Here is a 176,993-nt window from a genome sequence, read left to right on the forward strand (position 1 = left end):
TGAGTATAAAATCCTCCGTACGGATTTCCGTCAAAAAAGAATGGAGTTCTTTCGAATTTATTTCCGACTAAAGTCTGATTTCTTTTCGATCCGACTTCAGTCAGTTTTGGATATTTTTTAATCTCAATTCTCCAGCCTTGATCGTCGGTTAAATGCCAATGAAAGTTATTTAATTTATAACTGGACATTTGTGCGATAAAATCTTTTATAACAGCAACAGAGAAGAAATGACGGCAGACGTCTAAATGCAAGCCTCGGTAAGAATATCGAGGAGAATCTTCAATAATTACACGAGGAAGTTTTATTTCTGTAACAGTTTTGTTTGGAAGTAACTGCAGTAAAGATTGAACCGCGTAAAAAAGTCCTTCTTCTTGACCAATAATTGTAATTTTATTTGAAGTGATTTCAATTTTGTAAGCTTCTTTGGATGAAAGATTTTTGCTTGAATCAAATTCAATTTTAAGATTTGATTTTTTTGAAGAAGCAGAAACGTTCAAAGCCGATTCTAAAATTTTAGCTGATTTTAATTCCTTTTCACTGTAATTTTTGTTTTTAAAAACAACTTGAACTTTTCCATTTATAGAAATGCTATCTCCAGTCAGTTTATACAAATTTGGAGCAGGAATAATAGAATTGTTTTGTTGCGAATTTTGTGCTTTTCCATTTAAAAAAGAAAGAACAAAAAATAAAAAAAGGAATTTTTTCATGGGAGAAAAACTTTAGATTTTTATTGAAAACAGTTTTAAAGATATCGAAATGCTTTTAAAAATAATTTATTATCCGTTGGGTAAAATTAGTGTTCAATTTTACTCACCAGTTTAGATTCAAATCTGTGTGATCTGCTTTGATCTGTCTAAATCTGCGTGAAAAAAAAAATCGATGTGCAAAAGTATTTCACGCTGATTTTAAAAGATTTCAGCAGATCAAATTAGATTTTAGTTGTTCAATGAACTATATTTAATTGTATTTCATCCAACGGGTTGTCTGTTGAAAATTTTTATTGCCAATACAGCTTTTGGTTTCGATGAATTTTGTAATGAAATGTTTATTTTTGTAAATAGAAAAAATCAATCGGCATGAGCACTGAAAATGAAGTTTTAAATTACAGTAAAGAAGAACGTAAAAATCATATTCTAAAAGAGATCAACTTGCACACGCGTGTTAGTTTTGAAACTCTTTCGGCTAAACTTGGTGTTTCCGAAGATACTGTTCGCCGTGATATTAATGAATTGGACGCCGATTCGCTTTTAATTAAAGTGAAAGGTGGCGCCATGACCAAAGGATATCACTATTCTTCATCGAATCAAACTTATGCGGTTGAAGCGAAACAAGTTATTGCGCAAAAAGCCGTTGGACTTCTTCATGACGGAATGGTTTTAATTGTTGACGGCGGAACTACAATTCGTGAATTCATCCGATTAATTCCAAACGATCTTAATTTGACGGTTTTTACTATTACGGCTCTAACAGCGGTTCAGCTTTTAGATAAACCCAATATCAAAACCATTATGATTGGCGGAAGCATTTCTTCGTACAGTCAGATGTGCGTGAGCGGAGAAGCTTTTCATCAATTGGCCAATATAAAAGCCGATCTTTTGGTTTTAGGAACAAATGCTCTAGACGTTGACGGCGGTTATTCTGATTCGGATTGGGAAACTGTTCAGGTTAAAAAAGCAATGATTCAGGCTTCTAAAAAAACAGCAGTTTTAACGATTACAGAAAAACTTAATACCGTTCTAAAAATGAAAATTGCTAGTTTGTCTGAAGTGAATTATGTTATTACCGAAGAAGAACCAAATCACGAAAAACTACAGCCGTACAAAAGTGCCGTTCCAAGTTTGGTTGTGATTTAATCCCAATTTCTCACTAAAAAATCAATCCAATTTTGATGAAAGATTCCTTTTAAATCTTCATCAGAATAACCATGATTTTTAAAAATCGAAACCAGTTTTTGCAAATCGGCAATCGTGTCTAAATCGTACGGACATTGTTCTGTCCCGAAAGCGCCATCCAAATCAGAACCAATTCCGATATGATTGGCATTTCCTGCAAGCTGGCAAATGTGATCCAGGTGTTTGAAAGCGGTTTCTAAACTGCAATTCATTTTTTTAGGATCAGAAATTCCTCGTTCCCAATTTGGAACCATCATCCAAGCATCTAAAGCACCGCCAATAACAGCGCCTCTAGAAATTAAAGCTTTGATCATTTCGTCGCTGTATTGGCGATTATGATCAACTAAAGCCCTGCAATTGTTATGACTTGCCCAAACAGCACCATTAAAATTATCCAAAGCTTGCCAAAATGCATCATCGCATAAATGTGTGGCATCTAGAATAATATTTAAACGTTCCATTTCTTTCAATAAATCAATTCCATTTTGATTCATTTTTCCAGTTGCATCAGTTCCGTTTGCGTATCGGCCTGGGCCATAATGTGCGGGACCAACAGCTCTTAATCCGTAATTATAAGCTCTTTCCAAATAAGAAATATCCACGATAGAATCGGCGCCTTCCAAACTCAAAATATAGCCGATTGGTTTTTTATCGTTTGGCGTTCCATCATTCCATAAATCAAAATGATTTAAAAGCGATTTTTTATCTGTAAGCTGCGTCATTTCGCCAGCTTCTTCCATGCTTTTGTACCACGCCAACTGACCCTGAGTTTGCGCCCAAGCTTGTTCTGGCGAATTCCATCCGGGAATAATGCTGTCTGGTTTTACAAATCTTGCAATTTGAGTGGCAACTACAATTCCGATATTGCCTCTTCTGAGATCAGGAAAAGAAACTGTTGCGCGTTCGCGATCTGGTTTATCGGTCATTCCTTTTTCCAACTCTCGTAAAGAGGGAACGTTATTTCGTAAATCTCGATTCCATTCCATCGCATTCATGCTGAGATCTAAGTGGGCATCTAGTATAAACATAGGATTTAAAGTTTAAATAGTATTTTTTCGGCCTCGCGCACCAATCGGCCATTGCGCATAAATTTGCTGTTTTTTGTTTACCGCCTGAAGATTATCATATAATGCAACAGTAGGACAGACATGATAAGGTTCGGCATAAATAATATCGCCGATTTCATATTCGTTTTGACCTTTATTCTCAACAACCAAATGTTCTTCTGAATGTGCGGTTGGAATCAAATTTTCATCATTTAAAATGACTAATCTTTTATCAATCGGATTTTCAGAGGAAACGGCTTTATAACCGATATCAACACAAAATGTATTTTTAGTAGGTTTAGAAATAATGGTTCCAACAATTACTAAAGCTGGTTTGAAATCTTGTTCAGGTAAATTGTTTTGATAATTCGAATCCCAAAAAACAAAAGTTCCTGGACTGCATTCTACATTTTCCTGCGATGCATAAAACGGAAAAGTATTGGAACCGCCCGCCACAATTTTTAAATTTTCTGCTTTGCTGATAATCTGTTCAAAAGACTTTGAAGCTTCTAAATTTCGTTCTTCAACAATTCCTTTTATATGACCATCATAAATGTGAATGCCTTTGAAATAAAGATTTTTTAATTGTGAAATAGCATCAATTAATTCAGTCCAATTTTCTGAAATGGAAAAACCAGTTCGATTCATTCCCGTATTTAAATCCAAATAAACAGAAAGAATTAAATTATTTCTTTTGGCAATTTCATTTAAATCGGAAGCTGTTTTCAAATTGTCGATAATCGTGGAAAAACGAATTTCAGGAAATTTTTTAATTAATGAAATCCATCTTTCTGCTTTTAATCCAACAGGTTGGTACGCTAAAAGAATATCTTCAATTTGCTGATTTGCGGCAAGTTCTGCTTCTGCAATTGTAGCACATTTTATTTTCTTGATATTATAAATTTTAAAAAGCTCTAAAACCTCTGCATTTTTATGTGTTTTTATATGCGGACGCAATCGTTGCGTATTGCCTTTCACGTAAGAAATCAGCTTTTCGATATTTTGACGTACTCGATCTTCGTAAACTGCTAAAAACGGAGTATCGATAAGTGTTTCGGAATTAATTTTCCACCAGTTCTTTTGCATAATCTTGGTTTTAGCTATTTAGTTTTGATTTACTTTGATTTTTTTTAAACACATAGAATCATAGGCTTTTGATGCTGGTAAAAAAGGCGTTTCACTTTTTATGAATGCACATAGAGAACTATGTGTAACAGTAATCATGTTGAATATTTTAAACGCATAGAAACATAGTTTTTGATGCTGATGAAAAGGCGTTTCACTTGGCATTAACAAACATAGCGCTATGTTTAATGACTTGTCATCTATTCTAAACTTCAACTCATAAAAAAAAATCTATGTTTCTATGTGTTTAAAAAATATATTTAATACAATTCAAAAAGTGCTTCAACTTCTACAGGAATATTATCAGGAAGAGATCCAAATCCGACAGCGCTTCTTACGCCGATTCCGTTTTCTTGTCCCCAAACTTCTGCAAATAATTCGCTGCAGCCGTTAATTACATAAGGATGTTTTAAGAAATCGGAAGTGCAATTCACCATTCCGAGAACTTTGATTACTCTTTTTACTTTGCTTAAACTTCCAAAATTGGTTACGATTGTAGAAAGCATAGTTAGTCCAACTTGTCTGGCTGCTAATTTTCCTGCTTCAATGTCCATATCTTCTCCAATGCGTCCGATGATTAAAGATTTATCGTCTTGAACAGGTCCGTGTCCTGAAAGATACAAGTATTTGCCGTCTACTAAATACGGTTTGTAGATTCCCAAAGGTTGTGGAGCAGGAGGAAGTGACAAACCTAGACTTTCGAATTTTTCTTGCGGATTTAAACTCATGATTTTAATGTATTAAAGCGTTTAAAATAAATATAAATACAATTCCCAGAACAGAAACTAGAGACTCCATTACGGTCCAGGATTTAAAAGTGTCTTTTAGACTGATATTGAAATATTCTTTGAACATCCAGAAACTCGGATCATTTACGTGCGAACACATTAAACTTCCAGCGCCTACAGAAAGTACAAAGAGATTCGGGTCGAGATCGTGTGATTGTAGTAAAGGTACTAAAATGCTTGCAGTCATTAAACCTGCAGCAGTTGCAGAACCAACACAGACACGAATAATTGCGGCCATCATCCAGGCTAATAAAAACGGATGAATGTTGATTTGATTTAAAGTCGCCACAATCGTTTCGTTTACGCCGCTTACAATCATGACTTCTTTCAAACAGCCAGCGCCTCCAACAATTAAAACAATTAAAGCAACATCTTTTATGGCTTGTGTGTAATCATCCATGACAGATGACATGCTTCTGTTCATTTTTATTCCTAAAGTGTAAGTACAAAGAAGTAGCGATAAAAGCATGATTATACTTGGATCTCCAATAATTTTGCAAATAACGATTAGTTTTTCATTATCTGAAATTAATGGAAGAAGAGAAGTAATTGTTAATCCGAAAACGGGAAAAAGTGCAGAGAATAAACTTAAACCAAAACTTGGCAATTTTCCTTGATTGGTTACTTCTTCCACATTTAAAATTTCATGATCCGATTCGGTTTTGATGTTTTTAAATCTTGTTGAAAACCATAAACCCGCAATTAAAATAGTAGGAATGGCGATTATAATTCCATAAATCAACACCAAACCAATGTCTGCTTTTAGAATACTACTTAAGGCCATAGGCGAAGGATGCGGCGGTAAAAAACCATGCGCCACAGAAAGCGAAGCCAGCATTGGAATTCCTAAATATACTTTTGATAACTTAAATTGATGCGCCACAGAAAAAATCAACGGAACTAAAAGGACAAATCCAACGCTGTAAAAAAGCGGAATTCCGATTATAAATCCAGTGATCATTAAACCCAAACGAACGTATTTTCTACCTGTCCAATTCATAACCGTTTTGGCGATGACATTTGCAGCGCCAGACGAAACGGCAAGTTTTCCAATACAAGTTCCGAAAACAATAATTAAAGTAATCGATCCGAGCATCTCGCCAAGACCTTTTTGTAAGACGGGAGAAATAGTTTCAACTGGCAGGCCAAGAAAAAGTGCAGCCAAAAGAGAAGTAATGATAAACGCGATAAATGGATTGATTTTAAACCAGGCAATCTGTAGAATTAAAAAAATAATGCACGCAGTGAGTATGAGAATGCTCATGGTTTGTGGTTGTATTTTAGTTAGTTATAAGTGTGGTTGGAATTTCAAATATATAAAATAATTTTACATATCGCATATTTTTTGCAAAAACTGCATATTTTTTGCAGTCATAATGTTAAAATTATAGAGAGATAAAAGGAGAATACACCGATGTTTTCTACCTTTATATAAAAATTCGTAAAATGAAAATTGCTTTAATTCAATCCGATCTCATTTGGGAAAATGCGGCTGCAAACCGAGAAAATTTTGATTCGAAAATAAATGAAATTGAATCCGAAATCAATTTGATTGTACTTCCAGAAATGTTTTCGACGGGATTTACTATGAATGCTTCGGATGTTGCAGAAACCATGCAAGGTGAAACTGTCGAATGGATGAAATTAAAAGCAAAACAAAAAAATGCAGCCATAACAGGAAGTGTTGTTATTACCGAAAACGGCGATTTTTTTAACCGTATGTTTTTTGTTTTTCCATCTGGAGATTTTCAATATTATGACAAAAGGCATTTATTTTCGTTAGCCGGAGAAAATGAATTTTACACTCCAGGAACTCAAAAAGTAATTGTAGAATATTTAGACTGGAAAATTTGTCTTCAAATTTGTTACGATTTAAGATTTCCTGTTTTTGCACGAAATGTCGAAAATTACGATCTTCTTTTGTATGTTGCCAATTGGCCAAAAGTACGAACAAATGCTTGGGACACTTTGCTTAACGCTCGCGCAATAGAAAATTTGAGTTACGTTGCAGGTGTAAACAGAATTGGTTTTGATGATAATAATTTTGAGCATAACGGACATACTCAATTAATTGATTTTTGGGGAAATTATATAATAAAGCCACAAGAAACAGCAGGTGTTTTTGTGGCTGAATTGGATAAAAATATAATGTTGGAAACGCGACGAAAACTAAATTTCTTAGGTGATCGTGATACTTTCGAAATTAAAATCTAGAAAGCTTTCCGTTTCTTTTCTGCTTCTTTTTTCTTCTTGTCGTCTTGTTTTTTCTCGACCTCAGGATTAAACGGTATGCTTAGATCAAGAGTTTCGTCGACATCCCAGTTGGACCGGACATCTATGCCTTTCTGGAAATAGTAGACTTCTTCAGAATAGGTTTTGTTTAAGAAATTTCCAGTGTCGTAAACTTTGTTTTTATTGTCATCATAAATAATACGAACAGTAAATTCCTCGGGAACCATTAAGTTGAATTCAATTTTGGTCTCACCCTCAGAATATTCGCTTGCCAGTACATTGTCTCCTTTTTTATTGGTGATTTCTACAATTATTGGAAAACGTTTTACATTGCGTAAATTCAATACCAGATTACCATAATCTTCCAGTTCTTTGGTGGCTAATTTATAAGATAAAGTATCGTTTGTCTTTTCGTAAAAATCGGTCAAAGCGCCTGGTAAGAAAGTAAAACTGTATTTGTTTGAAGGCTCTTTTTTGAAATCAATATATAACTTTTGGTCAAACTCATCATATTCTGTTGTGTACTCAACGGCAGTAGAATCTTTGTTGACTAATGTGATTTTAGATTTATCAAATTTGACTAATGGTGTTTCGGTTTCCAAGGTGAAACGTTCCCTAAAATTAATCTGACCATTTTGTACTGCTTTGATATTTAAAGTGTCCTTTTTTAAGGCTTTAATTTTAAAAGAAAACTTCTTGTCAAAGTTGTCTTTCGATACTTGCATGGATAATGAATCGGCTTTTAGAGGTTTAAACCAAACCTGAAGCGAATCTTTTTTAGGAAATTGCGTTACAATTGTTTCCAAAACATCATTCCCGTTTTTAAGAACAATTTTTGGTTTGGCGTTTTTGTAATTCTGTTTTCCTTCATAAGGTAATAATAATCTATTCCCAGAAGCCTGAATAGGTTTAAAAGCTTTGAAAGGCAGGATTTCTTTAAATAATTCCAATTCATAAACAGTATCTGTCGGAATAGTAATATAGTGTTTTAGAAATCCGATTTTGTCGTCTTTAGGGTTGAATTTATTGTTGCTTCCTTTGTCTTTCAAGGCTACCAAAAGGTATTTTCCCTCTTTTAGATTTTCAAACTGGAAAGTTCTCATACTGTCCAGAGTGTTTGTTATATAACGCGGAAACTCCTTGTAAATAGTAGAATCTTTGAATTTATCATTTACTTCATAAAGCATCACGGAGACAAAGTTGTCAACATATTTTTCGTATGAATCTTTGATTCTTCCACTCAGCTTAAGCGAATCAATATATGCGCCAGTAGAAAAAACATATTTAAACTGATTTAAAACATTTCCTTCGTTGTTGTCAGTAATGGCTTGTCCAAAATTTAAACTGTAAGTCGTGTTGGGCTGTAGAGTATCACGAATTTCAATCTTTATAAATTTACTAACGGTAGTCGGAGTAATAGTGGGTTCGTTTTTAAACGGAGGCGAAATAATTAGCTGTTTATTGGTGTTTTTCAGTTTAATATATTCGTCAAAATTCAGTGTAATAGTATTTCCTTTAAAATTAGTACTGTAATTTTCAGGATAGCTGGAAATCAAAACGGGCGCCAATGTATCTTTTAAACCGCCGGTAATACTACCTCTTTTGGCGCAGCTGATTACTGATATTAGAATAATAAAGGAAAGGTATTTTAAAGTGTTTTTCAACATAACGGTTTTTCAATTTGATTGCACAAAATAACGATTATATTTACTTTAATTGAAATTTTTTAGCGATTTATTAGGATTTAAAACTTTTGCATTTCTTCTGTATTTTTTATCATTTCAATATTTTAAAAAGCCATAATTTCTTACTTTTGAGTTCAAATTTAATTTTCTAAGTTTTGTTAAAGCGATTTTTTCCAATTTTAATTCTCTTTTTATTGCTTTCCTGCAGTAAAAGTGAAAAACCAACGATCTCCTTTTATTATTGGAAAACCGTATTCAGATTTTCTGAAAAAGAAAAAGAAGCTTTGACCGCAAATCATGTTCAGAAACTTTATGTGCGATATTTTGATATCGGATTACATCCTGAAAATAAGTTTCCAATTCCCATAAGTCCTGTTCGTTTTGAAGTCAATCCAAAAGAATATTCGATTGTTCCTGTGGTTTTTATTCAAAACAAAGTCATGCTTTTGCCTAATCTTGATGTAAATGAATTGGCTCAAAAAACGTTTGATTTTATAGAACAAATCAATTCAAAAAATAGTATTCCTTGTCAGGAGATTCAAATTGACTGCGACTGGACTTTGAAAAGTAAAGAGAATTATTTGAGGTTTATAGAGGTTTTTAAAAAGCTTTCGAAGAAAAAACTTTCGGCAACAATTCGACTGCATCAAGTAAAATATTTCAAAAAGACAAAAATTCCAAATGTCGATTCTGGAGTTTTGATGTATTACAATATGGGATCGATTGCGCCAGATTCATTAAATTCTATTTACGATCAAAAAGTAGCGGCAAAATATTTGAGTAGTTTAAAAAAATATCCGCTTCATCTGGATTTTGCTTTTCCAATTTATTCGTGGGGAGTTCACATCAGAAACAATAAAGTAATCGGACTTCGTTCTAAAATAAATATAAAAGATTTACAGAATGATCCCAATTTTGAAAAAACAAGTGAAATTTTTTTCAGAGCAAAACAATCCAATTATAAAAATGGAGTTTTTTATGAAGCGAATGATCTGTTGAAAATAGAAGAAATTACAAAAGAAGATTTAAAAGAAATGGCAGAAGATTTGGATGAAAATCTGCCTGAGAAACCAAATCAAATTATATTTTACGATTTAGACGAATTCAATTTAAACAATTATGAAAAGAATATTTTTGAACAAGTTATTTCTAAGTTTTAGCCTTGCTTTACTTTCGATATACGGAATTATTTATGCCTGCGCCGGAGGAGACGATTGGGATTTTTTTGGTTACAATTCTAATTTTACACCGGAAACTTTTGCCGACAAATCGTATTCGCCTCTTTTTCTTTCGGGAGCAATTTTTTACGGAATTGGGTTTGATACCCAACATAATTCTCGTTTCAATGAAAATATAAAATCAGATTGGGCAGATTATTTAAAAGGAAAAGCAGATACCACGACTGTAAATTATTTCTTGATTGGAGATATAGCTGCAAGATATTATGATGATAAAAATGCAATCAAAAATAAAGAAGAAATCACAGATCTGCATGTTTATTATAAAACAAAAAAAGAGAATAAAAGTTCGCAGAAATGGGGAAAAAAGATCAATTTAAAAGACGAAAAGATTAAAAACTTTGTTGAGTTTTTATACTTAGCACAAAAAATAGAAACCGTTTCAATTAGAGAAGATTTTTGGAGTTATGAACCTGTTGCGGTGAAAACTTTTAATGATGCCAAAATGATTCAGTCTATAGAAAATGTTTACAATACATTATCTGATCCTTTTCTGAAAAACAGGTATTGGTTTTTGACCATGAAAGCACGTTTTTACAGTAATGACAAGCAAAAAGCAATTGATTTTTTTAATAAAACAGAAAGTTCAGTTGCCAAAAATACTTTGTATTATCGTGCTTTGGCTTATGTGGCCGGAATTAATTTTAAGCAGCATAAATATGCGGTTTCAAATTATTTGTATGCTCAGGTTTTTGACAAATGCCCAGAATTGCGTGTAGTAACAGCTTATAGTTTTCAGCCAAAAAACGAATCAGATTGGACGAAAGCTTTAGCGATGGCAAAAAACAATAAAGAAAAAGCGGCACTTTGGGCAATTCATGGATATTATAAAGACGAAAAACAGGCTATCGAAAAAATCTACGAATTAGATCCAAAAAGCGAGCATTTAAACTATCTGGCAACAAGATTGGTAAATTCGTTGGAGCAAAAAATCAATAATTCTTTTCAGCAAGAGAGTTCAGGAGAAAATCAGAAGCCAAAACCACAAACTGTTGCACAGAATAAAGTGGAGAATAAATCGAAAATTGATAACAGTGCTTTTGATTTAGTGGCCAAAATTTCGGCAGCTGGAAATACAGAGAGACCGTATTTATGGGATTTGTCTTTAGGATATTTACAGACTTTAAAAGGAGATTATGCCAATGCTGATAAAAGTTTTGACAAAGCGGCTAAAATACTTCCAAAAACAGAGTTGGCAGGATTTCAGTTGAGATTGCTTCGTTTTGTAAACAATCTTAGTAAAATTGATAAACTGACAGATAAAAATGAAAAAACAATCATTGCAGATTTGAATTGGCTGTATACTGAACTTCCAAAAACTTATAAAGGACAGGAGTTTCGTTATCAAAATGCTTCTTCATGGAGTAGAGTTTACTTGTCTTCACTTTATAAGGAAAAAGGTAATTTGGTAATGACTGAAATATTTGGAGAATCACGTTACAGTTATTGGAACGATGGAAACGCCTTTTATGATAATGAAAAAAATCTCTTGGATATAAAATCATTTTTAGGAAAACAGAATAAATCTGACCTTGAGAAAATCGGTGCTGGAATTTATAGTATAAAACTAAAAGACATCAATAACTTCCAAGCTGTTCAGGCGACTTTTAAAAATAAAATTCCAGAAGCAATTGAATTTATGAAGCAGGCAGATTCGGTTCAGTATTATAAGTTTTTAGGAAATCCGTTTAACGGAAATATAAAAGACTGTCATGATTGTGAACATGCGGCTTATCAGAAAAGAAAGTATACTTTCATGGATTTCTTGACTACTATAAAAGAAATGCAGGATAAAGTGGCGCAAAAAGAAGACGTGTATACTAATAGTCTATTATTAGGAAATGCATTTTACAATATTTCTCATTTTGGAAATGGAAGAACCTTCTATGAAATCAATATTGTAGGTTTTGGATCTAGTCCGTATTCGTTTAGAAATGCAATGAAAAATATGATTACAGATAATTCGCTTTCAAAAATGTATTATCAGAAAGCATTTGAGGCAGCTTCAAACAAAGAACAAAAGGCTAAATGTTTGTATTTGATTTCGAAATGCGAACGAAATGATTATTACAATAAAAAGTACAATGGTATAAACAGTTATTGGGAAATTCAGGATGATAAGGTTAATTTTATTGCTTGGAATTCGTTTAAAGCCTTGAGAAAAGAGTATTCTGATACCAAATATTATCAGGATGTAATTGCAGAATGTGGTTATTTTAATACTTATGTGAATCAATAAAAAATTGAGGCAATGGTAAATAAAATAGAACATATCGGAATTGCGGTAAAAAATATGGACGACGCCAACATTTTGTTCGAGAAAATGTTGGGGGTTCCGTCTTATAAAATGGAAGCGGTAGAAAGTGAAGGTGTTTTGACTTCTTTTTTTCAAACAGGAAATAATAAAATAGAACTTTTGGTTGCCACCAATCCAGAAAGTCCGATTGCTAAATTTTTAGAAAAAAAGGGGGAAGGTATTCATCACATTGCATTTGATGTAGATGATATTGAAGCGGAAATTAATCGTCTAAAAAACGAAGGTTTTGTCTTGATAAATGAAGTTCCGAAGAAAGGTGCCGACAATAAATTGGTGGTTTTTCTGCATCCAAAGAATACAAATGGTGTTTTGGTAGAGCTTTGCCAGGAAATTAAATAAAAAAAGATCCTTTTTATTTTTGAATAAGATGTTGAAAATCAATTTCGTTTTTGAAATTCCGAAAAACTTTTGAAATTAATTACAAATGATGTCCCAAAATATTTGGAGTGAATGAAAAATAGTAGTAATATTGCATCCTCTAAACCGGTCCTATAGCTCAGCTGGTTAGAGCACCTGACTCATAATCAGGTGGTCCCTGGTTCGAGCCCAGGTGGGACCACTTCTTTAGAAATAAAAAGCCTTTACAGAAATGTAAAGGCTTTTTTTGTTTTGCTGAAATATCCTGTTTCAATTTTAAAAATCGGAAGTTAATTTCGATTGATATGGAATTATTTAACTTAGAAAGTGAGATTTAAGTTTAAATAAGTTTTAAATTTGCTAAAATCAGGAAATTCTTATAACGTTTGAAAAATGTTAATAATCATGAAAATGAGGTTTTTACGCCTTCAAACGTTTTCTGAAAAGGGATTACGGAATTCCGTAAAAAAACTGTTAAAATTTGTAGTGTTAAAAGTTGTGTTTCTTTAAAAAACTTATACTTTTGTCCAAGATTTTGTACTTCGAATAGTATTTGTGCGAAATTTCTATTAGAGAAAAATTGTTAAATAATTATAAGCCAGCTGTTGTTAACAGCTTGAATTTATGAAAAATCTAAAAGCCCCATTTTTAGTATTTGCATTAATATTTAGCATGGCAATTGTGTCTGCTTATAATAATCCGCCTCCGCCTAAAATGTACGCTCGTACTGCAAGTGTTAATTCGGAGGAATTTCCTGATGAAGGTGATCCTGAAGGTGATCCTGATTTTGGTGGAGCTCCTGATATGCCAATAGATCAAAATAAGATAATGTTATTAATAGGAGGTTTAGTTTTAGGGACAGCCGTAATATATAGGAAACACATAAAAAAAGCTTCAAATTAATTTGAAGCTTTTTTTTTAATGTGAATACTAGAAGTTTTATTTGTTGATCGAATAAAGTCTTGAGATATATTTTCCAACCACATCAAATTCAAGGTTGATTTTTGTTCCAACTTTGAAATCTTTAAAGTTAGTGTGCTCGTATGTATACGGGATAATTGAGACGCTAAATTCATTTGTTTTAGAATTTACAACAGTAAGACTTACTCCGTTTACTGTAATAGAACCTTTTTCTATTGTAATGTTGTTTAGGTTTTTGTCATATTCGAAAGTGTAATTCCAGCTTCCGTTTGCTTCTTCAATTTTAATGCAAGTTCCGGTTTGGTCTACATGGCCTTGTACAATATGTCCGTCTAAGCGGTCGCCAAGTTTCATTCCCCTTTCTAAATTTACGATATCTCCAGTTTTCCAATCGCCGATATTGGTTTTTAAAATAGTTTCGTCAATTGCGGTTACAGTATACAAAGAATCTTTGATAGCGACTACTGTAAGGCAGATTCCGTTGTGCGAAACGCTTTGGTCTATTTTTAATTCGTTTGTTATGGAAGAGTCAACTGTGATATGAAGATTGTTTTGATCTTTTTGAATTTCGTGAATCCTACCTAGTGTTTCTATAATTCCTGTGAACATTGTGGTTTTATTTTACTAAATTTGCACATCAAAATTAGTAATAAATAAACTGAGCACATGAATAAAAAAGCAGAAAATATAATTGTTGGAATTTCAGTTGGAGATTTAAACGGTATTGGAAGCGAAGTTATACTGAAAACATTCGAAGATTCTCGTATGTTGGAATTGTGTACGCCGGTTATTTTTGCAAATGCTAAAATTCTTTCATTCGTTAGAAAAAGTTTTACCTCGACAGTTCAGTTTCATGGAGTTGATAAATTGGAACAAATTATTCCAGGAAAGGTAAATGTTTTGAATCTTTGGAGAGAAGGTGTTGATATTAACTTTGGAGTAAATGATCCCAAAATAGGAGAGTACGCGATTAAGTCTTTTACAGCAGTAACAAAAGCGTTGAAAGATGGTGAGATTGATGTTTTGGTAACGGCGCCTATTAACAAATATAATATCCAATCTGAGGATTTTAAATTTCCAGGACATACAGATTATCTAGATAAAGAATTGGAAGGCAATGCTCTTATGATGATGGTTCAGGATAATTTAAGAGTGGGATTAATTACGGATCACGTACCTTTAAATGAAGTTGCTTCTCATTTAACAGAAGAATTAATTGCTAAAAAAATTGAAACTATCAGAAAATCTTTAGTTCAGGATTTTAGTATCGTGAAACCGAAAATTGCAGTTTTAGGATTAAATCCTCACGCTGGCGATGGTGGTGTGATTGGAAAAGAAGATGATTTGGTTTTAAAGCCAACTTTAAAGAAAATATTCGATTCAGGTACAATGGTTTTTGGTCCATTTCCTGCTGACGGTTTCTTTGGAAGTGGTCAATATGAAAAATATGATGCAATTGTAGCGATGTATCACGATCAAGGATTAATTCCGTTTAAAACCTTGTCTTTTGGAAAAGGAGTGAATTATTCGGCAGGTTTAAACAAAGTGAGGACTTCGCCAGATCACGGTACAGCTTACGATATTGCTGGGAAAGATATGGCAGATTACAATTCGTTTAAAGAAGCAGTCTATCTTGCGATTGATATTTTTCGCTCGCGTAATCAGTATGAGGAGATTAGCCAAAAACCTCTTAAAATAAAAGAAAAACAGTTATAAACAAAAAAAGGTGAATAAGATTATTAGATTTATAATAATTTTATATCTTTGCACCCCAATTCAGGTATCTAGTTTTAGAACTGAATTGTTCAAATTGATGTTGAAATGAGCAAAACAAAAGAATTTTTAATTCCTTTCGTAGGATTAAAACTAGGAAAACACCATTTTGAGTATCAGATAAATAACGAGTTCTTTAAGAATTTTGAGTACGATGAGTTTCAAAGTTCAGATATTAAAGTCAATTTGCTTTTTGAAAAGAAAAGTACAATGTTAGAGTTAGAATTCAAACACAAAGGAACGGTAAACGTGCCTTGTGATCTAACAGGCGAAGATTTTGATTTACCTATAAAAGGGAAAATGAAGTTGATTGTTCGCTTTGGAGATGAATTTAATAATGATAATGAAGAATTATTGATTTTACCACATGGGGAACATGAGATAGATGTGGCGCAGTATATTTATGAAATGATCGCGCTTTCTGTACCTCAAAAAAGAATTCATCCGGGAGTTAAAGATGGAAGTCTACAGACAGAAGCTTTAACAAAACTGAATGAGTTAAGTGTGAAAGAACAAAAGGAAGAGAGTAACAAAGAAGAAGATATTGACCCGCGTTGGGAAAAATTAAAGAAACTATTAACGGATAAATAATATAGTAAAATGGCACATCCTAAGAGAAAGACCTCGAAAACAAGAAGAGATAAGAGAAGAACACATTATAAAGCTACTGTAGCTCAAATCGCTACATGTCCTATTACAGGTGAGGCGCATTTATACCACAGAGCTTACTGGCATGAAGGTAAAATGTACTACAGAGGGCAAGTTGTTATCGATAAATCTGAAGCGGTTGCTTAATACGTTTTTGTAAATTATACTAGAACTCTCACATAGTGAGAGTTTTTTTTGTTGGTTATAATTTTCGTTTTTTAGGAAAATATAGACAAATTCGTTACGTTTTTTTTTGTAATTTTCAAGTCTTTTAAAAATTTTTCAAATTAATCTTAATTTGAAAGGAAAATAATAGAATATAATGAATACAATCACAGCCGCAATTACCGCTGTTGGAGCTTATGTTCCTGACTTCGTTCTTTCGAACCAAGTGCTAGAAACAATGGTTGATACCAATGATGAGTGGATTACCGCTCGAACAGGAATTAAAGAAAGAAGAATTCTTAAAGATGCTGATAAAGGTACATCGTATCTTGCTATACAAGCAGCAAAGGATTTGATTGCAAAAGCAAATATTGATCCGCTTGAGATCGATATGATTATCATGGCAACTGCAACGCCAGATATGATGGTGGCTTCTACAGGAGTATATGTTGCAACAGAAATTGGAGCAACAAATGCATTCTCATATGATTTGCAGGCTGCATGTTCAAGTTTCTTATACGGAATGTCAACAGCTGCTGCTTATGTACAGTCAGGACGTTACAAAAAAGTGCTTTTAATTGGTGCCGATAAAATGTCATCAATTGTAGATTATACAGACAGAGCAACTTGTATTATTTTTGGAGATGGAGCTGGTGCAGTTCTTTTCGAACCAAATTATGAAGGGTTAGGTTTGCAGGATGAATATTTAAGAAGTGATGGTGTAGGACGCGACTTCCTTAAAATTCCTGCAGGAGGTTCTTTGATTCCACCTTCGGAAGACACTGTAAAAAACAGACAGCACAATATTATGCAAGACGGTAAAACGGTTTTCAAATATGCTGTTACCAATATGGCAGATGCCAGCGAATTGATTTTGAAAAGAAATAATTTGACAAATCAAGATGTTGACTGGTTGGTGCCACACCAAGCTAATAAACGTATTATTGATGCTACTGCCGGAAGATTAGAATTGGACGATTCTAAAGTTTTGGTAAACATCGAAAGATACGGTAATACTACTTCTGGAACTTTACCATTAGTATTAGCTGATTTTGAAGATAAGCTTAAAAAAGGAGATAATATTATCTTTGCCGCTTTTGGTGGTGGATTCACATGGGGATCTATCTATTTAAAATGGGCTTACGATAAGAAATAAATTAAAACTAAAAACGAATCATTATGGATTTAAAAGAAATTCAAAACCTAATCAAATTTGTTGCAAATTCGGGCGTTGCAGAAGTGAAGTTAGAAATGGATGATGTGAAAATCACGATCAGAACAACTTTAGAAACAAATGTAACTGAGGCAACTTACGTACAGCAATTACCAGCTCAGGCAGCTTTACCACAAGCTACAGTTCCACAAGTTACAGCTCCAACAGTTGTAAATGTAACTCCAGAAGCACCAGCTGCTAACGATTCTAAATATATTACTATAAAATCTCCAATCATTGGTACATTCTATAGAAAACCATCTCCAGATAAACCAGTTTTCACAGAAGTGGGAAGTACTGTATCTAAAGGTGATGTTCTTTGCGTAATTGAAGCAATGAAATTATTCAACGAAATCGAATCTGAAATTTCTGGTAAAATTGTGAAAATTCTAGTTGACGATATGTCTCCAGTAGAATTTGACCAACCTTTATTCTTAGTTGATCCATCATAAAAATTTAGATTTTAGATTTTAGATTTTAGATTGATCTGCTTAAATTAATACAGACATCTAAAATTATCTAATTCTCAAATTGTCTAATTATCTAATTAAAATAAGATGTTTAAAAAAATATTAATTGCGAATAGAGGAGAAATTGCACTACGTGTAATTCGTACATGTAAGGAAATGGGAATCAAAACTGTTGCAGTTTACTCTACAGCCGATGCAGAAAGTTTACATGTTAAATTTGCTGACGAAGCGGTTTGTATTGGTCCTCCTCCGAGTAACTTATCGTATTTGAAAATGTCAAATATTATTGCAGCTGCAGAAATTACAAATGCAGATGCAATTCATCCAGGTTATGGATTTCTTTCTGAGAATGCTAAATTCTCTAAAATCTGTCAAGAGCACGGAATTAAATTTATCGGTGCTGCTCCAGAAATGATCGACCGTATGGGAGATAAAGCTTCTGCAAAAGCTACAATGAAAGCGGCAGGAGTACCATGTGTACCAGGTTCAGACGGATTATTAGAATCTTACGAACATGCACAAAAAGTAGCTGCTGAAATTGGCTACCCAGTTATGATGAAAGCTACTGCTGGTGGTGGTGGAAAAGGAATGCGTGCGATCTGGAAAGAAGAAGAGCTTTTAAAAGCTTGGGAAAGTGCGCGTCAAGAAGCTGCTGCGGCGTTTGGAAATGACGGAATGTACATGGAGAAACTTATTGAAGAACCACGTCATATCGAAATTCAGGTTGTTGGAGATGCTTACGGAAAAGCATGTCACCTTTCTGAAAGAGATTGTTCAGTACAACGTCGTCACCAAAAATTAACTGAAGAAACACCTTCACCTTTCATGACAGACGAACTTCGTACAAGAATGGGAGAAGCCGCTGTAAAAGCTGCTGAGTTCATTAAATATGAAGGAGCTGGAACTGTAGAGTTTTTGGTTGACAAACACAGAAACTTCTATTTCATGGAAATGAATACTCGTATTCAGGTAGAGCACCCAATTACAGAACAAGTTATTGATTATGACTTGATCCGTGAGCAAATTATGGTAGCTGCTGGAATTCCAATTTCTGGTAAAAACTACCTTCCTGAATTACATGCTATTGAAGTTCGTATTAATGCTGAAGATCCTTATAATGATTTTCGTCCTTCACCAGGAAAAATTACTACGCTTCATATGCCAGGAGGACACGGAGTACGTTTAGATACTCACGTATACTCAGGATATAGTATTCCACCAAATTACGATTCTATGATTGCTAAGTTAATTACAACGGCACAGTCTCGTGAAGAAGCGATCAGCAAAATGCGTAGAGCTTTGGATGAGTTCGTAATAGAAGGTGTGAAAACTACAATACCTTTCCACAGACAATTAATGGATGATCCAAAATATATTGCAGGAGATTATACAACTGCATTTATGGATACATTTAAAATGAATACTCCGGAATAATTATGAAGGCTGTCAATTTTTTGACAGCCTTTTTTGTTTTATAAGCCTATTATTAAAATTCCAATTCAAAAATCCCAAATTCCAAATCTTAAATTTGGAACGTGAGATGTTAAACATGAAGTTTGGAATTTGGAATTTCAAAAATTAGAATTTAATTTTTAAACTTGGAATTTGGCATTTATCTTCAAGGTGACACTTTTTGTGTTTACTTATTACACACCTTTTTTCTCTTTTACACACCTTTTTATATTTTTCATTTTTTGGCATATTGAAGCAAACCCTTTAAAAATAGGCTTTTAAGGCGTTTGGCATAGTTCTTTTCTTTTACGGCATAATAATTTCATTACCTAAAGCGTAAACAACTATTAATATTAAATATACACGTTATGAAAAATCTATTTTTATCAGCCGCAATAGTATTAGGAAGTTTAACTTCATTTGCTTCAACTTCACCAGTTACAAATACAATTGTAAAAGTGATTTCAATTGAAGATGATTACACTGAAATCAAATTAGAAGAATTGCCAGCCGCAATTACAGACGCTTTGAAAAAAGCATATCCTGAAGCAGTAATTACAAAAGCATATAAAAACGAAAAATCAGAGTATAAACTTGATGTTACTGTAGGTGACAAAGTTGGAAATCTTTTCGCAAATGCAGACGGAACTTGGATTAAACAATAATCTTTAACCGTTTTAGAATTTATTAATTACAATTAAAATATACACACTATGAAAAATCTATTTTTATCAGCCGCATTAGTTTTAGGAAGTTTAACTTCATTCGCTTCAACTTCACCAGTTGCAAATACAATTGTAAAAGTGATTTCAATTGAAGATGGATATACTGAAATCAAATTAGAAGAATTACCAGCAGCAATTACTGATGCTTTGAAAAAAGCCTATCCAGATGCTGTAATTACAAAAGCATATAAAAACGAAAAATCAGAGTATAAACTTGATGTAACAGTGGGCGACAAAGTTGGAAACCTTTTCGCAAATGCAGACGGAACCTGGATTCAAAAATAATCTAATCTAAGATTTTGTGAAAATCCAGATCAAGAATACTAAGATCAAATTAACTATATTAAAATACGACTATCATGAAAAATTTATTTTTATCAGCCGCAATCGTTTTGGGAGGTTTAACATCATTTGCTTCAACTTCGCCAATTTCAACTACTATCGTAAAAACAATCTCTATCCAAGATGATTTTACAGAAATTAAACTGGAAGAAGTTCCAGCAGCAGTAACAGATGCTCTTAAAAAAGCGTATCCAGATGCTGTGCTTTCTAAAGCATTTAAAAATACAAAATCTGAATACAAGTTAGAAGTAACTGTTGGAGATAAAACAGGAAATCTTTTTGCTAACGCAGACGGAACCTGGATTAAAAAATAATTTAAAATATAACCCTTAAAACTATTACTATGAAAAAGTTGATTCTATCGGCAGCAATTGTTTTAGGCAGTTTGTCGATGCACGCAGAAACCACTGTTGTAACCAATCCAATGGTACAAACAGTTAATGATCAGGATGGATATAAAGAAGTAGACGGAGTTCCAGCAGCTGTAAAGAAAGGCTTAGACGACGCTTATCCTGGTGTAGTGCTTGAAAAAGCATGGGTAAATGAAAAAAAGGAGTACAAAATTGAGATAACCGTTCGTGGTGAAAAATCGATCGTTTATACAGATGCTTCTGGTAACATTCTTAAAAAATAATTTAAAACCATAATATTATGAAAAAGTTAGTTTTATCAGCAGCGATTGTGTTAGGAAGTTTATCTGTAAATGCTACAGCTCTTCCAGCGATTTCGATCACTCAATCAGTATTAATTCAAGATGGATTTACTGAAGTAGCTGCAGACGCCGTTCCGGCAGCAGTGAAGTCTACAGTTGAAAAATCATTCCCGAATACTAAGCTTGAAAAAGCTTATAAAAACGATAAGAATGAATACAAACTTGAAATTTCAAGTGGAGACAAGAAGTATACTATTTATACAGATGCTTCTGGTAACATCATCAAAAAATAATTAAAAAATCAGCATCATGAAAAAATTAATCTTATCAGCAGTAATTCTTTTAGGGACAATGTCAATTCATGCTAATGTATTGCCTGTTTCAGAAGAGAATAAAACAACTGTAAGTATTCAATCAGAATACACAGAAGTTACTGCAGATGCTGTGCCTGCTGCTGTAAAAACAGCTTTGCAGACAGCTTATCCGGGAGCAAAACTGGATAAAGCATTTGTAAACGATAAAAAAGAATACAAACTAGAAATATCAGTTGGAGACCAAAAGGCTACTGTTTACTCAGATGTCAATGGTAACTGGTTGAAAATATAATTAGGTGAATTTAGATTTATGTTTTTGGTGAAAAAGAGATTGCGACGTGCAATCTCTTTTTTTTTTTACATAATTTTGTGAGAATCCAATTTTAATAGTCTTATTTTAGCAAAAAACTCCCTAAACACAAATGCCCAAGATATTATTGATAGAAGATGACATCGCGTTTTGTAAACTGTTAGAAAAATTTCTAATGAAAAAAGCGTTTGATGTAACGATTGCTTTCTCTGCTGCAGAAGCACGTACGGCTGTTAAAAACGAATCTTTCGATTTGATTTTGACTGATCTTCGTCTGCCTGATTCTGATGGTATTGGATTGATGTCTGAATTTAAAGAGTCTTACCCTCAAATTCCAGTTATCTTGATGACAGGTTACTCCGATGTAAATACTGCTGTCAAAGCAATTAAAAACGGCGCAGCCGATTATATTTCGAAACCATTCAATCCTGATGAAGTACTGCTGGTTATTACAAATGCATTGCAAGCTCCAAAAATAGAAGAGGAGGAAGAAATTGAAATTCCAGTAAAAAAGAAAAAAGCAGTTAAAAAATCAGATTCTGCGGAAAATGAATTCGTAAGAGGAATTTCTGTCGCATCAAAAAAACTTTGGGATCATATTCAGTTGGTAAGTCCAACAGATATGTCGGTTTTGATTATTGGTGAAAGTGGTACAGGAAAAGAAATCATTGCAAAAAGTATTCATCAGCAAAGTCAAAGAAAAAACAATAATTTTATCGCAGTCGATTGTGGAGCTATTCCAAAAGAATTGGCCGCAAGTGAATTCTTTGGTCATTTAAAAGGATCTTTCACAGGAGCAATCAGTGATAAAATGGGTTATTTTGAAGCGGCAAATGGCGGAACTTTATTTTTGGATGAAATCGGAAATCTTTCTTATGAAAATCAAATTCAGTTATTGAGAGCACTTCAGGAACGAAAAATTAAACCCGTTGGAAGTAATAAAGAAATAAACGTCGATATACGCATTATTACAGCAACAAATGAAGATTTACGTGAGGCAGTAAAAAACGGTGATTTTAGAGAAGATTTATACCATAGAATCAATGAATTCTCGATTCAGTCTCCATCTTTAAAAGATCGTGACGAAGATTTGATGGTTTTTGCTGATTATTTTTTGGAAAAAGCCAACGAACAACTGAATAAAGATATCATCGGATTTTCTCCAGAAGTAGTTTCTATTTTTCAAAATTACAACTGGCCGGGGAATTTGCGTGAATTGCAAAACTGCGTAAAACGTTCAACACTTTTGTCACGTGGTGATTTTATCGAAAGTGACGTGCTTCCAGCAGAATTCTTTCAAATTCAGAAACAACCAACTTCAAGCAGTAGTTTTTCATTGTCTGAAAATGAAAAAGAAGCTATTATTCATGCTTTATCAAAAGCGCAGAATAATAAATCTGAAGCGGCAAAACTGCTTAAAATTACAAGAAAAACACTTTATAATAAATTGAAGCAATACAATATAGAATTAGAATAAAGCACTTTTTATAAGTGCTTTTTTTTAGTCCCAGCGGTACGAAATATTTATAGATAATAGCTGTAGTTAGAGTTGAAGAAGCTCCGTAAGGAGTGAAATGTTGATTTAATTTTTAAAGTAATCCAAAATTAAATCTTAAGGACTTAAAAATTTAGCTCAAACTAAGCTCCAGCGGAGCTAAATATTTATAGAAAATAATAACCACACCAAGAAAGCTCCATCGGAGCGAAATATATTTCGCTCCGATGGAGCTCTTTTACGAACGAATGTTTTCTTTCTATAAATATTTCATCCCTCTGGGATTCTTTATAGGGAATAAAAAAAGGCTGTCCGAAAATTAAAACGAACCTTCCGAGAATCGTCTGTACGAAAAATTTCCTCATCAGTTATCCAAATAAAAATTGTTATCTTGGATTTTCGGACAGCCCATGCAATATTTAAAATCTTAAGGACTTAAAAATTTAGCTCAAACTAAGCTCCAGCGGAGCTAAATATTTATAGAAAATAATAACCACACCAAGAAAGCTCCATCGGAGCGAAATATATGTCGCTCCGATGGAGTTCTTTTGCGAACTAATATTTTCTTTCTATAAATATTTCATCCCTCTGGAATTCTTTATAGGGAATAAAAAAAAGGCTGTCTTGGATTTTTCGGACAGCCTTTCCTATTTTATTTCTTGTTTTAATGCTTCAAAAAGAACAATAATTTTTTGTTCTAAATCGCTATAAATGCTTTCTATGTCGAGAGTGTTTAAATCTTCTTTTTCTAATGTCTTTAAAATCTCACCAATTTCTTTCGCTTGAATTTGTCTGAACATTGGAGCAATTCGGTGAGAAATAGATTTTATTTCATCGTGATTGTGCTCTTTTACGGCTGTTTTTAATGTGCCTAAATTCTCAACAGTCGTTTCTACAAAAGATTTTAAAACTTCTTTTAAAGCTGAATCATCCTGTCCCAGAAAATCTTTTAAAGTTTCTAAAGAATAAATTTCAGACGAATTTTCTCCGTCACTTTCTACAGCTTCAATAACAGGAATTTCTTCATGATCTAAAATATGCTGAATAGTCTCCAGTAAGATTTTTGGCGAATAAGGTTTTTTAACAACCGTTGTAAAACCAGCATCTTTATAAACCGAAAGATCTAAATCTGTTCGTCCTGTAAGAGCGATAACAGGCTGATTTTTGAAAATGGTTTCAGGAAGTTCTTTCAGCTTTTCTAAAAACATAAAACCATCAATTCCTGGCATCTGAATGTCGGTGATTACAAAGTCAAAACGAGTATTTTGAATGGTTTCTAAAGCTTTAATCGGATTGGTAAAAGAGAAAACTTGATGTTGTTCTTGTTTCAAAACACCGCTAGTCAAGTTCAAGAGATTGATGTCGTCATCAACCACGATAAAAGTCTGTTTTTTGGTGCTTTTGTATGACTTGTTTGTTGCTTCATTTAAAACAGGCTGACTATTGTCAAATGACAACGGTAATTGAATAATAAAGGTGCTTCCTTTTCCAAAAATACTGTCAAGATTTAAATTTCCGCCTAGAATAGAAATAATCTTCTGGCAGATAGATAATCCTAAACCGGTACCACCATATGTTTTTTCGATGTTTTCATTGGCTTGTGCAAATTCTTCAAAAACCAATTTCTGATTGGCTTTTTCAATTCCTATTCCAGTATCTTGAATCGAAATGGTAAAAGATTGTTCGTCATTCGCGTAAGCGGCAATTCGAATATAACCTTCTTCAGTAAACTTATAGGCATTTCCGATAATATTGGTCAAAATCTGTTTTAATCGGAAAGGATCACCAACAATTCGTTTCTGGAACTTTTCGTCCACATTAATAATTAAATCAATGTCTTTTTGCTTGTAAACAGTTTGAATGTTTCGAGCAACATCTTCAATGATTTCAGGTAATAAAAACGGAACTTTTTCAATCGTGATTTTTCCAGCTTCAATCTGAGAGAAATCCAATAAATCTTGAACAAGTTGTGTAATATATTCAGACGAATTTTTAATGTTTTTAATGAAATAAGACTGTTTGGTATTAACATCTGAATTGCCTAAAAGTTCAGAATAACCAACAATCGTACTCAAAGGTGTTTTTAGATCATGACTTACGGTCGAAATTAACTGTTCTCGGCTTTTAAGGAGATTTTTAGTTTTAAAATTGGCAATTTCCAGCTGTTTTTTATAGACTTGAGATTTAGAATAATCACTAACAATTAGAATAGAAAAGAAAACAGTCAGCAATAAACCAATAACGGCAGAAGCAGTGACAATCTCGTTTACTCTTTTTAAAGATTTTTCTTTTAATGAATTGCTTTTAATGGAGTTGTTAATAATTTCTCTCTCAATAATTCGAAGTATTTTTCGAAGCTGATCTGATATTGCGATTTCATTTTGAAGTAGTTTGTTTTCTTCAAAGTTTAGAGATTCTTTTTTCTTTTCTGCTTTTAATTTTACCGAACTCAAAAGTTTTTTAGAATTGGCCAAAATCGAATCAGAAGCTTTTTTACTTAAGGTATTGGTGCTGTCGTCTGGAATATTCGAGTTCATATAATCAACATAACGTTGTAAAACGTTTCGCTGATAACTTCCTAATTGGTTTGGGTTTTTGGTAAAATCTTGAAGTTCCAATTTTCTTAAATTGAACTCCATTTTTGTGATTTCTTCAATCGCATTGTTGACAGAAGTTTCGTCGTCTGCTTTGTTTTTTATTTCGCGTAGTTGTTTGATGTTTTCTGTCTTTTCAGCCAAAAAAAAGGTTACACTATCCAAAAGCGTTTTCTGATATTCGGTGGTAACAATTTGTTTTAAAGTATCGATACGACATTTCAGCGAATCGGTTTCGGAAAGATAATTTCTAAAATCTTTTTCAGAGTTATTTTGAATGGTTTGTCTGGCTAAACTTTCTGTTTTATAAACATTAGAATACAATCTACTTACTCTAAGAATTTTATTTTTTTCTAAAGCAATTTTATCTTCCAATTTATTGTAAACCACATTTTCAGAGTACAAAAACCATCCAACTGTAACAACCAAAGCCAATAATGCAACATAGCTGAATAAAACTTTAATTGCGGTGTAACTTTTTTTGCTCTCCATATTTTGCTGAAAGGATTTTGGAAATTTAGGAATTCTATAAACTCGTGCAATTTATCTAAAAAAAACTGTTTTCGGAATATTTAAAGTGCCGAATATGTTACATAATTGTAATGTTTGCAAACGAAAACAGCCGTAGATTATATAAAATCTACGGCTGTTTTTTTTATGTTTTTATGATTAACCCTTTGGGTGAAATTATTTTAAACACATAGAAACATAGTTTATCTAAACTTGAAAAAAGGCGTTTCACTAGTTTAAATACACATAGTTTAGCTATGTGTGGAAACTTGTTTCTTTCATTCTCTTTTTCCAACACAAAAATCTATGTGTCTATGTGTTAAAATGGTTATGTTTTAATTTCACTCAACGAGTTGAACTATAAAGTTTCACTCAACCATTTAAAAAATTCACCTTGCCAAACCTGAGCATTTTGTGGTTTTAAAACCCAGTGATTTTCTTCTGGGAAATACACAAATCTACTTTTGATTCCTCTTAATTGAGCAGCTTGAAAAGCTTCTTGTCCTTGACCAATTGGTACACGGAAATCTTTTCCTCCTTGGAAAATCAAAATTGGTCTATTCCAGTTCTGAACCAAAGTTGCAGGATTAAATGTCGTATACGCTTTTTGAGCTACAGCATTATCTTTTTCCCAATAAGCGCCACCAAAATCCCAGTTGTTAAAGAAAACTTCCTCAGTTGTTCCTAACATTGAAACGGTATTGAAAACGCCATCGTGAGCAATAAAAGTTTTGAAACGGTTTTTGTGAATTCCTGCTAAATAAAATACAGAATATCCTCCGTAACTAGCACCAACACATCCTAAACGAGTTTTGTCAACATAACTTTCTTTAGCAATATCATCAATTGCAGAAAGATAATCGTCCATTACTTGTCCACCCCAATCTTTACTAATTTTTTCATTCCATTCTACACCATGTCCTGGCATACCGCGACGGTTTGGAGCAACCACTACGTAACCTTTAGCGGCCATTAAAGAGAAATTCCAACGGAAAGAATACGATTGTGTTAAAGCACTTTGTGGTCCGCCTTGACAATATAAAAGTGTTGGATACTTTTTAGAAGCATCAAAATTTGGAGGTAAGATTACCCAAACCAACATTTTTTTGCCATCAGTTGTAGTAACATAACGTCTTTCTGTTTTGCTTAACGTTAAAGATTTGTACGTTTCTGTATTTACATTAGAAAGTTGTTTCCAAGTATTTTTCTTTAGGTTGAAAGAAAAAATTTCACCAGCATGATTCATGTCAGTTCTAGTCACAATAATATCATCACCAGCAAATCCAACTAAATCATTTACATCAAAATCGCCGTTTGTCAATTGACGAACGTTGATGGCGATTTTAGTTAAACCAGGAAAATTAACAGAGAAAATTTGTTTTGTTCCATCAATTGGCGCTACAAAAAATACTGTTTTCCCATCTTTACTCCAGATAAAATTATCTACAGTACCGTCCCAGTTTGCAGTTAAATTGGTTTTGATTCCTTTAAACTCAACAATAATGTCATTTTTATCAGACTCGTAACCGTCACGTTTCATTTGCAACCAAGATAAATTTCCTGTTGGAGAAAATTGTGGCGCAGTATCGTAACCTAAATTGCCTTCAGTTCTATTGATTGTTTTTTGAGTTTCTAAATTGTACTCATAAATATCGGTATTAGTAGAAATTGCATAAGCAGTTCCCGCTTTTTTCTTGCAAACGTAAAAAATGCTTTTGCTGTCTGGTGACCAAATATAATCTTCGTCACCTCCAAAAGGTTTTTGCGGAGAATCAAAAGTTTCACCTTTTAAGATGTCAATTCCTTTTCCACCATTTTTGTTTTCTTTATAAAAAACATGATTGAATTTCCCTTCGTTCCAAGTGTCCCAATGACGATAATCTAATCCGTCATAAATTTGAGCATCAGATTTTCCAAGGTTTGGATAGTAATCTTTTCCTAAAACTTTGTCGAGTTTTACTTCTTCATTATAAACAATAAATTTTCCATCAGGAGAAATATTTTTATCCGCTAAGATTTCTTTTGTGTCTTTAATTTCTGTTGCATTTCCTCCAGTTACAGGAATCGTATACAATTTTGAAGACGATTTATTTTCTTCTACAGAAGGTGTAGAAACTTTAAAAACAACATTTTTTGCATCTTTAGAAATGCCAAGAGGTGTTACTCTTCCTAATTTCCATAACAATTCCGGCGACATTACATTCTGTCCGATAGCGTTTAAACTCATCATTATTAAGGTTGTTAATACTACTTTTTTCATAATAAAAATTCAATTTTTTGTGGCGCTAAAAATACAACAATTAAATTCCAATTAGTTAAATTCCAAATTCCAAAAACTGTTAAAATTCGGGTAAATTTTTTCCGCCACGAATTCACGAATTTTTTTTAATAATCTTTGAGAATAATAATTCGTGAATTCGTGGTTGTCAACATTTTGAAGTTAAAACTTGGAATTTGGAATTTTCAAATTTGGAATTTTATTTAGTAATTTAACCCAAGTTTGGAATTTGGAATTTAAATTTTGGAATTTACTATTATGGAACTTAGCTATTGGGAAATAAAAAACTGGTTTTCAAATATTGAATACACCATTGTAGGCAGCGGAATTGTTGGACTTCATACGGCATTACGCTTACGCGAAAGATTTCCAGTTGCTAAAATTTTGGTTTTAGAACGTGGGATGTTACCACAAGGAGCCAGTACCAAAAATGCTGGTTTTGCCTGTTTTGGAAGTCTTTCTGAAATTATGGAAGATTTAAAAACACACTCAGAAGATGATGTTGTGCATTTGATTGAAAAACGTTGGAAAGGTTTACAGTTGCTTCGAAAAAAACTCGGAGATTCGGCAATTGATTTTAAACCTCACGGCGGATACGAATTGTTTCTGAAAGAAGATGAATTTGGTTTTAATGAATGTATTTCGAAAATGCCTTTTATCAACGAAATCTTAAAACCTCTTTTTAAAGCTGAAGTTTTTGCTAAAGAAACCGACCGTTTTGGGTTTGGAAATATTCAGGATTATCTCATTTTTAATCCGTTTGAGGCGCAGATTGATACTGGAAATATGATGCAAGAATTATTGAGGCAAGCAGTTTCAGAAAATATTTTAATTCTAAATCAGCAAACTGTAACCTCTTATGCAGACGCAGGAAATCATGTCGAGGTGGTTTTAAGTGATTTTAGTTTTAAAACCCAAAAATTACTTTTTGCAACCAATGGTTTTGCGGGAACTTTAACCCAAGGAGCGGTTAAACCTGCCAGAGCACAAGTATTAATTACAGAGCCGATTCATAATTTAGATATAAAAGGAACGTTTCATTTAGATAAAGGGTATTATTATTTCAGAAATATCAACGATCGAATTTTATTAGGCGGAGGACGAAATCTGGATTTTGAAGGTGAAACGACAACTGAATTTGGTCAGACGAAAATTATTCAAAATAAATTGGAAGATTTACTGAAAAATGTAATTTTACCGAATCAGGATTTTCAGATTGCACACCGTTGGAGTGGCATTATGGGAATCGGAAATAGTAAAAATCCTGTTGTTTCTCAATTGTCTGAAAACGTGTTTTGTGGAGTGCGTTTAGGAGGAATGGGAGTAGCAATAGGCAGTTTAATAGGAACAGAATTAGCAGATTTAATATAATGGCAGCACCCAAAAAACCGGCACCGAAAAAAACAACCGCAACTAAACCGAAACCTAAAACGGCTTCTAAAAAAGGAAATCGTTCCTTGGTAGAAAAAATTAAATGGTTTTTTATTAAAGCTGCTTTATGGTTTTTTGGATTATCAATCGGATCGGTAATATTTTTTAAGTATGTTCCAGTTCCTTTTACGCCTTTGATGATTATTCGTGCTATTGAAAATAAATGGGCAGGAAAAGAAGTTTATTTTGATCACGATTGGGAACCGATTGAAAAAATCTCCATGAATTTGCAGAAAGCAGTTATTGCAAGTGAAGATGCTACTTTTTTAACTCACAATGGTTTCGATTTTAAAGCGCTTCAAAAAGCCTATAAAAGCAATGAACGCGGCCGCCGAATTCGTGGTGGAAGTACTATTTCGCAACAAACTGCGAAAAACGTTTTTTTATGGCAAGGGAAAAGCTATTTGCGTAAAGGTCTTGAAGCTTATTTTACTGTTTTAATTGAATTGATTTGGGGTAAAGAACGTATCATGGAAGTGTATCTGAATAGTATCGAAATGGGCGATGGTGTTTATGGTGCTTATGCAGCAACAGAACATTGGTACCGTAGAGATGCTTCGAGTTTAACAGCAATGCAGGCGGCTGGAATTGCGGCAATCTTACCAAATCCGAGAAAATTTAAGGCTACAGGTTCGTCAAGTTATATCAACAGAAGAAAAGAACGAATTGTTCGCGAAATGCGATATGTTGGAAAAATCAATTATAGTGGTAAGGATGATAAGAAGTAAAAAAACGCTTTTTGCTTTTCTAATCTTAACCACAACGTTGACATTTGGACAAGGAAAAACTTCAGAAATAGGTTTTATATCCGATAACGATTTGTACACTTCGTCTAAAAACGATATGTACTACACCAACGGATTGGAAATTTTTTATCGGTTTTTATCAAAAAATGATAATCCAAAAATCAATAAGAAAATTACAGAATTCCGTGTCGGACAATATATTTATAATCCGAGATTTATTAACGAAACTTCAGTCGATGTAAATGATCGTCCTTTTACGGCTTATCTTTTTGCTGAAGCTGGACGCAGTTTTTTTTACCAAAGTGAATCTGTTTTAAAAACCGATTTTCAGTTGGGTTTTATGGGACCAAATGCTTTGGGAGAAGAAACACAGGTAGGTTTTCATAAAATTATTGGATACAAAAAAGTGTACGGTTGGGAAAATCAGCTGCATAATGCTTTTGGAGTGCAGGCACATGTAATGTATTCAAAAAAGATGTTTCCTTCAAAACACAATGATTTTGTAGATCTTCATTTTCAGTCCGAAGCTAATTTAGGAACCATTTTTACAGGAGTTTCAACGGGATTTATGGCAAGAATCGGATTTAAGAAATTGCTTCCGATTTACGATTCCAATATGCACGATGCATCAGTACATGCTAATGCGCAGCCAGATATTCGAGAATTTTATTTCTACATAGCGCCAAGTGTCAATTATCAGTTTTATGATGCGACAATAGAAGGCAGTATGTTTAACGATACAAGTCCAATTACTTTTGATTTGGAGCCACTTCGTTTTAATGGCGAAGCAGGTTTAAAATATCGACATAATAACTTCAATATTTCATATTCTTTCATTTACCGCGGAAGAGAATTAAACGATCCAGGAATTGATACCAACGCTGGATATTTTTATGGTTCTATTCGAATGGGCTTTTTGTTGAAATAGTTTTTTTGAATGAAATTGAAGTTATTATTACGGTTGAATGAATTTTTAGATTTCTAAATAAGATATTTTTTCAATTGCCTCCAGCTTTAGCTGGAGGTTTTTTGTTTTCAATAAATAGGCTTTAGCCAAATATTTTGTTTTTTGGCTAAAGCTTATTGGGTAATAGCATTTTTTACGATTTAATACGTCTCATAAATAATCTCATCCTCCATTTTAAGTTTCTTATCGAAAGAAACATACAAGAACAATTGTCCTGCTGGAGATTCGCCAGCATCGTAACCTATTCTGAAAGTATCTTCATCGTCAAGAATAATATCGGAAGGTTTTAGGCTTTTAACATCTTCATCGGGATGTTTTTCCTGAATGAATGTTAAAGCATCTTTATTCAACTGATCGAAGTTTTTGTGTAGTTTGGTAATAAGTGGACGCAGTTTTTCCATGTTTTGAAAAGTTTGAACTTCGGTGGAAACATAAAGTTCGAAACCTTCAATAACTAAGTTTGCTGCATATCTTGAAGAAGAAACATCGTAATTGAAAACACCAATTCTGTCAATTGTATAATCTTCTTCTTTGATTAAATTGTTTGAATAATCAATTGTTTTTAATTCCGGATTTCTAGAAGTATCCAATTCAGAGATTTTGTTATCAGAACAATATAAAGTTCGTAGCAAAGTATTTTGACTGATGTCCAAAACACTAAGATGATTGTAAAAACAACGTAAATCTTCAAGGTTTGTATTGTTTTGCAAATTTAAATTTTTGATGACATTATTACTGCATCTTACCGTTTTCAAAGAAGGACAACTGCTGATATCAAGACTCATTAATCCATTTTGGGTGCATTCGAGATAGTGTAAGTTTGGTTTATTGTCCAGTTCAATTCCGAAAATATGATTATAGCTAAAATCCAATTCTTCTAAAAGTGGATTATTTTCTAAAGAAAGATCCGTCAACAAGTTCCAGTGGCAAACTAGTTTTTCAAGAAGTGTATTGTTTTTTAGTTTTAATTTTTTGATTCGGTTAAAACCGCAATTTAGATATCGGAGTCCTTTGTTTTCAGATAAATCAAGCGATAGGATTTCGTTTTCACTGCAAATCAATTCTTCTAATAATAAATTACGGCTACAATCCATAACTTGAAGTTTATTATAAGAACAATCCAAACTTTTTAAAGCAGTAAAATATTCTAATCCATCGAGGTTTTTTAGTTTTTGTACAGACAAATCTAATAATTCCACTTTCAAAACATCATTGGTTTGAATGGTTGTTTTATCCTGCGAAAAATTCTCAAGAATATATTGTCTGAAATTGAGATCGGTGAAAAAATGCGTAATATCCATATTTTACTAAAAGTTGAAATTCTTTAATTTCGTTTTTTACTTCTTTAGAGGTTAATCCATTTCCATATCTTTTGAAAATTCCTCCCATTTTAGATTCAGGAATTCTTTAGTCTGTTCTACAAAATTGGAATCGACATCTTTTAAAGTCTGCACTTTCGGACTTAAAATTGCGTTACCATTTTCAAAATAAATAAAAGCGCTAACATCGTCATCTCCCCAAAAGAAAGGAAATACAATGGCTCTATTTTCTGGACTTTCGCTTACATATTTTTCTAAACTTATAATAAAAGCAAACATCGGAATCATCTCGAGGTAGTTTTCGCTAAAAAACATCATTCCGAAATGCCATTCTTCTGCAGTTTCATCATAATCAGAAAAAACCATTGCTTCTCGATAATTCATCCAACCATCAATAACTTTCTGATTAGTGTTGTCATTGTAAAATTGAAGTTGCTCAGGAGTCAGATCCATTTTTGAATACATTTTGCGGCTGTCCCACCATTCCAACCAGTTTTTGTTTAATTCCGGTTTTTCAGGTGAACTGTTTAGAAATTTTTCCAGCTGCGTTTTGGTAATTTTTACTTTGCAATATAATGAGCTTAATTCAGACATGATTCTAGTGTTTTGTTGTAAAATGTTTTTATTACAAATATTTTTTGATCCATATTTTTCTTATATCAGATGTAATCCTAACAAGTTTTATTAGAGAATGAAATCAATAGTATTTATGTTTTAAATAAGAAATTCCAAACGGAATTACGACCAGCAAAATCAATAAGATTATATTGGTTATAACGAGTTTTGATTCTCGTTTTATATGCAGTATAAAAGTTTCTATAATAATCCAGCCAATCCAAATGAACAGAATACCGAAGGCAAACATCATCAGAAGGAAATTGTCTGACATAAAATTGTTTCCTCCGCCCGAAGATGGGTTCATTTCTGAGTAAATATAACAGACGTAAAAAATCAGAATTACTAAAACTCTTATGATGACATGTATTTTTAATGCCGTTTTGTTCATTTTTAAGGAATTGTATTAATGACGATTATCGCACTGAAGATAAATTTCTTCATTTGATTTATCTATAATTGAAATTCCTGGACATCCAAATGATTCATATAAAAAGCCAAAAATAACTGGTGGTTTATTTTTAAAAAGTTTACCCGTCCATTGATTGATAACGTCTTGACCTTCTTCATAATTTAGAGGAGCAGGTGAGGTACCTTCGCTCTGGCTGTATAATTTTTCGATTATAATTTCTTTTGTTTTAGCATCTATTACAATAAGACGTTTGGCATAAAGTATTTTTTCTTTGTCCATATAATCTTGAAGGAAATACTGGTAAGTACTTGTTGCAAAACCATAAGTATTACCAACGGAATGTCCTTTTACAATGTTTTGATCTTCACTTTTCATTGGTTTTGACGGAAATTCTTTGGCTGTAATTTTTTTCCAGTCAACAGGAATTAAACGTTCTTTTGCAAACGGATTTTCTTTTCCAACATAGACCAAAGCGTCTCGATAATATTCGCTGAAACCTTTTAGATATTTTTTGTTGATTTCAAAACCAATCATAAAATCATAGTTGTGATAAGGCCAGTCTTCTTCTGAAGTATATCCGTTTAAAAATGCTGCCGTTTTCAGGTTTTTTACCAAAAAAGAAACGTACTTGTTTTTGGCATAATCATAAATGAAAAGAGAATCGGTTTCTGAAATATTGATTTTGGATAAAAATCTTTTTCTGTAGTTTTTTTCGAATGTAAAATACTGTGCCTTGATTTTTCCCATTTTTTCCAGATTTGGCAACGCTAAAGTATCTTTTTCGTCATCTACAGGATAAATATCCGAAAGAGATACAAAAGCAACTTCACTGCTGTCTTTTGGCATTAGGGTAAATAAATTAATGCTTTCTTTTCTCGGACCTTGTTCTTCTGTTTGAAGCGTGTCGGTTTCGGCAATTGCATTTTTAGAAGTATCCTGCTTTGTTGTATTGGCAGATTGTTTCTTTTCGCAGGCAGAGAAAAGAACTAAAAATGTGGCAGATATCAGGAATAATTTTGTTTTCATTATATGAGTTTTGATTTTGAATTGATTTTTAGATTTGAAAAGTCAACGGTTTATTTTTGGGTTAGTTTAATCGCTTGATTTTTTAATCTTTTTCTAAAATGAAAATAACAAATAAGGCTGATTATGAAATGAGGTGCAATCATGGTAAATAGAAATTTCCAGCCAATTAAGAGTGTACTAAATTCAGTGCCTTTTTCGAGTAAATCGCCTATCATAAAACAAAATAATGTTCCAAACGGAATCAGGCAATAAGTCAATAAGGAATAAAAACTGTTTTTTCTGATTGACTCATATTGGTTCAGAAAAATCGAAAGGGATAAAATCGATAGTATAAAAACAAATCGTAAGGAGTAAAAAAAAGTCAAAGCAGAAATTATAGTTAAGAAAAAGTTGTTGTCTTCTTTTTCTACATAAAGCAAATCAGATAATAAATAATGCGAAATGATAATGCTTAGTATAGAAATCAGTAGCCAGGTTTTTATAAAGTAAAATGTCATTGTTTTTCTTTTTTAATGTTCTGTTGACGCTATAATAGTACCGTTATGTTTATTGAAAGTAATCGTTTTATTTGGCCCTCCAGAAAAGAGTGTTAAAGTCAGCGTAGTGTCTTTTTCATTTTTAAAAATGATATCCTTTGCAGTTCTGATTTTCATATTCGAATCATCATTCATTAGTTGTAAATCGATGCATTTGAATGCTCTTTTTTCGAAAATCCCTTTTTTCTCAATTACTTCAAGCCACGGATAAGCCATCGGACTGTAGCAAACAATTTGTGCTCGATAATTCTCGTTGAGATTTTTATTTTGATATAAACCTAAAGATGTCATGGAGTTTACTAAAGCAAAAAAAGGCAGCATCATCGGTAGAATACTAAGAATTAAAGCAATGATAAGTCCTGCTAAAAGTAATTTTGCCAGTAGTTTTTTCCAAAAAACAACAATTACAGTAAAACTTAAAATGAACCAAAGCCAAAATAAGATTATATCACTGTAATATCCTCGAAGACTTATTTCTTGAAAATAGTACAACAAGCAGTCTATCGCAAGAAACGAACTTGTAATTACATAAACGGCTAAAAGGTATTTTTTATTTCGGCTCATATTTCTTTGAGATATATTGAAAAACAAAAACGGTTGTGCATGATAAAACCAAAATAGGCAGAACAGAAAAAGAAAGTGTATAATGTATTTCTTCGTTAAAATCATACGTACTCCACGAAGATTCTCTTTCTACAAAAATGCTGTAATTCCAAAGAAACCATATTCCGATTAAGAATAGCAACTGAATCGTAATCTGTAGATATTGATTTTTAAGGAAATAAAGAATGCGAAATAAAAGAGTTAAAGAGAATGCTCTAAATAAAGACATAAAACAAACATCTTCTGCTAAAGAACAATCAAGACATGCACTTGACATTTTTTCAGAAAAACTTCCCATAGCCCAATATACCTCTAAAAAAGTAGCGGTAAATAAGAGTATTATCACCAAAGAATATTTCTTTAAAAGTCGGGTTGTGTTATTTTGAAAGTTCTCGTTCATTACTTGCAATTATGGATGATTTCTTCTTTTGAAGGATTGGATTTGTTGCCCTGAAGTTCTATTTTTTCAATTTTATTTTCTTTAAGAAGCTGACTAAAAATGCAATAATTATCGAAGTTTTTGTTTGAAAAAAAGTACAGCAGATTTATTTTTTTAATGCTTGGAAAAGATATGTTTCCATTAATGGTATGATTTTCATTTAAAGCAAAATACCCTTTTACATTTTCTAGTTTTTCTAAAGTTATGGATGTTAATAAATCAGAATATTCGACACTGAAGTTTTCGTTTACAGTCTGCAGATTCTTAAAACAATTTAATGTTGAGATATCGCTATTCATAATCATAAACGTTTGAATTTCTTTAAGCTGATCAAATCCTTCAATGGTTTTAAGTCCAGAATTTCCGATGATAAATATTTTTTCTACTTTAACGAGACTGTTAAAACCTGAGATTTTAAGTAAAGGATTGTCAGTGTATTTACCACTATTGTTTCCAAAAGTAATATCGCCATTGATCAAAATTAATTTGTTGAATCCGTCAATTTGTTTGAGATAACAGCCCGAAAGGGTAAAATCTCCGTTTACTTTTTCGAGATTCATTAATCCTTCAATAGATTGCAGTTTTTTTAATTTGATAATCAATAAATCGCCGTTGATTTTTTTAATGCTGCTCAGTGCATTTAGATCTTGAATTCCTTCTGATAAATCTAAAGATAATGTATCGCCAATACTCAAATTTCCGTTGATGTAGGTATAATTGTTTTTCCCAAAATCATCAATCTCTTTTTGAGTTTTTAAATTGATATTCCCTTTGAAAATTTTATCTGTTTTTTCAATTTCTAAATTCACTTTTTCTTTGTTTTGATTTGAAGGTTTTGAATTTTGACAGGAAACAGCAATTGAGTTTATAATGGCGAGAAATAAAATTAGACTGAATTGTTTCATGAATTTTTAGTTTTAGAATTTTAACTTCCGCAGGCAATAAAATAAGTTGGCAATCCATCAATAATAATTGGATCTTCGTCTATACCTTCAAAAAATACATGATCTCCCAATTCTTTATTGCTTTGCTGGTTGTGCGTTTTTTGAAGAAATTCTAAAGCTGTAAAATTTTTACCATTATCTGCTTTTAACTTTGCGATAATCTCTACCTGATATTCATCTTCATCTGGATATTCGTCAAAAACATTTTCGTCATCATCGATTAAAGTTTCGTTTTCAAGTAAATCAGAAGCCTCTGTAATCCAGGCCATATATTGAATTTGTAATTCTGGTCCTTCAAATACGATTTCAGTAGGTTTCCATTTTTCATCGGTTTTGTAGATATCTTTCTGATATTGGATAATTTCCCTATTCAGGATTTCAGAATCATTATATGATTTTGTAGAAAAACTCCAAGCAATATTGTTTAGTGTCATATTTGTAATGATTATTGATGGTTTACACAAAAATATGAAAACCTTTACTAAAGAAATATCTTTCAAAAATATATTTATAACCGAATACGTTTTTGATTTAAAAACTTAATACTTAACCTTTTGATAATATGGTGAATAGTTTTAATTTTTACTTTTAATTAAAATTTAAATTATGGATATTAATTGGAATATAATAGGAGTTGTAGCTATTTTGGTTGTTGTTTTAGTGGTACTGACAGTCAGAAAAAATCTAAAAGAGAAAAAGAAATTAGAAAATCTACTGAACAACGATTTTAAAAAAACAGAAAAAAAAGACGTAGATGCTGATGATTCAGCGAATGAGAAATAATCAAAAAACGAAACCCGACAGGTTTTTAAAACCTGTGGGGTTTAAACTCTAAAATATAAAAAGTAAAAACCCTTGTAAAATATTTTACAAGGGTTTTGTTTTGTGGAGAATACCGGATTCGAACCGGTCGCCTCTACGCTGCCAGCGTAGCGCTCTAGCCAAATGAGCTAATCCCCCAAAAGTGTATAGCAAATAAAGCCAAATAATTTTCAAAAAACAAATTTCAGAGTCTTTCAGGATAATTATTTTTCAAAAGCGTAACTTTACTTTAAATCTAATTTTATGAGTACTGAAAATCTAAATGGAAGTTTAGAAACTTCTTTTCAAAATACCATTGCAATAGTCCAATTTGGTCATCCTGCCAGTAATTCTTTTCCACGTAGTCTGTTAGATGCTTTGACGGCTGAGATAAACGCTTTAAGTCGAAATGAAAATGTATCGGTTATTATTTTAAAAAGTGAAGGAGCAAAAGCTTTTTGTTCTGGAGCTTCTTTTGATGAACTTTTATTGGTAGAAAATGAAGAACAAGGTGTCGAATTCTTTTCTGGTTTTGCTCATTTGTTAAATGCCATGCGAAATTGTAATAAGTTAATCATCGGTCGCGTACAAGGAAAAGCAGTTGGAGGCGGAGTCGGAATCATTTCGGCCTGCGATTATGTTTTTGCAACTCCTGAAAGTGATATAAAACTATCTGAACTGGCAATCGGAATCGGACCTTTTGTGATTGAGCCTGCTGTTTCCCGTAAAATCGGTAAAACAGCAATGACCGCAATGACGCTTGCGCCAAATGAATGGAAATCTGCAGAATGGGCTTTTCAAAAAGGACTTTATTCCGTATTAAGTACAGCAGATAATCTGGATTTGGATGTCGAAAATTACGCTCAAAAATTGAGTTCCTACAATCCTGAAGCGTTGTACGAAATGAAAAAGATTATTTGGGAAGGAACAGAACAGTGGGAATCACTGCTCTTTGAACGCGCCGCAATTACAGGAAAACTGGTTTTGTCTGATTTCAGCAGAAATGCTTTGCTTCAGTTTAAAAAATAGGTATGATATAAGTCATTGATTTTAGACAAATAGTAACATAGTTTTGAAAACATTTTAAAATCAATCCGTCACTATATAAATTATTAAACATGACTATTATTGCGTTACTTCAAAAAGTAGACATTGCAGAGAAAATTAAAGATGCTCCCGACAACGGTTATCAAATAGGTGTTGTCATTGGATCTTTTATTCCGTTCCTGATTTTAGGCGGAATTGCTTTGTGGATGTATAACCGTGCTAAAAAAAGAGCTAAAAACGGCAATTAATTTGTAAATTTGCAAGCTTAAAATTAAAAATCGATGAGTAATATCAGAATTACAAAACAATTTAGCTTCGAAACCGGTCACGCTTTGTACGGTTACGACGGAAAATGCAAGAATGTTCACGGGCACAGTTACAAATTGTCGGTAACCGTTATTGGTTCGCCAATCACAGACCGATCGAATGTAAAGTTCGGAATGGTAATTGATTTTTCGGATCTAAAGAAAATTGTAAAAGAAGAAATTGTCGATCAGTTTGACCATGCGACTGTTTTCAATCAGACAACTCCTCATATCGAATTGGCTAATGAATTGAAAAACCGCGGTCATCATGTTATTTTAGTAGATTATCAGCCAACAAGTGAAAATATGGTGGTTGATTTTGCTGAAAGAATTATTGCAAGACTTCCGGCTGGAATTTCACTTTTCTCGCTAAAACTTCAGGAAACTGAATCGTCGTTTGCAGAATGGTATGCTTCTGATAATCTGTAATTAGTCAAAAGTCAAAAAGTCAAAAGTGAAATGTTTTTGCATCTCACATCTCACAATTCACATCTCACAATAATGAAAAAAATATATTTTGCTTCAGATCAGCATTTTGGTGCGCCGACTCCAGAATTGAGTTTGCCTCGTGAAAAGAAATTTGTGGCGTGGCTGGATGAGGTTAAAGAAGATGCAGAAGCTATTTTTCTGTTAGGTGATTTATTTGATTTTTGGTTTGAATATAAAACGGTTGTTCCAAAAGGTTTTGTTCGAATTTTAGGTAAACTGGCCGAAATTCGCGACAGCGGAATCCCGATTTATTTTTTCGTCGGAAACCATGATTTATGGATGAATGATTATTTTGAAACCGAATTGAATATTCCGGTTTATCACGATAATAAAGAATTTACTTTTAACGGAAAGACCTTTTTGATCGGTCACGGAGACGGAAAAGGTCCCGGAGATAAAGGCTATAAAAGAATGAAAAAGGTATTTACAAATCCTTTTTCAAAATGGCTTTTCCGTTGGCTTCATCCTGATGTTGGAGTGAGTTTAGCACAATATTTATCAGTCAAAAATAAACTGATTTCGGGCGATGAAGACATTAAGTTTCTTGGAGAAGAAAAAGAATGGCTGATTCTTTACGCCAAAAGAAAACTAGAAACCAAACATTACAATTATTTCGTTTTTGGACATCGTCATTTACCAATGATCCGTTCTGTTGGTGAAAATTCAGAATATGTCAATCTAGGGGACTGGATTGGTTATTTCACTTATGGTGTTTTTGATGGAGAAAAGTTTGAACTTCACGAATTCAAAAAATAATTACTTTTTCGCATTCGGATAAATACCAATTTTATGCGTTCTCAAGATATAACTGGATAATTGTTTGCTGTTTGAAAGCTGAAAATTAATCGCATTTGAAGCTTTTTTCGGCATATGACATTCAATACAATTATCGGCCAATAATTTCTCAGAAGTTGTTTTTAGTGTAGTTTCTTTATGTTTTAAACCCTGATGACAAGTCATGCAGATTTTAGAATAAGAAGCCATATTTTTAGAAGCATTTTCATGCGGATTATGACAGGTTATACAATCCATTTTGTCGCTTTTCATAAAACATTTGCTTTGCGCCATTAGGCGGAATTGATTTCCATGAACATCAAATTGAGCAGTGTCATTGATACTTCGGGTTTCGCGAAAGTATTCAGATAAATTATCTCCAGGTTTGAAATCAAAACGGGATTTCAATTTCATTCCGTCATTTCCTGCGTGGCATAAAGCACAGGCATCTAATTTCTGCTGTCTGCTCAACGATTTAAAGCTGGTAATGCTGTTGGCTATTTTAATATTTGGGTTTTTCAGGTGAAAATCTACATGTTTTTTCGCTGGACCATGACAACGCTCGCAGTCAATTCCGTATACAATGGTTTTTTTATTGATGGCATCTTCAACATCCATCGACATAAAATTTTTCTCCGAAGAATTCTGGTTAACTATTCTGGAACTGATATTAGAACTATGACAAGCATAACAATCTTTTACTACCATTCGTTCAAAATAGGGTTTGTCGGCAGGAAACCCCGGACTTGTTGCCCAATTGTTTATAGAATGGTAAAAAGAAATAGGTAACTCGTAAGTGTTGTTGTTTTTCCAATAGACAGAAGTTTGTGCATGTTTGGTGCCAAAAACAATTTCGAATTTATAACGCGCTGTTTCTCTTCCGTTTTGATACAAGACCTGAAACAGACTGTCGCCTTGTTTTTCCATCACCAATTTGGTGTCTTTATCGTAAATAAAAGTATGATTTTTAGAATCGAAATCTCCAGAAACATTTTCTAAGATTGCGGGAGCGGTAGCTTTAAAATGAGAACTGTGAAAAGACATATCAGATTGTACTTTATGACATTGTACACAGCTTTCTGAACCTGCGTAATCAGTACCACGCGGATCAATGTATTCTTCTGATTTATTGGAACAACTGACAAAGAAGATTGTCGAGATAATGAGTATAAATAGAAATACAGCTTTTTTCATTGCTGTAAATATACTTTTTTTTGAATTGAATCAAAATATATTTCAATAATGAAAAAATGTTGTTAAAATATTTAGAATGTTTCTTAATTCATGCCGACTCCGTAAACATATTCATCTAGTTCGATTTTAAATAAAGAACCCTCAACCAAATCTTTAATTGATTTTAGTTCGGTCATATTTACAGCCAAATCGATTGAATTACATGGAGTCTTCAATAAAAATTTATGACAGGAGTATTTCATTTCACAAGCTTCACAACAGGCATTTTCAATCATGCTGTCTTCGATTAAATCACAGAAAAGATTCAATTCCTGAACGGTAAAGTAAAAGCCGGTTTCTTTAAAAACCAATTGTATTTTGTCGGAAATAGTCATGTTATGATCTTTCCAGTAAAATGCTATTCCAAAGTTATTATGATATATCTGTTCAATTTCTCTCATCGTAAATCCTTTTATTTCAACAAATATAAATATTATTTATATTAATTCTAAATAAAAAAATCATAAAAATTTGAAAAATATTTTTCAACCATATAAGTGATATAAGATAATAATAAGTTATACCGATTTGAAATTCTTTCATAAAAAAAGACTCCGTATTTTTGGAGTCTTTTATTTTTTTAAATGAACTTATATTCCGTATATGGTTTGAAACCTATTTCAACCATTTTTTTAAGTTAGAAAGAAATGCTGTCTGCTGATCAACAAATAAGTAATGTGAGCAGTTGTCAAGAAATACAAAATGGTTTTCTTCAGTTATTGCTTTCATAGATTTAATTTGTGCCGATGAAAAAATACCATCTTCTTTTCCGTAAATCCCATAAACTGGAATGCCAACAGTTTTGATTTTCTTTAAAAGAGGTCTGCTGTCGATGTTGTTTTGTTTTTCATTTTTATAAAAAAGCAAAGGCGCGTTTTTGTTGCGAATATTCGTTTTATAAAATTCTCCAGCTTCGTAACTGGCGTATAATTTTTTAGATTCTGTGGTTGGGTTTGGCATTTTAAAAAAGCCATTTTCTCCTGCAAGTTCATAACAACCTTTTCTGTATTCGGCAGAATTTTTATTTAGATTTTCTACAACATTGATTCTTTTTAATTGTTCTGAGTCATTGCTGTATTTCTTTTTCAGCGTATCTAAAATGTGATTGTACGTTTCTTGTTGCGAAAATAAAGCGCCAGCCAAAACTAAAGCGCTTACATTCTGCGGATATTTATTTGTATAAAGTGTCGCCACCAAACCACCGAAACTGTGACCAATAATAATCGCTTTTTTTAAATGATATGTTGCATAAATAGAATTTAAATCTTCAAAAGCTTCTTCATAAGTAAAAGTTGCTTTAGGATCTGTAGATCTTCCTTCTCCTCTTCGATCATAAGCAATTACATAAAATCCTTGATCGGCAAGATTTTGAGCTGTTGTTCCTTCGAACAAAGTGGCGTTTCCGCTTGGTCCGCCATGAATAAAAATAATGGTTTTATTCTTTTCATTTCCGTAGGTTTTGATGTAAAGGTTTTGTCCTTTCGCGAAAAGCGATAAAACGAAAAAAAATATAACTAAAGCTTGTTTCATTTTTTGGAATTTAAAACGGAATCGATTTGAAGTTTTTATTTTAATAAAACATGAAGAATGGTGTCTTTTACAATGTAACGGTCATCTTTGATGTCATAATCTTTTAAAATAAGATGTAATCTTAATGTTTTATCTTCAATTTTAATATCATCGTTAAAATAAAGACTTTCTTCAAATTTAAATTCAGCTAGTTTCTTTTCAAATAGAAAGTACTTTTTTTCAATTACTTCATATTTACAGCAAGTACCAAGTAGATATTCGAATTTTGATTTTATTTGGATTTGATCATTTTCGAATCTTACATCATTTTTACCCTCAAAGAAAAAGAGAAATAAAGAAAATAAAAGAGCACCTGAAATTCTATCTATTAAATAGCTAGAAAAAATAAAAAGTGGTGAGATAATGTAAAATCCAAAATATAAAGCTTTCTTTTTAAATAGTTTTATATAATAAAAGAACAACACACAAGCTGATACAAAAAAGAGAATTTTTAGGATAAAACGTAAATTTGAAATTAATGTGACGTCAAAAATTACATTGAAAATAAAACCCATCAGTAGTATAATCAAACTTCCTAAATGAATCTTTAAAAGTATCTTCTTGAATTTATTCATTTACTCCAATTTATGGTGTTCATCCATATCTCTTTTAAGATCTAAATTTCTAAAGGTTGGCGATTTCAATGCAGTGAAAACTACAGTTAAAAGCGTAACACTTCCTCCAAAAATTACAGAAGTTACAGCGCCCATCAGTTTCGCAGTTGCACCACTTTCAAAAGCACCTAATTCGTTTGAAGATCCAACGAAAATGGAGTTTACGGCACCAACACGTCCACGCATGTGATCTGGTGTTTTAAGCTGTAAAATAGTCTGGCGGATTACAACTGAAATTCCATCAGCCAATCCGCTTAAAAATAAGGCGAAAACGGAAAGCCAGAAGTAAGTCGAGAATCCAAACAAAATGATTGATAAACCAAAAACAAAAATGGCAATTAAAAGTTTCTTTCCTGCATTTTCATACAAAGGCACATAAGCCGAAACCAGCATCGTAATAAAAGCACCCACAGCAGGAGCAGCTCTTAAAATTCCGAAACCTTCTGAACCTACTTTTAAAATGTCTTGTGCAAAAACGGGTAATAATGCTACTGCACCTCCGAAAAGAACCGCAACCATGTCTAGTGATAAAGCGCCTAAAACAATTTTATTTTTGAATACAAAAGTCAATCCTTCCATAAGACTATCTTTTATGGATTCTCCCATTTTCGGATTTACGATTGGTTTTTGACTGATTTGAGACAAGGCAATCAAAGAAAGAATTGAAAACCCGAAAACCAAACACATAGACCAGTGAACACCAATCCAGTTAATAGAGAAACCCGCCAAAGCTGGTCCCATAACCGCTCCAATTTGCCAAACCGAACTGCTCCAAGTTGCAGCATTTGGATATACTTTTTTAGGAATGATCAGTGATAAAAGAGAGAAAATAGTCGGTCCCATAAAAGAACGAACAATTCCGCCAAAAAATACTAAAGCGTAAATGGAATATAAAATAACATGTGTAGACCAGCCTCCAACTACTTTTGGCCAAGTCAATAAGAAAAGCCCAAAACTAATTACTGAAAATCCTAAAATACATTTTACCAATAGGCTTTTCTTTTCTCTCTGATCGACAATATGTCCCGCAAACAAAGACATCGAAACGGCAGGGATAATTTCCATTAAACCAATAATTCCTAACGAAAGCGGGTTTTTGGTTAAGCTGTAAACTTCCCATTCAATTACAATAAACTGCATGGACCAGGCAAAAACCATGGCAAAACGCAATAATAAAAATATGTTGAATTCTCTATAACGAAGCGCCTGATACGGATCTCGCTTACTTGATTTAATTTCTTCCATTTGTTCTGACATCTTTCAGCATAAGCTGTGTTGAAATTGTACCGTTCCATTCATTTTCAGCAATTGAATACGCCAGTTGAAACGGATTTTGATTTTGTACAATATTTAATTTTTTTCCGAGTCCAAAGCCAATTGCGGCAATTCCGTCGGAGTTATTTTGTTTAGCGAACAATCTTAAATGTTCTTCTTCTGCACCTAAAGTTTTGGCATAACCAGTGTCTTTTACGTCTGTAGTCATAAAAACGGGTGTCATGTTTTGTGGTCCAAAAGGTTCAAATTGTTTTAAGATTCGAATGAGTTTTGGTGTAATATCAAAGAAATTGATTTCGGCATCAATTTCGATTTCTGGAACACGCATTTCTGGTAAAATAGTAGAGGCAACACATTTCTCAAAAGCAGCTTTAAATGCATTGTAGTTTTCTGCTTTTAAAGTCATTCCTGCGGCATACATGTGGCCTCCAAATTGTTCTAAATGTTCAGAGCAAGCATCTAATGCATTATAAACATCAAATCCTTTTACGGATCGGGCAGAAGCGGCGTATTTATCTCCACTTTTAGTGAAAACTAAAGTCGGGCGGTAATACGTTTCGATTAATCTTGAAGCTACAATTCCGATCACGCCTTTGTGCCAGTCTTCCTGAAAAACAACTGTAGAAAAGCGTTCTTCTTCGTCGTTTTCTATAATTTGCTGGAAAGCTTCTTTGGTAATTTTTTTGTCTAAATCTTTTCGGTCTGCGTTGTATTGCTCAATTTCCGAAGCAAATTGTTGTGCTTGTTCAAAGTTGAATTCCGTTAATAATTCAACGGCATGATTTCCGTGTTTGATTCTTCCAGCTGCATTAATTCGAGGAGAAATAATAAAAACGACATCCGTAATATCAAGAACTTTCTTTTTTACCTGATGTGTTAAAGCTTTAATTCCAGGTCTTGGTTCGCTATTGATAACTTTCAATCCGAAGTAAGCCAAAACACGATTTTCTCCTGTAATCGGAACAATATCGGCAGCAATTGCTGTGGCAACTAAATCCAGATATGGAACCAAATCTTCAATAGTTTCATTTCGGTTTTGACCTAAAGCCTGAATCAGTTTAAAACCAACTCCGCAACCGCATAATTCATCGTAAGGGTAAGAGCAGTCTTCTCTTTTTGGATCTAAAACGGCAACGGCATCAGGAAGAAATTCTCCCGGACGGTGGTGATCACAAACAATAAAATCGATGTTTTTTGCTTTCGCGTAAGCAATATGGTCAATTGATTTGATTCCGCAATCTAAAGCGATGATTAAAGAAATTCCGTTATCGTCAGCGTAATCAATTCCTTTATATGAAATGCCGTAACCTTCGTCGTAACGATCTGGAATATAAGTGGCAATATTTGGATAATGTGATTTTAAATACGAAGAAACTAAAGAAACCGCCGTTGTTCCATCAACATCATAATCTCCGAAAACCAGAATATTTTCCTGATTTTCGATGGCTTGCTCGATTCTGGAAACAGCTTTATCCATGTCTTTCATTAAATATGGATCATGAAGATGTTCTAATGACGGACGAAAGAAGGTTTTGGCTTCTTCAAAAGTTTCAATTCCGCGCTGAATCAACAGTGTCGCTACAAAATCTTCTACATTTAAGGCTTGTGCCAAATGTTTGATTTTTTCTTCAGAAGGTTTTGGTTTTAAAGTCCAGCGCATTTTTTAATTGTAGATTTTTGATTTTAGATTTCAGATTTTGAAAATCGTTTAATCTGATGTTTGTTTTTGCCACGAATTCCACGAATTTCCACTAATTTAATTCGTGTTAATTCGTGGAATTCGTGGAAAGAAAAAAATTATTTCGCTTCTAAAGCATTTCCTTCAAATTGAATTCCTTCCCAACCTAAGTTGATGAAATTTCTAATGTTTTGGTGATTTGTTCCGTTTGGATCGCCTAAAACTTCTTCAAAATAAAAAGCGCCAAAACAAGCTAATGTTTCTTCTTTGCTTAGGTTTTGCAGTTTTGCGAAAGAAAACAATTTGCAAGAACCAGAATTTTCGCCTGCTGCGTTATGTTGTGTTCCATTTTGAAAAGCAGTTGGAGTAAAGTTGTAGTTTTCTTCAATTACTGCAATAGTTTCAGGAAATGTGATTTGTGTTGGAGTTTGTTTTACTTTTTCTAAAAAGGCTTGAATGCTCATATTGTGGGTCTGTTTTTTTTGCCACTGATTAAAATGATTTTAATGATTTTTTTGCCACGAATTTCACGAATTAACACGAATTAAATTAGTGGAATTAGTGGAATTCGTGGCAAACTTTTTAATTAATCTGTGTTAATCATTTTATCCCGATAGCTATCGGGAGTGGCTGAAATAATTAATCTATTCTTCTTCGTCTTTTGAGTACTTACTCTTTTTGGCTTCTTTTTCTATCGTTTTTCCCGCAACAACCACAACGATTTCTCCTCTTGGTGCTGTTTTTTCGAAATGTGCTAAAACTTCTTTGGCAGTTCCACGAACGTTTTCTTCGTGTAATTTTGATAATTCGCGCGAAACGCAAACTTGTCTGTCTTCACCAAAATACTGAACAAACTCGCTTAAAGTTTTAACGAGTTTATGCGGTGAAACGTATAAAATCATGGTTCTTGTTTCTTCGGCTAAAGCCAAGAATCGAGTTTGACGTCCTTTTTTGTCAGGCAGAAAACCTTCAAAAACAAATTTGTCATTTGGTAGTCCGCTGTTTACTAAAGCAGGAACAAAAGCCGTTGCTCCAGGAAGACATTCTACCTCAATTTTATTTTCAACACAAGCGCGAGTCAATAAAAATCCAGGATCTGAAATGGCTGGAGTTCCAGCATCTGAAATCAAAGCGATGGTTTCGCCGGCTTTCAAACGTGCAATTAAATTCTCAGTTGTTTTGTGTTCGTTGTGCATGTGATGGCTGTGCATGTGCGTGCCAATTTCAAAATGCTTTAACAGTTTTCCGCTTGTGCGCGTGTCTTCCGCCAAAATCAAATCGACTTCTTTCAAAACCCGAATGGCTCTGAAAGTCATGTCTTCAAGATTGCCAATCGGCGTTGGAACGATATATAATTTGGACATAATTTAGTTTAATAATTTTAACACGAATTGCACGAATTGACACAGATTCTAAAACTTTAAAAATTGCACAAAGAAAAAATTGGTGCAAATTCGTGAAATTGGTGTTCTATTTTTTTAAGAGAATTTTTTCTCGATAATTCCAAGAAAACGTTCTGCGTAATCGTCTTTTCCTTCCCAGTCGTTATAATCTGGTTTTACCATGTTTTCGATAAATTCCTTTGCTTCGGCATAAGAATCAAAAGTTAATAATTGATTTAAAACACGGCTGTAATCTTCTGTACTGTTTCCAAAAAGATTTTTAGTGAAAGCAATTCTGTCATTCAAATCGATATGGAAACCTCTTGCCAGTTTTTCATTCAAACTTACTGGTTTTGCTTGCGCAGGAGTTTCAAGAATAGCAGTTTCTGCTTTTTTCTCTTCCTTTTTTTCTGCTGCAAAATCATTAATAGAAGGAGCTTTTGCTGGAGGAACAGCTTCAAAAGTATCCACTTTTACAAACTGTGGATCGGCATAATTCAATCCGAAATCTTCAAATTGTATCGTTGGCATTGAAGAAATCGGAGTTTTTGGTTCTTCCTTAACTTCTTTTATTTCTTCTGGTTCTAATTCAAAAGCAGGTTTGAAATCTGGAATTGGTTTTAATTCGTTTACCGTTGTAAATGAAAGTTCATCAAGTGCACTTTTCGGTTCTTCAGCTTTTTCAATTTCTTTTTCAGCTTCTGGTTCTATAATTTCAGCAACGATTGGTTCAACTGTTTCTGCGATTATTGGTTCTTCTGCTTCTGCAGCAACTGGTTCAGCGGTTTCTTCGACTACTTCCTCGGCTTCAAAAACGATTGGTTCTGAAATTTCTTCAACAATTTCTTCAGCAGTTTCAACAACTTCTGCTGGTTTTTCTTCTGAAATTTCAGGCTCGTACGATTCTTCAAGTGCAATTACTTTTTCTACAGTTGGTGCTTCGTTTTCGATTGTAGCTGGAATAATCTCTTGTTCTTTATCAAAAATTGTTTCCAGTTCAGAAGTAATATCACTCTGTCCGATGGTTGGTTTTGCAGAATCGAAATTCTCTTCTACAAATTTTAATACCGCTAATTTCTCGTATAATCTCTGAGTTTCAAGGTACAATTGATTGATATCGGATTTATTCTTAAGTTTTAAAATTCGATGTGCAATGCTGATTAAATCGGCTTCCAATTTTTTTTTCATAACTGTTGAAATTATAGTGAATAAGGTATTTTAGTGTATTTAATGTCTGAATGTCTTTATTTATCAGGAAAATCAAAGGATAATTTTTTATTTCTGTTAATAAGCTTTCGCAAATTTACGATTTGATAAAAATTTTCTACTTTTGAAAAAATGTAAAATAACACATTTTTACGTCGATTTATTACCAGTACAAAGTAATAAAAACTATTCATTTTTAAAGGCAGAAAAATACAAAATGTTTCTCGAAAATACAGTAAATCACAAAGAACAATTTGGGTGGATTGAAGTTATTTGTGGATCAATGTTTTCGGGTAAAACCGAAGAGCTGATCCGTAGATTAAAACGCGCTCAATTTGCCAAACAACGAGTTGAAATCTTCAAACCCGCTATTGATACCCGTTATCATGACGAAATGGTAGTGTCTCACGATGCTAATGAAATCCGTTCAACTCCAGTTCCCGCAGCTGCTAATATTTTGATTTTAGCGCAAGGCTGTGATGTGATTGGTATTGATGAAGCACAGTTTTTTGATGATGAAATTATTACGGTTTGCAACGATTTGGCGAATCAAGGAATCCGCGTAATTGTGGCCGGATTGGATATGGATTTTAAAGGAAATCCTTTTGGTCCAATGCCAGGACTTATGGCAACTGCTGAATATGTAACAAAAGTTCACGCCGTTTGTACGCGCACAGGAAACTTAGCCAATTATAGTTTTAGAAAAACAGCCAATGATAAATTGGTCATGTTGGGTGAAACAGAAGAATACGAACCACTTAGCCGTGCAGCGTATTTTAATGCAATGAAAAAAAGTCAGGAAAAATAGATTTTTAAATTCCATTTGTGAGTCTAAATAAACAATAGAGTATGAGAAAACAGAATCTTTTATTATTACTATTAATTGGAATTGCGATTGCTTTAGTAGTGTATTTTCAATTTTATCTTGCCAAAAATGCAGATGAGGTAAAAACAGAAGTGGTGGAATTGGTTGCGAAATACAATAAAAGTTGTCCGTTAAATATTCAGGACGGAATGCGTTTAGACAGTGTAAGTTTGCCTGAGGAAAGATTTGTTCAATATAATTTAACGTTATTGAATGTCGTAAAAGAAAACGCTGAGAGCAATGTTATAAAAGACGAAATTGAAAAAAGTTTGATCAGTACAGCTAAAGCAAATCCAGGACTTCAGGTTTTTAGAGACAATGATTATACTTTGATTTACCACTATAATGATAAAAAGAAAGCTTTTTTATTTGATGTAAAGATTCAGCCAGATCAATACAAATAAATTAAAATCATATATTTAAAAAGAAACCCGACAAATTTAACTTGTCGGGTTTTTTATTTAAATGAACTTATATTTCTTATATGGTTGAAAAAAATTAAATTTTCTTTCTCATTCTCGCCACTGGAATATCGAGTTGCTCACGGTATTTAGCAATTGTTCTTCTCGCAATTGGATATCCTTTTTCTTTTAAGATTTCTGCCAATTGATCGTCTGGAAGCGGTTTTCTTTTATCTTCTTCTTCAATTGTGTTTTGAAGAATTTTTTTGATTTCTAAAGTAGAAACATCTTCTCCCTGATCGTTTTTCATGGCTTCAGAGAAGAATTCTTTAATCAGTTTGGTTCCGTATGGTGTTTCAACGTATTTGCTGTTGGCCACACGTGAAATCGTCGAAATATCCAAACCAACCATATCTGCAATATCTTTTAAGATCATTGGTTTTAGTTTGGTTTCGTCGCCGTCTAAGAAATATTCTTCCTGATAATGCATAATGGCATTCATCGTTACAAAAAGAGTTTCCTGACGTTGTCTGATCGCGTCGATAAACCATTTAGCAGAATCTAGTTTTTGTTTGATAAACTGAACAGCATCTTTCTGAGCTGTCGATTTATCTTTAGATTCTTTATACGTCTGCATCATTTCCTGATAATCTTTAGAAACGTGCAGAGAAGGAGCGTTACGACCATTTAAAGTTAGTTCTAGTTCACCATCAATAATTCTGATAGCAAAATCTGGAACAACATTTTCGGTAACTTTATTGTTTCCAGCGAAAGAGCCACCTGGTTTTGGATTTAGTCTTTCAATTTCGTGAATCGCTTTTTTAAGCTGTTCGTTTGAAACGCTGTATTTCTGAAGCAGTTTGTCGTAATGTTTCTTCGTAAAAGCATCAAACTGATTTTCGATAATGTCAATAGCTAAATCGACATATTCAGTTGGTGTTTTGTGTTTTAATTGAAGCAACAAACATTCCTGCAAATCACGTGCGCCAACTCCCGAAGGTTCTAATTCGTGAATTACCGTCATCATTTTTTCGACCATTGCTTCATCAGTATAAATTCCCTGAGTAAAAGCCATGTCGTCAACAATGTCTGGAATGCTTCTGCGGATGTAGCCCATATCATCAATACTTCCAACTAAGAATTCAGCGATTTCGCGCTCTTCATCATTCAAAATAAAAGTATTCAACTGATTGATTAAATCCTGATGGAAACTTATTGGAGCCGCAAAAGGTGTTTCGCGTTCCTCATCTTCGCTATAATTATTTACCTGAGTTTTGTAATCAGGCGTATCGTCGTCGCTTAAATATTCGTCAATGTTAATGTCGTCTGCTTCGATTCTATCTGATTCATTGTCATCATAATCATCGTACTCGTCATTAGCATATTCGTCAGCTTCGTACTCGTCTTCTTTTCCAGCTTCAAGTGCCGGATTTTCGTTCATTTCTTCTAATAAACGTTGTTCAAAAGCTTGCGTAGGCAATTGAATTAACTTCATCAGCTGTATTTGCTGTGGAGATAATTTTTGAGATAATTTTAAATTTAAAAATTGCTTTAGCATAAAAAAAGTTGCTAAGATACTAAGCTCCTAAGAAGCTAAGTATCTTATGTTGATGAACTAAATTCGTATAATTATTTCTATTTTAAAAACTTAGAGTCTTAGTGTCTTAGCCACTTAGAATCTTAGATTAAAACTCTGCACTACCAGGAGTTCTTGGGAAAGGAATTACGTCTCTAATGTTTGTCATTCCTGTTACAAACAATACCAAACGCTCAAATCCTAAACCGAAACCTGCGTGTGTTGCAGAACCGAATCTTCTTGTATCTAAGTACCAGTATAATTCTTCTTTGTCAATTCCAAGTGCTTCCATTTTCTGAACAAGAACATCGTAACGCTCTTCTCTTTCAGAACCACCCACGATTTCTCCAATTCCAGGGAAAAGGATATCCATTGCACGAACTGTTTCTCTTCCTGGTTCTGTGTTGTCGTTCAAACGCATGTAAAACGCTTTAATGTTTGCTGGGTAATCGTATAAAATTACTGGACATTTAAAGTGTTTTTCTACTAAATAACGCTCGTGTTCTGATTGTAAATCAGCTCCCCATTCTGTGATAAGGTATTGGAATTTCTTCTTTTTATTTGGAGTTGAATCTTTTAAAATGTCAATTGCTTCAGTATAAGAAACACGTTTGAAGTTGTTCTCTAAAACAAAGTTTAGTTTTTCTAACAACGCCATTTCGCTTCTTTCTGCCTGTGGTTTTGATTTCTCTTCTTCTAAAAGTCTTCCTTCTAAGAAAGCCAAATCATCTTTACAGTTGTCTAAAGCATATTTAATTACATACTGAATAAAATCTTCAGCCAAATCCATGTTGTCATCCAAGTCGTTGAAAGCAACTTCAGGCTCAATCATCCAGAATTCTGCCAAGTGACGAGAAGTGTTTGAGTTTTCTGCTCTAAACGTTGGTCCAAAAGTATAGATTTGACCCAAAGCCATTGCGAAAGTTTCTCCTTCTAATTGTCCAGAAACTGTAAGGTTTGTATGTTTTTCAAAGAAATCTTGTTTGTAATCAATATTTCCTTCTTCATTTTTTGGAAGATTATCCAATGGTAAAGAAGTTACTTGGAACATTTCTCCAGCACCTTCAGCATCAGCTCCAGTGATAATTGGCGTGTTTACATAAACAAAACCTCTATCTTGAAAATATTTGTGAACCGCATAAGATAATACTGAACGCACGCGCATAATAGCGCCAAAAGCATTCGTACGGACACGTAAATGTGCTTTTTCTCTTAAAAACTCTAAACTTGGTCTGTTTCTTAATTGAATTGGATACGCTTCACCATCAGAATCTCCAAGGATTTCCAATTTAGAAACTTGAATTTCATATTTCTGACCAGCACCTTTACTTTCAACCAAAGTTCCAATTACAGAAATTGCTGCACTTGGTGTGATTCTTTTTAAAGTCTCTTCTGGTGTATTTTCAAAATCAACAACACATTGAATATTATTAATTGTAGAACCGTCATTTAAAGCGATGAACTGATTATTTCTAAAAGTTCTCACCCAACCTTTTGCATTCACTTCCTGTAACGTCGTCGTACTGTTTAATAAGTCTCTAACTTTTGTGTGTTTCATTTTTATATATAATTGATATTAAGTAATATTCATTTTGAACAACTGCAAATATAATCGATATTAATTAATTTGAGAAGTTGAATTTTTTATAGACTTTGTATTATTTCCATTTTTGTCATTTCGACGAAGGAGAAATCTTCGTAAGAAACTCGACAAAGTTAGGAATTACTGTGCGGAGCTACTTGCGGAGATTTCTCCTTCGTCGAAATGACAAGATTGTGGTAAATTTTTGTTGAGCTTCGAGTGAGATTCCTCGGTTCCTCGGAATGACAAACTTTGCGATGATCTTTGTCAAAGTTTTAAATTTTGACAAAGATTTATATTTTTAATTCGTGCGAATTCGTGAAATTTGCTTCGCCAGTTCGCTATCGCTCGGGTCGTGGCAAAAAAAAACTCTATTTCTGCAAATTCTCCAAATCTTCTTTCTTCGTTTTTTTCTTTTCGAAAGTTAAAACCAAAGATGGCAAAACTACCAAGTTAGCAAACATAGCAAAAACTAAAGTACAAGAAATTAATCCTCCTAAAGCAATCGTTCCGCTGAAACTTGATAAAGTGAAAGTGGCAAAACCTAAAATCAAAACGATAGAAGTATAGAAAGTACTTACTCCAGTTTCTTTTAAAGCGCTGAAAACAGATTTTTTTACTTTTCCTTTATTTTGAGTTAATTCATCTTTGTATTTCGCCATAAACTGAATTGCATTATCTACAGAGATTCCGAAAGCAATACTAAATACCAAAATCGTTGATGGTTTTAACGGAATTCCGAAATAACCCATCAATCCAGAAGTAATACAAAGCGGTAAAATATTCGTAATCAAAGAAGCCATTACCATTTTGAAAGAACGGAATAAATAAAGCATCAAAATTGCAATTGTTGCAATCGCAAAAAGCAACGATTCAATTAAGTTGTGCGCCAAATATGTTGTCCCTTTTTGGAAAACTAGTGCTTTTCCTGTAATCGTAACTTCAAAACGGTCTTTTGGGAAAATCTCGTCAATTTTTTTACGAAGTTTTCCTTCTACTTTTGCCATTTCATCTGTTCCAATATCTTTCATGAAAGTCGTGATTCTTGCATATTGTCCAGTTGAATCAACATAAGCTTTCATTAAGTTTTCTTTGCTGTTTTTGGTCGCATTTTTAGCATAACCCAAAATAAAAGTCTGCTCCTGAGAAGTTGGAAGTTGGTAATATTCAGGATTTCCGTTGTAGAAAGCTTGTTTGGCATATTTTACCAAGTTTACAACAGAAACAGGTTTTGCCAGTTCAGGAATTTCAGAAATTGTATTCTGTAATTCGTCCATTTTACGAATTGTAGCCGGTTTCATAACACCTTTTTTCTTTTTGGTGTCAATCATGATTTCTAACGGCATTACTCCGTTGAATTCCTTTTCGTAAAATAAAATATCTTTAAAGAAAGAAGCGCTTTTCGGCATTTCGCCAATCAAACTTCCTGAAACTTTCATTTGTCTAACTCCATTCAAACTTACAAGAAATAGAATAGCGTAAATACAATAAACGATTGTCTTTTTACCTTTAACGATTGTGGTAACTGTGTTTAAAAGCGTTGAAATGTAAGTCTTGTCTAAGTGATACAAGTGTTTCGCTTTTGGCAAAGGCATAAAACTGTAAATAATTGGCACGATAAAAAGTGTCAAAGTATAAACAGAAAGTACGTTGATAGAAGTTACCAATCCAAATTCGAAAAGCAATTCGTTTCCTGTAATCATCAAAGTAGCAAAACCAATTGCAGCTGTTAAATTGGTCATCAAAGTAGAATGTCCAATTTTTGAAATTACACGTTGTAAAGCTTTCGCCTGATTGTTGTGCAGTTTAATTTCCTGCTGATATTTATTAATCAGGAAAATACAGTTTGTAATTCCGATTACAATAATCAACGGCGGAATAATAGCGGTTAAAATCGTGATTTTATATCCAAATAATCCAAGTGTTCCAAAAGACCAAGTTACACCGACAATTAAAATACAGATCGAAATAAATGTAGCTCTATACGAACGGAAAAAGAAAAAGAAAATCAAGGAAACAGTCAATAAAGACGCACCAATGAAAAGTCCAATTTCACCTTTCATGTTATCCGCATTAATCGTACGGATGTATGGCATACCAGAAACCTTCAAATCAATTCCCGTTGTTTTTTCGAATTTATCGATTTTAGGAACTAAATCTTTTAAGATAAAAGTTTTTCTTTCAGCTGTATTTACAAGTGCTTTGTTCATGTAAATGGCAGAACGCACACTACCACTTTCTTTATTAAACAAAAGACCTTCGTAAAACGGAAGATTATGAAACAAGTCATATTGGACATTTTTTAAATAAGCTGGATCAAGTGCTTTGCTTTCTTCAATAAATGGTGCTAGAACAAATTTTTGATTTACAGTATCTTTTTCGAGTTTTTTTAAGTCATTCAAAGAAATAACTAAATCAACTTCTTTGGCTTTTTTCAAACCGTTCATTAACTCAGTCCAGGCGGCATAGTTTTTTGGAGTAAAGAATTTAGGGTCTTTAAAACCAATAACAATCAGATTTCCTTCTTCGCCAAACTTGTCTAAGAATTTTTGATAATCTTTGTTGGCAATATGATCTTTCGGAAGCAGGTTTGCTTCGGTATAAGTCATAGAAAGGTTTTTCCATTGATACCCTAGGAAAATAGTTAAAACAGAAAGTATAATCAGAATCGTAATTCTGTTTTTAAGTATGATTCGGGCCAGTTTTTCCCAAAATCCAACTTGAATAGTGTTTTTCATAACATCTTTAAAAAATGGATGCAAATGTAGTGAAAAGAGCTCGAAATCATAAATAATCGATTCTATTTTACTTAATGTTAACACAAATTTGAAAGTCTTCTGATTGTGATAATTTTCTTGGTTTTTATAATTTAGTCGTTAGCTTTTCTCATATTTGTGGTAAAAATGGAAACTTAAAACAAGTCACACTAAAAGAACTTTATTAAATGAATGGATTCTAAAAAAAATAAATTGCTCATTATTATTTTAAGTCTATTGTTGTTTGGAGCTTCCTTAACTCAAAATGCTATTAGTTTTAATTATAATAATGAAATTAAAGTAGCCTGATCTATTGATTATTTTTTCATGGGATCAATTGCATTTTTAGGTGGGGGTTTGTTGGAACAAATTATTTGGATGGCAAATCCTTTGAGCTTATTTGCACTTGTTCATTTTATTAAAAATAATGATAAAAAAGCTGTTCTTTCCAGTTTTTCAGCATGTTGTCTGGCAATTTCTTTTTCTTTTTGGAATGAAATATTAGGAGCAGAGAGTGGTGCAATGGCTACTATTATTTCATTAGAGTTAGGTTATTATCTTTGGGTATCTAGTATTTTGGTTTTAACAATTGGAATTTTTATTTATTACAGAGGATCATTAAAAAAAATTTGGGAGTCTTAAAAATGCAACAAAACGATACACTTATTTATATTTTCTTAGCAATTCTTTTGCTTCTAATTGTCATAATTTGCTTTATGATGTATCAGTTAATGCAGACTAAAAAAGCAAAAGAAAATGCCGAAGAGAATTTTTATGCTTTAGAATCTAAAGTAAATGATTTGCAGTTGGAAAATCTGGAATCAAAACTTAATCCGCATTTGTTTAAGAATATTTTAAATTCGATTCAGTCACATGCGTATCAGACGTATTTTGCGCTAGACAAACTAGCCAATGTTCTGGATTATATTTTATATGAAAGCAAAAAGAAATTCGTCACAGCAAAAGAAGAAATTAATTTTGCGCTGAATTTAATCGAAATCAATAAAATTAAAATCAGTCCGCTTTTTGAACTCAAAATCAAAACCAACATTAACGAAGAAGATAAGTTATACGATCAGCCTTTGCTGGCGCCTTTAATTTCGATTGATTTGATTGAAAATGCTTTTAAACATGCCGATCTTCAAAGTGCTGATGCCTTTATTTCGGTTGTTTTTGAATTTAAAGACAATACTTTTTTTATGACGGTTTCAAACAAAATCTCGGATAAAAAAGTACTTAAGAAAGAACGTAGCGGATTTGGACACGCTACTTTAGAACATCGTCTTCGAATTATTTATAAGAATAATTTCAAACTCGATAGGTTTGTAGAAAACGACATTTATATTGCTCATCTAAAAATTGATTTACTTGAATACAAAACTGAAATGCTTGCTTCTGGACGATGAGCTTCCAGGATTGACTTATTTGAAAATGCTTTGCGAGCAAATCCCAGAACTGGAAATTGTAAAGACATTTAATAATCCTGAGAAACTTTTATCTGATATTCCGAATCTGGAATTTGATCTCTTAATTTCTGATATCGAAATGCCAGGTATAGATGGTCTGCATCTGGCCGAAATGCTGGATAATAAATTAGTAATTTTTTGCACTGCCTATAAAGAATATGCGGCAGATGCTTTTAATATTGATGCAGTAGATTATATCACCAAACCGGTAAAGTTAGAGCGTCTTCAGAAAGCGGTTTCCAAAGCTTTTGAGCGTTTTGATAAAGCAGATAATTCAAAAAAGTTCATACAGCTCAATACCGATAAAGGTAAAACATTATTGTATTTTAATAAAATTCAGTACATCACGACAGCAACCAGCGATAGTCGTGATAAAACGGTTTTGTTGACTGACGGAAGTTTTCTGAATCTGAAAAATGTAAAATTCGATACGCTTTTAAATGAATTGCCTGATGCCGATTTCTGCCGAATCAATAAGAAGGAAATTGTAGCGGTAAAGGCGATAAAATTCTTTAATCACAATGAAATTTTACTTCATCATTTAGAAGAAAATAATAAAAACACAGCCTTAATTTTAAGCGAAACCTATCGTTCCGATTTTTTGAAAAAAGTAAAGCTATAACTTATTACAAAATTTTCCCGACTTGTTACATACATTAAAAATTAGCTTGAAGTTAGCTTTTTCACTTAAAATGCAGTTCTGATATTTGTTTCAATAAATCTAAAGAACGAGTTATGAATAACATTAAAAACTCATTGTTTTACATTACCATTATTGGTGGTTTTACAGCGTTAATATATTGGGTGATTTCAAAAGGCGCCTCACTTGAAGTTGGACGTAATGTTGTTAAAAAACAAATTGAAAGCAACCATTGGAATGATTTTCTGGATTCGATGATTCATAATTTGCAGCATCCTCTTGCTATTTTATTGGCTCAGATTGTCACGATTATTTTGGTAGCACGTTTGTTCGGATGGTTTTTTAGAAAAATTGGACAGCCATCTGTAATCGGAGAAATGATTGCGGGTATTGTTTTAGGGCCATCTTTGGTCGGAATGTATTTTCCGGAATTTTCGGCAGCTTTATTTCCAGTAGCATCTTTAGGTAATTTACAGTTTTTAAGCCAGATTGGTTTGATCCTTTTCATGTTTGTAATCGGAATGGAACTGGACTTGAAAGTACTTAAAAACAAAGCTCATGATGCAGTTGTTATTAGTCACGCGAGTATTGTAATTCCGTTTGCGTTAGGTTTAACTCTAGCTTATTATATCTACCATACTTTTGCTCCAATTGGTGTTGAGTTTTCTTCTTTCGGATTATTTATGGGAATTGCCATGAGTATTACTGCTTTTCCGGTTCTGGCGAGAATTGTTCAGGAAAGAGGAATGCAGAAAACAAAACTCGGAACCATTGCGATTACTTGCGCTGCTGCAGACGATATTACAGCTTGGTGTATTTTAGCAGTTGTCATTGCTATTGTAAAAGCGGGTTCGTTTACAAGTTCCTTATATGTAATTGGTTTAGCGATTTTATATGTAATTATTATGTTGAAAGTCGTTCGTCCATTCTTGAAACGTGTCGGCGATTTAAATGCTACTCGTGAAAGTTTGAATAAACCAGTTGTAGCGATATTTTTTATTACACTTTTGATTTCGGCTTATGCTGCTGAGTTAATCGGAATTCATGCTTTATTCGGAGCGTTCTTGGCAGGAGCTATTATGCCCGAAAACAATAAATTCAGAAATATTTTTATCGAAAAAGTAGAAGATGTAGCCATTATCGTTTTATTGCCTTTATTTTTTGTGTTTACAGGTTTACGTACGCAAATTGGTTTACTAAATGATCCGGCTTTATGGAAAATCACAGGTTTGATTATTGCTGTTGCTGTTGCCGGGAAATTCTTTGGAAGTGCTTTAGCAGCAAAATTCGTTGGGCAAAGCTGGAAAGATAGTTTAGCAATCGGAGCATTAATGAATACTCGCGGTTTAATGGAACTTGTAGTTTTAAATATTGGTTATGATCTTGGTGTGTTGTCTACAGAAATTTTTACCATGATGGTAATTATGGCCTTGGTGACTACTTTTATGACAGGGCCGGCTTTAGATTTTATTGGTTTTATTTTTAAAGATAAAATAACAGCTATTCCGCAGGAAATTGGCAATAAAAGTAAATACAAAATCCTGCTTTCATTTGCAACTCCTGAAAGGGGAAAACAATTGCTTAAAATTGCGAACAGTTTAGTTAAAAAACAAGGAGATAATTCGATTGTTACGGCACTGCATTTGTCATTAAGTACAGAGATTCATTCTTTTGATGTTAAAGATTATGAACGTAAAATGCTAGTTCCTGTTGTAGAGGAATCAAATCGATTGAATCAGAATATGGTGAGCATGTTTAAAGTTTCAAATGATATTGATGCTGATATTATTGATTCGGCCAACCAAGGAGAATATGATTTATTATTGATTGGTTTAGGGCAATCCATTTTTGCCGGAACTTTGCTTGGAAAAATTCTTGGATTCACAACCCGAATTGTAAATCCGGATCGTTTAATCGACAAGTTTACTGGAAAAGAAGGTTTGTTCGAAAATAATCCTTTTGATGAAAGAACACGCCATATCATTGCTAAAACCAGAATGTCGGTTGGTATTCTTATCGATAAAGATCTTGAAGAAGTAAATCAGGTTTTTATGCCTGTTTTTAGTAAAGAAGATTCATTTTTAATTGACTATGCTAAAAAGCTAATCAATAATAATGGTTCTCAGGTTACGGTTCTGGATGCAAGTGGTGAGGTTAAAAGCACACGCGAAATTCAGGAAACGATTCGTTCTATAGAACAGATTGCTCCAAATCATATTATGATTAAAAATGATAGAACGATAAAAAAAGAGTTTTTAGACGGTCAGAATTTAATGATTATAAGTTTAGACAGTTGGAAAAAACTAATAGAATCTCAAAGTCCATGGCTCAATAATACGCCTTCGGTTTTAATTATTAAACCTTAGTTTTAAATTCCAATAAATAAAATCCCAAATTCCAAAATGCAATGCGATCGGAGTTTGGGATTTTTTTTATGGATTCAGTAGAACTTTGTCAAAGTTTTATAAGTTCAAAGATTGGAATTTGGAATTTTTATATTGAGATTTTACAAACCTAGATCAAGCAAATAAGAAATTTTAACTGCAATATTGTCTTCAAATTTCAATAACTGATTTGGTCCGTAGCGATAGAATCCGGCAAGACCAAAGCCTTTGTAGATTTTGTTTAATTCAATTCCCGATTCAAAATAACCTTTGTCAAGTGTTTTGTAAGTTGGTCCAACATGTTGTTCGGGTTTTTCCATATTCCCCCAGGCCATTCTGGAAACTAAAACCAATGAAGGTCTTACTTTTTTCAGAATTGTAATACGGTCAAAACCATGTTTAATCTGGAACATTACATATTCGCTTGAGAAAAACTCATTAAAAAACATCGTTTCAAAAGCATTTCTTCCAGAAAAAGTAATACGTTGGATAACGGTTTCCTTGGTCAGGTTGTTTGGAGAAGTATTGTATAAATGTGTAATCGGAACATCGCCCATTGCTAAACCTGCTTGTAAAAGAAGACTTGTCTTTTGACGGTTCAGGTATTTCTTTTCATATTCAGCTTTAAAATCGATTTTGCTGAAAGTGAAATCATTATCGAATACATTTGGTAATGACTGGGTATATTGAAAAGTAAATCTCGGAAATCTTTTCTCCGATTCATTTCTTCCGGTTGGAGTCTGCATGAAATCGCTGAAAGGCGCCCAAACAATTGACAGCATTGCTGTTGTCATGATGTAACTTGAATACAATTTGCCATCGTGATTAAACAAATAATCAAATTTAGGTTCGATGTAATTTCTTGAAAATTCTAAAACAGCTTCAGTTTTCGGAATAATTTTGGTTTGAATATTTCCTCGCCATCCGGTATATTCGTAAAAAGTACTAATGTTAATCGGTCGTGGATCGTAAATTTTAAAAACGCGTTTGTCAACCGCAAAAACAGTACTTGCAATCTCCCGAACATCATCGGTATAATATCCATTAAACCAAGTATTGGTGTATTTGTCTAATAAAACTCCGCCTCCTAAACTGTATTTAAAAACACCATCTTTTGTTCCGTAAGCGGTATAACCTTCGATTCGGAAATTTTTAGAGAAACGATCGTTTGTAATTCCGCCCAAGCCAAGTCTAAAACCTTCGTAGTTATTATAACTGATGATCTTTTTTAAATCCAGATCAACAGGTCCGATTGGGTAAAAACCATTGATGATTTTTCGACCTATTCCCAGACGTTTCTCAATTCGATTGCTTACAGAAATACTGTCTAATAATAAATACGTTTTTTGGCTTTTTAAGTCGAGATTTTCTTTTCGATAAGCTTCCCAGAAACTTTCTGGTTTTTTGGCTGCATCGTCGTTAATTTCAATATATAAGGAAGGATTTTTGACAGAATTATTGGTGCCAATGCGAATATCGAAACTGTTACTTTCAGAAATTAGATAAGTAAAATCGGAAGCTACTTTTTTTCTGGGTTCAAAATTCTCTTCAACGTCTCCGTCAAACTGAATGGTTCCGCCCAAAATTCTGATGTCATCGTCATTTTTGCCTTTTACAATCTTAAAAGTCGTATTGCTCTGGAACCAGATTTTTTCTTTCGAATTGTATTCAAACTCATGAATACCGCTAATATCCAAAACGCCCTTAATTCGCATTACCGCTTTAGCAACAGCGAAATTTTCTCTGTCAATATATAAAACGCCTTCTAATCCAGATGCTCTTCGTTTTTGTTTATTTTTAAAATAAATCATGTAAGCGTCACGCCCTTTAATGCTTACCGTATCTAATAATTTATAATTGTAACTTGAAGGTGCTGTGTTTGAAATCGGATTTTCATATTTGGTTTCAAACAATTCGTATTTCGGATCATAAATAGAAATCGACTGGAGGTTAAAAGCCAAAACTTCGTAAATAGGTTGTTTAAAACCTGCGATTTTAGTTCCTAAAACAGTTTCTTTCAATTTTTTATTGGCAAATTGATATTGTGAAACTTTCTCTGTTTGAAACAAATGCTGTTTGTTTACGATTTCTTTGAATTTATAATCAGAAGAATCAACATTGATTATTTTTTTGCTTAAATCTTTATAAGATGCTGTAGAGTCGATTCTGCCATCAATGGAGTCCGGATTCGCTGTTACAATAAGTTTATTATAGGTTTTGTATTCAAAATTATTGAGTTTTTTCTGCGGATCATTTTGTGTTTTGGCAGCAATAACTTTTCGGATTATGGTTAAAGCCGGATTTTCATTCGAAACAATTACTTCCTTTAAATCATCCGCCTGCTGTACAAGAGAAACAGCATAAAATGTCTTGCTGTTTAATAATGCAATGGTTTTAGTCTGAAAACCAACATAAGATACTGTTAAAGTGTTGGCGGATGCACTGATTTTAAAAATGAACTTTCCATCAACATCTGTAATCGTGTTGTTGTTTTCTGAAGTGGTAATAGTAGCAAACGGAAGAGGTTTGTTATTGGAGTCGGTTACGATTCCGTTTATTTGAAATTGCGCCTGAAGAGTAAGCGTAAAAAACAAAGTCAAAAAACAAAATAGCTTCATACAGAATGATATAGTTTCAAAAACGAAAAGAATTAATTTTTCGTATGCAAAAATAGCAATAAAAAAATCCGTCTGATACAATTAACCAGACGGATTTTTTATTTTATGACAAAACTAATTACACTTTCATGATTTCAGCTTCTTTTAAAGCCAATAATTCATCGATTTTTTTGATGTAAGCGTTTGTTAGGTTCTGAACTTCTTCTTCTGCAGATTTGCAAATGTCTTCAGAAGTTCCTTCTTTTTCTAATTTTTTGATATCAGTATTAGCATCTTTACGAGAGTTACGAATACCAATTTTAGCATCTTCTGCTTCAGATTTTGCTTGTTTTGCTAAATCACGACGACGCTCTTCTGTTAATGGCGGTACGCTGATAATTACCATATCACCATTGTTCATTGGGTTAAAACCAATGTTAGCGATCAAAATAGCTTTTTCAATTGCTTGCAGCATATTTTTTTCAAATGGCTGTAATGTAATTGTTCTAGCATCTGGAACGCTGATTTTAGATACTTGCGAAAGCGGAGTTTGAGATCCGTAATAATCTACGAACACACCTCCAAGCATAGCTGGAGAAGCTTTTCCTGCACGAATATTAAGAAATTCTTTCTCTAAGTGTGCAATCGTACCGTTCATTGATTCTTCAGTACTTTCTAAAATAAAGTCTATTTCTTCAGTCATTTTTTTTTAGTTTTCAGTTTTCATTCTCAGTTTTTAGTTAATGTCTTTACGACTATAAACTTGTACTGATGACTATATATTTACTACAGTTCCTATGTTTTCGCCTGCACAGATTTTCAATAAGTTTCCGATTTTGTTCATATCAAAAACTACGATTGGCAATTTGTTTTCCTGGCTTAAAGTAAATGCAGTTGTGTCCATTACGTTCAATCCTTTTTTGATTACATCATCAAAAGAAATAAAATCAAATTTTACAGCAGATGCGTTTTTCTCAGGATCAGAATCATAAACTCCATCAACACGAGTTCCTTTTAAGATTACATCGGCGTTGATTTCGATTCCTCTTAAAACAGCAGCCGTATCAGTTGTAAAGTATGGATTTCCAGTTCCGGCTCCAAAAATTACAATTCTTCCTTTTTCAAGGTGGCGGTCAGCTCTTCTTTTAATATATGGTTCTGCAATAGATTCCATTTTTAGAGCAGTCTGCAAACGTGTTTTCATTCCTTTGTCTTCAAGAGCGCCTTGTAATGCCATTCCGTTTATAACAGTTGCAAGCATTCCCATGTAATCGCCTTGAACTCTATCCATACCAGAGCTTGCTCCCGCAACTCCTCTAAATATATTTCCTCCTCCAATAACAATTGCAATTTCTACTCCTTTATCGTGAATTTGCTTGATTTCATCAGCATATTCGCCTAATCTTTTCGGGTCAATACCGTATTGTAAATCGCCCATTAAAGCCTCTCCGCTAAGTTTTAGAAGAATTCTTTTATATTTCATGTGTGTGTTGCGTTAATTTGTGCAAATATAGACATATTCTGATTTTTAAAAATAATGTTTGCAAAAAATTAATCGAACGTCCTTTTTTAGGCTTAAAAAGCCTCTAAAAGGGATTTGTATTTTACCGCAAAGCACGCTAAGAACTTTAATCACAGCAGTGCATGTCTGCAAAAATCTTAGAGTTAAAAAATCTTGTAATTGTAACGCAAAGTGCGCAAAGTATCCGCAGAGAACACAAAGTTTTTTTGAGTAAATCTTAGATTGAAGAACACAAAGCTCAGTTTGCCCAAAGCTTTGCGAACTCAATATTTAAATCTTGCTTGCGCTCCCAATAAAAATACCTTAGCGTTCTTTGCGTTAAAAAAACAATTTAAAATTATTGTTGAATGAAATTAAGATAGACTATTAAATGTGACAAATGTCATTTCTGCATCTTTCTAAATTTTGTATTTTTATATATCTTAAAATAAAACTATATGAAAAGCATCGTAGCCAAAGCATTGTTTAATAGTCACTCTTATTCTGAATACCGAAAATTAGTAACTGATTTACTGTCTGAAGGAAAATCAACAGGAAATGAACAGTCTGAAAGTCTGACCAATTATTCTAAATTGAATGAGGCAAGAATGAACAGACTAGAGAAAACCATAAAAATTGATGAAACTGTTGCAGAGAAACTTCAAAATCTAGACAATCATTATATCTGGCTGGTTTTGTCTGAAGGTTGGTGCGGAGATGCAGCACAAATTCTTCCTATTTTAGATAAAATGGCTCATGTTTCTAATAAAAAAATCGATTTAAGAATAGTGCTTCGTGATGAAAATGATGATTTAATGAATCAATATTTGACCAATGGAGGAAAAGCAATCCCAAAAGTAATTATTATTTGCAAAGAAGCCGGAATTGTTCGCGCCGATTGGGGACCAAGACCAAAAGGAGCATCAGAATTAATGGCAAAACACAAAAGAGAAGTTGGACCAATTGATGAAAAAATAAAGACCGATTTGCAGCTTTGGTATTTGGCAGATAAAGGAATTTCTGTTCAAGAAGAACTACTGGAAATCATGGAAAATATTAAATATAACCGATTGTAATTTTTTTAATGTGTTGATAAACAAATAATTTGGTTGATAAAATTGTCTTAAAGTGTTTTTGTTTTATTACGAATTTTGTATCTTAGTAAATAGAATAATCCCACTTCTATTATAACTTTCTGATTTACTCTTTTTATTGGTGTTGTTTATTGTCTAACATTAAAAAATACACTATTATGAAAAAGTTATTTGAAAGGTTTTATGATTTCTTTTCTCAATTTTTATTTGGAGGGAAAAATGTGCCTCACTATTAATTTAAGATAAGTATGAGATAATATTACTTGTTTTAAAAAAGCCTGGCACATTACTGAATAAAAAAGTAATGTGCTTTTTTTGTTTTTTAAAGTCTTAAAAACTGATTAAAGAAACGCCAGACAAACATTTCCAATGGTTTTGTAATCATGAAGAGGAAATCCAAAATCGGCTATTTCGACAAATATTGTTCGATCATCTCTGGTAATTCCAAGTCTGGCTTTTTTGTAAGTGCCACTTAAATCGCCACGACCCAAGGCAAAACTTTTTCCATATCCAACCTGCATGGTAAGTCTGGAGCTTTCTCCAATTTTTGGACTTAATCCGAAATTAAGATAAACGGGAGCGGCAACGAGTTTTTCGTTCCATTTCCAATCCAAGCCACCGTGAATTCCTAGCGTTACCCATTGTTTGTAGTGAACTCCGTAACCCAGTTTTGAACCTAATCCGTCGGGCATTAGCCAAGGACGTCTTTCATTTTGATAACCAGGCAAATCATCATAATCTTGATTTCCGGTGAACGAAGCAGTAACATCAAATTGAATGTAAGTAAACTCTCTTTCCTGAGCAGAAAGCGTTAGATTGAAGCAAAAAAAGGTAATAATCGTGAGTAAAAAATATTTCATAAACTAGATTTTGATGCGTCTTTGCTATGAAATGGAATGGTTTCACTGGCTCAGAATTTGAAAAATAATTTGGGGAAAGATATTTAAAAAATCACGATAATTTCAAAAGCTAGAAAATATATTTTTACTGTAGACTTTCTTCAAACAAAGTAATGTCGATTGCATTTTTAACATCGTAATCGCCAATTTTAGTTCGGCGTAAAACGGTTAGATGCGAACCAGAATTCATGGCTTTTCCAAAATCATAGGCAAGAGAACGAATATAAGTTCCTTTAGAACAAACTACTCTGAAGTCTATTTCTGGCAAGGCAATTCGTGTAATTTCAAATTCGTGAATGGTAGTTTTTCTACTTTCAATTTCGATAGATTCTCCTGCGCGAGCATGTTCGTACAAACGAACGCCATCTTTTTTAATAGCCGAAAAAATAGGTGGTTTTTGATCAATTTCGCCTAAAAACTGCTTTACCGTTTCATGAATTAAAGCTTCATCAATATGTTTAGTTGGGAAAGTTTGATCGATTTCGGTTTCTAAATCGTAAGATGGAGTAGTGGCTCCAATGTAAAAAGTTCCCGTATATTCCTTTGCCTGACCCTGAAGCTCAGAAATTCTTTTGGTAAATTTTCCAGTACAAATTAATAAAAGTCCAGTCGCTAACGGATCTAACGTTCCTGCGTGGCCAATTTTGAACTTTTTTGGAAGTCCAACTTTATTAATTAAAAGGTATTTTAATTTGTTGACAGCTTGAAACGAACTCCATTTTAAAGGTTTGTCAATTAATAAAACTTGTCCGTTTAAATATTCTTCAAGTGTCATTAGATAATGGTAAGCGGGTGAATGAAAAAGTGGATCAATAATAAAATGATTCCAGCAAGGATTCTGTAATAACCAAAAACTTTAAATCCGTTTTTAGTCAAGAATCCGATGAAAGTTTTGATAGCCAAAAGTGCTACGATAAAAGCAACAACATTTCCTATAACTAGTAAACTTATTTGGTCATGAGATAATTCAAATCCATCTTTATAATAATCGTAACATTTTTTTGCTGTTGCTCCGAACATAGTTGGAACCGCCAAGAAAAATGAGAATTCAGCAGCTGTAGTTCTTGATAATTTTTGAGACATTCCTCCAACGATACTTGCACCGCTTCGAGAAACTCCTGGTATCATGGCAATACATTGGAATAATCCAATTTTAAAAGCCTGTAAATAACTAATTTCCTGAGAAGTCTCAGCTGTATTTGGGTTGTTGAACCATTCGTCTACTTTCAATAAAATAATTCCTCCAATTAAAAGTGAAACTGCGACAGTTACAGGATTTTCTAATAAGCCATCAATAAAATCACTTAATAAAAGTCCTAAAACGACTGCAGGAATAAAAGCAACTAAAAGTTTAAAGTAAAAATCAAAAGTTTGAAAGAAACGTTTGAAGTATAAAATCACAACTGAAAGTATTGCGCCAAGCTGAATTACAATAGTGAAAAGTTTAGTAAAATCATCGTGAGCAATTCCAAAAAAAGAAGAGGCGATAATCATGTGACCTGTAGAAGAAACAGGCAAAAATTCTGTAATTCCTTCAATAACAGCAAGAACAATAGCTTGTAGTGTGTTCATTTATAATAGTGGATTTTAGATTTCAGATTTTAGATTTCCCTTTCGCTTTGCTCAGGGTTACAAAAATCCTTTAATCTTTTTATTTTGATTTTTTGAATATAGAATAAATTGTGATTCCGAAACCAATTAAAACAGTTGTTGGCGCTAAACGGATACGTCTAAAGCTAAAAATATCTTCGTTAAAAACGTTTGGATCTTTACTTCCTCCACCAGACATTAGAATAAATCCTAAAGCAATAACAGCAATACCAATTAATAAAATTTTATAATTGATTCCGTCAAAAAGGAATTCCTGTTTTGTTTCTTGTAACTGTTGTTCTTTATTGTTGTTTTTCATTTTTCATTTTTTGTAAACCTTAAGCCAAGCCGTAAGTTTTGTTTTTAATAAATCTAAAATCTAAATTCAGAAATCTGAAATTAATAAAGATCGTCAGTTCTTAAATTCAGGAATCGTTGTGTTGCAAAATGCGTGCTTACCCATGTAATTAAAACTCCTAATCCGAAAACGGCTGCAAGAACCAAAACGATTAAGATTTTATCTTCTAAAATTCCTAAACCAGGGAAATTAGTTTCAACATATAATAAAAGGGCAATTAGAGCAATAATCGCTAAACCTGCACCAAGCATTCCAAGTTTTACACTTCGCATTACAAAAGGCTTACGGATAAAAGCTTTTGTTGCACCAACCATTTGCATGGTTTTAATGATGAAACGATTAGAATGTATGGATAAACGCAATGAACTATTGATTAATAAAACAGCAATTACAGTCAGAAAACCGCTGATAATCAAAATCCACATACTTACTTTTCTGATGTTGTCATTTACCAGATTTACCAATTGTTTGTCGTAAACAATGTCAGAAATCATAGCGTTTTTACGAAAACGGTTTTCGATTTTCACAATGCTGTCTCTTTCAACATAATCAGCTTTTAAGTGAATATCGTATGAGTTCAATAACGGATTTTCTCCTAAGAAGGTTAAGAAATCTTCTCCAATGATATCAGTGTGTTCTTTTGCTGCTTTTTCTTTAGAAACGTAGACGTATGAAAGTGCAAACGGAGCTCTTTTTAATTCGGTATTAAATGCTTTGACAACGCTGTCATTTGCTTCGTTTTTAAAGAAAACGGTCATTGCGATTTTTTCTTTAAAATCATCAGCCAATTTTTTAGAATTAATAATGAATAATCCTAATACTCCTAAAAGGAATAATACTAAGAATACACTTAAAACTACCGAAAAATAAGAGGAAATTAACCTGCGCTTTTGAAATTTATCAAAGTTAGAACTCATAGTCTGCTTAAATTATGTGGTAAAAATAATAAAGAATTTCTTTATTTAAAGTTATTAACGAACTTTTATAGTATAAATGTACAATTAGATAACAAATAAAAAGTTGATTTAACCGCAAAGTACGCAAAGATTTTTTAATGCTTTAGTGATATTAACGCAAAGTTCGCAAGTCTTAGTGTAAACAAAACTCAGTGAATTTTAACGCAAAGCACGCAAAGTCCCTTTTTTTGAGTTCAAGTAAGATCTAAATAGTAAGTTCGCAAAACTAGTTTGCCAGTTGCCTCCAGTTTTAAATGGAGGTTTAATTTTTAGGTAAAAGAAAGGCTTTAGCCAAACATGGGTAGTTCGGCTAAAGCCTTTTCAATATGTTGTTTTTTCATCCAGCTAAAGCTGGATGTAACTCAATTATAATAAAATCTTTGCGAACCCTTGCGCCCTTGCGGTTATTTTTTTTGGATTAATTTTTTAAAATTTCAAATTCTGAGTTTCTTTCTGAGCAAATTCTTTAATTCGTTTTTCTACTTCATAAAAAACAGTAATAGCTTTTTCTCCAGCTTCTGTCAATCGTGCGCCGCCGCCACCTTTTCCGCCCAGAAGTTTTTCGACCAAAGGAGATTCTGCACGTTGATTCATTTCTTCAACCAACTGCCACGCCTGTCGATATGCCATTTTCATTTCTTTGGCAGCATTGGTGATAGAGCCGGTTTTTCGGATATTTTCCAGAAGCCAGATTTTTCCAATTCCAAGAAAAGCGCCTTCGGTTTCTTCAATCCAAATACGGACTTCAATTTTATATTTCTTATTTTCTGCCATCGATTTTCAATGTAAATAAGTGTTTTTTATTTACAATAATACGTGTTTTTACTTAACTCAGAATGCGTAAAAATTAAATTTATTTGTTTGTCAATGAAATAGCTTTGGTACAATCTACAATAAATGTAAATTTGCGGCATAATTCACAAAGTGAGAAAACCTTAGAACCTTTGTCACTTTGCAACTTTGAACCTTAAAAAATGAAATACAATCCAAACGAAATTGAAGCCAAATGGCAAAAATATTGGGCAGAAAATCAAACTTTTGCAGCAAAAAACAATTCTGAAAAACCGAAGCATTATGTTCTCGATATGTTTCCTTATCCATCAGGAGCAGGATTACACGTTGGACATCCGCTTGGTTATATAGCATCAGATGTTTATTCTCGTTTCAAAAGACATCAAGGATTCAATGTTTTGCATCCAATGGGATACGATAGTTTCGGATTACCAGCAGAGCAATATGCAATTCAGACAGGGCAACGTCCAGAAGATACAACTCGTGTAAATATTGACGGTGGAGTAGATAAGGAAGGAAAACAAATTGCAGGATACAGAAAACAATTAGATAAAATCGGATTCTCATTTGACTGGGCACGTGAAGTGCGTACGTCAAATCCAGATTATTACAAACATACACAATGGATTTTTATCCAATTATTTAATTCTTGGTATTGCAAAAAACAGGGAAAAGCTTTTGATATTTCAGAGTTGGTAACTGTTTTTGAAGAAAGTGGAAATGCTTTAGTGGAAGCTGTATGCGACGATAATGTACAAATTTTCACAGCTGACGAATGGAATTCCTATTCAGAAGATCGCAAAGAACAAATCTTGTTACAATATAGATTAACGTATTTGGCAGAAACAGAAGTAAACTGGTGTCCTGGTTTGGGAACTGTTTTGGCAAATGACGAAATCGTAAACGGAGTTTCTGAGCGTGGAGGATTTCCTGTTATTCGTAAAAAAATGACACAATGGAGCATGCGAATTTCTGCTTATGCAGAGCGTTTGCTTGATGGTTTAAATGATATCGATTGGAGTGAATCAATCAAAGAATCGCAAAGAAACTGGATTGGGAAATCGGTTGGGGCGATGGTTACTTTTAAAGTGAAAAATCACGATGAAGTAATTGACGTTTTTACCACTCGTCCAGATACTATTTTTGGAGTAACATTTATGACTTTGGCACCAGAACACGATTTGGTTGCTAAAATTACAACTCCGGAACAAAAAGCAGAAGTTGAAGCATACATCGAAAAAACGTCTAAACGTTCTGAGCGCGAGCGTATGGCCGATGTAAAAACGATTTCTGGAGTATTTACAGGGGCTTATGCAGAACATCCTTTCACAAAAGAACCAATTCCGGTTTGGATTGGAGATTATGTTTTGGCAGGTTACGGAACAGGAGCGGTTATGGCGGTTCCTTGCGGTGACGAAAGAGATTATGCTTTTGCTAATTTCTTTAAAGGTCAAAACGGAATGCAGGAAATTAAAAATATTTTTGCCAATGTTGATATTTCTGAAGCTGCTTACGGATCAAAAGACAACGTTGAAATCGCAAATTCTGATTTCTTAAACGGATTAAATTATAAAGAGGGAACTAAAAAAGCAATCGAAAAATTGGAAGAAATTGGTCAGGGAACTGGAAAAACCAATTACCGTTTGCGTGATGCTGTTTTCTCTCGTCAGCGTTATTGGGGTGAGCCATTCCCAGTTTATTACGTGAATGGACTTCCAAAAATGATTGATGTGCAGCACTTGCCAATTATTTTACCAGAAGTAGAGAAATATTTACCAACTGAAGACGGATTACCGCCATTAGGAAACGCCGCAGTTTGGGCTTGGGATACCAACCAAAATAAAGTTGTGAATACCGATTTAGTAGACAATGTTTCGATTTTTCCTTTAGAATTAAACACAATGCCAGGTTGGGCGGGAAGTTCATGGTATTGGATGCGTTACATGGATGCTCACAATGAAGATGAATTTGCAAGTAAAGAAGCTTTAGCTTACTGGGAAAGTGTAGATTTATACATTGGAGGAAGTGAGCACGCAACAGGTCACTTATTGTATTCTCGTTTCTGGAATAAATTCTTAAAAGATAAAGGTTTTGCTCCAACTGAAGAACCATTCAAAAAACTGATTAATCAGGGAATGATTTTAGGAACAACGGCTTATGTTTACAGATTAGAAGGAACAAATACTTTTGTATCTAAAAATAAAATTGGCGATCAAAAAGTACAGCCAATTCGCGTTGATGTTAATTTCGTTAATTCTTCTGATGAATTAAATATCGAAAAGTTTAAAGCTTGGAGAGAAGATTTCAATACAGCTGAATTTATTTTTGATGAAAACGGAAAATACATTGTAGGTCGTGAGGTTGAGAAAATGTCGAAATCATACTATAATGTAGTAACGCCAGATGATATTTGCGCAGAATATGGTGCTGATACATTACGTTTGTACGAAATGTTCTTAGGGCCATTAGAACAAGCAAAACCATGGAATACTGCTGGTATTTCAGGAGTTTTTGGTTTCCTTAAAAAATTATGGAGATTGTATTTTGATGATAACGGCTTAATCGTAAACAACGACGAACCAACAAAAGACAACTTGAAATCATTACACAAAACCATCAAAAAAGTAGCAGATGATATTGAGAATTTCTCTTTCAATACTTCGGTTTCTCAGTTTATGATTTGTGTAAACGAATTGTCTTCTCAAAATTGTCATTCAAGAGCGATTTTAGAGCCGTTAGCGATTCTGGTTTCGCCTTACGCGCCACACATTGCTGAAGAATTATGGTCACAATTAGGAAACACAACTTCAATTTCTGATGTTGCGTTCCCAATTTTTGAAGAAAAACATTTGGTTGAAACCAATAAAGAATATCCAGTTTCTTTCAACGGAAAAATGCGTTTTACAATCGAATTGCCTTTGGATTTAACCAAAGAACAAATTGAAGAAATCGTTATGAAAGATGAAAGAACACAAAAACAATTAGACGGTAGAACGCCAAATAAAGTGATTATTGTTCCTGGAAAAATAATTAACCTTGTTGGTTAATAATCTTTAAATTCCAAATATGAAAATCCCAAATTCCAATTGTTGGAGTTTGGGATTTTTTATTTTTTTTCCGCCACGAATTCACGAATTTTTATTCAATTAATTCGTGAATTTGTGGCGGAAAATTACCCGAATCAGTTTGGAATTTGGAATTTTAATATTGGAGTTTTCCCCGAAAACATTGGGATTTGGATTTTTTTTTATTGAAATTTTAAAAAAGATTGTAACATTTTAATAGTTGTCGTATCAAAAGCATGGATCCGATTTAATTAACAACTTAAAACTATTAAAAATGAAAAAGTATATCATCTTAATTATTGCCTTTTTATTCTCAGCTTTATGCTTAAATGTTTTCGGACAAACCAAACAATTTCCGTTTGAAGTTTTAAAAACAGGAAGTGGGGATCAATCTATTATATTTATTCCTGGTTTTGCTTCTTCTGGAGATGTTTGGAATGAAACCAGAGCTACATTCGAAAATCAATTTACTTGTTATACACTTACAATGGCAGGTTTTGCGGGTAGAAAAGCACAACCCAATGCTTCATTTGAAAACTGGAAAGCGGGAATTGCCAACTATATCCAAGAGAATAATATCCAAAAACCTATTTTAATTGGTCACAGTATGGGCGGCGGACTGGCACTTGCCATTGCAGCCGATTATCCAGATTTGATCAGCAAAATTGTAATTGTTGATGCGCTTCCGTGTTTGGCTGCTGTTACAGATCCTACTTTTAAATCAAAAGAAAACAACGATTGCTCTACGGCAGTAAACCAAATGACGGGAATGACGAATGATCAGTTTTTAGATATGCAAAAACAAACCATGCCAAGGCTTTTGCAAAATCAATCTAAACTGGATATGGTGGTAGATTGGAGTGTGAAATCAGACAGAACTACTTTCGGGCAAATGTTTTGTGATTTTTATAATATTGATTTAAGAGACAGAATTGCACAGATAAAATGTCCAGCTTTAATTTTATTAGAATCTTATTTTATAAATTTAAAACCGACTATCGAAGATCAGTATAAGAATTTAAAAACGGCTAATTTTCAATATGCTACAAATGGTTTACATTTTATTATGTACGATGATACCGCTTGGTATTTAGGACAATTAAGTACTTTTTTAAAATAATAAAAATGGAATTTGAACAAATCTACAAGACCTATTGGGATCGAATTTTCAGGCTTTGCATGGGTTTTGTAAACGATTATGATGCTGCACAGGATTTGGCTCAGGAAACTTTTATAATTGTCTGGCAAAAACTGGAAACTTTTAGAAATGAATCGGCGATTGGAACTTGGATTTTTAGAATTGCTTCTAATAATTGTCTAAGACAAATTGAAAAGCAGAAACGATTTCCAAAATCGGAACTTCCTGCTCATCTTTCAGAAGAAAAACATTATTCAATAGAACCGCAGATTCAGTTTTTATATAAATGTATTGCAGAGCTTCCGGAAACCGATCGTATCATTATTTCATTAGAATTAGAAGATATTAAGCAAGCTGAAATTGCTAAAATCGTAGGGCTTTCAGAAGCAAATGTAAGAGTGAAAATTCACAGAATAAAAGAAAAACTGACTCAAAAATTTAAAGAAAATGAACAACGATAACAATATGGATTTTAAAGATTTATGGAAAAAACAAACCATAAGTCAGCCCGATATGAAAGATTTATTAGAAAGGGTAAATACATTTAAAAAAGCAGCTTTACGCAGTTTATTGATTGTAAATATTCTGCTTTTTGCAACAAGTGCATTTGTCATTTTTATCTGGATTTATTATCAGCCACAATTTGTTTCGACCAAAATCGGAATAATCGTAACGATTCTGGCTATGATGCTTTATGTGTTTGTGTATAATAAATTGTCGGGCGAATATAAAAATATCGATTCAACACAAACGAATCATGAATATTTACACAAACTGATTGTCATTAAAAAGAAACAGCAATTTTTACAAACCAAAATGATGAGTTTTTATTTTGTATTTCTAACCATTGGAATTTGTCTGTATATGTATGAATATGCGAGTAGAATGTCTCTTTTGGGCGCAAGTCTTGCGTATGGAATAACTTTGCTTTGGATGTTTTTTAATTGGTTTTACATCCGTCCGAAACAAATTAAAAAACAGCAGGAGAAAATAAATAGTTTGATTGAAAAATTCGAAGAAATCAACAATCAGTTCGAGTCATAAAAAAAAGAAGCTTCGTAAAATCCCCTACGAAGCTTTCTTTTACCAAAAACAGAAAATCTAAATTCTAAAATTTATAGATTATTGAGGAAAAACATATGGTGTAAGAGGTAATACAATTATACCATCACTTGTTGCTGTTGCAGTTAGTTCATTTTGTAGTTTTCCGCCAACATAAATTTTTCCTGTAAGTGTTTGTCCAGCAGTACCTCCGTATCCACTAGCGTTTATTGATGCTCCAAGAGATTTTGCTTCAGCTGTAAATTCTTTAGTCCAAGGAAGTTTAGTAATGTCTTCATTTAATACATTTCCTCCTTTTTCAAAGTAAGTAGTAGAAAGAGTTCCTGTATAATTTCCAGTTATTTCATATTTAACGTCTCTTGAATTAGTTCCAGATCCTTTATCGTCATCGCTGCTGCAAGAAGCAAATGTAAATACAAGAGTCAGCATTAGCATAATTTGTTTCAATTGTGTTTTCATGTGTAATTTCTTTAATTATTTATATTTATAATCTTATATAAACAAAGTTAAAAGCTAATAAATCGGGTAACAATACCTGATAAAATGTATTTTTTATTACCTGATTTCAGGTAAAAGACAGGTTTTTCTTTTCGAAAGTCATTAAGCTTTAATAACTTTGAGTAAATGCCCCATTTATGAATAAAATCCACACCTTACTGCTTTTTTTGAGTTTCTCTGTTGTTTCTTATTCTCAGGTGATTCTTTCATTAGATGACGATACCGTTTATATTGACAGTATTGTCGGATATACAAAAAATGTAAAGTCAGACAGTATTAAGAGTTTGAATAGTTTCAGATTAGCCAAATTGTTTTTAATGGTGCAAGATGCTGAGAAATACAAAGAATTTCTTGCGCAGGGAAACCGTTTAAAAACGAAATTTCCTTTTGTAAATGATGCCGCTCTTTATTACAATGCTTATAGTTTTGTAGAAAAAGGAGATTTGGATGGTTATGAAAAAGCTTTACTGCAAGCCAATGAAAAGCTGAAAAAATACCGCTACAAAGAAGCTTACCGACTTCGAGCTATAGTGTTGCAGAATTACGGAATCTTGCAACAACATAAGAATAACGAAAATGCTTATATGAAACTGCTCGTAAATGAAGCCATTCCGATTGCGAAAAAAAGTGGTGATTATGAGTTGATCAGTGGTTTGAGTAAAGCGGTGGGGATTATTTTTATGAATAATAATGAACGAGAAAAAGCTGCAGAGTATCTTGACACGGCTCAGAAATATATAGAAAGTGCAACCAAAAAGTCGGCAACTTTGGCTGAATCTAAAATGGAGACTTATATAATTAATGCTGAGAATTTAGTCGAACTCAAACATTTTTATGATGCGAAAAGTATTTTGGATAAAGCTTTTTTGACTTTAAAAGATTATCCAGAATCTAACTTAAACGATTCTTATTTTTACTCAGAAGGAATTTATTATTCGAAACAAAATAAGCATAGTGAAGCCTTAATCAGTTTTGGGAAAGGAATAAAATCATCTGAAAAACATAAAAACCTAGTTGCTTTAAACCGATTGAAATTTGCAGAATATGGAGTGCTTTTTAAGCTTAAAAACTATGATAAGGCAAAAAGTAATCTCGAATATTTAATTGAAAATACTTCTTTTATAATCGACAAGAAAAACTATTATAAAGAGTTGTCTAAGGTTTATAATGCGACAAAAGAATATTCGAAAGCATATTATTATTCAAATAAATATAATGTTGTCAATGATAGTCTTAAAGGAGATAAGCTAACAAACGAAATTGTCGAACTTGAGGCTAAATACAAAAAAGCGGAAAGCGAAAAAAAGATTTCCTTGTTGCAATCAGAAAATGAAAAAGCGATTTTACAAGCCAATAATAACCGATTGAATTCTATGCTTTTTGCGGTGCTTTCGTTTTTGTTGTTTTTGACTGTTTTGTTTTTGTGGAGTTGGAATAATTATCAGAAAAAGTTAAGTTTTCAAAAAGAGGTCAATCATAAACAAGAATTGGATGTGCTTGAAAATGAGAAGAAATTGTCGATTTCGAATGCTTTGATTCAAGGAGAAGAAATCGAAAGAAAACGAATTGCCAGAGATTTACACGACGGACTCGGAAGTATGCTTTCTGGATTGAAAATGCATTTGAACCTTTCTAAGCGTGATCATAAAGAAAATGATCCGAATATTAATGAAATGCTTAATGATTCTATAAAAGAACTTCGCAATATTTCTCAAAATTTAATGCCCGAAAGTTTAATGAAATTAGGATTGGAACACGCATTAAAAGATTTGTGTGCTTCGCATTCTAATTCGGAAACAACAATTGAATTACAGTATTTTATAAAAAGAGCAAGTGTGCCGCAACATTTTAAAGTAATGATTTTTAGAATCATTCAGGAACTTTTGAATAATGCATTAAAATATGCTAAAGCTTCGCAGATTCTGGTTTCTTGTTCTCAAAATAAAGATGTTTATTTTATCACAGTAGAAGATAACGGAATTGGATTTAATGTTGCATTTGCGGAAAAACGCGAAGGAATGGGCTTGCGAAATATAAAAAACCGTGTCGCTTTTATGAATGGGAAATTAGAAATCGATTCGGTTATTGGTAAAGGAACATCAACTTATATTGAGTTGAAAATTTAATTACAGCTTATAAATTATGATATATAAAACAGTAATTGTAGACGATCATCCGATTGTAATTTCAGGAATCGCAGGTTTGTTGTCGGATTTGGAAAATATTAAGATTGCAGAAAAATTTGAATCAGGAATTGCGCTTCTAGATTATATAGAAGACAATACAGTCGATTTGATTTTAATGGATATTTTTCTTCCGGTTATAAATGGAGTTGATTTGTGTAAAACAATCAAACAGAAACATCCTAAAATTGTAATTATCGGAATGAGCAGTCAGTCTGAAAGAAGTTTGGTAATGCAATTTATTCAAAACGGTGGAAATGGCTATATTCTTAAAAATGCTTCATTTGATGAATTTAAAAATTGTATTTATAAAGCCATTGACGGGGAAATTGTTTTTAGTGAAGAAGTACGAACAATTATTAGTCAGCCTTTATCTGAAGATTTAGAGCGTATTCCTGGTTTGAGTAGGAGAGAACGTGATATTGCTTTGCTGCTTTCTCAGGGAAAATCGACTCAGGAAATAGCCGATGATTTGTTTTTAAGTTTTTTAACGGTTCAGACCCATCGTAGAAATATTCTTCAAAAATATAAAATGAAAAATGTGGCAGAATTAATTGCTTTTTTGTTGAAGAACAATATGCTGAATTAAGCCAGAATTGGTATAAAAATGTCAAAATGACATTTTGTTAAAGTGGTGCGTAATTTGATGTTTGTTTTGTAAATTTAAAAATCAATCTAAAAAACAAAAAAATATGGGATCAGGATATTTAATTATTGCTGGAGCTATCATGTTGTTCAGCTGGCTAGTAAGCTCGCAGCTGAAGAGTAAATTCGAGTTGTATTCAAAATTGCAATTGAGAAACGGTATGAGCGGTGCCGAAATCGCTGAAAAAATGCTTGCCGATAACGGAATCACAGATGTTCGTGTTATTTCAACACCTGGGCAATTAACCGATCATTATAATCCTTCAGATAAGACGGTAAACTTAAGTGAGGCTGTTTATAATCATCGTAATGCAGCGGCAGCGGCAGTTGCAGCACACGAATGTGGCCACGCTGTACAGCATGCAATCGGATACGAATGGCTTACAATGCGTTCTAAATTAGTGCCAATTGTAAGTGTAGCTTCAAATTATGTACAGTGGATTTTAATTGCTGGAATTCTTATGATTAAAGTTTTTCCACAATTATTACTAATCGGAATTATTGTTTTTGCAGCTACTACTTTGTTTTCTATTATTACACTTCCAGTAGAATATGATGCTAGTAACCGTGCTTTGGCCTGGTTAGAAAACAAACATATGTTAACACCAGAAGAACAAGCAGGAGCAAAAGATGCTTTAAAATGGGCGGCAAGAACCTATGTAGTTGCTGCAATTGGTTCAATAGCAACGTTGTTGTACTATATCTGGATATATTCTGGAAGCAGAAGGAACTAATTTGCCAATTAGATAATTAGTCAATTAGATAATTTATAGCAAACCCGACAGGTTTTTTAAATCTGTCGGGTTTTTGTTTTATTAATGTGCGTATTTTAGGATCAAGAATAATATAACCCAGATTCCTGATATAATATAAATGCAGTTTAAATATTCTTTGTTTTCAGATCTGCTGTATTTATAATAAAGTACTAAAGTGTAAATAATACTTATTGGAATTGATAATAAAAATAATAAAAAACCTGCTCCAGGATTACATACTCCGCTTGGAGCAGCTTTTTCTGCGAGGTATGTAAGAATGGAATATAGTGCAAAAAATAATATTGTTTTAATTTCTGGCTTTATCGTATGGAACATTTTAATTAAGTGTGTAAAAGAATTATCTAATTTTCAAATTATCTAATTCTAAAGCTGTATTTGCCTATCAATTTGCTGATCTAACGAAATAAATGTTTCTGTTCTTGAAACTCCTTCAATAGCTTGAATTTTGGTGTTTAAAAGCTGCATTAAATGTTCGTTGTCACGACAAATAATTTTAATTAAAACAGACCAGTTTCCTGTAGTATAATGACATTCTAAAACTTCGGGAATTTTTCTTAGTTCTTTTACGGCTTCTGAGTTTCTGGAGGCTTTGTCCAGGTAAACTCCAACAAAAGCCATTGTGTTATAGCCTAATACTTTTGGGTTTACAGTAAACTTAGATCCTGAGATAACGCCTGATTGTTCTAGCTTTTTTAATCTCTGGTGAATTGCCGCACCAGAAATTCCGATTTTATTGGCGATTTGTAGAATGGGCTTTCGGGCATCGTCCATTAAGTAACGAAGGATTTCTTTATCGATTCCGTCAATTTCAATTAAGAGAGAGTTGATTTTCATAACTTACAATTTGAAACTATTTTCCGTGATTTGGGTTTTGAATAGAAATCAAATGTAGTTAAAATGCTCTGAAAATGGAAATTCCAAATTCTAGAACTGGAAATTAAATTCCAAAAATATCCAATTCGAACATATATTTCAAGCAAGAAAGATTGTATTTAAAACAAAAAAAATCCAAATCCCAAGTGATTAATTTGGAATTTGGATTTTTAAAACTAGTATATTTTTTCCTCTTGGTTAGGTTATTTTCCTTTGTTTGCTTCGGCTACGTATTTTTCCAGCGCCATTGTCATAGAAGGAGTTTCAGGAGTTGGAGCAAGAATATCAATTCTTAAACCATGATCTAAAGCCTCTTTCTGAGTTGTGCTTCCAAATACAGCAATTCGAGTTTCATTTTGTTTAAAATCTGGGAAATTTTTAAACAATGATTTGATTCCGGTTGGACTGAAGAAAGCTAAAACGTCATAATAAACGTCTGCTAAATCAGATAAATCACTCATTACAGTTCTGTAGAAAATAGCTTGTGCCCAATCTACTTTAAGACCGTTTAATGTTACAGGAGCATCTGCATTTAATTGGTCAGATGCTGGAAGCAAAAACTTTTCGTCTTTGTACTTCTTGATTAACGGAGATAAATCTGCAAAATCTTTTGCCCCAACGTAAATTTTACGTTTTCTGTACACAACATACTTTTGAAGGTAAAACGCAACGGCCTCAGATTGACAGAAATATTTCAATCCTTCTGGAACTTTGTAACGCATTTCATCAGCAACTCTAAAAAAATGATCTACAGCATTTCGACTTGTTAAAATGATCGCAGTGTAATGATTAAGATCGATTTTTTGTAATCGAATCTCTTTTGCGCTAACCCCTTCTACATGAATAAATGGTCTGAAATCAATTTTTATTTTGTGTTTTTGTTGGAGCTCAAAGTAAGGAGAATTCTCCACTTTAGGTTCAGGCTGTGACACCAAAATTGTTTTCACTTTCATATTATAAATATTTTCTAAGCACTCCCTTTTGTTATCCAATAATAAAGAAAATAATAAGGGGCTATTTCAAGAGCGCAAAGATATAAAATAAAATAAAATAACTTGCCGATAATTACGTTTTGATACGTTTTAATTGAAATAAAGTAAGAGTATACACTAATACACAGCGAAATACCAATGATTCCCAGCGGTATAATTTGCGGAATATTGTTGTAATAGAACAAAATAGCGTTGATTGGAAGGATCAAAACGCCAATATAAGTTCTGTACGTTACTTTTTGTAAGTTAAATAGTTCTACAAAATCGTCGATATTGAAGGAAGTCGCTACAATTTTCTCAATTAAATATTTTCCTAAAATGAAATAAAGTAGAAAAGTTGCAATCTGAATAAACAAAATCCAATCGGTTTTGGCAGCATGTCCAAAAATGTTCATCGTAAGAAGGATGAAAAATGTATACGATACAATTTGTACAAAAAATAGTCCAACTGTAAAGCTGCTTTTCAAATGGTTATTGTCGCGATAAATCTTCGCATATTTATCAGAAAAAATAAGTTTGCTAAATTCACTAAATCTGGTTTCGTAAGCAGATTTTGTCATAGCAACAACGGCAAAGGTGAGTACAAACAAAAAAGTTGCCCAGTCTTTGTTTTCAAGAATTCGAGGATGAAGTTGTTCAATCATAGCGTTACAAAATTAGTAATTTTTTGATGCAATACTTTTATTATATATTTATTATGAATCAAATGCTATAAAAAGTTTACTTTTGCGGTGAAATTACCCAGAAAAAATGAATGATAGTATTGTCATAATTCCCACATACAACGAAATTGAAAACATAGAAAGTATCGTAAGAGCTGTGCTTTCACAACATAAATCTTTTCATCTCCTTATTATAGATGATAATTCTCCTGATCATACTGCAAAAAAAGTAATTGCACTTCAGGAGGAATTTCCAGGGAAACTTTTCTTAGAACAGAGAACTAAAAAATCAGGTTTAGGAACTGCTTATGTTCATGGTTTTAAATGGGCTTTGGAACGCGATTATCAATTCATTTTTGAAATGGATGCCGATTTCTCTCATAATCCAAACGATTTAGAAAAATTGTATGACGCTTGCCATTTTGGTGGAGCAGATCTTGCAATTGGATCTCGTTACGTAACAGGAGTAAATGTAGTCAATTGGCCTTTAAGCCGAGTTTTGATGTCTTACTTCGCTTCTGTTTATGTGAAATTTATTACTGGAATGAAAATTCATGATGCAACAGCAGGTTTTGTTTGCTACAAACGAGAAGTGCTGGAGAAAATCAATTTAAATAAAATAAAATTTGTCGGATATGCGTTTCAGATTGAAATGAAGTACAGAACCTATTGTGCCAAATTTCAAATTACTGAAGTGCCGATTATTTTTACAGATAGAACAAAAGGAGTTTCTAAAATGAGTAATGCCATTATCAAAGAAGCAATACTTGGAGTAATTTCGCTAAGATTAAGAAAATTAGTCAATTCATTATAAACCAACCGAAATGAACAGGATTTTAATAAAGAATGCCAAAATTGTAAACGAAGGGACAATTTTTGAAGGTGATGTTTTAGTTGAAAACGATCTGATTGTTGAAATTGCAGACAGCATTTCATTAAAGACTTCAGATTGTATCGTAATAGATGCCGAAGGTAATTATTTGATGCCAGGTGCAATTGATGATCAAGTACATTTTAGAGAACCAGGATTAACACATAAAGGGGACATCGAATCAGAATCTCGCGCTGCTGTTGCTGGAGGAATCACTTCTTTCATCGAACAACCAAATACGGTTCCAAATGCGGTTACTCAAGAAATATTAGAAGATAAATATCAAATTGCTGCTCAAAAGTCATTTGCGAATTATTCGTTTATGATGGGCGCAACAAACGATAATCTGGAAGAAGTTTTAAAAACGAATCCAAAAAATGTTGCGGGAATCAAGATTTTCTTAGGTTCTTCAACGGGAAATATGCTGGTTGACAGAGAAGAGACTTTAGAGAAAATTTTTTCAAGTACGCCAATGTTAATTGCAGTTCACTGTGAAGATGAAACGACAATTAAAAATAACCTTGCAGCTTTTAAAGAGCAATATGGAGATGATGTTCCGGTAACAGCTCACAATTTGATAAGAAGTGCAGAAGCTTGTTATATTTCTTCTTCAAAAGCAGTGGCTTTGGCGAAACGTACTGGAGCTAGATTGCATATTTTTCATCTTTCAACAGCGAAAGAAATGGAATTGTTTACGAATAAAATTCCGTTAGAAGATAAAAAAATCACAGCTGAAGTTTGTGTGCACCATCTTTGGTTTACAGATGAAGATTATAAAACAAAAGGGAATTTCATAAAATGGAATCCTGCTGTTAAAACTGCCGAAGATCGCGCCGAACTTTGGAAAGCTTTAAATGATGGAAGAATTGACGTAATTGCTACAGATCACGCACCTCATACTAAAGAAGAAAAAATGCAGTCTTATTTGAATGCGCCTTCTGGAGGTCCATTGGTTCAACATGCAGTGGTGGCGATGTTTGAAGCGCATCATCAGGGGAAAATTACTGTGGAGAAAATCGTGGAGAAAATGTGTCACAATCCTGCTAAAATTTTCAAAATCGAAAAAAGAGGTTTTATCAGAGAAGGATACCACGCCGATTTAGTAATCGTTAATCCGAGTTTGCCTTGGAGCGTAAAACCAGAAAATATTTTATACAAATGCGGATGGTCACCTTTTGAGAACTTTACTTTCAAATCGAGAATTACACATACTTTTGTAAACGGAGAATTAGTTTATAATAATTTCAAAGTAAAAGATACAAGAGCTGGAAAAAGATTATTATTTGACAGATAAAAAGCAACTATGAAGAATCTTGTAGTAATACTATTGGTTTTATTTCTTTCTGTAAGCTGTAAAAAAGAGTTGGTAAAACAACCTGCAAAGCTTATTGAGAAGGACAAAATGATTGATATTATGTATGATTTGTCACTTTTGGAGGCCATGCGATATCAAAAACCATTGTCTCTAGATTCAGTTGAAACCGATGCGACAAAGTTTGTTTTAAAAAAGTATAAGGTAGACAGTCTTCAGTTTGCTCAGAATAATATGTATTATGCTTCAGATTATGAAACATATAAAGATATGTTTGATGAGGTTAATAAAAGAATAGCCGTAGATCAAAGAGCGGCAGATTCTCTGGCTAAAATTGACGAGAAAAAAGCAGCGAAGGCGAATAAAAACAAACCAAAAGAATTGAAAGAAGTTTCAAAAGATTCAGTTCGAAAAACCATTCCAAAGGTTAATATCGATTCGATTAAAATGGAGCAAATGAAACGCAGAAAACAGATTCGTTAAATCTGTTTTTTAATATAATCATGTACATCAGTAAAAACCGTTCCTAGAGCGGTTTTTATTTTTTCATTAGAATATAAGTTTTTAGAATAAGAGGCTTTTGCGGTTGCTTTGGTAATACTTCTTTTTCTAAAAAATAAAGTCGAAAATAGTGTATCTGCAGTCCATAATAGATTCATGAAAAATGGTTTTGCATGAATATGAGGTTTTTTTGCTTTTAAAGCTTCTGCAACGGTGTTTAAAATATCTCTGAAAACAATATTGTCAGCGATGAGTGTGAAACGTTCGTTTTGAATATCGCTTTTCATTAATTCAAAAATGGTTTTCGAAACATCATCAACCGTAATAAAACCAGTACTTCCAAGTGTGTAAAATGAAAGTCCTTTTGAAACTTTCTGATAAATTTCACTGCTTCCCTGTTCGAAAATAGTCATCATTTGCGGTGGACCTAAAATCACGCCAGGATTTACAATTATGACTTTAAGGCCTTCTTGTTGTCCGCGCCAAACTTCCATTTCGGCACCATATTTTGAAATAGCATAATCGCTATGTGGTTTTTCTGGATTCCAGTCGGTTTCTTCAGTAATAAAAGTTTCATGTGGAGCAATATCACCTAAAGCAGCAATCGAACTTATGAAGCAAAATTTCTCGATTTCTTTTGCAATAGAAAAATTGACGATGTTCGCGGTTCCTTCAATATTGGTTTTTCTGAGTTTTTCTTCGTCTTTTGGGTCAAACGAAATCAAAGCGGCGCAATGATAAACTTTTGTGATATCGATAAAAGCATCTTCTAAGGAGGGAACGTCAAGAATATCGGCTTCAAGCCAATTAATTTTTTCAAACAAATCGGATTTCTTATAAAAATCAAAAACCGATTTGGTTTTTTGAATGCTGTTTTGAGTTCTATAAATAGCCCGAACATTTTCTCCATTTTCAATTAAATGAAGCAATAAATGCGCGCCAACTAAACCAGTTCCTCCAGTTACTAATACCATTTTGTAAAGATAAGTTTTTGTTTTTTTGCCACAAAGACACTAAGGCGCAAAGTTTTTTGTTTTTTGCTACAAAGGTGTTAAGGCGCAAAGATTAAAAAAAATACTTTGCCTCTTAGTGTCTTAGCGCCTTAGTGGCAGAACTTTTTGTGTTTGACATTGCCATTGATTATATTTGCGCAAATTATTTTAGAAAAAAATGAAGAATCTAGTTGAAGAATTAAAATGGCGCGGGTTATATCATGATAGTATGCCTGGAACTGAAGAGCAATTACTAAAAGAGGCTACTGCTGCATATATTGGTTTTGATCCAACGGCAGATTCTCTGCATATTGGAAGTATGGTTCAGATCATTTTATTGGTTCACTTAAAGAATTTTGGACACAGACCCATTGCTTTAGTTGGTGGAGCAACTGGAATGATTGGAGATCCTTCTGGTAAATCTGATGAAAGAAACTTGCTTGATGAAGTAGCTTTGGCTAAAAACGTTGCCGGAATTAAAAGTGTTTTGTCTCGTTTCTTAGATTTTAATTCAACTGATGCAAATGCGCCGGTAATGGTGAATAACTACGATTGGATGAAAGACTTTTCTTTTATCGATTTTGCACGTGAAGTTGGAAAAAGAATCACTGTAAATTATATGATGGCTAAAGATTCTGTAAAAAAGAGATTTAGCGGAGAAGGTGAGGGAATGTCTTTTACAGAGTTCACTTATCAATTAATTCAAGGTTACGATTTTTATCATTTATATAAAAACAACAATTGTATTCTACAAATGGGTGGTTCTGATCAATGGGGTAATATTACCACAGGAACAGAATTAGTGCGTAGAATGGGTGGAGAAAATGCAAAAGCGTATGCTTTAACTACTCCATTAATTACAAAAGCTGACGGATCTAAATTCGGAAAATCTGAAGGAGGAAACGTTTGGTTGGATGCTGATAAAACTTCGGTTTACAAATTCTACCAATTTTGGGTAAACACAACAGATGCTGATGCTGAGAAATATATCAAAATCTTTACCTTCTTAGATAAAGATACAATTGATGCATTAATTGAAGAGCATAAAACAGCTCCTCATTTAAGAGTTTTGCAAAAGAAATTAGCAGAAGAAATTACTGTTTTTGTTCACAATAGAGAAGAATTAGAAAAAGCAATTCAAGCTTCAAATATTTTGTTTGGAAATTCAACTGCAGAAGATTTGAAAAAATTGGATGAAGCGACTTTCTTAGAAGTTTTTGACGGAGTTCCGCAAGCTGAAATCACAAAAGCGGACTTGGAAAATGGATTGGAGATTATTGCTGTTTTAAACAAAAAAACAGGTTTCTTTAAATCAAACGGTGAAGCAAGAAGAGCTTTAACAGCAAACTCAATTTCTGTAAACAGAGAAAAGATAAAAGAAGATTTTGTTTTAACTACAAATGATTTGATTAATAATCAATTCGTTTTATTACAAAGTGGTAAGAAGAATTATTTTGTAATTCGTGTAGTGTAACTTTTTAATCGGTTATTTTTTAATTCATTACTGAAATCTAAATATATAAATCCCAAATTCTCAAAAGAGTTTTTGGGATTTTTTATTTTAATTTGTTGATAATGAAAATATAAAAGTTTTTTTATTAAGTTTATTCCCTAAAACTAACTGAACGAAAATGATTGGAATTTTACTTATTTACTGGATTTGGAAGGGATTTACCAATTTGGCCCTCGAATATGATAAGAACAAATGGGGCTATTTTGGAATTGGAATACTGTCTTACTATGGAGGTACTCTTATATCAGGATTTATAATTGGACTGCTGTCTGTGTTTGTTAACGGACTTGATAGTGTCAACGATGAAAGTTTTACTAATATAGGTTGGAATATACTTTTTGTACTTTGCGGTGGTTTGACTTGTTACGGCGTTTACAGACTTTTGGAACGTAAATGTGAAAAAGAAAAAGCACTATCGAAAAAAGAAGGAATAGAAAGTATTGGTTTGACTGAGGAGAATTGATTTTTTCTGTTTAATCGGTTTTTTTTGCGATTAAACGATTACACAAATCAACGATTAAACCATTTTACAAAACCATCAAATTACAGCCGCGAATATCAGAATTATCAAAACGTCCCAATACTTCGAAAGAATTGTTGGGATTTTTTTTGCCTAAATCCTGCGTTGCAATAAAAGAACAAGAATTGATATTAGCTAAATCAATTACATTGATTCCGCCTGTTTTTCCATCTTTCACGTAAGTGAGCGCATCTTCGGGATCGCGAACTAAAATATGCATCCAGGATGGGCATTCAAAAACGCCTTCACCTAAAGAATAAGCTTGTGCCAAAAGTTCGGTCATCCCGTATTCAGAATGAATAGAAGAAACGCCAAAACCTTTGCATAAAATATCGTGCAATTCTTCGCGAATCATTTCTTTTCGTTTGCCTTTCATTCCTCCAGTTTCCATGATAATGGTGTTTTGAAGGTTGAATTGATGTTTTTCGATTAAATCTAATAAAGCATAAGTAACACCAATAAGAATTACATTTTGACCAGCTTCATCCAATTCAAGAAGCTTTTTGATTAGGTCGTCGTGATTGTGTAAATAAAACCCGCTTTCAGGCTGATTGGAGAGTTTTATCAGGTCTTCTACCATATAGATTAACGAAGAGCCTTCGCGTTCTAAATAAGACGGCAAAAGGGCTAAAACAACGTAATCTTCTATATTGCCGTAGAATTGAGAAAATCCTTTGCGGTAACTTTCCTCATATAGGGAAACATCGGTCACTAAATGACGGCTTGTAATCATTCCAGTTGTACCGCTACTTGTAAAAGTAACTTGTGCAGGATCGTTATTTGAAACTACTTCATGACTTTTGAAAAACTGAATAGGTAAAAAAGGGATTTGTTGAAGTGATTTTACCTGCTGCGGATTGACTTTTAAAAAATCACAAAAGTCGCGATAGACTTGATTATTCTCGTGCTGAAAACGAAACACTTTTAGTGCTATTTTTTCAAATTGTTTCTGACTCGAAATGGTAAATATATCGTTGGCTGTGATCAAAACTTTTTTTTGCAAAGATATTTATTTTTTAGTTTTCAGTCGCGGTCGCAGTCTTAGTTTTTAGTCACAGTTTTCAGTCAAAGTATTCGTAAGTTTATAAACTGAAAACTGAGATTGCGACAGAAAACTAAAAAAGCTCCAAATGGAGCTTTTTATCGTATAATGAGTTTTCGGGTTGTCGATGCATTTTGTTCGCTTATTTTTATGATATAAACTCCAGGTGGCAGTTCCGAAACATTTAATTCTTTTGTTGTCAGATGAGCTTGTAATACTTTTTTTCCTAAGATATCAAATACAATAATTTCTTTTTCTAAATCGTTTTTGGATGATATGTAGACTTTACCATTTGTAACGGGATTAGGGTACAAGCTAAGACCCTCAATAGAAGTAGATTCCTGAGGTTTTGGTAATTGCTTGCTGTCTTGCGCTGAAACGCTTACAGTAAAGAAAAATGCCAATAAGAATGTAATATAAAAGTAGTTTTTTGCCATCGCGTGTATTTGGATATCGTAAATATACAAAAAAAATTACAAAAAGTACGCCAAAAATGAACATTCTAAAATTTAAGATATTTTTTAACATTATGGACTTGAAGTTATTACAAGTTGATGGGTTTTTCCATAAGAGCTATAAACAAAAAAACACCCTAATTTTATTAGGGTGTTTTTGAAATATTGTATGTCTTACGAGATTATAGACCTAATGTCCATCCAGCAGTCCAAGTAGGAACTCCTGATCCGTTTCCTGCTCCAGTTGCAGTTGTAGATTCTGTGAAAACTTTAGAAACATCAACAGCAGTTCCTGCAGTGTTTGCTCCTTTAGATTTAAGAGTTACATCTTCGAATTTAACGTTAGTAGCAAGTAAGTCTTTTCCAACATATCCAACGCTTTCGTCGTGTTGAACGTCAAATCCAGTTTTCCAACCTTTTAAAACAACGTTGTCAAATTTACCTTTAGTACCAAATCTTAATTTGAATGCTTGAGACTCTGCACTTGTATCGTTAACACCAGCTCCAATCAAAGTTAGGTTTTTGATATTTGGGAAAGCAATTGGTGTAGCTAAGTTGTTGTTACCATTGTTATCAGCTTCGATACCTCTGTTACCAGCGTTAGTTCTGATTCCGTACCAGTTTTCACCATTTCCAATCCATCCTTCAGTCCAGTCGAATAAATCATCACCAACTTTTTCTGCGTGTTTGTTAGAAACTACTAAGTGTTTTGCATCTACAGTTCCACCAAACCACTCGAATCCGTCATCAGAGCTTTCGTAAACTTGTACGTAATCTACAACAGTTTTGTTTCCAACTCCGAAGAAAGAAACTCCGTTGAATTCTTTGTCACTGCTGTAAGAGAAACCTGGGTACTCAATTCTTAAATATTTGATTGATCCAGAGTTGTCAGCAGCATCAGTTCCTCCGTATGCTAACTCAGAAACCTCTGCAGTAGCTGTTGAACCAATGTTTTTGTTAATTGGTGCTTTTCCGCAAAGTACTAAACCACCCCAAGCAGCTGGTTCTTTCTTTTGTGCAGTCATAATAACTGGATTAGTTGCAGTTCCTTGAACATCGATTTGTCCTCCTTGTGCTACAGCAATATATCTCACAGCTGCTAATTGATCTGCTGGTATTGTAGTTGCTTCAATGATAACTCCAGCCTTAATAGTAAGTTTTGCAGTGTTTTTAACTACTAATTTTCCTGTAAGTTTATAAGTTCCAGATTCTAATACTACCTCACCACTGTTGATTTCTCCTTGTAAGTTGTCTCTTACTACTACGAAATCAGATTTTGGTCCTTCGTTTTTGTTGTCATCGCTAGAGCAAGATGTTGTAAGTGTTGCAAGCGATAATGCCGCTAAACCGAAAATTGTTGAAATTGTTTTTTTCATTACTTTTTTAATTAGTTTGTGTTTATGCAAAGATTAGAACTTAAGCTTTAACCAACGTTAAGCCGTTGTCAACTGTTTGTTATGTGTTTTTTACTGTAATGTTAATTAAATGATAACTCAGTATTTGTTTTATGTTATTAGAATTGGTAGTTCATTCCTAATCCAAATGTTAATCCTTTTTTGTAATTGAATACTAAAATGTCTCCACCTGCATTTTCTTGAACTCTTTTGAATTCTGGATTCAATAAGTTTCTTGCTCCAAAGTCAATTCCAAAGTTTTTAGTCAATTTTGTTTTTAAAATTAGGTCTAAAGATCCCATAGCTTTGTCAACTAAATTTCCTCTTCCTTCGTTTCCAATTGCATAAAGCTTATCAGAATAATAATTGTAAGCTAGAGTTGCTGTAATACCAGAATCGGTTGTGAAATTTTTGCTGTAAGACAAATCTGCGTTCAAAATCAAATCAGAAGCTCCTGTAAAACCTGAACTTTTATCTGTAGTATTAATAGATAATTGTCCCTTTGTTTCATTACTTACTTTGTCGCGATTAAAATCCTGATTTGTTTTCATTAAAGAAGCATTAAATCCGAAAGATAATTTGTTAGTGAATTCTCCTTCAATTTCGAAAATATTTTTTCTAGCTTCCAATTCCACTCCATAAGCGTAACCAGTATCTCCAATGTTAACAAAAGAGATGTCATTTGTAGCAGAAGCAACAATGATTTTGTTAATAGGATCCTTAATGTATTTTCCAAAAGCAGTAACAGATAGTAACTCGTCGCTTTTTGGGAACATTTCCCATTTCAAGTCCAAATTGTAATTTTGTGAAGGATATAAGTTAGGATTACCAATTTCAGATTCCATTACATCTTCATAGATAAACAAAGCACGTTCTTTAAATTGTGGCAATGTGTAAGTTTTACTGGCAGCAAAACGAAGATTCTGTTTTTCGTTTAGTTCATACTTTAAGATCGCGCTTGGTAAAAATTCATTTCTGTCAAATGTATTTGTTCCTCCAGCGGCATCAAGCTGTGTTCTCCAGTTAACGGTTTGGGTGATTTTTTCATATCTAAGACCTAAAACACCGCTAAGTTTTTCAGATAATTTGTATTCAATAGTACCAAATCCTGCGTGTATATCCTGTTTTCCATCATAAGTTTGAGGAGTCATTCCTGCAAAAGCTGCAATTGTGAATAAACCGTTATCGTAATTTGATTGATTAAAGAATGCATCTAGGTTATTTGGATCTACATTTGTGTTTTGTCCAGTTTGGCCTATGCTAAAGTTAAACTGAATAGCTTCAAAGTCACGTTTTTTAAATCTACCGTTGTAACCAGCAGTAATTTTTCCTTTAGACTCACCACTTTCTTTGTCTCCTAATTTATAAGAAAAAGCAAGGTTAGCTGCTGCTTCATTTTCTGTCAGATCTTGAAAATATCTTTGGTTGTCAGTAGTAGTTCTTTGAGCAATTGTATAAGTGTCAGTCGTAGGATTATGGAACAATTTGTTTTGAGTTCTGTCTGGCATATTACCTTTTACAGTATTGTATGAAAGACCCCAATCCAAATCAATTTTATCAGTTAATTTGTCATTCCCTAAAAGCTGATTGATGTACACTGTATTTTGTGTAAATGTTCCTCTTACAGTATAAAGATTAGCATTTTCATTATCAAAATCACGATCACTTCCATAATAAGTATCTCTTGTTTGTTCAGATGTATTAACGAACAAAAAGTTATATGCAACTTTATGGTTTTTGTTCAAACGATAGTTAGCGTTGAACATTCCAGTTGTGTTGGTGTTATAAGTGAATTTTTCTTGGTCGAAAGATTTTATTGAAGCTCCTTGAGCATTCACATTTCGAGTAAGTCCTTCTCTAAATTCATAACCATTACCAAATCCTGCAGTAGCAAAAAGACTTAATTTTCCTTCTTCACCAATGTTGAAAGTTTTACCAGCTTTAAGGTTAAAGTTTCCTCCAAATGGAGATTCTTTTTTAGGATTTAAGCTGTTTTCGAAACTATAACTATTTAACGGGTTGTTAGGAACTCCGTAAGAAACAAAACCAGTTTTCGTAGGTCCTTGCTGTAATAAAAAGTCACTTGAGTTTTGTACAGCATTAGTGTTAACTTTAGACCCTAAAGAAATTTCAAACATTCCTTTTCCGCGGTAATCTTTAGATACGATATCTACATTTCCACCACCAAAATCACCATACATTTTTGCAGCATATGATTTGTCAATTGAAATGTATTCTACGATATCAGTTGAAAAAAGATCAAGAGCGATGTTCTTTTTTTGTGGGTCATTTGATGGAATTGGTAATCCGTTCATCGAAGTAGTATTGTAACGATCTCCTAAACCTCTTACGTAAATATTGTTACTTCCTTCTTGTTTAGAAACTCCTGATGTTTTTACAACAGCAGCAGCAACATCTCCAACTCCTTTTCTAGAAAGTTCCTGCGCACCAATAGATTGTTTGATGTCAACCGCATTTTTTTGTTCTAATAAAAGAGCAGTTTCTTTTTGTTTACTCACAGCGGCAGCTTGTACCACTACATCTTTAAGTGTATAACTTCCAGATGAAAGTGCCTGATTCATCACTACAGTTTCGTTTGCTTTTACAGCAACTGGAGCTTCTACAGATTCATATCCTAAGAAACTAAAAATAAGAGTATAATTTCCTGGATTTACGCTTAAGGAATATTTTCCATCTACGTCGGTATTTACGCTAATATTTGTACCTTTAACTAAAACATTAGCAAATGGTAAAACTTCGTTGTTCATGTCTTTGTCGGTTAGAACTCCGGAAATTGTACCTTTGTTTTGCGCGATCGAAATCGTACAGATAAATAATGCAATAAAGAGAAATCTTAAATTGAATTTCATTTTGTTCAGTGTTGTGTTAATTTATTTTGGTGCAAAGAAATAACTGCACCGTGAAGTCGATGTTACCAACTTGTTATGTTTCTGTGTGCTTAAGATTATCAAATTGTTACCAGATTAAATTACCGTTAACACCAATTTTTAAAGGTTCTTTTGTTAGTATATTTACCCCGTGAAATGAAAAACATCGGATAAATAATTAAAAGATTTGATGTAAAAAATCTCAATTTTTGCTATTTATGAAAAAAACACAAACTAAGATTTTATTAGTTGACGACGAACCAGATATCTTAGAAATCGTTGGCTATAACCTAGCTCAGGAAGGCTACCAGATTGTTACAGCTTCTAATGGAAAAGATGCTATAGCTAAAGCTCAGAAAGAATTGCCAGAATTAATTATAATGGACGTGATGATGGCAGAAATGGACGGAATGGAAGCGTGCGAGCATATTAGAAAGATTCCTGAATTAAATAATGTTATCATAACATTCCTTACGGCAAGAAGTGAAGATTATTCGCAAGTAGCTGGTTTTGACGCTGGTGCTGATGACTATATTACAAAGCCTATTAAACCAAAATTGTTGGTCTCTAAAGTAAAGGCTCTGTTAAGAAGGTTAAAAGAACAAGAAGTCGTTACAGATACTTTAAATGTAGGCGGAATCGAGATTAACCGTGAAGAATATAAGATTATAAAAGGCAATGTAGAAATTGCTTTACCAAGAAAAGAATTCGAATTATTTTATCTATTAGCTTCAAAACCAGGTAAAGTTTTCAAGAGAGACGAAATCTTGGATAAAGTTTGGGGTAACGAAGTAGTAGTTGGAGGAAGAACAATCGATGTTCACATCAGAAAACTGCGTGAAAAAATTGGCGAAGATCTTTTTAAAACAATAAAAGGAGTTGGTTATAAATTTGAAGTTTAATAACTCGCTATAAAGTTGAACCATATAAGTGTATAAGTTCATTTAATTATGGTTTGCTTTCAAAATAAAAAAGCTCATTTTTGTCAAAGTTTTAACTTTGATGAAGATGGGCTTTTCAAAGTTAGTATTTGTTCCTAAAAAGAGTTAGTTTTAAATGTACTTATATCACTTATATGGTGAGAAAAAGTTTTAATGTTTTATTATTTTAAATATTTCAATGAAAATCAATTTTAAAAAAACATACAAATTTGCTATTAAATCGGCTTTATATATAAGTCTATTTTCAACAGCATTTGTATTGATGCTGCTGTCTTTATTCTATAAAAATCAATTAAAACATCAAGTTGCATTTGGAATAATTTTCATTATAGTTATTTATGTTTTTTCTTTTTTGGTGTTACAATATCGAGTAGAACGCTTTATTTACCGACGAGTAAAGAAAATTTACGATGAGGTTTCATTGTTGGAGTCGACCACTTTAATCAATCAGCCGATAAATACTGATATGGAAACGCTTTCACGCGAAGTAAAGAAATTTGCAACCGATAAAAAGTTGGAAATTGAAATGCTAGAAATTCGTGAACAATATCGTAGAGAGTTTTTAGGAAACGTTTCGCACGAGTTAAAAACGCCATTGTTTACTGTTCAAGGTTATGTTTCGACTTTGCTTGATGGAGCAATGGATGATAAAAACATCAGAAAAAAATATTTAAAACGTGCCGAAAAAGGAGTAGAACGTCTGATTTATATTGTAGAAGATTTAGATATGATCACCAAATTAGAATCTGGTGATTTAGATTTAAATATGACTGATTTTGATATCGTTGAACTGATTCAGAATGTTTTTGATTTATTGGAAATGAAAGCCGATAAAAAGAAAATCAAATTGGCTTTTGAAACCAAAAATGTACAATCAGTTATTATTCGCGGAGATCAGGATAGAATTCAGCAGGTTTTAGAAAATCTAATTGTAAACTCAATTAAGTACGGAAAAGAAGGCGGATTGACTGAAGTTGGGGTGGTAAACCTAACCAAGAAAAAAGTCTTGATTCGTATCAGTGATAACGGAGAAGGGGTTGAAAAGCAAAACATTCCGAGACTTTTTGAACGTTTCTACCGTGTTGATAAAAGTGGAACCCGTTCTGAAGGTGGTTCTGGTTTAGGTTTGGCGATTGTAAAGCATATTATTGAAGCACACAAGGAGAAAGTTTATGTGGAAAGTGAGTTCGGAATTGGTTCAGAATTCTCTTTTACGCTCGAAAAAGCATTTAAAAGTCAAAAAAACGACATTAAAAAATTGTAACGTAGTTTTGGGTAAAAGCCCTAAAACAAAGGGTTTTAACGATAAATAAACATATCGATTTAGTCGGTAACATTAAATTTTTATTATAGTAACATCTGGTTAATGATTTCTTAACATAGGTGCGTCATCTTTGCATCCTGAAATTAAGGGAATTAGAGAACTAATGATAAAAAGAAAATTATTAGCGGTTTTGTTACTGCTAACTTGTGTGGCTTATGCACAAGAACCAACGAAGCAGGAATTAAACAAACAGGATGTAAAAAACGAGGTAATGCGTATTTTAGATTCTATCAACAAAGCCAAACTTCCGGAAACAAATTCTGGAGTAAGTAATGAAGACCATTGGTACGACAGAATATCGTTGAGAGGTTATGCTCAAGTTAGATACAATGGTTTGCTTTCTACCAATGATAAAGTTTCTTGCGAACAATGTGATAAATCTTGGGGAACTACTTCTACAGCTCCAGATGCAAAAGCAAACAACGGACTTTTTATTCGACGTGCACGTTTTGTGTTTTCTGGACAAGTTCATCCAAATTTATTCTTTTATTTTCAACCCGATTTTGCTAGTTCACCAAGTACTGGAGTTCAAAATTTTGTGCAAATTCGTGACTTGTATTTTGATATTTCTTTCGATAAGAAAAAAGAATATCGTGTTCGAATCGGGCAAAGTAAAATTCCATACGGATTTGAAAATATGCAGTCAAGCTCACAGCGTTTAACATTAGACCGCGCCGATGCTATCAACAGTTCGATATTAAATGAACGTGATTTAGGAGCCATTTTTTATTGGGCTCCAGCCGAAATTAGAGAACGTTTTGCCATGTTGGTAAAAGATGGTTATAAAGGTTCTGGTGATTTTGGAGTTTTTGCTTTTGGAGTTTACAATGGGCAAATCGCAAATAAGTTAGACGGTAACAGAGATTTAAATGTGGTAACAAGATTAAGTTATCCGTTTGTTATTGGAAGTCAGATTATCGAGCCAGGAATTCAGGCTTATACAGGGAAATGGGCTTTTACTGGTGAAATTTCATCAGGAGTTATTGTGAATGATCCTCAATATGTGAAAGATCAGAGAGTAGGAGCAACTTTCGTTTTATACCCAAGACCATTCGGAATTCAGACTGAATACAATATTGGTAGAGGACCTCGTTACAATACTTTAACCAATACAGTTGACGAAACAGATCTTAACGGAGGTTACGTTTTATTAAACTATAAATGGGATTTAAAAAAGCAAATTCTTTATCCTTTTGCTAAATTTCAATATTATGATGGAGGAAAAAAATATGAAAAAGATGCCAGAAGTTATGTTGTAAGAGATTATGAAATTGGAGTAGAATGGCAGCCGTTTAAAGCATTCGAATTAACAGCAGAATACGTAATCGCAGATCGTACTTTTGAAGACAGTGCACTTCCAGTAAATAGACAACAAGGAAATTTGCTAAGATTACAAGCGCAGTTTAACTTCTAAATCATACGAAGATAAACAGATTCGCTTTCGCAAAGACGCGGATAAAAACAGATTTTTTATATAGTAAAATCCGTTTTTATCCGCGTTTTGTTTTGAAACAAATCCGTTTCATCCGCGTTCAATTACGCTGTTTTTTCCTCGAAAACTTTAAATAAAGAATCCCAGTCGATGTGATTTTCAAATTGAGCCAATCCTTTAAACGATTTTACTTTTGATAAGTCTTCAATACTAAAGTCATCTTGCATGGCATAAGGTACAAGATTTTCTTCTTGAAGCTTAACCGCAAGATATTCTTGTTCGTATTGTCCAGGAGTTGGAATAAAAAAGGCTTTTTTACCCAATTTAGCCAAATCCATCACGGTAGTATAACCAGAACGACATAGTACAAACTCACTTTCATTAAAGGTTTGTTCCAGTTGCTTTGAGTTCATAAAATTATAATACGTAATATTTCCTGCTTGCCATTTTTCCTGAGATTTCTCTACAATTCCTTGTACAAAAACCACTTTTCCAGGATAATTTGCTGCTTCTTTTTGTAATTTTTCGTCCAAGAATGTACGTTGTGGTTCTGGTCCTGATAGTATAATCATAAGATCGTAAACTTTTGGAGTCTCTTTTTTTCGCATACGACTTAATGGGCCGATATATCTTAAATTCAGTTCGTTAGTTTTAAGATGACCTAGATCTCCAGTAAGATTTACTTTTTCATCGGTATCTGGAACCCAGCATTCGTTATATTTTTTAATAAAATGCTGATGACATTTACTTGTAAACCAAGTTGTATTTCCTGTCATTACATTTAACTGATGCGTCATAAATACAGAAGGTACTTTTCTACTAAAAACGCCCAATCTATTATCTGAGATTATTCCATCGATACCATGTTTTTTAATCCAGGTATTGACCATTTTTTTCTCATCTAAAATGGCAGTAATCATTTTCGGAAGATTTTTAATTAACTTCCATTTAAAGTTTTTTCCATTCTTTGCATATTCAATATGATAAGAAGGAAGTTCTAAAGTTTGTATATAAGGAAATTCTTTTCTCAATAAAGCCAGCGCAACTCCGTCTGAGGCAATAATCGGAATATAATTATTCTCCTGAAGCGCCTTTATAATAGGAATACAGCGAGTAGCATGGCCAAGTCCCCAATTTAATGGAGCGACTAAAATTGTTTTGTTCGCAGAATAATCAATGCTCATTTTTTAACACGTTTTAAAAACGAAGATAAAGAAATATGTTTTGGATGGTATTTAGAGGGTATTACTAAATTATTAACTCTAGATTTACTAAAAGACTAGAATTTTCGAGGGGTATTTCAAAAATAATTTACTTTTTACCAATAAGATTATCTCTATGTTAAGTGATTTCGATTTTTTTGAAATGACCTTAATAAGGAAATTTGTAGGTTAAGTTGCAAAATAAAAAAAACCGAACATTTGTTCGGTTTTAAATATACCTTTTAAGAAAACTTAGAAGCTTAGTATCTTAGCACCTTAGTGCCTTAATCCTGAATATAAGTTTTATTACCATTTTTGTTGATATAGTATTTTCCGCCTCTTGGTCCGGTATATACTTTTTTACCATTGTATTCGCCAGTAACTTTATCCGGAACAGATGGTGCTTTTTCGTTTGTCTCTTTTAAAGTTTTAGTAGCCGATTTTTTTGCAGCGGTTGCCTCTTTTTTAGCGTCATCAGCTTTTGCTTTGGTTTTGGTAGCATCTGATTTTGCTTTATCAGCGGTCTTTTTTGCTTTGTCAGACTCGGTAGTTGCTTTTTTTGCGTCTGCTTTTGCTTTTGTAGCTTCCTTGTCTGCGGTTTTCTTAGCCTTGTCAGCCGTTTCTTTTTTTGCTTTTGCGGATGCTTCTTTAGCATCATCTGCTGCTTTTTTAGATTTTGCAGCTTCTTTTTTGGCATCTGCCGAAGCTTTGTCTGCACTAGCTTTTGCTTTTTTGGCTGAGGCTTCTGTTTTGCTTTTTGCAGCTTTTGCAGTTGTTTCCTGGGCGTAGAAGTTAGATGAGAAAACAACTATAAAACAGAACAATAATAATTTTTTCATAAGGTTATACGTTTAAATTTTCAATTAAAATTAAACAATTTTTTGTCATCTTTTTCGGAGCGCATCAAAAATATGCACGGAGCTGAACATTTCCAGTATGAATCGTATTTCCCGTCTCGCTTTTACGGCCTTGATAGTTTAAATTTACATCCAAAAACGATGTAATGTTCTTTTGCAGAAGTAGTTTCCAAACCAGATTTGATCCTGCCTGAAGTCCTTCCAACATCTGAAAACCTACCGATGAAAATTCATTTCCATCAAATTTATTTTCATAGAAAGAAAACTCACCATTTACCGTTACTTTCTTTTCACCTGCATAAGAAAATGAAGTCCCGATTCGGTTTTGCTTTAAAGTTTCAAAATTTCCAATTTGATTTTTCTTGTTTTGAAGTTCATAAAAGAAATCGAGTTTGGTGTTTTTAGAAAACAAATAACTAATTTTTGGCGCCATTTGCCAGCCGTCGATATCATAGTTTTTTTCGGCAAAATCTTCAGAAACCAAGTCGGTTTTTATGGTTTTGGTAAAGAAATTAAACAGCCAGCTTTTTTGGTACAAATGCGTGTATTGAAGTTGATGTGAATAGTTTTGAACATTTTGAGATCCGATGGAAAGTAAACTTTTACCTTTATTTACAAGATAAGAATAGGTAACAGAATGTTTCTGGCGCCCGCGATTGTAGAATAAACTGTTTCTAAAACTAGAATTTAATCCTAAAATATTTTCTTCAGAAGAGCTAAACGGATTAAGTTCCAGCTTTTCGCCTTCGCTTTTTACTTTTCGATCCATTATAAAAGAAGTCTGATTGTAAAAATGAGACAGTACTTTTTTATATCCTTTTTCATTTTGCCATTGCAACGGATTCAAAGTTAAAGACTGAGAGAACTTATTCTGATTGGTTTTAATATAAATCTGATTCGGGAGAAAGATTCTCACATATTTTGCCTGATCCTGAAAAACGGCGATTTCAAATTCCTGCAATTCCTGAATTCCATTACCGTTATAATCGTTCCAGGTATAAACTCCTTGTCCTGCCGGAACTTCTACATACGTGAATTCTTGTTGTGCGATCGTTCCAGAACTGGTTTCATAAGTGGTTCCAATCTGCATTAATTGATTAAAAAAACGATCATTATACAAAACTCTTGAATTTAATGAAGGTTCATTTTTTCTGGACGTATCGGTAAAATCTAAATTTCGATAACTCGCATAAACAGCTAAATCTGTTTTTTTATTTTGAATTAGCTTTGACTTTAAGTAATAGGTCTGCGAATTGTTGACATGTTGCAAAAATCCGTTTTGTAAACTATCATTTTTTCTTTGCAGAAAACCAATTTCTACAAAAACCTTAGTGCTGTCACCTCTTCCTGTAAATACACCATATTCTGAAAATCTCTGACTCAAAGTAGAAAACTGGCCAGTAACTTTGTCTTTTTCCTGATTGTCTTCTAATTGCATACTACCTCCAATCCAGTTTTTGCCAAAATGATATTTAGTTCTGGTTTGATTTCGAATGAATTTCGAAGTCGAAGCCGTTGCATCAGAATTCAGGAAACTTCCATTATTTTCGATGGTCCATTTTTTTAGTTTGAACAAAGCAGAAGTGGTATGTCTGGAACCTGTATAGCTTTCGCTAAAATCTAACTTTTCAAATTGATAGGTTACCAAACCAATATTGGAGGTTTTCTTTTTAGAAAATAAATTAAAATTAAAACCTGTAACCAAAAGACTCTGATTTCCTAAAAGTGTTCCTGTTAAGTTCCAATCGCGATTAAATTCGATATTATACAAACGTTCAACCGATTTGAAATTTTGCTCTACATATTGATAATTAGCAAAAGCATCTAAACTCCAGCTTCTGGAAAAAAGACGTTTTTTAAGATTGGTTTTAAAAGCGATTCCTTCGTTATTGGCATCATCAATTCCTGAAAATAAGTTCTGATCATTATTACTGACCGCTATTTCAAAATCGACCAAAGTTTTTTCATTCGGATTGTATTTTCCTAAGAAGGTCGCGACCTGAAGTTTCATCGGAGCGACAAGCTGTACAATGGGTTCATAATTCCCCTGAAGAATTCCATTTATGGGTTCTACATATTGATAAATACGTTCAACCGCATTGTTGTTCTGAATGATATAATTTCCAGCATTTGCACCAACCTGACTAAATCTTACATTGTATAAAACATCAGTCGGATTATTTGAATATTCATAAACTTCAACCGAATTGATAATGGTTTTTTTGTATAAAATTTTATTGTTGGCATATTTGTCTTCGTAGGCAGAAGGCGCTTTCATCAAATTGACATCATCTCCCGCTTGACTTAAAATCTGAACTTGCTCTGGAGAAAGATTCTGCTGTAAAGGCTGGTTTTTTAAATCATTTTCAGAATAGACATAACCGCCAAAACTCCATTTTTTGTTTTCGTGCGTAGCGCCTGCATAAGTCACAAGACGATTGTAATTTCGTTCTGAATATTGGTATTCTACATTAATCCTCATTTCGGAAGTAATGGTAAAAAGAGAGGTAAAGACAATCTCTCCGGCATTATAATCAATAACATAATCATTGTTTTCGCCACGTTTTAGTAGAACACCATTTACGTAAACTCTTTCAGATCCTGAAATAACCAAAACGTACAATTCACCATTTTGTCCTTTCAGTTTATAAGGTCCCTGATTTCCTTCTTGACCTGTAAAAGTACTTTTGGCATATTGACCTTTTACAAAAGCGACCGAGGCAAAGACATTGGTTTTGCTTTTCTCGGTGTCAAAATCAAAACTTGCTGAAAGTCCTTGAACTTTTTTATTGAAACTTAAAAATTGTGTTTTTCTGTTTTCTAAAAAAACGTCGCCCGCACGAACGTTCCAGTCGTCGCTAAAAAGTTCCATGAAGATATTATCAAATTGATCTAATTTTTGAGAATAACCACCATCCTGAAGCGGAATATTATTATCCTGAAGAGAAGCCCGAAGACTAACTTTATCGGAGATTTTTCCAGTAATCTGCAAATCTAAGTTAGAGTTTAAAACCGTGCTTTGATTGTTTCCAACAGTAATACCTCTGGTGATACTTCCCGAAGTGTTAAGACCATCAAAAGGAGTGACTTTTTTAGCATTGGCATTATTGTCAATTCGGTACAATTTTTCGGTTCCTACATCGCTATTTACAATCTGATCTGAATTGTAAAGACTGTATTCTTTGGTTAAGAAATCAGGATATTGAAGATAATTGACAATTAAAGTATCAGAAGTTGATTGGAATTTTTCATTTAAAAGTAAAAAGCCTTTTCGAAAATCAATAGTATAAAAAGTCGAATCTACAGGTTCTTTTTTAGTGTTTAATAACTGGAAAAACCCAGAATTGATACTTACTTTTTCTAAATGAATGGTGTCTTTTGAAACTACTATTTTTTTGGTTTTATACAGCGTTTCAGTTTCCTGAGCGTGAAGCGCAGAAAGACAGAAGAAAACCGTCCAAAACAGTAATTTTTTCAACATAATACTTTAACTCTAAAAAGTCAAAAGTAGTATTTATAATTGGGAATTGTGGCGTAGTATATTTTAGTTTTGCTGGTCAATAAGTGTAGTATATATTATTTGCTATTTTTGATTGCAGCCAAAATTATCAAAACAAAGAATGCGATAATTATGATGAAAATAGGATTGGCATAATTTGCATGCCAGCCGAATTCTTTTATTCTTTTGGGGAAATAGGACCTTGTGTCTTTTGGATTATAATAAAACATTCCAAAAATCCAGTTGTTGGGATCATTCTCCCATCTGTTTTTAGTTTCTTCACTTGGTTCTTGTAACTTTTTCATAACTTCCAAAGGATTTGATTGCTATAAAGTTAACTGATTTGTTTTACTCAAAACTAGTAAAAGACTTTTATTCTTTTTTGGGGCTTTCAAGGGAATTATTTTCGGAGTTTATTTTTTCCTTTTTAATTTCTGCTCTGTAACCTAAAAAGGCTGCTGCTCCCGAAAGTGCAGGTCCGATTGAATATCTAATATCGGAGTATGAAATGTCTTTTAAACTTTCTTTTTGAAGTAAGGGACTTAAATCAAAACAGATATATAGAAAAACAAAAATCAAGAAAATAAGAATAAGATTTTTTCTGGACATGATATTGGTTTAGTTAATAGCATAAACTATTTTTTTACACTTTCGGATAAAATCATTAAAATGAGAATCAAAACAACAGTAAGAAATACAGAATTGGGATTAGCAAAGTTAATTGTCCATCCAAATTCTTTTATTTTCTTGGGCGGGAACATTCTTTTGTCTTTTGGGTTGTAATAAAAAAGTCCCCAAATCCAATTCTCTGGATCATTACTCCAATTATTTTCCTCTTCTTCGGTTGGTTGTGAATTGTGATTCATTTTCTTTTGAGATTTTTTTTACTGTAACGGTAACCTAGTGCAACTATAATTACCAGAAGTGAGACTGTTAAAGCTGAATTATTCATGATTTTTGAATTGATTAAGTTTAAGTTTTTTTTCCGTTTGATATAAAGCAATTAGTACACATAAAACCAAACCTATAAGTACTGACAAATCAACAAATGATGTTGTGCCGAAAATTATATACAATACAACTTGAATGATTAATAAAAGAGATAATAATATAAGAAGAAGATTTGTGCTATACTTTTGCGCAAAATCCCAATTCGCTTTATTTTTCATTGAATTAGCTGTTCTATAACCATACAAAGAATTTATATTTTTTGGTGGAAACAATTTAGTTATCAATATCACAAAAAAAGTGATGATTATGATTGGGTTTTTAAATAAAAGAGTTAGTACTTCCATAATAGTTTTTTAATTTTTTTTCAGATAACTTCATTCTGTGATGTAGAAAAAAAGAACAAAGAATTGATAACAGAAGTGCAAAGTACATCATAGGATTACTTTTATTAGCTACCATTTTTTCTACGAAAGAGTCACTGTCCTCAAAAAACATAATTCTGAACATTATCAATGTATAGAGAGGATTTATAATGTAAAAAATAAAAATACGTGTTTTATTGTAATTTGATATCATTGTTTCATCTTTAATTGTTTTCTATCCAATAATCACTATAAAAATTACTTGTTGCCATTAAATCTTCGTGATTTCCCGATTTTGTTATCGTTTTGTTTTCTAATATATAGATGGTGTTTGCAATATTTTTTAACTTATTTAAACGGTGTGAGATAAATAATACTGCACAATTCAATTTTATTTTTTGCAGTAATTGCATGGTAAAGTTTTCGGTATTCCGATCCATGGCAGAAGTGGCTTCATCCAAGATTAAAAACTGTGGTTTTTTAAATAATGCTCTTGCTAAGGCAATAATCTGTTTTTCTCCACCACTTAAATTAATTCCCTCTTCACCAACAATAGTCATCAAGCCTTGAGGTAATTGATTAATGTAAAAATCAAAACCATATTCTAGAACGAAACTCAGGATGTCTTCGATTGTACTTTCGGCTCCAAGAAGAATATTGTCAACTACGGTTCCATTGAATATTGAAATTTCTTGTGGAATGACGGCTGTTAGATTTCTATAGTTTTCAAGTTTAGTTTCTCTTAAATTGTATTTTTTATTTACAAGAATGTTTCCATTTTCATAATCGTAAAAACGCTGTAGTATTTGGCCTAAAGTACTTTTTCCATTTCCGCTTTCACCAACAATTGCAGTGAGTTTTCCTTTTTCAATTTCTATATTTATATGGTGAAAAAGTTCGCTTCGTCCTGCGAACCTAAAAGAAAGATTTTGAATAGAAATGTTATCGATTTCAAATATTTCTAATCCTTCTTTATTTTCCTTTTCGATTGATGCAAATTCATACATTCTGTTGAAAGCAATTTTGGCTTCGTTTATAGGAATTGAAATTAAAGCCAGATTTGCGATTGATGGCAATAACGAACCAACGATTCCTAAAATTGCCATTAACTCTCCAATCTTGATTTCTTTGTTAAAAACCTGAATAGAAGTGTAAATTAAAATACCAATTACAAATACAACATTTGCTAAGCCAGATTGCCAAGATAAACTAATATTGATTTTTCCGATATTAAATATTTTGTCTTGATAATTGGCAAAAATATGCTGGTTTAGCTTGCTGAATAAAGGTTGTTTATTATCAGTTTTAATTGTAGTAATTCCTTGGATAGTATTAATAAAATTACTTTCATTAACTGCTGCACTTTGCATGATTTCTTTTTGCGAACTCAAGATTTTTTTATTGTTACGATAAATTATAAAAAAGTATATAGGAATACTTAAGAGACAAATTAATCCCAGTCTCCAAGAATAAGAAAATAAGAAAATCGTTGAAATTATTGAAACTAATACATCGATTATTAATGAACTTGTGAGTAGTTTAATAACATTCTGTATACGTTGTGTATCATTTAATCTGGAAACGAGTTCGCCTGTTTTTCTATTATCAAAAAAAGATTTAGGAAGATGCAATAAAGAAGAGAAGAAAAAAAGATTTATCCTGTTATTAAAATCTTTAGATTGTCTCAACAGAAAATATTGTCTTAGAACAGCTATTCCAACGCGAGCAGAAAGTAAAACAGCCAGCAAAATAATTCCAGAAATTAGTTTTTTAATATTATTTGATGGCAAAATATCATCTATCAGTTTTTGAGAAAATAAGGCCATTGCCAATCCTAGCCCAGCAACAAAAATACCAAGTAAAACAGAAATCCAGATTAATTTGTAATCTTCTTTTAGAAGATTTAAGAACCATTTTTTCTGATTACTTTGCTCCGATTCTTTAGTAATAAAAGAACTATTTGGCGAAAGAGTTAAACAAGTTTTAGAAATCCAGATTTTTTCCAGTTCAGATATTGACAAGTTATAGATTCCTTTGGCTGGATCGCCAATTAAAAAACCTTCTTTTTCATTGTATTTATAACATACAATGTAGTGTTCTAATTGATTATCAATTAATGTATGCAAGATAACTGGTGCTGCATGGTCAATTAATGCCTGAATATCTGCCTCACAACCCTCGGCAGTAAATCCTAATTGATTTGCCGCTTGATATAAACCTAGCATAGTGGTACCTTGCTTTGTCGTTCCACTAAGTTCTCTGATTTTTTCTAAGGAGCTATTTCCATTATATAATTTTATAATAGATAATAAACAAGATGGGCCACAATCTGACTGATCTAACTGTAGGGTTTGCGTTTTTGAAATATGTTTTAAATCTAATATAGACACTTATTCAAATTTTAATTTTTTAAGTAAGAATTCAGGTTTTGTTTGTCCTTTGATTTTTTCAATCAGTTTTTGGTTTTTATTGTATAGAACGATACAAGGCAATGCATTTACATCAAATGTAGTAGCGAAAGTAGCTTTGCTGTCGCGTAAAAAATAAAGGTTATCATAATTGTTAAGTTTATGGAACACAGCAAATTTTTTAATTAATTCTATTTCTTCAAGTGAAATAAAAACGATCTGAAAGTCTTTAAACTTATTGATGTTTTGGCTTATCATTTCAGCTTCTTCATTGCAAAATCCACATTCGGTATTGAAGTAAATAAAAATGACAGGAGTTGATTTTTTTAAATTATCATTTGTGAAATCCTTACCATTTATATTTTTATAACAAAATAGAGGAATTGCATTTATTTTTTCCGTTACTTCTTTTTTATAGCTTATTTTAGAGATTATTTGATAGCCTAGTAAAAGAAAAATAATGGCAAATAATAAGATAACAATGCTTTTAAGTGATTTTCTCATTTTTTTGATTCTCCTTTAATAGGGTTATAATAATTAATAAGATCATTGGGACGATTCCTAATAAGGTTTGCAGTAATTCAGCATTGTTAAAAAAGTAATTGGTTATATATAATATAATCATAAAGCAAGATAAGGCGAAAAGGATCTTCTTAAAATTTGACATTTTAGCTGTAATTAAGATTGAAAAACATCACAGTCGCAACCCATAAGAACAAACTTGGAACATAACTTAGGGCTACTATTTTCAATCCATAATCAGTATTAGTTTGAGTAAGTTTGCCAATTTCATATCCTAAATAAATCACATAGAAAAGTTCAAATAGATTTAAAACTTGGAAAGGATAAACAAACCATGTTTCTAAGTCTTTATAGCCAATAATGTTTAAAGCAGAGAGAGGGTAGAAATATTGAATATCTTCTAAAGTATAATTAGTTTGAAAAAAGTAAAACCAGATGATTTTAAAAATAGGGACTAATAAAAAGATAAATTCTGCTTTTAGAACAAAATTTAAAAGGGCATTAAAATTTAGATCTTTATTAGAGAAAAACAAACCTATATAAAGTATTGTCGTAATTATTGAAGTTTTGATTAATAACAAAATAGGAGGTAAAAGATAGGTAATCCAATTCCATTTTTTTTGGAACTCAAAAAAAAGTTCAATTTGTCTGATTGTAAATTGTTCAGAAAGATTGTTATACATTAACTTATCAAAGTTGATAGCTTGCTTAAAGACTTCATTTAATAAAATTGAAACTATGATAAGGAACAAATACTTTGGCACAACACTTTTCATGAATTTTTTTGTTTTAACTTTAGTATAATTGGTGTGATCTTTCTCGAATAATTTACATTTGATTCAGTGTCATAAAAAATAACCAAGAGTAAAACTCTTGGTTATTTTTCTAACTATTCCAGCATCTGCCGATTTCACTATTTAGTCCACTGACACTTGCTATTAGAGCTCCTCCTGGAGAACTATATGCTACAACAGCAAACATTCCTACCCAGCCACACGCAACAGCTCCAGCTTTAATTTTAACTAGATTATTTTTCTTTATTTTTTTCATAAGACGATTTTTTATTGTTAGTGTAGATAATTCCAATTATATTAATGCTTAATGCGATTATAAGTGAAAAAGCTAAATACTCAAACATTTTACTTGTGATAAAGTGTTTGTTGGCATCTAAGAATATGATGCCTACAATAGACCAAATGAAAGCTTTTACGATTTTATACATTTAGTATTTAGTTTAATGTTTTCAGTTATAAGCTTAAAAACAATCTTGTGCAGCAGCTGCAGCAAAAATGCTTATTCCAGCAATTAATCCTCCTCCTGGTATAGCACATGCAACTGCTGCAGCTGCTCCCATTAACATACAACCTCTATTACTTGTCCCTGCATGTAAATTTTCCATTTGTTTTAATTCTAGTTTTTTCATAATTATTTAGATTTATGGTTAATATTTTTCAAATTTAGAGAGTATTAGAAAAAAGTATTAGTCGATAATCGGTTATAAAAACCTATTTACGCATAATTGTAAAATAATTCTTATGTTTATATTTGTTTTCTAAACATTAATTTATGAATAAAGCAGTTGGTCATAACTTAAAAAAGATGCGTACAAATAGAAATATGTCACAGGAAGAAGTGGCAGATCATTTAAATATTTCTCAATCTGCTTATGCCCGAATGGAAAGGGGAGAAAGCAATTCTTGGGCTGGACATCTTTTAAAAATTTGTAAAATATTTGAAATCATTCCAGAAGAACTTTTTGTAGACACTATAAAAACTAAATCTAGCGAAAATATAGAAAATCCAGAAAATGATAGTGCCGTCTTATCTGATAAATTAATTGAACAGTATGAAGGAAGAATAAGAGACTTAAAAAAAATTATAAAAGAATTACGGCAGAACAAAAGGAGCTGAAAAACAAAAAAGGCTCCACTATAAAGTGAAGCCTTTTTTAATAAGTTTGAATTAAAAAATTACCTTTTATAAAGTAATATTAGCTTAATTCTTTAGTCACAATCTGCATTGTTTCACGGCTAACTTGTTTTAGTAAAACTTCTTTGTTAGCTTCAACAGTTTCTGCTGCCTCTTCTGTAAAGTGACGGATTGTATATAAGGTTACATTTTCGCTGTATTCTACTTTGAATTTTTTAGAAAGAATAGCATTCAATTCTGGGAAATTTCCAAATTTATCTTCCACACAAACAGAGAAACTAATCGCAGAATTCTGAATCAAGTTTACTTTGATTTTAAATTCGTGGAATAATCCGAAAATCTCACTGATGTTTTCTTCCATAATAAAAGAAAAATCAATTGAAGAAAGCGAAATTAAAAGTTGTTCTCTTTTTACAATAAAACATGGATATTGTGGTTCTAAGTCAACACCTTTAGAAACACAAGTTCCTTTTAATAAAGGATTCACGAATGATTTTACGTATAACGGAATCTCTTTTTTCTGTAAAGGTTGTAAAGTTTTTGGGTGAATAACAGTTGCTCCGTAAAATGCTAACTCGATTGCTTCACGATATGAAATTTGGTTTAGCAAACTTGCATTTTCAAAATAACGTGGATCTGCATTCATAACTCCTGGAACATCTTTCCAGATGGTTACACTTTCAGCATTTAAACAGTAAGCAAAAATTCCTGCAGTATAATCAGAACCTTCACGACCTAAAGTTGTTGTGAAGTTGTTTTCGTCAGCACCTAAGAAACCTTGAGTGATGTTTAATTGTTTTCTTGGAACATTTTTGCTGATGTTTTGCTGAGTGGTTTCCCAATCTACTTCTGCATCTCTGTAGTTTGCATTCGTTTTAATGAAATTACGAACATCAAGCCATTGCGTCTGAATTCCTCTGAAATTCATATAATGACTTAAGATATTAGTCGAAATCAATTCACCAAAACTAACAACCTGATCGTAAACGAAGTTGTAATTTGGAGATTTATTATGCGCTAAGAAATATTCAAGTTCAGCAAACTGAGCATTTACAGCTGCAAAAACTTCATTTTTTTCATCTTCAAATAAATCCAATAAAATTTGATTGTGATATTTTTTGATTTCTTGTACAGAAGAACTCAATTCTGTTGATTTTTCGAAATAATTCTTTATGACAACTTCAAGAGCATTTGTTGTTTTTCCCATAGCCGAAACTACAAGAATTACGTCTTCGTAACCTACTTTTTGTAAAACGTCGTATACGTTTTTAATTCCATCTGCATCTTTTACCGATGCTCCTCCAAATTTAAATACTCTCATTTTTAATTTATAGATTTTAGATTTTTAGATTTCAGTTTGGGGCGAAATCTGTTACTTATTTTTTTCCGCCACGACCCGAGCGATAGCGAACAGGCGAAGCAATTCACGAATTATCTTTTTAAATCTTTGCGAATAAAAATTCGTGAATTCGTGGCGAACATTTTTTTATAATTTTTCTAAGAACGAATTTATTCCAGTTTCATCCATTTGCACTACTCTCCATTCCTCAAGGATTTTGGCGCCTGAATTTTCGTAAAACTTTACTGCTGGAGTATTCCAGTCCAGCACATTCCATTCTATTCTTCTAACATTATCTCTCTTTCCTTGTTTCATTATTTCAGAATAAAGTGCAGATCCTAATCCAGAGTCGCGCATTTTCTCTTTTACAATTAAATCTTCAAGGTGAATTGTTTTTCCTTTCCAGGTAGAATAGCGATAATAATACAAGGCAATTCCAACAATTTCTTTTTGTTTTTCTTCGTTTTCAATCTCTGCTACAAAGACGTGAAAGAGTGGTTTTTCTCCAAAACCGTCACGTATTAAATCGTCTTCTGTAATGACAACTGCTTCAGGTTCTTTTTCGAATATCGCAAGCTCCTGAATAAGTCCCAAAACCGATTTCATGTCTTCAGGATTGCCTTTTCTAATATTCATAATTCATTCATTTTTATTTTTTGTCCTTCATAGTATCGCTTTTTCCTTCATCAGATTTACTCTTGCGAATGCTTATCAGAAACAATTTTTTGTATTCGTATTTTTATGTATTTATTATCTAAAAAAGCATTTTTTTAGTTGTTGCTTTTCGCTGATTATTAGCAAATATACAATAGTAGCAAACTAACAAAATAATTTTTGAATCATTCTCACAAAATAGACGATATTTGTGACTTAAAAACAAAACTATAACGATTTAGAAATGGAAGAACGCAATAAAACACTGGGAGAGTTTATTATTGAGAACCAAAAAGCATTTCAGTATTCTTCGGGAGAACTTTCCCGAATTATCAACTCTATTCGATTGGCAGCCAAGGTTGTGAATCATAAAGTAAACCAAGCAGGTTTGGTGGATATTATCGGCGCCGCGGGCGAGCAGAATATCCAGGGAGAAGACCAGCAAAAATTAGATGTCTATGCCAATGAAGTATTTATCCAGACGTTAATAAACCGTGAGATTGTCTGTGGTATTGCTTCTGAAGAAAACGACGATTATATTACAGTTCAGGGGAGCGACAACTGTCATAATAATAAGTACGTGATCTTAATGGATCCGCTTGACGGATCTTCAAACATTGATGTGAATGTTTCAGTAGGAACTATCTTTTCTGTTTTTAGAAGAGTAACACCAATTGGAACTCCGGTAACTAGCGAGGATTTTTTACAACCGGGAATCAATCAAGTGGCAGCAGGCTATGTAATTTATGGAACTTCTACCATGCTGGTTTACACAACAGGTCATGGCGTAAACGGATTTACATTAAATCCAGCAATTGGTACATTTTACCTTTCACATCCAAACATGAGATTTCCAAAAGACGGAAATATTTATTCGGTAAACGAAGGGAATTATGTTCATTTTCCGCAGGGAGTAAAAAATTATATTAAATACTGCCAGGAAGAAAAAGAAAACAGACCTTATACTTCTAGATATATCGGAAGTTTAGTTTCCGATTTTCATCGTAATATGATTAAAGGCGGTATTTATATTTATCCAACAAGTTCTAAAGCGCCAAAAGGGAAGTTACGTTTGTTGTATGAATGTAATCCAATGGCGTTTTTAGCAGAACAAGCAGGAGGAAAAGCAACAGACGGATTTAGCAGGATTATGGAAATCAAACCAACAGAACTGCACCAAAGAGTTCCATTTTTCTGCGGAAGCTATAATATGGTAGAAAAAGCAGAGGAATTTATGGCAGGAGCTAACTGAGTTTTCAGTTACAGTCGCAGTTTTCAGTGATATTTCAAACCCGATAGGTTTTTAAAACCTGTCGGGTTTTCTATTTCAAAAGTATTTTTAATTCTCATTATTAACTATAAAAAATAAGCCCAACAGATTTAAATAATCTGTTGGGCTTTTGGTTTTTATAAAATCTCAATTTTAAGACAGCAGCAAGCTGAATACTGCAACTGCGACTGAAAACTTTTTTATTTGTTCATGTTTTCCATTTCGAAAAGGAAAGTATCCAAATCTACTTTTTTGTCTACTAAAGAAAGTGCTTTTGCAACAATATAATCTACGTTTCCTGGAGTAAATCCTAAAGCTAATCCCATACGTCTTAGCATTACTTCTTGTAAATCACCTAAATGGTGGTCAACGTGAACCATTCTTGCCAAATCATATAAACGCTCTAAACGTTGTGTATATAAATAAGGTGGGTTTATTGGATGTTTCCATGGATCTGAAAGGATCTCTTTGTATTCTTCTTCTGAAATTTGTAATGTTGAAGCAATTTTATTCAAAAATTCTTGCTCTTCCGGGCTTATTTTTCCGTCAGCAAAAGCAACACGCACAATTGCAGAGAAATGACCTCTGTTTCTTTGTTTGAATTCGTTATCAAATAATTCTGAAAATGGCATAATTAATTAGTTTTTTAAAGAACAAATATAATCCTATTTTTAAATTTTTGATTTTAATTTTCTCATAAAATTTAACTTATTTTTATTGCACGATTTACCGACGCAAATCTTTAATTCCTGAAAATTAATTGTAAGTTTACAACCCCTAATTATTTAAATTATAGATTACCTATGTCACAATTTTGGATTTATTTTCAAATAGGATTAAAACACGTTTTAGATATTAACGCTTACGATCACGTTCTTTTTTTAATCGCATTAACCGTTCCGTATTTATTTAAAGACTGGAAAAGAATATTTTTTCTTGTTTCGATTTTTACAATTGGTCATACGTTGGCTTTAATTCTTTCTGTTTACGGAATTGTTACTATAAAAGTAAATCTTGTAGAATTTCTTATTCCGATTACGATTTTGATAACAGCTCTTTATCATTTGTTTACAGCTGGAAAGACGTCTAAAAATGATAGCATAAATCTAGTATTTTTCATAACTTTATTCTTTGGTATTATTCATGGTTTAGGATTCTCAAATTATTTCAAAACAATTTTAGGAGGTTCTGCAACATCAAAATTGCTACCTTTGGGAGAGTTTGCTTTAGGAATTGAAGCTGCACAGTTAGTGGTGGTTTTTGTTGTTTTGGTAATATCATATATTGTGCAAACGGTTTTTCGTTTTTCAAAACGCGACTGGGCACTTGTAATGTCGGCTTTTATTATTGGAGTTGTAGTTCCGATGATTATTGAAAGTCCGATTTGGAACAGATAAAATAAATGGAAGTAAAAAAACTGAATAAATACGATAAAGCATACCTGCGAATTGCAAAAGAGTGGAGCTTGCTTTCTTATTGTAAACGCAAACAAGTCGGAGCTATTATCGTAAAAGATAGAATGATCATTTCTGATGGTTACAACGGAACACCATCTGGATTTGAAAATTGCTGCGAAGATGAAGACGGTTTAACACGCTGGGATGTTTTACATGCAGAAGCCAATGCAATTCTTAAAGTGGCAAGATCAACACAATCTTGTGAAGGCGCAACTTTATATATTACGCTTTCTCCGTGTAAAGAATGCAGTAAATTAATTCATCAGTCGGGAATAAAAAGAGTGGTTTACCATAATGGATACCGTGATGATTCTGGAATTCAATTTTTAATAAAAGCAGGTGTGGAAGTAGAACATATTCCTGTTTTAGAAGAGTAAATGAAATTTAATTCAAAATATTTGCCCATAATAATCGGAGCCACTTTTGCTCTGGGAACGGTTGTCGGAAGCCTTATGAATGCTCCCGTCGATGATCAGCTTTTGGCAAAAAATTACTCCAAAACCAAACTCAACAAACTGATTGATTTTATCAATAATGAATATGTTGACAGCATTAATACCGATTCTATTGTAAATCTAACAGTAGATAATATTCTTTCCAAACTAGATCCGCATTCCGTTTATATTCCGCCAAGCGAACAAGCAGAAGTTGCTGAAAGTATGAAAGGTGATTTCGTTGGAATCGGAATCAATTTTTATATGTATAAAGATTCGGTTGCGATTATAAAACCAATTGAAAACGGACCTTCAGCAAGAGCGGGATTAAAGTCTGGAGATAGAATTTTATTTGCAGGAAAAACAAAATTATACGGTAGAAAACTACCTTCAGATAGTTTGTTTTCACAATTAAAAGGTTTACAAGGTTCGGAAATCGAATTGACTGTTTTTAGAAAATCAGAAAAAAAGAAATTAAAGTTTAAAGTCAAAAGAGATGTTATTCCGATTAAAAGTGTGGATGCTTCTTTGTTGATTGGAAACAATATTGGTTACATCAAAATAAACCGTTTTGCTGAAACTACTTTCAATGAATTTAAAACAGGTTTAACAAGATTAAAACAAAAAGGAATTCAGTCGCTGGTAATTGATCTTCGTGACAATGGAGGAGGTTATATGGAAGAAGCGATCGCCATTGCTGATGAATTTCTAAAAGATAAACAGCTGATTGTTTTTACAAAAAGTAAAAATGGATCAACAGATAAAACGTATGCTACAAAAGCCGGAAGTTTTGAAACCGGTAAAGTATATGTTTTGATTAATGAAAACAGTGCTTCTGCGAGCGAAATTTTAGCAGGAGCAATTCAGGATAATGACCGTGGAACTATTGTCGGAAGACGTTCTTTTGGAAAAGGTCTTGTTCAAAGAGAAATGGATTTTAATGACGGATCTGCTGTAAGATTGACGGTAGCTCGTTATTATACGCCAACAGGAAGATCAATTCAAAAACCTTATAAAAAAGGAAATGAAGAATATTTTAAAGAATCAGAAGCTAGAATTGCTACCGGAGAATTGTATGCAAAAGATAGTATTAAAGTAGCAGATTCATTAAAATTCAAAACCCCAAAAGGTAAAATCGTTTACGGTGGCGGCGGAATTGTACCAGATGTTTTTGTGCCAATGGAAGCAGAACACGGTAATGAAAACGTTGGTTATTTGTTGCAAACAGGAATTGTCGGCCATTTTGTTTTTGAAGAATTAGACAAGGATAGAAATGCTTTTAAAGGAGATAATTTTAATACGTTTTTAAATAAGATGAAGACATCTGATGTGTACTTCAAAAAGTTTAAAAACTATATTTTAATGACTGGTTTAGACTTGAAGCTTGATAAGACGAAAGCCCTTGTGAACCGTTATATTACTGCTGAATTTGCTCGACAATTGTTTGGTGAATTGTATTATTATGATGTGATCTTGAAAGATGACGCAATGATTAAAACCATTCTCAATCCGAAGAAATAACTTCAAACTTTTATATCATGAAAATAGAAACCGTTATTAATGCAGAAATCGAACTTCTGACTGCTATTAAAAAATCGGATGTTATGGCTTTGGAAACAATCCTTCATGATGATTTGCTTTTCAATATGCCTGATGGGCAAACAATAACTAAAGATTTCGATTTAAATTCGTATCGCTCCGGAAAAATGAAAATAGATTTTTTAGAAGCTTGCGATCAAATCGTAAACATAATTGAAAGTACAGCAGTGGTTACGGTTACGGTTTCATTAAAAGGAACTTACGATAATAATCCAATTAACGGAGTTTTCAAATATATTAGAGTTTGGAAAAAAATAGGTAAAAATTTAAAAGTCATTGCAGGAAGCTGTGTCCAGCTGGCATAAAGTTTGAAGCTGAGAAAATAATATTAACTTAAAAACTTAGCGAACATTGCATTAATCCTAGTGCAATTTGCGGTTAAATCCATAAAATATGAAAAATCTAAAAAGAATAAGTTTCCTAGTGCTTTTAATGACTTTTGTAATCTCCTGTACGACTATGAAAAATGATGCAAATAATCCAGTTTCAGGAAGAGTAGAGTCTATTGAAGGCGGAAAAGACGGTTACACGGCAAAAATCACCACAGACAATAAAGAGGTTTATTTTGCTACGATTAGCATTGTAAATGTTGGTGGACCTCAAAACTACAAACAAGTAAAAATCGGAGATGTGGTAACTGTAAAAGGAGAAAAATGGAAAATGGAGGATGAAAATCACATAAAAGTAACAGAAATCGTTTCGGTTAAATAAGCGAAAGACAAAAAAATAAAACCATTAAGAGATTAAGTTAATTAAGCTTTAAGCTTATTTTTTAATCTTTTAATGGTTTTTTTATGGTCAATTCTTAATGTACTTTGAAGTAAAGTATTTTAAGGCAAAAGCTTAATTAACTTAATGTCTTTAATGGTTTAAAAAGGAAAAATTATCGAATACTATCGTGAGCATGAGTTTGCGTGCCGTTATTCCATAAAGTAAGAATATCTGTAGCTACAGCAGCGCCGCTTCCGGCGGCAATGGCTAATTGACTTCTCCAGCCTGCTAAAGTTCCGATAACATAAATGCCATCAGCGACTTTATGATCTTCATTTTTTAACTGAATTCGTTGTTTTTCTGGAAGCGCTTTTTTATGCGGTTCAACAAATTGCATTAAACCTTCAATGTCGAAAGTATTGGCAGAACCAATTCCGATCACGATATTTTTTGTTTTATAAGAGTTTTTGTTGGTTACAACAGTAAATTCAGGATAACTGCCTTCAACTTTCATTACTTTCTCATTTGGAATCTGAGTAATGTGTGGGTAAGTTGTAGCTAAATCCTGTGTGCTTTCAGTTAAAAGTTCAGAGCCTAATTTTCCTGGTGTAATTCCGTAAGCGTTATAAAAGATTGCCTCTTGTAAAGAAGAATTTTTCTGATGTGTAAAAATTCCAATTTTTTTGTCAGTAACAAAAGTTTTGTTTTTCGCGGATCCTAAGACTAGAGCGCAAGACATTCCTGAAACTCCTCCGCCTATAATTAAAACGTCAAACATATTATCTGTTGTCATTCATTTTTTCTTCAATTCTTTTTGAAATCCTAAAAATCAAAAGAATCAGAACAGCGCAAAATGAAGCGGCGATTCCAATAAAAGCTACCATACTATCTCCTTGAAAAGGATTTTTAAAGTCTAATAGCGTAATATTAAAAACAATTAAAGCTAATGCTAAAAGCACTAAGATTGAAGTGAAAATTTTCATAAGATTGTTTCTGTTTGGTCTAAAATAATAAAGTAGAACCCTGAAAAATGACTAAGAGTTATATTTTAGAATATTTTACGGGGTAAATTTATAAAAATAAATTTTAGACAAACAAACCTTTAACATTAGCAGCAAATAATTTAACAGCAATTGCTAAAAGTATCACTCCAAATGTCTTGCGAACTACTCCAAGTCCGTTTTCTCCTAACAAATTTTCGATTTTTTTGGATGACTTCAAAACGATATACACCAGAATAATATTAAGAAGAATTGCAATGATAATGTTAATAGTGTGAAATTGAGATCTTAACGATAATAAAGTGGTCATAGTTCCGGCACCAGCGATCAACGGAAATGCTAGCGGAACGATAGAAGCAGAACCTGGTTCTTCGTCACGATAAATCCTAATTCCTAAAATCATTTCTAAAGCAAGGAAAAATAAAACAAATGATCCGGCAACGGCAAATGAATGCACATCGATACCAATCAAGTTTAGTAAACCTTCTCCAACAAAAAGAAAAACAATCATAATGGCTCCTGCAACGATAGATGCTTTTTCAGATTCGATGTGTCCGACTTTTGCTCTTAAATTGACAATAATCGGAATAGAACCAACAATATCAATTACGGCAAAAAGTACCATACTTACAGTGACAATTTCTTTAAAGCTAATTTCTAACATAGTATGTTGAATTTAAAGTGTTAAAAAACTGGTGCAAAAGTAGATAATAAAGTTAGGTGTTTTTTCTTTAGAATGTATTTTTGTTATAAAAACATGTTTTATTGGTTTAAAAAGTGATATTTGTAACAATTGTGTTTTTTGTCGTAAAGTTTCGCAAATATTTTTAGCAAAGTTTCTCGAAGATTAAATTGTAAAAAGAATAAAAATGAAATAATTCTTTGTGAATCTCTGTGAAACTCTCTGCGAATCCCTGTGGTACATTTTTTATCTGCTTTCTTTGACTATCTTTGCACTCTAAAAATAATATCATGTTTCAGTTAGGTAAAACTATTATTTCAGAAGATATTCTGGAAAAAGAATTTGTATGCAATTTGTCTGCTTGTAAAGGAGCTTGTTGTGTTGATGGAGATGCGGGTGCGCCTTTAAATGAGGCTGAAACCAAAATATTAGAAGAAATCTATCCTAAAGTAAAGCCTTTTTTAAGAAAAGAAGGAATTGCTGCAATTGAAGCGCAAGGAACTTGGATAACCGGAACAGACGGCGACTTAGAAACTCCTCTTATTGATAATAAAGATTGTGCTTACGTAATTTTTGATGGAAAAACGGCACTTTGCGGAATTGAGCAAGCCTATAATCAAGGAATTGTTGATTGGAAAAAACCAGTTTCTTGTCACTTATATCCAATTCGAGTAAAAGACTTCACGGAATTTGCAGCGGTTAATTATGACAAATGGGATATTTGTGATGATGCTTGTTCTTTAGGTAAAGAATTGGAAGTTCCAGTTTATAAATTTGTCAAAGAAGCGTTAATTCGTCGTTTTGGTGAAGACTGGTATATGGAACTTGAAAAAGTTGCTGAAGAACATAAAAATTCTTAAAATCAGCATCAAAAATTATAGTCATTTTGACTACATATTTTAACTCAAAAAAATAATTTTTTGACTCAAAAAAACTTTTTTAAAACTCTCTAAAATTTCTTGCTTTTTATATTAAAAAGTCTATATTTTACAGGCTTATTAGAAGTGTGAAACGGTTTTAAAATACTCATTAACAGTAAATTAATTATTGTCTGAAAAATTTCTCAAATTTTAGCCGTTGTTAAAAACTACCTCCGATTGTGAATAAGTTTGGCTTTTATTTTTGACGTTAATTGACAATCTTTGTAGTCTACTGAAAAAGTAAAATTTCAATACAAAAATTAACAGAATCTGTCATGTCACAAATCGAACCAATATTACAAGAAAATAAAAACCGCTTCGTTATTTTTCCGATTAAACATCATGATATTTGGGAATGGTATAAAAAGATGGAAGCTAGTTTCTGGACTGCAGAAGAAATCGACTTACACCAAGATTTGGCAGACTGGAATAATAAGTTAAATGATGATGAAAGATATTTCATCAAACACATTTTAGCATTCTTCGCAGCTTCTGACGGAATCGTAAACGAAAACCTTGCTGAAAACTTTGTAAATGAAGTACAATACGCTGAAGCGAAATTTTTCTACGGATTTCAAATCATGATGGAGAATATTCATAGTGAGACCTATTCTTTATTAATTGATACTTACGTTAAAGACGAGGCAGAAAAAACAGAATTATTTAATGCTTTAGAAGTATTCCCTGCAATTGCTAAAAAAGGAGAATGGGCCTTAAAATGGATCGAGTCAGATTCGTTTGCTGAAAGACTTATTGCTTTTGCTGCGGTTGAAGGAATCTTTTTCTCAGGAGCATTCTGTTCAATTTATTGGTTGAAAAAACGTGGTTTGATGCCAGGTTTAACATTTTCTAATGAGTTGATTTCTCGTGACGAAGGCGTACATTGTGATTTTGCAGTTCACTTGCACAATCACCATTTGGTAAACAAAGTGCCAAAAGAAAGAATTAAAGAAATTATTGTCGATGCATTAGATATCGAAAGACAATTTGTTACTGAATCTCTTCCGGTAAGTTTAATTGGTATGAATGCTGGTTTAATGACACAGTATTTAGAGTTTGTTGCTGATAGACTTTTGGTTGAATTAGGTTGCGAGCGTGTTTACGGATCAGCAAATCCATTCGATTTCATGGACATGATTTCTCTTCAAGGAAAAACTAATTTCTTTGAAAAACGTGTTGCGGAGTATCAAAAATCTGGTGTAATGAACACGGATAGTGATGCTCAAAAAATTTCATTCGATGCAGATTTTTAGGTAACAAAATACTTTTAGCGCCTGATCTTCTCAGTAACGCTAAAAAAAGATTACAAAATATTTTTTTAAGGTTGAATCTCTTTCCCCAAGTCGCAGGTTCAATAGCAATTTATGACGCATTTAAATTCGATTTTCGAATTTGAAAGGAGTAACTATTGAGAATTCGGTAATTCTCTAAAATTAATTTAAAAACACGCAATGTTTAAGTGCTGGAGTTCGTTCTCTAAGTACTTTCATTTTTTCAATAACCATAAAAGGTAAGCTTATGTATGTAGTAAAAAGAGATGGCCACAGAGAGCCGGTAATGTTTGATAAGATTACAGAAAGAATCAAAAAATTGTGTTACGGCTTGAATGAGCTTGTAGATCCTGTTAAGGTAGCCATGAGAGTTATCGAAGGATTGTATGATGGGGTTTCGACTTCTGAATTAGATAATCTTGCAGCAGAAACGGCGGCTTCTATGACAATTGCGCATCCAGATTATGCACAATTGGCAGCTCGTATCGCTATTTCAAATCTACATTCAAATACTAAAAAATCTTTCTCTGAAACGATGAAAGATATGTATCACTACGTGAATCCAAGAAATGGACAAGATGCTCCATTAATTGCAGATGACGTATTTAAAGTAATTCAGGAAAACGCTGCTTTTTTAGATTCTCATATTATTTATACAAGAGATTTTAATTACGATTACTTTGGTTTCAAAACCTTAGAGCGTTCTTATCTTCTTAAAATAAACGGAAAAATCGTAGAGCGTCCGCAGCACATGTTAATGCGTGTTTCTGTTGGTATTCACTTAGACGACTTAAAATCGGTTATTGAAACTTATGATTTAATGTCTAAAAAGTTCTTTACGCATGCAACGCCAACGTTGTTCAATGCTGGAACTCCAAAACCTCAAATGTCTTCTTGTTTCCTTTTGGCAATGCAAGATGATAGTATTGATGGTATTTATGATACATTAAAACAAACAGCAAAAATCTCGCAGTCAGCGGGAGGAATCGGACTTTCTATCCACAACGTTCGTGCAACTGGATCTTACATTCGCGGTACAAACGGAACTTCAAACGGAATTGTACCGATGTTGAGAGTTTTCAACGATACAGCGCGTTACGTAGATCAAGGTGGTGGAAAACGTAAAGGAAGTTTTGCGATTTACATCGAAACTTGGCATGCTGATATTTTTGATTTCTTGGATTTAAAGAAAAATACAGGAAAAGAAGAAATGCGTGCGAGAGATTTATTCTTCGCTATGTGGACTTCAGATTTGTTTATGAAACGTGTTCAGGAAGATTCAACTTGGACTTTAATGTGTCCAAACGAATGTCCGGGATTATATGACGTTTATGGAGATGAATTCGAGAAATTATACACTGATTACGAATTCCAAAATAAAGGAAGAAAAACCATCCGTGCTCGTGAATTATGGGAGAAAATCCTAGAATCTCAAATCGAGACTGGAACACCATATATGTTGTATAAAGATGCAGCAAACCGTAAATCGAACCACAAGAATTTAGGGACAATTCGTTCTTCTAACTTGTGTACAGAGATTATGGAGTTTACTTCTAAAGATGAAATTGCAGTTTGTAACTTGGCTTCAATCTCATTGCCAATGTTCATTGAAAACGGACAATTCGATCACCAAGCGCTTTACAATGTTACAAAACGTGTAACTCGTAACTTGAACAAAGTAATCGACAGAAACTACTATCCAGTAAAAGAAGCTGAAAACTCAAACATGCGTCACCGTCCAGTTGGATTAGGAGTGCAAGGTTTAGCAGATGCTTTCATCATGTTGCGTATGCCTTTTACAAGTGATGAAGCTAAAAAATTAAACCAAGAGATTTTTGAAACTTTATACTTCGCTGCTGTAACCGCTTCTATGGAAATGGCAAAAGAAGAAGGACCTTACTCAACTTTTGAAGGTTCTCCAATGTCACAAGGAGAATTCCAACACAATATGTGGGGAATGAAAGATGAGGAATTATCTGGTCGTTGGGACTGGGCTTCTTTAAGAAAAGAAGTTGTAGAACACGGAGTTCGTAACTCATTGTTAGTTGCTCCGATGCCAACTGCTTCGACTTCTCAAATCTTAGGAAACAATGAAGCTTTTGAACCTTATACATCAAACATTTATACACGTCGTGTATTGTCTGGAGAATTTATCGTAGTAAACAAACATTTACTTCACGATTTAGTAGAAAGAGGTTTGTGGAACGAGTCATTGAAGCAAGAAATTATGCGTCATAATGGATCTGTTCAAAATATTGATATTATTCCGCAAGATTTAAAAGAACTTTATAAAACAGTTTGGGAAATGTCGATGAAAGATATTATCGATATGTCGCGTCAAAGAGGTTACTTTATTGACCAGTCTCAATCGTTGAACTTGTTCATGCAAGATGCAAACTATTCTAAACTAACGTCAATGCACTTCTACGCTTGGCAGTCTGGTTTAAAAACGGGAATGTATTATTTAAGAACAAAAGCGGCTGTAGATGCTATTAAATTCACATTAAACAACGACAAAAAAGAGGAAACTCCATCTTTAGTTCAGGAAACTGAAGAAATCAGCGTTGAAGATTATAAAGCAATGTTGTTGAAAGCACAAGCAGCAGGTCCTGAGGATTGTGAAATGTGTGGAAGTTAATTGTAGATTTTAGATCTAAAGATTTTAGATTTTAATTTGATATATGAAGCAGTTGTCATTTTTGATAGCTGCTTTTTTTGTTTTTGATCACATCGAATTTAAACATAGCCCACGGTTTCAACCGTGGGTACACAAAGAAGAGCATCATAAGTATCCCAAGGTTAAAACCTTGGGCTATGTTGAATATGATTGTCTAATAACAATATCCCCAAAATTTCCCCGTTCTAATTAATACCAAAGACCTTTTCAAAACTTAGCACCTTAGCATCTAAGTAGCTCAGAACCTTCTCTTTTAAACCTTTAAAAGAGAATTGAGTCTTATTGTAATAATTTCTGATTATGAAAAAAAGCAATCTTTGGTCATTACGATTAGGTTTTTCAGGAAAACAAGGTGTTCAAATTGAAAAATTAGGAGTAGAAAAGTTTCTAAAACATTCCTATAACTCCAAATTTGACAAACAGTTTCCTGATTTTCTGCAGGATCAGCCTAAAACAACTTTAGAATTAAAAGAGATTAGAGAACAAATAAAAATCTCAGGTCCCGAAACCAGAAAAGAATTTCAGAAAAAAGAAAATCAAGCAAATGCAGCATTTAAAAAATGGTGGATCGCCAAAATGCGTACAGATGAATTTCCGCTTCGCGAGAATATGGTTTGTTTTTGGCACAATCATTTCGTTTCGACTTCACAAAAAGTAAAAATCAACTACTGGATTTATCAGCACAATATGATTTTGCGTGAAAATGCTTTTGGCAATTTTAAAGAATTGACCAAACAGATTCTAAAATCGAATGCAATGGTGCGATATCTTGATAACGGCGACAACAAAAAAGGAAAAGTCAACGAAAACCTAAGTCGTGAATTGTTAGAGTTATTTACTATCGGAATTGGAAATTATACAGAAAACGACATTAAAAACGGAGCAAAAGCATTAGCAGGTTTAAATATTGGCGATGACGGCGCGGTTTACCGAAAAAATATAGAAGACAATAGTGATAAAACCTATTTCGGAAAAACCGGAAACTGGAAAGCCGATGATTTGGTTGATATTATTTTCGAACAGAAAAATATTCCCTATTTAATTACTCGAAAAATCCTGAAATGGTTTGTATATGATAATCCACCAGAAGATTTGGTAGCCTATTACGGAGATTATTTTAGAAAAGAAAAATTCGAAATCCAGCCTTTACTGACTAAGATTTTTACGGAAGAATTTTCAAAAGAGAATTCTGGAAACAAAATCAAAAATCCGCTGGTTTATATTTTACAGCTTTATGATGAATTACAAATCGAGAATGTTGACGATGCTGCAATTATGGCATTCATAAAACAGCAAGGAATGGATTTATACAATCAGGTAAACGTGAAAGGCTGGGATGGAGGAAATTCCTGGCTGACTTCTCAGATTTATTTGCAAAGAAATAATACAGCCGATTTATTATGCAGTGGCAAAAGCCTAACTCGAAAGGTTTTAAAGACGATGATGAACGGAATAGAAAAAGAAAAATCAGAATATGAAAAAGTGGATGTAAAAGTCGTTTTTGATTCAAACGGAAATAATAAAACCATTATTTCTGAATTGTCAAATCGATTGTTGTTTACAGTTAGTGATTCGGCTCAAAAAGACATGGAAAAACTTTTGAAATACGATTTTGATCCGAAGGAACCTCATGCTGATTTTGCAGTTGTTCGCGTATTCAACTACATTACAAAATTGCCTGAATATCAATTAATTTAGAAAATAAGATTATGAACAGAAGAGATTTTCTAACATTGACAGGAACTTTCACAGGCGGACTGCTTGTGCTTCCTGATTTTTTACACGCTTTTGGTTCGCAAACGAATTTATTTGTTGGCGAACAATGCGTTGTTTTTGTTCAATTGAACGGAGGAAACGACGGATTGAATACTTTTATTCCGTATGACGATCCGTTGTATTATGATTTACGAACTAAAATTGCTTTAAGTAAAGATGTTGTGGTTGGGAAAAATAAAGGAATGGCATTTCATCCTTCGTTGAAAGATTTTGTCCAAATGCAACAAAATGGTGATTTGACTGTAATTCAAAACGTCGGTTATCCAGAGCCTATTCGTTCGCATTTTAGAAGTCAGGAAATTTGGCAAACGGCAACCGATTCGAATGAATATATTAATGAAGGCTGGCTAGGAAGATTTCTGGATCTGCAATGCAACGGACATCAGGCAACTGCTGGAATCAATTTAGACTCTATTGATAATTTGGCTTTAAAAGGAGTGGAGCCGAATTTTATTACCATAAAAGATCCAAACCGTTTTAAAGTAAAAGGAAAAGAGGAAAATGTGACTTTGTCTCAGAATCCACATTTGGATTTTGTTCGAAAAATTGCAAATTCAGTTACCGAAGGTTCAGATGAAATTCAGAAAGCATTAGCTAAATCGAAAAACGAAATCAGTTATCCAAAAACTGAATTATCTAAAAACCTAGAGTGGATTTCAAGATTAATAAAAGGAAACCTAAATTCAAAAGTTTATTATACTTCTCTCGGCGGATTTGACACGCATGATAATCAGCTTTCCATTCACGAAAAAAGATTGGGAGATTTAAATGATGCCCTTTATAATTTTTACAGCGATTTAAAACAAGCACAATTACTTCAAAACGTCACCATAGTAGTTTTCTCAGAATTTGGACGAAGAGTAAAAGACAATGGAAACGGAACCGATCACGGAACCGCAGCGCCAATGTTCATAATAGGGGGAAATAATAAAGGAACCATTTTAGGAAAAAATCCAAACTTATCCGACTTAGACAACGGCGATTTAAAATACGAAATTGATTTTAGAAGTGTGTATGCGTCATTACTAAAACAAAAAATGGATTTTGATTATTCCAAAATCGGGATTACGAATAGACCAGTTTCTGGATTATTTTGAGGAATAGCCACGAATTCACGAATTTATTTTTTTTAAAATCTGTGCGGTTAATTGGTGAAATTAGAATTAATAATGATAACGATTTGATTTAAATTCGTGAATTCGTGGCAAAAAAAACTTAGCTCCTTATCTTCTCAGAACCTTAGAACCTCATTTTAATATTCTCATTTTAAGCCGATTTTTTTATATTATCATACAAAACCTGCTAAATTTGTTAAGAAATCCTTTTTTGTTTCATAAAATGCAATCTTTTTTTTGGTGCACTAAAAATAATTTATACATTCGCAGAGAATTTAAAACAAAACACAAACAAAATGGCAAGTAACCGTTTTTATTTTAGCAACAATTTTTATTTCTTCTTTAGTAGAAGTCAGGATTGTGCTATGGTTATTTGAGATCAAATTTTAAGACAAACAAAACTAATATACAATCCTGATGCAAATCAGGATTTTTTTTTGACTATATGACAACGAAAATTGCAATACAAGGTATTAAAGGATCATTTCATCATCAGGTTGTGAAAGAGTATTTCTCTGAAAATGTGGATATTGATGAATGTTTATCTTTTGAAGAATTGATCGACAGCCTTATTGCCGGAAAATCTGATCAGGCTGTAATGGCGATCGAAAACTCAATCGCAGGTCCGATTATTCCAAATTATGCCTTGATCGACAAGAATAATTTGCACATTATTGGAGAGCATTATTTGAATATCCAGCAGAATTTAATGGCTTTAAAAGGTCAGAAAATTGAAGATATTAGAGAAGTTCATTCACATCCAATGGCACTTTTGCAGTGTATGGATTTTTTAAAACAATATCCAAATATCAAATTGGTTGAGGATAAAGATACAGCAGAAACAGCAAGAAGAATTCAGGAAAAACAATTAACTGGAATTGCTGCAATTGCAAGTGTGACGGCTTCAGAAATGTACGATCTTGATATTATTGTATCATCGATTCAAACGATCAAAAATAATATGACTCGTTTTGTAATCATTAAAAAGCAAAATTCATTTCTGCCAGAAAGCGAAATCAACAGAGCTTCTGTAAAATTTGAATTAGATCATAAAAGAGGAAGTTTAGCGGCGGTTTTAAATGTAATGAGCGATTGCAAACTGAATTTGACAAAAATTCAGTCGCTTCCAAAAATAGAAACACCTTGGAAATATTCCTTCTTTGTAGACGTAACATTTGAGAAATACGAAGATTTTGCAAAAGCCAAAGCGTTATTAAACATAATGGCAGAATATTTTAAAGTGTTGGGAGAATATAAAAACACGAAACCTTTAAGTGAGTCTTAAAGTTGGAAAGTCAAAAGTCTTAAAGTCAAAAAAGAAAGCTTAAAGCAAATTAAATATAAATCATGATTACAACAGCAAAACGATTAGACACAGTTGAAGAATACTACTTCTCATCAAAACTAAGAGAAGTGAGACAACTGATGTCTGAAGGAAAATCGATCATCAATATGGGAATTGGAAGCCCTGATTTGAGTCCGTCGAAAGAAGTAATTGAAGCGGTAGCCGCGGCAATTCAAGACGAAAACGGACATGGTTATCAAAGCTATCAGGGATTACCAGAAATGAGGCAGGCGATGGCAGATTTTTATCAAAATCAGTTTGGTGTTGAAGTGAATCCGAATAATGAGATTTTACCGCTCATGGGTTCAAAAGAAGGAATAATGCATATTTCGCTTGCATTTTTAAATCCAGGCGATCACGTTTTAATTCCGAATCCAGGTTATCCAACTTATACTTCGGTAACCAATTTGGTAGAAGCAGTTCCGGTTTATTATGATTTGAAAGAAGAAAATCAATGGGAACCAGACTTCGAAGCTTTAGAAAAATTAGATCTTTCGAAAGTAAAATTAATGTGGCTGGGATATCCGCACATGCCAACAGGAGCGAGAGGAAGTTTAGCGTTATTTGAAAAATTGGTTGCTTTTGCTAAAAAACACAACATATTATTGATCAACGACAATCCGTATAGTTTTGTTTTGAATGATAATCCGATGAGTTTATTGCAAGTTGAAGGCGCGAAAGATGTGGCTTTAGAATTAAACTCTTTAAGTAAAACATTCAACATGGCAGGCTGGAGAGTCGGAATGGTTTTAGGAAATCCTGAAATTATTGATGCGGTTCTAAAAGTAAAAAGCAACATGGACAGCGGGATGTTCTACGGAATTCAGAAAGGAGCAATTGCAGCTTTAAAATGTGATAAATCTTGGTTTGAAGATCAAAACAAAATTTACAAACGCCGTAGAGAATTGACTGAAAAACTAGCAGAAAAATTAAACTGCAAAGTGTATAAAGAAGGAGTTGGGCTTTTTGTCTGGGCCAAACTTCCAGAAGGAATAGAATCAGCAGAGAAGTTCATTGACGAAATATTATATGAGAAACATATTTTCATTACACCGGGAACCATTTTTGGAAGCAACGGCGAAGGTTATATCAGATTCTCATTGTGTGTAAAAGAAGAAAAAGTACAAGAAGCGATAGATAGGTTTTAAGTATTAAGACTTTAGAATTAAGTATTAAGATTTTAATTCACATTGTCAGGCTGAGCGGAGTCGAAGGCCCGTGCCAATTGGAACGCCCTTCGACTTCGCTTAGGGTGACAATCGAAAGTAAGACTTGGAATTTGGAATTTTAAAACTTGGAATTTTAAAAAATTATGAAAGTATACGTAATAGGAATAGGGTTAATAGGCGGTTCGATGGTGTTAGACATCAAAGGACGTTATCCTGATGCGACTATTTTAGGAATCGATAGCAACGAACAGCATTTGCAGCAAGCAATTGATCTTGGAGTTATTGACGAAGCGGGAAGTTTTGAAGATTTGCAAAAAGCAGATTTTGTGATCGTATCGGTTCCAGTAGATGTAGCGCTGTCGGTTTTACCTAAAGTTTTGGATGCAGTTGGAGATAAAACAATAGTTTTTGAAGTAGGATCGACTAAAAAGCCAATTTGTGAAGCAGTAGCCAATCACCCAAAAAGAAGAAATTTTATTGCAACGCACCCAATTGCCGGAACTGAGTTTTCTGGACCATCAGCAGCAATAAGAGGTTTGTTTCAAGGAAAAACAAATATTATCTGCGAAGTAGAAAAGACAGCTTTTAAATTACAAGAAAAAGCATTAAATCTTTTTACTTCAATTGGAATGAGAATTCGATACATGGATCCCGTTTCGCATGATAAACACATTGCTTACGTTTCGCATTTATCGCACATTAGTTCGTTTATGCTCGGAAAAACGGTAATGAACAAAGAAAAAGACGAGCAGGACATTTTTGATATGGCGGGAAGTGGATTTGAAAGTACCGTTCGTTTGGCAAAAAGTTCACCAGCAATGTGGACACCGATTTTTAAACAAAATAAAGAATACGTTCTAGAAACATTAGAAGCTTATATCTCAAACCTAAGTCGGTTTAGAGATTTGCTAAAAGAAGAAGATTACAACGCCATTTTTGAAGAAATGGAAAGCACAAATAAAATTAAAGAAATACTAAACGGATTAACAACAACTAAAAAGTAAATTAGAATTAAGATGGAAAATAAGAAAGAAATGAGAAAGTGGTTAGAAGATTTCAATTTAAATCACCCACTTGTGATAGCTGGACCTTGTAGTGCAGAAACTGAAGATCAAGTTTTGAAAATCGCTCACGAATTGAAAGATTCAAAAGTAAGTGTATTCAGAGCTGGAATCTGGAAACCAAGAACTCGTCCGGGAGGATTTGAAGGTATTGGAGAAATTGGATTAAAATGGTTACAAAAAGCAAAAGCTGAAACTGGTTTATTAATGGGAACTGAAGTGGCAACTGCAGCTCACTGTAAACTAGCTTTAGAATACGATATTGACGTTTTATGGGTTGGTGCACGTACAACTGCAAACCCTTTCGCAGTTCAAGAAATTGCTGATACTTTAAAAGGAACTGATAAAATTGTTTTGGTTAAAAACCCAGTAAACCCAGATTTAGCTTTATGGTTAGGTGGTGTTGAGCGTTTACACATGGCTGGAATTGAGAAATTAGGTGTTATCCACAGAGGTTTCTCTACTTACGAAAAAACAAAATACAGAAACATTCCAGAATGGCAAATTGCTATCGAATTACAAAACAAATTCCCTGATTTACCATTAATCATCGATCCATCTCACATTACTGGAGATCGTAAAATGATTTTCGAAGTAACTCAAGAGGCTTTAGATTTGAACTACGATGGTATGATCATCGAAACGCATATCGATCCAGACAATGCTTGGTCTGATGCTGCGCAACAAGTTACTCCAGATACTTTGAAACAAATCATCAAAGATTTGACTATCAGAAAAACAGATGACACTACAGACGAGTACAGCCAAAAAATGACTAAACTAAGAGCTAACATCGATGTTTTAGATGCTAACTTGCTAGAGTTATTAGGAAAACGTATGAAAGTGGCTGACGAAATTGGTCAAGTGAAAAAAGATGCAAACGTTGCTATTCTTCAAAACAACCGTTGGAATGAAATCTTAGGAAAAATGATTTTAGAAGGTGAGAAAAAAGGTCTTACTGAAGAATTCGTTTTAAGAATGTTCAAAGCAATTCACCAAGAAAGTATTGGTCACCAAGAGAAAATTTTCAACGCATAATTTTCTTTAAACCATATAAGTGATATAAGATAATTTAAGTTTTTATAAACTGCATTTTAAAGTTTTCTTATAGCATTAATTGAAAATAGATTGTTTTTAAAATCCCTATTGCTTCGAAAGAAGTAATGGGGATTTTTGTTTTTTAAACATGGTCCAAGGTTGAAACCTTGGGAGATAAAGATTGGAATATGCATTGCGCTCCCACGATTGAAAACGTGGGCTATATTGCTCTTTGTGATTATATTGTCTTATATCACTTATATGGTTTAAAATTTTTTTTAATCTTCTCCCAACCTTTTTTATTTTTTTACTCTCTATATCAATATACAATCTTAACTTTCGAATCATGAAATCAAAAATATTTATGCCAGTAAATTTTCAATCCAGTTTGAAATTGTTATTTGTTTTGGTTTTTTTAGGAACCAAAACATTTGCTCAAAGTCCAGAATTGACCGTTAAAGGTGAAGAGGCTGAGAAAGTGAGAATGAGTCAGCTCAAAGTCAATGTTAAAGTCGTTGGAAATATTGCTTATACGACTGCCGAAATGCATTTTTTTAATTCTGGTACACGTCAGATGGAAGCAGAACTTATTTTCCCGTTGCCTGAAAATGTTTCGGTTTCTAGATATGCGATTGATATTAATGGAAAATTACGAGAAGCTGTTCCAGTGAATAAAAATAAAGGTAAACAGGTTTTTGAAGCTATTGAACATAGGAGGGTTGATCCCGGATTATTAGAAAAAGTTGATGGGAATAATTTTAAAACTAGAATTTATCCGTTAATGCCAAACGGAGAACGAATCGTTGTTATAGGCTATGAAGAAGAACTTTCAGCTTCAGATAAAGATAATTTGGCGTATCAATTATTGAGTCGTTATCCTAAAAAGTTGGATAAATTCGAAATTAATGTTTCAGTTTTAGGCGCAGCTGCGAAACCAGTTGTAAGCGGAGATTCTGAAAAAGAAATTGTTTTTTCAAAATGGAATCAGTCTTTTGAAGCTTCCTTCAAAAAAGAAAACTATCAGCCTGCTGAAAAATTACTTTTTAAAATTCCGATTCAGCAAGATATTACGAGTGTTGTCATGCAGAATGTTGGCGGGCAATATTATTTCTATGGAAATGCTTTTATTGAAGGAAATAAAACGGCAAAGAAAACTCCAGCTACAATTGGTTTGATTTGGGATAATTCATTGAGCTGTCAAACACGTGATTTGAAAAAGGAATTGGAATTGTTGGATGCTTATTTTCAAAAAATAAAGAATACAAAAGTGACGTTGTATTTTCTGAATTATACTTTTGAAAAACAAAAAGAGTTTGTGATTTCAAACGGAAATTGGTCAGAATTAAAAGCCATTTTAGAAAATACAAAATACGATGGAGGAACTCGTTTCTCGCAGATCAATTTTGAAAATCAGGATGAATATTTATTCTTCTCTGACGGATTATCTTCATTAAGTGAAAATACTTTGCCAAAGACAAAAAGACCAATTTATACTATCACATCTTCTGTGTCGGCAGATTTTGCTTTTTTGAATTTTTCTTCAACAAAAACAACTGGAAATTTCATCAATTTAAATCAAATAAATGCTGAAACGGCATTGGATAAGTTAGCCACTACAAGTTTGAAATTTTTAGGTACAAAAGAAAATCTTACTGTAACAGATTTGTTTCCGATGGAAGGAACTTCGGTTTCAGGAAATTTTAGTTTTTCGGGAATTTCTTTAAATCCAAGAAATGAAATCACCTTATTATTTGGAAATGGAAATGAAGAAATTTTAGAACGAAAAATAACTTTAGACGCCACACTTCAAAATTCGACTGATATCAATGTGGAGAAACTATGGGCACAGAAAAAAATAGCCAATCTAGAATTGCAATACGACAAAAACGCTGACGAAATTGAGCTTTTAGGAAAGAAATTCGGAATCGTAACCAAAAATACGTCTTTAATTGTTTTAGAAGATATTCGAGATTATATTTCATACGATATTATTCCGCCAGCAGAATTGCGTGCCGAGTTTGACCGAATTAAAAAACAGGAACAAGACAATACTTTAGCACAGCAAAAAAACAATTGGGAAAGTATAGAGAGTTATTTCAATAGTATAAATGGATGGTGGAAAAAAGATGTCAAATATCAAGGACAGAAAATCGCATCTAAATATAAGCATAAAACACAGCGTTCAGCGACAAGAGCAGAAGCACGCGAAACAATAAAAGGAGATCCTGACGCAGTTTTAACTGTTGATGAGCCCGTTGGAGCTGGTTCGGTTCAAACTATCGTAGAAGATACAATATACGCAACTCCACCGCCAGCTCCAAAAGTTGATCAGGTTAAATTTGTTACGCCTGTTGTAGCAAAAGCGGAAGAAGTTGTGGAAGATCGACCAGTTGTCACTGATTTAAAAGATAAAAAAGTAGGAAGTGAGAAATTGGAAGAAGTGGTTGTTATGGGTTATGCTTCAATGAAAAAAGCAAATCTTACTGGTGCTGTAGAATCGGTTTCTTACGTTCCTGAAAAATCAATTGCACCAGGACTTACCAATAATATGACAAATGCACTTGCTGGTAAAGTAGCTGGTGTTCAAATTACAGAAAATGTGACGGATCTAAATAGAGGTTATTTGTCAGGAGATTCAAAAAAACCTTTGTTAATTGTGGATGGCCAGTTTTATGAGGGTAAGTTGACCGATTTAGATTCAGATGATTTAGATTCGGTTGAGGTTTTGAAAGATGCAGCAAGAATTGCTACTTATGGTAGTAGGGGAACAGATGGAGTTATTATTATAACAACAAAAAAGAAATCTGCAAATAGTATTGTCCAAACAAAAAGTTGGAATCCAGATCGATTGTATTTGAAAGCTTTGGCAGCGGCACCAAAAGAAAAACAATATGATTTGTATTTGGAATTACGAAAAGCGCAGGAAAGAAATCCGAGTTTTTATTTTGATGTAGCTCATTTTTTCTACAATCAGGGAGATGTTAAAAAGGCGTTGCGAATTGTCAGTAATATTTCTGATTTAGGTTTAGAGAATCATCAGCTTTATAAAACTTTGACTTATACTTTACGTCAATGGAAAGATTATCAAGATGCCATTTTTACAGCCAAACAAGTAGTTAAATGGAGAGAACACGAGCCACAAAGTTTAAGAGATTATGCTTTGACGCTTGAAGATGCGGGGAAATATCAGCAAGCTTTTGACGAACTGATAAAATCGCTGGAAGTAAATTATTACGGAGAAATGAGCGGACAATATGAAGGAGTTGAAGATATTATCTTGATGGACATTAATCGATTAATGACAGAACATCCAAATTTGAAAACGGGGAAATTGAACAAAAAATATTTAACAAAAATGCCAGTGGATATTAGAATTATCATGAACTGGAATTTGATGGATGTCGATTTAGATCTTCATGTAATTGAACCAACGGGCGAAGAGTGTTATTATGCGCATACTTCAACGAAAATTGGAGGGAGATTTTCTAAAGATTTTACGGAAGGCTATGGTCCAGAACAATATTTGGTTAGAAATGCCGTGAAAGGGAAATACCAGCTTAAAACCAATTTCTTTGGAGAAACAGAATTAACTGAAAATGGTCCATCGACAGTTATGGTTGAAATTTACACGACTAAAGCTGGAAAAGTGTCAAGAACTTTGAAAACGATTCAGATAGATAAAGTAAAAGAAAATGAAACTCTTGCCGAAATTATCTGGTAAGAACAACAAATTCAAGGCATAGATTTCAAATTTAAAAGGCGAAGTTGCGTTGTTCAATTCTAAAAACGTAATTTTGCCTTTAAATTTTTAGATTTAAGAGCAATCTAAAATCTAAAATTAGCAATCTAAAATTAAAGAATGACAGGAACCGTTTATAAATCTACAGGAAGCTGGTATACCGTAAAATCTGAAAATGGAGATTTTGTGGAATGCCGTATGAAAGGGAAATTTAGAATAAAAGGTATAAAAAGTACCAACCCAATTGCTGTAGGCGATATTGTCGATTATGAATTGGATGAAACTTCAGATGCTGTAACGGGAACAATTCATAACATTCACGAACGAAAAAACTACATCGTTCGTAAATCGGTTAACTTGTCGAAACAAATTCACATTATTGCATCCAATATCGATCAGGTTTTCTTGTTGATTACTATTGATAATCCACCAACAACAACCAGTTTTATTGATCGATTCTTAGTTACTGCCGAAGCTTACGGAATTGAAGCGATTCTTGTTTTTAATAAAATCGATACTTTAACAGAACAGACTTTAGACGATCAGCTTTATCTACAGCATATTTATTCTGAAATTGGATATAAATGCCTTCGAATTTCTTCGACAGAAAACAAAGGCGTTGATAAACTGAAAGAAATGATGATTGGAAAAGTGAGCATGTTTTCTGGACATTCAGGTGTTGGAAAATCGACTTTAGTAAATGCTATGGAACCAAGTCTTCATTTAAAAACTTCAGTAATTTCAGAGCAAAGTAAACAAGGACAACACACTACAACTTTTGCAGAAATGTACGATTTGTCTTTTGATGCCCGAATTATCGATACACCAGGAATCAAAGGTTTCGGAATTGTTGATATGGAACCATCAGAAATCAGCGGTTATTTCCCAGAATTTTTCAGACTCAAGGATCAATGTAAGTTTAACAACTGTTTACATAAAGAAGAACCACATTGTGCCATAAAAGCAGCTTTAGAAAAAGATGAAATCGCTTGGTCACGCTACAATAGTTATCTTAAAATTCTTGAAGGCGACGACGAACATTATCGTACAGATACTTACGGAGAAGATCGTGCGGCGAGTGATGAAACTCGTAAATAATTGTAAATTGTGAATGGTTAATTGTAAATTCCAATTGAAGCGCGAAAAGTTTGTACCGTAGAGATATACTGTAGTGCACCTAACTTCTAAGAAATCTATAAAATCCTTTAATCTGTGGCATAAAACCATAATTCAAAATTATTTAATGAAAGTAGTTATCCAAAGAGTTTCAGAAGCATCAGTAACTGTTGAAGGTCAAAAAACAGCAGATATTCAAAAAGGTTTATTGGTTTTAGTCGGGATCGAAGATGCCGACACACAAGAAGACATTGATTGGCTTGCTGGAAAAATCATAAAAATGAGAATTTTTGGAGACGAAAATGATGTTATGAACTGTTCGGTTCAGGATATCGATGGTGATATTATTATTGTAAGTCAGTTTACACTTCATGCGTCTACAAAAAAAGGAAATCGTCCTTCCTATATCAAAGCGGCAAAACCAGATTTTGCAATTCCGACTTATGAAAACTTCGTTCAAACAATAGAAAAAGAGTTTGGAAAAAAAGTGCAAACTGGAATTTTTGGTGCAGATATGAAAGTTAACCTTCTAAATGATGGACCTGTTACAATTGTAATAGACAGCAAAAACAGGGAGTAAAATATTATTAAACATTTGTTAAGGATTTCTGAAAATAATATATATTTGACGAAAATACTTACTAATGAAAAACCTTTTTTGCGCATTATTTTTATTCTTAATCAGCTTCACTTCCTTCGCTCAAAAAAGCGCTTATCCTATACTTTCTGTTCCTGACAGTTTAAAGCAAAATGCAGATGCTATTCTTCGTTTAGATCAGATGGATATTGTTATTACTTCACAAAGAAGTATGAATATTAAAGTCCAAAGAGTTGTTTCTGTTTTAAATGAAAAAGGATTAGAAGATATTGCTTCTTATCAGCATTATGATAAAACAACTTCGATAAAAAATATTGAAGCAATAGTTTATGATGTATTAGGAAACGAAATAAAGAAAATTAAACGAAAAGATTTTAAAGACCAGAGCGCAGTAGGCGGCAGTACACTTTTTTCAGATAGTCGAGTGCTTTATTTAAATTATACTCCTGTATCGTATCCTTTTACAATTGCGTATACTAGCGAAATCGAAACTTCCAATACTGCATTTATACCCAAATGGTATTTTATTGGCGGTTATAATTTGAGTGTAGAAAAATGTGTTCTGAATGTTACTTATCCAAAAGGATTGGGCTTTAAGAAAAAAGAGTTTCAATTTAATCACTTCAATATACAAAAAACTGCAGATACAGATACTAATTTGAGTTATGTCGCAACAAATATAGTTGCTCAAAGACAAGAAGATTTGAGTCCGTCTCCTTCCGATCTTTTTCCTAAAATCATGATGGGATTAGAAAATTTTCATTTGGAAGGAGTTGACGGAAATGCTACTACTTGGGAGGCATTTGGTAAATGGTATGGTGATAAAATCTTAACAGGAACGACTGTTTTGCCAGATGAAACAAAAGCAAAAATCAAAGCTTTGGTTGGAAACGAAACAGATCCAATTAAAAAGGCTAAAATCATTTACGATTATATGCAAAAAAAATCGCGATATGTAAATATTGCAATCGGTATTGGCGGTTGGAAACCTATGTTGGCCAACGACGTTGATCGTTTAGGATATGGCGACTGTAAAGCATTATCAAATTACACCAAAGCACTTTTGCAGGTTGTAGATGTTCCATCTTATAATACTATTTTGTATGGCGATCGTTACAAATCAGATATTCAGTCAGATTTTGTTTCGATGCAAGGAAATCATATGATTTTGGCAATTCCTAATAAGGATAATTATATCTGGCTAGAATGCACAAGTCAAGATGATCCGTTTGGATATCAAGGAACTTTTACCGATGATCGTGATGTTTTGGTTGTAAAACCAGAAGGAGGAGAAATTGTACGAACTAAAATCTACGATGATAAAGGAAATATACAAGATGGAAAAGGAGTGTATACGATCGATCAAACAGGAAATTTTTCTGGTGTTTTAAAAATTGCCTCACAAGGGAGCGTTTATGCAAGTAAATCTCGTGTAGAAACGATGCAACCAAATGAGAAAGAAGAACATTATAAAGAGTATTGGAATAATATCAATAATTTGAAATTAGGAAAAATCACTTTTACCAACGATAAAGAAAATATTCGTTTTATCGAAGATGTTCAGTTAAGCGCGGCCAATTACGGAACACTTTCTGGAAATAAAATGATGTTTGTTGTTGATGCTTTTAATCAATATACAGGAAATGTAAAACGAATTAGAAACCGTAAAAATCCATTCCAAATTCAGCGTGGTTATTTAGATACTGATGAAATTGAGATCAATCTTCCTCAGGGTTTCAGTATTGAATTTCTACCCCAAAATTATGAATTGAAAGGTAAGTTTGGTGAATATAAAACCGAGATTGTAAAAAACGATGCAAACAAACTTACTTACAAAAGATCTATGTTTTTAAACAAAGGAAAATACTCGAACAAAGAATACGACGAATACCGATTGTTTATGGAACAAGTATCCAGAAATGATAATGCCAAAATAATACTCACCAAGAATTAAAATCAACCAAAAACTGACCAAAAAATTACCAATGAAAATTATAAATCTTATCTGCTTGTCTGCATTTCTTTTGCTGACAACAAATTTAACCGCTCAGGAATTTAGATTAGGAAAAGTATCTATTGCAGAATTACAACAGAAAGTGCATCCTAAAGACTCTTCGGCTCCAGCTGCTATTTTGTACAAAAAAGGTGTGTCCAGAATGGAGTTTGACCAGAATGACGGTTTTTATATGATGACTGATGTAGAAACCCGTATTAAAATTTATAAGAAAGAAGGTTATGAATGGGCCAATCAAAATGTTTGGTATTATAATACAACTAATCTTAAAGAAAAGGTCTTTTTTACAGATGCTGTTACTTATAATCTGGTAGATGGTAAAATAGAAAAAACAAAATTGAAAAGTGATGGATCTTTTGATGAAATACTTTCTAAATACAGAGGTCAAAAAAAGATCACAATGCCAAATGTAAAAGAAGGTTCTGTAATAGAATTTCGTTATACAATCAGATGTCCAAATGAAGGAATTATTCGTGACTGGGATTTTCAAAGTTCTATCCCTGTAAACTATTCTGAGTTTAAAGTAGCGTATCCTGAATATTATGTTTTTAAACCAAGACAAAAAGGGTACCTATTTCCGAAAGTTATAACTTCAAAAGGGCCTAAATCAATTACGATATCCAGTAAAGAAAGGGGAAATGGATATGTTTCTAAAACTAGTTTCTCAACAGATAAAATCGATTATATTGAAACTGAAGTTACTTATGTAGCTCAGGATTATCCAGCATTGAAAGATGAAAGTTATGTCAATAATATCAATAACTACAATGCAAGTGTAGAGCATGAGTTAGCATTGACACATTTTCCTAATAGTGGAATAAAAGAATATGCAACAGATTGGAATTCGGTTGTAAGAACAATTTACGAATACGAAGACTTTGGTCCAGAATTAAATAAAACAGGTTATTTTGAAGAAGATCTGAAGAAACTTCTGGCAGACAAAAATAATCAAGACGAAAAGATCTTGGCTATATTGAATCATGTAAAATCCAATATTAAATGGAACGGTTACATGGGGTACGGTTGCGATAATGGAGTTAAAAAGACTTATAAAGAGAAAACGGGAAATATTGCAGATATCAACTTAATGCTAACGGCAATGCTGCGTTATTCTGGTTTAACTGCAAACCCAGTCTTAGTAAGTACACGTTCAAACGGAATTGCATTGTTTCCAAACAGAAATGCTTTTAATTATGTGATTGCAGCAGTAGAAACTCCAAACGGGTTTATTTTATTAGACGCAAGCGATAAATATTCGACACCAAATATTCTTCCTTTTAGAACATTAAACTGGTTGGGAAGATTAATTAGAAAAGACGGATCTTCACAAGAAATAGATTTAATGCCTAAAAAAACATCAAATGACATTGTTTTTATGAATTATGATATTGATGCTCAAGGAAAAGTTGCCGGAAAAACCAGAAGGCAATGTTCTGATTATAATGCGATGATTGCTAGAGTAAATTTTGAAAAGCTGAAAGAAGAAGAGTATTTGGAAAAACTAGAAAATAATAGTGGCAAAATCGAAATTAGCGAATATTCAAGAACAAATGAGAAGGATTTATTAGCTCCAACTGTAGAAACCTATTCTTTTACAGGAAATAATTTATGTGAACTTATTGGAGATAAAATATATGTAAATCCGATGTTGTTTTTTACTCATGATAAAAATCCTTTTAAGCAGGAAGTAAGAGAATATCCAGTAGACTTTGGTTATCCGTTTTTAGATAAGTACAGTATCACAATCAAAATTCCTGATGGTTTTACAGCTGAAACACTTCCGACTCCAGTAAATTTTAATATGGAAAATAATTTGGGAAGCTTTAAATTTAATATAGCAGCAAATGAAAATGTTTTACAGCTAAGTATTGCACATCAAATTAATGAAGCCATCGTTGCAACAGAACAATATGACATGTTAAAGGAGTTTTATAAAAGCTTAATTGCAAAGCAAACAGAAAAGATTGTTTTAAAACGTATTTAAGATGAAACAAAGATTTGTCCTGATTTGTATTGCATTATTTTGGAGTACAATAAACAGCAATGCCCAAAAATATGAACTTGGAAAAGTAACTGTTGCCGAACTGCAGGAAAAAGTAAATCCTGCAGATTCTTCTGCACCTGCAGCCATTTTATTCAAAAAAGGAAAAACCGTTTTTTCTTATAATAACAAAGTGGGTTTTTCGGCTATTCATACTTATGAATTTAAAATTAAAATTTATAAAAAAGAAGGATTAAAATGGGCCGATCAAAAAGTACATTATTATGTGGGCTATCAAAACTTAAATGAAGATTTATTGGAGTTTTCGAATGTAGTGACTTATAATTTGGAAGATGGTAAAGTGACTAAAACAAAACTTGAAAGTCAGGGAGCATTTAAGAAAAAAATAAATGAATACTGGAATGAAAAGACAATCACACTACCTAATGTTAAAGTCGGCTCTATCATTGAATATAAATATGTCTTAAAGTCGGAAAATATTGGTGAGTTTCCCGATTTTGATTTCCAATTTGATATTCCGGTAAATTATTTTGAATACAAAACAGAGTTTCCGGAGTTTTATATCTATAAAACTCTTTTGGTTGGAAAAAACAAAATAGAAAGTGACTCGAAACTTACAAATGGAAATCAAAGTTTTGATAATGATTATGGACAGACTCGAAGTTTGACATACAAACAAATTGATGCTTTCTATTCGGGGAAAAATATTCCGGCTCTGGTAGAAGAACCTTATGTTAATAATATAGAAAATTACAGAGGATCTATTAAACACGAGTTAGAATGTATTCGAATGCCAGAGCAACCCGTTAAAGATTTTACGATTACTTGGGAAGGTGTTGCAACCTCTATTTTTAAGGATGAAAATTTTGGAAAAGAACTTAATAAAAAAGATTTTCTGCTAGAAGACGTCAAGAAACTATTGACAAATGTCGAGTCTTTAGAAGAAAGAACCAATATCATCTTTAAGTTCGTTCAAAACAAGATGAACTGGAACGAGATGAATAGTTGTTTCTCAAAAAAGGGAGTTGAAAAAGCATACAAAGATCAGACTGGAAATGTAGCGGAGATTAATTTCATATTAATCAATATGCTCAAGTTGGCTGGAGTAGATGCCAATCCGGTTTTGGTAAGTACTATTGAAAATGGTATACCAGTTTATCCAACAAGAACAGGATTTAATTACTTAATTGCATCTGCGGAAATAAACGAAAAACAAATCCTACTTGATGCTTCCAGAAAATATACTTCACCGAACATACTTCCGCTGAATATCTTAAACTGGAAAGGAAGATTGATTAAAAGTAATGGTGTTTCCAAAGAAATTGATTTGGTTCCGAATACTGCTTCTAAAGAAAATGCTAGTATTACTGCTGTCATCAATGCGAATGGAAAAATAGATGGAAAAATCAGAATTCATCGTACAGATTATGACGCATATAGATTCCGAATTCAGAATGCGGCTAAAAATCAGGAGAATTATATCGATAAGTTAGAGCAGCAGTTAGGCGATTTGAAAATCTCAGACTATTCTATCACTAATAAAACGACCAATCTTTCAGATCCAATTACCGAAACATTTGCTTTTGAAGGTAATAATTTTGTAGAAAGCATTGGTGGAAAATTGTTCATAAATCCGATGTTGTTTTATACAAAGAACAAAAATCCTTTTACACAGGAAAAAAGGCAAATGGGAATTTATTTTGGTTATCCAAGTCAGGAAAAATATCTTATTACTTTTGAAATTCCAGAAGGTTATGTTGTTGAAACGCTTCCGGCACCAGCAAGATATTCGCTTCAGGATAGTTCTATTGCCTTGATGATGAATATCCGAAATGATGGAAATAAAATACAGTTTAGTTTTTCTAAAGACATAAACCGTAGTATTTTTGCGGCAGAAGACTATGAATCTTTGAAAATGCTTTTTCAAAAGATGATCATAAGTCTTGATCAAAAAATTGTTCTAAAAAAAGTTTAAAAAATGGATTTGAAAAACGCACAGTTAGACGTAGATACCTGGATAAAAGAACACGGTGTTCGTTATTTTAACGAATTAACCAATATGGCACAACTTACAGAAGAAGTTGGTGAAGTAGCCAGAATTATTGCACGTCGTTATGGAGAACAATCGGAAAAAGAAAGCGATAAAAATAAAGATTTAGGAGAAGAATTAGCCGATGTTGTTTTTGTGGTTTTATGTTTGGCCAATCAAACGGGAATCGATTTACAAGCTGCTTTTGATAAAAAAATGGACTTGAAATCGGTTAGAGATAAAGATCGTCACAAAAACAACGATAAATTGAAATAATTGTGAAATTTTAACGCAGATTTTGATTTACGGGCGAGGAGTGGTAAATTGCACGCTTGGATTATGTCACTCATAATTCGCAACTCATAACTAATATCATGAATTTAAAATTAAGCACGAATTCAATATTCACTATTGATGATTCGCAACTCAATATCACAGGTTCTAAAAGTGAAACCAACCGCTTATTATTATTAAAAGCGTTATTCCCAAATATTACTTTAGCCAATACTTCAAATTCAGATGACAGCGAAGTAATGCAGAAAGCATTAATTGGTAATGACGAAATTGTAGACATTCATCACGCAGGAACTGCCATGCGTTTTCTAACTGCTTATTTTTCTGTTAACGAAGGAAGAGAAGTCGTTTTAACAGGATCAAGTAGAATGCAGGAACGTCCAATCAAAATTTTGGTTGAAGCTTTGGCTCAGTTAGGAGTTGAGATTTCTTATGAAAAAGAAGAGGGTTATCCGCCAATCCGAATCAAAGGGAAAAAAGTTACGGCTTCAAAAGTAAACTTGGCAGCCAATGTAAGCAGTCAATATATTTCTGCACTTTTATTAGTGGCTTCAAAATTGGATAATGGTTTAGAACTGACGTTAGAAGGTGAAATTACTTCAATTCCTTATATCAAAATGACTTTGGCTTTGCTGAATGATTTAGATATTAAAACCAATTTTGAAGGAAATGTAATTAAAGTTTTCCCTAAAGAATCAGTCGAATCAAAAGAAATGGTTGTAGAATCTGATTGGAGTTCGGCTTCTTATTTCTTTAGTTTAGTGGCTTTATCAGATGCTGCAAAAATAACATTGAGCAGTTATAAAGAAAACAGTCTTCAAGGAGATTCAGAATTAGTTTCTCTTTATCAAAAAATGGGTGTGAAAACAACTTTCCAAGGCAATAAAATGACGTTGGAAAAAGTGGCAGGATTCAATTATCAAGATGTAAATTTTGAATTGAATAATACACCAGACATCGCACAGACAATCGTTGTGACTTGTTTAGGTTTAGGAATCGGATGCCACTTAACAGGACTTCATACTTTAAAAATTAAAGAAACAGACCGTCTTGAAGCTTTAAAAACGGAGCTAACTAAATTAGGGGCAAATATTTCTGTGACTAATGACAGTTTAACTTTAGTAAAATCAGATGATATAAAACACGATGTTCATATTGCAACTTACAATGATCACAGAATGGCAATGGCATTTGCACCGCTAGCCATCAAAGTTCCAATTATTATTGATGACGCAGAAGTAGTTTCAAAATCATACCCAGATTTCTGGAACGATTTGAAAGCTTTGAATTTCCAAATCTCAGAATTGTAAAATTTGAACCATATAAGTTATATAAGTTCATTTAAATAAAAGTTAAATTCAAAGCTTGTAAAAAGGGATTGAATTTCCAAATTATAGAATTCTAAAATTTGAACCATATAAGTTATATAAGTTCATTTAAATAAAAGCTAATTTCAAAGCTTGTAAAACATAGCCTCTGGTTTCAACCAGAGGTTTTTTTATATGCAGTTTTAAAAACCTGTCAGGTTTAAACAGGATACTAATATTAACTTATATAACTTATATGGTTGAAAAATTTACTAATTTGCTTTAAAAAAGTTAAAATTAATTTAAATATTCGGTTTTTAACCCATCCAGAAACATCACAAAATCAAGGACTTTTGAAAATAAACGTCAAAACACTTGACAACGCCTATCTCACAATCGTATATTTGCAGTCGATTTAAAATTTTAGATAAAAAAGTCTAAGATTGATATTTTAAAATCTAACTTCAAATATGAAATTATCACACTTCAATTTCAATTTACCGAAAGAACTTTTGGCTGAATTTCCAGCAGAAAACAGAGATGAATCTCGTTTAATGGTAATTGACCGTAAAAAAAATACGATCGAACATAAAATGTTTAAAGACGTAATCAACTATTTTGATGACGGAGACGTTTTAATTCTTAACAATACAAAAGTTTTCCCTGCACGTTTGTATGGAAACAAAGAAAAAACGGGAGCTAGAATTGAGGTTTTCTTATTAAGAGAATTAAATTCTGAGCAAAGACTTTGGGATGTTTTAGTTGATCCAGCTAGAAAAATCCGTATTGGAAACAAACTTTACTTTGGTGATGACGATTCATTAGTGGCTGAGGTAATCGATAATACAACTTCTCGTGGTAGAACATTACGTTTCTTATATGATGGATCTTACGAAGAATTCAGAAACAAATTGACAGAACTTGGAGAAACTCCAATTCCTAAATACATCAACAGAGATGTTACTCCAGAAGATGCTGAAAGATACCAAACGATCTACGCAAAAGAAGAAGGAGCTGTAGCAGCACCAACTGCTGGTTTACACTTCTCAAAACATCTTTTGAAAAAATTAGAAATCAAAGGAGTGAACTTTGCTGAGGTAACTTTACACGTTGGTTTAGGAACTTTTAACCCAGTTGAGGTTGAAGATTTATCTAAACACAAAATGGATTCTGAGGAATTGATCATTACTCAAGAAGCTTGTGATATCGTAAACGAAGGAAAAGCAAAGAGAAAACGTATTTGTGCAGTAGGAACAACTTCTATGCGTGCAATCGAAAGTTCTGTTTCTTCTGCTAATACTTTAAATCCTTATGAAGGATGGACAAATAAATTTATTTTCCCTCCTCACGATTTCAGTATTGCAAACTGTATGATTACAAACTTCCACACACCAAAATCAACATTATTGATGATGATTTCTGCTTTCTGTGGACATGATTTAATGAAAAAAGCATACGAAGAAGCAATCAAAGAAGGATACAAATTCTATTCTTACGGAGATGCGATGTTAATTCTGTAATCGGAATTAATTTTCAATATAAGAACCCGATAGTTTTATATAAACTGTCGGGTTTTCTGTTTTTATGAATGTTTCAGGTTTCAAGTTTCAGGTTTTTTACGTTCGTTATGAAATTTTTTTACCGCAAAGATCGCAAAGATTTTTGCTCCAGTTTGTGTTTGTCAAATGCAAAAGAACGCAAAGCTTTGCGAACTTAGCGTTTGTAAACGTTTAACCTTAATAACAAATCTTTGCGAACTTTGCGGTTAAACCACACAATGCATGTCAACTTGAAACTTGAAACCTGAAACTTCAAACAAAACAAACAAAATTTGTTATTTTAGCAAGCAAAACAAAAAACAATGACTTTTCAAAATACACGCGAATTTGCACGAGAGCTAGATTCGAAAGATCAATTAAACCACTATCAAGAACAGTTTATTTTTCCTAAAGTAAATGATAAACGAGTAATTTACTTTACAGGAAACTCATTAGGATTACAACCAAAACGTACCAAAGCTTACATTGATGAAGTAATGAATGATTGGGCAGAATTGGCTGTCGAAGGTCATTTTTATGCCGAAAAACCTTGGTGGGATTATCAAGAAAGATTTGCTGAACCTTTGAGTAAAATTGTTGGTGCGCTTCCATCAGAAGTTACGGTTATGAATACTTTGACAGTAAATCTCCATTTGTTGATGGTTTCTTTTTATCAGCCAAAAGGGAAACGTTATAAAATTATCTGCGAAGAAAAAGCTTTTCCGTCAGATCAATACATGTTTCAAAGTCAAGTGAATTTTCACGGATACAAACCTGAAGATGCCATTGTGGAAATCAAACGTAGAGAAGGAGAACACAATATTCGCTTAGAAGATGTTTTAGACAAAATTGAAGAAGTGGGTGATGAACTGGCTTTAGTCTTAATTGGTGGAGTAAACTATTATACAGGACAAGTTTTTGACATAAAAACAATAACTGCAGCTGGACAAAAAGCAGGAGCAAAAGTAGGTTGGGATTTAGCGCACGCTGCTGGAAATATCAAATTAGAACTTCACGATTGGAATGTAGATTTCGCCGCTTGGTGCAGTTATAAATATATGAATTCAGGACCAGGAAATGCTTCTGGCTGTTTTGTTCACGAAAGGCATCATAATTCAGATTTGCCAAGATTCGCAGGTTGGTGGGGACATAACAAAGAACGCCGTTTTAAAATGGAACCAAACTTTGATCCTGTTCATGGTGCAGACGGATGGCAGATTAGTAATCTTCCAGTTCTTTCATTAGCACCATATTTAGCTTCAGTTGATATGTTTGCTGAGGTTGGAATGGATACCTTAATTGCAAAACGAGATCATATTACTTCTTATCTGGAATTTATTTTGCATGAAATTGATAAAGAAGTAGAAAGTACTTTTGAAATTATCACACCTTCAAATCCAGAAGAAAGAGCTTCTCAATTGTCTGTTTTTCTTCATGGAGAAGGAAGAGCTTTATTCGATTATTTAATGAAAAACGGAGTAATCACAGATTGGCGTGAACCAAATGTAATTCGTCTGGCACCAGTTCCGTTGTATTGCTCTTATGAAGATATGTACGACTTTGGGCAAATCCTGAAAAAGGGAATTTTAGGAAAGTAAAAAATATTTCTCGCAAAGACGCAAAGTTTAATAAAAAAAACAACCATATAAGTAATATAAGTTCAACTAAGAATAAACTTAAAATATCTTATATTACTTATATGGTTCAAAAAAACTTTGCGCCTTAGCGTCTTTGCGAGATTTCTATAGGCGAAATTTACTTGAAAGAATATTCTTTATCTTAATTTTATAAACTTTCAAAAGAATTCTGTAACAATGGATATGGCAGATATTTCGTAATTTGTAGTGTATAATTTTTAAAACCACAATCATGAAAGGCTTATATGTTTTATTAGCAGCGATACTTTTAACTTCTTGTCAACATCAAAGTAAAGAAGATATAAATAAAGCCAAACAAGCCAGTATTGATTCAATGAAAGTTGAGATTAACAAGCAACGAGTTATCGATTCAATGAAGACTGAAATGGCTAAGATAAAAGAAGAGCAAAAAGTTGAATCTGAAAAAGAAAAAGTTGTTGTTGTGCATCAGCAGGCAGCAAATGGAAATACGACAGCGACAACAACCACAACTACTAAGAAAAAAGGTTGGAGTGCAACTGCTAAAGGTGCCGTAATTGGCGCTGGAGTTGGCGCTGCAACAGGAGCAATTGTCAGCAAGAAAAAAGGTGAAGGAGCTATTATCGGTGGATTAGCCGGTGCTGCTTTAGGAACCGGAACTGGAGCTGTAATTGACAGTAAGAATAAAAAGAAAGAATAATAATTTCTTATCAATAAAAACAAACCCCAAATTATTTCTAATTTGGGGTTTTCAATTTTAAACCAACTCTGAAACGGGAATTTTAATATCAACTAATTCTGATTTACAAGAATCGAGTTGATCAATATCACCCTGAAAGACCGGCGTCGATTCAAATAAATTTTTATAATACTCAATTCCATCTAACAGATTAGATTTAAAAGTATTCCATTTTTTTTGTTGTGCGGTAGAAAGTTCTTCCGATATAGATTGAATTTCATTTCTGAAATAGGTAATGTACATTTTTAACTCCTTAATAAACAAGTTCGGACGATTTGTTCTAATAACCGATTTTCCGTGGTAAATATGCTGTATCATATCTTTCAAAGAAACTTCCTGATCAAAATAAGCTAAGTTTGGTCCTGGGCAAATTACAACACCTTGCGCCTGACCTTTTACTTTTATATCATTTTCTAGATAAGATGCATTTGCCAAACCAACACACAAACAAGATTTCTCTGTGATTTTGATTTTACTTTTTTCAAAATCATCAACAGATAAAGAATCTTTTTTTGCTTCTAATTCTTCCAATTTAATATCCTGATATTTTTTAGAAGCTGTACAAATTCCGTGTGGATCGTATTCTTTGCTTAATGCTAAAAATTTCTTCGGACAAGAACTTCCGGCTTTATTTTCATGAATTCGTTTTTGCTTTAAAAATTCATTTGTAGTGCCTTTCAAAGTATTGAATGGAACTCCCAAAGGTGAAATATTACTTAAATAGAAATCATCTTCTTTGGCATTCATTAATAAATTACGAGTTTCCTTATCCACAGAAGTTGCTTCTGGAACTAATAAAAACGGTGAACCCCAGCCAACAGCATCTACTTGATATTCATCCAATAAAAATTCATGTTCTTGTGCCGTTCCAACACCGCCTTGAACTGTAATTTTCAATTCTAAAGGATTTTCAGGAACATGCTGGTTTTTGGCTTGTAAAGCCTTAATCATTAAATCATGGGCAGATTGTATCAATTGATCTTTTTTCAGCTTGAATTCCTCTAAAATAGTGCCCAATAAGAGTCCGTCGGTTGCGAAGGCGTGTCCGCCGCAGTTTAATCCTGATTCAATTCGGTATTCAGAAACCCAAAGACCTTTTTTCGCTAAGAAATTTCCTTGAATCATAGCCGATCTAAAATCACTTACTTTCAAAATGATTTTCTTTCTCAGTTCGTTATTTTCATTCGGAAAAAAATCTTTGAAATTTTCAAAATAACCAAATAATCTCGGATTCATTCCTGCAGAAAGTACAACAGACGATTCTAAATTACTATTCGCAAAACCTCTCAAAGCAGCATGAGCATCATTAAATTCAATTGGAAGCTGTTCGTTTTTGACAAAATTATCTTTGTCCAATTTCGTCATGATGTTCACATCGATTTCTCCTGGAAAAAGATGCGTTTCGATATACTGCTGAATGTTTTCTTTAAAAGCAATTCCATCATCCAACAAATTCTGAAACCCTTTTTTAATATCAGAAGTATTGGGCATCATCGACATGAAGTTTTCCAAAGCTGTTTTGCTTTCAGCCAATTCAATTTTGAAATTTTCGAATTTCTCTTTTACAATTTTATCGACTAAATTCAAATAAGAAGTAATTCGTTCAGCACGATAATCGTGAAATTTTTGGGTGATTTCTTCGTAAGGAATATTGAATTTAGTGCTGTAAAAATTACGCATTTTCTCAATCAAGTCATCATCAGCGAGAGCAATAACAGACGAAATTCCGTACTGCGCCACGCGAATTGGACTGTCAATTGTATATGCAAGACCCATTACCGGAATGTGAAAGGTGTGTAAAGGTGTTTTTGCCATTAGTTTTCAGATTAAAATAAAGGCAAATATTGAAAAAATGATTTTCCTAAAACCTGATAATTGTCAGGTTTGAAAGGGATTGTGGATACTGTAAAAATAGAGCCACGAATTACGCAAATTTTCTCTAATTTTTCTTTTTTTAATAAGCCAGCTAGAAAATTAGTATCAATTTGTGTAATTCGTGGCAAAAAACAATTTTTTAAATCAAAATTTTCTTCAAAGATTCAGCAATACTGCGCCATAAAAAGTTGTAGAATGATTTTTCTTGAATTCGTTCTATTTCAACATCGGCAGTTTTGGCTTGGTCTTTTGAATCGTTTTTGACTAATAAATTAGCAATTGCCGATTTAAGTTTGGCTTCTTTTTCGGGCTTTTTCTTTTTGTATAATTTCACTTTCAAATCATCATAATCCAAAGAAGCATTTCCTTTTGAGATATTATCATTTCCGTAGAAATTAAAACGGTATTTATGAAAAACTCCGGTAAAAGAAGCATTCATATAAGGTTTGCTGAATCGTTCCATAGCTCTAACATCAAAATTAGAAATCACACCTTGAATATGGAAACCATCATTTTTATCCAAAACATTAAAACTCCAATCCACATTCAGCGGAGAAGTTTTCATGAAAATACAATTGACTTTAATTTTTACATCATTCGTTTTTTTCAAACCAAAGCCACTTCGCAGATTTGTTGCCTGCAAATTGAATTTATCAAAATTTAAAACTCCCGGACCTTTTGAGAAATCAATTTCTTCTTCGTAAACCAATTTCGATTTCAAAACTTGTAAAGTATCAATCTGCAATGGAAATTTTATATTTCGAAGTAAATGATTGTACAAGTATTTTTTACTCAAATCATCTTTTGGCATTTTACCACGATAAATATTCGCGTCAAAATGATTGATTACTAATGAATTTGCTTTAAAATAAAAACGATCATTTTTAAAACCCCAATCCATTTTTGCCACTTGAGCCGAATCGAATTTTAAAGTATAAATATCTTTTTCTTTTTCCAGTAGTTTTACAAAATTCGGTCGGTCAAATTGAGGAAGATTAGAAAAATTATTGATTTTTAGAAAGTTCTTTTCAGTACTTATCTTTCCGATATTGATATGATAAAAAATACTCGGTCTGTAAAATAAGCTATCAATGACTAAAGCATAACTTTTGTATTGAAGCGGAATTTTTTCTTTTAAAGTGGCATCGGTTATTAAAATTCCTTCCAGTTTTAAAAGAATTTTTTTAATGCTGAAAATTGGTTTTTGAGTATCTAAAGAAACAACATCAACAGTTCCGTCATTCAGATAAATATTCGAAACGCCTATAATTTTTTGGAAAGGTTCGACAATTTCGTTCTTAATGCTTTTGCTGTTGTTTATCAGTTTTTCGCCTTTTTTATATAAAATGACACGAGGCTTATTAATGATAATGCTTTCTGCTCTAATAATATCGCGAAAAGCCAAATCCCAAATATTGAAATGTTTTATAGTAATAGATTCTATTTTAGAAAAGAGTCCGTTTTTACTGTCTTTCGGTTCGTTTTTCGGACTGACCAATAAAGTCTGTGCGTAGATATTTCGAGAAAAAAGAGAGACTTCAATTTTTTCGTAATTAATATTATAAGCTGTTTTGTTTTTTTCGTGAATGACAATCGGAAGCTGTTTTTTAATCCAGTAATTCAGACCAATGTTGGCAAAAATTACGAGTAGAAGAAGAGAAATTATTCCAATTGCTATTTTTTTATAGATTGACATTTATAGTATTAATTTTAAATACATAAATTTAGACTTTTAAAGAGCGATTTCTTTTATAAGATTTTAGAGAAAAGTTATATCATTTTGAATTTTTTATCCTTTTTTAGAATATGAGAATAATTAAAAAAATCCTGCTGACTTTATTGGTTCTTATTGTAATTCTTGCCATTGGTTTATTTGCTTATATTTTTCATTTAAAACCAAAATATGAAGGCGCGTTGCAATTGAAAAATCTGGAAAAAGAAACGACAGTATATTTTGATGAGTTTGGCGTTCCTCATATTTATGCCGATTCTGAAAAAGATGCGATGACCGCTCTTGGTTATGTGCATGCGCAGGAAAGATTATGGCAAATGGAATTACTTCGCAGAATTGCACCTGGACGTTTGTCTGAGATTTTTGGTGGAGTTGCTTTAAAAAATGATAAATTTTTCGCAGGAATTGGTATTGAAGAAGCTTCCGCGAAAGCGATTGCTCAATTAGACAAAAACAGCGAAAGTTATAAATTAACACAAGCTTATCTGGATGGGATTAATCAATATTTGGAGGAAGGTGTAACGCCGATTGAATTTACTTTAGTTGGGGTGAAAAAACAAAAATTCACTATAAAAGACGTTTATAATATTTTTGGATATATGTCTTTCAGTTTTGCAATGGCTCAGAAAACAGATCCATTATTGACTGATATTAAAAACAAATATGGTGTTGAATATTTAAAAGATTTAGGAATTAATGGTGAATTTAACAACACCAAAATTAAAATCTCAAAAGAGAATTTGGGAGAATATACAGAGATTTCAAAATCTATATCGGCAATGTTAGATCAATCTCCAATTCCACCGTTTATTGGCAGTAACAGCTGGGTTGTTGGACCTCATAAATCGAAAAGTGGGAAAGTAATTTTTGCGAATGATCCACATATTGGGTTTTCACAACCTGCAACTTGGTACGAAGCACATTTGGTAACACCGCAACACGAATTGTACGGCTGTTATTTGGCTGGAACACCGTTTCCGTTATTGGCGCACAATCGTAATTATGCTTATGGATTAACGATGTTTGAAAATGATGATATCGATTTTTATCAGGAAAAAAACAAAGCCAATGACGAAAGTCAATATCAAACTCCTACAGGTTTTGAGAAATATGAAATCAGAAAAAAAACAATCAAAGTAAAAGATTCATCAGATGTAGTTTTGGCGGTTAAATCCAGTAGACACGGACCAATTATGAACGATTTGATGGAGCGTCTGGAAAAGAAAAATCCGATTGCGATGTTGTGGACTTATACCAATCAGCCGATTCAGATTTTGGATGCTGCATACGGACTTTCACATGCAAAAAATAAGGAAGAATTTAAAAAAGCGGCCAGCTTAATTGCAGCGCCAGGATTGAATGTCATGTATGGAGACGCTAAAGGAAATGTAGGTTGGTGGGCAACAGGAAAATTATACAGACATAATGAAGGTGTAAATACACATTTAATTTTGGATGGCGCAAGTGGAAAAGATGACATTGTAAAATATTTAGATTTTGAGCAGAATCCATCTTCAGAAAATCCAGAATGGGGTTATGTGTATTCGGCTAATAATCAGCCGGAAGAAATTGATAATGGTTATTTGTATCCAGGATATTATCTGCCAGAAGATCGTGCGAAGAGAATCTCAGGAATTCTTGACGCAAAATCAGATTGGGATAAAGAAGCGATCAGCAAAATGATTTACGATAATACTTCTGATGTTGCTGTTGAAGTAGTAAAAAATTTGATTTCAAACATTGATCTTAATTCTGCTTCAGCTGAAGAAAAAGAAGCAATAAAGGTTTTGAAATCATGGGGCGGCACAACCAATCTAGAAGATGTTGCGCCAACGATTTACAACAAATGGATTTATCAGTATTTAAAAAATACATTTGAAGACGAAATGGGAAAAGAGAACTTTAATTTGTTTCTAGGGATTTCTGTTGGAAAACAAGTTATTGCGAATCAAATTAAAAATGAAAATTCGGTTTGGTGGGATAATATTAAAACCAAAAATGTAAAAGAAACGAGAAAAGATATAGTCTCTAAATCTTTTCATGATGCTATAATAGCTTTACAAAATCAGCTAGGAAATACCATTTCAGATTGGAATTGGGGTAAAGTTCACACTGTAGAACACGAACATCCGTTAGGAAAAGTCAAAGCGCTTCGCGGACTATTTAATGTTGGGCCTTTTAATTCGCCAGGATCAAACGAAGTCATCAATAATTTATTCTTCGGATTTAATGATGAAGGTAAATACTATGTAAAAGGCGGTCCTTCAACCAGAAGAATTGTAGATTTTTCAGATATCGAAAACAGCTGGAGTATTCTCCCAACAGGTCAATCAGGAAATCCTTTCAGTAAACATTACGACGATCAAGCCGAAATGTACAATGCAGGAAAGTTCAGAAAAATGAAATTGAACAAAGAAGAAATTATAAAAACATCTACAAAACTGGTTTTGAAACCGAAGAAGTAGTTTTTTTGTTTCAGGTTTCAGGTTTCAAGTTTCAAGTTGAAGAACAAGATCTTTGTCAAAGTTTAAAACTTTGACAAAGATTAAAAACTTAGAACCTTAGTATCTTAGTATCTCAGAACCTCAGAACCTTTACTTAGAAATATACTTTCCCTTCACAATATCATCCGCAAAAATGTTCAAATTATTGATCAGCACTTTATTGTTGGTCATCACGTTTTTGGTTTGATAAGCAGTATCTTTTTCGTAGGCTTTTAATAGCGTTTCCAGTTCTACTTCATCAAATACAACAAAACTGTTGTAAATCGCATCTCTAAAATTTTTGTAATTAATACTTTGGCTAATTTCCATAGCTTTTTGGTCGTTCCAGCCTTCTTTTGCAGAAGCTTCATTTATTTTCGAGAGGCAAAAATCAACTACATAATTTTTATAATGTGTTGCTTCGACGATTCTATCGATAATAATTTTATTCTGTTGTGATGGCATTGCAGGAGACTGAGAATTGTTTTGCGAAATACAAACAGCTGGAATAAACAGACATAACGATAAAGCCAGAAAGGCTTGCTTTTTTAAGTTTTTCATAGGTTTTTAGTCGTTTTGGGTACGGCTAAAATAGTTTTTTACAACGATAAAAATTCGGTTTTGAATGTTAGAAATTGTAACAAAAAAAACTCCGATAGAAAGATTGTAAATCAATTCTAGCGGAGTTAAGCTTTTAAGAATTATAAAATCTTACTTCCCAGTTTTCTTTGTAAGTTCGTCTAAGACTTTTTTCCCATTTTCATTTGAAGGATCCAATTCTACTGATTTTTTATAATTGGCAATTGCCAATTTTTTATCACCATCAGCCAAATAAGCTTCGCCTAAACTATCATAAGCATTTCCAGATTTTGGAAAAGCTTCTGTATTGATTTTGAAAACTTCAATTGCTTCTTTCTTTTTTCCGGTTTGTAATAATTGATATCCAACTCTGTTCATATCACCTTCTTTGATAGCGTATGTTGGATCGTTTTTAAACTTTTTGTAGCTTTCTGTTCCTGCGGCAACACCTTTTTCATTATAAATATCTAATAAATCTAAGGCCAAAGATTTTTGAGGTTGCTCAAATGGTTTGTTGTATAAAATAGCTTGAATAGCATCGGTCATTTCTCCTAAAACAGTTCCGCCAGTATTATTTAGTAAAACTACTAGATTTTTATCTGTAAAAATGCGTGAAATAATGGTGTTAAAACCGTTTATTCCTCCGCCATGTCCAACCATTTTTGGTTTGCCTTTATCTCCATTATCAAATTCATCTATAAACCATCCATAACCATAAGATGCGCCTCCAGCTTTTATGTAAGGTTTAAATAACAATTCCATACTTTTTTCAGAAAGTAATTTATTAGTGTAAAGTGCTTGATCCCATAAATATAAATCTTCAACGGTAGAATACAAAGATCCAGCAGCGTATGGAATACTCATATCAAGATAAGCTGCGTTGACAATTTTCTTACCTTGTTTTTCATAGCCAGCAGCTCTGTTTTTTAGAATGACATCGCTATGATCGTAACCAGAATTCATCATTTTTAAAGGTGTAAAAACGATTTCCTGTAAATATTGCTCATACGTTTTGCCTGTAATTTTTTCAATAATATATCCCAATAAGAAATAACCCGAATTGCTGTAGTTGAATTTTTCGCCTGGCGTAAATTCAAGCGGTAAACTAGAAAACGTTTTTACAAATTCTGCTGGAGTATAAGGATTTCTTGCTTTGTCTTTAAAGAAATTTGGTGCACTAGTATAATTTGGAATTCCCGAAGAATGTGTCAATAACTGGTGAATCGTAATTTTATCACCATTTTCTTTTGGATAATCTGATAAGTAAGTTGTAATTGGAACATCAAGCTTTAATTTTCCTTCTTCAGCCAGTTTTACAATTAAAAGTGCTGTGAATTGCTTGCTAATAGAACCTAATCTAAATTTTGTGTCAGGCTGGTTTGGAATATTCCACTCCATATTAGCAGAACCAAAACCCTTTTTGAAAATTACTTTTCCATTTTCGGCAACCAAAGCAGAGCCGTTAAATTGTCCGTATTCGTTGTATTTGCTAAGGAGCTGTTCTATTTGCTGTGCTTTATCCTGAGCAAAAACACTCAGAGTTGAAAGCTGAAAAGCAATAAAAAGTGCAATAAGTTTGATTGATTTTTTCATAATGATTGAAAATTATGGTTTTGGATTAATAAATGATTCGTTTTTGATTGATGATTGAAACTTTTTAACTTCAATTTATTCAGTAAGTTAATGACGAATTTACGTTTTCTACTTACAAATAAAATGAGGTTCTTAAAAGTTTAGACGATCATTTTTTAAAATGGTTTCAATAAATAAAGTGTTTTTTTTATTTTTTTCATAAAAAGGCTAGAGCACAGACCAAAATGACTGAAAAAGTCGGTCTATGCTCATAACTAACAAATATTTTGAAGTGCTATAAAGCAGTTAAAATAGTGCTTAAATAAAGTAACAGAAGAATGAATAATTTTATCATATTTCTCAGAATTAGTGTTACTATCTGATTTAAGAAGAGCGTTACTTGGTTTCGATATCGACTATTTTTCTCCCGTTTTCACCTAAATAATGAAGCACAATACTTTCATAAATTTTATAGCCATCATCAACATTGGTAAAAATGATTAATCCTTGTTTCGTTTTTGGAAGCAAAATAAAAATAGTTTGAACACCTTGATCGGCTCCGCCATGCGAAAGTGCATAGTTTTCATTTCCTAAATCATAAATTTCAAAACCTAAACCAAAGTATTTATCTTTTTTAGTTTGAATTTGATGCGAAATCATAGCATCAAAAACCTTTTTACTTAATCCTTCGCCATTCATAACACTGGATAAAAATCTACCGTAATCTTCAATTGTAGTCAATAAGTCATCGGCCGCATTTACAGATTTATTTTTAGTAGGCTCGTAAGCATTTCCATCTTTGTCATAATTAATAGCATATCTCGTAAGATCTATTTTATCATTCCAAATTAATTGGGAATCGTTCATTTTAGAAGGTTCAAAAACTAATTCCGAAGCCAATTGATCTAGTGTTTTACGAAATTTTTTCTCTAATGCTCTTCGTAGATATTCAAATCCTTCTCCAGAATATTGATATTTTGTTCCAGGTTTAAACTTAAAATCCAATTTTTTAGATTCATTAAAAGATCTCCAATTTGGAAAACCCGTTTGATGGCTCAAAATAATTCTAGTTGTCAATAATTTATGATTCGGATCTTTGGCAATATCTGGATCAATCCAGTAGTGATCAAGTGGTTCGTCCAAATCCCATTTTCCTTGAGAAACCAATTTCAACGCAACCATTGCAGTTATAGGTTTAGTGAGCGAAGCAACATTCCAAATCGTATTATAAGGTGCAGGAACATCTCGTTTTAGTTTGCCAAAAGTTTTGATCTGTTTTAGTTTTCCATCCGAAATAATGCCCAATCCTAAAGTAGGAATGTTATTTTGTTTCAGCCATTTTTCAGTTTCTTGATCATCATCAAAAAGGTTTGATATGCTTGCCGTAGAACTAGTCATTTGATGATTGTAACTTAGTGATCTTGCCAGTTTCCAATCTTTATTTTTCAAGAGCCAAAGATGTGTGAATTTGGCAAAACTTCCCGCTTGTTCGGCATTACCAGCCGAAGTTTCATAAAAACGATGCGTTCCCATTTGTATCGCACCATACAAAACGCCATTTTTAGATAAAGGATAAATTTCAGTGCTTCCGTCGATGAGTTCTCTTCGGTAATTGTATTTTCTTGCTGGAGAGCAAATGCCACTTTTAAGCGTTTTTAAAAATCTTGCCTTATTCGAAATACTGTCTTTGTCATGATAAAACTCAAAATCCTCGGTATATAAATTTTCGAATTGTTTTATGTCACAAGTGTTAAAACCAACATTAAATAATAAACTGTCTTTCGACATAATGGTTTTATACAAGGCCGAACTTTTTTCTTCCTGAGAAAAACTGAATTGAATTTGAAAAAGGAGTATTCCAACTAAAAAGATTTTTAATTGAAAAGGAGTGTCATTGATTTTCATTATTTGTGATGATTGATTGATGAATGGCAAAATTACTTCAATCTAAAATCACAAAATTGTACAAAAGCGAAATATTATCTTTTTTGAGAAAGAAAATAGGAATCGGGATCGAATGTTTTTGGAGTAGTTTTAGTTACATCTTTAAACTTTTTAATAAAATGCGACTGATCAAAATACTTATTATAAAGTGCAATTTCTGTTAAACTCATTTTGTCTAAATCTGTATTTACCATTTGGTCAACTGATTTTCTGAATTTTAGAATTTGAATGTATTTTTTAATGGTCAATCCAGTTGATGTTTTAAATTTAATTTGCAGTAAACGTTGTGAAGTCTTCAATAGTTTACTGATTTCTGAAACCGAAATTTCTTCTTCTTTTTTAATGATTTCACCAATCCTTTCGATGAGATTTTTATCTGGATTTGAAGAAGCTAATTCTTCAAAATAAGAATTTGTTGCCTTTAATAAAGTTTCAATTTCTGAATTAATTTCAACTTTAAATGGAAGTTCTTCATGATTAATTTGAACGATAGAATCGACGAAACTGTTTAAATCATATTTTGGAAACATAGAAAGTGTCCAGCCATGAAATTGAATGATTGTGACTTTGGTTTTAGATTCTATATTAACCAAAACTTTATTTGTCATTTGCGAGCAGAAATAGATTCCTGGGTTGAGTTCATATTTCTTTTTGCTGGTATGAACCTCAATTGCATTTCCAGAAACAATAGCAAGATTAAAACAACCATTTGGAAGTACCAGTTTATTTTCGATTTGGCTTTCGCTGAAGCTGTTGTCCAGACACCAAATTTTATTGACAAACCTTTCTGAGTTTTGGCTTACATAGTATTCGGAATATAATTTCATATAATCTGGATTAAACTTTAAAAATTGGTGTAGGTCATTTTTTATTCAAATTTAATTTAAAAAGTACAAACAAATGATTCTCGAAAGAATTAAAAAAGTGGTTTCATTTTATAATTTGAAACCTAATAGCAGTTTTAAAAAAGTTGAATTTTCGTACCAAAAGTTAATTTTGATTTGAGTTTTATGTCCAATCAAAAAATAATACCATGAAAAAAATAATTCTTTGTTTGTTTTTGTTAACGCTTCTTGCAGCGGGTTGTAAGAAAGAAACGGTGGTAAATAACGAAAGTAATACTGCTGATTCTTCAAGTGTAGATGGTTATGAATTTGTAGGAGGTTATCCGACCGAAGCTACTATTCAAAAAGCGTATGATGATGCCGATCTTAATCGTGCAATCCAGACTTATAAATTTTTCTATCCAACTGTTTCCGGTGCGGCGATTGGTTTAGGAAATTTAGAAATGGGAGTTACAGCGAATAAGGCTTTTGGAACATTGGATACAAAACCTGCTCAGGTTGGTTATACATTGAATTCAGATACACCTTATGCGCCTGTTGTAATTGATTTATCAAAAGGACCAATGGTAGTAGAAGTTCCTGCCGGACCACTTATTGTTGTAGCAATGGATGTAAATCAGCGTTGGGTTGCCGATATGGGAATACCAGGTCCTGATGCAGGAAAAGGAGGAAAACATCTTATTCTGCCATTTGGTTATAAGGGATTGGTGCCAAGTTCAGGTTATCATGTTTGGCATTCTTCATCAGATAATCTAACAGTTGGCGTGCGTTCTCTTCCTGTTGGCGGCGATGTAAAAGCTGCTTTACAAAGACTTACCACTGTAAAAGTTTATCCATTAAATAAACCAGCCGACTGGAAAGATCCAACATGGATTGAACTTAGCAATAAACCTCAAAATACAACGCCACTTGAATATGAAACCAAGTTTAAATATTGGGAAGTATTAAAACAAGTTATAGACCGTGAACCTTCTTATGATGGTTATCGAGATTATTATGGTGAATTGTCTGTATTAGGAATTGCAAAAGGAAAACCATTTAATCCAGATGCTCGCATGAAAGGAATTTTAGAAAAAGCAGCAAAAATTGCTAATGCACAAATGCGTGTGCAATCGTTTGCAGATCGCCGACCAGATCGCGTGGTTTGGAAAGACCGTCAGTGGGAATGGGTTGGGCTTCGTTTTGAAGATGGTGATTTTAACACCCAAAATTATGTCGATATTGATGCACGAGAAACTTGGTTTTATCAAGCAATTGGTGCTTCTCCCGCAATGTTCAGAAGGAAAGAAGGAGCTGGATCTTTATATTGGCTCGGACTTAAAGATAATACAGGAAAATATGTAGACGGTTCTAAAACGTATAAACTAACTATTCCAACTCCTGCTCCTGCAAAACTTTTCTGGTCGGTAACAGTTTATGATGCTGAAACAAGAAGTCAGGTTGCAACAGACCAGAATAAAGCGGCATTGCGATCTATGTTTGAACTAAAAGATAAAATAGGTGATAAAACTGTCGACTTGTATTTTGGTCCAAAAGCACCAGAAGGCAAAGAAGGACAGTGGATAAAAACAATTCCAAACAAAGGTTGGTTTGTTTACATACGTATTTACGGTCCAGAGAAAGCAGCTTTTGATGGAAGCTGGAAACCAGGAGATTTTGAAGAAGTAAAATAATCTTCTAATTATGAAAAGGATAATTATTTCAATTGCAACGCTGTTTTTTATAACCGCTTGCAAAAAGGAAAATACAGTAGAGAACAATTCATCTCAAAACAATGGATCTTCGCAGAAAATGGAATTTCATGCTGAGAACATTAAAGAAAAAATCCTGTACAACCGTGCAGTCGATGCCGCAATTTGGGGAATTCCGGCAGTTAATTTTCAGCTCATGTACAAAGAGATGGAAAAACTAAACGGATCTTATAATCAAATAGTGTATTGGCCAGGTCTATTAAACTGGAAAAATCAAACACTAACACCAAATCAGGACGTAATTTACTTGATGCCTTTTTTTAATACAGAAAAAGGTCCAGTAGTTTTAGAAATTCCACCTGCAGACAATGGTATTTTTAATGGAAGTGTAATGAATTGCTGGCAAGGAGCTATTGAAGATGTAGGTCCCGGCGGAATGGATAAAGGAAAAGGAGGTAAATATATTATTCTACCACCAGGTTACGATAAAGCTAAAATTCCATCTGGATATTTTGTAATGCAATCAGATACCTATCGAGGTTATGCACTTTTACGTTCAGTACTTAAAAGTGGAAGTGATGCAGACGTAAAACTAGCAGTTGATTATGCAAAAAGAGTAAAACTCTATCCTTATTCTGAAGCTTCAAATTCACCTAAAACAACATTTGTGGATGCTTCAAAAGCGGTTTATGATTCTTCTATCAAATATGACGAAAGTTTTTATGAGACGCTCAATGAAATTGTACAGCAAGAGCCTTTTCTTGAGCGCGATAGAGCAATGATAGATCCTTTGAGAACAATTGGTATTTATAGAGGAAAAAGCTTTAGCCCAGATGCGAGAACAAAGGAAATTTTTAGGATAGCTGTTAATGAAGCGAGAGATTGGCTTATTTATAATTACGAATCTATAAAGCCTTTTTACACAGGAACTAATTGGTTTTTTCCAGCAGACAAAGAGAATGTAATGAGTGTAAAAAGTTCTTTTGGTATAAAAGAAATTTACCCGATTGACAACAGAGGTCTATGTTATATGATTGCTTTTTTTAGTGCAAAACATCTAGGAGAATCTCAGTATTATCTTATGACAACTAAAGATAAAGATGGTAACTTATTAAAAGGGGATTCTTCTTATAAAGTTACAGTTCCTGCCAATGTTCCTGTAAAACAATATTGGTCAATGACAGTTTATAATAGAGAAACTCATACCTACATTAGAGAATCTAAATGGGCAGGACGTTCTTCTCAAACACCTAATTTGAAGAAAAATAGTGATGGAACTGTAACGCTTTATTTCGGACCAAAACCACCTTCTGAAGGAGAGACCAATTGGATTCCGACAGATCTGAAAGGTGATTTTGAAATATTAGCTAGATTTTATGGTCCAACTCCAGCGTTATTCGATCAGTCGTGGAAATTAAATGATGTCGAAAAGGTTAATTAATTCAGAAGAGCCCAGTTTTTAAGCTGGGTTCTTTGTTTTAATGAAGATCTATAAATGATTTTTTATTTTGAAAACGGGACTGCATGAGGGATAGAGGCGGTATCCTTTTATGGAGTGAAACGGAATAAAAGATATAGCCGAAAGCCCGACCCCGCTTTTTTCGGCGGGGACATGCCCAACTAAATATTAGTCTTTACGGGTAAATATTTGTCTTATTTTAAAGCTTATGTATAATTATTAGTTATTTTTACGATCCAATATTAGATTTTCCTTGATGCAAACTTCATTAAAAATTGCTGTGGTTGGTTCTGGACTTGTAGGATCGTTGCTGGCAATTTATCTTAAAAAAGCTGGTCACACGGTTCATGTTTATGATCGTAGTCCGGATATTCGAAAAATAAATTTCTCTGGACGTTCCATTAATTTGGCAATGTCTAATCGCGGCTGGAAAGCTTTGGATGCCGTTGGAGTAGGAGATGCGGTTCGAGAAATTGCAATTCCAATGGACAAACGCGCCATTCATTTGGTGGATAAACTAAACTTTCAGAATTACGGTCAGGAAGGAGAATCTATTTATTCGATTTCTAGAGGAAAACTAAATCGTAAAATGATCGACTTGGCAGAACAAGCTGGAGCCGAATTTCATTTTGAACAAAAAGTTTGGGATGTTACCTTAAACGATGCAACTTTACATATTGGTGAAAGCGAAAGAGGAGAGTGGGAAGAACGAAAATTCGATATGGTTTTTGGTGCCGATGGTGCTTTCTCTAGAATTCGTCATAGAATGCAGCGTCAGAGCATGTTTAATTATTCTCAGGAATTTCTAAACATGGGATATAAAGAACTTAATATTCCTGCAAATCCAGACGGAACTCATAAACTAGATAAAAACTCTTTTCATATTTGGCCACGAGGTGAGTATATGTTGATTGCACTTCCTAATCTTGATGGAAGTTTTACTTGTACTTTATTTATGCCTTTTGAAGGACAAAATTCTTTCGAGTCCTTAACAGATCGAAAAATGGTGGAAGATTTCTTTGAGAAAAACTTCCCAGATTCAATTGATGTAATTCCGGAATTGGCTAACGATTTCTTTAAAAATCCGACAAGTACTTTGGTAACAATGAAATGTTTTCCTTGGACTTTTGAGAATAAAATTGCTTTAATTGGAGATGCCTGTCATGCCATTGTTCCGTTTTATGGACAAGGAATGAATGCTGGTTTTGAAGATATTACGGTTTTGAATGAAATGATTGAAAAGTACCAAGATGACTGGAAAAAGATTTTTGCAGAGTATCAGATTTCAAGAAAACCAAATGCAGATGCCATTGCAGAGCTTTCGTATCGAAATTTCTTGGAAATGAGTACTAAAACAGCAGATGAAAAATTCTTGCTACAAAAGAAAATAGAAAAAGTATTTTCAGATAAGCATCCAGACAAATGGATTCCGCTTTACAGCCGTGTCACATTTAGTGATCGTCCATATGCAGAAGCCTTAGCAATTGGAGATTATCAAAACGGAATTATGGAAGAAGTTCTTCGAATGGAAAATATCGAAAATATTTGGGATGGCCCAGAAGTAGAGAACAAAATTCTTGCTTTATTAGAACAGGCTTAAGTTCTTTTTTTTGCCATATAAATAAATATAAATTTTACCATATAGAAAACCCTACAGGCTTTTAAAACCTGTAGGGTTTGTTATTTAGTTTGATTAAATGAACTTATATGACTTATATGGTTTAAAATAACAGCTTATTTTTTTAAGAATTTTGATAAAACCCCAAAAACACCTCTGATAAAGGTAGCGCTTGTTACGACTTTAAGAACCGATTTCGTAACTACTTCTGTGGTACTTGGTTCCGATTTTGAAGATTTTTTTGGTGCTTGTTCTTCCTGCTGAGCGGCAGCTTCAGAAGCTTCGGTTAATTTTTTGGTTAAAATTTCAAAAGCACTTTCACGGTCAATTTCTTCAGCATATTTTTTTACCAATTTTGATTTTCCGTTTATTTCGTCAATTTCAGAAGCAGATAAAATATCCATTCGACTTTGAGGAGCACGCATCATTGTTGCCACAAGAGGAGTAGGAATACCTTTTTCGTTAAGCGCTGTAACCAGTGCCTCTCCAATTCCTAAACTGGTTAATAATTCATCTGTTTTATAATATTGAGAAGTAGGATAATTATCAGCCGTTTTCTTAATTGCTTGACGATCGTTTGCAGTAAACGCCCTTAGTGCATGCTGGATCTTTAATCCTAATTGAGCTAAGACACCAGTCGGAACATCCATTGGGTTTTGAGTAACAAAATAAATTCCGACACCTTTAGAACGAATCAGTTTTACAATTGTCTCTATTTGCTCTAACAAAGCTTTACTCGCCTCATTGAAGATTAAATGCGCTTCATCAATAAAAATAACTAATTCAGGTTGTTCGGCGTCGCCTTTTTCAGGCATTTTTTGATAAATTTCAGCCAAAAGACTTAACATAAAAGTCGAGAACAATTTAGGTTTATCCTGAATATCCGTCAAGCGGATGATGTTTACGTACCCTTTACCATTTTCGTCAATTCGCATCAAATCATCTGTTTCAAAAGATAATTCTCCGAAAAACAAATCACCTCCCTGTTGCTCTAATTCTATAATTTTTCTAAGAATAGTTCCTGTTGTAGCTGTAGATATTTTACCATAACTGGCAGCGATTTCGTCTTTGCCTTCTTCTGTAATATAATTGATTACTTTTTTGATATCCTTTAAATCCAATAAAGGCATTTGGTTATCGTCACAGTATTTAAAGATAACCGCGACAACTCCAGCCTGAGTATCATTAAGATCTAAAATTCTGGAAAATAAAACAGGTCCAAATTCAGAAACAGTAGCGCGTAAACGAACTCCGTTTTGTTTAGACAAAGACATGAGTTCTACGGGAAATGCTGATACATTATAAGGTATGTTTATTTTGGCGTGTCTTTCTGTGATGAAACCCTCTTCTTTTCCTTCTTTTGCAATGCCGCTAAAATCTCCCTTTATATCCATCATCAGAACCGGAATTCCAGCGTTAGAAAGTTGCTCCGAAAATACCTGAATTGTTTTGGTTTTACCAGTTCCGGTTGCACCCGCAATTAATCCGTGACGATTTAAAGTTTTTAGAGGAATCTTTACATGTGCTTCTGCAAGTGGTTCACCGTCAAGCATTGCGCCTCCTAAGATGATGCTGTCTCCTTTTGAAGAATAACCATTATTTATATCTGCAATAAAATTGTCTTTTTTATTCATTTTTTTATTCGTAATTTAGGTGGTTATATGAGTATTGCTTTGTTTTCGAGCACATTTTATGTAGTTTTTTTTAGTAAGAAAAAGCTTTTTTTGATTGAAAAATTAATAAAAAAAAAATTCTCAGCTTTTTAAGAAGATATCAAAGGAATCTTTGAATATTTACTAAAACGTTGTAATTTTTCTAATTATCGTCCTTTTTTTTGTTTTATCTAAAAAATGATGCCAGCAAATTAATGAGATATTTTTTAAATTGAAGTTAAATTTCGGTCAATTAAATTAAAAAAAGTTTTTTTATTTAAACTAAACGTATAAATTTGCTCCTCTACAAGTTAAATATAACTAAAAAATAAAAATTATTTAAAACTATTAAAATTAAAAAAAATGGCAAACGTTAAAGTTAAAAAAGAAAGCACTTCAAATGGCGGAGGAATGATTACAGGAATCATTATTGTAGCGTGTATCTTAGTAGGGGTGTTTATTTGGAAAGTAATCATGGGGGATTCTGCTAACTTCGAAGGAGGTAATCCAGAAACAGGACATCCAATCAATACATTAGGACAAGTATATAAAGGAGGTTTCATCGTACCAGTATTATTAGGTATGTTTTTAATGGTTGTTGTTTTTTCTATTGAAAGATTTATCGTTATCGGTAAAGCTGCTGGAAAAACTAACCTTGACAAATTCATGAAAAGTGTTCAAGGTAGTATTAAAGAAGGAAACATCGAAGCTGCTATCGCTTCATGTGACAAACAACAAGGTTCAGTTGCAAACGCAATTAAATCTGCTTTGGTAAAATACCAAGATGTTAAAAAAGAAGGATTCAATAGCGAAGAAGCTTCAGAAGTAATCCACAAAGAAATTGAAGAGGCAACTTCATTAGAAATGCCAATGTTAGAGAAAAACATGACTATTATCTCTACTTTAGTATCTTTAGGTACATTAGGAGGATTATTAGGAACTGTATCTGGTATGATTAAAGCGTTTGGTGCGTTAGCTTCTGCTGGTACTCCTGACCAAGCTGCTCTTGCAACAGGTATTTCTGAGGCACTTATCAACACTGCAACAGGTATCTCTACTTCTATCTTAGCAATTGTTTCTTACAACTTCTTTACTGCTAAAATTGACGATTTAACTTACTCTATCGACGAGGCTGGTACTACTATCGTTAATACTTACAGAAAATTCAGAGGAAGTTTAAGACAATAATTAATTTTTGATATTTATATCAAAAAAATAAAATAAAAGATAATGGCTAAAATAAAAATGAAAAAAAAGTCGACATCGACAGATATGACTGCGATGTGTGATGTTGCATTCCTTTTGCTAACGTTCTTTATTTTGACCGCTACTGCTAAAGTGCCTGAGGCACTTCCTGTAGACATGCCTTCTTCTGTTGCTCAAACTAAATTGCCAGATACTGATTTGGCTATTATTACAATAGGAAAAGGAAAAGTGTTTTTTGACATCAAAGGAAGAGAAGTTCGTAAAAGAACTCTTGAAGGAATGGGTGCAAAATATGGTATTGAATTCTCAGAAGATGATAAAACCAAATTTGCTCTTATGGATGATTTTGGTGTGCCAATTACAGGTTTAAAGCAAATCATTGATATGAAAGCGGCGGACAGAACCAAAGCAAACCAACCTGGAATTCCTTTGGATTCATTAGATAATCAATTGAAAGAATGGCTTCTGATTTCTAGAAGAGCTACAATTGATTTAGATGACAAAGAATTGCAGATTGCGATTAAAGGAGATGCGAAGGAAGAATATCCAAGAATTAAAAAAATTATGGATATTTTACAAGATCAGAAAATCAATTCCTTTAACTTAGTTACAGGTAAGAGAGGGAGAGACTTTTAATTAAAAAATATACACTAAGATGGCTGAATTAAATACCGGCGACGGCGGTGGTGGTAAAGGTGGTAAAGTAAGAAGTAAAAAACAGAATTCGAAAGTCGATTTAACAGCGATGGTGGATTTGGCATTCTTATTGATTACATTCTTTATGTTAACTACTTCGCTGTCAAAGCCTCAATCGATGGATTTGTCTTTACCTGATAAGAATCCAGATGAGACAAAGAAAGATGAAACGAAGGTAGATGAGAATCGTACCATGACGGTAATGCTTAAAGCTGACAATAAAATGACTTATTATATGGGGTTATTGTCACAACCTAAGATTGGACCTAAAGACATCGCTTATGGTAAAGACGGGATTCGTAGAGAATTGCTAAAAGAGAAAAAGAATGTTTTAGCTTATTCTGCTGCTAAAGGAAAACCAGGTCAGGGGATAATTGTGATCATTAAACCAACTAAAAAATCAAATTACCGTAATTTGGTTGATATCTTGGATGAGATGGCAATTTCAGGAGTAGATACTTATGCTATCGTTCCTGAGTTTACACCAGAAGAAACGAAATTAATAGATAAAAAAGAATAATAATCTTTTTTGTCAGATTAAAAATCAAGAGATATGAAATTAGATATTATAAAAAATCAGTGGCTTGATATCGTATTCGAAGGACGTAATAAGATATATGGAGCATACGAGCTGAGAAAATCGAATGGAAAAACAACTGTGAAAGCACTTGTTATCGGTTCACTTATTTTTAGCTTTGCTGTTGCTGCACCTCTTATTGCAAGTTTCTTACCAGATTCTAAAGAAGAAGAGGTAAATACGGATATTAAGATTGCAACGGTAAAATTACCTCCAAAGAAAAAAGAGGAAATTAAACCAAATCAACCGCCACCACCGCCACCACCACCAAAAGTGGATCAGGTAAAATTCGTAAAACCTGTGGTTGCAAAGGCAGAAGAAGTAACTGAAGATCCACCAAAAATCGTGGATTTGAAAGACAAAAAAGTTGGTGCTGAAACTATCAAAGGAGATCCAGATGCAGTTTTAACTGTTGATGAACCAGTTGGTAAAGGGCCAGTTCAAGAGGTTATTCAAGAAGATAACACTGTTTATAACACAGCTGGTATCGAAGTAAAACCAGATTTCCCAGGAGGAATTGAGAAATTCTACAAATTCGTAGGAAACAATTATAAAACTCCAGAGGAAGAAGGTCTTAAAGGTAAAGTTTACGTTACGTTTGTAGTTGAAAAAGACGGTTCATTAACCGACATTAAAGTTTTAAGGGATATCGGTTACGGTACAGGAGCAGAAGCAATTCGTGTTCTTAAAAAATGTCCGAAATGGACTCCTGGCGAGCAAAATGGTAAAAAAGTAAGGGTATTATACTCTTTACCTATTACTATTCAATCTGCAGAATAATGTTAAAAGATATACTTAATAATATTCAGAAGAAATCGCTCAAAGAGCGATTTCTTCTTGTTTTAGGAATACTGTTTTTTTTAATTTATCTTGTACTCGGTTTAATGATCATGTTTTGGGAAAAGCTTCCGCTTAACATGGAATGGAAATATAGATATGCTTTCGGTGGATTATTGATTGTGTATTCGGGAATAAGATTTTTAAGATTAATTAATTCAAAAGAAGAATAATTATGTTAAAATATAGTAAGGCTTTAGGATTGATTGTTTTTGTCTTTTTGTTTGTGATGTGCAACCAAAAAAACAAGAATGAAGCTGAAAAAGAAACCATTTTAAAAGGATCAATTGATGTTACCGTTGATGAGACGGTAAAACAAATTGTAGACGATCAGGTTGCTGTTTTTGAAGGTACTTACTATGATGCAAAAATTACAGTTAAACCAAAATCTGAGGCCGAAGTAATTAACGATTTGTTGAATCAAAAGACTAAAGTTGCAATAACAACAAGAGATTTGACTACAGAGGAGAAAGCTCGCTTTGATAAAAGTAAGATTAATCCGCGGGTTACACCTTTTGCTCATGATGCTATTGCATTTATTTCAAGTAAGAGCAATAATGATACACTTATTGCGTTGAAAAGTGTAATCGATTTTCTGCAGGGAAAAGGGGATTCTAAAATCAAAGGTTTGGTTTTTGATAATCCTAATTCTAGTACAGTTCGTTACATGAAAGATTTGGCAAAGATAACTGAGGTGCCAAAGTCTGGAGTTTTCTCTTTTAAAACAAATAATGAAGTAATCAAATTTGTTTCTGAAAATGAAGGAATGATTGGTGTTATTGGTGTTAATTGGTTTTATCAACCAACACCTGACATGGTTGATACGGTAAAAAATATAAATGTTTTATACGTAAAAGGATTGGATAGTAATGAGTACTATAGTCCTACTCAGAATGACTTAGAGTTAGGAAAATATCCTCTGGCACGTGATTTGTTTATTATTAACTGCCAGGGTTATTCAGGACTTGGAATGGGATTCGCCTCTTTCATAGCTGGAGATATTGGTCAGCGTATTGTTTTGAAATCAGGATTATTGCCGTACAAAACTCCTGCTCGAAAACTTAAAATCAGAAATGAAATTATAAAAGATAAAGAATAAATTAATTACGATAAAGATGAATAAATTTAAAATTTTTAGTCTTGTTTTAATTGCTTCGGCTGCTGGAGCAAATGCACAAGACATAAACGAAGCAAAAAAAGCAATTGATGCAGAACAGTTTGATAAAGCTAAAACTATCTTAAAATCAATTATTAAATCTAAACCATCTGATGGTGAAGCAAATTTTGTTTTAGGTAACGTTTATTTAAATCAATCTGTAGTGGATTCTGCGAAAATCTATTATAATAATGGATTGCAGGCTTCTGATAAGAAAAACTTAAGCTATATTGGTTTAGGACAATTAGATTTGGATGCTAAAAATACAGCTGCTGCTCAGGCAAATTTTACTTTAGCAACTAAAGACATGAGAAAAAAAGATGTAAATGAATTTATTTATATCGCAAGAGCATACATGAATTCTGACAATCCAGATTATAAAAGTGCTGTTGATGTTTTGAAACGTGCTTTATTGGTTGATCCTCAAAATGCTCAAGCTCTTTTGGCTATTGGTGATGCATACTACGGATCAAATAATCAAAATGATGCTTATAAATCATACCGTGATGCTTTTACTGCTGACAATACTTTGTTGAGAGCAAAAATGCAACTTGGAGTTTTATTAAAAGGAGCTAAGTCTTATGATGAAGCAATTAAATCATTCAACGAAGTAATTGCTTTAAATGCAAGTTACGGTCCAGTTTACAGAGAGCTTGCTGAAACATATTACAAATGGGCAAGAAATAAGCCTTCTACTGCAAAAGTTAACTTGCAAAATGCTATTACAAACTACGAGAAGTATTTGAGTTTAACAGATTACTCAATGGATTCAAAAATGCGTCACGCAGATTTCTTGATTTTGGTTAAAGATTACAAACAATTAGAAACTGTAGCAAACAAAATGATTGCTGAGGATAAAGTGAATCCAAGAATCTACAGATATTTAGGATATGCTGCTTACGAAAATGGAAATGTTGATGTAGCAATTAAATCTATCGAAGATTATATCAAAGTTCCAGAAAATAAAGTTATTGGTAGAGATTACTACTATTTAGGTTTATCTAAAATTAAAAAGGGAACTGCTGCTGATGGTACAATTGACCAAGCCGCTTTTGATGCTGGTTTAGCAGATATTAAAAAAGCAATTGAATTAGAGCCTTTAGTAGTTGAAGAATTTGCTGACTTTGGAAAAGAATTATTCGGTAAGAAACAATACGCGCAAGCAGCATCAATCTTTGAGCTTGGTGCAAACAATAAAGAATCTAAAAATTATTTAGACGATGCTGTGTATTATGGAATTTCTGTTTACTATGGTAATGCTGGTAAACCTGTTGAAAACCGTGATAAAGCTGCCTTAGAAAATGCTATAGCTACTTTTGATAAAGTTTTAGAGGCTTCTCCATCTTATGATGAAGCTTACTTGTATAAAGGTAGACTTAGTAGTGCATTAGATAAAGATGATATGATCATCAAAAACTATGAAGAGTATGTGACTAAAACTACTGCAAAAGGTGCAGAAGAAGTTGCAAAACCTGCAACTGCTAAGAAAATTGTTGAAGCTTACAATGCTATTGGTGCTGCTTATGCAAATACTGATAAAGCTAAAGCTGTAGAATATTTCAATAAAACTTTAGTTTTAGATCCTGCAAATTCATATGCAACTCAATCTATTAAAGCGCTAAAATAATTTAGATTTTTTACGATAAATAAAAAACCGATAGTTCAATAAGCTATCGGTTTTTTTTGTTCCGTATATTATTGACTATCTTTGCATTTTAAAATAGTATAATGTTATCAAAAGAAATACAATTAGAAGTAAATAAAGGAGCGATGCTTCCTTTGATGGAAGAATTTTATACCATCCAGGGAGAAGGTTCACATACAGGAAGAGCTGCTTATTTTATTAGAATTGGAGGATGTGATGTTGGATGTCACTGGTGTGATGTTAAAGAAAGTTGGAATGCAGAGATTCATCCGCCAACAAGTATTGATTTAATTGTGGAAAATGCAGCAAAATATGCTGATACGGTTGTAGTGACTGGAGGGGAACCCCTATCATGGGATATGACACTTTTAACAAATCGCTTAAAAGAGAAAAATTTGAAAGTGCATATTGAAACTTCTGGTGCTTTCGAATTATCTGGAACTTGGGATTGGATTTGTCTTTCTCCTAAAAAGAATAAATTACCAACTCAGACAGTGTACGATAATGCGCATGAATTAAAGGTTATTATTTACAATAAACATGATTTTATTTTTGCAGAAGAACAAGCGGAATTAGTAAATGACAACGCAATTTTATTTCTGCAGCCAGAATGGAGTAAGAAAGAAGAAATGACTCCGCTTATTGTCGATTATGTTATGAATAATCCGAAATGGAGGGTTTCATTGCAAACACATAAGTATTTAAATATTCCTTAAATAAAAAAATCTCTTCAAACGAAGAGATTTTTTTATTCCCAGTTTTTATATTTTTTTAAAGTAGTAATATGGGTTAAATGATGATTTCCATGCCAAGCATACATTCCTATAATTTTCTTTAGTTTGTTTTCTGAATTATCTGAAGGATGAACAAAGGTTTTTTCTAAATCAGATTCAGATAGATTTTTCATAATGTAAGCCAGTCTAAAGTGAAGTCCTTTTAATAAATCGAGAGTTGGTTGTATGGGCATGGTTAAATTGTCATTTAATTCAGACCAGAGAACTTCATCGTAAGCTTTAATTACTGGATTGTTTTCAGTCAAAGCCCATTTAATTCGAATATAGCAATTCATATGACTTTCTGCGCAATGATGAATTACTTGTCGAACTGTCCAGCCTTCAGGGCGATACGGTGTGTTAAGTTGGTCTTCTGTTAAATGGATGATTTCTTTTTCTAGTCTTTTTGGAAATGTTTCTATTTCTTTAATTTTTTCAGAAAGATATTCTAAGGAATAGTGATCGGGTGCTACAAATTTTCCAATAGGATATTTAAGTTTTTCTAAATCTAATTCTTTCATCTGATTTTTCGTGGTTTTATTTTAAACAGAAAGCCTTGCTAAGTAATCGTAATGCTCGCCTTCAAGAATAAGTTCACAATTCAAGTTGTTAGCAATTGCTGCATTTTGAAGTGTATTGTAATCTAGATACAACCAATCAAAAGGTTCTTCTTTTTCATTTTTGTAGCTAATGTTGAATGTTAGTTCTCCATAATAATCATTTTCAGAAGGAATCCATTTGCCGCCGTCTTCGTCTTCATCAAACATATAAATGATATCTGAACTGTCAATTAGAATTTGTCCTCCAGGATTTAATAGCGATTTTAGCTTAGTTAAATATTGGTTGCAGTTTTTTAGTTTTCCAAAAATGCCTGTTCCGTTCATTAGAAGTAAAATGGTGTCGAATTTTTCTCCTTCGAAATCTAAAATATTTTCAACTTTTGCATTTTTAATTCCTCTTAAAAGGCAGGTTTCAATTGCTTTTTCAGAAATATCAATTGCTGTTACGTCTAAGTTTTGTTCATTTTGTAATGATAAAGCATGACTTCCGGCTCCGCATCCTACGTCTAATATTTTTCCTTTTGCTAATTGAAGGGCTTTTTGTTCAATTTTGGGCATATCTTTATAAGTGCGAAAAAGATATTCTACGCTCATTTCATCTTCTTCAGATATTGAAGTTTCGGTGATTATATCTTCAGGTGAATTATTAGTGTAGAAATCAAATATTGCTTTTCCAAAAAGATCTTTCATTGTTTTAGTTCAAAGTTTAAGGTTTCAAGTTTAAAGTTGCTTAATTTTGCAGATCAACTTTAAATTTTAAACTTGAAACAGATTTTAAATAACTTAAGTAAGTTAGCCAAAGATAAGCATAACGAAAATAAAAAGTATTTCGATAAGCTTAAAAAGAAACAACCGAAAAATTTAGATTACGTTATGCAGGATTTGCATAATACAGAATTTAAAAAAACGGATTGTTTAAAATGTGCTAATTGCTGTAAAACAACAGGACCTCTTTTTACGCTTGCTGATATAGAGCGAATTTCTAAACATTTTAGACAAAAGCCGCAACAATTTATTGAGCAATATCTAAGAATTGATGAGGATAAAGATTATGTTTTGCAAAGTGTTCCGTGTACTTTTTTGGATAATGAAAATTATTGTATGATTTATGATGTTCGTCCTAAAGCCTGTCGTGAATTTCCGCATACTGATCGTAACAAGTTTTATCAGATTTCTAATCTGACTCTGAAAAATGTTGAAATTTGTCCTGCAGCTTATAATATAGTAGAGGAGATGAAAAAGAAGCTTCCGTTGTAAAAAAAAAAGATACTTATGTCTTAAGGGTATCTTTTTTAAGGTGTACATTTGATATTATAATAGATAAAAACTGCTAATTTGAATTTAGAATATTTTATAGCCAAAAGACTTATTGCTGCAAAAGATAACAAAAGCAGTATTTCTGCGCCTATTGTAAAAATTGCTATTTCGGCAATTGCGATAGGGATGATAATGATGATTGTTTCTGTTGCGACTGGTATAGGATTGCAAAAAAAAATACGCGATAAGGTTTCTGCTTTTAATGGCCAGATCATAATTTCAAATTATGATAATAATAATTCGGAGGTTACCTTAATTCCGATTTCTAAAAAGCAAGATTTTTATCCCAACTTTAAGTCGGTTCCTGAAGTGAGTCATATTCAGGCTATCGCTACTAAGGCAGGAATTATACGAACAGAAAATGCATTCGAAGGAATCGTCTTTAAAGGTGTGGGCGCGGACTATGACTGGAATAATATTAATGAGTTTATTGTAGCGGGTAAATTGCCTGATTTTGCAAAGGCATTGAATGAAGATGTTGTTATTTCAAAATTTCTTGCAGACCGATTAAATTTAAAAGTCGGAGAGGAGTTTAATACATTCTTTGTGAAAGAAGAACAAGGAAAATTGCCTAATAGTCGTCGATTTAAAATTGCGGCTATATTTAATTCAGGGTTTCAGGATTTTGATGCGACATATATTGTAGGAGATATTCGTCATATTCAAAAGATTAATAAGTGGAATGAGGATCAAATTGGGGCATTTGAAGTTTTTGTAAAGGACTTTGATGAAATTAAAAATGTTGGAAATCAAATTTATGAAGAAACATCTTCCAATTTAGATACGAAAACTATAATAGAGAAGTATAGTTATATTTTTGACTGGCTTCAATTGTTTGATTTTAATATTGTCATAATTCTAGGGATTATGATTCTGGTGGCGACAATTAATATGATTGTTGCTTTGTTGGTTCTTATTTTAGAAAGAACCCAAATGATAGGTATTTTAAAATCGATGGGATCAAATAACTGGTCGGTTAGAAAAATATTTCTTTATAATGCATTCTATTTAATACTTCGCGGATTGCTTTGGGGAAATATAATTGGAATAGCTATTTTATTAATTCAGCAACAATTTGGAATAGTTCAGTTAAATCCTGAAAACTATTACGTGAATCAGGCCCCTGTGTATTTAAATTGGATCTATATCTTGTTGTTGAATTTACTTACGGTGTCAATTTGTTTTATAGTGTTATTGATACCGTCTTATATAATAACTAAAATATCTCCAGTAAAAGCTATTCGTTTTGATTAAAGATAGCTGAATTTAATGTTAGAGTTAGCCCGACAGGTTTTTTAAAGCTATCGGGTTTGTTTTTTTGTGTACATATAGTATATAATAAGTACAGGGAATGATGCTGAGCGCAGCGAAGCCTTTCATTTTTGGAATTTGGAATTTCTAAAATTGGAATTTAAATAATAATTAGGAGCAATTTCCCGCTATCCGCTCCAATCTTTTCGGGGCGAACCCCGCCCCAAAAAGGATTTCCGCTCCTATCGGGGCTAGAGATGCAGTTTTCAGAAGAAGTTTTTCAGATAAAGATGTTTTCAAAACCATAATAAAAGAGAGAAATCGGCTTTAAAGAATAAAAAATCCGCAGAAAGGATAATTGAAACCAGGGTTAAAATAAGAAAAACATGTCTTAATGCAGAAAAACCTCACGTAAATTAAAAAAATATAAAAACGTAAACAATCCGTTACCAGTGAGTTAAGAAATAGTTTTAAAAAACATGGAAAAAATATAAAAAAAAGTATTGAAAATGTAAATAAAGGTTCTACTTTTGCACCCGCAACAACGAAAAACGTTCACTGAAATACTGGCAAGCAGACGGATCGAAGGAGGGTGAAAATTCCCAAAAAAAAGATTCGAAAAAGCTTGTGAGATTCGGAAATGCTTTTTAGATTTGCACCCCGCAAAACACGGAAAGTTCCTTGATAGATTGAGAGAGAAATTTGAAAGATGAGACGAAAAAAAAAGTTTCAAAAATTTTTAAATTTTTCTTGCATGAAACAAAAATAATTTTTAGTTTTGCACCCGCTTTGAGA

General features: G+C 32.9%; 165 protein-coding genes and 2 tRNA genes (1 of these 167 cut by a window edge). 91 read left to right on the forward strand and 76 right to left on the reverse strand.

Annotated elements, in window-relative coordinates; all coding sequences use genetic code 11:
* Window positions 1–707: the 5' end (the start) of a family 20 glycosylhydrolase gene (locus NQQ59_RS18655; protein WP_144217082.1), read on the reverse strand. The gene continues 1,585 nt to the left of window position 1, outside the view; only the first 707 of its 2,292 coding nucleotides appear in the window; its start codon is at window positions 705–707; its stop codon lies off the left edge, out of view.
* 369 nt (window positions 708–1,076) lie between these two features.
* Here NQQ59_RS18655 and NQQ59_RS18660 point away from each other — a divergent pair, with 369 nt between their 5' ends.
* Window positions 1,077–1,853, forward strand: a complete 777-nt coding sequence (locus tag NQQ59_RS18660) for a DeoR/GlpR family DNA-binding transcription regulator (RefSeq protein ID WP_144217084.1) — start codon at window positions 1,077–1,079, stop codon at window positions 1,851–1,853.
* On the opposite strand, the gene NQQ59_RS18665 is transcribed toward NQQ59_RS18660, so the two are convergent.
* From NQQ59_RS18665 to NQQ59_RS18680, 4 genes are all read right to left on the reverse strand, one after another.
* Entirely contained in the window at window positions 1,850–2,920 is a 1,071-nt protein-coding gene (locus NQQ59_RS18665; RefSeq protein ID WP_144217087.1) for a dipeptidase, read from the reverse strand. The genes NQQ59_RS18660 and NQQ59_RS18665 overlap by 4 nt on opposite strands.
* A gap of 12 nt (window positions 2,921–2,932) precedes the next feature.
* Window positions 2,933–4,024: a D-TA family PLP-dependent enzyme gene (locus NQQ59_RS18670; protein ID WP_144217088.1), complete on the reverse strand. Its 1,092-nt coding sequence runs from the start codon at window positions 4,022–4,024 to the stop codon at window positions 2,933–2,935.
* Between the two features lie 299 nt (window positions 4,025–4,323).
* A complete protein-coding gene (locus tag NQQ59_RS18675; RefSeq protein ID WP_091135337.1) occupies window positions 4,324–4,791 on the reverse strand; it encodes a RidA family protein in 468 nt (155 codons plus the stop codon).
* 4 nt (window positions 4,792–4,795) lie between these two features.
* On the reverse strand, window positions 4,796–6,115 hold the full coding sequence (locus tag NQQ59_RS18680) for a GntP family permease (protein ID WP_144217089.1): 1,320 nt from the start codon (window positions 6,113–6,115) through the stop codon (window positions 4,796–4,798).
* A 182-nt stretch (window positions 6,116–6,297) separates the two neighbouring features.
* Here NQQ59_RS18680 and NQQ59_RS18685 point away from each other — a divergent pair, with 182 nt between their 5' ends.
* Window positions 6,298–7,065 carry an amidohydrolase gene (locus tag NQQ59_RS18685; RefSeq protein ID WP_144217092.1) on the forward strand — a complete coding sequence of 256 codons (768 nt, stop codon included), beginning with the start codon at window positions 6,298–6,300 and terminating at the stop codon, window positions 7,063–7,065.
* On the opposite strand, the gene NQQ59_RS18690 is transcribed toward NQQ59_RS18685, so the two are convergent.
* Window positions 7,062–8,750: an Ig-like domain-containing protein gene (locus NQQ59_RS18690; RefSeq protein ID WP_144217094.1), complete on the reverse strand. Its 1,689-nt coding sequence runs from the start codon at window positions 8,748–8,750 to the stop codon at window positions 7,062–7,064. The genes NQQ59_RS18685 and NQQ59_RS18690 overlap by 4 nt on opposite strands.
* Window positions 8,751–8,923: 173 nt before the next feature.
* On the opposite strand from NQQ59_RS18690, the gene NQQ59_RS18695 reads away from it, so the two are divergent.
* The 5 genes from NQQ59_RS18695 to NQQ59_RS18715 all read left to right on the forward strand — a co-directional run bounded on the left by NQQ59_RS18695 (window position 8,924) and on the right by NQQ59_RS18715 (window position 13,583).
* Complete coding sequence (locus NQQ59_RS18695) at window positions 8,924–9,928, forward strand: hypothetical protein (RefSeq protein WP_144217096.1); 1,005 nt, start codon at window positions 8,924–8,926, stop codon at window positions 9,926–9,928.
* Entirely contained in the window at window positions 9,888–12,245 is a 2,358-nt protein-coding gene (locus NQQ59_RS18700; RefSeq protein ID WP_144217098.1) for a hypothetical protein, read from the forward strand. The genes NQQ59_RS18695 and NQQ59_RS18700 overlap by 41 nt, the downstream gene beginning before the upstream one ends.
* 12 nt (window positions 12,246–12,257) lie before the next feature.
* A complete protein-coding gene (mce, locus tag NQQ59_RS18705; protein ID WP_144217100.1) occupies window positions 12,258–12,662 on the forward strand; it encodes a methylmalonyl-CoA epimerase in 405 nt (134 codons plus the stop codon).
* 146 nt (window positions 12,663–12,808) lie between these two features.
* Window positions 12,809–12,882: transfer RNA gene (locus NQQ59_RS18710), tRNA-Ile, on the forward strand.
* A 470-nt stretch (window positions 12,883–13,352) separates the two neighbouring features.
* Window positions 13,353–13,583 (forward strand): hypothetical protein, encoded by a 231-nt coding sequence (locus NQQ59_RS18715; RefSeq protein WP_144217102.1) that lies wholly within the window; start codon window positions 13,353–13,355, stop codon window positions 13,581–13,583.
* Between the two features lie 36 nt (window positions 13,584–13,619).
* On the opposite strand, the gene NQQ59_RS18720 is transcribed toward NQQ59_RS18715, so the two are convergent.
* Complete coding sequence (locus NQQ59_RS18720) at window positions 13,620–14,210, reverse strand: riboflavin synthase (protein ID WP_144217104.1); 591 nt, start codon at window positions 14,208–14,210, stop codon at window positions 13,620–13,622.
* A gap of 57 nt (window positions 14,211–14,267) precedes the next feature.
* On the opposite strand from NQQ59_RS18720, the gene pdxA reads away from it, so the two are divergent.
* The 13 genes from pdxA to NQQ59_RS18785 all read left to right on the forward strand — a co-directional run bounded on the left by pdxA (window position 14,268) and on the right by NQQ59_RS18785 (window position 23,142).
* The gene (pdxA, locus tag NQQ59_RS18725; protein WP_144217106.1) at window positions 14,268–15,317 is read left to right on the forward strand and encodes a 4-hydroxythreonine-4-phosphate dehydrogenase PdxA; all 1,050 of its coding nucleotides are present in this window, start codon (window positions 14,268–14,270) and stop codon (window positions 15,315–15,317) included.
* Between the two features lie 105 nt (window positions 15,318–15,422).
* Window positions 15,423–15,965 carry a YceD family protein gene (locus tag NQQ59_RS18730; RefSeq protein WP_144217108.1) on the forward strand — a complete coding sequence of 181 codons (543 nt, stop codon included), beginning with the start codon at window positions 15,423–15,425 and terminating at the stop codon, window positions 15,963–15,965.
* 9 nt (window positions 15,966–15,974) lie between these two features.
* On the forward strand, window positions 15,975–16,169 hold the full coding sequence (rpmF, locus tag NQQ59_RS18735; protein WP_008465217.1) for a 50S ribosomal protein L32: 195 nt from the start codon (window positions 15,975–15,977) through the stop codon (window positions 16,167–16,169).
* A 175-nt stretch (window positions 16,170–16,344) separates the two neighbouring features.
* Window positions 16,345–17,343: a beta-ketoacyl-ACP synthase III gene (locus NQQ59_RS18740; RefSeq protein ID WP_144217112.1), complete on the forward strand. Its 999-nt coding sequence runs from the start codon at window positions 16,345–16,347 to the stop codon at window positions 17,341–17,343.
* Window positions 17,344–17,366: 23 nt separating this feature from the next.
* Window positions 17,367–17,852, forward strand: a complete 486-nt coding sequence (gene accB, locus NQQ59_RS18745) for an acetyl-CoA carboxylase biotin carboxyl carrier protein (protein ID WP_144217114.1) — start codon at window positions 17,367–17,369, stop codon at window positions 17,850–17,852.
* A 105-nt stretch (window positions 17,853–17,957) separates the two neighbouring features.
* Window positions 17,958–19,304 carry an acetyl-CoA carboxylase biotin carboxylase subunit gene (gene accC, locus NQQ59_RS18750; protein ID WP_144217117.1) on the forward strand — a complete coding sequence of 449 codons (1,347 nt, stop codon included), beginning with the start codon at window positions 17,958–17,960 and terminating at the stop codon, window positions 19,302–19,304.
* 386 nt (window positions 19,305–19,690) lie between these two features.
* Window positions 19,691–19,987 carry a hypothetical protein gene (locus NQQ59_RS18755; RefSeq protein ID WP_144217120.1) on the forward strand — a complete coding sequence of 99 codons (297 nt, stop codon included), beginning with the start codon at window positions 19,691–19,693 and terminating at the stop codon, window positions 19,985–19,987.
* 48 nt (window positions 19,988–20,035) lie between these two features.
* Window positions 20,036–20,332, forward strand: coding sequence for a hypothetical protein (locus NQQ59_RS18760; RefSeq protein WP_144217123.1), 297 nt, complete (start codon window positions 20,036–20,038; stop codon window positions 20,330–20,332).
* A 74-nt stretch (window positions 20,333–20,406) separates the two neighbouring features.
* Window positions 20,407–20,703 (forward strand): hypothetical protein, encoded by a 297-nt coding sequence (locus tag NQQ59_RS18765; RefSeq protein WP_144217125.1) that lies wholly within the window; start codon window positions 20,407–20,409, stop codon window positions 20,701–20,703.
* Between the two features lie 29 nt (window positions 20,704–20,732).
* A complete protein-coding gene (locus NQQ59_RS18770) occupies window positions 20,733–21,023 on the forward strand; it encodes a hypothetical protein (protein WP_144217128.1) in 291 nt (96 codons plus the stop codon).
* A gap of 17 nt (window positions 21,024–21,040) precedes the next feature.
* On the forward strand, window positions 21,041–21,334 hold the full coding sequence (locus tag NQQ59_RS18775) for a PepSY-like domain-containing protein (protein ID WP_144217131.1): 294 nt from the start codon (window positions 21,041–21,043) through the stop codon (window positions 21,332–21,334).
* Window positions 21,335–21,350: 16 nt separating this feature from the next.
* A complete protein-coding gene (locus tag NQQ59_RS18780) occupies window positions 21,351–21,647 on the forward strand; it encodes a hypothetical protein (RefSeq protein WP_144217133.1) in 297 nt (98 codons plus the stop codon).
* 130 nt (window positions 21,648–21,777) lie between these two features.
* Window positions 21,778–23,142, forward strand: coding sequence for a sigma-54-dependent transcriptional regulator (locus NQQ59_RS18785; protein WP_144217136.1), 1,365 nt, complete (start codon window positions 21,778–21,780; stop codon window positions 23,140–23,142).
* Window positions 23,143–23,807: 665 nt separating this feature from the next.
* On the opposite strand, the gene NQQ59_RS18790 is transcribed toward NQQ59_RS18785, so the two are convergent.
* The gene (locus NQQ59_RS18790) at window positions 23,808–26,246 is read right to left on the reverse strand and encodes a hybrid sensor histidine kinase/response regulator (protein WP_144217139.1); all 2,439 of its coding nucleotides are present in this window, start codon (window positions 26,244–26,246) and stop codon (window positions 23,808–23,810) included.
* Between the two features lie 376 nt (window positions 26,247–26,622).
* Window positions 26,623–28,524: a S9 family peptidase gene (locus NQQ59_RS18795; protein ID WP_144217142.1), complete on the reverse strand. Its 1,902-nt coding sequence runs from the start codon at window positions 28,522–28,524 to the stop codon at window positions 26,623–26,625.
* A gap of 276 nt (window positions 28,525–28,800) precedes the next feature.
* Between NQQ59_RS18795 and NQQ59_RS18800 the strand changes: the two genes are divergently transcribed.
* From NQQ59_RS18800 to NQQ59_RS18810, 3 genes are read left to right on the forward strand one after another with little or no spacing between them, the layout of a single operon-like run.
* Entirely contained in the window at window positions 28,801–29,913 is a 1,113-nt protein-coding gene (locus tag NQQ59_RS18800) for an NAD(P)/FAD-dependent oxidoreductase (protein ID WP_144219802.1), read from the forward strand.
* On the forward strand, window positions 29,913–30,701 hold the full coding sequence (gene mtgA, locus NQQ59_RS18805) for a monofunctional biosynthetic peptidoglycan transglycosylase (protein WP_144217145.1): 789 nt from the start codon (window positions 29,913–29,915) through the stop codon (window positions 30,699–30,701). Before NQQ59_RS18800 ends, mtgA begins: the two co-directional genes overlap by 1 nt.
* Entirely contained in the window at window positions 30,688–31,647 is a 960-nt protein-coding gene (locus tag NQQ59_RS18810; protein WP_144217148.1) for a lipid A deacylase LpxR family protein, read from the forward strand. The genes mtgA and NQQ59_RS18810 overlap by 14 nt, the downstream gene beginning before the upstream one ends.
* A 179-nt stretch (window positions 31,648–31,826) precedes the next feature.
* Here the strand turns inward: NQQ59_RS18810 and NQQ59_RS18815 are convergent, their stop codons facing one another.
* The 9 genes from NQQ59_RS18815 to NQQ59_RS18855 form a co-directional block, all read right to left on the reverse strand.
* On the reverse strand, window positions 31,827–32,987 hold the full coding sequence (locus NQQ59_RS18815; RefSeq protein WP_144217150.1) for a leucine-rich repeat domain-containing protein: 1,161 nt from the start codon (window positions 32,985–32,987) through the stop codon (window positions 31,827–31,829).
* 51 nt (window positions 32,988–33,038) lie between these two features.
* Window positions 33,039–33,599 carry a hypothetical protein gene (locus tag NQQ59_RS18820; protein ID WP_144217153.1) on the reverse strand — a complete coding sequence of 187 codons (561 nt, stop codon included), beginning with the start codon at window positions 33,597–33,599 and terminating at the stop codon, window positions 33,039–33,041.
* Between the two features lie 103 nt (window positions 33,600–33,702).
* Window positions 33,703–34,011: a hypothetical protein gene (locus NQQ59_RS18825; RefSeq protein WP_144217156.1), complete on the reverse strand. Its 309-nt coding sequence runs from the start codon at window positions 34,009–34,011 to the stop codon at window positions 33,703–33,705.
* A gap of 15 nt (window positions 34,012–34,026) precedes the next feature.
* On the reverse strand, window positions 34,027–35,058 hold the full coding sequence (locus NQQ59_RS18830) for an oxidoreductase (RefSeq protein ID WP_144217159.1): 1,032 nt from the start codon (window positions 35,056–35,058) through the stop codon (window positions 34,027–34,029).
* A 50-nt stretch (window positions 35,059–35,108) separates the two neighbouring features.
* The gene (locus NQQ59_RS18835) at window positions 35,109–35,555 is read right to left on the reverse strand and encodes a hypothetical protein (protein WP_144217162.1); all 447 of its coding nucleotides are present in this window, start codon (window positions 35,553–35,555) and stop codon (window positions 35,109–35,111) included.
* 12 nt (window positions 35,556–35,567) lie between these two features.
* The gene (locus NQQ59_RS18840) at window positions 35,568–36,158 is read right to left on the reverse strand and encodes a hypothetical protein (protein WP_144217165.1); all 591 of its coding nucleotides are present in this window, start codon (window positions 36,156–36,158) and stop codon (window positions 35,568–35,570) included.
* Window positions 36,145–36,597: a hypothetical protein gene (locus NQQ59_RS18845; protein ID WP_144217168.1), complete on the reverse strand. Its 453-nt coding sequence runs from the start codon at window positions 36,595–36,597 to the stop codon at window positions 36,145–36,147. Before NQQ59_RS18845 ends, NQQ59_RS18840 begins: the two co-directional genes overlap by 14 nt.
* Entirely contained in the window at window positions 36,597–37,541 is a 945-nt protein-coding gene (locus tag NQQ59_RS18850) for a hypothetical protein (RefSeq protein WP_144217170.1), read from the reverse strand. The genes NQQ59_RS18845 and NQQ59_RS18850 overlap by 1 nt, the downstream gene beginning before the upstream one ends.
* Before the next feature lie 20 nt (window positions 37,542–37,561).
* On the reverse strand, window positions 37,562–38,014 hold the full coding sequence (locus tag NQQ59_RS18855; protein ID WP_144217173.1) for a hypothetical protein: 453 nt from the start codon (window positions 38,012–38,014) through the stop codon (window positions 37,562–37,564).
* A 172-nt stretch (window positions 38,015–38,186) separates the two neighbouring features.
* Between NQQ59_RS18855 and NQQ59_RS18860 the strand changes: the two genes are divergently transcribed.
* Window positions 38,187–38,363: a hypothetical protein gene (locus tag NQQ59_RS18860; protein ID WP_186296612.1), complete on the forward strand. Its 177-nt coding sequence runs from the start codon at window positions 38,187–38,189 to the stop codon at window positions 38,361–38,363.
* Window positions 38,364–38,466: 103 nt separating this feature from the next.
* Here NQQ59_RS18860 and NQQ59_RS18865 read toward each other — a convergent pair.
* Window positions 38,467–38,540, reverse strand: a tRNA-Ala gene (locus NQQ59_RS18865).
* A gap of 105 nt (window positions 38,541–38,645) precedes the next feature.
* Between NQQ59_RS18865 and NQQ59_RS18870 the strand changes: the two genes are divergently transcribed.
* The 4 genes from NQQ59_RS18870 to NQQ59_RS18885 all read left to right on the forward strand — a co-directional run bounded on the left by NQQ59_RS18870 (window position 38,646) and on the right by NQQ59_RS18885 (window position 40,978).
* Window positions 38,646–39,410 carry an enoyl-CoA hydratase/isomerase family protein gene (locus NQQ59_RS18870; RefSeq protein WP_144217175.1) on the forward strand — a complete coding sequence of 255 codons (765 nt, stop codon included), beginning with the start codon at window positions 38,646–38,648 and terminating at the stop codon, window positions 39,408–39,410.
* An 89-nt stretch (window positions 39,411–39,499) separates the two neighbouring features.
* Window positions 39,500–39,676 carry a hypothetical protein gene (locus NQQ59_RS18875; RefSeq protein WP_186296613.1) on the forward strand — a complete coding sequence of 59 codons (177 nt, stop codon included), beginning with the start codon at window positions 39,500–39,502 and terminating at the stop codon, window positions 39,674–39,676.
* Between the two features lie 33 nt (window positions 39,677–39,709).
* Window positions 39,710–40,162 (forward strand): 6-pyruvoyl trahydropterin synthase family protein, encoded by a 453-nt coding sequence (locus NQQ59_RS18880; RefSeq protein ID WP_144217177.1) that lies wholly within the window; start codon window positions 39,710–39,712, stop codon window positions 40,160–40,162.
* A 72-nt stretch (window positions 40,163–40,234) separates the two neighbouring features.
* Entirely contained in the window at window positions 40,235–40,978 is a 744-nt protein-coding gene (locus NQQ59_RS18885) for a UDP-2,3-diacylglucosamine diphosphatase (RefSeq protein ID WP_144217180.1), read from the forward strand.
* Here the strand turns inward: NQQ59_RS18885 and NQQ59_RS18890 are convergent, their stop codons facing one another.
* From NQQ59_RS18890 to NQQ59_RS18930, 9 genes are all read right to left on the reverse strand, one after another.
* Window positions 40,979–42,190, reverse strand: a complete 1,212-nt coding sequence (locus tag NQQ59_RS18890; protein WP_144217182.1) for a cytochrome c3 family protein — start codon at window positions 42,188–42,190, stop codon at window positions 40,979–40,981.
* A gap of 83 nt (window positions 42,191–42,273) precedes the next feature.
* Entirely contained in the window at window positions 42,274–42,630 is a 357-nt protein-coding gene (locus NQQ59_RS18895) for a hypothetical protein (RefSeq protein WP_144217184.1), read from the reverse strand.
* Window positions 42,631–42,844: 214 nt separating this feature from the next.
* The gene (locus NQQ59_RS18900; protein ID WP_144217186.1) at window positions 42,845–43,759 is read right to left on the reverse strand and encodes an alpha/beta fold hydrolase; all 915 of its coding nucleotides are present in this window, start codon (window positions 43,757–43,759) and stop codon (window positions 42,845–42,847) included.
* A gap of 35 nt (window positions 43,760–43,794) precedes the next feature.
* On the reverse strand, window positions 43,795–44,373 hold the full coding sequence (locus NQQ59_RS18905; RefSeq protein WP_144217188.1) for a hypothetical protein: 579 nt from the start codon (window positions 44,371–44,373) through the stop codon (window positions 43,795–43,797).
* A complete protein-coding gene (locus tag NQQ59_RS18910) occupies window positions 44,374–45,657 on the reverse strand; it encodes an MFS transporter (protein WP_144219803.1) in 1,284 nt (427 codons plus the stop codon).
* On the reverse strand, window positions 45,644–47,347 hold the full coding sequence (gene recJ / locus NQQ59_RS18915) for a single-stranded-DNA-specific exonuclease RecJ (protein WP_144217191.1): 1,704 nt from the start codon (window positions 47,345–47,347) through the stop codon (window positions 45,644–45,646). Before recJ ends, NQQ59_RS18910 begins: the two co-directional genes overlap by 14 nt.
* 137 nt (window positions 47,348–47,484) lie before the next feature.
* Window positions 47,485–47,829, reverse strand: coding sequence for a HopJ type III effector protein (locus NQQ59_RS18920; protein WP_144217193.1), 345 nt, complete (start codon window positions 47,827–47,829; stop codon window positions 47,485–47,487).
* Between the two features lie 180 nt (window positions 47,830–48,009).
* A complete protein-coding gene (gene rsmI / locus NQQ59_RS18925; RefSeq protein ID WP_119793215.1) occupies window positions 48,010–48,729 on the reverse strand; it encodes a 16S rRNA (cytidine(1402)-2'-O)-methyltransferase in 720 nt (239 codons plus the stop codon).
* 114 nt (window positions 48,730–48,843) lie between these two features.
* Window positions 48,844–49,935 carry a hypothetical protein gene (locus tag NQQ59_RS18930; protein ID WP_144217196.1) on the reverse strand — a complete coding sequence of 364 codons (1,092 nt, stop codon included), beginning with the start codon at window positions 49,933–49,935 and terminating at the stop codon, window positions 48,844–48,846.
* Between the two features lie 235 nt (window positions 49,936–50,170).
* Between NQQ59_RS18930 and NQQ59_RS18935 the strand changes: the two genes are divergently transcribed.
* Both NQQ59_RS18935 and NQQ59_RS18940 read left to right on the forward strand, forming a co-directional pair.
* Window positions 50,171–50,761 carry a thymidine kinase gene (locus NQQ59_RS18935; RefSeq protein ID WP_144219804.1) on the forward strand — a complete coding sequence of 197 codons (591 nt, stop codon included), beginning with the start codon at window positions 50,171–50,173 and terminating at the stop codon, window positions 50,759–50,761.
* Between the two features lie 41 nt (window positions 50,762–50,802).
* Window positions 50,803–51,222 carry a hypothetical protein gene (locus tag NQQ59_RS18940; RefSeq protein ID WP_144217198.1) on the forward strand — a complete coding sequence of 140 codons (420 nt, stop codon included), beginning with the start codon at window positions 50,803–50,805 and terminating at the stop codon, window positions 51,220–51,222.
* A gap of 94 nt (window positions 51,223–51,316) precedes the next feature.
* Here NQQ59_RS18940 and rpoN read toward each other — a convergent pair whose 3' ends face one another.
* From rpoN to NQQ59_RS18955, 3 genes are all read right to left on the reverse strand, one after another.
* Complete coding sequence (gene rpoN, locus NQQ59_RS18945; protein WP_144217201.1) at window positions 51,317–52,777, reverse strand: RNA polymerase factor sigma-54; 1,461 nt, start codon at window positions 52,775–52,777, stop codon at window positions 51,317–51,319.
* 127 nt (window positions 52,778–52,904) lie between these two features.
* Window positions 52,905–54,353 carry an asparagine--tRNA ligase gene (asnS, locus tag NQQ59_RS18950; RefSeq protein WP_144217203.1) on the reverse strand — a complete coding sequence of 483 codons (1,449 nt, stop codon included), beginning with the start codon at window positions 54,351–54,353 and terminating at the stop codon, window positions 52,905–52,907.
* A 395-nt stretch (window positions 54,354–54,748) separates the two neighbouring features.
* Window positions 54,749–57,115, reverse strand: coding sequence for an efflux RND transporter permease subunit (locus tag NQQ59_RS18955; protein WP_144221557.1), 2,367 nt, complete (start codon window positions 57,113–57,115; stop codon window positions 54,749–54,751).
* Window positions 57,116–57,460: 345 nt separating this feature from the next.
* Between NQQ59_RS18955 and NQQ59_RS18960 the strand changes: the two genes are divergently transcribed.
* From NQQ59_RS18960 to NQQ59_RS18975, 4 genes are all read left to right on the forward strand, one after another.
* Window positions 57,461–57,775 (forward strand): hypothetical protein, encoded by a 315-nt coding sequence (locus NQQ59_RS18960; RefSeq protein WP_144221559.1) that lies wholly within the window; start codon window positions 57,461–57,463, stop codon window positions 57,773–57,775.
* 2 nt (window positions 57,776–57,777) lie between these two features.
* Window positions 57,778–58,539 carry a sensor histidine kinase gene (locus NQQ59_RS18965; RefSeq protein ID WP_144221561.1) on the forward strand — a complete coding sequence of 254 codons (762 nt, stop codon included), beginning with the start codon at window positions 57,778–57,780 and terminating at the stop codon, window positions 58,537–58,539.
* Complete coding sequence (locus NQQ59_RS18970; protein ID WP_144221563.1) at window positions 58,502–59,221, forward strand: LytR/AlgR family response regulator transcription factor; 720 nt, start codon at window positions 58,502–58,504, stop codon at window positions 59,219–59,221. The genes NQQ59_RS18965 and NQQ59_RS18970 overlap by 38 nt, the downstream gene beginning before the upstream one ends.
* A 113-nt stretch (window positions 59,222–59,334) precedes the next feature.
* The gene (locus NQQ59_RS18975; RefSeq protein ID WP_144217206.1) at window positions 59,335–61,605 is read left to right on the forward strand and encodes a cation:proton antiporter; all 2,271 of its coding nucleotides are present in this window, start codon (window positions 59,335–59,337) and stop codon (window positions 61,603–61,605) included.
* 140 nt (window positions 61,606–61,745) lie between these two features.
* Here the strand turns inward: NQQ59_RS18975 and NQQ59_RS18980 are convergent, their stop codons facing one another.
* From NQQ59_RS18980 to pyrH, 3 genes are all read right to left on the reverse strand, one after another.
* On the reverse strand, window positions 61,746–64,241 hold the full coding sequence (locus NQQ59_RS18980; protein WP_144217209.1) for a DUF5686 family protein: 2,496 nt from the start codon (window positions 64,239–64,241) through the stop codon (window positions 61,746–61,748).
* Between the two features lie 118 nt (window positions 64,242–64,359).
* Window positions 64,360–64,923, reverse strand: coding sequence for a ribosome recycling factor (gene frr, locus NQQ59_RS18985; RefSeq protein WP_144217211.1), 564 nt, complete (start codon window positions 64,921–64,923; stop codon window positions 64,360–64,362).
* A gap of 72 nt (window positions 64,924–64,995) precedes the next feature.
* Window positions 64,996–65,703 carry a UMP kinase gene (gene pyrH, locus NQQ59_RS18990; RefSeq protein WP_144217214.1) on the reverse strand — a complete coding sequence of 236 codons (708 nt, stop codon included), beginning with the start codon at window positions 65,701–65,703 and terminating at the stop codon, window positions 64,996–64,998.
* A gap of 476 nt (window positions 65,704–66,179) precedes the next feature.
* On the opposite strand from pyrH, the gene NQQ59_RS18995 reads away from it, so the two are divergent.
* Window positions 66,180–66,797 (forward strand): thioredoxin family protein, encoded by a 618-nt coding sequence (locus NQQ59_RS18995; protein WP_144217216.1) that lies wholly within the window; start codon window positions 66,180–66,182, stop codon window positions 66,795–66,797.
* A gap of 359 nt (window positions 66,798–67,156) precedes the next feature.
* Here the strand turns inward: NQQ59_RS18995 and NQQ59_RS19000 are convergent, their stop codons facing one another.
* The 6 genes from NQQ59_RS19000 to NQQ59_RS19025 all read right to left on the reverse strand — a co-directional run bounded on the left by NQQ59_RS19000 (window position 67,157) and on the right by NQQ59_RS19025 (window position 71,392).
* Window positions 67,157–67,675, reverse strand: a complete 519-nt coding sequence (locus NQQ59_RS19000) for a hypothetical protein (RefSeq protein WP_144217218.1) — start codon at window positions 67,673–67,675, stop codon at window positions 67,157–67,159.
* A gap of 124 nt (window positions 67,676–67,799) precedes the next feature.
* A complete protein-coding gene (gene truB / locus NQQ59_RS19005) occupies window positions 67,800–68,489 on the reverse strand; it encodes a tRNA pseudouridine(55) synthase TruB (protein WP_144217220.1) in 690 nt (229 codons plus the stop codon).
* On the reverse strand, window positions 68,489–69,286 hold the full coding sequence (locus NQQ59_RS19010; protein ID WP_144217223.1) for an undecaprenyl-diphosphate phosphatase: 798 nt from the start codon (window positions 69,284–69,286) through the stop codon (window positions 68,489–68,491). The genes truB and NQQ59_RS19010 overlap by 1 nt, the downstream gene beginning before the upstream one ends.
* A 79-nt stretch (window positions 69,287–69,365) precedes the next feature.
* Entirely contained in the window at window positions 69,366–69,623 is a 258-nt protein-coding gene (locus NQQ59_RS19015) for a DUF3098 domain-containing protein (protein ID WP_144217225.1), read from the reverse strand.
* An 80-nt stretch (window positions 69,624–69,703) separates the two neighbouring features.
* A complete protein-coding gene (locus NQQ59_RS19020; protein WP_144217228.1) occupies window positions 69,704–70,579 on the reverse strand; it encodes a cell division protein FtsX in 876 nt (291 codons plus the stop codon).
* Between the two features lie 465 nt (window positions 70,580–71,044).
* Complete coding sequence (locus NQQ59_RS19025) at window positions 71,045–71,392, reverse strand: winged helix-turn-helix domain-containing protein (protein WP_144217231.1); 348 nt, start codon at window positions 71,390–71,392, stop codon at window positions 71,045–71,047.
* A gap of 200 nt (window positions 71,393–71,592) precedes the next feature.
* Here NQQ59_RS19025 and leuS point away from each other — a divergent pair, with 200 nt between their 5' ends.
* From leuS to NQQ59_RS19045, 4 genes are all read left to right on the forward strand, one after another.
* The gene (gene leuS, locus NQQ59_RS19030) at window positions 71,593–74,457 is read left to right on the forward strand and encodes a leucine--tRNA ligase (protein ID WP_144217233.1); all 2,865 of its coding nucleotides are present in this window, start codon (window positions 71,593–71,595) and stop codon (window positions 74,455–74,457) included.
* Between the two features lie 292 nt (window positions 74,458–74,749).
* Entirely contained in the window at window positions 74,750–75,595 is an 846-nt protein-coding gene (locus NQQ59_RS19035) for an alpha/beta fold hydrolase (protein WP_144217236.1), read from the forward strand.
* 5 nt (window positions 75,596–75,600) lie between these two features.
* Window positions 75,601–76,074 (forward strand): RNA polymerase sigma factor, encoded by a 474-nt coding sequence (locus NQQ59_RS19040; RefSeq protein ID WP_144217239.1) that lies wholly within the window; start codon window positions 75,601–75,603, stop codon window positions 76,072–76,074.
* The gene (locus NQQ59_RS19045; RefSeq protein ID WP_144217242.1) at window positions 76,061–76,657 is read left to right on the forward strand and encodes a hypothetical protein; all 597 of its coding nucleotides are present in this window, start codon (window positions 76,061–76,063) and stop codon (window positions 76,655–76,657) included. Before NQQ59_RS19040 ends, NQQ59_RS19045 begins: the two co-directional genes overlap by 14 nt.
* 78 nt (window positions 76,658–76,735) lie before the next feature.
* On the opposite strand, the gene NQQ59_RS19050 is transcribed toward NQQ59_RS19045, so the two are convergent.
* On the reverse strand, window positions 76,736–77,134 hold the full coding sequence (locus NQQ59_RS19050) for an MmpS family transport accessory protein (protein WP_144217245.1): 399 nt from the start codon (window positions 77,132–77,134) through the stop codon (window positions 76,736–76,738).
* Between the two features lie 176 nt (window positions 77,135–77,310).
* Here NQQ59_RS19050 and NQQ59_RS19055 point away from each other — a divergent pair, with 176 nt between their 5' ends.
* From NQQ59_RS19055 to NQQ59_RS19065, 3 genes are all read left to right on the forward strand, one after another.
* Entirely contained in the window at window positions 77,311–79,299 is a 1,989-nt protein-coding gene (locus NQQ59_RS19055; protein ID WP_144217247.1) for a sensor histidine kinase, read from the forward strand.
* A gap of 16 nt (window positions 79,300–79,315) precedes the next feature.
* Window positions 79,316–79,945 carry a response regulator gene (locus NQQ59_RS19060; RefSeq protein WP_144217250.1) on the forward strand — a complete coding sequence of 210 codons (630 nt, stop codon included), beginning with the start codon at window positions 79,316–79,318 and terminating at the stop codon, window positions 79,943–79,945.
* Between the two features lie 103 nt (window positions 79,946–80,048).
* On the forward strand, window positions 80,049–80,735 hold the full coding sequence (locus tag NQQ59_RS19065) for a zinc metallopeptidase (RefSeq protein WP_144217252.1): 687 nt from the start codon (window positions 80,049–80,051) through the stop codon (window positions 80,733–80,735).
* Window positions 80,736–81,140: 405 nt separating this feature from the next.
* Here the strand turns inward: NQQ59_RS19065 and NQQ59_RS19070 are convergent, their stop codons facing one another.
* From NQQ59_RS19070 to NQQ59_RS19080, 3 genes are all read right to left on the reverse strand, one after another.
* Window positions 81,141–81,611, reverse strand: a complete 471-nt coding sequence (locus NQQ59_RS19070; protein WP_008465121.1) for an Lrp/AsnC family transcriptional regulator — start codon at window positions 81,609–81,611, stop codon at window positions 81,141–81,143.
* Between the two features lie 242 nt (window positions 81,612–81,853).
* Complete coding sequence (locus NQQ59_RS19075) at window positions 81,854–82,603, reverse strand: uroporphyrinogen-III synthase (protein WP_144217254.1); 750 nt, start codon at window positions 82,601–82,603, stop codon at window positions 81,854–81,856.
* A 14-nt stretch (window positions 82,604–82,617) separates the two neighbouring features.
* Entirely contained in the window at window positions 82,618–83,286 is a 669-nt protein-coding gene (locus NQQ59_RS19080) for a DUF4271 domain-containing protein (protein WP_144217256.1), read from the reverse strand.
* A 106-nt stretch (window positions 83,287–83,392) separates the two neighbouring features.
* Here NQQ59_RS19080 and NQQ59_RS19085 point away from each other — a divergent pair, with 106 nt between their 5' ends.
* The 3 genes from NQQ59_RS19085 to NQQ59_RS19095 are packed head-to-tail and all read left to right on the forward strand — an operon-like array spanning window position 83,393 to window position 85,970.
* Window positions 83,393–84,118: a polyprenol monophosphomannose synthase gene (locus NQQ59_RS19085; protein ID WP_144217259.1), complete on the forward strand. Its 726-nt coding sequence runs from the start codon at window positions 83,393–83,395 to the stop codon at window positions 84,116–84,118.
* A gap of 10 nt (window positions 84,119–84,128) precedes the next feature.
* Window positions 84,129–85,469: a dihydroorotase gene (locus NQQ59_RS19090; RefSeq protein WP_144217261.1), complete on the forward strand. Its 1,341-nt coding sequence runs from the start codon at window positions 84,129–84,131 to the stop codon at window positions 85,467–85,469.
* A gap of 9 nt (window positions 85,470–85,478) precedes the next feature.
* Window positions 85,479–85,970 carry a DUF4296 domain-containing protein gene (locus tag NQQ59_RS19095; RefSeq protein ID WP_144217263.1) on the forward strand — a complete coding sequence of 164 codons (492 nt, stop codon included), beginning with the start codon at window positions 85,479–85,481 and terminating at the stop codon, window positions 85,968–85,970.
* Here the strand turns inward: NQQ59_RS19095 and NQQ59_RS19100 are convergent.
* Window positions 85,967–86,962 carry an NAD-dependent epimerase/dehydratase family protein gene (locus NQQ59_RS19100; protein WP_144217266.1) on the reverse strand — a complete coding sequence of 332 codons (996 nt, stop codon included), beginning with the start codon at window positions 86,960–86,962 and terminating at the stop codon, window positions 85,967–85,969. The two genes, NQQ59_RS19095 and NQQ59_RS19100, sit on opposite strands and share 4 nt — an antisense overlap.
* A 196-nt stretch (window positions 86,963–87,158) precedes the next feature.
* On the opposite strand from NQQ59_RS19100, the gene tyrS reads away from it, so the two are divergent.
* Window positions 87,159–88,454 (forward strand): tyrosine--tRNA ligase, encoded by a 1,296-nt coding sequence (gene tyrS / locus NQQ59_RS19105; RefSeq protein WP_144217268.1) that lies wholly within the window; start codon window positions 87,159–87,161, stop codon window positions 88,452–88,454.
* Between the two features lie 157 nt (window positions 88,455–88,611).
* Window positions 88,612–88,956: a hypothetical protein gene (locus tag NQQ59_RS19110; protein WP_144217270.1), complete on the forward strand. Its 345-nt coding sequence runs from the start codon at window positions 88,612–88,614 to the stop codon at window positions 88,954–88,956.
* Between the two features lie 64 nt (window positions 88,957–89,020).
* Here the strand turns inward: NQQ59_RS19110 and NQQ59_RS19115 are convergent, their stop codons facing one another.
* The 4 genes from NQQ59_RS19115 to NQQ59_RS19130 form a co-directional block, all read right to left on the reverse strand.
* The gene (locus NQQ59_RS19115) at window positions 89,021–90,001 is read right to left on the reverse strand and encodes a LuxE/PaaK family acyltransferase (protein ID WP_186296672.1); all 981 of its coding nucleotides are present in this window, start codon (window positions 89,999–90,001) and stop codon (window positions 89,021–89,023) included.
* A 152-nt stretch (window positions 90,002–90,153) separates the two neighbouring features.
* Window positions 90,154–90,492 carry a T9SS type A sorting domain-containing protein gene (locus NQQ59_RS19120; RefSeq protein WP_144217275.1) on the reverse strand — a complete coding sequence of 113 codons (339 nt, stop codon included), beginning with the start codon at window positions 90,490–90,492 and terminating at the stop codon, window positions 90,154–90,156.
* A 200-nt stretch (window positions 90,493–90,692) separates the two neighbouring features.
* The gene (locus NQQ59_RS19125; protein ID WP_144217277.1) at window positions 90,693–91,886 is read right to left on the reverse strand and encodes a hypothetical protein; all 1,194 of its coding nucleotides are present in this window, start codon (window positions 91,884–91,886) and stop codon (window positions 90,693–90,695) included.
* 137 nt (window positions 91,887–92,023) lie between these two features.
* Window positions 92,024–94,774 carry a TonB-dependent receptor gene (locus tag NQQ59_RS19130; RefSeq protein WP_144217280.1) on the reverse strand — a complete coding sequence of 917 codons (2,751 nt, stop codon included), beginning with the start codon at window positions 94,772–94,774 and terminating at the stop codon, window positions 92,024–92,026.
* Window positions 94,775–95,010: 236 nt separating this feature from the next.
* Here NQQ59_RS19130 and NQQ59_RS19135 point away from each other — a divergent pair, with 236 nt between their 5' ends.
* From NQQ59_RS19135 to NQQ59_RS19145, 3 genes are all read left to right on the forward strand, one after another.
* Window positions 95,011–95,694, forward strand: coding sequence for a response regulator transcription factor (locus NQQ59_RS19135; RefSeq protein ID WP_008465097.1), 684 nt, complete (start codon window positions 95,011–95,013; stop codon window positions 95,692–95,694).
* 217 nt (window positions 95,695–95,911) lie between these two features.
* The gene (locus NQQ59_RS19140) at window positions 95,912–96,997 is read left to right on the forward strand and encodes a sensor histidine kinase (protein ID WP_144217282.1); all 1,086 of its coding nucleotides are present in this window, start codon (window positions 95,912–95,914) and stop codon (window positions 96,995–96,997) included.
* A 163-nt stretch (window positions 96,998–97,160) separates the two neighbouring features.
* On the forward strand, window positions 97,161–98,471 hold the full coding sequence (locus NQQ59_RS19145; RefSeq protein WP_144217284.1) for a porin: 1,311 nt from the start codon (window positions 97,161–97,163) through the stop codon (window positions 98,469–98,471).
* Window positions 98,472–98,593: 122 nt separating this feature from the next.
* On the opposite strand, the gene NQQ59_RS19150 is transcribed toward NQQ59_RS19145, so the two are convergent.
* The 12 genes from NQQ59_RS19150 to NQQ59_RS19205 all read right to left on the reverse strand — a co-directional run bounded on the left by NQQ59_RS19150 (window position 98,594) and on the right by NQQ59_RS19205 (window position 109,689).
* Window positions 98,594–99,673 (reverse strand): glycosyltransferase, encoded by a 1,080-nt coding sequence (locus NQQ59_RS19150; RefSeq protein WP_144217286.1) that lies wholly within the window; start codon window positions 99,671–99,673, stop codon window positions 98,594–98,596.
* A gap of 302 nt (window positions 99,674–99,975) precedes the next feature.
* A complete protein-coding gene (locus NQQ59_RS19155) occupies window positions 99,976–100,530 on the reverse strand; it encodes a hypothetical protein (protein WP_144217288.1) in 555 nt (184 codons plus the stop codon).
* 64 nt (window positions 100,531–100,594) lie between these two features.
* On the reverse strand, window positions 100,595–104,029 hold the full coding sequence (locus tag NQQ59_RS19160; RefSeq protein ID WP_144217290.1) for a hypothetical protein: 3,435 nt from the start codon (window positions 104,027–104,029) through the stop codon (window positions 100,595–100,597).
* A gap of 95 nt (window positions 104,030–104,124) precedes the next feature.
* Window positions 104,125–104,352 (reverse strand): hypothetical protein, encoded by a 228-nt coding sequence (locus NQQ59_RS19165; protein WP_144217292.1) that lies wholly within the window; start codon window positions 104,350–104,352, stop codon window positions 104,125–104,127.
* A 67-nt stretch (window positions 104,353–104,419) separates the two neighbouring features.
* Window positions 104,420–104,656: a hypothetical protein gene (locus NQQ59_RS19170; RefSeq protein ID WP_144217294.1), complete on the reverse strand. Its 237-nt coding sequence runs from the start codon at window positions 104,654–104,656 to the stop codon at window positions 104,420–104,422.
* Between the two features lie 26 nt (window positions 104,657–104,682).
* A complete protein-coding gene (locus NQQ59_RS19175; protein WP_144217295.1) occupies window positions 104,683–104,913 on the reverse strand; it encodes a DUF5808 domain-containing protein in 231 nt (76 codons plus the stop codon).
* 78 nt (window positions 104,914–104,991) lie between these two features.
* On the reverse strand, window positions 104,992–105,342 hold the full coding sequence (locus NQQ59_RS19180; RefSeq protein ID WP_144217297.1) for an SdpI family protein: 351 nt from the start codon (window positions 105,340–105,342) through the stop codon (window positions 104,992–104,994).
* A gap of 242 nt (window positions 105,343–105,584) precedes the next feature.
* A complete protein-coding gene (locus NQQ59_RS25355) occupies window positions 105,585–107,750 on the reverse strand; it encodes a peptidase domain-containing ABC transporter (protein WP_144217301.1) in 2,166 nt (721 codons plus the stop codon).
* A complete protein-coding gene (locus NQQ59_RS19190; RefSeq protein WP_144217303.1) occupies window positions 107,751–108,272 on the reverse strand; it encodes a peroxiredoxin family protein in 522 nt (173 codons plus the stop codon). It lies immediately after the preceding gene.
* A 164-nt stretch (window positions 108,273–108,436) separates the two neighbouring features.
* On the reverse strand, window positions 108,437–109,066 hold the full coding sequence (locus NQQ59_RS19195) for a hypothetical protein (RefSeq protein ID WP_144217305.1): 630 nt from the start codon (window positions 109,064–109,066) through the stop codon (window positions 108,437–108,439).
* A 251-nt stretch (window positions 109,067–109,317) separates the two neighbouring features.
* Complete coding sequence (locus NQQ59_RS19200; protein WP_144221565.1) at window positions 109,318–109,512, reverse strand: hypothetical protein; 195 nt, start codon at window positions 109,510–109,512, stop codon at window positions 109,318–109,320.
* Window positions 109,513–109,545: 33 nt separating this feature from the next.
* Window positions 109,546–109,689, reverse strand: coding sequence for a hypothetical protein (locus tag NQQ59_RS19205; RefSeq protein WP_186296615.1), 144 nt, complete (start codon window positions 109,687–109,689; stop codon window positions 109,546–109,548).
* A 167-nt stretch (window positions 109,690–109,856) separates the two neighbouring features.
* Between NQQ59_RS19205 and NQQ59_RS19210 the strand changes: the two genes are divergently transcribed.
* Window positions 109,857–110,201 (forward strand): helix-turn-helix domain-containing protein, encoded by a 345-nt coding sequence (locus NQQ59_RS19210; RefSeq protein ID WP_144217307.1) that lies wholly within the window; start codon window positions 109,857–109,859, stop codon window positions 110,199–110,201.
* 79 nt (window positions 110,202–110,280) lie between these two features.
* On the opposite strand, the gene NQQ59_RS19215 is transcribed toward NQQ59_RS19210, so the two are convergent.
* Window positions 110,281–111,540, reverse strand: coding sequence for an aspartate kinase (locus NQQ59_RS19215; protein ID WP_144217309.1), 1,260 nt, complete (start codon window positions 111,538–111,540; stop codon window positions 110,281–110,283).
* 165 nt (window positions 111,541–111,705) lie between these two features.
* Window positions 111,706–112,194 carry a GNAT family N-acetyltransferase gene (locus NQQ59_RS19220; RefSeq protein ID WP_144217311.1) on the reverse strand — a complete coding sequence of 163 codons (489 nt, stop codon included), beginning with the start codon at window positions 112,192–112,194 and terminating at the stop codon, window positions 111,706–111,708.
* A gap of 262 nt (window positions 112,195–112,456) precedes the next feature.
* On the opposite strand from NQQ59_RS19220, the gene fbp reads away from it, so the two are divergent.
* On the forward strand, window positions 112,457–113,464 hold the full coding sequence (gene fbp / locus NQQ59_RS19225; RefSeq protein ID WP_144217313.1) for a class 1 fructose-bisphosphatase: 1,008 nt from the start codon (window positions 112,457–112,459) through the stop codon (window positions 113,462–113,464).
* 218 nt (window positions 113,465–113,682) lie between these two features.
* On the opposite strand, the gene NQQ59_RS19230 is transcribed toward fbp, so the two are convergent.
* Window positions 113,683–114,114, reverse strand: coding sequence for a TerB family tellurite resistance protein (locus tag NQQ59_RS19230; RefSeq protein ID WP_144217315.1), 432 nt, complete (start codon window positions 114,112–114,114; stop codon window positions 113,683–113,685).
* Window positions 114,115–114,285: 171 nt separating this feature from the next.
* Here NQQ59_RS19230 and NQQ59_RS19235 point away from each other — a divergent pair, with 171 nt between their 5' ends.
* The 5 genes from NQQ59_RS19235 to NQQ59_RS19255 all read left to right on the forward strand — a co-directional run bounded on the left by NQQ59_RS19235 (window position 114,286) and on the right by NQQ59_RS19255 (window position 117,683).
* Window positions 114,286–114,879 (forward strand): HupE/UreJ family protein, encoded by a 594-nt coding sequence (locus tag NQQ59_RS19235; protein WP_144217318.1) that lies wholly within the window; start codon window positions 114,286–114,288, stop codon window positions 114,877–114,879.
* Between the two features lie 5 nt (window positions 114,880–114,884).
* Window positions 114,885–115,316, forward strand: a complete 432-nt coding sequence (locus NQQ59_RS19240) for a deoxycytidylate deaminase (protein ID WP_089054282.1) — start codon at window positions 114,885–114,887, stop codon at window positions 115,314–115,316.
* The gene (locus NQQ59_RS19245; RefSeq protein WP_144217321.1) at window positions 115,317–116,894 is read left to right on the forward strand and encodes a S41 family peptidase; all 1,578 of its coding nucleotides are present in this window, start codon (window positions 115,317–115,319) and stop codon (window positions 116,892–116,894) included.
* 17 nt (window positions 116,895–116,911) lie between these two features.
* Window positions 116,912–117,277 (forward strand): nuclear transport factor 2 family protein, encoded by a 366-nt coding sequence (locus tag NQQ59_RS19250; protein WP_144217323.1) that lies wholly within the window; start codon window positions 116,912–116,914, stop codon window positions 117,275–117,277.
* 88 nt (window positions 117,278–117,365) lie between these two features.
* Window positions 117,366–117,683: a hypothetical protein gene (locus NQQ59_RS19255; protein WP_144217326.1), complete on the forward strand. Its 318-nt coding sequence runs from the start codon at window positions 117,366–117,368 to the stop codon at window positions 117,681–117,683.
* A 172-nt stretch (window positions 117,684–117,855) separates the two neighbouring features.
* Here the strand turns inward: NQQ59_RS19255 and NQQ59_RS19260 are convergent, their stop codons facing one another.
* The 3 genes from NQQ59_RS19260 to NQQ59_RS19270 all read right to left on the reverse strand — a co-directional run bounded on the left by NQQ59_RS19260 (window position 117,856) and on the right by NQQ59_RS19270 (window position 119,348).
* Window positions 117,856–118,461: an FAD-dependent oxidoreductase gene (locus NQQ59_RS19260; RefSeq protein WP_144219805.1), complete on the reverse strand. Its 606-nt coding sequence runs from the start codon at window positions 118,459–118,461 to the stop codon at window positions 117,856–117,858.
* Between the two features lies 1 nt (window position 118,462).
* Window positions 118,463–118,666: a hypothetical protein gene (locus NQQ59_RS19265; protein ID WP_008465053.1), complete on the reverse strand. Its 204-nt coding sequence runs from the start codon at window positions 118,664–118,666 to the stop codon at window positions 118,463–118,465.
* A gap of 103 nt (window positions 118,667–118,769) precedes the next feature.
* The gene (locus tag NQQ59_RS19270) at window positions 118,770–119,348 is read right to left on the reverse strand and encodes a MarC family protein (RefSeq protein ID WP_144217328.1); all 579 of its coding nucleotides are present in this window, start codon (window positions 119,346–119,348) and stop codon (window positions 118,770–118,772) included.
* 308 nt (window positions 119,349–119,656) lie between these two features.
* On the opposite strand from NQQ59_RS19270, the gene NQQ59_RS19275 reads away from it, so the two are divergent.
* From NQQ59_RS19275 to NQQ59_RS19370, 20 genes are all read left to right on the forward strand, one after another.
* Window positions 119,657–120,226, forward strand: coding sequence for a DUF3109 family protein (locus NQQ59_RS19275; RefSeq protein ID WP_144217331.1), 570 nt, complete (start codon window positions 119,657–119,659; stop codon window positions 120,224–120,226).
* 335 nt (window positions 120,227–120,561) lie between these two features.
* On the forward strand, window positions 120,562–121,539 hold the full coding sequence (locus NQQ59_RS19280) for a ribonucleotide-diphosphate reductase subunit beta (RefSeq protein WP_144217335.1): 978 nt from the start codon (window positions 120,562–120,564) through the stop codon (window positions 121,537–121,539).
* A gap of 265 nt (window positions 121,540–121,804) precedes the next feature.
* Window positions 121,805–124,195, forward strand: a complete 2,391-nt coding sequence (locus NQQ59_RS19285) for a ribonucleoside-diphosphate reductase subunit alpha (RefSeq protein WP_144217338.1) — start codon at window positions 121,805–121,807, stop codon at window positions 124,193–124,195.
* Between the two features lie 339 nt (window positions 124,196–124,534).
* A complete protein-coding gene (locus NQQ59_RS19290; RefSeq protein ID WP_257698412.1) occupies window positions 124,535–125,932 on the forward strand; it encodes a DUF1800 domain-containing protein in 1,398 nt (465 codons plus the stop codon).
* A gap of 11 nt (window positions 125,933–125,943) precedes the next feature.
* A complete protein-coding gene (locus NQQ59_RS19295; RefSeq protein WP_144217343.1) occupies window positions 125,944–127,107 on the forward strand; it encodes a DUF1501 domain-containing protein in 1,164 nt (387 codons plus the stop codon).
* A gap of 463 nt (window positions 127,108–127,570) precedes the next feature.
* A complete protein-coding gene (locus NQQ59_RS19300; protein WP_144217347.1) occupies window positions 127,571–128,410 on the forward strand; it encodes a prephenate dehydratase in 840 nt (279 codons plus the stop codon).
* Window positions 128,411–128,472: 62 nt separating this feature from the next.
* Window positions 128,473–129,618, forward strand: a complete 1,146-nt coding sequence (locus NQQ59_RS19305; protein WP_144217350.1) for a pyridoxal phosphate-dependent aminotransferase — start codon at window positions 128,473–128,475, stop codon at window positions 129,616–129,618.
* A gap of 164 nt (window positions 129,619–129,782) precedes the next feature.
* Window positions 129,783–130,643 (forward strand): prephenate dehydrogenase, encoded by an 861-nt coding sequence (locus NQQ59_RS19310; RefSeq protein WP_144217353.1) that lies wholly within the window; start codon window positions 129,783–129,785, stop codon window positions 130,641–130,643.
* Window positions 130,644–130,655: 12 nt separating this feature from the next.
* A complete protein-coding gene (locus tag NQQ59_RS19315; RefSeq protein WP_144217355.1) occupies window positions 130,656–131,738 on the forward strand; it encodes a bifunctional 3-deoxy-7-phosphoheptulonate synthase/chorismate mutase type II in 1,083 nt (360 codons plus the stop codon).
* Between the two features lie 346 nt (window positions 131,739–132,084).
* Window positions 132,085–135,459 carry a VIT domain-containing protein gene (locus NQQ59_RS19320; protein ID WP_144217357.1) on the forward strand — a complete coding sequence of 1,125 codons (3,375 nt, stop codon included), beginning with the start codon at window positions 132,085–132,087 and terminating at the stop codon, window positions 135,457–135,459.
* 138 nt (window positions 135,460–135,597) lie between these two features.
* The gene (gene rsgA / locus NQQ59_RS19325; protein ID WP_144217360.1) at window positions 135,598–136,575 is read left to right on the forward strand and encodes a ribosome small subunit-dependent GTPase A; all 978 of its coding nucleotides are present in this window, start codon (window positions 135,598–135,600) and stop codon (window positions 136,573–136,575) included.
* Window positions 136,576–136,720: 145 nt separating this feature from the next.
* On the forward strand, window positions 136,721–137,173 hold the full coding sequence (gene dtd, locus NQQ59_RS19330; protein ID WP_144217363.1) for a D-aminoacyl-tRNA deacylase: 453 nt from the start codon (window positions 136,721–136,723) through the stop codon (window positions 137,171–137,173).
* Window positions 137,174–137,237: 64 nt separating this feature from the next.
* Window positions 137,238–139,145 (forward strand): DUF3857 domain-containing protein, encoded by a 1,908-nt coding sequence (locus NQQ59_RS19335; protein WP_144217365.1) that lies wholly within the window; start codon window positions 137,238–137,240, stop codon window positions 139,143–139,145.
* A gap of 31 nt (window positions 139,146–139,176) precedes the next feature.
* Window positions 139,177–141,189, forward strand: a complete 2,013-nt coding sequence (locus tag NQQ59_RS19340; RefSeq protein ID WP_144217368.1) for a DUF3857 domain-containing protein — start codon at window positions 139,177–139,179, stop codon at window positions 141,187–141,189.
* A gap of 1 nt (window position 141,190) precedes the next feature.
* Complete coding sequence (locus NQQ59_RS19345) at window positions 141,191–143,182, forward strand: DUF3857 domain-containing protein (protein ID WP_144217371.1); 1,992 nt, start codon at window positions 141,191–141,193, stop codon at window positions 143,180–143,182.
* Window positions 143,183–143,185: 3 nt separating this feature from the next.
* Window positions 143,186–143,512: a nucleotide pyrophosphohydrolase gene (locus NQQ59_RS19350; RefSeq protein ID WP_012022600.1), complete on the forward strand. Its 327-nt coding sequence runs from the start codon at window positions 143,186–143,188 to the stop codon at window positions 143,510–143,512.
* 98 nt (window positions 143,513–143,610) lie between these two features.
* Complete coding sequence (locus tag NQQ59_RS19355) at window positions 143,611–144,840, forward strand: 3-phosphoshikimate 1-carboxyvinyltransferase (protein WP_144217374.1); 1,230 nt, start codon at window positions 143,611–143,613, stop codon at window positions 144,838–144,840.
* A gap of 467 nt (window positions 144,841–145,307) precedes the next feature.
* On the forward strand, window positions 145,308–146,357 hold the full coding sequence (gene queA, locus NQQ59_RS19360) for a tRNA preQ1(34) S-adenosylmethionine ribosyltransferase-isomerase QueA (protein ID WP_144217376.1): 1,050 nt from the start codon (window positions 145,308–145,310) through the stop codon (window positions 146,355–146,357).
* Between the two features lie 341 nt (window positions 146,358–146,698).
* Window positions 146,699–147,973: a kynureninase gene (gene kynU, locus NQQ59_RS19365; protein WP_144217379.1), complete on the forward strand. Its 1,275-nt coding sequence runs from the start codon at window positions 146,699–146,701 to the stop codon at window positions 147,971–147,973.
* Between the two features lie 271 nt (window positions 147,974–148,244).
* On the forward strand, window positions 148,245–148,691 hold the full coding sequence (locus NQQ59_RS19370) for a YMGG-like glycine zipper-containing protein (protein WP_144217381.1): 447 nt from the start codon (window positions 148,245–148,247) through the stop codon (window positions 148,689–148,691).
* A gap of 57 nt (window positions 148,692–148,748) precedes the next feature.
* Here the strand turns inward: NQQ59_RS19370 and NQQ59_RS19375 are convergent, their stop codons facing one another.
* The gene (locus tag NQQ59_RS19375) at window positions 148,749–150,545 is read right to left on the reverse strand and encodes a hypothetical protein (protein ID WP_144217383.1); all 1,797 of its coding nucleotides are present in this window, start codon (window positions 150,543–150,545) and stop codon (window positions 148,749–148,751) included.
* Window positions 150,546–150,744: 199 nt separating this feature from the next.
* Window positions 150,745–152,301, reverse strand: coding sequence for a hypothetical protein (locus tag NQQ59_RS19380; protein WP_144217386.1), 1,557 nt, complete (start codon window positions 152,299–152,301; stop codon window positions 150,745–150,747).
* Between the two features lie 110 nt (window positions 152,302–152,411).
* Here NQQ59_RS19380 and NQQ59_RS19385 point away from each other — a divergent pair, with 110 nt between their 5' ends.
* Window positions 152,412–154,802 carry a penicillin acylase family protein gene (locus tag NQQ59_RS19385; protein WP_144217388.1) on the forward strand — a complete coding sequence of 797 codons (2,391 nt, stop codon included), beginning with the start codon at window positions 152,412–152,414 and terminating at the stop codon, window positions 154,800–154,802.
* Window positions 154,803–154,931: 129 nt separating this feature from the next.
* Here NQQ59_RS19385 and NQQ59_RS19390 read toward each other — a convergent pair whose 3' ends face one another.
* The 4 genes from NQQ59_RS19390 to NQQ59_RS19405 form a co-directional block, all read right to left on the reverse strand.
* Window positions 154,932–155,381 (reverse strand): hypothetical protein, encoded by a 450-nt coding sequence (locus tag NQQ59_RS19390; RefSeq protein WP_144217391.1) that lies wholly within the window; start codon window positions 155,379–155,381, stop codon window positions 154,932–154,934.
* A gap of 150 nt (window positions 155,382–155,531) precedes the next feature.
* Window positions 155,532–156,992 (reverse strand): serine hydrolase, encoded by a 1,461-nt coding sequence (locus NQQ59_RS19395; protein WP_144217393.1) that lies wholly within the window; start codon window positions 156,990–156,992, stop codon window positions 155,532–155,534.
* Between the two features lie 375 nt (window positions 156,993–157,367).
* The gene (locus NQQ59_RS19400; RefSeq protein ID WP_144217396.1) at window positions 157,368–158,876 is read right to left on the reverse strand and encodes a serine hydrolase; all 1,509 of its coding nucleotides are present in this window, start codon (window positions 158,874–158,876) and stop codon (window positions 157,368–157,370) included.
* A gap of 74 nt (window positions 158,877–158,950) precedes the next feature.
* Entirely contained in the window at window positions 158,951–159,742 is a 792-nt protein-coding gene (locus NQQ59_RS19405) for a helix-turn-helix transcriptional regulator (protein ID WP_144217399.1), read from the reverse strand.
* A 206-nt stretch (window positions 159,743–159,948) separates the two neighbouring features.
* Between NQQ59_RS19405 and NQQ59_RS19410 the strand changes: the two genes are divergently transcribed.
* The 3 genes from NQQ59_RS19410 to NQQ59_RS19420 all read left to right on the forward strand — a co-directional run bounded on the left by NQQ59_RS19410 (window position 159,949) and on the right by NQQ59_RS19420 (window position 164,510).
* Window positions 159,949–161,433 carry a DUF1254 domain-containing protein gene (locus NQQ59_RS19410; RefSeq protein WP_144217402.1) on the forward strand — a complete coding sequence of 495 codons (1,485 nt, stop codon included), beginning with the start codon at window positions 159,949–159,951 and terminating at the stop codon, window positions 161,431–161,433.
* Between the two features lie 10 nt (window positions 161,434–161,443).
* Window positions 161,444–162,892 carry a DUF1214 domain-containing protein gene (locus tag NQQ59_RS19415; protein WP_222104885.1) on the forward strand — a complete coding sequence of 483 codons (1,449 nt, stop codon included), beginning with the start codon at window positions 161,444–161,446 and terminating at the stop codon, window positions 162,890–162,892.
* A gap of 274 nt (window positions 162,893–163,166) precedes the next feature.
* Window positions 163,167–164,510 carry an FAD-dependent oxidoreductase gene (locus NQQ59_RS19420; protein WP_144217405.1) on the forward strand — a complete coding sequence of 448 codons (1,344 nt, stop codon included), beginning with the start codon at window positions 163,167–163,169 and terminating at the stop codon, window positions 164,508–164,510.
* A gap of 134 nt (window positions 164,511–164,644) precedes the next feature.
* Here NQQ59_RS19420 and NQQ59_RS19425 read toward each other — a convergent pair whose 3' ends face one another.
* Complete coding sequence (locus NQQ59_RS19425) at window positions 164,645–166,162, reverse strand: helicase HerA-like domain-containing protein (protein WP_144217406.1); 1,518 nt, start codon at window positions 166,160–166,162, stop codon at window positions 164,645–164,647.
* A gap of 381 nt (window positions 166,163–166,543) precedes the next feature.
* Here NQQ59_RS19425 and NQQ59_RS19430 point away from each other — a divergent pair, with 381 nt between their 5' ends.
* The 8 genes from NQQ59_RS19430 (at window position 166,544) to NQQ59_RS19465 (ending at window position 173,013) form a co-directional block, all read left to right on the forward strand.
* The gene (locus NQQ59_RS19430) at window positions 166,544–167,368 is read left to right on the forward strand and encodes a MotA/TolQ/ExbB proton channel family protein (protein ID WP_008464979.1); all 825 of its coding nucleotides are present in this window, start codon (window positions 166,544–166,546) and stop codon (window positions 167,366–167,368) included.
* Between the two features lie 42 nt (window positions 167,369–167,410).
* Window positions 167,411–168,022 carry an ExbD/TolR family protein gene (locus NQQ59_RS19435; protein ID WP_144217408.1) on the forward strand — a complete coding sequence of 204 codons (612 nt, stop codon included), beginning with the start codon at window positions 167,411–167,413 and terminating at the stop codon, window positions 168,020–168,022.
* Between the two features lie 19 nt (window positions 168,023–168,041).
* Complete coding sequence (locus NQQ59_RS19440) at window positions 168,042–168,602, forward strand: ExbD/TolR family protein (protein WP_144217410.1); 561 nt, start codon at window positions 168,042–168,044, stop codon at window positions 168,600–168,602.
* A 33-nt stretch (window positions 168,603–168,635) separates the two neighbouring features.
* Complete coding sequence (locus tag NQQ59_RS19445; RefSeq protein WP_144217413.1) at window positions 168,636–169,439, forward strand: energy transducer TonB; 804 nt, start codon at window positions 168,636–168,638, stop codon at window positions 169,437–169,439.
* The gene (locus NQQ59_RS19450) at window positions 169,439–169,669 is read left to right on the forward strand and encodes a hypothetical protein (protein WP_144217416.1); all 231 of its coding nucleotides are present in this window, start codon (window positions 169,439–169,441) and stop codon (window positions 169,667–169,669) included. Before NQQ59_RS19445 ends, NQQ59_RS19450 begins: the two co-directional genes overlap by 1 nt.
* Before the next feature lie 2 nt (window positions 169,670–169,671).
* Window positions 169,672–170,595, forward strand: coding sequence for a PstS family phosphate ABC transporter substrate-binding protein (locus NQQ59_RS19455; RefSeq protein WP_144217418.1), 924 nt, complete (start codon window positions 169,672–169,674; stop codon window positions 170,593–170,595).
* 16 nt (window positions 170,596–170,611) lie between these two features.
* A complete protein-coding gene (locus NQQ59_RS19460) occupies window positions 170,612–172,279 on the forward strand; it encodes a tetratricopeptide repeat protein (RefSeq protein WP_144217420.1) in 1,668 nt (555 codons plus the stop codon).
* Between the two features lie 101 nt (window positions 172,280–172,380).
* Window positions 172,381–173,013: a 7-carboxy-7-deazaguanine synthase QueE gene (locus tag NQQ59_RS19465; protein ID WP_144217423.1), complete on the forward strand. Its 633-nt coding sequence runs from the start codon at window positions 172,381–172,383 to the stop codon at window positions 173,011–173,013.
* A gap of 32 nt (window positions 173,014–173,045) precedes the next feature.
* Here NQQ59_RS19465 and NQQ59_RS19470 read toward each other — a convergent pair whose 3' ends face one another.
* Together NQQ59_RS19470 and NQQ59_RS19475 are read right to left on the reverse strand one after the other, a co-directional pair.
* Window positions 173,046–173,591: a YfiT family bacillithiol transferase gene (locus NQQ59_RS19470; RefSeq protein ID WP_144217425.1), complete on the reverse strand. Its 546-nt coding sequence runs from the start codon at window positions 173,589–173,591 to the stop codon at window positions 173,046–173,048.
* A gap of 21 nt (window positions 173,592–173,612) precedes the next feature.
* On the reverse strand, window positions 173,613–174,320 hold the full coding sequence (locus NQQ59_RS19475; RefSeq protein ID WP_144217428.1) for a class I SAM-dependent methyltransferase: 708 nt from the start codon (window positions 174,318–174,320) through the stop codon (window positions 173,613–173,615).
* Window positions 174,321–174,392: 72 nt separating this feature from the next.
* Here NQQ59_RS19475 and NQQ59_RS19480 point away from each other — a divergent pair, with 72 nt between their 5' ends.
* Together NQQ59_RS19480 and NQQ59_RS19485 are read left to right on the forward strand one after the other, a co-directional pair.
* Window positions 174,393–174,887: a YkgJ family cysteine cluster protein gene (locus tag NQQ59_RS19480; RefSeq protein ID WP_144217430.1), complete on the forward strand. Its 495-nt coding sequence runs from the start codon at window positions 174,393–174,395 to the stop codon at window positions 174,885–174,887.
* 78 nt (window positions 174,888–174,965) lie between these two features.
* Window positions 174,966–176,201, forward strand: a complete 1,236-nt coding sequence (locus NQQ59_RS19485) for an ABC transporter permease (RefSeq protein ID WP_144217433.1) — start codon at window positions 174,966–174,968, stop codon at window positions 176,199–176,201.
* The last annotated feature ends 792 nt before the right edge of the window (window positions 176,202–176,993 follow it).

The organism is Flavobacterium panacis (assembly GCF_024649945.1).
In the GTDB taxonomy this organism is placed as follows: Bacteria; Bacteroidota; Bacteroidia; order Flavobacteriales; family Flavobacteriaceae; genus Flavobacterium; species Flavobacterium panacis.

Bases quoted from the DNA above. Each gene is read 5' to 3' on its own strand.
- NQQ59_RS19095 (WP_144217263.1), top strand. From the start codon at position 85,479: ATGAAGAATCTTGTAGTAATACTATTGGTTTTATTTCTTTCTGTAAGC.
- asnS (WP_144217203.1), bottom strand. From the start codon at position 54,353: ATGAAACACACAAAAGTTAGAGACTTATTAAACAGTACGACGACGTTA.
- NQQ59_RS18870 (WP_144217175.1), top strand. From the start codon at position 38,646: ATGAGTACTGAAAATCTAAATGGAAGTTTAGAAACTTCTTTTCAAAAT.
- rsgA (WP_144217360.1), top strand. From the start codon at position 135,598: ATGACAGGAACCGTTTATAAATCTACAGGAAGCTGGTATACCGTAAAA.
- NQQ59_RS19385 (WP_144217388.1), top strand. From the start codon at position 152,412: ATGAGAATAATTAAAAAAATCCTGCTGACTTTATTGGTTCTTATTGTA.
- NQQ59_RS19025 (WP_144217231.1), bottom strand. From the start codon at position 71,392: ATGGCAGAAAATAAGAAATATAAAATTGAAGTCCGTATTTGGATTGAA.
- NQQ59_RS18900 (WP_144217186.1), bottom strand. From the start codon at position 43,759: ATGAAACAAGCTTTAGTTATATTTTTTTTCGTTTTATCGCTTTTCGCG.
- NQQ59_RS19445 (WP_144217413.1), top strand. From the start codon at position 168,636: ATGAAATTAGATATTATAAAAAATCAGTGGCTTGATATCGTATTCGAA.
- NQQ59_RS18700 (WP_144217098.1), top strand. From the start codon at position 9,888: ATGAAAAGAATATTTTTGAACAAGTTATTTCTAAGTTTTAGCCTTGCT.
- NQQ59_RS19290 (WP_257698412.1), top strand. From the start codon at position 124,535: ATGAAAAAAAGCAATCTTTGGTCATTACGATTAGGTTTTTCAGGAAAA.
- NQQ59_RS19015 (WP_144217225.1), bottom strand. From the start codon at position 69,623: ATGAAAAACAACAATAAAGAACAACAGTTACAAGAAACAAAACAGGAA.
- fbp (WP_144217313.1), top strand. From the start codon at position 112,457: ATGGAAGAACGCAATAAAACACTGGGAGAGTTTATTATTGAGAACCAA.
- NQQ59_RS18775 (WP_144217131.1), top strand. From the start codon at position 21,041: ATGAAAAAGTTAGTTTTATCAGCAGCGATTGTGTTAGGAAGTTTATCT.
- NQQ59_RS18850 (WP_144217170.1), bottom strand. From the start codon at position 37,541: ATGAAACAATTCAGTCTAATTTTATTTCTCGCCATTATAAACTCAATT.
- NQQ59_RS19040 (WP_144217239.1), top strand. From the start codon at position 75,601: ATGGAATTTGAACAAATCTACAAGACCTATTGGGATCGAATTTTCAGG.
- NQQ59_RS19165 (WP_144217292.1), bottom strand. From the start codon at position 104,352: ATGAAAAAGTTACAAGAACCAAGTGAAGAAACTAAAAACAGATGGGAG.
- NQQ59_RS19475 (WP_144217428.1), bottom strand. From the start codon at position 174,320: ATGAAAGATCTTTTTGGAAAAGCAATATTTGATTTCTACACTAATAAT.
- NQQ59_RS18665 (WP_144217087.1), bottom strand. From the start codon at position 2,920: ATGTTTATACTAGATGCCCACTTAGATCTCAGCATGAATGCGATGGAA.
- NQQ59_RS19340 (WP_144217368.1), top strand. From the start codon at position 139,177: ATGAAAATTATAAATCTTATCTGCTTGTCTGCATTTCTTTTGCTGACA.
- frr (WP_144217211.1), bottom strand. From the start codon at position 64,923: ATGACTGAAGAAATAGACTTTATTTTAGAAAGTACTGAAGAATCAATG.
- NQQ59_RS19370 (WP_144217381.1), top strand. From the start codon at position 148,245: ATGAAAGGCTTATATGTTTTATTAGCAGCGATACTTTTAACTTCTTGT.
- NQQ59_RS18910 (WP_144219803.1), bottom strand. From the start codon at position 45,657: ATGGAAGAAATTAAATCAAGTAAGCGAGATCCGTATCAGGCGCTTCGT.
- NQQ59_RS19175 (WP_144217295.1), bottom strand. From the start codon at position 104,913: ATGAATCACAATTCACAACCAACCGAAGAAGAGGAAAATAATTGGAGT.
- NQQ59_RS19070 (WP_008465121.1), bottom strand. From the start codon at position 81,611: ATGAAAATCAACTCTCTCTTAATTGAAATTGACGGAATCGATAAAGAA.
- NQQ59_RS18765 (WP_144217125.1), top strand. From the start codon at position 20,407: ATGAAAAATTTATTTTTATCAGCCGCAATCGTTTTGGGAGGTTTAACA.
- NQQ59_RS18860 (WP_186296612.1), top strand. From the start codon at position 38,187: ATGGATATTAATTGGAATATAATAGGAGTTGTAGCTATTTTGGTTGTT.
- NQQ59_RS18795 (WP_144217142.1), bottom strand. From the start codon at position 28,524: ATGAAAAAAGTAGTATTAACAACCTTAATAATGATGAGTTTAAACGCT.
- NQQ59_RS18800 (WP_144219802.1), top strand. From the start codon at position 28,801: ATGGAACTTAGCTATTGGGAAATAAAAAACTGGTTTTCAAATATTGAA.
- NQQ59_RS19250 (WP_144217323.1), top strand. From the start codon at position 116,912: ATGAAAATAGAAACCGTTATTAATGCAGAAATCGAACTTCTGACTGCT.
- NQQ59_RS19335 (WP_144217365.1), top strand. From the start codon at position 137,238: ATGAAAAACCTTTTTTGCGCATTATTTTTATTCTTAATCAGCTTCACT.
- NQQ59_RS19455 (WP_144217418.1), top strand. From the start codon at position 169,672: ATGTTAAAATATAGTAAGGCTTTAGGATTGATTGTTTTTGTCTTTTTG.
- rpoN (WP_144217201.1), bottom strand. From the start codon at position 52,777: ATGCTAAAGCAATTTTTAAATTTAAAATTATCTCAAAAATTATCTCCA.
- NQQ59_RS19270 (WP_144217328.1), bottom strand. From the start codon at position 119,348: ATGTTAGAAATTAGCTTTAAAGAAATTGTCACTGTAAGTATGGTACTT.
- NQQ59_RS19375 (WP_144217383.1), bottom strand. From the start codon at position 150,545: ATGGCAAAAACACCTTTACACACCTTTCACATTCCGGTAATGGGTCTT.
- NQQ59_RS18685 (WP_144217092.1), top strand. From the start codon at position 6,298: ATGAAAATTGCTTTAATTCAATCCGATCTCATTTGGGAAAATGCGGCT.
- NQQ59_RS19045 (WP_144217242.1), top strand. From the start codon at position 76,061: ATGAACAACGATAACAATATGGATTTTAAAGATTTATGGAAAAAACAA.
- NQQ59_RS18810 (WP_144217148.1), top strand. From the start codon at position 30,688: ATGATAAGAAGTAAAAAAACGCTTTTTGCTTTTCTAATCTTAACCACA.
- NQQ59_RS19355 (WP_144217374.1), top strand. From the start codon at position 143,611: ATGAATTTAAAATTAAGCACGAATTCAATATTCACTATTGATGATTCG.
- NQQ59_RS19390 (WP_144217391.1), bottom strand. From the start codon at position 155,381: ATGAAAAACTTAAAAAAGCAAGCCTTTCTGGCTTTATCGTTATGTCTG.
- NQQ59_RS19205 (WP_186296615.1), bottom strand. From the start codon at position 109,689: ATGGAAAATTTACATGCAGGGACAAGTAATAGAGGTTGTATGTTAATG.
- NQQ59_RS19195 (WP_144217305.1), bottom strand. From the start codon at position 109,066: ATGAAAAGTGTTGTGCCAAAGTATTTGTTCCTTATCATAGTTTCAATT.
- NQQ59_RS18885 (WP_144217180.1), top strand. From the start codon at position 40,235: ATGAAAAAAATATATTTTGCTTCAGATCAGCATTTTGGTGCGCCGACT.
- NQQ59_RS19410 (WP_144217402.1), top strand. From the start codon at position 159,949: ATGAAAAAAATAATTCTTTGTTTGTTTTTGTTAACGCTTCTTGCAGCG.
- NQQ59_RS19405 (WP_144217399.1), bottom strand. From the start codon at position 159,742: ATGAAATTATATTCCGAATACTATGTAAGCCAAAACTCAGAAAGGTTT.
- NQQ59_RS19425 (WP_144217406.1), bottom strand. From the start codon at position 166,162: ATGAATAAAAAAGACAATTTTATTGCAGATATAAATAATGGTTATTCT.
- NQQ59_RS18895 (WP_144217184.1), bottom strand. From the start codon at position 42,630: ATGAGAGAAATTGAACAGATATATCATAATAACTTTGGAATAGCATTT.
- NQQ59_RS19065 (WP_144217252.1), top strand. From the start codon at position 80,049: ATGGGATCAGGATATTTAATTATTGCTGGAGCTATCATGTTGTTCAGC.
- NQQ59_RS19130 (WP_144217280.1), bottom strand. From the start codon at position 94,774: ATGAAATTCAATTTAAGATTTCTCTTTATTGCATTATTTATCTGTACG.
- NQQ59_RS19190 (WP_144217303.1), bottom strand. From the start codon at position 108,272: ATGAGAAAATCACTTAAAAGCATTGTTATCTTATTATTTGCCATTATT.
- NQQ59_RS19240 (WP_089054282.1), top strand. From the start codon at position 114,885: ATGGAAGTAAAAAAACTGAATAAATACGATAAAGCATACCTGCGAATT.
- NQQ59_RS19110 (WP_144217270.1), top strand. From the start codon at position 88,612: ATGATTGGAATTTTACTTATTTACTGGATTTGGAAGGGATTTACCAAT.
- NQQ59_RS19235 (WP_144217318.1), top strand. From the start codon at position 114,286: ATGTCACAATTTTGGATTTATTTTCAAATAGGATTAAAACACGTTTTA.
- NQQ59_RS19170 (WP_144217294.1), bottom strand. From the start codon at position 104,656: ATGTCCAGAAAAAATCTTATTCTTATTTTCTTGATTTTTGTTTTTCTA.
- NQQ59_RS18845 (WP_144217168.1), bottom strand. From the start codon at position 36,597: ATGAACGAGAACTTTCAAAATAACACAACCCGACTTTTAAAGAAATAT.
- NQQ59_RS18905 (WP_144217188.1), bottom strand. From the start codon at position 44,373: ATGAATAAATTCAAGAAGATACTTTTAAAGATTCATTTAGGAAGTTTG.
- NQQ59_RS19200 (WP_144221565.1), bottom strand. From the start codon at position 109,512: ATGTATAAAATCGTAAAAGCTTTCATTTGGTCTATTGTAGGCATCATA.
- NQQ59_RS19230 (WP_144217315.1), bottom strand. From the start codon at position 114,114: ATGCCATTTTCAGAATTATTTGATAACGAATTCAAACAAAGAAACAGA.
- truB (WP_144217220.1), bottom strand. From the start codon at position 68,489: ATGACACTTGAAGAATATTTAAACGGACAAGTTTTATTAATTGACAAA.
- NQQ59_RS18965 (WP_144221561.1), top strand. From the start codon at position 57,778: ATGCAACAAAACGATACACTTATTTATATTTTCTTAGCAATTCTTTTG.
- NQQ59_RS18955 (WP_144221557.1), bottom strand. From the start codon at position 57,115: ATGAAAAACACTATTCAAGTTGGATTTTGGGAAAAACTGGCCCGAATC.
- NQQ59_RS19275 (WP_144217331.1), top strand. From the start codon at position 119,657: ATGTTTCAGTTAGGTAAAACTATTATTTCAGAAGATATTCTGGAAAAA.
- NQQ59_RS18675 (WP_091135337.1), bottom strand. From the start codon at position 4,791: ATGAGTTTAAATCCGCAAGAAAAATTCGAAAGTCTAGGTTTGTCACTT.
- NQQ59_RS19300 (WP_144217347.1), top strand. From the start codon at position 127,571: ATGACAACGAAAATTGCAATACAAGGTATTAAAGGATCATTTCATCAT.
- NQQ59_RS19000 (WP_144217218.1), bottom strand. From the start codon at position 67,675: ATGAAATATTTTTTACTCACGATTATTACCTTTTTTTGCTTCAATCTA.
- NQQ59_RS19460 (WP_144217420.1), top strand. From the start codon at position 170,612: ATGAATAAATTTAAAATTTTTAGTCTTGTTTTAATTGCTTCGGCTGCT.
- NQQ59_RS18840 (WP_144217165.1), bottom strand. From the start codon at position 36,158: ATGAGCCGAAATAAAAAATACCTTTTAGCCGTTTATGTAATTACAAGT.
- NQQ59_RS19470 (WP_144217425.1), bottom strand. From the start codon at position 173,591: ATGAAAGAATTAGATTTAGAAAAACTTAAATATCCTATTGGAAAATTT.
- NQQ59_RS18880 (WP_144217177.1), top strand. From the start codon at position 39,710: ATGAGTAATATCAGAATTACAAAACAATTTAGCTTCGAAACCGGTCAC.
- NQQ59_RS19060 (WP_144217250.1), top strand. From the start codon at position 79,316: ATGATATATAAAACAGTAATTGTAGACGATCATCCGATTGTAATTTCA.
- recJ (WP_144217191.1), bottom strand. From the start codon at position 47,347: ATGCGCTGGACTTTAAAACCAAAACCTTCTGAAGAAAAAATCAAACAT.
- pyrH (WP_144217214.1), bottom strand. From the start codon at position 65,703: ATGAAATATAAAAGAATTCTTCTAAAACTTAGCGGAGAGGCTTTAATG.
- NQQ59_RS19305 (WP_144217350.1), top strand. From the start codon at position 128,473: ATGATTACAACAGCAAAACGATTAGACACAGTTGAAGAATACTACTTC.
- NQQ59_RS19430 (WP_008464979.1), top strand. From the start codon at position 166,544: ATGGCAAACGTTAAAGTTAAAAAAGAAAGCACTTCAAATGGCGGAGGA.
- NQQ59_RS19210 (WP_144217307.1), top strand. From the start codon at position 109,857: ATGAATAAAGCAGTTGGTCATAACTTAAAAAAGATGCGTACAAATAGA.
- NQQ59_RS19220 (WP_144217311.1), bottom strand. From the start codon at position 112,194: ATGAATATTAGAAAAGGCAATCCTGAAGACATGAAATCGGTTTTGGGA.
- NQQ59_RS19050 (WP_144217245.1), bottom strand. From the start codon at position 77,134: ATGAAAACACAATTGAAACAAATTATGCTAATGCTGACTCTTGTATTT.
- NQQ59_RS19075 (WP_144217254.1), bottom strand. From the start codon at position 82,603: ATGAAAGTGAAAACAATTTTGGTGTCACAGCCTGAACCTAAAGTGGAG.
- NQQ59_RS19055 (WP_144217247.1), top strand. From the start codon at position 77,311: ATGAATAAAATCCACACCTTACTGCTTTTTTTGAGTTTCTCTGTTGTT.
- NQQ59_RS19090 (WP_144217261.1), top strand. From the start codon at position 84,129: ATGAACAGGATTTTAATAAAGAATGCCAAAATTGTAAACGAAGGGACA.
- NQQ59_RS19260 (WP_144219805.1), bottom strand. From the start codon at position 118,461: ATGTTTGACGTTTTAATTATAGGCGGAGGAGTTTCAGGAATGTCTTGC.
- NQQ59_RS18790 (WP_144217139.1), bottom strand. From the start codon at position 26,246: ATGGAGAGCAAAAAAAGTTACACCGCAATTAAAGTTTTATTCAGCTAT.
- accC (WP_144217117.1), top strand. From the start codon at position 17,958: ATGTTTAAAAAAATATTAATTGCGAATAGAGGAGAAATTGCACTACGT.
- NQQ59_RS19440 (WP_144217410.1), top strand. From the start codon at position 168,042: ATGGCTGAATTAAATACCGGCGACGGCGGTGGTGGTAAAGGTGGTAAA.
- NQQ59_RS18975 (WP_144217206.1), top strand. From the start codon at position 59,335: ATGAATAACATTAAAAACTCATTGTTTTACATTACCATTATTGGTGGT.
- NQQ59_RS19450 (WP_144217416.1), top strand. From the start codon at position 169,439: ATGTTAAAAGATATACTTAATAATATTCAGAAGAAATCGCTCAAAGAG.
- NQQ59_RS19080 (WP_144217256.1), bottom strand. From the start codon at position 83,286: ATGATTGAACAACTTCATCCTCGAATTCTTGAAAACAAAGACTGGGCA.
- NQQ59_RS19150 (WP_144217286.1), bottom strand. From the start codon at position 99,673: ATGAGCATTGATTATTCTGCGAACAAAACAATTTTAGTCGCTCCATTA.
- NQQ59_RS18760 (WP_144217123.1), top strand. From the start codon at position 20,036: ATGAAAAATCTATTTTTATCAGCCGCATTAGTTTTAGGAAGTTTAACT.
- rsmI (WP_119793215.1), bottom strand. From the start codon at position 48,729: ATGTCCAAATTATATATCGTTCCAACGCCGATTGGCAATCTTGAAGAC.
- NQQ59_RS18690 (WP_144217094.1), bottom strand. From the start codon at position 8,750: ATGTTGAAAAACACTTTAAAATACCTTTCCTTTATTATTCTAATATCA.
- NQQ59_RS18670 (WP_144217088.1), bottom strand. From the start codon at position 4,024: ATGCAAAAGAACTGGTGGAAAATTAATTCCGAAACACTTATCGATACT.
- NQQ59_RS19020 (WP_144217228.1), bottom strand. From the start codon at position 70,579: ATGAGTTCTAACTTTGATAAATTTCAAAAGCGCAGGTTAATTTCCTCT.
- NQQ59_RS18715 (WP_144217102.1), top strand. From the start codon at position 13,353: ATGGCAATTGTGTCTGCTTATAATAATCCGCCTCCGCCTAAAATGTAC.
- NQQ59_RS18780 (WP_144217133.1), top strand. From the start codon at position 21,351: ATGAAAAAATTAATCTTATCAGCAGTAATTCTTTTAGGGACAATGTCA.
- NQQ59_RS18935 (WP_144219804.1), top strand. From the start codon at position 50,171: ATGTTTCTCGAAAATACAGTAAATCACAAAGAACAATTTGGGTGGATT.
- NQQ59_RS19345 (WP_144217371.1), top strand. From the start codon at position 141,191: ATGAAACAAAGATTTGTCCTGATTTGTATTGCATTATTTTGGAGTACA.
- NQQ59_RS18995 (WP_144217216.1), top strand. From the start codon at position 66,180: ATGAAAAGCATCGTAGCCAAAGCATTGTTTAATAGTCACTCTTATTCT.
- NQQ59_RS18770 (WP_144217128.1), top strand. From the start codon at position 20,733: ATGAAAAAGTTGATTCTATCGGCAGCAATTGTTTTAGGCAGTTTGTCG.
- NQQ59_RS19400 (WP_144217396.1), bottom strand. From the start codon at position 158,876: ATGAAAATCAATGACACTCCTTTTCAATTAAAAATCTTTTTAGTTGGA.
- NQQ59_RS18960 (WP_144221559.1), top strand. From the start codon at position 57,461: ATGGGATCAATTGCATTTTTAGGTGGGGGTTTGTTGGAACAAATTATT.
- NQQ59_RS18835 (WP_144217162.1), bottom strand. From the start codon at position 35,555: ATGACATTTTACTTTATAAAAACCTGGCTACTGATTTCTATACTAAGC.
- mce (WP_144217100.1), top strand. From the start codon at position 12,258: ATGGTAAATAAAATAGAACATATCGGAATTGCGGTAAAAAATATGGAC.
- NQQ59_RS19350 (WP_012022600.1), top strand. From the start codon at position 143,186: ATGGATTTGAAAAACGCACAGTTAGACGTAGATACCTGGATAAAAGAA.
- NQQ59_RS19265 (WP_008465053.1), bottom strand. From the start codon at position 118,666: ATGAAAATTTTCACTTCAATCTTAGTGCTTTTAGCATTAGCTTTAATT.
- NQQ59_RS19310 (WP_144217353.1), top strand. From the start codon at position 129,783: ATGAAAGTATACGTAATAGGAATAGGGTTAATAGGCGGTTCGATGGTG.
- NQQ59_RS18855 (WP_144217173.1), bottom strand. From the start codon at position 38,014: ATGACACTAAACAATATTGCTTGGAGTTTTTCTACAAAATCATATAAT.
- NQQ59_RS19320 (WP_144217357.1), top strand. From the start codon at position 132,085: ATGAAATCAAAAATATTTATGCCAGTAAATTTTCAATCCAGTTTGAAA.
- NQQ59_RS19395 (WP_144217393.1), bottom strand. From the start codon at position 156,992: ATGAAAAAATCAATCAAACTTATTGCACTTTTTATTGCTTTTCAGCTT.
- NQQ59_RS19465 (WP_144217423.1), top strand. From the start codon at position 172,381: ATGTTATCAAAAGAAATACAATTAGAAGTAAATAAAGGAGCGATGCTT.
- dtd (WP_144217363.1), top strand. From the start codon at position 136,721: ATGAAAGTAGTTATCCAAAGAGTTTCAGAAGCATCAGTAACTGTTGAA.
- NQQ59_RS18680 (WP_144217089.1), bottom strand. From the start codon at position 6,115: ATGAGCATTCTCATACTCACTGCGTGCATTATTTTTTTAATTCTACAG.
- NQQ59_RS19280 (WP_144217335.1), top strand. From the start codon at position 120,562: ATGTCACAAATCGAACCAATATTACAAGAAAATAAAAACCGCTTCGTT.
- NQQ59_RS19140 (WP_144217282.1), top strand. From the start codon at position 95,912: ATGAAAATCAATTTTAAAAAAACATACAAATTTGCTATTAAATCGGCT.
- NQQ59_RS19215 (WP_144217309.1), bottom strand. From the start codon at position 111,540: ATGAGAGTATTTAAATTTGGAGGAGCATCGGTAAAAGATGCAGATGGA.
- NQQ59_RS18730 (WP_144217108.1), top strand. From the start codon at position 15,423: ATGAGCAAAACAAAAGAATTTTTAATTCCTTTCGTAGGATTAAAACTA.
- NQQ59_RS19100 (WP_144217266.1), bottom strand. From the start codon at position 86,962: ATGGTATTAGTAACTGGAGGAACTGGTTTAGTTGGCGCGCATTTATTG.
- kynU (WP_144217379.1), top strand. From the start codon at position 146,699: ATGACTTTTCAAAATACACGCGAATTTGCACGAGAGCTAGATTCGAAA.
- NQQ59_RS19125 (WP_144217277.1), bottom strand. From the start codon at position 91,886: ATGAAAAAAACAATTTCAACAATTTTCGGTTTAGCGGCATTATCGCTT.
- NQQ59_RS18740 (WP_144217112.1), top strand. From the start codon at position 16,345: ATGAATACAATCACAGCCGCAATTACCGCTGTTGGAGCTTATGTTCCT.
- NQQ59_RS19145 (WP_144217284.1), top strand. From the start codon at position 97,161: ATGATAAAAAGAAAATTATTAGCGGTTTTGTTACTGCTAACTTGTGTG.
- NQQ59_RS18720 (WP_144217104.1), bottom strand. From the start codon at position 14,210: ATGTTCACAGGAATTATAGAAACACTAGGTAGGATTCACGAAATTCAA.
- NQQ59_RS19420 (WP_144217405.1), top strand. From the start codon at position 163,167: ATGCAAACTTCATTAAAAATTGCTGTGGTTGGTTCTGGACTTGTAGGA.
- NQQ59_RS18820 (WP_144217153.1), bottom strand. From the start codon at position 33,599: ATGTCTGAATTAAGCTCATTATATTGCAAAGTAAAAATTACCAAAACG.
- NQQ59_RS19315 (WP_144217355.1), top strand. From the start codon at position 130,656: ATGGAAAATAAGAAAGAAATGAGAAAGTGGTTAGAAGATTTCAATTTA.
- NQQ59_RS19285 (WP_144217338.1), top strand. From the start codon at position 121,805: ATGTATGTAGTAAAAAGAGATGGCCACAGAGAGCCGGTAATGTTTGAT.
- NQQ59_RS18875 (WP_186296613.1), top strand. From the start codon at position 39,500: ATGACTATTATTGCGTTACTTCAAAAAGTAGACATTGCAGAGAAAATT.
- leuS (WP_144217233.1), top strand. From the start codon at position 71,593: ATGAAATACAATCCAAACGAAATTGAAGCCAAATGGCAAAAATATTGG.
- pdxA (WP_144217106.1), top strand. From the start codon at position 14,268: ATGAATAAAAAAGCAGAAAATATAATTGTTGGAATTTCAGTTGGAGAT.
- NQQ59_RS18755 (WP_144217120.1), top strand. From the start codon at position 19,691: ATGAAAAATCTATTTTTATCAGCCGCAATAGTATTAGGAAGTTTAACT.
- NQQ59_RS19415 (WP_222104885.1), top strand. From the start codon at position 161,444: ATGAAAAGGATAATTATTTCAATTGCAACGCTGTTTTTTATAACCGCT.
- rpmF (WP_008465217.1), top strand. From the start codon at position 15,975: ATGGCACATCCTAAGAGAAAGACCTCGAAAACAAGAAGAGATAAGAGA.
- mtgA (WP_144217145.1), top strand. From the start codon at position 29,913: ATGGCAGCACCCAAAAAACCGGCACCGAAAAAAACAACCGCAACTAAA.
- NQQ59_RS19295 (WP_144217343.1), top strand. From the start codon at position 125,944: ATGAACAGAAGAGATTTTCTAACATTGACAGGAACTTTCACAGGCGGA.
- NQQ59_RS18825 (WP_144217156.1), bottom strand. From the start codon at position 34,011: ATGAACAAAACGGCATTAAAAATACATGTCATCATAAGAGTTTTAGTA.
- tyrS (WP_144217268.1), top strand. From the start codon at position 87,159: ATGAAGAATCTAGTTGAAGAATTAAAATGGCGCGGGTTATATCATGAT.
- NQQ59_RS18815 (WP_144217150.1), bottom strand. From the start codon at position 32,987: ATGGATATTACGCATTTTTTCACCGATCTCAATTTCAGACAATATATT.
- NQQ59_RS18830 (WP_144217159.1), bottom strand. From the start codon at position 35,058: ATGAAAACAAAATTATTCCTGATATCTGCCACATTTTTAGTTCTTTTC.
- NQQ59_RS18980 (WP_144217209.1), bottom strand. From the start codon at position 64,241: ATGAAGCTATTTTGTTTTTTGACTTTGTTTTTTACGCTTACTCTTCAG.
- NQQ59_RS18930 (WP_144217196.1), bottom strand. From the start codon at position 49,935: ATGAAAAAAAAATTGGAAGCCGATTTAATCAGCATTGCACATCGAATT.
- NQQ59_RS19435 (WP_144217408.1), top strand. From the start codon at position 167,411: ATGGCTAAAATAAAAATGAAAAAAAAGTCGACATCGACAGATATGACT.
- NQQ59_RS19255 (WP_144217326.1), top strand. From the start codon at position 117,366: ATGAAAAATCTAAAAAGAATAAGTTTCCTAGTGCTTTTAATGACTTTT.
- NQQ59_RS19180 (WP_144217297.1), bottom strand. From the start codon at position 105,342: ATGGAAGTACTAACTCTTTTATTTAAAAACCCAATCATAATCATCACT.
- NQQ59_RS18785 (WP_144217136.1), top strand. From the start codon at position 21,778: ATGCCCAAGATATTATTGATAGAAGATGACATCGCGTTTTGTAAACTG.
- NQQ59_RS19085 (WP_144217259.1), top strand. From the start codon at position 83,393: ATGAATGATAGTATTGTCATAATTCCCACATACAACGAAATTGAAAAC.
- NQQ59_RS19245 (WP_144217321.1), top strand. From the start codon at position 115,317: ATGAAATTTAATTCAAAATATTTGCCCATAATAATCGGAGCCACTTTT.
- NQQ59_RS19160 (WP_144217290.1), bottom strand. From the start codon at position 104,029: ATGTTGAAAAAATTACTGTTTTGGACGGTTTTCTTCTGTCTTTCTGCG.
- NQQ59_RS18940 (WP_144217198.1), top strand. From the start codon at position 50,803: ATGAGAAAACAGAATCTTTTATTATTACTATTAATTGGAATTGCGATT.
- NQQ59_RS19035 (WP_144217236.1), top strand. From the start codon at position 74,750: ATGAAAAAGTATATCATCTTAATTATTGCCTTTTTATTCTCAGCTTTA.
- NQQ59_RS19380 (WP_144217386.1), bottom strand. From the start codon at position 152,301: ATGTCAATCTATAAAAAAATAGCAATTGGAATAATTTCTCTTCTTCTA.
- NQQ59_RS19135 (WP_008465097.1), top strand. From the start codon at position 95,011: ATGAAAAAAACACAAACTAAGATTTTATTAGTTGACGACGAACCAGAT.
- queA (WP_144217376.1), top strand. From the start codon at position 145,308: ATGAAATTATCACACTTCAATTTCAATTTACCGAAAGAACTTTTGGCT.
- NQQ59_RS18920 (WP_144217193.1), bottom strand. From the start codon at position 47,829: ATGAGCATTCAAGCCTTTTTAGAAAAAGTAAAACAAACTCCAACACAA.
- NQQ59_RS18890 (WP_144217182.1), bottom strand. From the start codon at position 42,190: ATGAAAAAAGCTGTATTTCTATTTATACTCATTATCTCGACAATCTTC.
- NQQ59_RS19155 (WP_144217288.1), bottom strand. From the start codon at position 100,530: ATGAAAAAATTATTATTGTTCTGTTTTATAGTTGTTTTCTCATCTAAC.
- NQQ59_RS19120 (WP_144217275.1), bottom strand. From the start codon at position 90,492: ATGGCAAAAAACTACTTTTATATTACATTCTTATTGGCATTTTTCTTT.
- NQQ59_RS18660 (WP_144217084.1), top strand. From the start codon at position 1,077: ATGAGCACTGAAAATGAAGTTTTAAATTACAGTAAAGAAGAACGTAAA.
- NQQ59_RS19010 (WP_144217223.1), bottom strand. From the start codon at position 69,286: ATGAACACACTACAAGCTATTGTTCTTGCTGTTATTGAAGGAATTACA.
- accB (WP_144217114.1), top strand. From the start codon at position 17,367: ATGGATTTAAAAGAAATTCAAAACCTAATCAAATTTGTTGCAAATTCG.